Consider the following 226,584-nt stretch of genomic DNA (forward strand, 5'->3'; position numbering starts at 1 on the left):
CCGCAGCAAGGTGGTCTTACCCGAGCCGAGGAAACCGGTGACGATGGTGACGGGGAGTTTGGCCAGTGTTTTCATCGGATGCCCTTTGGCAAGGTGGCGGGCAAACGGGACGACAACCGCTGGCACAGACGCGCGCGGAAGATTTCGCCACCGGATCACCCCGCCCGGTTGTAGTGAGAATCTGTTGTCGAGGCAGGTCTCCTGGCTGACGGCGGGCCGGTCCACGCTTCATACAAAGCCTGGACCGACAATTTGCTGCGCCTTCCCGTGCGCCCGTTGAAAAAGGGCATGCACAGTGGCCTTGCAGAAACAGCACCGTTCACAGTTGCGGGGGCAGCCGCGGCTTGGACCGCGTTCCCTTCTTAGCTTCGGCGTACGCCAAAGAACCTCGAAGGCGCAAGGCTACGCAGGGTGCGCGGGCGGGTCAATGTCCCTGAGGCAAACTCCGGGGCCGGTGCCTCATCGTCGGCACCGGCACGGCCGATCTAGCGGGCCGCCACGCGCCAGAGCCGGGCAATGTCCCGCGCGCGCTCGGCCAACAGGCGTGGCGCATCGGTGCAGGCCTCTTGAAGTGTCATCGGCCCGTTCGCCAGGGCAAAGGCGGCATCGATGCCATGCTCATACAGCGCCTGGTAACCCTCCCCCAGCGTGCCGGCAATGACCACTACCGGTACACCTTGGTGTCGGGCAATGCGGGCCACGCCAAAAGGCGTCTTGCCGCGCAGGGTCTGCGCATCGAAACGGCCTTCGCCGGTGATGACCAGATCGGCCCCGTTGATCGCCTCGGCCAGGCCGGTCAATTGCGCAACGACTTCCACGCCGGTGCGAAACCGGGCCTGGAGAAAGGCCTTGGCCGCGAATCCCAGGCCTCCGGCGGCGCCACTGCCCGGTTCATCGCGCACGTCCCGGTGCAACGCCTGGGCGCAGTGCTCGGCGAAATGCCCCAGCGCGCGATCCAGTTGCTGCACCTGCTCGGCAGAAGCGCCCTTCTGCGGGCCGAACACCGCTGAAGCGCCATGGGGCCCGCACAAGGGGTTATCGACGTCGGCAGCGATTTCGAAACGCACCCCGGCCAGGCGCGGGTCCAACTCGCTCAGGTCAATGCGCGCCAGTTTGCCCAGGGCCAGGCCGCCGGGCGGCAGCGATTGGCCCTTTGCGTCCAGCAGCGCCACGCCCAGAGCCTGCAGCGCCCCGGCACCGCCGTCGTTGGTGGCACTGCCGCCGATCGCCAGGATCACGCGCTGGGCACCCTCATCGAGGGCGGCGCGAATCAGTTCGCCGGTGCCGAAGGTGCTGCTGGAGCACGCGTCGCGCTGTCCCGGAGGCACCAGTTGCAGGCCGCTGGCCTCAGCCATCTCGATGATCGCGGTGCCGCTGTCGGGCAGCCAGCCCCAGCGGGCCTCGACAGCGGCGCCCAAGGGCCCGCGAACCAGGGCGCGACGCCATTGGCCGTTGCACGCCGCCAGCACCGACTCCACCGTCCCTTCCCCGCCGTCGGCCATCGGGCATTTGATCAACTGCGCATCCGGCCAGACCTCGGCCAACCCCTGGGCAATCGCGTCCGCCACGCCCTGGGCGCTGAGACTGTCCTTGAACGAGTCGGGGGCGATGATTATTTTCATTTTTGTTCTCCGGTTCCGATGCACAGCATGCTGCCAGCTGACCGCAGCCCTGACGCCGGTCCGCCGCACAAAACTCCTTGGGCATTATTGGTCAATTTCACAAAAATGGCGGTTCGGCATTGCTGGCCTCTTCGCGAGCAGGCTCGCTCCCACAACGGATCCGTGCTGAAAACAAAAATCGCGAGCGCAGCAGATCCAATGTGGGAGCGAGCTTGCTCGCGATAGCGGTGTGTCAGCTTGCAGTTTTTTGAAGCGGATGCCGTCATCGCGAGCAAGCTCGCTCCCACAGGTCATGAGGGGAGGTTTTGATCGTGCGGCAACAGTTGCACCCCCAGGTACAACGCCAGCATCCCATCCAGCCGCAGCGGGTCCACGCCGCTGAGCTCGGCGATGCGTTCCATGCGATAGCGCAGGCTGTTGCGGTGGATGCCCAGGGCGTCGGCGCAGGCCTGGCTCTGGCCGTCGTATTCGCACCAGCTGCGCAGGGTTGCCAGGAGTTGTCCGTTGTTGTCCTTGGCGATCACCTTGCGCAGCGGTGTCAGCAACTCGTTCAGCGCATCGTCGCTGCGATGGCGCCAGAGCAGCACCGGCAGGCGATAACGATTGAGGATCAACAGGCGTGACTGCGGTAGGACATCACGGCCGTAGGCAAGTAGGTCCGCCACACGCCGGTAGCAACGGCGCAGGCCGGTCAGACCCTCGGCCTGACCGCCCACCGCCACCCTGAGGATGTTCCAGCCCAGCCCGTCGAGCTTGCCGAGCAAGCGCTCGTTCTCCACCGAAGCCGTGACCGGCCGGCACCAGAGCAAAGAAGATTTGGATGAGGTCAGGCACCAGCTGTCCGGGTAGCGCGACATCAGCCACGCACTCAGCGCCTCGACCGTTTGCCCGGGCCCATGCTCCTGGCCCAATTCAAACAGGTACGGCACCCGCGACAGCTGCGGCTTGAGGCCCATCTGCAGGGCTTCGTCGAGCAACCGTGGCGAATCCCCGGCATCACCCAGCAGCAGCGCCAGTAAATCATCGCAACGCTGGCGCCGCCATTGCTGCTCGGCCTGCTGGTTGCGCTGGGCGAGCAGCATTTCGGCGGTCATGCGCACCAGCTCGGCGTAGGTGCGCAAGTGCGCGGGTTCGCCGGTGATGCCAAGCACGCCGATCAGCCGCTGGTCGAGCATCAACGGCAGGTTGATTCCTGGCTGCACGCCCTTGAGGTGCACGGCGGTGTGCTCGTCGATTTCCACCACCCGCCCATTCGCCAGGACCAACTGCGCACCCTCGTGACGGGTATTGATGCGCTCACGCTCGCCGCTGGCGAGGATCAGGCCCTGGTTGTCCATGACGTTGACGTTATAGGGCAGAATCGCCATCGCCCGGTCGACGATGTCCTGGGCCAGGTCGTGATCGAGTTCGAACATGGGCGACTCCTTGTGGGCAGGGTTCTTGTTACTGGGCGTAATGCTTCAGCGCGATTGGTCAGCCGCACAGGGTCCGCGCCCAAACCCTGTGCCCCGGCACAAAGACACGGGCCCTCAGGCTGGCCGAGACTCAAGGGGCGGTCAACGTTACCCCTTGGCACGCCAAAATCATAATAAAGAGAGACCCGCCATGTCCCAGAGCGCAGCAGCCCTCCTGGCTACCCCCGACGAAAAAAATACCGTCTACAAGCGCATCACCCTGCGCTTGATCCCCTTCATCTTCATCTGCTACCTGTTCAACTACCTGGACCGGGTCAACGTTGGCTTCGCCAAGTTGCAGATGCTCGATGCGCTGAAATTCAGCGAAACCGTGTACGGCCTTGGTGCCGGGATCTTCTTCATCGGCTACGTGCTGTGTGGCGTGCCGAGTAACCTGGCACTGACAAAATTCGGCCCGCGGCGCTGGATCGCGCTGATGATGATCACCTGGGGCACGCTGTCGACCTGCCTGCTGTTCGTCACCACCCCGACCGGGTTCTATACCTTGCGGCTGTTCACCGGTGCAGCCGAGGCCGGGTTCTTCCCTGGCGTGGTGCTGTACCTCTCGCAGTGGTTCCCGACGTTCCGTCGCGGCCGGATCATGGCGCTGTTCATGTCGGCCATCCCGGTGTCCGGCCTGCTCGGCAGCCCGTTTTCCGGCTGGATCCTCAACCATTTCGCCGCCGGCCAGGGTGGCCTGGCGGGCTGGCAGTGGATGTTCCTGCTGCAAGGCGTGCCGACGGTGATCCTCGGGGCTCTGGCGTTCTTCCTGCTCAGCGACACCTTCGCCAATGCCAAATGGCTGACCGACCATGAGCGCGCCGTGCTCACCGCCGACCATGCCGAAGACCTGGCCAACAAGCCGAAGACCACCACCGATTCCCTGGCAGCCGTATTCAAGAACCCGGCGATCTGGGCCTTCGGTCTGGTGTACTTCTGCATCCAGAGCGGCGTGTACGCGATCAACTTCTGGCTGCCGTCAATCATCAAGAACCTGGGTTTCAGCGATAACCTGGTGATCGGCTGGCTGAGTGCGATCCCCTATCTGCTGGCGGCGGTGTTCATGCTGCTGGTGGGCCGCTCGGCGGACCTGCACAAGGAGCGCCGCTGGCATCTGGTCGTGCCGATGCTGATGGGTGCGGTCGGGCTGCTGATCGCCGTCAATTTCGCCACTACGCCGGCCATCGCCATCCTCGGCCTGACCATCGCCACCATGGGCGCCCTCACCGGCCTGCCGATGTTCTGGCCGGTGCCCACCGCCCTGCTCAGCGCGGGAGCGGCGGCCGGCGGCCTGGCGTTGATCAATTCCATGGGCCAGATGGCCGGCTTCCTCAGTCCGTACCTGGTGGGCTGGGTCAAGGACGCCACCGGCTCGACCGATGCGGCGCTCTATGTGCTGGCGGCAGTGATTGTCTGCGGCAGCCTGCTGGCGTTGCGCATGACGCGCACCCTGCGGGGCTGATACCCCTCTGGCCCCTTGTGGGAGCGAGCTTGCTCGCGATAGCGAAGTGTCAGGCAACATTTTTGTCGATTGATACGCCGCCATCGCGAGCAAGCTCGCTCCCACAGTTGATTTGTGCCGTTTGGATAAAACGGTTGGATCCACACGGCGGTTCTGGTATTTGATGGGACCTTTCCCATCGATAAAAGGATCTTGTCCATGAGCTACCGCACGCTGGGCCATTCGGGGTTGCAAGTCTCGACGCTGACCCTGGGCACGATGATGTTCGGTGAACAGACCAGCACCGAGGATTCGCTGCGGATCATCGACAAGGCCTGGAACCAGGGCATCAATTTCATCGACACGGCCGATGTCTACACCAACGGCCGTTCCGAAGAAATCGTCGGCGAGGCGATTGCCAGCCGGCGCCACGAGTGGGTGCTCGCCACCAAGGTCGGCTTCGGCCCGCCGGACGGTGTGCCCAACCGCAGCGGCTTGAGCCGCAAGCATATCTTCAACGGCATCGAGGCCAGCCTGACGCGCCTGGGCACCGATTACCTGGACATCTACTACCTGCACCGCGAAGACCACAACACGCCATTGCAGGTCACGGTGTCGGCCATCGGCGACTTGATTCGCCAGGGCAAGATCCGCTACTGGGGCCTGTCGAATTACCGCGCCTGGCGCATCGCCGAAGTGATCCGCATCGCCGACAGCCTGGGCGTCGATCGGCCGGTGATCAGCCAGCCGCTGTACAACATCGTCAACCGCCAGGCGGAAACCGAACAGATCACCGCCGCGCAGAACTACGGCCTCGGCGTGGTGCCCTACAGCCCCCTCGCCCGAGGTGTGCTCAGCGGCAAGTACGCACCCGATGTGGCACCGGATGCCAACAGCCGCGCCGGACGCCAGGACAAGCGCATCCTGGAAACCGAATGGCGGGTCGAATCCTTGCGCATTGCCCAGCAGATCCAGCAATACACCCGGGATCGCGGCGTCGGCATTGTCGAGTTCGCCATTGCCTGGGTGTTGAACAACCGTGCCGTCACGTCGGCGATCGTCGGACCGCGCACCGAAGAACAATGGGACGCGTACACCAGGGCGCAAGCGGTGCGGATCACCGCGGATGACGAAGCGTTCATCGATTCGCTGGTGACACCGGGGCATGCTTCGACGCCGGGCTTCAACGACATCAGTCATTTCGTGCCGGGCCGCGTGCCGCATACGTCGTAATATTCAACGCATGACCCCGTGGCGAGGGAGCTTGCTCCCGCTCGGCACGGGTAAACAACTCCGTGCTGCAATTCCAATAACAAGAGGCATCAGTGTCCAAAGGCATCGCTCTATCGGTATCGGCCTCCGCCCTGTTCGCGGTCATGTACTACTACACCTCGCTGCTCGCACCGCTGACCGGCCTGGAGATTTTTGGCTGGCGCATGCTGCTGACGATGCCTTGCATGACGGCGTTCATGCTGATTGCACGGGAGTGGAAGCTCGTCGCCGATCTCGTCGAGCGGCTGGTCGCCACACCGCTTCTGCTGCTCGGGGCGATGGCATCTTCGGCGTTGATGGGCGCGCAGTTGTGGCTGTTCATGTGGGCGCCGCTCAACGGCTACAGCCTGGACGTGTCGCTGGGTTATTTTCTGCTGCCGCTGTCGATGGTCCTGACCGGGCGCATCGTCTATGGCGAGCGACTCTCGCGCTTTCAGAAAGCCGCCGTGTTGCTCGCTACGCTCGGCGTGTTCAACGAGCTATGGCAAGTCGGTGGTCTGTCCTGGGCGACCCTGTTGGTCGTGCTGGGCTATCCGCTGTATTTCATCCTGCGCAAACGCATCCGGACCGACAACCTGGGCGGTCTCTGGCTGGACATGGCCCTGATGCTGCCGTTGGCCCTCTGGTTCGTGCAGAGCGGCGCGCAAGGCTTTGGTGTCTTCAACCAGTACCCGTGGCTGTCGCTGCTCATTCCGGTACTTGGCGTCATCAGCGCCTCGGCGTTGGTGGCGTACATCGTTGCCAGCCGCTTGCTGCCGCTCGGCCTGTTCGGGCTGTTGAGTTATGTCGAGCCGGTGCTGCTGCTGGGCGTGGCGCTGCTGCTGGGGGAAAGCATCGAGGCTGAGGAATGGCTCACCTATATCCCCATCTGGCTGGCGGTGGCCGTGCTGGTGCTGGAAGGCTTCAGGCACCTGGTGCGGCAGCGGCGCCGGGCTTAAGGTTACCCCCGCCCCTGTGGGAGCGAGCCTGCTCGCGAAGGCTTAGGTGACTGACACAGCGCTTTCGCGAGCAGGCTCGCTCCCACAGGGGTCTTGCATCGACAACAAAAAGCCCGCCCGGCATCACTGCCGGGCGGGCTTTTTTACCTGTCGGGTTTACTCGGTAGTGAGTACACCACGCCGCACCTGGTCACGCTCGATCGATTCGAACAGTGCCTTGAAGTTGCCCTCGCCGAAGCCATCGTCGCCCTTGCGCTGGATGAACTCGAAGAACACCGGCCCCATCAGGGTTTCCGAGAAGATCTGCAGCAACAGGCGCTTGTCGCCCTGCTCCGAGGCCCCGTCCAGCAGGATGCCCCGCGATTGCAGCTCCGCCACCGGTTCGCCATGGTTCGGCAGGCGGCCTTCGAGCATTTCATAGTAGGTGTCCGGCGGCGCGGTCATGAAGCGCATGCCGATCTTCTTGAGCGAGTCCCAGGTCTTGATCAAGTCGTCGGTCAGGAAGGCCACGTGCTGGATGCCTTCGCCATTGAACTGCATCAGGAACTCTTCGATCTGCCCGGCGCCCTTGGATGACTCTTCGTTCAGCGGGATGCGGATCATGCCGTCCGGGGCCGTCATGGCCTTGGAAGTCAGGCCGGTGTATTCGCCCTTGATGTCGAAGTAACGAATCTCGCGGAAATTGAACAGCTTCTCGTAGAAGTTGGCCCAGTAGGCCATGCGCCCGCGATAAACGTTGTGGGTCAGGTGGTCGATGATCTTCAGACCGGCGCCCACCGGATTGCGATCGACACCCTCGAGGAAGACGAAGTCGATGTCGTAGATCGAGCTGCCTTCGCCAAAACGGTCGATCAGGTACAGCGGCGCGCCGCCAATGCCTTTGATCGCCGGGAGGTTCAGTTCCATCGGGCCGGTTTCGATGTGGATCGGCTGGGCACCGAGTTCCAGGGCCTGCTTGTAGGCTTTTTGCGAATCCTTGACGCGAAAGGCCATGCCGCATACCGACGGGCCGTGCTCGGCCGCGAAGTAGGACGCCACGCTGTGCGGTTCGTTGTTGAGGATCAGGTTGATCGCGCCCTGGCGGTACAGGTGCACGTCTTTGGAACGGTGGGTGGCCACCTTGGTGAAGCCCATGATCTCGAAGATCGGCTCCAGGGTATTCGGGGTCGGGGATGCGAATTCAATGAATTCGAAGCCCATCAGGCCCATCGGGTTTTCGTATAGATCTGCCATGTCGGCGCCTCATCAAACTTATCAATTAACAAAAGAACGTTAGTTGCCAGTGATGCTGAGGACGCGGGGCGGCGCGCAGGAAATGCCGCGGACACTGCGGGCGAGGAAGTCGCCATAGATCAGTTGAAACCCAAGTATCTTCATTGTCGACCCAAGGCTATTGCGGGCGAGGCTTCTGCTGCCAGAAGACCTTATTCTTATATGCGTAACCCGATTCTACACAGCGTAACCGGATTTGTCCGCCTCAGGTATCAAATCGTCTTTTTTGCCGAGCGTGCAAGCGGTTTGTTGCACAGGAATATCCCCGCCAGGATCAACCCGCCGCCTACGCACATAAATAAAGTGAGCCGTTCGTCGAGCAGCATCGCGCCCAGCAGTACCGCCGTCAGCGGGTTGAGCGCAATGAAGACGCCGGAACGCGTCGCACCGATCCGGCGGATGCCCTGATACCAGGCGATATAGGCCAGGGCCGAACCCAGCACGCCGAGGTACAGCAGGCTCAACCATTGCCTGAGGTCCAGCCCACGCAATGCCCCGAAGCGGATCTCACCGCCGGCTGCGCACGCCAGCCACAACATCAGCGTGCCCAGCAGGATCGACCAGGTCACGGTCTGCAAAGGACCCATGCTCTCATTCAGGTCTTTGGAAAACAGCGAATAGATGCCCCACCCCAGCACACAGCCGAAAATCAGCAGATCCCCGCGCCAAGCGTGTTCCGTCGCCTGCAACAGCGACGGTTCGCGGCTGATGATGACCAGCCCCGCCCCACCGATGCACAGCACGATACCGGCGACTTTAAAGCGGCCCAACCGTTCCTTGAACAAGCACCAGGAGGCCAAGCCGATCACTGCCGGGTTCAACGCGACGATCAACGAGGCGCGCGACGCGTTGATGTATTGCAAACCATGGAAGAAACACAGGTTGTAGAAAAAGATCCCGAAGAACCCCAGCGCGGCCAGTTGCAGGCCCTGCTTCAAGCTGGGCCTGGCCAGGGGGATACCGGCGACGCCGAGAAACAGCAACAGCGCGATGCTCGCCAGGAGAAAACGCAAGCTGGCGGCGAACATCGGCGTCAGCGCATCGGCAACGATCCTGCCGGCAACAAAGGTGCCGCCCCAGATCATCGTGACCATCGCAAGCTTGAGGTAGACCGGCAGGTCCGAGGGTGTCGAGGCAGTTTGTTCCAAGGCTTTCATGGTCCACCACATAGGCGATTGATCAATGTCCCGCGTGTCGCTGGGATAGCGTATTGTTCTGCTCATGGAACATCATCGTAAAATGAGCGTTTACTCATGACTCTCACCCAACTCGAAATCTTTTCGCTGGTCGCCGAGCTGCAAGGTTTCACCGCGGCCGCGACACGCCTGGGCATCGGCCAGTCAGCGGTGTCCCACGCGATAAAATCCCTGGAACAGGAGTTGGGCGTCGAACTGTTCAGGCGTCATCAATCCCTCGTCGAGCTCAGCGACATCGGCCAGCAATTGTTGCTGCGCGCCCGGGCCATGCTCGGCCTGGCCAATACCCTGCGACAGGAGGCCGCGGATGCCCGCGGCATGCGCCGTGGGACCCTGCGCATCGGCTCGTTCGGGCCGACGTCGTCGATGAAACTGCTGCCCGCCATCCTGCAGCGCTACCGCACCCTGCATCCGGGAATCGAAGTGCACATCGATGAAGGGCCGGACCGGCAAGTGCTGCAATGGCTGGATGAACGACGGATCGACGTCGGTTTCGTGGTCCTGCCCGAGGAACGCTTCGATACGTTCGCCTTGATGGAAGACCAGATGGTCGCCCTGCTGCCCACCGATCATCCCCTCGCCGAGCGCGCCTGCGTGGAGCTCAAGGCGCTGTGCAACGACCCCTTCATACTCACCGAGGCCGGCTCCTCGGAAGTGGTCGGGCGGCTGTTCAGCGCCGCCCGACTCACGCCGAATATCCGCTATCGCTGTTCGCAACTGCTCAGCACGCTGGATGTGGTCAGCCGGGGTGAAGCCGTGACCGTGGTTTCCGAGGGTTCGCTGCCGGCCGTGGAAAATCCCGGGTTTGTCGTACGTCCCTTGTCGCCGCGCGTTCCGCGCCAGATCGGCCTCGCGGTGCTGGACAGCCGCCAGGCCTCGCCCGCGACGCTGGCATTTATCGAAGTCGCCCGGCAACCATAAGCCACCTGGAGGCCGGCGGGCGCGCAACCGCCTGGCCGTCTATCATCGACGCAGTTTCCCGCCCAGGCTCAACAAGGTCGTACCGATGCCATTGTCCGCCACACAGATACGCAAGCGGTCCCGTCGCAACCTGATCACCCTGCTCTGCGGGGTGCTGCCGGTGCTCTCGGGAGTGGGCATTCTCCATATCCAGGCCGAACGGACATTGCAACAGCAGGCCCGCCAGACCGCGGGAGAGCTGGTCCGGCAAGTCGAGCTGATGCTCGACAATACCGCGCTGGCGGCGCGCGCACTGCTGCCCCTGGCCGGTCAACCTTGCGAAGCGGTAAAACTGGCCCTGCGTGACCAGGTGACCCGCCGGCCCTTCGTCCGTTCGACCAACCTGATATGGGACGACACGCTGTACTGCAGCTCGCTGTTCGGCGAATTCGAGGAGCCGGTCAACCCGCACAATTACCACCAGGGCTCTCTCTGGCTGATGGACGGCAACCCGGTCACGCCCGACACGGCATTGCTGATCTACCGGCTCAACGAGGGCCGGCAAGGGGCACTGGCGACCCTGGACGGTTACCACCTGGCCAATGTCCTGCGCCTGATTGGCGGCGAGACGCGTTTGTTGCTGCAAGTAGGACCGAGCTGGCTGGCGGCGGACGGCAAGGTCCGGCAAACCCCGCCGCCTGCCCAGAAGGTAGCTCGCAACGAGTTGGCCTCGTCACGCTACGCCTTCAGCGTCGAAGCCGGCTTCGATGAAGGGGAAACCTGGCGCTACATGGCTCGGGAATATCCACCGCTGTTCAGCCTGCTGATTGTCTTCGGCGCCATCGCGGCGCTGCTCGCCCATTGGACACAGAAACGCGCCTCCTCCCCCAGCCATGAACTGCTGCGCGCCCTCGAGGCCGGGGAGTTTGTGCCGTATCTGCAACCGGTGGTGCGCGGCGATGACAAGCGTTGGGCCGGGGTTGAGGTGCTGATGCGCTGGAACCACCCCAAGGAAGGCCTGGTGCGTCCGGACCTGTTTATCCCGCTCGCCGAACACAGCGGGCTGATCGTGCCGATGACCCAGGCACTGATGCAGCAGACCAGGCAATTGCTGGCGCCGCTCGCGCCCCTGCTGGAGGCGCCGTTCCATGTCGGTATCAACATCACCGCCCGCCACTGCAAGGACCTGGCGCTGCTGGAGGATTGCCGCGAGTTCCTGGCCGCGTTCCCACCGGGCGTCGTCACGCTGGTGCTGGAACTGACCGAGCGCGAGCTGATCGAACCGAGCCCGGTGACCCACCAATTGTTCGAGTTGCTGCACGATCTGGGCGTCAAGATCGCCATCGACGATTTCGGCACCGGCCACTCCAGCCTGGGGTACTTGCAGCAGTTCAACGTCGACTTTCTGAAAATCGATCAAAGCTTTGTCGCGATGATCGGCGCCGATGCGCTGTCACGCCATATCCTGGACAGCATCATCGAGTTGTCGGGAAAACTGCAGTTGGAGATCGTCGCAGAGGGCGTCGAAACCGTTGAGCAAAGCGATTACCTGACGGCTCACAACGTCAACTTTCTACAAGGCTATCTGTTTGGCCGGCCTATTAGTGGCCAAGAGTTCAGTGCTGCGCTGATCGCCGCTAAAAGCCCGCCCACGACACCGTTCGATTGACCGATACACACCAAGCGCGTTGGAACAATTGTTCCTGTTACATAACGAAAAAGTTACGATTTACACTTTCTGAATTAACTACTACAATTTTTTTGCCTGTGCCAGAGAGCAGGAAGTCATTATCATCGAGTCGCTACAAAGCGCTTGGCTTAATGCTTTGTTGGCGGTTTGTATCAGCCAGACATTTTGATTGGAGTAACGATATTGTCCAGACTCGCTGAATTCCGTGCAGCCGAAAGGGCCCTTCAGGAGCAGCTCAAACAGCTGGAATCTCTGAAGAATGACGCCGGGCTGAAAAAAGAGATCGAATTTGAAGAAAAGCTCCTGGGGCTGATGAAAACCTACGGCAAGAGCTTGCGCGACATCGTCGCCATTCTTGATCCGAAGCCGTCCAAGGCCGGCCCGCAGGCGGTCAAGCCAACCAAGACCCGCCGCGCCCGCGTGGTCAAGGTGTACCAGAACCCGCACTCCGGCGAGCTGATCGAAACCAAGGGCGGCAACCACCGCGGCCTGAAAGCGTGGAAGGAACAATACGGGGCTCAAACCGTTGATTCCTGGTTGCGCGGTTGACCATCGGCATTATCGAGAAGCCCTGACTGGTTCAGGGCTTTTTTGTGCCGGACAACTTCAGTATCAAGCCTTGAGTATTAGACGCATTAGAATTTCAGGCTATTTCTTACAGACTGAACTTCCTCCTGGCTTTCAACAAATACCTGGGCCTGGCCGGCGTAGGACAGCACATACGCCCTGCCCTCTTTTAGCGCAGCAACAAGTGTTTGAGACAACACGTGTCTGCCGTTCTGCGTGATCGTGCAAGTGGTTTCCAGCGCTGCAGTCCCGCCCAACAGGGAAGAATGAATCTTATTGCAGACGCTTTGATAACCGCCCTGGAAAAAATCCTTCTGAACGGATTTTCGCATCTCCAGCAACACACCTTGCAAGTTGACCTGATGATCGGGTTCGACCGGCGTGGTTGTCAGTTCCATCACCATCACCGCATTACCCGCGGAATCGTTCTTGGTCGCGCGTTCACGACTGATCGACTGCGCACTCGCCGGTGTGGACGCTGGCGCGGGGAGCGACTCGACTACCCAGCCCGATGGCCACGCAACCTGCGGTTCGAGCGCAAGGGCACCGCTACTCGCAATGCCGGCTGACAAGAGAATGAACAGCGTAAGACAAGGTCGAATCATTGCGTTGCACTCAAGGACGAATCGTAAAGTCTGAAGCCCGCCGCAGCACCAGGCAATAGCCACACGCGGTTTGGCGATGGCGCGCGCCTTGCGTATCATGGACGCACCTGCAAGGAAGCCATCTGACGCAAGCCCAGGAACCGTCGCAGCCCGGTTGCGACGCCGTTTGCCCCACTTATTTTCCGGAGGGCCCATGAGCCTGCACGAACTCGACACTTTCCCAGGCGTTACTGCCCAGCCCGACGCCGCCACGGCCAGATTCGTCTTCAACCACACCATGCTGCGGGTCAAGGACATCACCAAGTCCCTCGACTTCTACACCCGTGTACTGGGTTTCTCGCTGGTGGAAAAACGCGATTTTCCCGAAGCCGAATTCAGCCTTTACTTCCTCGCACTGGTCGACAAGAGCCAGATCCCGGCAGACGCCGCGGCGCGTACCGAGTGGATGAAGTCGATCCCCGGCATCCTCGAACTGACGCATAACCATGGCACCGAAAACGATCCGGCGTTTGCCTACCACAACGGCAACAGCGACCCGCGCGGTTTCGGCCACATCTGCATCTCGGTGCCGGACGTCGTTGCCGCCTGCGAGCGCTTCGAAGCGCTGGGCTGCGACTTCCAGAAGCGCCTGAGCGATGGCCGCATGAAGAGCCTGGCGTTCATCAAGGACCCGGATGGCTACTGGGTCGAGATCATTCAGCCTGCGCCGCTGTAGACCTCACGGCCTTCCCCTTATGGTGGAGCCCTTGTGGGAGCGAGGCTGCTCGCGATGACTGCGGCACATTAAACATCGATGTGGGCTGGACCATCGTTTTCGCGAGCAGGCTCGCTCCCACAGGGTTATGCGTAATGCAAAAAAAACCCCATGAGCCGTGGCCCATGGGGTTTTGTTTTTCCAGCGGCTGGCGTCAGGCCGGGGCGGAGGTACGGATCAGGTGATCGAAGGCGCTCAACGAAGCCTTGGCACCCTCGCCCACGGCGATCACGATCTGCTTGTACGGCACGGTGGTCACGTCACCGGCGGCGAACACACCCGGAATCGAGGTTTCACCGCGCGCATCGACGATGATCTCGCCACGCGGCGACAGTTCGACGGTGCCCTTGAGCCAATCGGTGTTTGGCAACAGGCCGATCTGCACGAAGATGCCTTCCAGCGTCACGTCGCGTACTTCACCGCTTGGACGGTCCTTGTAGCGCAAACCGTTGACCTTCTGGCCGTCGCCCGTCACTTCGGTGGTCTGGGCGTTGGTGATCACCGTCACGTTCGGCAGACTGTGCAGTTTGCGCTGCAACACCGCGTCGGCACGCAATTGCACGTCGAACTCCAGCAAGGTGACATGAGCCACGATACCCGCGAGGTCGATAGCCGCTTCGACGCCGGAGTTGCCGCCGCCGATCACCGCTACGCGCTTGCCTTTGAACAGCGGACCGTCACAGTGCGGGCAGTACGCCACGCCCTTGTTGCGGTATTGCTGCTCGCCCGGCACGTTCATTTCACGCCAGCGGGCACCGGTCGCCAGGATCACGGTCCTGGCCTTGAGGCTCGCACCGCTGGCGAACTTGATCTCATGCAGCCCGCCGTCTTTGCCAGCGACCAAAGCGTCGGCACGTTGCAGGTTCATGATGTCGACGTCGTACTGTTTGACGTGCTCTTCCAGGGCGACGGCCAGTTTCGGGCCTTCGGTTTCCTGGACCGAGATGAAGTTCTCGATCGCCATGGTGTCGAGCACCTGGCCGCCGAAACGCTCGGCCGCGACACCGGTGCGGATGCCTTTACGGGCGGCGTAGATCGCTGCCGAAGCACCGGCCGGGCCACCGCCGACCACCAGTACATCAAAAGCATCCTTGGCGCTGATCTTCTCGGCCTGACGCTCGATGCCGCTGGTGTCGATCTTGGCGAGGATTTCTTCCAGGCCCATGCGGCCCTGGCCGAAGTTGACGCCGTTCAGGTAGATGCTCGGCACCGCCATGATCTGGCGTTCGTCGACTTCGGCCTGGAACAGCGCGCCGTCGATGGCGACGTGACGGATGTTCGGGTTCAGCACCGCCATCAGGTTCAACGCCTGGACCACGTCCGGGCAGTTCTGGCATGACAGCGAGAAATACGTCTCGAAGTTGAACTCGCCCTTGAGCGAGCGGATCTGTTCGATCACTTCGACACTGGCCTTCGAAGGGTGGCCGCCGACTTGCAGCAGGGCCAGCACCAGCGAAGTGAATTCGTGCCCCATGGGAATGCCGGCGAAGCGCAGGCTGATCTCGGCTCCCGGGCGATTCAACGAGAACGATGGCTTGCGCGCATCAGTACCGTTGTCGAGCAAGGTAATCTGGTTGGAAAGACTGGCAACGTCTTTGAGTAATGCAAGCATTTCCTGGGATTTCGCACCGTCGTCGAGGGATGCAACGATCTCGATCGGCTGGGTGACCCGTTCCAGGTATGACTTCAACTGAGCTTTAAGATTGGCGTCCAACATACGGGCGATTTCCATGTTTGAATTTCAGAAAAAACAACGCCCGAGCGAATCTCGCCCGGGCGTTTTTTGGGGCGAAGCGGCTTACTTGGCTAAGAGCGAATCGCCCTCGGATAACGCACTGGTTTAGATCTTGCCGACCAGGTCCAGGGACGGAGCCAGAGTGGCCTCGCCTTCTTTCCACTTGGCTGGGCAGACTTCGCCTGGGTGGGCAGCAACGTACTGAGCAGCCTTGATCTTGCGCAGCAGCTCGGAAGCGTCACGGCCTACGCCGCCGTCGTTGATTTCAACGATCTTGATCTGGCCTTCAGGGTTGATCACGAAAGTACCGCGATCCGCCAGACCGGCTTCTTCGATCAGCACGTCGAAGTTGCGGGAGATGGCCAGGGTCGGGTCGCCGATCATGGTGTACTGGATCTTGCCGATGGCTGGCGAGGTGTTGTGCCAGGCAGCGTGGGCGAAGTGAGTGTCGGTCGACACGCTGTAGATCTCGACGCCCAGCTTCTGGAACTCGGCGTAGTTGTCGGCCAGGTCTTCCAGTTCGGTTGGGCAAACGAAGGTGAAGTCAGCCGGGTAGAAGAACACGACAGACCACTTGCCTTTCAGGTCGGCGTCCGAGACTTCGACGAATGCGCCGTTTTTGAAAGCGGTAGCTTTGAACGGTTTAACTTGGCTGTTGATGATAGGCATCGTTGACTCTCCGTCAGGGGTTGAGAAGTTGATGAAGTGAATCTTAGCCACTCATGCCGCCGCTGGCTCATTGGCAAAGCTCATGCGAATGATTGGTTTTGGCTATCAGGAATCTATATAGATAGAAGAAATCTGTGGACCTGCCACAGGCGACCCTTTGTTGATCGTGGCAGTTGCCAAACAGTTCACAAGGCTGGACCGATGGATCACAGCCTTGGTTCGCAGGCGCCAATCAGGCGGTTGGCGTGCGCATGGTGACGAATTCTTCGGCGGCGGTTGGGTGCACGCCAATGGTCTCGTCGAAGTCGCGCTTGGTGGCCCCGGCCTTGAGGGCGATCGCCAGGCCCTGGACAATTTCCCCGGCGTCCGGCCCGACCATGTGGCAACCCAGCACCTTGTCGGAGCTGGCGTCGACCACCAGCTTCATCAGCGTGCGCTCCTGGCACTCGGTGAGAGTCAGCTTCATCGGCCGGAAACGGCTTTCGAAAATCTGCACCTCATGGCCCTCCTCCCGGGCCTGCTCTTCAGTCAGGCCAACGGTGCCGATGTTTGGCAGGCTGAACACGGCTGTGGGAATCATCCGGTAATCCACCAGACGGTATTGCTCGGGCTTGAACAGGCGCCGCGCCACTGCCATGCCTTCGGCCAGTGCGACGGGGGTCAACTGCACGCGACCGATCACGTCGCCAATCGCCAGGATCGACGGCTCGGCGGTCTCGTACTTTTCGTTGACCTGCACAAAACCCTTGTCGTCCAGCGTGACGCCGGTGTTCTCCAGGCCGAGGTTGTCCAGCATCGGGCGGCGGCCAGTGGCGTAGAACACGCAATCGGTGACCAGCGTGCGACCGTCCTTGAGCGTCACCTTCAGGCTGCCGTCGGCTTCCTTGTCGATGCGCTGGATGTCGGCCTTGAATTGCAGGTCGAGGCCACGGCGTTGCAGCTCTTCGGCCAGGTGTTTGCGCACCGCGCCGTCGAAGCCGCGCAGGAACAGGTCGCCGCGATACAGCAAGGAAGTCTGCGCGCCCATGCCATGGAAAATCCCGGCGAACTCCACTGCGATATAGCCACCACCAACCACCAGCATGCGCTTGGGCAGCGATTTGAGAAAAAACGCCTCGTTGGAACTGATGGCGTGCTCGCGCCCCGGAATGTCCGGGATCACCGGCCAGCCGCCCGTGGCGATCATGATGTGCTGTGCGGTGTGGCGCTGGCCGTTGATTTCCACTTCGTGAGGGCCGGTAATCTTCGCGTGACCTTCATGCAGAGTGACACCGCTGTTGACCAGCAGGTTGCGATAGATGCCGTTGAGGCGATTGATCTCGCGATCCTTGTTGGCGATCAGCGTGGCCCAGTCGAAACTCGCCTCGCCCGCTGTCCAGCCATAGGCCGACGCTTGCTCGAAGTCCTCGGCGTAATGCGCGCCGTAGACCAGCAGTTTTTTCGGCACGCAGCCGACGTTCACGCAGGTGCCGCCCAGGTAGCGGCTTTCCGCCACGGCCACCTTGGCTCCAAAACCGGCGGCAAACCGTGCGGCTCGAACACCGCCGGAACCGGCGCCAATCACATACAGGTCAAAATCGTAGGCCATCATTCATCTCCTTCGGCAGGCCGTCAGCATACCTGCTGTTCCTGCATGGAGCAGCCCGATCGGGCAGCGATGGAAATGATTATGGGGGCGCAAGCGCAAAAGCCAACCGGTGGCAGCGTGATTAGCCAAGACTGGCTCATCCTTGTGGCGAGGGGATTTATCCCCGCTGGGCTGCGCAGCGGCCCTGAAATTTGAGTCCATTATGTATCAGACTGATCGCATTCGGACCTTTGGGGCCGCTGCGCAGCCCGACGGGGATAAATCCCCTCGCCACAGGTTTCTTTCTATGTGGTACAGAAAATCCAGGCAAAAAAACGCCCCGAACCAGTCGGGGCGTTTTTTCAAGGCACGGTGCAGGCTATCAGTAAGCCTTGCCGGTCTTGTAGAAGTTCTCGAAGCAGAAGTTGGTCGCGTCGATGTAACCTTCGGCGCCACCGCAGTCGAAACGCTTGCCCTTGAACTTGTAGGCCATCACGCAGCCGTTCTGGGCTTGTTTCATCAGCGCGTCGGTGATCTGGATTTCGCCGCCCTTGCCTGGCTCGGTCTGTTCGATCAGGTCGAAGATGTCCGGAGTCAGGATGTAGCGGCCGATGATCGCCAGGTTCGACGGTGCGTCTTCAGGCTTTGGCTTCTCGACCATGCTGTGAACCCGGTAGATGTCTTCGCGGATCATCTCGCCGGCGATCACACCGTACTTGTTGGTTTCCTGAGGATCCACTTCCTGGATCGCCACGATGGAGCAGCGGAACTGCTTGTACAGCTTGACCATCTGGGTCAGTACGCCGTCGCCTTCGAGGTTGACGCACAAGTCATCCGCCAGCACCACGGCGAACGGTTCGTCACCGATCAGCGGGCGACCGGTCAGGATCGCGTGGCCCAGGCCTTTCATTTCGGTCTGGCGGGTATAGGAGAACGAGCACTCGTCCAGCAGCTTGCGGATGCCGACCAGGTATTTTTCCTTGTCGGTGCCCTTGATCTGGTTTTCCAGCTCGTAGCTGATGTCGAAATGGTCTTCCAGGGCGCGCTTGCCACGGCCGGTGACGATGGAAATTTCCGTCAGGCCTGCGTCAAGGGCTTCTTCGACACCGTACTGGATCAGTGGCTTGTTCACCACCGGCAGCATTTCTTTGGGCATGGCTTTAGTCGCTGGCAGGAAGCGAGTACCGTAACCGGCTGCTGGGAACAAGCATTTCTTGATCATATAAGTCCTTGAAAAGGCGGTATGTACGAGTTTCGGCGCAGTCTAATCAGGCCGCAGGCACCTTACAATGCCCACGCTGGCCAACCGATGCCATCATAGAGAAATAAACCGGCGGATAGTTCAATCGCCTTTCGCTTCGATGGTTCCAGCGGTCTCACTGTACGCCCATGGGCGCTGTTTGCGAGCTTTTGACGTATCATGGCCGCCTTGATCACGCCAACGAGGCAATTAGATGTCGGCAACTCCAAACGCAAACGGTTACTCGGTCAGCCAGGACAAGGACGGCCAGTGGTGGATTACCAATTACCACGGTGAACAGGTCGCCGGCCCCTTGCCCAGCAAGGCCATGGCGCTGGAAGTCGCTGCGGTATTCCAGGATGAACGCTCTGCCCCGGCGCCCCGGGAGCGCGAAAAGGCTCCGGCACGCAATACTCGCCGCAAGAAATAGTCGGGCCATCCCATCATTGCCTTGATGGGAACTGTGGTTTAGCTGTACCGGAATGGCCATTCGCTATAATCTCGCGCCATTCCTCCCCCCTCTCGATGACGATCCCATGAAAACACTTCTGGCGCTGTTTACAGTCCTGGCCCTGGCGGGCTGTGCCTCGGCGGAAAAAACCTACCTGGCCAACGGTGAACAAGGCCTGGCCATCGACTGCTCGGGCGAAGCCAATTCCTGGGCGACCTGCTACGAAAAAGCCGATGCGTCCTGCGCCGGCACGGGTTATCGCATCGTCGGCACCGACGGCACACCACAAGCCAAGGAAAGCGAAAAGACCCTGGGGGTCGACGTGGGCAACTTCAGCAGCCGCAGTGTCGTCGTGGTGTGCAAATAAAAGTGGGCAAATAAAAGTGGGCAAATAAACTAGATGTGAATCTCGGCGAACTTGATCCCCAGGCCCCGCAAGGTCTCGATCAGGTCGTCGAGCCGGGAGAAGGATTCAACTTCGTCCTGGTCGTCCACCAGAAAAAAACTGCGCCCGGCGCTTTTCTTGAAGAACACGATCCACTCGCCCGGGCTCCCAGGGTTCTGGATCACATGGGTGGCGCAGATCAGGCCTTCTGCATGGCGCTCGCGCACCTGTTCGCGTTTCATTGACCGGGGCTCCATAAATGACAATGCCGCCAACGGCGACCGTGGCGGCATTCTTGTATCGAGGGTGGCAGTTTAACCGATGCCTGGCGATCCGTCAGGCCGAGACCACGCTCAACCGGAAATGCAGGCGTTGGCCGCGTCCTGTACATCCCCTGGGCGCACGGGCACGTTGGACATGCTTTCATGCAGCTTGATGCTGCTGCCGCTGGAGCGCTCGTCGATGTCGAACACCGCCGCCGGCAGCGCCGACAGCTTGCCGGGAACGATCACCCGAACACCGTTTTTATGCGGCTCCATTTGCAGCGGGCCACGGCTCTCGAGCAGCTTGTCGGCAACACACCGGGCGTATTCATGGGGCTTCTTTCCGGAGATGACGCTCATGGTGGGCGGTGTCTGGTTGATGTCCGATACCGACGCACATCCACTCAGGGCCAAGGCCCATACCCACACGCTGCGCTTCATACGATTCCTCCGATAAAGACCCTCCGACAGCATAAACACTGCTTTTCTCCCCTGCGCTGCGCTTTTTTACCCAGTGGCCGGTAATAAATCAGCCCAGCCTGGGACAGGGGTCGGATATTAACCCGTGGTGCTGATAAACTGCGCGCCATTATTTGCTTCATCTTCTGTCCTGACCCGGCAAGAAATGCCCTTCTGGAGGCACCCTTGAAATTCATCCACCAGCGTGAGCACCTCAACGAGGACGATATCGTCGTCATCGAATGCTCCCAAATGTGCAACATCCGTTTGATGAACGACGCCAATTTCCGCAGCTTCAAGAACGGTGGCCGGCACACGTACCATGGCGGCGCGTTCGACACGTTCCCGGCCAGGATCACCGCACCGAGCACAGGCTTCTGGAACATCACCATCGACACCGTCAACCGTCGCGCCATCAGCGTTACCCGCAAGCCGACCCTGACCCACAAGATCAAGATCATCCGGCGCTCCAGCTCGAAACTGAGCTGAGCAGCGTCCCAGACGAAGACAGGAATAACCGTGGCCCAGACGACCAAATACGTCATCAAGTACAAGCTCAACGGCGAACGCCGCTTCGAGTTCGCGCAGTTGCAAAATGGCACCGAGGAAGAAGCCCTGGCAGAGCTGAAGAAGCTGCATGGCGAGAGCGATGATGTGATCAGCGACCTCAAGGTCAGCAAGGCCCTCTGAACGGCGGTACAAAATGCCTTTCGTGGCGAGGGAGCTTGCTCCCGCTCGGCTGCGCAGCAGTCGTAAAACGCATTGACGCGGTACATCATAATGGCTTCATCTGCCTGATTGGGGCGGCTGCGCCACCCAGCGGGAGCAAGCTCCCTCGCCACAGAAAGCTGATCACACCGCAAGAATCGGGGTGCGGGCGACGCAGTAGTGCTCAGACTGGGCAGTCCTCCCATTCAGGATTGCAATCATGCCCTCTGAGTCCTCCCTGCCCCGCCCCATCGCCGACCTCGACTGGCCCGCCCTGGAACAAGACCTCGACCAGGACGGCTGCGCGATCATTCGCAAGCTGCTGCCGGCAGCGCTGTGCCTGCAGCTGCGAGGCTTGTACAGCGACCCGGGGCTGTTTCGTTCCCGCGTGGTGATGGCCCGTCATGGATTCGGACGGGGCGAGTACCAGTACTTTGCTTATCCGCTGCCCAAGGTTGTCCAGCAACTACGTCAATCGCTGTATCCGCGGCTGGTGCCGCTGGCCAACCGCTGGAACGATTGCATGGGCCTGCCAGTGCGCTATCCCGAGCAGCACGCCGATTTCATCCGGCGCTGCCACGACGCCGGCCAACAACGCCCTACGCCGCTGCTGCTGCAATATGGCCCGCAGGACTACAATTGCCTGCATCAGGACCTGTACGGCGAGCACGTATTCCCGTTGCAGGTGGCGATCCTGCTGGCGGAACCGGGCGAGGACTTTGCCGGCGGCGAATTTGTCCTCACCGAACAGCGCCCGCGCATGCAGTCACGACCACAAGTCATCGATCTGAAACAGGGCGACGCCGTGGTGTTCGCCGTACACCAGCGACCCGTCAACGGCGTTCGCGGTTATTATCGAGTGAACCTGCGCCATGGCGTCAGCCGCTTGCACAGCGGCCGCCGGCATACACTTGGGATCATTTTTCATGATGCGCAATGACCACACGCCCATCACCCTGGATCTGTTCGCCGACCAACCGCCCACCACGCCCGGCGAGGTCGAACAGATCGGCCAGCAATCCTTCGTATTACGCGGGTTTGCCCTGCCCTGGCTCGACCGCGTGCTGCCGGCGCTGGAAAGCGTCTTGCAGGCGGCGCCATTCCGGCAGATGGTCACGCCCGGCGGCTTTACCATGTCGGTGGCCTTGACCAGTTGCGGCGCGCTCGGCTGGACCACCGACCGCAGCGGCTATCGCTACACGGCCCACGATCCGCAGACCGGCCAGCCCTGGCCCGACATGCCACAGCTGTTTCGCGACCTGGCCCATAACGCCGCCCGGCAAGCGGGGTTCGAACATTTCGAGCCCGATGCCTGCCTGATCAACCGCTACGTGCCCGGCGCCCGAATGTCGCTGCACCAGGACAAGAACGAACGCTCCCTGACGGCCCCCGTCGTCTCGCTCTCCCTGGGCCTGCCGGCGATGTTCCAGTTCGGCGGGTTCGAGCGCAGCGACAAAAGCCAGCGCATTGCGCTGTTCCACGGCGACATCGTGGTCTGGGGCGGTGTGGATCGCTTGCGTTACCACGGCGTGCTGCCACTCAAGCCGGGAGAGCATCCGACGCTGGGTGCCCAGCGGATCAATCTGACGTTCCGCATGGCCGGATAACAGCGCAGAATTCAACCGCAAGACCCGGAGTGTCGCCACCTGGATGGCTCGCTACTGTAGGCAAAACGGGCCAATGGAATAACGACCATGAACAGCACTTCAAACACTCTCGCCTCTGAACAGGATCCCCGCTGGGCCGCCGTGCTTGCCCGGGACCCGCGTGCCGACGGGCAATTTGTCTATGGCGTGAAAACCACCGGTATCTACTGCCACCCCAGCAGCCTGTCGCGCTTGCCCAACCCGCGTAACGTCGAATTCTTCGACACGCCGGAACAGGCCCAGGCGGCCGGCTATCGCCCCAGCAAACGCCTGGCCAGGGACCAGACCCAGATCGCCGCGCAACAGGCCGCCCGGGTCGCGGCCGCCTGCCGGCAGATCGAGGCCGCCGAGGAACTGCCAGGCCTGAATGAACTGGCGCTGAGCGCGGGTTTGAGCCCTTTTCATTTCCATCGCGTTTTCAAGTCTGTCACCGGCCTGACGCCCAGGGCCTACGCCGCCGCCCACCGCTCGCGCAAAGTGCGCGAACGCCTGGCCGAAGCCGGGACGGTAACCGAGGCGCTGTATGACGCCGGTTTCAATTCCAACAGCCGCTTCTATGAAGCCGCCGACAAAGTCCTCGGCATGAAACCGGCCGACTACCGCGCCGCCGGGCAGAACACCGACATTCGCTTCGCCGTCGGCCAGTGCTCCCTGGGGGCGATCCTGGTGGCGCAAAGCGACCGTGGCGTGTGCGCGATTCTGCTGGGGGATGATCCGGACGCACTGGTGCGCGACCTGCAGGACAAATTCCGGCGCGCCAACCTCATCGGCGCCGACCGGGAATTCGAGCAGTTGATTGCCCAGGTCGTGGGGTTCATCGAAGCGCCGGCCCTGGGCCTCGACCTGCCGCTGGACCTGCGCGGCACGGCCTTTCAGGAACGGGTCTGGCAGGCCCTGCGGGAGATTCCGCCGGGCAGCACCGCCAGCTACGCCGAGATCGCCCAGCGCATCGGCCTGCCCAAAGCCGTTCGCGCCGTGGCCCAGGCCTGCGGTGCCAACAGCCTCGCCGTGGCGATCCCCTGCCACCGGGTGGTGCGCAGCGACGGCAACCTCTCGGGCTATCGCTGGGGCGTCGAGCGCAAGCGTCAGCTGCTGGCGCTGGAACGTTCGTCGGCAGACTGAACGCCGATATAGATCGCCACCGAGTCGGGCGCGTTGTAGACCTCGAAATCGGTGGTGAACCGGCGCACGGTTCGCGGGTTATCGGCGAAGTACGCCCAGATCAGGCCCCTGGCCTGGATCACGCAATCGGGCATCGGCCCCTTGGCCGAAAACACCAGGTAATCCCCGCCCTCGACGTCCACGGCGGGGTAACCTGCGCTCGTGGCATCGACCTGCACACCGGCCGTCACGTTGAAGTAGCCGGTGGCATCGGACTCGTAATCGGAATACACCCCATAGACGAACGACTCGGACTGCCGGGCCGGAACGTTTTCGAACAGCCCTTCGGTGAAGAACTGCTGCCACATCGGGCCGATCTTTGCCGTGTCGCCTCGCTGCTCGTCGGCATTGCGGGTGCGCACCTGCAAACCGGCGACGGTGAAGGGTTCGACGATCTTGAGTTTCACGTCCATGGATCGAGCTCCTTGATGGGGTAAGCCCGCATGGTACCCATCCCGTCGCTCGGATCAAACCCGGGCATCGATTGAAAAACTCGACTGGCCCTGGCCGGGCGACACCTGCTAAAAACACGCTTTCCTTCTGCCGTCGGAGACACCCGAACATGAGTCAGTGGCCAGACACCCGCATTCTCGACCTGCTCGGCATCGAGCTGCCCATCATCCAGGGGCCTCTGGCCGGCGTAACCGGTCCGGCCATGGTAGTCGCCACCTGCAATGCCGGCGGGCTGGGCTCGATGCCGGCGGCGATGCTCGACGTGGAGCAACTGCGCCAGGCGCTGACGACCATCAGCGAACAGACCGACAAACCGTTCAACGTGAATTTTTTCTCGCACCAGCCACCGGCGTTCGATGAACAACGGGCCGAGGCCTGGAAACAGCGGCTCAAGCCTTATTACGAAGAACTGGGCGCCGACTTCGAAGCGCCGACGCCGGTGTCCAATCGCACCCCGTTCGATGATGCGGCCTGCCGCGTGCTCGAGGAACTGCGGCCCAAGGTGGTCAGCTTCCACTTCGGCCTGCCGGAAAAAACCTTGCTGGATCGGGTCAAGGCCACCGGCGCGAAGATCCTCTCCTCGGCCACCACCGTCGAAGAAGCCATCTGGCTCGAACAGCACGGCTGCGACGCGATCATCGCCATGGGCTATGAGGCCGGCGGTCATCGCGGGATGTTCCTGAGCGAGGACCTCAACACCCAGGTGGGTCTGTTCGCCCTGCTGCCGCAAGTGGTGGATGCGGTGAAGGTGCCGGTGATCGCCACCGGCGGGATCGGCGACGCGCGCGGGATTGTCGCGGCGTTTGCCCTGGGCGCGTCGGCGGTGCAGTTGGGCAGCGCTTATCTGTTCACGCCGGAAGCCAAGGTCACACCTTCCCACCACCGGGCGCTGCGCACGGCCAGGGAAAGCCAGACCGCCGTCACCAACCTGTTCACCGGCCGCCCGGCCCGGGGCATCGTCAACCGGGTGATGCGCGAGGTCGGCCCGATGAGCCCGCTCGCGCCGGCTTTCCCCCTGGCGGGCGGCGCCTTGATGCCGCTGCGGGCGAAAGACGAAGCAGATTTCGCCAACCTCTGGGCCGGCCAGGCGTTTCCCCTGGGGCGTGAGCTGCCGAGCGGCGAACTGACCCGGCGCTTGGCCGAAGAAGCGCTGGCGCGGTTCAAGGGCTGACTTCGTCGACTGAGCGTCTGCGGCGCTTTCAAGGACGCTATCGCGAGCAAGCTCGCTCCCACAGGGGATGTGGGTTGAATAACGATCTTGCGACGCCTTGAAAACCTGTGGGAGCGAGCTTGCTCGCGATGAGGCCAGTCGTATCACCGCCAAACCCGACAAAATACCGCGTTCCGTTTCCCAAGCATTCGCTATATATTCTGCTATATAGCGAACCCATCCCCACGGAACCCTGCCCATGCGCTCGAACCCTTTCGCCCGGCTGCTGCTGGCTACCTGCTTTTGTGTCAGTGCCGCTCAAGCCGACGAGGTGCAGGTAGCCGTCGCTGCCAACTTCACTGCGCCGATACAGGCCATCGCCGCCGATTTCGAAAAAGACACCGGCCACAAGCTGATAGCCGCCTATGGCGCGACCGGGCAGTTTTATACGCAGATCCAGAATGGTGCGCCCTTCGAAGTCTTCCTCGCCGCCGACGACACCACCCCGGCCAGGCTCGAAAGCGAAGGCGCTACCGTCAAGGGCTCGCGCTTCACCTACGCCATCGGCACGTTGGCGCTGTGGTCGGCCAAGGACAACTACGTCGACAACCAGGGCCAGGTCCTGCGCGACAATGCATTCACGCACCTGTCCATCGCCAACCCCAAAACCGCGCCGTATGGCCTGGCCGCGACCCAAGTCCTGGAAAAACTCGGGCTGTCCGCGCCGGTGAAGAACAAGCTCGTCGAAGGCCAGAACATCACCCAGGCCTATCAGTTCGTTTCCACCGGCAACGCCGAACTGGGCTTCGTCGCCCTGTCCCAGGTGTACAAGGACGGCAAGCTGGCAAGCGGTTCGGCATGGATCGTCCCGGCCGAGCTGCATGCTCCGATCAAACAGGACGCGGTGATTCTCGCTAAAGGCCGGGACAACCCTGCCGCCCTGGCCTTGATGGAATACCTCAAGGGCCCGCAAGCCGCCGCCATCATCCAGTCCTTCGGTTATCAACGCTGATGCCGCTGACCGGCGCCGATTACGCGGCCATCTGGTTGACGCTGAAACTGGCGTCGCTGACCACGGTGATCCTGCTGCTCATCGGCACGCCCATCGCCCTGTGGCTGTCGCGCACCCGATCCTGGCTGCGCGGGCCGGTGGGCGCGGTGGTGGCCCTGCCGCTGGTGTTGCCGCCCACCGTGATCGGCTTTTATCTGTTGCTGGCGCTGGGTCCGAACGGCTGGATCGGCCAGTTCACCCAGGCTCTCGGCCTGGGCACCCTCACCTTCAGCTTTACCGGGTTGGTGATCGGCTCGGTGATCTATTCCATGCCGTTTGTTGTCCAGCCCTTGCAGAACGCGTTTTCCGCCATCGGCAATCGTCCACTGGAAGTCGCCGCCACGCTGCGAGCGGGTCCATGGGATACTTTTTTCCACGTTATCCTGCCCTTGGCCCGACCCGGTTTCATCACCGCGGCGATTCTCGGTTTCGCCCACACGGTCGGTGAATTCGGCGTGGTGCTGATGATCGGCGGCAACATCCCGGAAAAGACCCGGGTGGTGTCGGTGCAGATCTACGACCATGTCGAAGCCCTCGAATATGCCCAGGCCCATTGGCTGGCGGCGGCGATGCTGGGGTTTTCCTTCCTGGTGCTGCTGGCGCTGTACTCCAGCCGCCGCACCCGTGCCGGCTGGAGCTGAGCGATGATCCAGGCAAGATTTCAACTCGACCACGGCGACTTTTTCCTCGACCTGGACGTGCAATTGCCTGGCCGTGGGGTGACGGCGCTGTACGGCGAATCCGGCTCTGGCAAGACCACTTGCCTGCGCTGCATCGCCGGCCTGGAGCGACCCTCCCAGGGCTTCATCGAGGTCAATGGCGAAGTCTGGCAAGACAGTGAGCGCGGCGTATTCGTACCACCTCATCAGCGCGCGCTGGGCTATGTTTTCCAGGAGGCGAGCCTGTTTGACCACCTGTCGGTGCGCGACAATCTGGCGTTCGGCCTCAAGCGCGTAGCACCGGCGCAACGGCGCGTGGACATGAACCACGCGACGGAACTGCTCGGCATCGGTCACCTCCTCGACAGGCAACCCCATAACCTCTCCGGCGGCGAACGCCAGCGCGTCGGCATTGCCCGCGCCTTGCTGACCAGCCCGCGACTGCTGCTGATGGACGAGCCACTGGCGGCCCTCGATACGCGGCGCAAAAACGAAATCCTGCCTTACCTGCAACGACTCCACGATGAACTGGACATCCCGGTGCTGTACGTCAGCCATTCCCAGGACGAAGTCGCGCGCCTGGCTGATCACATCGTGCTGCTCGATGCCGGGCGCGCCCTGGCCAGCGGGCCGATCGCCGAAACCCTGGCGCGGCTCGACCTGCCACTGGCCCAGGGCGATGACGCGGGCGTGGTGATCCAGGGCAACGTCAGCGCCCATGACCCGCAATACCAGCTACTTACCCTGACGTTGCCCGACAGCCAGCTCCAGGTGCGTGTCGCCCATCAGCCGATGGCTGTCGGCCGGCCGTTGCGCTTCAAGGTACAGGCGCGGGATGTCAGCCTGAGCCTGGCGAACGATGCACAGACCAGCATTCTCAATCGCCTGCCGGTGACGGTCGTCAGCGAACTGGCGGGCGACAACGCGGCTCATGTACTGATCCGGCTGGAGGCCGCTGGCACGCCGTTGCTGGCGCGGATTACCCGGTATTCCCGGGATCAGTTGAAGCTGCATCCGGGGCAGATGTTGTGGGCGCAGATCAAGGCGGTGGCGGTGTTGGCGTAGCACTATCAACACAACCCCTGTGGGAGCGAGCCTGCTCGCGATGGGGCCGGTACATCCAACATTCCCGTGTCAGACAAACCGCTATCGCGAGCAAGCTCGCTCCCACAGGGGACTGGACTGTTGCCGACATAAGAAACTCGGCACGACCGCAACGGGCGGCGGTCAATGAATTCACAGGCCATTCGAATTCATCGCCAAGGATCAAACATGCCCGACACCCTGCCGCCCGATGCACTCCCGGCTGATCTGCATTACGTCGACGACACCGCCCCGGGCATCACCCGCCGGAAGCTGCGGGGCAAGTTCTGCTACTTCCACCCGTCGGGCCAGCGCATTACCGACCCCGCCGAAATCCAGCGGATCAACGCCCTGGCCGTTCCGCCGGCCTACACCGATGTGTGGATCTGCACCGACCCGCGCGGCCACCTCCAGGCCACCGGACGCGACGCCCGAGGACGCAAGCAGTACCGCTACCATTCGCGCTGGCGCGAAGTGCGCGATGCAGACAAGTACTCACGCATGCTCGAATTCGGCCGCACCCTGCCGCGACTGCGCAAACGCCTCGAGGAAATCCTAGCCACGCCCGGTTTCAGCCGCGATAAAGTCCTGGCAACGGTCATCACTTTGCTCGACGTCACGCTGATCCGCGTCGGCAATAGCCAATACGCCCGGGACAACCGTTCCTACGGCCTGACCACGCTGCGCAACAAGCATGTCGCGGTCAACGGCAGCGCCATCGCTTTCCAGTTCCGTGGCAAGAGCGGCGTTGAACACCAGATCACCGTGAAGGACCGACGCCTGGCACGGATCATCAAGCGCTGCCAGGAAATTCCCGGGCAGAACCTGTTCCAGTACCTGGACGAACACGGCGAGCGCCACGCCGTCACGTCTTCGGACATCAACGCCTACCTCAAGACACTCACCGGCGCCGATTTCACGGCCAAGGACTACCGCACCTGGGCAGGCAGCGCGGCGGCGCTGGACGGACTGCGCACATTGCAGTGGGAAACCGAGACCGAAGCCAAGCGACACGTTGCCGAAATGGTCAGGCAGGTTGCCCGGCAGTTGGGCAATACGCCCGCCGTCTGTCGCAAATGCTACATCCACCCCGCCGTGCTGGAAGGCTTCATGGGCGGCATCCTGAGCGAACTGCCCAAGCCTCGCGTACGCAAAGGACTCAGTGCGCAAGAAGCCGCGCTGACGATGTTCCTGCAGCGCATGGCCCAAGCCGTCGAAGCCTGCTAAGCGAAGCGGCCGCTGATTGCCGGACCTGAACAAGCGCATGACGGAAGTGGAACATCCGACAGCCGGCGGACTCCCAACTGTACAGAGCCGCTGATCCGCAGACTCGTCAACGCGTGAAGTCGAGAGGAGTTTCAGATGTCCGAACACATCGTCCATTTCCATTGCCAGATCGACCAGGGAACCACCGAGCGCTTCCGGGACAATTGCCTGGAAGCCATTGAAAAAGGCGCCGACTCGCTGATGCTCAACCTCTCTACTGTCGGCGGCAGCACCAATTTCGGTTTCACCCTCTATACCTTTATCAAATCCCTTCCGGTGCCCGTGCGCGCGGTGAATGCCGGCAACATCGAGTCGATGGGCATCGTCATGTACCTGGCCGCCAGCGACCGCACCACCACCCCACATTCACGCTTCCTGATACACCCGATGAATTGGTATTTCGGCCAGAAATCGGTGGATCACTCGCGCTTGCGTGAATACCTCTCGAGCCTGGACAACGACGTGGCGCGGTACGTGGAAATCTACGTCAAGGAAACCGCCGGCGCCGCCACGCAACTGGATATCTTCAAATGCCTGTGCGCCGAGGAGCGAGTGATACCGGCGGAAAATTCGTTGGCTTTCGGCATTGCACACCGGGTGGAACAAGTGGTGTTTGCGCCCGAGGCGAAACATTGGAAAGTCAGCGGCGGCGAGGACTGAATCACACCTTCGATGATGAATAAATACAATTTGCCGCCGCTTGCCTTATTGATTAAATCGATGCTGTACAAGTTCAAGCGAGACGGCTGTATAAGTTACCCAGGCGTTAATTCTTTAGTTGATACCGTTCGTCGCCAGCGAAACGTTTTTTTTAAACTTCCATCCGCAGATTTCTTTCACAGTACTGCGAGGCACGTTTTACTCGCTTAACCAAAATGAGGATTCTCGAAATGGCTAATAGCGGAAACAAAAACCCAGGTAACTTCGCAAACGACCGAGAGAAAGCATCCGAAGCCGGCAAGAAAGGCGGACATGCTTCCGGCGGAAACTTTGCCAACGACCGGGAAAAAGCCTCTGAAGCCGGTAAGAAAGGTGGCGAACGCAGCCATGGCGGCGGCAGAAAATCGTAACCCGGAAAAACCGTTGGGGCGTAGCATTGCTGCGCCCTGGCGCTTAAACCTGTCGAGGTCATGCATGAGCCAGGACCGATTCATTGTCAGTTTCATTGCCGACGGCCAGCCCGATAACCGGGTGCTGGCGGCTGACACCGAGACCCTGAGCACCGAAGAAGCCGAGGCACTCTTGAGAGTGACCTTCACCGAATTGAAAAGCGTCAGGATCAGTGACGTCCAAGTTCAGAAAAGAACCAAGCCAAACGAAACGGAACATGATGTTCCGGGGCACTTCAAACAGCCTTGACTGCTAGATATAGCCCCCCTCTCAAAGCTTCAGGCAAACTCGATCCCCTGCTTAATTATTAAACACAGCACCTTGTGGCGAGGGGATTTATCCCCGCTGGGCTGCGCAGCAGCCCTCATATCCCCTCATAGTTACTCATCGGAGTAATAGCCTGGGGACCTCTTCGCGGTCCAACGGGGATAAATCCCCTCACCACAAAAAAGCATATTCGGCAAATTCGCGTTTAATGAGCATGCCCCGTCGGGTCCTTAATCTGCCACACCTGCCCCTTCTGCCAGGCATCCGCACCGGGATCGATTGTCGGCGCTTCGATTGCCGCGCGGGCGCGTTTTTTCTCTTCGCTGGAGATGCCCATCCGGCTGTCGCGCTCACGCACCAACTGCGGGTCGATCTGGCCGTCGGCGGTAAAGCCCATCATCAGTTGCGGAACACCGTAAGGCAGCGCGTTGCCCTGTTCGGTGTGCCAGGTGTGCCAGGTCTTGCCGTAGGTGCTGACAAGGTTTTTCATCAAACGGGTTTCCGCCACCTCGGGAATCCCTGGCGCGATCAGTTGCCCGGACTTCACCTCATGCACATGGCTGTGCCACAACTGTTTTTCGCTGGCCGGCAAGCCCTCGAACAAGCGCTTGCTGATGATGTACTCCACGCCCATGAGCTTGGCGTTCGCGGTGTTGGCATCGAAGATGGCGCACTGGAACACTTCTTCGTTCAGTGCCGTGCAGTAGTGATGCGCTTCCATTTGCCCGGACATCCGCCCGTTGTAGAAATGGAAGCCATCCAGGTAGGTGTCCAGCGCTTGCAACGGGGGTTTGTTCTGCATGAGCCCCGCCCCGGCTTCCAGCGTCGCGGTGGTCGGGCTCTTCGCGGCTCCTGGCGCGTCCACCGGTGAATGGCTGTTACCGCCCGCGCAGCCTGCCAACCCCACCGTTGCCACGCAAAGCATGGCCCAGGTTCCATGAGTGATTTTTCCAGGCATCTCGACTCTCCCTTTCATGACTGTTCATGAGAAAGGCGCCCGATCGCCAGGGTTTGATTTTTCACCTGAGCAACCGACGAGCGGCCGCTAATCGCGGGCCTTATAGGCCTGTTTCACGGTATCGATCCAGGCCGGGTCAAGGCGCGACTGCTCGGGGTCCAGACCGCGCGCCTGCATGTTCTGCAGATGTTCATCGGCCTCGCGATTCAACGAGGCCTGGTCGCTGGAGTTGGCATCCAGCAGGTGCATCTGGGCCAGGCCCAAGTGATAGAAGCGCAGCAGCTTCATCGCCGCCGGATCCTGGGCCTGCACCCCAGCCTTCACCTGGTGCATCACGTTGGTAACGCTCATCAGGCTGCGCTTGAGCTGCCAGCCGTACACCGCCGCGGCCATCCACGGCTGTTGCCAGAAATACCCGCGTATGAGCGCGGCCATCAGCAGCACGGCGGCGAAAACCCCGCCCACGTTGAAGCGAAAATTGTCGCCCCCGGGTGTGCCGAACAGCATCACCGCCAGGCTCGATAGCAGCATCGCCAAGGCCAGGAATACCAAGGCGAGGATGAGCGTGCTGCGGCGGGTCTGCTGCCGGTAGGTCACGGCGTCCCACGGTTTGATCTCGAACATCGCGTCGCATTTTCCTTGTGTGGCGTGAAAAGACTCGCGCATTATCGCCTCCCCGGTCGATTTGGCTATGCTGGGGCTCATTTGTGTTGCACCGACCCGAAGGACCCGGATCAAAGTCCATGGCGATACCGCAAGGATCGTGCGATCTTCCTGCGTGGACGTTTTTTCAAAGATGCCGCCGTCGTGCGCGCGGCATCGTTTTCAAGGAAAGCTGAATGACTCAAAGACATGTAATCAACGCCTCGGTAAGCCCCAAGGGCAGCCTGGAGACCTTGTCCCAGCGCGAAGTCCAGCAACTGAGCGAAGCCGGTTCCGGCAGCATCTACGATCTTTTCCGCCAGTGCGCCCTGGCTATCCTCAACACCGGCGCCCATGTCGACAATGCCAAGACCATCCTCGAAGCCTACAAGGATTTCGAGATCCGCATTCACCAGCAGGACCGGGGCGTGCGCCTGGAGCTGCTGAACGCGCCGGCCGATGCGTTCGTCGACGGCGAGATGATCGCCAGCACCCGGGAAATGCTCTTCAGCGCCCTGCGCGACATCGTCTACACCGAGAACGAACTGGACAGCCAGCGCATCGACCTGAGCTCATCCCAGGGCATCAGTGACTACGTTTTCCACCTGCTGCGCAACGCCCGCACCCTGCGCCCCGGCGTGGAACCGAAAATCGTCGTGTGCTGGGGCGGTCATTCGATCAACACCGAAGAATACAAATACACCAAGAAAGTCGGCCATGAACTCGGCCTGCGCAGCCTGGACATCTGCACCGGCTGCGGCCCCGGCGTGATGAAAGGCCCGATGAAAGGCGCGACCATTGCCCACGCCAAGCAGCGTATCCATGGCGGGCGTTACCTGGGCCTGACGGAGCCGGGCATCATCGCCGCCGAGGCGCCGAACCCGATCGTCAACGAGCTGGTAATCCTGCCGGACATCGAGAAGCGCCTGGAAGCCTTCGTGCGCGTCGGCCACGGCATCATCATCTTCCCGGGCGGCGCCGGTACGGCGGAAGAGTTCCTCTACCTGCTGGGGATCCTCATGCACCCGGCCAACCAGGACCTGCCCTTCCCGGTCGTGCTCACCGGACCGAAAAGCGCCGCGCCGTACCTGGACCAGTTGCACGCGTTTGTCGGCGCGACCCTGGGCGAAGCCGCGCAGAAGCACTACCAGATCATCATCGACGATCCGGCTGAAGTGGCGCGGCAGATGACCCAAGGCCTGAAAGAAGTGAAGCAGTTCCGCCGCGAGCGCAACGACGCGTTCCACTTCAACTGGCTGCTGAAGATCGACGAAGGTTTCCAGCGCCCGTTCGACCCGACCCACGCCAACATGGCCAGCCTCGGCCTGAGCCGCGACCTGCCGCCCCACGAACTGGCCGCCAACCTGCGCCGGGCGTTCTCCGGAATCGTCGCCGGTAACGTCAAGGACAAGGGCATCCGCCTGATCGAGGAACACGGCCCGTACGAGATCCACGGCGACTCCGCCATCATGGAACCGCTTGATCGCCTGCTGCAGGCCTTCGTCGCCCAGCACCGGATGAAACTGCCGGGCGGCGCGGCGTATGTGCCGTGCTATCGCGTGGTGACCTGACCTGATCGAATCACCGCAGATCCAATGTGGGAGCGAGCTTGCTCGCGATGGCGGTGGTCCATCCAGCATCAGTGCTGGTTGAACGAACGCTATCGTCGGATCGCCGCCCGGAGCAAGCTCGCTCCCACAGGAGTTTAGCGGTGGTTTGGAAGGTGCATTAATCCGCCCTCCACCGTGGCGCTCAGCCCACGGTAATCCTCAATCTGCGAGTGCAACGTCACCACCGGATGCGTGTGCGTGGCCGTCACCACCACCACGTCCGCGCCCGCCGCCTCGCCGGCCTTGATACCGGCTTCGGCATCCTCGAACACCAGGCATTCCTGCGGTTTCACTTGCAAGCGCTGCGCCGCGAGTAGATAGCAATCGGGGTTTGGCTTGCCGGCGTTCACGTCTTCGGCAGTCACCATCACCGCCGGACGCACAATCCCGGCTGCTTCCATGCGGCGCAAAGCCAAGGCCATGGGCGCCGAGGTGACGATTGCCCATTGCGTCGGCGGCAGGCTTTTGAGAAACGCCAGCGCACCGGGCACCTCGACCACGCCCTCCACGTCCTCGATTTCTTCGACGGTGAGCTGCGCGGCCTCGGCCTGGGCATCCACGCCCGGCAGGTTCTGGCGGGCGACGGTGTCGACAGCGCGCACGCCATGGATGGTCGGCAGGAATGTCGCCACGTCCAGGCCATGACGCATGGCCCAGCGCGTCCAGATCCGCTCGGTGGCGGCGACAGAATTGAGCAGCGTGCCGTCCATGTCGAAGAGGAAGGCGCGGTAGGCGATGGGGGTGGGGAGACTGACAGGCATCGGATCCTCAATGATGAAGGGTGGATGACGGCCACTGTAACATCGTCGTGCCCCGAACCTGTGGGAGCGAGCTTGCTCGCGATGGCGGTGGATCAGCCTGCATCGATGCTGAATGTGCCGACGCTATCGCGAGCAAGCTCGCTCCCACAGGGGCTAAGTGGCGGGCGATTACACCAACCGCTCGATCCGCTGATGCTGCCAGACCCGTTTGTAGTACACCGCCTGCAAAATCAGCATGCTCAGGTAAGCCACCGGAAACGCCATCCACACCCCTTGCAGGCCGAAGTGCGCGTCCAGCAGGTAGGCCGCCGGCACTTGCACGCCGATGATGCAGAAGATCGAGATCGCCACCGGCACCAGCACCGTGCCGCTGGCGCGCATGATGCCGCCGATGATGGCCTGGAAGCCGAACACCAGCAGGCTCCAGAGCATGATGTGCAACAGGTGCTCGGCCTGGACCCGCGCCGCCGGGTCGGTGATGAACAGCCCCAGCAGCCAGTGGGACAACAGATACCCCAGCAGCACCAGGCCACCGGTCAGCCAGACGTTGATCAACAGCCCCGTGCGCAGGATCGGCCCGAGGCGTTCCAGGTGTCCGGCGCCAATGGCCTGGGCGCCGAGGATCGAGGCGGTAATGGCGATCGACAGCGCCGGAAACTGCACGTAATTGACGATCTGCGTCACCGCGCCGTAGGCGGCCGTGGCCTGGGAGCCGTGGTGATTGACCAACGCCAGGACGACCAGCTCCGACAACGAAATCACCACCATCTGCAACCCTGTCGGCAAGCCGATGCGCAGCACCTTGGCGAGAATATCCCGGTCCAGGCGCATCGCGGCGAACAGCGCGCGGTCCGGCGCCAAGGCATGCGCCCGCCGGTTGAGGCGCCACGCCAGCATGGCCATGGCCGATGCGGTGCCCACCAATCCCGCCCACGCCGCGCTCTGGATACCCATCTGTGGCAATCCCAGCCAGCCACGGATCAGCACCGGCGTCAGCAGCATCCCGACGCTGGTGGATACCAGCAACGCCAGCAGCGGCGAGACGGTATCACTCACACCGCGCAGCAGCTGGGTGAAGAGCACGAACACCAGTAGCATCGGCAGGATCCACATCATCACCCGCGCGTAAGAAATGGCATCTTCGAGCACATCGTCGGGCGTGCCGAGCCCTTGCAGGGCCTCGCGAGCAAAGACGCTGCCCAACACCGCGGCCACCAACCCGATGATCGCCCCCAACAGCAACGTCGAGCCGGCGATCGCCTTCACCGTTCCGGTCTCGCCGGCGCCATAGGCCTGCCCGATCAAGACGCCCGCCCCCGCGCCCAGACCAATCACCAGGGCGATGAAGAAAAACACGATGGGAAACATCCCCGACACCGCCGCCAAAGCCTGGGTACCGAGCATCTGGCCGATGTAGATGCTGTTGAGCGTACCGGACATCGACTGGAGGAAATTGGACAGGACCATGGGGGCCAGGAACAGCAGGTAGGTTTTCCAGAGCGGCTGGGCAGGCATGGGGGCTCGATGGCAGGTTCGAAATCAATGCCGGGTAATTTAGCTCAATCCTTCCATTGTGTTTCAGCGAATCAACTGGCGGTCACTATTGTGGCGAGGGGATTTATCCCCGCTGGGCTGCAAAGCAGCCCCAAGATTTCAAGGGCGTGCGGGTCGGTTAGGTCCAGGCGGCCCATTTTTTTGGCCGCTTCGCGCCCCAGCGGGGATAAATCCCCTCGCCACGTTTGTACGGCTCCAGATCGTCAGGCCTCCTCGACAATTCACCGAATTCGTCTATTCTTAGATAGCAATGTGCCATTATTTTTATCGAAACCGGACGACTGGTCCTCAAGACCGCGTCGGCTTTGCAGATAACCAGTCATTAGCAAATATCCTGTCAGCAACACTGTTCAAGGACCGAACCATGACGTCGTATTCCCACGACCACTCCCCCGCCAAAACCCAACCACGCATTCTCTGGCACGCCTTGATCGTGGCCATCGCCGCAAGCGTTGGCGTGCTGGCACTTAACGGTGCGAGCACACAGAGCATCGGTTTGAGCATCGTGCTGGTGGTTCTTGGCGTGGCCGTCGGCATCTGGGGCGCGCGTTCACAACGTCTTCAACTCGACGAGGCGACGGCCGCGGCCATCACCCGCCACGAGTTGCAAGCCGCCGGTCATGTTTCCCATAAAGCCAGCGCGCAGCTCAACGAAGTGATCCTCGGCGCGATGCCGATCTGGGCCAAGCAAGTCGAAAGCTCACGCCAGCAGACTGAAACCGCAATCGTCTCGCTGACCAGCCGCTTCACCGGTATCTCTTCGCGCCTCGAAGAGACCGTGCAAGCCTCGCAACAGGCCGCCGGCGAGTTGGCCGGCAGCGGCGGTGGCGGTGCCGTCCAGGTACTGGCGCAGAGCGAAGGCGAACTGGTCAAGGTCATCGACTCGCTGAAAACCACCCAGGCCAGCCGTGATGAAACCCTGACCCAAGTCCGCAACCTGACCGCCTACACCGGCGAACTGCGGACCATGGCCGCCGATGTCGCGGCGATTGCCGCCCAGACCAACCTGCTGGCCCTGAACGCCGCCATCGAGGCCGCCCGGGCGGGCGAAGCCGGGCGCGGTTTTGCGGTGGTGGCCGATGCGGTGCGCGCACTGTCGAGCAAATCCAGCGAGACCGGCCAACAGATGTCGGCCAAGGTCGACGTCATCAATACCGCCATCACCCAACTGGTCCAGGCCGCCTCCAGCGGCGCCGACCAGGACAGCCAGTCCGTGGCCGTGTCCGAAGGCAGCATTCAGCGCGTGCTGGAACGCTTCAAAAGCGTCACCGAGCGTCTCGCCGATTCGGCCGACATGCTGCAACGGGAAAGCTTCGGCATTCGCGACGAGCTCACCGAAGTGCTGGTCAATCTCCAATTCCAGGATCGGGTCAGCCAGATCCTCAGCCACGTGCGCGACAACATGGAGGACCTGCATGTGCACATACAGCAGGCCAACCAGTCGCCCGATCAGGCTATCTCCATCGACGCCCGCCAATGGCTGGCGCGCATGGAAACCACCTACGCCACCGACGAGCAACGCCGCAATCATCATGGCGACTCGGCCGCGCAAAAGACTTCACAGGAAATAACCTTCTTTTAGGAGAGCCGTTCATGGCTAAAAGTGTATTGGTTGTCGACGACTCCGCGAGCGTTCGGCAGGTAGTCGGCATCGCGTTGAAAAGTGCCGGCTACGACGTGATCGAAGCCAGCGATGGCAAGGACGCACTGGGCAAGCTCACCGGGCAGAAAGTGCACCTGATCATCAGCGACGTGAACATGCCGAACATGGACGGCATCACCTTCGTCAAGGAGGTCAAGAAGCTCGCCAGCTACAAGTTCACGCCGATCATCATGCTCACCACCGAATCCCAGGAATCGAAGAAGCAGGAAGGCCAGGCCGCAGGCGCCAAGGCCTGGGTGGTCAAGCCGTTCCAACCGGCGCAGATGCTGGCGGCGGTATCCAAGCTGATTCTTCCTTGATGGCCGGAGGCTTCGATGCCGCTGCTGTACGAAACAGAAGATGACACCGCGCAGGTGCAGATCGACGGCGAGCTGACGATCTACACCGCCGCCGACCTGGCCGCACAATTGCTGCCACGGCTGGGGGCCACGCCGAACATGGCACTGGACCTGTCGCAGATCACCGAGATGGACGGCGCCGGCCTGCAACTGCTGCTGATGATTCAGCGCGAGGCACCCAAGGCCGGGACCCAACTGACGGTGACCGGCCAGAGCAAAGCCGTTACGGAGACACTCGCCCTGTGCAACCTCGTTGCCTAGAGGCCCCGCGACACGTCGGACACGACAAAGGATATGAGCGTGAGCATCAATCTCGATCAGGCACAACAAACGTTTATCGTCGAGGCACGAGAGCAGTTGCAGGCGATGGAAGAATCGCTGCTGCAACTGGAAAACGACCCCGCCGACGATGACGCCATCGGCGCAATTTTCCGCGCGGCCCACACCATCAAGGGTTCGGCCGGGCTGTTCGGCCTGGAGCCGATCGTCAGCTTCACCCACATCGTCGAAGACGTGCTCGACCGCTTGCGTGAAGGCAGCGTCGCGGTGGACCCGGGCCTGATCGCGGTGCTGCTCAAGTCCGGCGATCACATGCTGGAACTGATCGACGTGGTCGCCAACCAGGGCTCGACGTTGCAGCCCCCTGCCCTGGCTCGGGAAATGGAATTGTGCCAGATCCTCCAGGAATACCAGGCGCCCCCGACCGCGCCCGAAACCACTACTGCAGAGGCAACCGAAACGAGCGAGTCAACCGACGCGCGCCTCTGGCACATCACCCTGCGCTTTGGCCAGGAAGTGTTCCGCAATGGCATGGACCCGCTGTCGTTCCTGCGCTATCTGCAGACCCTCGGTGAGATCGTCGAGATCACCACGCTGACTGAGGCGATGCCGGCTATCGAAGCCTGGGATGCCGAATCCTGCTACTTGGGTTTTGATATCGGGTTTCGCTCCTCAGCCGGTCATGCCGCGATCAACGAAGTCTTCGATTTTGTTCGCGAAGATTGCGTCATCGACATCGTTGCCGTGCCAGAGGCGGAGGCAGAGCCCCAGGCGAGCACCGATTTGGTCACCACCGCCCAGACAGCCAGCGAAGAAAGCACCGCCATGGTCACCACCGGCGAGCTGCTGCCAGACCAGCGCAAGACCCCGCGCATGCCGGCCCAGGTCGCGCCCGACAAACAGGCCGTGACCAGCGACGGCAAGAGCAGGGACGGCACGTACGTCCGGGTCAATGCCGACAAACTCGACGAGCTGATCAACCTGGTCGGCGAACTGGTGATCGCCAGTGCCGGCGCCAGCCTGCTGGCCCGCACGTGCCAGAACGACCCGTTGCAGGAGGCCACCTCATCGGTGTCCGGGCTGGTGGAAGAGATTCTCGACGGCGCCCTGCGCCTGCGGATGATCCCGATCGGCGAAACCTTCAACCGTTTTCGCCGGGTGGTGCGCGACGTCAGCCAGGAACTGGGCAAGGACATCGACCTGATCATCAGCGGCGCGGAAACCGAGCTGGACAAGACCGTCGTGGAAAAGATCGGCGACCCGCTCATGCACCTGCTGCGCAACGCCATGGACCACGGCATCGAAACCGCCGAGGCGCGGATGGCCGCCGGCAAACCGGCCAAGGGTCACCTGCACCTCAACGCCTACCACGACTCGGGCAGCATCGTGCTGGAAATCGCCGATGACGGCGCTGGCCTGAACCGCGACCGCATCCTGGAAAAAGCCCACGAGCGCGGCCTGATCGCCGCCGGCGCGAACCTGAGCGACCAGGAAATCTACAACCTGATCTTCGAACCCGGCTTCTCCACCGCCCAGGCCGTCACCAACCTGTCCGGGCGCGGTGTGGGCATGGACGTGGTCAAGCGCAACATCACCCTGCTGCGCGGCACCGTCGACCTCGACAGCCAACCGGGCAAGGGCACCGTGGTGCGCATCCGCCTGCCGCTGACGCTGGCGATCATCAATGGCTTCCTCGTCGGCATCGGCCAGTCCACCTATGTGATTCCGCTGGACATGGTCCAGGAATGCATCGAACTGAGCGAAGACGATGGCGTCGCCAGTCGCGAACAAGGCTACCTCGACCTGCGCGGCGAAGTGCTGCCGCTGGTGTACCTGCGCGATCATTTCCATCACGAAGGCCCGGCCTCGCGCCGGCAGAACGTGGTGGTGGTGCGCTACGCCGAACTCAAGGCCGGGCTGGTGGTGGATGACCTGCTGGGTGAATTCCAGACCGTGATCAAACCCTTGGGCAAGCTGTTCGGCGCACTGCGCGGCATCAGCGGCTCGACCATTCTGGGCAGCGGTGCGGTGGCGTTGATTCTCGACGTACCTGCCCTGCTCACCCAGATCGCACAAACAGAAAACCGCTACAACCCGACCCCATTACAACAAGCCAACGCTCGCTGACGCTTCAACACTCCATGGAGAGGTATTCCCCAATGAAATGGTTCTACGACCTTAGAATCGCCACCAAACTGATCACCTCGTTCCTCGTGGTGTTGGCGCTGACCGCCGTCATGGGCGTGTTTTCGATCCACCAGCTGGGCCAGGTGAACGGCACCACCACCGAGATCCGCGAGAACTGGATGCCGTCCATGCGCGCCGCCTCGGGCATGCGCTTCTACGCAGCGAGCTTTCGCCTCAAGGAAAACCGTCATATTTCCGCCGACTCCGAGCAAGAACGCGTAACGCTGGAGCAGGAAGCCGACGAAGCGAAAAAGGCCTTCGAAACCCGTCTCGGCACCTATGAAAAACTGCTCTCCACCGCCGAAGACCGTCAACTGTTCGAAACCACCCGCAACGACTGGGCCGCTTACCTGGTGGTCAGCAAGGATCTGTTCGCGCTGTCCCGGCAGAACCAGACCGAGCAAGCCATGGCGCTGCTCAAGAGCGAGTCCAAACGCCAGTTCGACCTGGTGACAAGCGACCTGCAAAAACTCGTGGAACTGAACGACGTCGGTGCCGGCGCCGCCAGCGAACACGGCACCCAGCTGTATGAGAATGCACGCCTGTCGATCATCGCCGTGCTGGCTGCCGCCCTGCTGGTGGGCCTGGGTCTGGCGCTGTTCATTTCGCGAATTATTTCCCGTCCGCTGAAGCAGGCCGCCGCCGTCGCCGAACAACTGGCCGAAGGTAACCTGAACGCGAAAATCGAAGCCGGCTCCAAGGACGAAACCGGCATGGTGCTCAATGCCATGCAGAATATGGTTGGCAAGCTCTCGCACATCATCGGTGAAGTGCGCAACGCGGCGGACAATCTCGCCAGCGCTTCCGAAGAAGTCAGCGCCACCGCGCAATCGATGAGCCAGGCCACCAGCGAACAGGCGGCCAGCGTCGAGGAAACCAGCGCCTCCATCGAGCAGATGAGCGCCAGCATCAACCAGAACACCGAGAACGCCAAGGTTACCGACGGCATGGCCAGCAAGGCCGCCAAGGAAGCCACCGACGGCGGCGAGTCGGTGCAGCAGACCGTGGTGGCGATGAAAAAAATCGCCCAGCGCATCAGCATCATCGACGACATCGCCTACCAGACCAACCTGCTGGCGCTCAACGCCGCCATCGAAGCGGCCCGCGCCGGCGAACACGGCAAAGGCTTCGCGGTGGTCGCCGCCGAAGTGCGCAAGCTGGCTGAGCGCAGCCAGGTTGCTGCCCAGGAAATCGGCGAGCTGTCGTCCAGCAGCGTCGACATGGCGGAGAAGGCCGGGAACCTGCTCAACGAAATGGTCCCGTCCATCAACAAGACTTCGGACCTGGTGCAGGAAATCAGCGCCGCGTCCGAAGAACAGGCCGCCGGCGTGGCGCAGATCAACACCGCCATGACCCAGCTCAACCAGGTGACCCAGCAGAACGCCTCCAGCAGCGAAGAACTGGCCGCCACCGCTGAAGAGATGAGCAGCCAGGCAGAACAGCTGCAACAGGCCATGAGCTTCTTCACCCTGGACACGCCCGCCAAGTCCGCCATGCAGAGCGCCAGGGTCGATTACACCCCAGGTCCGTCCAGCCGCAAACCGGCACGGACACCGGCACCGGTGATGCCCAAGGCGTTTGCCTACAACATGGCCAGCGCGCCGGACGAATCGGAATTCACCCGGTTCTGATGGCCCGGTCCCACAGGCTTGCTTAAAGGAGAAAAGGCAATGGGCGCCATCGCGACCACACGTCAAACCGCCAGCGCGGTCGAGGAAGAAGCGCAGTACCTGACGTTCATGCTCGGCACGGAGATGTTCGCCATCGGCATCCTGTGCATCAAGGAAATCATCGAGTACGGCAACCTCACCGTCGTGCCAATGATGCCGGCCTTCGTGCGCGGGGTGATCAACCTGCGCGGCGCGGTCGTGCCGGTGGTGGACCTGTCGGCTCGTTTCGGCCGACCGAATTCCGCCATCAGCCGGCGCAGCTGCGTGGTCATCATCGAGGCCGCCAGCGCCGACGGGCAGGCCCAGGATATTGGCCTGCTGGTGGACACGGTGTCGGCGGTGCTGGAGATCCCGGCCTCGCAGATCGAGCCGCCGCCGAGTTTCGGCGCGAAGATCCGCGCCGACTTCATCAGCGGCATGGCCAAGGTCGATGGCAAGTTTGTCATCGTGCTGGAGGTCGACCGGGTGCTGTCCATCGACGAGATGTCCGAACTCGCCCAGGCCAGCCCCGCCGCGTTGGAAGCGCCAGTCTCATGAGCACAGACACTTGCAAGGAACGCACAGTGAATTCAATGGCCCTCAGCGACCGGGAGTTCAGCCAGTTCCAAAACTGGCTGTACCAGGCCGCCGGCATCAACCTGTCGCCAGCCAAGAAAGCCCTGGTGGCCGGGCGGCTGTTCAAACGCCTCAAGCACTATGAGCTGGACAGTTATGGCGAATATTTCAAGCTGATCATGAGCGGCCAGCGCAGCGACGAATTGCAGGTGGCGCTGGACCTGCTCACGACCAACGAAACCTATTTTTTTCGCGAGCCCAAGCACTTCGACTTTCTTCGCGACCATGTGCTGCCCCACGCGACGCCGGGCAAGACCTTCCGCCTGTGGAGCGCGGCCAGTTCCTCCGGCGAGGAGCCCTATAGCCTCGCCATGACCCTGGCCGAAAGCCTGGGCACCACGCCATGGGAAGTCATCGGTTCGGACATCAGCACCCAGGTGCTGGCCAAGGCCCGTTCCGGGCATTACCCGATGGAGCGCGCGCGCAACCTGCCCCATCCGTTGCTGGTGAAATATTGCCTCAAGGGCACCGGCAGCCAGCAAGGCACTATGCTCATCGATCGGGCACTGCGCAACCGCGTCAACTTCATCCAGGTCAACCTCAACGACACCCTGCCGGAGCTGGGGGAGTTCGATGTGATTTTCCTGCGCAACGTGATGATCTATTTCGACCAACCCACCAAAAGCAAAGTGGTCGCCCGGCTGATCCCCCGGCTCAAATCCGGCGGTTATTTCATCGTCAGCCATTCGGAGAGCCTCAATGGTGTGTCCGATGCGCTGAAGTTGGTCGCCCCTTCGATTTATCGCAAGCCATGAGCGCCGCGATGAAGCAGGTAGCGGAGGTCTACCTCGGGCCGGGAGAGTTTCGCTTTGCGACCTGCCCGACCCGGCTGCGGACGATCCTCGGCTCGTGCGTGGCGATCACGCTCTGGCATCCGCAGCGCAAGATCGGCGGCATGTGCCATTTCATGTTGCCCAGCCGGGTGCGGTGCTCCACCGCGTTGAACGGGATGTACGCCGATGAAGCCATCGAGCTGTTCGTCCGTCAGGCCCGGGCCCATCACACCGAGCCCGAGGAATACCAGCTCAAGCTGTTCGGCGGCGGCGAGATGTTCCCCGAATTGCAACGCCATGTGGCATTCGGCGATGTGGCGCGGTCGAACGTCAACGCGGCGCTGGAGATGGCCGCGCTCTATCGCCTGGACCTGATCGCCCAGGACATGGGCAGCACCGGCCACCGCAGCATCATTTTCGACCTTTGCACGGGCGACGTCTGGGTCAGGCACCAACCGATAAGGACCCTGCACTAACCATGTCAGGCAAAAAAATAAACGTATTGCTGGTGGATGATTCCGCCGTGGTCCGCCAGGTATTGCTGGCGATCCTGAGTGACACGCCGGACATCAACGTCATCGGTGCGGCTTCCGACCCGATCTTTGCCATGGACAAACTGGCGAAGGAATGGCCCGACGTGATCGTGATGGACGTGGAAATGCCGCGCATGGACGGCATCACTTTCCTGAAAAAGATCATGAGCGAACGGCCTACCCCGGTGGTGATCTGCTCGTCGCTGACGCCCAAGGGCGCGGAAACCACCTTGCAAGCGATGGCAGCCGGGGCGGTGGAAATCATCACCAAGCCCACCAGCGGCTTGAAGAACTTCCTTTTGGAATCGGCCCCGGAACTGGTGTCCGCCATCCGCGCCGCCGCCCAGGTCAACGTCCGCAACCTGGGCAAGCGCCCGGCTCCGGCGGCGCCGCTGACGCCGGCGACCAAACTCACCGCCGACGCCATGCTGCCCGCCGCCAACGGCCATGCCATGGCCCAGACCACCGAACGCATCGTGGCCATGGGCACCTCCACCGGCGGCACGCAGGCGCTGGAATCGGTGCTCACCGCCCTGCCGCGGGTATGTCCGGGCATCGTCATCGTCCAGCACATGCCGGAAAAATTCACCGCATCCTTCGCCGCGCGGCTCAACAGCCTCTGCCAGATCGAAGTGCGCGAAGCGAAAAACAACGACCGCATCCACCCGGGCCTGGCCCTCATCGCCCCCGGCGGCAAACACATGATGGTGACCCGCAGCGGCGCGTTCTATCACGTGCAGGTAGTGGACGGCCCGCTGGTCAATCGCCACCGCCCGTCGGTGGATGTGCTGTTCCGCTCGGTGGCGAAGTTCGCCGGCCGCAATGCCACGGGCATCATCATGACCGGCATGGGCGACGACGGCGCCCGCGGCCTCAAGGAAATGCTCGACGCCGGCAGCGCCACCGTGGCCCAGGACGAGGCCAGCTGCGTGGTGTTCGGCATGCCCAAGGAAGCCATCAAACTCAACGCCGCGCAGCGGGTGATGCCGTTGCAGGAGATTGCGCAGGTGATATTGCATCGCTGAACAAAGCACCTGTTGTTGAGTGAGAGCTGTTGTGGCGAGGGAGCTTGCTCCCGCTGGGCTGCGCAGCGGCCCCAAATACTCGGAGGCGCCGTTGCAGATCGAGTTGCCAGGGTTCAGGGCCGCTGCGCGCCCCAGCGGGAGCAAGCTCCCTCGCCACAAGAAAAGCTGTTTAAACAGGCGAGATCGTCGCCAGCGCACCAATCAGCAACGTCAACGCCAGAAAGCCACCCAGAAAAATCGCCATCTTCGCCATGAGCATTCTCCCAATAGAGTCATTGCGGCACGACCGAATTGTGGAGCGGTAACTGATACCGTTACAGACGCACCTGCAACCAAAAAATGCGGATCAGCGCATAAAGCCAGAAACCCGCCAAGCCAGAACTGCAGAAGTACGCCATGATCCCGGCTATCATCCGCACGCCCATTCAACGGGCGTGCTGCAAGCCACCCTAAAGGATTCAGGTATGCCCCTTCTGCCGTCACGTGCCACCCTCCTCGTCTCAGGTCTTCTGATCAGCTCTCTGTGCCTGGCCGAGGGCGAGCCGGCGGAAAGCGTCATCAAGGACTCGACCAAATCCGCGGTCTCGTCGTTCATCACCGCAGGCAAGAACCTGTTGGGCGGTGTGAGCGAAGGCGTGCTCGACGGGCGCGAGTCGGTCCAGGGCACCGATGGCGCCGCGATCATCTCCTCCGGCGAGCAAATGAAAGACCGCATCACCATCGAAGTGCTGAAGCTTGAGCCCAGCGAAGAAAACGTCACCATCACCCTCGGCTTCAAGAACAGCACCGACACCCAACTGCGCCTGATCAACCTCGGACAAACCGGCACCCTGCTGGCCATCGACCAGGCCGGCTACGCCAACCGCCTCACCGGTCTGGACAACCCCGACGAAGTCACCGTCCCACCGAAGATCGCCGTACGACAGAAATTCGTTTTCGAAGGCATGAACGAGGCGGTCAGCGCCGTGCGGGTCTGGGGGGCGGATTATTCGGTCAAGAAGTAATCACGAAACCGTGGCGAGGGAGCTTGCTCCCGCTGGGCTGCGCAGCGGCCCCACCCCACCAGCGGCTCGGTAAGAGCTTCAACCGATCGTGGAGAAACCGTTCATGCGGTCGTTCAAGAAGTCGCCGTTATCAGACCTCGCTCAAGCGCTGCAGCGATGATGTCGGTTGCAGGTACGTTGACCCAAGTAAAAATGTCTACCTCCTGCCTGGACGCAAGCCAACACCCCACCATCTCGTAGCCCAGCGAGTACCCCAGCCATTTGGGCTTGTCCCCACTACCAAAAAACCATTCGCTGTGATCGTAATAACTCGATTCAAGTGCTTGCAGCCCAACCGGCGAATTCAACAGCTCAGTTGAGCCAACTTCCCGCTCCCAACTCTCTGGATCGGTGTTGAGCAGATATCGGACGAACTGTCCGGCAAGTCCTTCGCTCACCAAAGCCTCGCCCAACGTCCAGCCATAGCCCGGCCCTGCCATGCGCAGACAATGATGGACCTCATGGATAATCTGACGATGTAGCGCGCCAGCGCGCAGGCTGGGAATGAAGTTGGGATTATCTGGATCAAGCGTCATGCTGAACATCGAGCTTCGATACGCTCGCCCTACCAGGCCCAATTCCGGAATGGTTTCGCCCGGCAACCGCTGGACCAGGACATCAAGTCGGGGCGGGACCATCCGAAAAGCCAAGGCCTCATAAGCGGTTTCGAACTCACCAACCAGCTCCTTGCGAAACTCAGCCAGACTCCCCGAGGCTTCTAGCCAGTGCAACGTCCATGCGTCCATCAACTCTCCTTTTTCATTGGGTTTGTGCTTTCTTTTCGTCCGATCAGTCATATCGTTGATTATCCTGAGGATCAATAGGTCCCCGGGGTCCCCCAGCTTTCTACAGCGAAGCTTACAGAAGGATTCGTAATGACCACGCCTGATCAAAACATCAAGAACGATACACACCCCCTCAGCCTGCTAAACGGCTCATGGCTGAACGAACCGAAAATCCACTCCGCGCCCACAACAGACTCCCTGCACCTGGAAACCGACAACGCTACCGACTTCTGGCGAGAAACCCACTACGGCTTCACCCACGACAGCGGCCATTTCCTCGGCGTCGAAGCCCCACCCAGCTTCACCTGCCAACTACGCATCCAAGGCACCTTCGAAGCCCTGTACGACCAGGCCGGCCTGATGGTCCGCATCAACGAACGCCAATGGGTCAAGGCCGGGATCGAACTGAGCGACGGCCAGGCCATGCTCGGCAGCGTACTCACCGACGGACAATCCGACTGGGCGACCAGCCCGTACACCGCCGATCCCAACGACTTCTGGATGCGCGCCACGGTCGCCAACGGCGTACTGCGCTTGCAGGTTTCCGCCGATGGACTTCGTTGGCCGCTGGTGCGCTTATGCCCGTTTCCCATCGCACCGACCTACCGCGTCGGCCCGATGGCGTGCAGCCCCAAGCGCGGCGGCTTGAAAGTCGCTTTTTCCGACTGGACGCTCGGGCCTGCGCTGGGCAAGGACTTGCATGATCTGACCTGAGCGCGGCCCCCTGCAGCGCTCTGTATCCGCGACACACAGCAATACAAACACACCGCCGCACGACACATCCCAGATACACGACAAGCGCCAAATGGCCCCGTCCGAACAGGCCAGTCGCGCCTTGCTTCGACCCGACGTGCCCAGCACCGGGCAAGCAACGTGACGCCGCCACGGCACACGCCCCGCGCAACGTTGCCAGGGGCCACACAGCTCTTATCTGGAGAAATCTCATGACCCGTACAAAAAACTCGAACACTGCTCGCCTCGCCCTTGCCGCACTTGCCCTGTCCGGCGGCTTGAGCCTCGCCCAGTCGGCTTTCGCGGTCGACGCCCTGCCCCAGGGTTATCAACTGGCCTCGGCGGAAAAAACCTCCGAAGGCAAGTGCGGCGAAGGCAAATGCGGCGCCGCCGAATCGGGCAAAAAAGTCACCCAGGCCGAAGGCAAATGCGGTGAAGGCAAATGTGGCGACGCGTCCTTCGCCCGCACTGATACCGACAAAGATGATCGCGTGTCGCTGAAGGAATTCCTCAGCGTGGCGCCGACCGAACAAGCCGAGTTCGAAAAGATGGACAGCAACCACGACGGCTACCTGTCCGAAGCGGAAACCTACAAATATCGCACCGGCCAATACACCGCCAATGGCAAGAAAGTGCCCACCGAGCTGTTCACCCGCATGAGCCAAGCCAAGGAATAAAGCCCTTTGCCCGCGCCCTCCCGGCGGTTCACACCGGGAGGGTCTGGCCATCCCTGGAGAATTGCGATGAGCACCTTCACTTCACCCAACGGCGCCGGGCTCGGCCTGCGTCGCGCCATGCTTGGCGACTTGCTGAAAATGGCCCCGAACGCGGTGGATTTCCTCGAATGCGCGCCGGACAACTGGATCGGCGTCGGCGGTGTCTACGCCGAACAACTCGATCAACTGGCCGCAAGACACCCCATCACCTGCCACGGCTTGTCCCTGTCCCTCGGCGGCCCACAACCTCTCGACCTCGACCTGCTGCGGGGCACACGCCGCTTTCTCGATCGCTACGGCGTGGCGATCTACAGCGAGCACCTGAGCTACTGCTCCGCCAGCGGCCACCTCTACGACCTCTTGCCGATCCCCTTCACCGAAGAAGCCGTGCACCACGTTGCCGCGCGCATACGCCAGACCCAGGACCTACTGGGCCAGCGCATCGCCGTGGAAAACATCTCCTACTACGCCGCGCCCTTCCAGGCCATGAGCGAAATCGACTTCATCACCGCAGTCCTCGAAGAAGCCGACTGCGACCTGCTGCTGGACGTCAACAACCTCTACGTCAACGCCATCAACCACCGCTACGACGCTCAGAAATTTCTCGCCGCCCTGCCCGCGCAACGCGTCAGCTACCTGCACGTGGCCGGCCATTACGACGAAGCCGACGACCTGAAAATCGACACCCACGGCGCGCCCGTCAAGCAAGACGTCTGGACGCTTCTGTACCAGACCTACCAACGATTCGGACCGGTGCCGACATTGCTGGAACGCGACTTCAACTTCCCGCCGTTGACAGAACTGCTCGCCGAGGTAGGGCAGATCAAACAGCTGCAACAACTCGCCTGCCCAGCAACCCCGGAGGCCCGCCATGCCTGAACAACTGCTCGACCAACTCAACTGCATGGCCAACTACGTCCGCCACCCCCACCACCCGCCCCCACCCGGGCTGGAAGCACGACGCCTGGCCATCTACCGCCAACTGTTCATCGGCAACATCGAATCACTGCTCGCCGCCAGCTTCCCAGTCATCCACCAAACCCTGCCGCGCGCCGACTGGCAACGACTGGCCCACGACTTCTACGCCAACTACCGCTGCCAGACGCCACTGTTCACACAGCTGGCCGGCGAATTTGTCGCCTACCTGGAGCAACACGAGGATCTGCACGACCTCCCGCCATGGCTGCCCGAACTCGCCCAGCACGAATGGAGCGAAAGCGCCCTGCTGCTGAGCGATGCGGTGGAGCCGTCACACAATCCCCACGGCGATCTGATGGAAGGCACGCCCGTGGTTTCCGGACTCGCGCAGGCACATGCCTATGAATGGCCGGTGTGCGACATCGGGCCGGATCATCAACCCACCGAAAAGCCTGCGACCCCAACGTTGGTATTGTTGCAGCGGCGCGAAGGGCAAGTGACGTTTTCGCGGCTGGCGCCGATGGCTTACGCATTGTTGGCGTCGCTGATGGAACATCGGCGCAGTGGGCGGGAGCATCTGGTTGCGTTGGCTGAGATGGCAGGAGTGTCGGTGCGGGAGTTGATGCCCATGGGGGTGGCGGCGCTTGAAGGGTTCAAGGCGCGGGGGATTGTGTTGGGGACGCGTTGGGGGTGAGTTGTGATAATTCCTACGCGACTCTCGGAAATGGTCACCTGTTCCTGACGGGTACTTGAACTTATAGTCGGTTGCGTCGCCTTGAAGAGCGATCAGGTATGGCGACCTGCGATCGGATCAGCCCATTAATCTGATCGGAGCAATCCCATGGAAAGATACGTCCCCATCACCGGCATCGACTGCACCCCGGCTTCGCTGCTGATTGATAGCCAGGCACCGCTTGATGTTCTGCATGCTACGGCTGATTACCGTATTCGGGTCGTGACACAGGTTTTGGAAAATATTGCGTTTCGTGCCGAGATTGGTAGCGATACGGTAGTGCTTTCGGATTTCGCGCAGTTGCTGGCGATTCCGCTTAGGGATGGGTGTGATTTGTTGGAGGTGATCGGGCGGCGGCTTCAGGAGGGGGTTGAGGGGTGAAAGAGAACGGGCGCTGGAAGCGCCCGTTTTTCTGCCTCAGATGAACGAATGGGGTACTAGAAAGTTTTGCGTTTGGCGCCGCGGCGCATTTTGGAGAGTACTGAACGGCAGCAATCGGCCAGAAGCAGCCACTCGCAACGGGCAGTTTGCGTAGTGAAGCAGTCATCCATCGATCAATCCCGCCAAGCCTGGGCAGTCGAGTTTCCAATGCTCGCGAGAAAAAACCCGGTATCCCGATTAGACCGCAGATAAACCACGCGGAGTCGGGCGACAACTCACCTATCAGTGGGTGGTATTTCTTTCAGGTCAGTACAGCGTCGCACGAGGTCGGTGGCCTTTCACTACACCTTTTCGCCCGTTTGCGCCCATGGAGCACTGCGCAGGTGATCGGCCAGGTAGTCAATGAGTGCTTGCACGCGAACTGGGCGGCTGCGCCCCGGAGGGGTGACGATGTGCAGCGCGATCGGCTCTACTTGCCAGTCTTCCATCACCGTTTCCAACAGCCCCGATTCCAGATCCTTCCAGGCCAGAAACTCCGGCTGCAGCGCAATGCCCAGTCCCGCCCGCAAGGCTGGTTCGAGTGCCTCGGCATTGTTGGCCTGTAAAGGGGCGGGCATTGCCTGGGTAAATTCTCCATGCCGTTTGTGCCTGAAGCGCCAGCCAGTGCCGCCGAGCGAATTGCTGTATTGCAACGCACGGTGCTTGATCAGATCCCGCGGATGGTCGGGACGTCCATGGCGTTCAAAGTAGGCAGGAGTGCCGACCAATAGGATGCGCACGGTGCACAGGCGCCGAGCCAGCAAACTGGAGTCGCTCAGGGTCGAGATCCGCAGGGCCAGGTCGAACCCTTGAGCGACCAGATCAATTATTTCGTCATTGAAGCTGATATCCAGCACCACATCGGGATGTTGTGCCATGAAGTCTGGCAACAATGGCGCCAGGCGTGAGACGCCAAACGACATCGGGGCACTCAAGCGGATCACGCCGCGCAGGCTAGTGGACTGCTCTATGACCTCAGCCTCGACGGCTTCACCCTCGGCCAGAATGCGCGACGCGCGTTCCAGCGCAGCGTTCCCGCTCTCGGTCAACGACATCTGCCGTGACGTGCGATGGAACAGCATGGTCTTCATGCGGGCTTCCAGGCGCGTAACGGCCTTGGAGACGGTCGCCTGCGACAGGCCGAGATCGGCCGCCGCACGGGCGAAGGAGCCTGCTTCCGCCACTTTGGCGAATATAGCCCAGGCTTCGAGATCCGGCATTTTCTTCATGGCATTCCTGGTAATAGTCCGATCACATTGATCCCATACGAGGCACCATCATGGGCATGAAACGGGCCATCATAGAACAGTGAAACCGGAAAGGATGACTTTCCATTCATTGCATTCTCCCCTCGCTCCAAGCTGGCTATAGTCATTCCAGGACATCCCACCCGACCTGGAGAGAGCAGGATGATCGAACGCCGTTCCTTCGACAGCCTCGGTGGTGCTCACCACGGTTGGCTTGATGCCAGGCATCACTTTTCTTTCGCCGAATACCATGACCCAACGCGGTTTAATTGGGGCGCTTTACGGGTCTTGAACGACGACACGATCGCCCCGAACTCAGGCTTCCCGGCGCACCTGCATTCGGACATGGAGATCGTCACCTACGTCCGCGAGGGCGCCATCACCCATCAGGACAACCTTGGCAACAAGGGTCGCACCGTGGCGGGCGACGTGCAGGTGATGAGCGCAGGCAGCGGTATTCGCCACTCCGAATACAATCTGGAGGCGGGTATCACCAAAATCTTTCAGATATGGATCACCCCTGACACGAAAGGCGATCCACCCTCCTGGGGCTCCAAGCCGTTCCCGAAAGGCGACCGTTCCGGCCAGTTCGTAGCATTGGCGAGCGGCGCCGAAGGCGATGAAGATGCGCTGCCCATCCGTACGAACGCGCGGGTGCTGGGGGCAACGCTGAAAACCGGCGAAACGATCGAATACCACTTCGCCGACGACAAACATTTTGGCTACCTGGTCGCAGCCACGGGCAGCGTCAAAGTCAACAACCTTGTGCTCGAGGCGCGCGATGGCGCCGCCATCCACGATGAGCAGCGCATACGCATTACCGCCCGCGAGGATGCCGAAATACTGCTGGTAGACGCCGCCAGCTGAATCAAAGGTCTCAATAATCAGGTGGACTTTGCGGCGTCCCCTGCATCCAGCCGGGACCGGCGACGCTTTGGCTCACCGGGACGGGCCGAGTGCTGCTCAGGCAGCCGCGCACACCGCCGCTTTCGAACCCATAGTTAATCGTTAAAGGAGCCCCACCGTGTCCAACACGTTGCTAGAAGTACTGACCCCACAAAACAGCCAACTCATCTTCATCGACCAGCAGCCGCAGATGGCTTTCGGCGTGCAGTCGATCGACCGGCAAGTGCTGAAAAACAATGTCGTGGGGCTGGCCAGGGCCGCCAAGGCGTTCGGTATCCCTACGACCATCACCACCGTGGAAACCGACGGATTCTCGGGCAATACCTACCCTGAGCTACTGGCGGTGTACCCTGAGAACGACATCCTCGAGCGCACCTCCATGAACTCCTGGGACGATCAGAACGTTCGCGACGCCTTGGCGAAGTCCGCCGCTGCCGGTCGCAAAAAGATCGTCGTTGCTGGCCTGTGGACCGAAGTCTGCAACACCACCTTCGCGCTGTCCTGCTTGCGCGACACTGACTATGAAATCTACATGGTGGCCGATGCCTCGGGTGGCACTTCGGTTGAAGCGCATAAATACGCCATGGATCGCATGGTTCAGGCCGGTGTGGTGCCGGTGACCTGGCAGCAAGTGCTGCTCGAATGGCAGCGGGATTGGGCACGCAAAGAGACTTATGAAGAAGTGATGGCGATCGTAAGGGATCACTCCGGCGCCTACGGCATGGGAGTGGACTATGCCTACACCATGGTGCACAAGGCTCCGGAACGGGTGAAGCACGGCGAGCGTATCGGCCCCAACCCAGCCGAGTAAGCCTGCGGTGACAGGAGCTATCGCGCATGCGCGATAGCTCCTGTCACGGCCGTTAGTGACCAAGAGAGGTTGAGCATGAAAATGTATGCATTGTCCCTGGCCGCTGGCCTGCTTGTGGGTGTGGTCTACAGTCTTCTGAGCGTGCGCTCGCCTGCGCCGCCGCTGGTGGCCCTGATAGGGCTGATGGGAATCCTGGTCGGCGAGCAAATCATCCCGATCGGCAAGCACTTGTGGTGTGGCACGACATTGAGCGCTGCCTGCGACAAGACAAGCGCCGTCAGCCATGTACTCGGTCAACTGCCTGGTCGACACACCAAGCAACAGACTGAGGAATCAAAGCCGACCTGAGCGACCTGCTCCGACGCTTGCGCACTCGCTGAAGGCCTTTGGCCAGGCGTTGCAACTATAAGGACAGCGACCTATGACATCCCGCCGAAAATTTCTGGGGGCCGCCTCAACGCTTGCGCTGGGTGGCGTACTAGGGCCCAGCGCCTTCTCCGACATGCCAAGAGCAGGAGAGTCCAACGTGACCCATTCCATTCCCGATACCATTTTCCGTAATGGTGAGATCACCACACTCAATCGCGCCAACCCGGTCGCGAGCGCCGTCGCCATCAAAGACGGCAAGTTCCTCGCCGTCGGCTCTGACCAGGAAATCATGCTGCTGGCGGGCCCGGCTACCAAGGTTGTCGACCTCAAGCGCCGTAGCGTGCTGCCTGGCCTGGTTGATAACCACACCCACGTGATCCGCGGCGGCCTCAATTACAATCTGGAGTTACGCTGGGACGGTGTGCGTTCTTTAGCCGACGCCATGGAAATGCTCAAGCGTCAGGTGGCAATCACGCCAGCACCGCAATGGGTTCGCGTGATCGGCGGCTTCACCGAACACCAGTTCATCGAGAAGCGCCTGCCGACCATCGAGCAGATCAATGCGATTGCGCCCGACACGCCGGTGTTCCTGCTGCACCTGTACGACCGGGCCTTGCTCAATGGTGCGGCCTTGCGTGCGGCCGGCTATACCCGGGATACGCCCGAGCCACCGGGTGGAGAAATCACCCGGGATGGCAACGGCAACCCCACCGGGCTGCTACTGGCCAAGCCCAACGCGATGATTCTTTACGCGACGTTGGCCAAGGGCCCCAAGTTGCCCTTCGACTATCAGGTCAACTCCACCCGCCACTTCATGCGCGAGCTCAACCGCCTCGGTGTGACCGGCGTGATCGACGCGGGCGGCGGTTTCCAGAACTATCCCGACGACTATGCCGTGGTGCAGAAGCTGGATGATGACGGCCAGATGACGGTCAGGCTGGCTTACAACCTGTTTACGCAGAAACCTAAGGAGGAAAAAGACGACTTCCTCAAGTGGACCTCCAGCGTCAAGTACAAACAGGGCAACGACTACTTCCGCCATAACGGTGCCGGTGAGATGTTGGTATTCTCGGCAGCGGACTTCGAAGACTTCCGCCAGCCTCGTCCGGACATGCCGCCGGAAATGGAAGGCGAACTTGAAGAGGTGGTGCGTATCCTGGCGCAGAACCGATGGCCGTGGCGGTTGCACGCCACCTACGATGAAACCATCACCCGTGCGCTGGACGTCTTCGAGAAGGTCAATCAGGACATACCACTGGCCGGGATCAACTGGTTCTTCGATCACGCCGAAACCATCTCGGATAAATCGATCGACCGTATAGCAGCGCTCGGGGGCGGCATTGCCGTGCAGCACCGCATGGCTTATCAGGGTGAATACTTTGTCGAGCGCTACGGCGCCCGCGCCGCTGAGGCCACGCCGCCGGTGAAGCGAATTCTCGAAAAAGGCGTGAAAGTGTCAGCGGGCACTGACGCTACTCGCGTCGCCTCCTACAACCCCTGGGTCTCACTGTCGTGGATGGTCACCGGCAGGACCGTCGGCGGCCTGAACCTCTATCCACAACGTAATCTGCTTGATCGCGAAACCGCGTTGCGGATGTGGACCGAGAATGTCGCCTGGTTCTCCAACGAGGAAGGCAAACGTGGACGCATTCAGGCTGGCCAGTTCGCTGACCTGATAGTGCCGAGCAAAGACTACTTTTCGGTCCCCGAAGACGAGATTTCATTTCTGACCTCCGATCTGACCGTGGTGGGTGGGCGCGTTGTCTATAGTGCCGGCCAGTTCACTGCGCTGGACGACAACCTGCTGCCGCCCGCGATGCCGGACTGGTCGCCGACCCGCACGTTCAAGGGTTATGGCGCCTGGGGAGAACCGGAAGGCGCCGGCAGGAACTCGCTGGCGCCGTTGCGCGCTCAAGCCGCTGCATCGTGCGGCTGCGCAAGCTCCTGCGGTGTGCATGGTCATGACCATGCCGGTGCGTGGGGTTCCAATGCACCGGTGTCGGATCCGAGGAGTTTTTTTGGCGCTTTAGGCTGCTCCTGCTGGGCCGTATAGAGGAGAACGAAAGGCAATACGCTTTCGGTACGCCGCCAGTCTGAATGGCATGTACGTCAATTCCCCTGGACTGAGACGTTGAATAAATTATCTGAAATGCATGCTTTCGTGGCGGTGGTGGACACAGGCAGTATTTCAGAGGCTGCTCGCCGTTTGGGCACCGCCAAGTCCATGATTTCCAAGCGCATTCAACAGCTCGAAAAACGCCTGGGGAGCATTCTTCTGGAGCGTGGCCGGCAGACTCGCCTGACTGAGTCAGGCGAGGTTTTTTACCGTCATTGCACGGGAATTCTGGCTGACATTGAAACTGCCGAAAACGCGGTGCTGACGTCTCAGTCGATTGTCCGTGGAAGTCTGCGTATTGCAGCTCCGATGGCTTTCGGCAGGCGATATCTGACGCCGATTTTGGCAGCTTTTGCCAGGCAATATCCTGAGTTGTATCTGGATATCGAGTTCGACGACCGCCGCGTCAACTTGCATGAAGAGGGTTTTGATGCGGCGGTTCGTATCGGCGAATTACCAGACTCTTCGCTGATGGCCAAAATAATTACACCCAACCGCCATATCATCTGTGCGAGCCCTGATTATTTGAATGCTCATGGGACGCCACAAATACCGCAAGACCTGGCTCAGCATTTCGCCGTGCTTTACGTCAATCGCGAACCACATGGTATGTGGACGCTACCGGTAAACGGCACATTAGAGTCGTTTCGTGTGCGCTGCCGAATGCGCACCAACTGTGGCGATCAACTGATGGAGGCGGCGAAGACGGGGCTCGGGCTTGCCATATTGCCCACTTTCCTGGCCGCTCAAGCCATTGTGGACGGTGAATTGATCGAAGTGCTGGCGCCTTATGCGCCACGTGGAGGCAATATTTCTGTTGTCTATCGTCAATCGCATAAAACATTGGCCAAGCTTCTCGCGCTGAGTAGCTTCCTTAGCGAACGGATCGGTAACCCGCCAATTTGGGACCGGCTGCTGGCATCCAGTTCGCAACCACAGTAGTAAGCCGTTCGAGAAAAACGAAACCTGGAATCAACTTTTCGAGGCTTATGGTGGGGAACTACCCGACTTATCCTGACTCCAGCCAAGCGTGCTACAGGCGTCTGGCAGGAAAGAAAGCGCCCCGTGAAAAATAATCAGAAACTGAGAAAACTCATGATCACTCCTAAAATCAAATCGCTCGCTGCAGCAATCACGCTCGCCACGTGCATCTTAACTGTCTCGCCAGTGTCGGCACAGTCGACTAGCGAAGCGCAGTCAGCTGCATCACTCTCGGTTGTCATGGAATTCCTGGCCAATACTTCGCCCGATAAAGTCGAAGCCGCTGCGCACAGGTTGGCGGCTCCAGACGCCACCTATGTTTCTCTAAACTTCGATAACCCGGAACTCAAAAAAATCATGCCTTGGACCGGCACAAACAAAGGCCCGAAAGCCTTCAGTTCGTTATTCATGCAGGTCTCGGATTACTGGAAGATCGAAGACTTCACCATCACTACCAAAATCGCCTCCGGCGAAGATGTTGCGATTTTCGGTAAGTTCACCTATCGCTCCGTGGCGGTCGACAAGGTGTTTACATCACCGTTTTCCGTTCACGCCAAGGTTCGTGACGGAAAGATGACTTATTTCCAGTTCATGGAAGATACCTACGCGTCCGCCAGTTCGTTCCGCCAGTCCGGTTCGTGGACCGTGAAGACATCAGCGCATGCAGCCCCCGTTACGGTCGGGACCAATTAACGACCTCTATCGCAAGGACGGAAGTCTTGCCGGCAGGACCGGGAGGCCGTTTGGGTTAGGCCTTGTCGACAATCCCCACCAGAAAAAGGTAGGGCCTGCTGCGGGCTGTCTAGCAAGATGGGCCCGATGATCGACCACAAGAACGTCGGACGCGTCGATAAAGTGGTCGAGCGCGCCATTGCAGAAGGCGCCGAGGTAGTCGTGCGAGGTGGTCCGGTTACGAAGGCCCGTTGTCGGAAGGCGCGTTCTTTCGCCCCGTGATTCTGGAAGTGAGCGATCCCACGCTCCCAGCTGTTCAGGAAGAGACATTCGGGCCGGTGAATGCCTGGGAATGGCCATTTTATTCAACCTCAATTATTTAGACGGCACATCGCGACCGAAGACGGCGTGCAGTTGTATTGCAAGAATTCGGGGCCGAAGCATGGCAAGTCGATACATTCAGCCAAGCGCGAGGGGATACTCCTGGTTGGAGCTGATGTCGAACTGAGTATACAAACAGAGAAATTTTCGCCTGGGTCCATACCGAGGTCGTTCGATCGGTCGAGCTTCGTGGAGAACTTGATCGAATGTCAGCTTCTGGCCGAAGGCGGTCGCTTGTGAAAGGCAGCTAATGGCCGATAACAGCCAGTCACGCTGGCCCTTTGTTGTTGACGGAGATGAGCATTGACGTAGAATCGCCGCCCAAAAAAAGCATGCACAGCAAGAGGTCGCTTCGATGCAACGGGTGATGATTGTTGGTCAACCTGGATCTGGGAAAAGCACTTTGGCGCGTAACCTGGGCCAACGCACGGGCTTACCGGTCGTTCATATCGACACTATTCACTGGCAGCCAGGGTGGGTCGAACGAAGCTGGGACGAGAAGACGCATCTCTGTCGCGAGGTCGAGTCCCTTGATCGCTGGATTTTCGAAGGTGGCCATTCAGCCACGTGGAACCATCGGATGGCTCGCGCTGATCTTTTGATATGGATCGATCGATCTGCGACGCTCCGATTTTGGCGTGTACTCCTCAGAACGCTGCTCCACCGAGGTCAGCGCCGGCCGGACTTGCCGGACAACTGCCCCGAATTGCTGGCGAATCTGCCAGAGTTTTTTAAGTTCATGTGGCAGACGAGAAAATCAGCCCGGGCGAAGATGAACCAACTCGTGGCGACTGCCCCCCCAACTTGCCGCGTGGTCTGTCTGCGGTCTAACCGGGATACAAGAATTTTTCTGGCGAGCGTTGGAAATTCGACTGGCCAGGCTCTGCGGGATTGATCGAAGATTGACTCCTTCAGCGCGAGGGCTTCCGGTATTGAGCGGCGCCTTCCCAATTCCCTCAAATCTTCCGCCCCACCCCAAGACAAAACATCTTCCGATAATCAGAAGGCGACGTCCCCAGATGCGCGCCAAAATGCTGCCTCAACGACAGCGACGTCCCAAACCCCACCTCCCCCGCGATGCACTCAATAGGCAACTCAGTCGTTTCCAGCAACGCCTGCGCCCTAGCCACTCGTTCAGCGGTCAACCATTTCGATACAGTCGTGCCGGTGGCTTCCTTGAATCGACGGGTAAAAGTCCGCCTGCTCATCTTCGCCATGTCTGCCAGAACGTCGAGGGACAGGTCGCCCGACAGGTTCATTCGGGCCCACGTCAGGACGTCGGACAGGTGGGTCTCGCCAGATAAATGCGGCACCGGGCGTTCAACATACTGCGCTTGGCCTCCTGGCCTGTGGGGTGGCGTCACGAGCATTTTCGCGGTGCGATTCGCCACGTCTGCGCCGAGCCGCTCGCGTACCAGGTGCAGGCAGCAATCGATGGCCGCGACCGTTCCGGCGGACGTCACGATGTTATCGGCGCTGACGTAGAGCACTTCGGGCTTGAATCGAACCTTGGGGAAACGTTGCGCAAACTGCTCACGGACGGCCCAGTGGGTGGTTGCTTCCTTTCCATCGAGCAGCCCGGCATCGCCGAGGACGAACGCTCCCAAACACAAGCCCACGATGAGCTTGCCTTGCGTATTGGCGAGCTCCAGCGCTTCTATGAGTTGGGGCGATGCAACAAGGGATTGATCGCCCCAAGCGGGGATGATGATGACGTCGCAGGTTCCCATCAGCTCCAGGCCGAGGCTTACCGACAGGCCAATGTCCTGGTCGGTGCTGATCACTCCGGGCACTTCTGCGCAGTAATTGATTTCATACCGAGGCCCATCGGGCGCGGGTTGCGCGGTTCCCAATACCATTCCCGGAACGGAAAGATGGAAAAGGCTGACGCCTTCAAAAGCTAGAACAGCAACGCGTATGGGGAGCATAAGGAAGCCTCGATTCGCCCTCTGGTCCCAAGCCGAACCACCTCGAGCGGTTGGCCCGATTATAGCGAAATATGTCATTCGGGCCACTGTTGGCTCGCGAGACATTCAGCAAGAATGGATTCCTCGATGTAAACAACAGGATCAATTCTTATGAAACTCAGAACTTTACCGCTTGCCGTCAGCATGGCTTGTGCCGTAGCCGCTGCCCCCGCGTTCGCCAGTTCGAATGCTCCCAAGGCACCTGACGGCTCTCACAAACTGGATCTGCAGCAGGTTCGTAACGCGACGGTGAAAATCACCTACGGTGGCACCACTTTCCTGATTGATCCGATGCTGGCAAAAAAAGGCGCTTATCCGGGTTTTGAAAACACCTATCGAAGCAACCTGCGCAACCCCTTGGTTGATCTGACGGAATCACCGGAGAAAGTTATCGCCGGAGTCGACGCCGTCATCGTCACCCATACGCACCTGGATCACTGGGACGATGCCGCGCAGAAAGCGCTGCCTAAAGACATTCCGTTGTTCGCCCAACATGAAGAAGATGCACAGCTGATTCGTTCCCAGGGTTTCAAGAACGTACGCGTGCTGACGGATGAAGCCGAATTCGGCGGCGTGAAGATCACCAAGACCGGCGGCCAGCATGGCACTGACGAAATGTATGCCGTGCCAGCGCTCGCAAAACCGCTAGGCGAAGCCATGGGCGTGGTTTTCCAATCGCCGGGCTATAAGACGCTCTACCTTGCAGGTGACACGATCTGGCGTAGCGAGGTCGACCAGGCCATCAACCAGTACCGCCCGGAAGTTATCGTGCTCAACGCCGGGAAGGCAAAAATGGCGGGATTCGACGGCTCGATCATCATGGGTGAGGAAGATGTGCTTCGCGCCTCAAAAGCCGCGAAAAACGCACAGATTGTCGCGGTGCACATGGACGCGATCAACCATATGTCCCTGACCCGTGAAGAACTGCGCGCTTACGTCAAGAAGCAAGGGATTGAGGGGCGTGTGGACATTCCGGAAGATGGGGCTTCGCTGGAGTTCTAAATGTGGAAGGGGACAGGTTTTATTCAGCGAATAAATCTGTCCCTTTATCCTCAATGCCATTAACACTCAAACCCGCACCGAAAACCGCTCCGCCGCCCGCCTCTCGAACATCGCCTGTTCCGTCTCCCGCGTCGCCCGCTCGCCCTTGTACGCCAACTGATTGAAAAACAACCCGTCGGAATATTCCTGTATGGACACCGACCCACGGTCTTTCAGCAACGGGGCCAGATCGATTGTTTTGGCGAAGTTTTCCTTGGTCAGGCTGTAGAGGCCCAGGTAGCTGCCGGACCAAGGCGAGTCGGCGTCGACCAGGTCGATGGAGGCGTCGCGAACTGCGATGGCGGCGGCTTTCAGGTCCTTGGAGTCGTTGAGCAGATTGGTTAGCCGTTGGATATCGGAACTGCTGAGCTTGCCGGCGGAGTTGAGCACCTTCAGGCTGCCGTCGGCTTCTACAGTGAAGCCGTATTTCTTCCCGGCCAAGTCCGGGTGGGTCGTCGAGAGCGTGGATTGGAAATCCTCGAACGACGACTTCAGCGTACTGGTCGCCCCTTTGAGGATCTCTACGTATCGAGGAAAGTCCGGTGATTGCGAACGCCCGATCCAGGTCTCGATCGCCACAGGCATCGGCATTGTTGCCTGGGCTTCTTCGCTGGGATGGAAGATGGCCGCTGGGCTGGCGTTTGCCAGGAGTTCTTTCGCAGCGTCTGTCGGCGCCTTGGTCACGAGCGCCTGTTCGGAGCGCGTGAGGTTGGTATTGGCCGGCGGGATGTAAGCGGAACTGACGGTGAGTACCATTTTTCATCGGTCCATGATCGGCGGGTTCGTTCAGGTTATCGGCGGTGCTGGATCCAACTTTAGAAGATCGCTCCATGTCGCCAGCTTCGTAGCTTCTGGAGGGGGTGCGTTCCGCAGCCTGGGCTGATGATTGAATCCGTGGAAAGAATCACCACAGTTGATTGTTACCAGAGTATTTCATCGGCATTTCATCAACTTTTCTGAACGGCAGTCGATGGACTTGCAGATCCCAGGGAGCAGTTCAGAAATGAGAAACAATCAACCGGTCACGCAACGTGAGATTTCACTCGCACCTCAGCAGAAGCTGATTTCCACCACGGATACGCGAGGCGTCATCACGTATTGCAATGACGCCTTCGTCGAGATCAGCGGATTCGACAAGGTGGACCTGATCGGCGCACCACAGAATATCGTTCGTCATCCGGATGTGCCGCCCGCCGTGTTTGCGCATATGTGGGCAGCGCTCAAGCAAGGCAAGCCGTGGATGGGGATCGTCAAGAACCGCTCGAAAAACGGCGACCATTATTGGGTCAATGCCTACGTCACGCCTGTTTACGAAGGGAGCCAGGTCGTCGGTTACGAATCGGTACGAGTCAAGCCGACGGCCAGCCAGATCCGCCGCGCCGAAGCGCTCTACAAACGCATCAGGCTCGGCAAGGCAGCTGTCCCGGGTGTTGATCGGTGGTACCCCTTCCTGCTCAGTTGGGTACCGGTTCTGTTGATGGGTTTATTGGGCACAGTAGGCGGCGCCTTCCTCAATACCGCCATGGCGATGCTGCTTGCTGTCGGAATATCGATTCCGGTCGGGTTGATCATCTCGCGCCAGCAGAACAAAGGCGCGCTGCGTCTGTTGGAAATGGCCGAGGCATCAACCTCGGATGCGTTGCTGGCGAAAATGTACAGCGACGAGCGCGGCCTGCAGGCTCGCCTTGAAACAGCTTTCGAGAGCCAGGCATCCCGGCTCAAGACGTGCCTCACTCGCCTTCAGGACACCGCCGAGCAACTGACCGGTTTGGCCGGCAGGTCCGATGGCCTGGCCGCCGACAGTTCACGCGGGCTTGAACGCCAACGCGTCGAGACTGAGCAAGTGTCGGCCGCGGTGAATCAGATGTCGGCGACCACCCAAGAGGTCGCCAGTCATGTCCAGCGCACGGCTGACGCTACCCAGGAAGCCAACGTGCTGACCGGGCGCGGACGCGACGTGGCCCGTGACACCCGCCAGGCGATTCAGCGTCTCTCCGAGGTCGTGGGCGAAACAGGGCTGACGGTCGCGCAGCTGGCCAAGGACAGCAACGAAATCGGGACGGTGGTCGATGTCATCAAAGGCATTGCCGACCAGACCAACCTGCTGGCGTTGAACGCCGCCATCGAAGCCGCGCGCGCCGGAGACATGGGCAGAGGGTTCGCGGTGGTTGCCGATGAAGTGCGCCAACTGGCACAGCGCACGACTGAGTCCACCACGCAGATTCATAGCCTGATTTCCAAGCTGCAGGTCTCCTCCAACAACGCCGTGAAAACCATGGAAAGCGGCCATCGACAAGCTGAGGAAGGCGTCGCCTGGGTGCTTGAGGCAGACAAAGCACTGATCGGTATCAGCGAAGCCGTGGCACACATCACCGACATGACCACCCAGATTGCCGCGGCGACAGAAGAGCAAACCGCGGTGGCCGACGAAATCAGCCGCAATATCACCACTATCGCGAACCTGGCAGACCAGACCTCCGAACAGGCCAGGCACTCCGCGGAACTGAGCAAGGAATTGACGCAAACAGCCATGACCCAGTACTCGTTGGTAGAGCGATTTAACCGCTAGGTCATCAACCGAATTGAATTCGCTTTGCCAAAGCTGATGTTGCGCCATTACGGATTTGATGGCCGGGTACCGGGGCAACCAGACCTGGGTCTGCAGGTGAATGCCAACAATTTTGGCAGCCGTTATTATTCGACTACTGCCAATTCGGCGAGTTTGGAGGGGATGGATATGGTAATTCGAGAAATATGATGTTGAGTGCCAAGTACAGTTTCTAAGAACCTCTGTCTAGCCCTGGAACAGATGTGCATGTTTCAGGACTAGATACAGCGCTCTAATTTCTCAGGAAATTATCTACGGACTATTCTCCAGTGGTGGTTAGATAAAGCAACAAGCCTCGCGGCAGCGCTATCGAGCAAAACTCTTCCAACGCCCTAGCTTGAGACTCAGTCAACTCATAATCGTAAAAATAATTTTCCTTTCTTACCCAGCCCATGATTTCTGCCAGATCTGGGCTACCAATGCAGAGAGTTATCTCCCAACAAGCAAAATCGTTCCCTTCAACTACTCCCATGATTCTGTGCTTCAAAGGACCGGCCCAAGTAATTGTTATGTTACCAAGCGGCTCGGTAACGAAATGAGATCTGGTAATCAAACTGTTCGGGAACGAGCAGGTGGCTGAAGAAGGGTTGAAGAATCGGAATCCATTCTTCCAGCACATCAAAGCCACCGTCATAGATGTTTGGCTCGCTCTCTAGACCCAGTGCGGCGATAGCTGACTTATCTTCCCGTAAATCTTCCGAATATTCCTTACCTTCACCCCACTCCGTTTTCGGGTCATACCAGTCCATCCTTAACTTTAAGCCCATTGAACCGTCGCCATATCTGTACGCCTTCTTCTAGCGCAAGAGCTAATAAGCGCCGTAAAACTCTCGCTAGTCGGCTGTCGCCCCAATAAAATATTCCAGTCCCACGGGGAGCTTCCTGCCCAGGATCGCTTCAACTCTCTTGAGCTGCTCTTCCGTAATTTCCTGCTCCCCTGGACCAATTTTGCTGAATGGTTTTGCTTCGGCCATCTGAGCCAAGGCTTCTTTTTGTTCGATGTCTTTTATATCAATCTCAAATTGTAGTGAGTCGTCATTTTTTTCATCCGGGTAAAAACCAGTTATCGAGTAATAAGGCACCATTCTCTCCCGCTACTACGTTTTTGGACCAGCTCGGCAAGCATAGTCTTGCTAAGCACCCATCCAGCACAGACCCCATATAAAAAAATCCCAAGATGGAAATCCAAGTATTACCAGCTGTCTCGATAATCGAAGGCTACTTGATAGTCATAACGATCCCAATCAATAAGATGTTGAAAATAGGGCCGAAGAATTTCTATCCATTCCAAGGGAACATTAAATCCACCGTTATTTATATTATTCTCGAAAGGAATGCCCAAAGCGTCGATGACAGCACCGTCATCACCGAAGTCGTCCGAGTACTCCTCCCCCTCGAAAGATTCGGTTTGTTTGCTATACCACTCGAGCCTCAGTTTGAGTCCCATTTGAACCTCAAAAATTATTTCCATGCAGTCCTTTCCTTAGGACATTCAACAAACCAAACTAAAACACCTTCAACTCCTCCCCTCCTCCTGCTTTACTCAAGGCAGACAATTTGGATAATGACGTTATCCCCATTTAATGCGGTACTGGTCCACCTCTCTAATACCTCTACCTGTTCCGACGAGAGGTCATAGCCATCGTACGGGTCTTCAGGTTGCGTCCAGCCCATTAGTTCGCTCAATTGAGTCGAGTACGACTTTGGAATCTCCACGCTCTGCAGCAATTCCTCAGTTCCCGCGTCGAAAACCTCAATGACGTGCCTCATTTTTCAACCCTCCTAGATGGATCAGCAGGTTTTGTTTGCTCCCCCGTTACGAAATCGAACTCGCCGAGGTGCTTACCTTGCTTTGTATATACTTCTAGCGCGCCATGTTGAGAGTCCCATTCATAGATTTTTCCCGCGCGATCCTTCCATCGTCGACGTTTTTTACCTCCGCCACGTACAGACGTTTTCAAGGGGGCGGACTTCGCGTCTGCAAAGGCGGGAAGCGACAGTGGAGATGGGTAATACTTATGATCCCCCGGAACACTCAAAACCACATAAACCGGCCGAACCCCCGAGTCCACCGGAAACACCAGAATGAAATCTTTGTACTCCGGCGGATAGATCGGGTTGACGATGATGCTGTCCGCCACGGGCGTCGGCGGATAAATCCAGATGTGTGGCGTCTGAGGCGCGGCTTCCAAGGCCGGGATGCCGAGGGTGTCGGAGGGGTCGATGGCTGGGGTCCAGATCAGTTCGATGCCGTCGCCAAGGTCGGCGACGTATTGGTCGGCACGCGGCGTCAGCTGGATGACGTCGACCATTTCCCAGTCGCGGTTCTGGCCGGTGTAGAAGCCATAGCCCTTGAGGCTGCCATCGGCCTGCTGCTCGATGCTCAGGCGCATGCGGCTGCGGGCCTGTTTGAGATTGCGCAACTGGTCTTCGCTGTAGAGTGCGCTGTCGCCGAGGCTGGAGGGCCAGAGCAAGGCGACGATGCCGGTCAACAGTGCGGCGCCGACCGTGCCGCCGATGGCTCCGGCGGTTGACACTGCGGAACCGCCCAGTGCGAGCCTACCCATTGCGGCGGGTATCGCGCTTGAGCCAATCTGCTTCAGGGGAAGGGTTCCCGACGCGTCGGGGCTCCTGGCGCCAAGCCACATCAGATCGCCGTACTGCTTGATCAGGTCCGGCGGAACAAAGCCGTTGGGGTTGCTGTAGTCAATGATTCCGTTGGGCAGCGCGCAGCTTTTGGCGAACACCGACCCGGTGATGACGAGAGGCGTTCTTTCAACCTTGGCCCAACGTTGTTTTTCGTAAGCAGCCTGTCGGGCAAGCATGGCTTTGTGGCTACGCTGGAGTGCTTCGTACTCCGCCACCTCGCTGGAGGTCATGTCTCGATAGGAAACGCGGTGCCCTTCTCCAGAAGGTGGATTGCGAATTTTGGGCAGGTCTTTGGGGCGTGTGGTCACGAGTCGCGAATCTCATCCTGAAAATCCAGGACGGACGCTAACGCAAGGGGTAAGCGCGGCGATGTAGGACGCGTCTTGAATTGGCTACTCCGTTTTCCTCAAACGCCAGAGGGCCGGGGTCGAAATTTTTAGCGGAACCGCACAAAGCTGCTTATGAGTCTTTCCCAACAGTTTGCGAGTTCACTATCCTACGCATCCAACCCAAACGGACTTTGCCTAGATGCATCTGCGTTCAAGCTTGTTGTGCCTGTGCCTTTACAGCAGCCTTGGCCAGGCCGCTGTCGACTGTTCTGCCCTGACGGAAAAGCTCTCGGGAACGGTCCCTGAATTTCATCCGTCAGTGCAAGGCAAGGTCATTGGCACCGGGCGCCTGCATTTCCACGAAGCGCCGGATGGGGCTTGCGCCAACAAGAAGATTTTCGTGATACCCGGCGACTCCCTCACCGTTTACGCCAGTCTTGAAGACGAGTCCTGGCTGGAAGTGAATTACATCGCCAAGGATGGCGAGGACTACACCGGTTGGGTGAAGGCAGACCGGGTACAGATTGGCGAACCTTACGGAGCTCAACCGGACACCGATGACGCGCCAGAGGCTGATGCCCAATAATCGGTCAGGTTGTTGTCGACCAATCATTCAGCCGACTCGGCGGTTGTTCCACCTCGTTCAAATCCACCGCTGCTTTTGGGCTGGCGGCTTTCAGGAGATCTGCATTTGATTGGATATCGGTTCGAGCGCACCGCGCGGGGTGACTTGCACATCCACTCGCTCAACCGGGTGCAGAGCGTATTCGTGTTGTTTACCAGTGCGCTGGCCTTGATCTTTCCCGTGGGAGCCGTGCTGGCGATTGCCACTGCAGACTCGTCGCTAGCGGGCATGGACCCACTGACCTTGCTGCTGATGGTGCTCGGGCTGCTGCTGATTCCTGCCCTGGGCCTGGCGCTACTGGTCTACACCGGTATCCGCGAGACCCTGCTGCTGTCGCGCGTCGACGGTGAAGGCAAGCGTCGCACCCGAAACTTTTTTGGACGCCGTGAGCGGGTGCGATCGGTGTTCAGGATCGACGCCGTCAAATACCTCGAACTTCGCCGTCACCCGGAGGCCGAGCCAGCCCGCACCCAGCTATGGCTGGTGCTGCGCGATGGCACCGAGCACCGCCTGACGAGCGACAATGTTCCGGTAGTGCCGGGAAGCAAACGCACTGACCTGTGGCTGCGTGAACTGGCCGACTACCTGCAAGTGCCAGTGCCCAGCGAGGTCATGATCGGTTCGACGGCCGTTGCGAAGGCAGCCTATCGGCCTGCTCCAACCCCGGCGAAGATCGCCAGGCAGCGCAAAGCAAAGGCGCCGACGCCTGCGGCTGAGACAACTGAGCAACTGGGCACTCCCGTCCGCGCCCTGCTCGCCCTGCTTGGCGCCTTCCTGGCTGTGTATGAGTTGACCCGCATCATCACCTGGGTGCCTTCGCTGTTTACCGGACGGCTGCGCATTGGCATCAGTCGCCCAACGACCTTCTACTGGGCCGAGGAGCCGATGACCTTTTCCTTTCACATGCTTATCGGCGTCGCCGAGCTGCTGGTCATCGGGGTCATCGCCTGGGGTTGTTTGCGCGTGGCGATCGAGGGGCGGATGAAGTCCAATCCTTGAGGACGGTTGCTCCCGCTCGGTTGCACAGCGGCGCAAAATTCTTGGGGCCGCTACGCGACCCAGCGGGAGCAAGCTCCCTCGCCATGGGGGCTGAGGTGGATTAATTATTTCTGAGCGCCAGAAAAACCTGTGGGAGCGAGCCTGCTCGCGAAAGCGGTCCTACACTGCTGACCACCGCCATCGCGAGCAGGGCTAACGGTCCGCGCTATTCATCAACAAGCCGAAAACCGAATTCCCGCCGTAACACCGCCACGACCTGCTCAACAGATGGCCCCTGTATCGGCGGAGGATCAGGACGCTCGCAAAATTCCCGCCAGACAAAGAGCGTCAATTCCGCACCATCGGTCTGAGGCAAACTGCTGTCGATCGAGCCGAAAGTCTGCAGCAGCCGGTACCTGTCGTCGTCCCAGAACAGCGCTTCGACCCAGTGATAAACCGGAATGAAATGGAAGTGGATGGAGTAACCAGCGTCATGACCAAAACGGCCGATGTACAGTCGTCTTGGTTGCAGGCAGGTTTCGATGGCGTGCTGGATTCGCGCTTGCAATACACCCAACTCCGCCAGCGCTTCAGCCGACAGCGATGCCAAGGCATTCGTCATCTGTTTTGCGCTGAGCATCAGGTAGCCGGGCAGTGCACTGTCCACGCGGTGATTGATGAGCCAATGCTCTGATTCATGAACGACAAAGCGAGGCGATATTTCCATCGGATGACCTTGATGAAGTTGGGGACGGCAAATCAAGGCAACTTACAACCCGCCTCCACTGGACGCAGGCGTTCCCGCCAGGAAATCCGCTATCAACGATACGACCTCCTGTTGAATCACCCCACGATCACGCCCGTTTTCACCGTCCCGGCAAATGATGCCATCGCCTGGCACTTCTTCTTCGAGCATTGCCTGCGCGTCAGGTTTGCAAATCGACATGAAACTGAAATGGCTGGCGTCGCTGATTTCCACATAACGGCTGTATGCCGGCGGCAGGCGCCTGGCGAGGTCGGCGGACTCCAGCTCGGCGGGAAGTTCGCGCGAGGGCACGCCGGCAGCAATCACCAGGGCGGGCACCGGCAGCGCGGAGAGGCTTTCATCGGTCAGGCCTCGCGACAGGCCCAGATCGAGAGTGATCACGGCCGTGACGCGTTTGTCGCGCCAGTCGGCGGCCAGCGCGGCTTTCGAGTCCGGACTACTCGCCGGATTCATCTGCCCGTAGACGGTGCAGCTGGCTAGCTGCGGATGGGTTTTGCAATCGTCGGCGAAGCGGTCCGGATCAAAACGGGCACCGGCCATTTCCAGGGCGGTCCAGCCACCGAGTGAATGGCCCACGACTGCGACGCGATTATTGGCAACCTGGCCGAATTTTTTCGGTTGAGTCGTGACCTCATCGATGGCTCGGCGCAGATCAACGGACCGCTGCCATAACTGCGCCGCTGCTTGCGGACTGCGGTCATGGGTGGTGGTGCCAGGATGATTGACGGCCGCGACGATGTAGCCCTTACGGGCCAAGGCACTGGCAAGCCAGACCTGATTGCTCCAGTTGCCCCTGTATCCATGAGAAAGCACCACCAGGGGATGCTCACCGGCAGACGGCGGCGCGTCACGAACGGCAGATGCACCGACAAATACCGCGTTATCGGCGATCAGTTGCGGGGTTGCGGCAGTTGCCCCGGGATACCAGACGACCATTTCCAACGGCCGGTCATCCTGCGGATTCGACACTGTTGAAGAGCGAAATCCAACAGGGTTTTCGTCAGCGAATACGGAGGTGGCCAGGCAAGCCAGAAACAGAGCCGCAAAAGCATTGTTCAATGTCGTCTTCCTTGATCGGACAAACAGTTGAGTTGCGCGGGGCATTAAAGCCTAATTCCGTACCGCCGTGCCTGACTTTCACTTTCAAACAAACTCAGCCCACCACTCAGCCTCTCCACGGCGCAATAACGCCCTCGACCAAGGCAAAAGCCCGGCTCACGAAACCATTGAAGCGCGCCGCATCACGTCGTATTCCGGCCTGTTGCCCGCCAATCAGGCACAGATGGGCCATCTGCCCGATGACCTCCGCCTGACCGGGCGCCGGGGCCAAACGTCGGCACGCCTGTATCGCAAAGGCCAATCGTCTTGCGTCGACACGCTGCTGGAACTCGGCAACCAACGGATCATGCAGCGACCAGGCACGGATGGACACTTCCCGCCCAGGTTGTTTCTGCGCGGCGATATCCAGGTAGCGCTGCAACGTCTCTCGCGCGCTCCGACCCTGGCCCGCATAAGCAAGCATGCGCCCCGTGTAGTCCTCTTCCCAGGCAGCCAGCAAAGCGCGGACAAAGTCTTCGCGATTGCGAAAATGGTGATAGAACGAGCCACGGGTCACATTCAATCGACGCGCTAGGCTTTCGGCCGAGACGCCTGCCTGGCCTGCCTGGTCGAGGGCCTCGAAGCCTGCCGCGATCCAACGGTGACGAGTCAGTTTTTCCATGGTTACTTCGCTCCCTCTCAATGCACCGTACAGACTGTGTAGGGTGCCAAACCGATTGATACGCTGCGAACACCTGCGTAGAAGGCCGTTGCGTTTTGCACGCCAGCATTTTCATGGAGTTCGCCTTGAAGCAAATCGCCCTGATCGCTTTCGACCAGTTCACCGACATCGACCTGTTCCTGATGTGGGACATCTTAGGCCGCAATACGCAAGACTGGCACGTAAGAATTCTGGCCTCCAGCCCTGTCGTGACATCGGCGCACGGCTTGGCGGTTTCGGTGCACGGCCCGCTGTGCGAGGCCAATGGCGCGGACGCGGTGTTGTTCGTCAGTGGCAAACAAGGCATACCTGCCGCGCTTGCAGCTGCGGACTTCCTACCGTCGTTTGAACTCGATGCCCGACGCCAGCGAATCGGCTCGATCTGCGCCGGGGCCTTTATTCTCCAGCGGCTTGGGCTGCTGCCCGACGGCCGGGCAACCACCCACCCGGAGGCTCGCTCAGGCCTGCTGGCCCTGGGAATCGAGCCCGTGGATCAGCCGCTGGTCTGCCACGGGAATGTCGCCACGGCAGGCGGATGCCTTGCCGCGCTTTACCTGGTGGGATGGCTGGTTGAATCCTGGTTCGATGTCGAGAAGCGCCGCGCAACCCTGCTCCCCGTCCTGCCGGCCGGGCAGCAAGCGCTCTACGATATCCTGATCGGGCTCAGCATCCGACAAGGTCAGATCCAGAGAATTGGGTCCAGGCCAGGCGCTTGAACAGCAATCTCAACCGGCCTTGTTCCACTCACCCACCATCGCCTCATAAACCTCCTGGCAAGCGAACTCCGCAGAAACCTGCGCGTCGGCAAACACCTGTTCGCCAGTCGTGGTCAGACAGGCGTAGCCCACGCGCGCATCTCGCGGATCGCTTTGTCGGGAAACCAAGCCTATTTTTTCAAGCGACAGCAGGGACTTGGTCACCGCCGACGCAGTCAGGCCCATGCAATCGGCCAGGTCAGCGCGTCGAAGCCGGGAGTTGTGGGCATGCTTGAGGTGGTAAAGAATCATGAAGTCGCTGAAGCTCAGGCCATGCACGGCGGAAAGCTTGGCATCGACCCGCCGCGCGGCTGAGGTGTAGGCGCGTGACAAGCGGATACAGCGATCAAGCATCGATCCGTTCGCGGTCGGTTCAGTAGGTGAATTTACAGACATTGCAAAACGCTCCAGCGCTAAGGGGAAAGACATCGGATCGACCCGGCTTCCAGTTACCGGGTGAACGTTGATTTGCCTGCACCCAGAGGGCCGAACGGCAACCCGTACCAATTCAGGGCAGCCTACCTTCCAGATACTTGACCACTACAGCATTTAGAAACCAGATCCAAGCGTCAAGCGTCTTTTTCCGCCCGCTCCCGACATGCGTCCCCGAACGCCCGGAAAATCGTCCGATAATCCGCGTTATCCATAACCTCCCACTCCGGATGCCATTGCACCCCCAATGCAAACGCCCGGCTGCCCTCCACCGAAAGGCCCTCCACCAACCCATCCTCGGCCACGGCCTCGACGCGCAAGCCCTGCCCCACCCGCGCGACGCCCTGGCCGTGGACTGAGTTAACCTCGATCACGTCCTTGAGGCCCAGCCGCGCCAACACGCCACCGGGCCGCACCGTCAAGGCGTGGTTGCGGGCGTACTGTTCCTGGACCGGTTCATTGCTCGGCGGTTCATGCTCGGCGCCTGGGCCATCGAGTTGTTGATGGAGCGAGCCGCCAAAGGCGACGTTCATTTCCTGGAAGCCGCGGCAGATGCCGAGCACCGGCATGCCGGCTTCGACGGCGGCGCGCCAGAGCGGCAGCGCGAGGTTGTCACGGGCCGGGTCGTGCTCGGTGCCCGGCGGGCTCGGCGGGCCGTCGTAGTGGTGGGGTTCGATATTGGACGGCGATCCGGTGAAGAGCAGGCCGTCCAGGCCGGCGATGATGCGGGCCGGATCGAGCAGCGCCGGAAACACCGGCAGGATGACCGGCAACGCGTCGGCGGCGGTGGCCACGGCCTGGGCATATTTGTCGTTGCTGAGCTGGACGGTGTGTGGGCCGATTTTGCCTGAGCAGGCGATGATTCCGATCATGGGTGGACGAGACATGGGATCCCTCTTTCTTCGAGTCTCAGACGTTTAAGAATCCGATTGCCGCGCGGGTCCGGTTGTTCCATTTCGATGACCACCGCCACGGATCGAACCCCAGGGCTGAACGAAGCTCGCGACACAACGGTCGGAACAGCAATCCCCGACCAAGAAAACTCACCCCATGCCCATACGATCCGCCGCCCTCGTAACGCTGTTCGCCCTGTCTGCCAGCACCCTTGCAGTGGCGCAGGAACCGCTACGCCTGGAAGGCCTGAAACGCTGCGGCGACTTGCTGGAAAACCAGCGCCAGGAATGGTGCCTGACCGCGCGGGGGCTGGGTGACGCAACACCGCAACTGAAACTGGGCGAGAAACTGATTCCGGCCGGCAGCGTTCAGCGTGACGGGAACAACCTCCGCCTGCGCCTGGACCGCGCCGACTACCAGAGCGGCCCGCTCTGGCTGGAGGACGGCCCGCGGGCCAGCAACGCCGCCTGGCTGACGTTACGCACCAGCCACGTGGTGGCCGCCGGGCCGAACGAAGTGGCGAAGAACATGGACGGCCTGACCACGTATGTGGACCTGGTGAGCGTGCTCATCGAGGAAAGTCACGACGGTCGCCAGGAGGCCGAACGTCTCGCCGCCAAATACGGCGCGAAGGTGGTCGGCAGCATCGCCCCGCTGAACGTTTATCAGCTGCGCCTGCCGGCCAAGGACCTGGTCGAGCGCGATGCGCTGGTGCTGCGTCTGGGCGGCGAGACCAGTGTCGATGCGGTGGTGATAGAGGAGTCCGCCGCCGAAGAGACCGAGCAGGCGCCCGCCCAGCCAGAAGAGCCGAAGAAGCCGGCCAAGGACTCGGATGAATGGGCGGCGAATCGCTTCCTCGATGCGGTGCACTATTACCAGCGGCGCATCCCCGGGCAGCAGGCGCCGATCCGACCGCAGCCGGTGCGCATCGGCCTGATCGAGCGCGACGTGGATTTCGACACGGCGGATTTCGCCGATTACCTCGGCGCCTGCTCAATGCCGCGAACCTGCGTCTATGCCCGCGATGCGGACAAGCCGGACAACCACGGCACGACGGTCGCCGGCATCCTCGCCGCGCGCTGGAACGATGGCGGCAACAGCGGCTTCTTGCGGGGCCTGGACAAGGCCAGCGGCGGCTTCGAGGTGATTGTCGAGCGCAATTCCGACGCCGGGATCACCGCCAACATCGCCGCCTCGGTGAACCTCGTCGAGGACGGCGTGCGGGTGCTCAACTGGAGCTGGGGCATTCATCGAGTTGGCGCGAAAAACGTCAAGGGTGACGAGGTCGATTCGTTGCTGCGCTCGGGCATTGCCATGAGCGGCTACGAGGAGTTGCTGGAGGAGTTTTTCCTGTGGCTGCGCAAGGAACATCCCGACGTGGTGGTGGTGAATTCCGCCGGCAACGGCTCGTCATACTCGGGCACCGATGAATACCGCCTGCCCTCCTCGTTCATCACCGAACAATTACTGGTGGTCGGCGGGCATCAGCGCAGCGAACGCGCCGGGGTTGCGGTCGATGATCCGGCCTACGCAGTCAAGCGCGATTCCTCGAACGTCGACATGCGCGTCGACATCACCGCCGCCGCGTGCACCCACGCCTCGACGGTCAAGGCCGGCGAAGACGGCGCGGTGCATTGCGGCACGTCCTACGCCACGCCAATGGTTACCGGCCTGCTGGCGGCGATGCTGTCGATCAATCCGCAGCTTCATCCCGAGCAACTGCGCATGCTTCTGCGCCGCAGCGCCATGACCATCGGCGATAATCACGACTTCGAACAAATGGACGGCGAAGACCTCACCGCGCCCATCCTGCCGTCAGAGCGCAACTACCAGCTCAACGACAAGGATGTCGGTCGCTCGGCGCGGCTGGACATGCAAAAGGCCCTGGATCTGTCGGTACAGAGTCGCGATCGGGTGCGTTGATTCGTAGGGTCACAGGCCCCAAGGCGGCGCCGGGCTGAACCTCGCCTCGATCCACTGCTTGAAAGCGACCACCACGGCACTGGGGAACTTGGCCGACGGCCTGACCAGATAAACCCCGCCAGCGGCGTCCAGGTCCCAATCGGGGAGTACATGCAAGAGCCTGCCGGCGGCGATCTCACGACTCATCAACCAGTCGCCGGCGCCGAGTATCCCGGCGTCGGCGCAGGCCGCCGCCAGCAATGATTCACTGTCGTTGGCGGTGAGGTTGCCTTTCGGCGTGACTGTCTGCAGTTCGTTGCCACGATGGAGCCGCCATTGAGGAAAAGACGCCAGGCCGCTGAAGCGCAGGCAGTTATGGCTGGCCAGGTCCTGCGGCGTCCGGGGCATGCCATGCTTTTCGAGATAGGCCGGTGAGGCGCAGAGAATGCGCCGGTGATCGCTCAGTTTCTTGGCGATCAATCGGTTGTCATCCAGTTCGCCAATCCGGATCGCCGCGTCAAAACCTTCATCGATGATGTCGACCAGGCGCTCGCTGTAATCCGCGATGATCGAAACCTGCGGATATGCCTCAAGAAACCCCGGCAATATCGGGCCGAGCCAACGCCTGCCCATGGCCGCGGGCAATGCCAGTCGCAACGTGCCGCGAACCTCGCTGGCGCCCTCGGCCGCTTGCGCCTGAGCTTCATTCATCAACTCGATGGCCGAGCGCAGGCGCTGCTCCAGTTTGGCCCCGACGTCGGTAATCCGCACCTGTCGGGTGGAACGCTCCACCAGCCGCACGCCCAGGCGCTTTTCCATCGCCGCGAGCCGTTTCGAGATGATGGTCGGGTGCCGTTGCAAAAGCCGGCCGGCCGCCACGAATGAGCCCTGCGCGGCCACGGCCAGGAACGCAGCGATTTCATCGCTGTGCTGGTTATTCAAGACATCAAGATTCATGGTTTCAGGATGATCGCCCCCGATGAACGCCCCGACTCCAGATCGGCATGGGCCGATGCTGCGTCAGCCAGCGCATAGCTTGCCCAGATTCGCGGCTGGATGACAGCCGAATCGATCGCGGCCAGGACATCCTGGGCCCGCGCCTGGTATTCATCGACAGTCGCGGTATGCGCGGCCAGCGAGGGACGGGTCAGGAACAGCGAACCCTTGGCATTGAGTGTCGCCAGCTCGACGGCCGCCGGCGCCCCCGATGAAGCGCCGAACGACACCAGCAGGCCTCGGGGTCGCAGGCTGTCCAGGGAGGCTTGGAAAGAGACCCGCCCGATCGGGTCGTAGACGACATCGACTTTCTGCCCACCGGTAATACGCGCGACATCCGAAGCCTGGCTGTCGGCGTCGAACACCAGGACCTCGTCGCAGCCCAATGCCTTGGCTTTTTCGACGCTGGCTTGCCTGGAGACCACGCCGATCACAAACGCGCCCAAGTGCTTGGCCCACGGCACCATGATCGCCCCCAGCCCGCCTGCCACTCCGTAAAGCAGAAGGGTGCTGCCCGGCCCGACGGGATAGGTGCTTTTCAGCAGGTACTGCGCCGTGATGCCCTTGAACATCAGCGCCGCCGCGTCTTCGAACGACAGCGCATCGGGAATCCTGACCAGCCGCTGCGCCGGATAAAGCCGGGCCGACGCATACGCGCCTATCGGGCCCGTGGCGTAGGCGACGCGATCACCAACTTTTACGTTGCTGACATCGGCACCCACGGCCGCCACACGCCCAGCACCTTCAAGCCCAAGGCCGGAAGGCAAGGGAATCGGCACCGCGCCCTTACGCTGGGTAACGTCGAGAAAATTCACCCCGATCGCTTCTTGCTCGAGCCAGACCTCGCCCGGCCCTGGCGACTGATCGGGCACTGCTTGCAGCGTCAATACATCGGGGCTGCCGAATTGGTTGAACCGGATCGCAGTTGCCATGTTCATTTCTCCCTCGGTTGGAAATCGGCTTCACCAGACGGAGTCAGTGTGAGAAGCGATCCCGAAATGAACAAGACAGGCGGATTGCAGATCATTGCTGCACAACATGCAGCAATGGCTGCTTTGCTCCGGCTGCCTACTCTCCTGCAACCGCCTCGCGAACAAATGCCTCATAGCTGCGCAGCGGACGGTCGAGGATGGCCTGCAACCGGTCGACGGCGCCTTCGCTGGTCATGCCGAACTGCTGGATGCCGGCCATCATCAGGCGCATGTCATAAGCCAACCAGGCGGGACCGAACGAAGCCATCTGCGCTTCGAAGGCCGCCACATCGTCACCGCCGTAGGCAATCTCGCGCCCCAGCGCGGCGCTCCAGATCTTCGCGACCGACGCCCCGGTCAGCGCTTGCGGGCCGACCAGGTCCAGCGTGATCCGCTCCAGCGGTGCAGAAGCCCTGTCACGGCGCAGCAACTCGGCCACGGCGACATCGGCGATATCGCGCGCATCGACCATCGAGACGCCCGCCGAGCCGATCGGCATCGGGTACACCGAGTAGTCCTGGATCGTTTGCTGGACCATGTGTTCGTTTTGCATGAAGTAGGCCGGGCGCAGGATCGTCGCGGCGATGCCGTGGCTTTCGATCATGCGTTCAACCGTGTGCTTGCCGGTGAAATGCGGGACGTTGGTGAACCGATCGGCGTGGATCACCGAGAGGTAGACGACGCGCTCGATGCCTGCCTCTTGGGCGAGGTTCAGGGTGATCAGGGCTTGGGTGACCTCATCGGGCGTCACGGTGTTGAGCAGGAACAGCGTACGTACCGACGACAGCGCAGCGCGCAGCGACGGGACATCGGTGAGGTCCGCGACAACTTCCGTGACACCGGCCGCAAAGGCGCGTTTACCCGTTTGGCGCACCAGGGCTTTCACCTCGGCGCCCGCGTCGGCGAGGCCTTGTGTGACGAGTGAACCGATGGTGCCAGTGGCGCCGATGACGAGAATGCTCATGTGAATCTCCAGAAGTGGATGCAAGTGGATGTATCGAACTGCGTTGGAAAAAAGATAAGCCGTTGCATCCGCAAAACGAAGACCACAATATGTAGACGCCATGTCTCAAATCTGGAACAGCGATGAACCTGAATGCACTGATCGATTTCACGCTCGTCGCCAGCAGCGAGGGATTGGGTAAGGCAAGCAGAGCAAGCGGTCGGTCCAAGGCGACCTTGTCGCGGCGCATCTCCGAGCTCGAAGAGCAATTGGGTGTGAGGCTGATCGAGCGCAGCGCGCGAGGCCTGAAGCTGACTGAAGCCGGCGAAACACTGCTGGCCCGGGCCGAGGGGCCGCTGGCCGAGGTGGCGGAGGCGTTGACGGCCGCGCGTGACGGAGGGTCGACGCCACGAGGACGCCTGCGTGTCGCCTCCCCGGTGCTGTTCTCGCAGTTGGCGATGGGTCGGATCGGTGCCGAGTTTTGTGCGGCCTACCCGCAAGTCACCCTCGAAGTGGTGGCGGAAGATCGGCTGGTGGACCTCGTCGAGGACCAATTCGACGTCGCCATCCGGATCAATCCGAGCCCGGACAGCAGCCTGGTCGGGCGCTGCTTCGCCAAGGACCGGCTGGTGGTCGTGGCCGCCCCAGGCATACCCAGGCCAGAACCCGGCGCGATCCGCCCGGTTCCCGCCATCGTGATGCCGAGCTTCCAGCCCACCCACTGGACGCTCGATGGAGGGGAACTGGTGCTGGAGCCCATCCCCAATCTGCAGTTTTCCTCATTCCTGATGATCCGCGACGCCGCGATCGCCGGCGGTGGTGCTGCGCTCATTCCCCAATCGATCGCGTGGGACCAGCTGGCCCGCGGTGAGTTGGTCCAGTGGGGCACCGTGACCGGCGTCGAACCGCAACTCTGGGTCCTGCACACATCCAGGCGCCTGGCGGCGCCGAAGGTCCGCGCCTTCGTCGATTTCCTGTGCGCCAGATACCCGGACATGTCGTTGGTGCTCAAGGGATAGGCGCAGCCGTTCACAAAAGACGACGCGGGAACCCGAACCCTAGCCACCGCCCCCTTTCGCACTTACGATACGTCACCGCAGCCGCTTCCCAATCGGACAAGCCGAGTAGAAAACATGAATCGCCGTAAAAAGATCAACCAGCTACTCAAGGCCAATGCAAAAAAGGCCAGTGCAAAGCTGGCGCCGAAGAGCAAGGACCGATACATCAGCAAAGCCGACCGACTGAAGCTGGCGGCTGAGGCCGATCCAGAGACGACCGTTTCCGCTGAAAGCTGATGATGACCAAGAACCCCATCGATCCACTGGCGCTTCAGCGCATCACCGCCGCCCACGGCACCCTTGAGGGTGCGTCGTACTTCGACGCGGAAGAAAGCCTCGTCCATGACGTGTTTCCTGATCGCATCGTTTTCCAGACCAACTACCTGGACCACAGCAGTTATGCAGTGGATGTCGTCGAAGGCGCGGTTCGGGTGCGCAAGACGCGGCTGGACAATTACCACCGGGGCCACAAGGCCCAAGTGATCGATGACGACATGGACGATGACGACTGGGCCGAACTTGGCAGTCTCTGGCAGCGTTTGAGCCTCGACCTCGACACCCAAGGCAACGGGCCGCCCGTGGATCTGGCCGATACGCTGGCCGACCTGTTCGATGGACTTTTCGACGAGGCGCAGGCGCAAGCGCTGATCGACAACATGCCGGCCCCTACCGGCGAGTGGGATTGGGCCTGGACGCAAGTGCAATCGGCGCTTTCCGAGGCCGGGCAGCTGGCTGAATTCGAATGGAAGGAGTGGTCGTCCTCAGGCGTCTACGCCATCAATGCCCTCGCCCCGCTAAAGCAACTGAGCATCGAAATCCCTGCTCCGGGCAGCAAGACCGTTGACGCCGTGAACCGCGCCGATGATTGGGAGCGCGCACTGCTGCAGTACTTCAACGCGCAGCTGGAACCCCACGATTTGAAACTGCTGGCCATCGGCACGCATTTCGATGAATACCAGGCATTTGCCTGCCTGCCCATGAACGGTCTGGGCCTGGTCAATGCGTTGGAAATCCTCGGCAGGCTGGGCATCGTCTATAAATACTAAGTCTCTGGTGCGGCGATATTTCGTCGTCGCACAAACGTCCTCGAGCCTCGGATATACCATGAAAAATTGTGTTTACTGCGGAGCCCTTATTCTCGCTGATAACGGTGAGTGCAAACGCTGCTCCGAGGCGATGAGGCAGACAGCCGCCGAAATGCTCCCGCCGAGTTCCGGGACGCCGAGGTGGGTGAAAGTCGTCAAGTGGCTGTTTATCGGGTTGCTGGCAGCGGTGCTGATTGCCGCAGCGGTGATCGCCTGGGTGATCAAATCGTTGGGGCCGATGCCTTCGTTTGGGTGATCACACCTGCAATTTTTACTGCTTCTGTGGCGAGGGAGCTTGCTCCCGCTCGGCGGCGCAGCCGTCGTAATACCGAACACGCGGTATACCTGCAAAACCGCATCCAGCCCATTGGGACTGCTACGCAGTCCAGCGGGAGCAAGCTCCCTCGCCACGGTGATATGCAGGTATCTGAATTCCCCATAGTTGCTATCAACGCCAGCGCCGTTCTCGTTGCGCTGCGCTCTCTCTAATCTGCCCACCAACGCGATCGATGACGATCCCGGCAGATCAAAACACCCCTTATGGAGAGAGAAACGATGAACACCTTCAACCGCACCCTGGCTGTCGCAACCCTGGCCCTGGCCACCCTCGGCGCCGAGGCGGCGACGCCTGTGCAGGCCGGTGCCAGTGCTTCCGCAATCGGCAGCGTGATGCAGTCCGCCAGCTACATCACCACCAAGGATGGCGTCCAGCTCTATTACAAGGATTGGGGCCCGCGTAACGGCCAGGTCGTCACCTTCAGCCACGGCTGGCCGCTGGACTCCGACAGCTGGGAAGGCCAGATGATGTTCCTCGCCTCCAAGGGCTACCGCGTGATTGCCCACGACCGTCGCGGTCATGGTCGCTCCAGCCAGCCGTGGGAAGGCAACGACATGGACCATTACGCCGACGACCTGGCGGCGGTCATCGAAGCGCTGGACCTGAAGGACGTGACCTTGGTCGGCTTCTCGACGGGCGGCGGCGAAGTGGCGCGTTACATCGGTCGCCACGGCACCGGTCGAGTCAAGAAAGCCGTGCTGGTGTCCTCGGTGCCGCCGCTGATGCTCAAGACCGACACCAACCCCGGCGGCTTGCCAATCGAAGTCTTCGACGGCCTGCGCAAAGCGTCCCTGGAGAACCGTTCGCAGCTGTACCTGGACATCGCTTCCGGCCCGTTCTATGGCTACAACCGCAAGGGTGCCAAGCCATCCCAGGGCCTGATCCAGTCGTTCTGGGCGCAGGGCATGCAAGGCGGCAGCAAGAACACCTATGACTCGATCGCGGCGTTCTCGGCGACCGACTTTCGCGGCGACTTGAAAAAATTCGACGTGCCGACGCTGGTGATCCACGGTGACGACGACCAGATCGTGCCCATCGATGCCTCAGGCCGGGCTTCGGCGGCGCTGATCAAGGGCGCTCGGCTGATCGTCTACCCAGGCGCGCCGCACGGCTTGACCGAGACGCACAAGGATCGCCTGAACCAGGACCTGCTGACTTTCCTCAAGGAGTAACCCCCCGGATAACGATCGCGAATAACTGGGTGGGAGATAACCTGTGGGAGCGAGCCTGCTCGCGAAGGCAGCAGCAGATTCAACACCTCTGCAAGCTGTGCCACCGCTTTCGCGAGCAGGCTCGCTCCCACATTCATTCACTCAATCATTCATTTGTGCTCAAAGCCCTTCTCCGGAAGGGCTTTCGCGTTGGAGCGCCGCTTCCACCGCCGCCTTGTCGATGACCGACCACACGCGAACGATTTTGCCGCCATCGAAGGTGTAGAACACATTCTCGGAAAAGCGAATCCGCCGGCCATCGGTCTCAAGCCCGAGAAACCGGCCGCGCGGCGAGCAATCGAACAGCAGCCGGGCTGCCACGTTCGGCGGTTCGACCACCAGCAGGTCGATAATAAAACGCAAGTCCGCAATGGTCCTCACGTCGTTTTCCAGCATCGCCCGATAGCCCGCCAAACCCACCGGTTCGCCGTTGTATTGCACGCTATCGTCGACAAAATCGCCCAGTTCCTGCCAGCGACGGGCATTAAGGCAGTCGATGTAATTGCGGTATTGCTCGGCCAGGTCCATGTCCATGTCCATGTCCTCGATTCCCAGAGCGTATCTGGAGGACCGCACCGGGAGACCAAGGTTCTGGTTCGCACCCTACCCCTCAAGCCGCCCCGTGCCCTCGCGATCATGTTCATAGCGCCGTGAGAGTGGAAACGCCGGCAACCAGGATTCGCGGCGCACGGTCCAGCTTTCGTAGGTGGGCATCAGTTGGTCGGGCGCATCCAGCGTGCCCAGGTTGACTTCGACCTCGTCGCCGCTGCGGGCGAAGACGGACGAGCCACAGTGTGGGCAGAAAAAACGTCCGGCGTAATCCCGGGTTTCACCGCTGACAGTCACCGCGTCCCGGGGGAACACGGCGGCGGCGAAAAACAGTGCGCCATGGTGTTTGCGGCAATCCAGGCAGTGGCACAGGCCAACCCGGTATGGGCGCCCTGAAGCTTCAATGCGCACGTTGCCGCACAGGCAACCGCCAGTGAATCGGTCCATCGTCGATCTCCTCTGCATTCGAGAAAATTTTCATGACACAGGCCGATCAATAATAGGCGCATGTTGCGCCATCAGCTCCACCACCCAGTCGATGAATACCCGCAGCTTGGCGCTGATGTGCCGGTTCGGCGGGTAAGCCACGTAAAGCGGCATCGACTCCAGGCGCCAGCCTTCGAACAGCGGCACCAGTGCGCCTTGCGCTTCGTGTGGGCGGGACATGTACTGGGGCAGCCATAACACGCCCAGCCCCGCCAGGCCGGCTGCGAGGTAAGCGTTGCCATCGTCGACGGCGAGCGCATGGCGGCCCTTGATATGAAGGTATTCGTCATCCTTGTGCATGGCATAAGGCAAGGCCTTGCCGGTGCGCGCCCAGAGGAAACCGACGATGCGGTGCGCGGAATCTTCCAGCTCCCGGGGATGCAGGGGGATGCCCTCGCGCGCCAGGTAACTCGGCGCCGCAAACACGCCCAGGGCCAGGTCGCCGACGCGCCGGGCGATCAGCGACTGGTCTTTCAGTTCACCGCCGCGCACCACGCAATCGACATTTTCGTCGAGCATGTCGACGATGCGATCGCTGACGCCCAAGTCGATCTGGATGTCCGGATAGCGCTGATAGAAACCCGGCAATGCCGGCACCAGGATCATCGCGGCCAGCGGACTCGGCACGTCCACCCGCAGCCGTCCACGGGGCAGCGACTGGGCAGTGGACAAGCTGGTTTCGGCGTCGTCCAGGTCGGCCAGCAGGCGAATCGCCCGCTCGTAGAAAACTGCGCCGTCCGCGGTGACATTGACCTTGCGGGTGGTGCGGTTGAGCAGCCTGACGCGCAGCCGCGCCTCCAGCTGCTGCACCAGTTGGGTCACGGTGGTCTTGCTCATGTGCAGGGTCTCGGCGGCCTTGGTGAAACTGCCCGCCTCCACGACACGTACGAACGCCTGCATCGCATCGAAACGATCCATGGGTGCCTCGGATTGTTTGGGTTCTACAAACAGTGATCGCCAAGGTTGCTCGTTTATCGCCCGGACACAAGCCCCTAGAGTGACTTCATCGTTGATTTCCCGCCGCTTGCGGCTCATTTGATGGAGACACCCATGACACAGCGCGACGTTGTTTTCCCACCCGGCCGCCAGGCGCTCTACGAGCGCAACCGTTACTCGCCGGCGATTCGTTCCAATGGTTTCCTGTTCGTCTCCGGGCAGGTCGGCAGTACCGAGGACGGTTCACCGGAGCCGCTCCTGGAGGATCAGGTCCGGCGTGCGTTCAACAATCTGAAGGCGATCCTGGCGGCTGCCGATTGCAGCTTTGACGATGTGGTTGACGTGACGGTCTTCATGGTCGATCCGCAGTCGATATTCGAGCGAGTCTGGAGCGTCGTGCCGGAATTCTGGGGCAACGCGCCGCACCCGACGCTGACGGCGGTGGGCGTGACGTGGTTGTATGGTTTCCAGTTCGAGATCAAGGTGATTGCCCGGTTGCCGGAAACCGCTGGGAGCTGACTTTGGTGTTACCTCTGCTGCCGCTTTCGCGAGCAGGCTCGCTCCCACAAGGAATGGGGCTGTCGGAAAATCGAAGTCACACCCAAACCCAATGTGGGAGCGAGCCTGCTCGCGAAGGCGGCGACACATTCAACACCTCTGCAAGCCGTGCCGCCGATCAGCCCCTCACCGCCGCCTCAATCGCTGCAATATCGATCCTGGTCATGCTCATCATGGCTTCGAAGGCGCGCCTGGCGGCGGCTTTGTCGGCGCTGGTGATGGCTTCGATCAGCACCCGCGGGCTGATCTGCCACGACACGCCCCACTTGTCCTTGCACCATCCACAGGCGCTCGCCTGGCCGCCGTTGTCGATGATTGCGTTCCACAAGCGGTCGGTTTCGGCCTGGTCATCGGTGGCCACCTGGAAAGAAAACGCTTCGTTGTGCTTGAACATCGCCCCGCCATTCAGGCCGATACAGGGGATGCCGATCACGGTGAAATCCACGGTGAGCACGTCACCTTGCTGGCCCGCCGGGTAGTCGCCGGGCGCGTGGTGGATGGCGTTCACCGCACTGTCGGGAAAGGTAGCCGCATAGAACTGCGCAGCTTCCTGAGCGGTGCCGTCATACCAGAGACAGATCCTGTTCTTGTTGTTCATCCGGATTCTCCGCAAGGGGCTGGACCGTGAAGTCTAGCAGCCCCTCCAGAGATGAATGAGCAGACCTCAGGTAAACAGATCGACGCCCAGCTGGAACGCGACCCACAACGCCAGGCCAGTGGCGAATACCAGCGCAATATTCTCGAACAGGTTGTTGCGGTATTCCTTGCTCAGCAGCGACTTCTGGTTGGACATGATCAACAGGCCCAGGGAGATCACCGGCAGGCCGATGATGTTCAGCGCGTTGACACCAATGGTCAGGGTCACGAAGTCCGGCATGCCGGGCAAGGACCAGATCAGCGGCGTCACCAGAATGAACAGCATGAACCACTTGTGCATCGGGTCACGGTGGAACTCTTTGCCGTAGCGCTCGCGACGCTCGGGCCGCACGTGCTGGAAGGCGTCGGTGATGAGCATCGGGAACGCCGTGGTCTTGCCGGAAATACTGGCGAACAGCGTGGCAAAGACACCGATGAAGAACACATACCAGCCAATCGGGCCGAAGAAGATTTCCAGGGCCTTGCCCAGGTCGCCCAGGGTTTTGACTTCGATGCCGTTGGGCCGCAGGATTTCCGCGCCGACGATCCAGATCGCCAGGTTGATGATGATCCCGACGAACACCGCAAACAGCAGGTCGTTGCGCTGGATGCGCTTGTGCTCAGGACCCACCCAGCCTTTCTGGCGCATGACGTAGGGGTGAACGAAGTTAGCGATGGAACCGGCCACCGCTCCGATCACCGAGACCGCCACCAGCAGCGCACCGTGTACGCCTTCATCCGGCGGAATGCTGAAGCCGATGGTGCCTTTGACGATACCGGCGACATCCGGGCCGGACATCACCGCCAGAGCCAGGAACGCCAGCGTCATGATCGCCAGCAGCGCCTTCATCACGCCTTCGATCATCGAATAGATATTGCGCCCGACGAGCATCCACACCGCCAGCACCACCGCCAACGAACAGAGCAGCGGATAATCGGTCTTGAGCAGCATCGCCAAGGCCTCACCGGCACCCTTGATCATGTAGGCATTCATCAGGTGCCCCATGAGCAGCGCATACACCAGCATGAACCAGGCAAAAAACGGATTGAGTTGCGCGTAGCCCTGCAGGATGGTCATGCCCTGGTTATTGCAAAGCTGGAAGCGCGCGATGATGTTGACGATCAGGTAGCGCAGCAGCAGAGACACCGCCAGCACCCACATCATGGCGTAGCCGTAGTTGGCCCCGGCCACGGAAGAAGTGATGAGGTCGCCTGCGCCCAGCCAGGAAAGTACCGCGATGATGCCCGGGCCTAGAAGCTTCAACAGGCGTACGAAGCGGCTTTGCGCGGGGGCTGCAGCCTGCCCTTCGACGGAAGGTATGCTCGACATGGATGGAGTCTCCGTTGTTTTTTTTGTGAGAAACGGACACAGTCGACCATATTTCGTACGACATCGTACAACTCTAATTTATCGAGAGTATGTAAAAATGTTTCATCACTGTTCGGGCGGCAAACAGCCATTATTGAACCCGCTGTCAGTGGCCCTCCCCTCGTTCGCCGTTATTGATCATCCACCGAATCATGCTCGCCAGCGGCACGCGATAATGCTGGGTGGCGCACAAGCCGGCTTGCTCGGGGTCGTACCATTCGACGTAGCGGCTGAGCAGCACATGCCGGCCATCCTCGGCGAGCCGCAACTCGACTTCGCGGCAATGCAACGCACCCTGGTGGAGTGTCTTCACTCGACGATGCAGGACCAGCGCCTGGCTATTCATCCCCGGCACCCTGTTCCTGGCATTGCGGGTTGTCCTGGACGGCTCCCAGTTTCCCGTCGGCGACAAAATCGGCGCGCCGCTGGGCGACCGCGTCTCGCAGCGCCACGTAGTAATCGGCCTGGGTCTGCAATTTGTCGGTGAGCGGCAGCGCCTCGGCGCGGCCATCGACGACACCGCCCACGGTCTTGATCGTGCCCAGGGTTTCGACGGTATCGCTGTTGCTGCCGAACGGGTCCACCGCGAAGCTCACCACCTTGCCGGTCGCGTCCCTCAGGTTGCCAGTGCCGAACAGTGGCAGCTCGACGATCGGCCCCGGAGCGATATTCCAGACGCCGAAGGTCTGGCCGAAATCGGATTCGTGACGGGCGATGCCCATCTTGCCCGACACATCGATCAGCCCGACGATGCCCACCGTGGTGTTGATGACGAAACGGCCCAGGGTGGTGACCGAACGCTCGCCGTTGCCTTGCAGCAAATCGTTGATGAAGACCTTGGGCTCGCCGAAGTTGGCGACGAAGTTGTGCACGCCGCTCTGGAACATCTCTGGCAGTTTGCGATAACCACGCGCGATGGGGGCCAAGGCATAGTCGTCCACGGTACGGTTGAAGGCGAAGATGCCGCGGTTCACCGGTTCCGCCGGATCATGCACGGCATAGGGCATATTCTCGCAGCTGCCCGGTGTCGCGGGCGGCGTGCTGCTGCAACCGCTGGCAAACGCCGCCAGCGCAACGACGACGGTGGATCGAACAAGCAGCGCGGGTCTGGCGATCGGCATACAGAATTATCTCGGCGAGGAATAAGGGCTGCCTGCCAGTTGAAAGCCGAACACCAAACCCGTGGCGAGGGAGCTTGCTCCCGCTGGGTCGCGAAGCGGCCCTAAAAATCCATGAGCGCTTCGCACTCAAGCGGGAGCAAGCTCCCTCGCCACAGGGTTCAGTGCACAGCTTCACTGGCTGACATCGAGGCAATCCTGCCGCGGTTTTCTTGCCCGAAGATTTCCGCAATGTTGCGTGCCGGTCGCTTTGTTTCCGGATTGAAATATATGACGCAAGCGGCGGATTGACCCTAGTATCGCCTCCTGTATCCATTGCCCGACGTGACCCCTGTGAGCCACCTACTCCTGGTGGACGACGACCTCGAAGTCCTCGCCCTCCTGCGCAAATTCCTTGAACAACATGGCTACAGCGTCGAAGTGGCCGCCGACGGCGCAGCCCTGTGGCAGGCGGTCGAGCGGCGGATGCCCGACCTGATCATCCTCGACGTCATGCTGCCGGGCGACAACGGCCTGGTGCTCTGCCAGCGACTGCGGGCCGAACACCGGGTCGGGATCATCATGCTCACCGCCATGGGCGAACTGAGCGACCGCGTCGTCGGCCTGGAAATGGGCGCCGACGATTACCTGACCAAACCCTTCGACGCCCGCGAGCTGCTGGCCCGGGTCCGCGCCGTCCTGCGGCGTACCGGCGAAGCCAGGGGCAGCCTGGGCGATATCTCCCGACCCGTGCTGGAATTCGAGGGCTGGCAGCTGGACGTCACCCGTCGCGAGTTGCGCTCCCCCGACAAGGTCATGATTCCGCTGTCCACCGGCGAGTTCGAACTGCTGCTGGTCTTCGCCGAACATCCGCGCCGCGTCCTCACCCGCCAGCAACTGCTGGACCTGGCCCGGGGCGAAACCTTCGACGCGTTCGACCGCAGCATCGACGTGCAGGTCAGCCGTCTGCGGCGCAAATTGGAGACCGACATCACGGGCCCGTCGATGATCCGTACCATCCGCAACAGCGGCTACCTGTTCAGCCCTCACGTGGTGAAGCGATGACCGCCAACCCCTCGAAGATGCCCCGCCCCAGGGACACCGTGGCGCGCTGGATCGCCCTGACCACCATGGTCTCGATGCTGACGCTGCTGGCCCTCAACGAACTCTTCAGCCTGGTGGCCGGTGCGTGGGCGCGCCCTCCCCTGATGGAAACCGGCCTGATGGACAAGGCTGCGGCGATCACGCGCATCATCGACGCGGCCGATCCCGGCCAACGGCACGCCATTGCCCGTATCGCCAGTGATCCCGGGATCAATGTGCAGTGGCTGCAGCGCTACGAGGAGGCGCATCTGCCGGTGATCGGGGATCCGGAGTTCAGCGAAGGCTCGGCGTTCCTGCACCAGCAATTGAACAGGCCCGACGCCCGGATCGAGGCCTACGAGCCCAACGACTGGCCGGCCGCTGATGACCCGAACAGACGCTACGCGGTGATCATCGAGCTGTCTGACCACACCTGGGTCATCTTCTCCGTGGGCTCGCGCAGCTGGGGGCTGGGGGAATGGCAGCGCAACCTGATCATCATCGCGTTGATCCTGCTGTCGACCTTCATCGTCGCCCTGATTGCCACGCGGCACCTGGCAACCCCGCTGGAGCGTTTCGCCGAGGGTGCCCGGCGCTTCGGCGTGGACTTCCGGGCGCCGCCGATCCCGGTCGTCGGCCCCTTCGAGATCCGCCAGGCGATCCTGGCGTTCAATGCCATGCAGGCCCAGCTCAAGCATTTCGTCCAGGACCGCACGCAAATGCTCGCGGCCATCTCTCATGACCTGCGGGCGCCGTTGACCCGCATGCGCCTGCGCGGCGAATTCATCGAGGATGCCGAACAGCAATCGCGGTTGTTCCGGGACGTCGACGAGATGCAGGCGATGGTCAACGCCGCGCTGGAATTCTTCCGCGACGAAGCACGCCTCGAACACGCCACCGCGTTCGACCTGGCGGAGCTGCTGCACACCATCGTCGATGATTTCAGGGACGGCGGCATCGAAGTGTCTTTCGAGGGCGCCCAGCGGCTGGTCTACGTGGGCCGCCCCATCGGGATCAAGCGCGCGCTGACCAACCTGATCGACAACGCGGTCAAGTACGCCAGCGAACCGGGTGTTCAACTCAAGACCTTCATCGATCGCATCGAAATCCGCATCCAGGATCGCGGCCCGGGCATTGCGCCCGAATACCATGAGCAGGTCTTCGCACCGTTCTTTCGCATCGAGGGTTCACGCAACAAAAATACCGGCGGCGTCGGCCTGGGCCTGTCGGCCGCTCGGGCGACGGTTCTGGAGCACGGCGGCACACTGACGCTGAGGAACCGCCGGGGCGGCGGCCTGGAGGTCAGGGTCTCGCTCCCGCTCAATTGACCCTGGCAAGGCTCGCCCGGGAACAATCTCCTAAACATCACGCGCCTTCCCCGGTAGGATGTCCGGCCTTTCGACCCGGACCCAGCCGCCTGGAACTGCCCCGATGATCCTGATCGTTTATGCCCATCCCTACCCCGACCAGTCGCGGGTCAACCAGCAGATGCTCAAGCGCGCCGGCGCCAATCCGGACGTGGTCATACGCTCGCTCTACGATCTCTACCCGGATTTCGACATCGACGTCGAGGCGGAACAGCGCGCCGTCGAACAGGCACAGCTGGTCGTCCTGCAGCACCCCATGTACTGGTACAGCATGCCGCCCCTGCTCAAATTGTGGATCGACAAAGTCTTCACCCATGGCTGGGCGTACGGCAAAGGCGCCACGGCCCTGAACGACAAAAGCCTGCTGTGGGCCGTCACCACGGGTGGCGAACACGATCATTTCCAGATGGGCGCCTACCCCGGCTTTGCCGTGCTGGCGCAGCCGCTCCAGGCCACGGCGCTCTACTGTCATATGCGCTGGCTGGAACCGCTGGTCGTGCATGGTGCGTTTGCCGGCGACGCCGAGGCCCAACGCGAGCAAATCGAACACTATGGCGAACGCCTGGCCGCCTGGAAGGAAGATTGATATGGAAACTCACAGCCTGATCGAAATGCTCATCTACCTGGCCTCGGCGACACTGATCGTACCGATTGCCGTCCGGTTGGGCCTGGGCCCGGTGCTCGGTTATCTGCTGGCCGGGTGCGTGATCGGCCCGTGGGGGCTGAAGCTTATAACCGACGTCAAGGCCATCCTGGAATTCGCCGAAATCGGCGTCGTGCTGATGCTGTTCATCATCGGCCTTGAGCTCGACCCCAAGCGCCTCTGGGCGCTGCGCCGGATGGTATTCGGTGGCGGCGCGCTGCAGATGCTCGCTTGCGGCGCCGCCATCGCAGCGTTTTGCGCGGCGCTCGGCCTGGGCTGGACGGCGGCGTTGTTGGTGGGCCTGACCCTGAGCCTTTCGTCCACGGCCATCGCCATGCAGGCCATGAGCGAACGCAACCTGAACGCTACCGCAGTGGGCCGCAGCAGTTTTGCCGTCCTGCTGTTCCAGGACATCGCGGCCATTCCTCTGGTGGCCATGATCCCGTTGCTCTCGGCCCATGGCGACACGCCGTCGGGCATGGCCCTGGCGTTATCGATCGTCAAGATCGTCGCCGCCATCAGCGTCGTCGTGCTGCTCGGGCGCTACGTGACACGGCCGCTGTTGCGCTTCGCCGCGCGCTCGGGCCTGCGTGAGATCTTCAGTGCCGTGGCGCTGTTCCTGGTATTCGGCTTCGGCTTTCTGCTGGAAGAAGCCGGCCTGTCGATGGCCATGGGCGCATTCCTCGCCGGCGTGTTGCTGGCGAGTTCCGAATACCGCCACGCCCTGGAAAGCGACATCGAACCGTTCAAGGGCTTGCTGCTGGGGCTGTTTTTCATCGGCGTCGGCATGTCGATCGACTTCGGCACGCTGATCGACGCACCGCTGAAAGTCATCACCCTGACCGTCGGGTTCATCCTGATCAAACTGCTGGTGATCAAGACCGTCAGCCGCTTCCTGAATGTCCCCGCCGGCCAGCGTTCCTGGCAGGCGGTATTGCTCGGCCAGGGCAGCGAGTTCGCCTTCGTGGTGTTCGGCGCCGCGACGTTGGCGGGCATCCTGACCGACCAATGGGGCAAGAGCCTGACCCTGGCGGTGGCCCTGTCGATGTGCGTGACGCCGCTGCTCATTCTGCTGCTGGAGCGAATCGAGTCGGCCAGCAAGAAAGACCGCCAGGAATCCGACCTCGTCGACCAGCAGAACCCGCGGGTGATCATTGCCGGCTTCGGCCGTTTCGGACAGATCGCCGGACGTTTGCTGATGTCCTGCGGCGTCGAGGTCGTGGTTCTGGACCACGACCCCGACAACATCGAGACGCTGCGCAAATTCGGCGTGAAAGTGTTCTACGGTGACGCCACGCGCCTCGACCTGTTGCACGCTGCCGGCGCGGCACAGGCGGCGGTGCTGATCAACGCGATCGACGATCAGCAAGACAACCTGACGCTGACCCGGTTGGCCCAGGAGCACTTCCCCACGTTGAAACTGGTCGTCCGCGCGCGGGACATGGGCCACCTGATCAACCTGCGGCAGATGGGCGTCGAGGTTGCCGAGCGGGAAACCTTCGAAAGCGCACTGGCGTTGGGTCGCCGGGCACTGGTGCAGATGGGTGTCGGCGCTTACGAGGCGCGCGAACGCGCCGATCAGTTCCGCCGCTTGAATCTGCAGATGCTCGAGGAAATCGTCGCCCAACCGGAAGATGACCTCACGTTCCGGCACGACGCCTACCGACGCGCCAACGCGTTGCTCACCGAGATGTTCAACGAAGACCGCGCGCGCCCCGTCGACAGCTGGCCGGAACACCATCGAGACGAGACGGATGAGGCGCGTGGCTAGCCGGTCACCACTGACATCAGCACCGGCTCCCTGGGCAACATGGGCAGGCGTTGAAAATCGACTTCTTTCACCACCAGCCGCCATTGCACGTGGCGGCACAGATGTTCGAAGGTTTTCTGCATCAGGGCCAGCGTCAGCGGCTCGCCCGGGCAGCGGTGATAGGTGTAATCCCCGCCGCCCTGGCTGATGACAGAGGTTCTCATGGGGCACTGGCCGAAACGTTCGGGCGCAAAGCTTTCCGGGGTTTTCCAGTGCGCCGGATCACGGTTGGAGCCAAACAGATCGAGCAGCACCCGAGTGCCTTTTTCGAAGCGGTAGCCTCGCCACTCGAAACTCTCGCGCACAAACGCCGCCACCATTGGAAAGAACGCGTAAAAGCGCCGCGTTTCCTCGGCAAAAGCCCAAGCCGCAGCGTCATCGCGAGCAATGCTGGCGCGCCATTGCGGCCGGCGTTCCAACTCGATCAGCCCGAACAACAGAAAGCGCCCCACCGCCACCACTGGACGCAAGATATTCAGCAGCTCCACTGCCGCTATCCGCGGTGGGAGCAACTGGCCCTGCTCATCGCGATGCCATGCGAGTTGTTGCAGCGGGGTCTGCAGCGATGCTGGCGCCGGGTCTTGCCGACAGTTTTTTATCCAGCGTGCCGCCTGGGCCTCGCAAGCCTTGCGCCGCATCCAGGCGGCCGGCATCCGCCAGTCGACGCGGCCGTTGCCATCGATCAGCGAGGCGAGCCGACGGGTCAACCGCCGCATTTGCCGATCACTCATCATTGGCACGCCGGCCCACTCGCAGACCGATCGACACAGCAGCGCCTCGATCCACGGCAGGAATTCGATCGGCTGGTTCGCCGCAAGCTTCGCCGCCGCTTCGCTCAAGTGAGCCTCGTAGCGGCCGACCAGGCGGTTTACGCTTTCCTTGTCCAGCACGTCGAGAAACAGCTGCTTGCGTCGCGCATGAGGTGCGCCATCGAGACCCTGGACGCCGCCCGCGCCCAACAGGATGTTGCGCAGCGGCGCCGGTGTCGACGTGGGGGTCCGGACGAAGCGCCGCGCATCGTAGAACAGCTCCGCCGCTTCCAGCCCGCTGAGGCACAGCGTGCGCCGTCCCAGCAGTCGGGCCTGGAAAACCGGACTGCCATAGGCGACGCAACGCTTGCGTATGAACGGGTAGCCCTCGCGCAAGAAAGCCAAGGTCGAATCAGCCCAGCGGTGGCCGGGAATAGAAGGGTCTGCCATGACGAAATCCTTGCCTGACAACGATATGTCTGGGACATCGCCCGGCTGGACCCTGTTCGATTTTTCAGGCGAATGGAGACTGCCCAGAGGGGCTGCGGCTAAACCATGGCGTCAAGCTCAGCCAACATAGGCGCCGGAATCTGCAGCTCACTGGCCGAGATATTTTCCCGCAGGTGCGCCACCGACGAGGTGCCGGGTATCAGCAGGACGTTGGGCGCACGTTGCAGCAGCCACGCCAACGCGACACACAGCGGCGATGCCTCCAGGCGCGCGGCAACGTTCGACAACGTTTCCGATTGCAGCGGCGTAAACCCACCCAGCGGGAAAAACGGCACGTAGGCGATACCTTGGCGGCCCAGGTCAGCGATGAGTTGTTCGTCGTCGCGGTGGGTCAGGTTGTAGTGATTCTGCACGCAGACCACCTTGGCGATGCCTTGGGCTTCCTTGACCTGCGCCGCCGTGACGTTGCTCAGGCCCAGATGGCGGATCAGGCCCTGGCGCTGCAGCTCGGCCAATGCTGTGAAGGACTCTTCAATCGATCCTTCAGCGGGCGCATGCACATCGCCCATGACCCGCAGATTGACCACGTCCAGCACCTCGACGTCGAGGTTGCGCAGGTTATCGTGCACCGCACGGGTCAGCTCGGCGGGGCTCTGGGCTGCGTTCCATGACGCATCGGCGCCACGAACCGCGCCGACCTTGGTCACGATGACCAGGTCGTCGGCGTAAGGGTGCAACGCCTCGCGGATCAGCTGGTTGGTGACATGAGGCCCGTAAAAATCGGCGGTATCGATGTGATTGACTCCGGCCGCCAAGGCTTCGCGCAGCACGGCGATGGCCGCCGCCGGATCCTTGGGCGGCCCGAAGACCTGCGGCCCCGCCAGTTGCATCGCGCCGTAGCCCATGCGGTTGACCGTACGATCACCCAGTAAAAAAGTCCCTGCCTTGTCTGCCCTGCTCATCGCGTACCCCTTGATTTAGTCTGTGTGAGCCGACTATAGGCGTTGACCACTCCACTGATAATCAGGTGCAATCCGAACGGGTTGTACGACGGAGAGAACAATGGCGACGGACATTCAAGACTTGCTGGCCTTTGTGGCGGTGGTCAATGCGCGGGGATTTCGAGAAGGCGCCCGGCTCAGCGGCAAATCCGCCTCCAGCCTCAGTGACGCGGTACGCCGGATCGAAAGCCGACTCGGCGTGCGCCTGCTCAACCGCACCACCCGCAGCGTGGTGCCGACCGAGGCCGGCGCACGGTTGATGGAACGCATCGTGCCGGCCCTGGGCGAAGTCGAATCCGCGCTGGACGTGGTCAACGATTTTCGCGACCGCCCTTCCGGTACCCTCAGGTTGAACGTGCCGGTCAGCGCCGCCCGGCTGGTGCTACCGTCGATCATCGCGCCGTTCCTGAAAAGCTACCCCGACATCCGCCTCGAAGTGGTTACCGAAGAAAGCTTTGTCGACATGCTGGCGGCCGGGTGTGATGCGGGTATTCGCTACGACGAACGCCTCGAACAGGACATGATCGCGATCCCCATCGGCCCGCGCTTTCAACGCTTCGCGACCGCCGCCGCACCGGCGTACCTCGACGCCCGGGGCCGCCCCGAGCACCCACGGGACCTGCTGCAACACGCTTGCCTGGCCGGCAAGTTCCCCAGCGGCGCCTTGCCGCTGTGGGAGTATGAGCGTGACGGCGAAACCATCAGCGTCGAGCCGAACGGCCCGCTGCTGGTGCGCATTGGCGGCGCCATGGACCTGGCCGTCCAGGCCGCGGTGGATGGACTGGGGATCGTCCACCTGTTCGAGGACTGGCTGCGCCCCTACCTGGACAGCGGTGTCCTCGAACCGGTACTCGAACCCTGGTGGCAGCGCTTTACCGGACCATTCCTCTACTACCCCGGCCGCCGCTACCTGCCCTCGCCGTTACGGGCGTTTGTGGACTTCATCAATCAGAACCGCAGCAACCAAGACGCCTGATCCCGGCGGCAGATCCAGCATCTCCATAAACTGAACCACCGCTTTCGCGAGCAGGCTCGCTCCCACAGGGGTCCTGCGGCGCATGCACATCCAGCGCCCAATCTCATTTCCACTGTGGGAGCGAGCCTGCTCGCGATGGCGGCGGCACGTCCAATATCGGCAGCTAACGCTTGCCCAATTCCAACCCCTGCGCCTGCCACAGGGTCTGGAACGGCCCTTCATGCTGGCGCAGTTCATCGGGTGAGCCGTCTTCGATGATTCTTCCGCCCTGCAAGACCAAGATCCGGTCGAACCGCGCGACCGTCGACAGCCGGTGCGCCACTGCCAGCACGGTGCGACCGCGCATCAGGTCGTCCAGGGCCATTTGCACCTTGGCTTCGGATTCCGAATCCAGTGCCGAGGTGGCTTCGTCGAGGATCAGGATCGGTGCGTTCTTGAGGAACGCCCGCGCCAGCCCGAGGCGCTGGCGTTGGCCGCCCGAGAGCATCACGCCGCGCTCGCCCACCAAGGTGTTGAAGCCTTCCGGCAGGTCGCGGATAAATTCTTCGCAATAGGCATGGCGGGCCGCGTCGATGACTTGTGCCTCGGTGGCATCGGGCTGGCCATAGGCGATGTTTTCGTAGATGGTCCGATTGAACAGCGCCGGCTCCTGAGGCACCACGGCGATCTGGCTGCGCAGGCTGTCCTGACTGACCGAGCGCACGTCGCGGCCATCGATCAGGATCACCCCGCTGCGCACATCGTCCAGGCGCTGGACCAGACTGACCAATGTCGATTTGCCCGCGCCCGACGGCCCGACGATGCCGACTTTCTGGCCGGCCGGAATGTCCAGGGACAGATGCCTGATCGCACCGCGCCCGTCGGCATAGCTGTAGCTGACGTCGAGGAAACGGATATTGCCGCGCCCAGGCTCCAGTTCCGCCGGGGTGTCGCTGAGTGCGTGTGGCTGGACGATGATGCGCAACGTCTCGGCAATCACACCCATCTGCTGCGAGGTATCCACCAAAGCCAGCGCCAGGTCGCGCGAGCCGTGCAGGATGCGAAACGACAACGCGCTGACCATCACCACATCGCCCGGGGTGATCTGTCCGTTCTGCCACAACAGGATCGACCAGCCGAGCATGCCGCCAGCCATGATCGACAGACAGATGTCGTGCAAGACCCGGGCTTTTTCCAGGTAGATCCAGCTGCGGCGCTGGGCCTTGGCCTCGACGCCGATCGCCTGCTCGAGCCGGCGCCGCTCGCGGTGTCGGGCGGAGAATGCCTTGATCGTCCAGACGTTGGAGACCTGGTCCACCAACTCGCCACCGACGCGTGCGGCCTGGGAAGCGAAATCGATATGCCGACTGCGGCCGCGCAGCCCCATCATGGTGATCAGCGAAGCCACCACAATCACCGCGCCGATCAAGGCTAACCCCATGGAAAGCCGCACGGTAAACAGCACCACCACCGCACCGATGAAATCCACGCAAGGGGGAATAATCTTCCAGGCCAGGCCACCATAGATGGAACCCGCTGCCGCGCCCGCCGAGGAGATCCGGTTGGCCAGGGCTCCGGCGAAATGCTCGGAGAAATAGCGCATCGGGTGTCCGGTCAGGTGATTGAACAGGTCAATCCGCAAGTCCGCGCAACTGGCGACCACCGTCCGGCAGCCCAGGTAGCCGCCCGAACGCCAGAACAGGTTTTCCACCACAATCAGCGCGATGAATACGGTGAACGGCAGCCACACATGCCCGGCCGCCTCCCTGCCCTGGGCCATCGCGTCGACCAGCAGCTTCATGCCGAACTGCACCGCCACGGCGCAACTGGCGGCACCGACAATCAGCACAAACAACGTCGCGAAATGCCACGGCCTGAGGGTGACGTATCGCCACAAAAACGCGATGGCGGTATTCGGCAACGGCGCGCCATGGGACTGATGGCTGTTCACGGCATCTGCACCGTGGCCACGGACGAGGCAAACCGCGCCTGCAGGGCCTTCATTGCCAGCGTCAGTGGATGGAAAGACGCGCGGCTGCCTTCGCTGTCGGCATAGCCAAACACGCCAGTGGGACAATAGCGATCATCGTCCCAACCCGGGTAGTCAAGAAACGGGTACCAGCACATGCCTGCTATCGGAATGCCGCGCTCCATCGCCAGTGCCAACTGCTCGCCGATGTAGTGCAGCCAGGGCACCCGAGCGGTGTCTTCGGCGCCCGTTTCAGAGAGCAGAAGCGGCCTTCGATAACGCTGGTGGACTTCGCTGAGCATGCCCACCAACGGGCGATAATCCGCGCTGCCCGGCTCGATCCGATTGCCGTGCAGGAACCACTGGTTATGCGGATAGAAATTGACGCCGACAATATCCAGGTACTCCTCGCGCCCGCCCAACCCCGGCCAGCTTCTGCCGGTGAGCAGGTCCCACGCCTCGAACTGGGATAACCGATACGCCTCGGCGGCCTCGATATCTTCGGCCCGCCGCGATAAGGACCGCACGTTGATCAGCGGGTCGCACTGGACGAATCGCGCGGCGGGAGTCACCTCGCGAATCGCCTCGATCGCCGCGATACTCGCGCGCACCAACTGGTGCTTGAGCTCCATGCCCCGTTGTCGGGCGGTGGGGTTGAAGTAGCCGACGTCGCCGCCGGCCCAGCTCCAGAAAGATATCTCGTTGATCGGCGAGTAGAACGCCGTCTCGATCCCCTCCTCGCGCATCAACCGCGCGACGGCGCCGGCGAAGCGAGCAAACCGTTCGACGAAGGCCGGCCGCCAGATGTCCAGATCGTCGGGGTAGCCGTAATGGCACAGGTCCCACACCACTTGCACATCGCCGCGCTGGGCGGCGCGCAGCATCGGCAGGAAACTGCTCCAGTCATAACGACCCGGCTGCTGTTCGATCAGATGCCAACGCAAGCCATCCCTGGCGCAGCGAATGCCCAGCTCGGCGAGCCGGCTGTAATCCTGCTCGGCCCAGCGGTCATGGCGAGTCGCGGCGAGCATATCCAGCCGACGTCCATCGGCACGGCGATGGGTGGAACACTCGTAGCCGGCCATCACGAAACTGTTGAAGATCCTCTCCTGCACGCTGCTGTCTCCCAGTGTCTGGATGAAGCCGGGATCAACCCGGCTCGACCTCGTGAGCCCTCGTCACGACCCCTTCGCCCTCGGCGATGCGCTGATACAGCGCCAGCGCCTGACCGACCACCTGATCCATGTTGTAGTACTTGTAGGTGCCGAGCCGACCGAGAAAAGTCACCCCGGGTGTTTCGTCGGCCAGGGCCTTGTAGCGTTTGTACAGCTCGGCGTTTTCCGGGCGCGGAACCGGGTAGTAAGGGTCGCCATCGGCGCAGGGAAACTCGTAGCTGATGCTGGTGCGCGGATGCTCCTGCCCGGTGAGGTGCTTGTACTCGGTGATTCGTGTATAGGGCACGCGCTCGTCCGGATAGTTGACCACTGCCACCGGCTGGAACTGCGGCGCATCCAGCGTTTCATGCTGAAAGCGCAACGAGCGATACGGCAGATGGCCGAAGCAGTAATCGAAGTACTCATCGATCGGCCCGCAATAGACCAGTTCCCGATAGGGGATGCGCTGGCGAACCTCTTTGAAATCGGTCGCCAGCAAGATATCGATGTTCGGATGGGCGAGCATGCGCTCGAACATCCGTGTGTAGCCGTGCAGCGGCATCATCTGGAACTGGTCAGTGAAATACCGATCATCGGTGTTGGTCCGTGTCGGCACCCGCGAGGTCACCGACTTGTCCAGCTGGGAAGGGTCCAGCCCCCACTGCTTGCGGGTGTAGCCACGAAAGAATTTCTCATACAGCTCGCGGCCGATCTGGTTGATGACCACGTCCTCCGAAGTCCGGATCGACTCGACCGGCTCCGCCCGCTGCGCCAGGAAGGCCTCGGCCTGCGCTTCATCCATGGACAAGCCGAACAGCGTATTGAGCGTCGTCAGGTTGATGGGAATCGGCACCCGGTGCTCATCGACCTGGGCCAGCACTCGATGCTCGTACGGGCGCCATTCGGTGAACCGCGACAGGTAATCGACAATGCGCTGGGCATTGGTGTGGAAGATGTGCGGCCCGTAGCGATGGACCAGCACGCCCGCCTCGTCCAAGTGGTCGTATGCATTGCCGCCGATGTGATCGCGACGATCGACCAGCAGCACGCGCTTGCCCAACCCTTCGGCCAGCCGCTCGGCCAGCACGCTGCCGGCGAAACCGGCGCCGACGATCAGGTAGTCGTACGGCGCGCCGCCCTGGGAGTTATCAAGGGAATCGAGGGTTATCGTTGGCATTCGATCTGCTCCTTCATCTGCGCGCAGGTCTTGTCCCAGGACATGCCGTCCAGCGCTTTGTCGGCGTACTGCGCAACCACTCCTGGCTGGGTCCGCAGGTCGAGCGCGGCCTGGATCGCGTCGATGAATCCCTGGGGCGAATCGGCAATCGCGACCACACCACTCTCACCGTAGCCATTGACCACATCGCGGATCGGCGTGGACACCACCGGGCATCCGCCCGCCAGGTATTCGGGCGTTTTGGTGGGGCTGATGAAGCGAGTGGATTCGTTCAACGCGAATGGCATCAACGCCACGTCCCAACCCGCCAGGTACGCCGGCAGCTCTTCATATTGCTTGGCGCCCAGGTAGTGAATATTCGCCAGGCGCGGCAACGTCTGCGGATCGATCTTCACCACCGGCCCGATCAACACGATGTGCCAGTCCGGCCGCTGCGTCGCCAATTCACGTACCAGCTCAATATCAAAACGCTCATCGATGACGCCAAAGAAACCCAGGCGCGGATGACCGATATCGGCCTGGTCCGCCGGGTCGGGAATCGGCTGCCTGGCCGCGGCAAAGTGCGTGATATCAACGCTGCTGGGCATGGCGTGGACGTTGTCGTGATGCTCGCGCTTGGCCTCCCAGAGGCTGTATCCGCCGGTGAACACCACATCGGCCTTGGCCATCAGCCGCCGCTCCATCTCCACCAACGCGGGCGGCGCAAACTTGAAGGCCGAGAGCTCGTCCATGCAATCGAAAATCACCACATTGGCGTCCAGGTGATCGGTGAAGGCCTGGCTCATGGGCGTGAGGTACCAGAGCATCAACTCACTCGGCCAGTGCTCTGCCAGCCAGGCATCGAGCAATTCACGCTGGGTGGCGATCACCTGGGCTTCATCCAGCCCCTCGGGGAGCCTGGGCACCAGCACCGTCACCCCCTCCGCCACTGCATAGCTTTCCAGGTGCGCGGACTGCCGGCCTTCGAATATCGGTTCTTCGAAAAACAGTACGTCGTAGTCCCTGGCCAATCGCGACATCACGTGTTGCGGCCGCTGATAGACAAAGCCCCAGCGCAGGTGCGACAGGCACAACAGCGTAGGTCGCAAGCTCGCGGCGGGCGCGGCGCTGTGATCGGGATGAAGATGTTCTTGTTGATTCATGTGACGTTCCTTTTCTCAAGATCGATGTCTGAAGATCGATGTTTGTAGATCGATGCTGGGCCTACCGCGATCCGGCGCTGCCGCGCCTGGCAAACAAGACCTGGTAACTCCTCTCACGCCTGGCCTTGTGGACGTTTGAGAAAGCCGGTTCCGATGCCGTTCCAAATCTTCTTCCAGCCAGCCGACCAAGTGCACACACCGGTCAGTCAACTGCTCTGAACTCCTGGAGCCCGCCACCACACTCAACAGAACAGGCTGATGTCTCCAACGCGCACCACTGCCGAAAGAGACCGCCGGACAACGCCGAGTGTCTCGTCCAAGAGACACCAGGACAGGGATAATCGAGGGGGACTGAATGATGATTCTGGTGACAGGTGGTGCGGGTTATATCGGCGCCCATGTGGCGGTCGAGTTGATGAACCAGGGCGACGAGGTGGTGATCCTCGACAACCTGTGCAACAGCTCCCGGGCAACCGTGCAGCGCATATCGGACGTGACGGGTCGGGAGCCGGTTTTTGTCCATGCCGACGTGAGAAGCCGTCGCGCACTGGACAAGGTCTTCAGGGAGTACCCCATTGAGGCCGTCGTTCATTGCGCCGGGCTCAAGGCTGTGGGTGAAAGCGTGCGTGAACCGCTGAGGTATTTCGACACGAACGTCAGCGGCAGCGTGACGCTGTGCCAGGCGATGGCGCAAGCCGGCGTGTTCAACCTGGTGTTCAGCTCATCGGCGACGGTCTACGGCGATTGCGCCCAGATGCCCATCGCCGAAACCTGCCCGACCGGGCAGCCGACCAACCCGTACGGCCAGTCGAAACTGATGGCCGAACACGTCATGCGCAGCACCGCCGCCTCCGACGCCCGCTGGTCGATCGGCTTGCTGCGCTACTTCAATCCGATCGGCGCGCATTGTTCAGGGCTGCTGGGAGAGACGCCGACGCAGACCCCCAATAACCTTTTGCCATACCTGTTGCAGGTGGCCAACGGCGAGCGCGAGGTGCTGCGGATTTTCGGCTGCGACTACCCGACGCCGGATGGCACCGGGATCAGGGATTATGTGCATGTGGTGGATCTGGCCGAGGGGCACTTGCAGGCTCTGGCGTTCTTGCGCGAACAGACGGGTGTGCATGTCTGGAACCTGGGCACCGGGCGTGGTTATTCGGTGCTGGAGGTGGTCAGTGCTTTCGAGCGGGCGACCGGGGCGAAGGTGCCGCTGGCTTTTGAAGCGCGTCGTCCGGGGGACATTGCACGGTGCTGGGCGGATCCGGGCAAGGCAGCCGAGCAGTTGGGCTGGACTGCACATCATGGGCTTGAGCGCATGTTGGAGGATGCCTGGCGCTGGCAGCGCCTGAATTTTCCTCGGGTCGAGCCGCGGGAGGTGGTGTTGCGGAGTATTGAGCAAGGGTGAGTTGATTTGGTTTAGGACGCACGGGTGGGTTTGGATTGGGGGCATATCCGTTTTTTTGGTGATGGCTGCTTATGGTTTCGCCCTTACGGCGAGTCACTTTCAAAAAGCGTGAAAGTGACTCGCCGTAAGGGCGAAACCATAAGCAGCAGCTACAAATAAATGGATATACCCACCAAACCTCGGCGCAACGAAAATCAAGCTCGAGGCAAGCGCATCCCCTGCACACTCAGACAATCGCGCTGATTACGCGCCAGCATTTCAACCGTCAGTTGGTAAGCCTGGTCCGCCGCGTCCTTGAGCAATTGCCAATCCTCCAGACTGATCAATTCATGCAACACCAATTCATCCGCGCGCCGGATCAACGTGTCGTAATAATCTTCGGGAAAGTCCAGGCGATATGCATCGTCTTCCAGCAACAGCCGCCAGGCTTTCAATTCCATCTCAAGGTCGGTTTCACTCACGGGCGGGTGTCCTTCAAAAGTTCGAGCCAAGGGCTCCACCCCGGAAAAAACAGGGTGGAGCCCGCAGTGAAACAAGCCTCAACTCACTTGCGCGAGCAGGTCTTGCCTGATGAAGTCGCGCACCGTGGCCAGGTGCGTTTCCTCCTGCTCCAGGGCATGGCCGAAGCGCTTGGCGATCAGCGGGTGACCGCCCTTCTTCGCCAGCTCGATCAGCAACTCCCAGGCAGCGTTGTCTTCCAGCTCGATGGTCAGGATCGCGCTCATCGACTGGGAAACGGTGGTGCGTGGGTCCGTCAGTACCTGCAGCACGCCCATCGCCTTGACTCCCGCCACGTCCGCGCATGGCGTCATCGCGGTTGGGTCGCCGCCAAGGGTTTCGATGGCTTCGCGCACGATGTTCATGTGTTCGAGCTCCTCGGCCTGGATCTGCCGCAAGGTCTCTACCAACGCCGGATCAGCCCCGGGCGCGGCTGTGGCCTTGGCGACCATCGCCTCATACAGGCGCACGCCGGTGCGCTCGAAGGCCAGGCGTTCGCCGAGCTTGTCCAGCAGCACTTCGGGCGCCTTGCCGATGGTTTTGTCCAGTGCGGTCTTGACCACGCCTTTGACCGAACCCGGTGCCGGTACCGAGCCGATCAGGTCGGCCTCGCGAATGGCGCGCTCGCGTTCTGCCGTGTAGGCGCTCACGTCGCCCGGCACATCCGCCGGAAACAGGCGGGTGGCTTCCAGTTGGCGAGCGGTGTCTTCGGGAGACATCTGGACGCCGGTACGATTCATGCCGATGGTGACTTGGCGTTCGCTCATTGCTGTTCTCCCACTGGGTTGAGTTCGGTGCCGGGCTTGAAGGTGTAGCCGGCGGAGACGATGTTGGCAGGCACGCCTTCGCTGTTGAGCTGGGCGCGGTAGTCGAGGGAAGCGTGGCCTTCGCGTTCCTTGGGCACGTAGTCAATGCCGTGGGCTCGCAAATCCACTTCTCGGGACAGCGTCTCACGGACAAAATCGCGCTGGCTCTTGAACTCGATCATGCGCGGCAACTGGCCGCTGAGCACCTCGGCGGGATCGCGTCGCTCGTACTTCTTGAACAATTCGCAAGCCAGGTTCAAGTGCCCCAGCTCGTAGTCGACGAAGCGTTCCCACATCGCCTTGATCCGTGGGTTTTCTTCCTGCTCGGCGCAACTGGCGTAGGTGTAGACCTCCATCGCTTCATGCACCAGCCACTTCTCCATGAAGGTTTCGCTGGGGTCCTGCAACGAGCCATATTGGGTGACATGCTGCTCTTCCACCGAGGCGATTTCGGCATACAACGCGCGCGCCACCGGGTCGGCAAACAGCGGGCCGATGTTCATGTAGTAATCGTGGGTCTGGTATTCCGCACCGGTGATCAGCGCCGCATGGATCTTGGTGATCAGCGCGGCGTTCTCCTTCTTGTAGTTGTCGCGCAGGTCATCGCCGGGGGCACGGTGGTGCTCGCTAGTGGGCCGGCCGGGCACGATGTCCGTGTAGCCTTGCAAGATGTTGTTGGCGTCTTTGCCTTCCAATCGATCAAGCATGGCCGAGTAACGATAGAGGTGGTCGAAATCTTCCAGCAGGCCGAAACGATAGGTCTGCGCCTGATAAGGGTCGGGCTCGTTCTGGGCGACGGCGGCAGTCACTTCGATGGCGACCTGTTCGTAGGCCACGGTGGTTTCAAGCGGCGAATGATCAGCCGACAGCAGCCAGTTTATCGCGGTCATCTGATGCTGCTCGGCGCGCCTTACCTGGGCCAGGGGCAGTTGCAATTCCTTGTGGAAACGCGCGCCGAAATGCTTGAGGCGCAGCGCGTCGGATTCGACGCCGTTCATCAGGATCACCCGCACTCGCGTGAACGCATCGTCATCCAGTTTGCTGATGGGTTTGCCGGCCAGGTCACGCCAGGTAAACGTCTGCTTGTCCAGCGGCGTCCCTTTGTTATCCAGCAGGTTGTCGATTTTGGTCATGGGTCATTTCTCCTTCATCAGAGGCCTCGCGATACGCCGTCGATACAACAGCAGCGGGGACAAAACGAACGACCTTGGGAAATTGCGCGGCTCTCCGTGCAGACGATGAGCGGTCGTATAAGTGGATGAAATGCCGCTTGATTTTCCGCTCATCCGGTGACGATAAGGATTTTCGAACCAAGCTTTGGCGCGTCGGCTCGGAGCTACATAACACCGCCGCAACCGACTGAAGACGACTCGTTTTTTGCGGCTTCAACGGCGGGTTGTAGTCAATATCTGCCTGGAGTTTTCGCGATGTGTGAATGTTTCGTTCAGCCCGTTTCTTCCAAGGATTCCCTTGCGTTTTTTGCCCAGCGCGACCCCTTCGGTGCCAACCCATCAAGCTTGTCCGCCGACAGCCTTCACGCTGCGGCGGAGCCCGCGCTGCATGAGCGACAAAGCGTGATCAAGCCGAACATGCAGGTCAGCGCCATACGCAACCGTGGCGGGCGCCTGGAGTGCATCAAGGTGCGCTGGGGTTGGTCGCCCGTGTGGTCGATGGGCACGATGCCGCCGCTGACCCACCTGCCCTTGCACCTGGTGATGCGCTCCAAGGTGTTCGACCGGATCAAGCGCGACGGTCGCGTCCTGGTGGCGGTGGATGGCTGGTACGAAGCCGCCGCGGAGACTGGCGCGCACGCCCAGTCCAAGCGCCTGAGCTATACGACGTCGCGGCAATCCTCACCGATCTTCCTCGCCGCCCTGGCCCAGGCCAGTGAAACGCCCAACGGCTGTGACGGGCTGGCCCTGGTGACCTACGGCGACATGGTCAATCAACAGCAGCGACTGCTGGCCTTCACCGGCGAGAACGCCCTCGAATGGTTGCGCCCGGAGCTGGATTGGGAACAGGCCCGCGACATGGCCGCCCACGTAGCGGTCGCCGAACCGCAACTGGAGCACGTGCTGACCGCCAAGCGAATGGTCCAGGGCCGACGGTGACGGCGGCTCGAACCGGAGGAAGTGGCTGACAGCCCGAAGATCGGCGTTAAACTGGCAGGCCAGTCGTTTTGACGCGACTGGCCTCCTTTCTTTTCGAGCACGAGACTTCCATGGCGAACCAAGACATCACGTTCACCCCCGACCCGGACGCAGACTCCATCTCCTCCGACGTCGCCGGTTTCGGCGGCTTGCTGGTTTCCACCCAGATCCCGACCCGCGCCGACGGCAGCCTGGAGCTGGGCGACATCACGGCGCAGAGCGAATGCACGTTGCAGGCGCTCAAGAGCGCCCTCGAACGCGCCGGCAGCTCCATGGACCGCGTGTTGCACTTGACCATCTACCTGACCGACATAGCCGATCGCGCGGCTTTTAATGAAGTCTACAAACGCTTCTTCGCCAAGCCCTGGCCGGTGCGCGCCGCGGTGGGCGTGGCGGCGCTGGCGGTGGAAGGCATGAAAGTGGAAGTGACGGCGATGGCGGCGAAGGGCTGAGCGCACGGTCTTACGAATCAGTCTCGTGGCGAGGGAGCTTGCTCCCGCTGGCCTGCGCAGCAGGCCCAAGCTTTTTTGCCAAGGCAGAAATTTTTGGGGCGGCTTCGCCACCCAGCGGGAGCAAGCTCCCTCGCCACGGGGGTTTTGTTAAGGCTGGCTCCCAGCTTCAACATCGGTGTTTTGTTAAGGCTGGCTCCCAGCTTCAACATCGGTGTTTTGTTAAGGCTGGCTCCTAGTCCAACAGGGGCTGTGTTTATTCAGTTGTAGGATCCTTCGGGTTTGGGCTACATCGTCTTGCTCCATTGCCTACGACTACGCCAGAATCCACCGGCTTGTGCGTCTTGAGGGCGGGCTTTACTGTTTCACGGTCGCTGAAAAATCAGCGATCGGGTTTGGTAGCCCGGTTTTCCATGTGACGCACAGCTTCACTTTCTGCGAATGCCCTTCAGCATTTGCATAAATGGTGGCCATGCGTAGGGCGTCTTCGGGCGCGCCGGTGTTCATGTGGACCGGTCTACCAACCTTCGTATGGCCGCCACCCTTCGTTTGGTAGCGAGGGGTCATGGCTTCTCTAAATTCCACATGAGACTCCATCTATGTTCAAAGCAACCCCAAACCCGCCAAACACCGAACCCGCCCAACTCTTCACCGTCATCAACGGCATCGACACCGAAGCCCTGCTCGCCAACCTCAGCGAAACCCTCGCCTCGGCCAATGCCATGGTCACCGACCTGGCCTTCGACCTGGACGGCTCGCGACGCCACATTGCCCTGGGCATCCAGCAACTGATCGAGCTGAGCGGGCTGCTGGCGAACCGCGCGCTGGATAACGTCGAAGCCCGCTAGCCGTCATCACCCGAAACCCTGTGGGAGCGAGCTTGCTCGCGATAGCGGTGGCACAGTCAGCTTCACGTCCAACTGACCCACCGCCATCGCGAGCAAGCTCGCTCCCACATTGGGTAAGCAGGACCAGAAGGTTCCAATCCCATCCTCTGATCCCCGCCTATACTTCTCTGCCAATCCCCCCCGGGGCCTGCACTTCCAACAATAAAAAGCAGAGGTGGAACATGGTCTGGCAACAAGTCTACGATCCCTTCGGTAATGCGGTGCTGTCGACGCTGTTGGCGGCGGTTCCGGTGGTGGTGATGCTGGCGGCCCTGGCGTTCTTTCATGTCAAGGCGCACCTGGCGGCGTTGTACGCCCTGGCCTCGGCGCTGCTCATCGCGATTTTCGCCTTCGGCATGCCCGCCGACATGGCCGGTTCGGCGGCCCTTTATGGTGCGGCCAACGGCCTGCTGCCGATCGGCTGGATCGTGCTCAACATCATCTTCCTGCACCGGCTGACCACCGAGAACGGTTCGTTCAAGGTCCTGCAGGATTCCCTGGCGCGCATCACCGACGATCGGCGTCTGCAATTGCTGCTGATTGCCTTCTGTTTCGGTGCCTTCTTCGAGGGCGCGGCGGGCTTCGGCACGCCAGTGGCGGTGACCGGGGCGATCCTGATCGGGCTGGGCTTTTCGCCGCTCGCCGCCTCGGGCCTGGCGCTGATCGCCAACACTGCGCCAGTGGCGTTCGGCGCGCTGGGTACGCCGATCATCACGCTCGCCAAGGTCACCGGGCTGGATGAAATGGAGCTGTCGATGATGGTCGGCCGACAGTTGCCGTTTTTCTCGGTGATCGTGCCGTTCTGGCTGATCTGGGCGTTCGCCGGTTGGCGCAAGATGCTCGAAGTCTGGCCGGCGATCCTGGTGGCCGGCGTCAGCTTCGCCATCCCGCAGTTCCTGGTCTCGAACTACCACGGCCCGATGCTGGTGGACGTGATAGCCGCGCTGATTTCCATGGCCTGCCTGACCGGTTTCCTCAAGGTCTGGAAACCGGCCACGGTGCATACCTCGGCGGCGTTGTCAGGCCGGCACGATGATTCGAAGATCGACCCCAGCGAGCAACAGACGCCGGTGGCCAGCGGCGCCTTCGCCAGCGATAACCGCCCCGCCGTGCTGCGGGCGTGGATGCCGTGGATCATCCTCACGGTCTTCGTGTTTGCCTGGGGCACCCAGGGCTTCAAGAATCTGTTCGACACCCGCCCGGCCCTCGACCCGCAGACCCAATCGGCCAGGCTCGATCCCCAGGGCAAGCCAATGCGCGAGGCGAATCCGATCTTCTCGCCGCTGCTGACCTTCGGCACCATCCACCAGCAAATCGAAAAGGTCCCGCCGGTGGTGCCCCAGCCGAAAACCGAGGAAGCGGTCTACAAGTTCAACTGGTTTACCGCCACCGGCAGCGGCATCTTCCTGGCGGCCATTCTCGGCGGCTTGCTGATGGGCTATTCGATCCCGCAACTGGCGCGCCAATACCTGCGAACGCTGTGGGTGGTGCGCTATTCGCTGATCACCATTGTCGCCATGTTGGCGTTGGGCTTTCTTACGCGCTATTCGGGCCTGGACGCGACCATGGGCCTGGCGTTTGCCGCGACGGGCATCTTCTACCCGATGTTCGGCACGCTGCTGGGCTGGCTCGGCGTGGCGCTGACCGGTTCGGACACGGCGTCAAACGTGCTGTTCGGCGGTTTGCAACGGGTCACGGCAGAGCAGTTGGGAATCAGCCCGGTGTTGATGGCCGCCGCCAATAGTTCCGGCGGGGTGATGGGCAAGATGGTCGACGCCCAGTCGATCGTGGTCGCCTCCACCGCGACCCGCTGGTACGGCCACGAAGGGGAAATCCTGCGCTACGTGTTTTTCCACTCGGTGGTGCTGGCGATTCTGGTGGGCGGGCTGGTGACGTTGCAGGCGTATGTCGAGCCGTTCAGTCACATGGTGGTGGGAGGAAAGTAACCTGGAAATGAACCAGCTTTTGTGGCGAGGGAGCTTGCTCCCTCGCCACGGGCGGACTTACCTGGTCGGGCTTACTGAACGTTCTTCAGCTTGACCACATCACCGGACACCGAAGTGGTGTAGCCGGTCAGGACCCAGGCCCAGAACCAGTTTTCCTGGACTTGAGTGTTGATCATGGCGTCGCCGCCCTTTGCCTTGATCGCGGCGGTCTGGGCGCGCACGAAACGGTTGTTCTGGCGGATCGGGATCACGCCGAACAGCAACAGGCCGGTGGCCTTGGCTTCACTGTGGCCAACCACGGTGTATTGGCTGCTGTCGTATTGCTGGGTTTTCATCGGGGTGCCGGTGCAACCCGCCAGGACCAGGCCGAACAGTGCGCAGGCGACAACTTTGCTGAATTGTTTCATTTGATGCTCCATGGGAAAACGCCCGGGATCCGTCTCTCGGGCGGCGCGTACTCTAACCGATCAGCAACAAAAAGACACAACGTCACTCCCCCCAATTACGGGCCTGAGAGGCTCATCGCAGAGCCATCCGTCAGTTGGGCCTCCAGCGAAGCAGACTCCCGTCGATAGCATGAAAACTACGCCACGGAAGGCAATTCATTGTCTTGACGACCGCCAGATACGGCCGGTCCCGTTGGAGGATTTCATCATGATTGACGTGACTGTCTGGAGCGTTACCCTGCCGGTGCAAACGCCCGCGCAGGTCGTGGCGACCAAAGCCATGCCGAGTCTGAACAACAAGTATTTCGACAATAACGGCCAGAGGATCATCTTCTGGGCGCCTGTCACCGGCTCCCATACCGGTAACAGCGATTACCCGCGTTCCGAATTGCGGGAAACCAGCAAAGACGGGAAACATCGCAACTGGCGCTACAACAGCGGCACCAACACTCTCAAGGGTGAATTGTCGGTGAACCAGGTGCCTTCGGAAGGCCGTGTGGTAGTGGCGCAGATTCACGCCAAGGAGGCGCCGACGCCGTTGTTGAAACTGGTTTACCGCTACGAAAAAGGCGTCGGCAATATCGACGTGGAATACCGCTTCAAGCCCAAGGACAAAAAAAGCCCGGTGATCATGACCGTGCCCAAGGTGCCGTTGAACAAATCGTTCTCGTACACGCTGCAAATGGACAAGCAAGGCCAACTGTCGGTGCTGATCGGCAGCAGTGGCAAACAGGTGAAACTGGACAAGTCCTGGCAAGGCTACGATTTCTACTTCAAGGCCGGCGTCTACACCTTGGATAACAAGGGCAGCACCAGTGAAGGCGGAAAAGTGACCTACACCAAACTGAGCGCCAGCCACAAGTGACTGGCGTTCTTTCCCCACTCAAGCCTTGGACGGCGCCACGACCGCTTGCCGGCCGCTGAAGGTCAGCAGGAAGCAGACGAATACCACCAGGGCAAAACCGGCCGGGAACAGCCAGATGCTTTTCCAGTCGTGGCCGCCTTCCACCACAAAGTGATCGGTCACCTGCCCCGCCACCCAGAACCCGATCAACATGCCCACTCCGTACGTCGCCAGGGTGATCAGCCCCTGGGCCGAGCTGCGCAGGTGCGCGGGCGCCTTGGCGTCCGTGTAGATCTGCCCCGAGACAAAAAAGAAGTCGTAGCAGATGCCGTGCAGCGCAATGCCGGTGAACAGCATGAACGCCAGCCCGCCGTTGTCGCCGTAGGCGAACAGCACGTAGCGCAACGCCCACGCCAGCATGCCCACCAACAGCGCCAGCTTGATACCGAAGCGCTGGATGAACAGCGGCAACAGCAGCATGAACAGCACTTCGGACACCTGCCCGATGGCCATTTTCGCCGTCGGGTTGGTCATGCCGGTTTCCGCCAGGAACGGGTTGGCGTTCTGGTAGTAGAACGCCAACGGGATGCAGATCAGGATCGAGGCGATGAAGAACACCAGGTAGCTGCGGTCCTTTAACAGGCCTAACGCGTCGAGCCCCAGCGACTGCTTGACGGCGCCAGCGCTCGCCTGCGCCTTGAGCGGCGCGGTGCCTGGCAGCGTGAAGCTGTAGAGCCCAAGGAGCAGCGAGGCAATGGCCGCCATGAGGAACGTATTGCGCAGGCCGCCGGCCGAGATCGCCTCGCGTGAGTCCCAGGCGAAGACAAAACTGATCACCACGCCGGCGACGATCCAGCCGACCGTGCCCCAGACGCGGATACGCGAGAACTCCAGCGCCGGATCACGCATCTGCCGGAATGCCACGGAATTGACCAGGGCCAGGGTCGGCATGTAGATCACCATGTAGGCCAGCACGTACGGATAGAACGCGTTGAAATCCGCCGCCGAGTACAGCTGATACAACAACACCGCGCCCACCAGGTGCAGCACCGCCAGGATGCGCTCGGCGTTGAAGTAGCGGTCGGCAATCAGGCCGATGACGAACGGCGCGATGATCGCGCCCCAGGATTGGGTGGCGAAGGCCATGCCGATCTGCCCGCCGCTGGCACTCAGCGTAGTGGACAGGAACGTGCCAAGGGTGACGAACCAGCCGCCCCAGATAAAGAACTGCAGGAACATCATCACGCTCAGGCGTGCATTCATCGTGGTCATGGTAGTCACCGTTTTATTGTTGTTCTTATGAAAAATTGAAGCCTTGCATGCCCTCTGTGGCGAGGGGATTTATCCCCGCTCGGTTGCGCAGCGACCGCAAAATCTTATGACCGCTTCGCAGCCCAGCGGGGCGGCGGGACGTTTCGCTAAATCCCCTCGCCACAGGGGTTATGTCATTGGCACCGGGGGCAACCCCAGCAACCGCCGATTGGACGCTTCGTCCGCCGTGACACCGGCGAAATCATCGAACGCCTTGGCGGTCTTGCTGATCATGTGCCGCTGGATGAACGCCGCGCCTTCGGCCGCGCCCTGCTGCGAATCTTTCAGGCAGCATTCCCATTCCAGCACCGCCCAGCCGTCGAAGCCGTACTGGGTCAGCTTGCTGAAGATCGCCTTGAAATCGATCTGCCCATCGCCCAGGGAACGGAACCGGCCGGGGCGATCAACCCAAACCTGGTAGCCGCCGTAGACACCGGAACGGGCATCGGGGCGGAATTCGGCGTCCTTGACGTGGAACATGCGGATGCGGTCGTGGTAGCGATCGATGAAGCCCAGGTAGTCCATCTGTTGCAGCAACAGGTGGCTGGGGTCGTAGAGGATCGCCGCCCGTGGATGGTGATCGACGGCTTCGAGGAAACGCTCGAACGAGGCGCCGTCGTGCAGGTCTTCGCCGGGGTGGATCTCGTAGCACAGGTCGACGCCGGCCGCGTCGAAACAGTCGAGGATCGGCAACCAGCGCCGGGCCAGTTCGGCGAACCCTTGCTCGACCAGGCCGGACGGACGTTGCGGCCACGGGTACATATAAGGCCACAGCAACGCACCGGAAAACGTCGCGTGGGCCTTGAGGCCCAGGCGTTGGCTGGCACGGGCGGCGAGTTTCAGTTGCTCGATGGCCCACTCGGTGCGCGCCTCGGGCTGGCCGCGCAGGTGGGCCGGGGCGAAGTCGTCGAACAGCGCGTCGAATGCCGGGTGCACCGCCACCAACTGCCCTTGCAGGTGCGTCGACAACTCGCTGATCTCGACGCCGGCCGATGCGCAGACGGCCTTGAGCTCATCGCAATAATCCTGGCTCTCGGCGGCCCGGGCCAGGTCGATGTAGCGCGTGCCGAGGGTCGGCAGTTGAATCGCCTTGTAGCCCTGCGACGCGGCCCATCGAGCAATGTCGGCCAGGGTGTCGAACGGCGATTCATCGGACATGAACTGCGCCAGGAAAATCGCTGGCCCGCGCAGGCCGCTCGGTGTTTCGTCGGGGGTGCTCACAACTGCGATTCTCCGGTTTTCAGCGTGGTCCATTTCGCCTCGCCACGGTGATTGAGGATGGCGGCCTCAATGAACGCCATACCGCGCAAGCCGATTTCGATGCCGGGTACGCCAGGCACATCGGGGCCTTCGACGCGTTCGCGAATGGCCCGGGCGAAATCGCCGTAGAGGTTGGCCATCGCTTCCAGATAACCCTCGGGATGCCCGGCGGGCAGACGCATGCGGCGCGTTGCGGCCTCGCACAACCACGGCTGGCCAACCCCGCTACGCAGGATGCTCAGGGGTTGATCGAGGGCGCGATGGATCAGGCTCGACGGCTGTTCCTGGCGCCACTCCAGGGCGCCTTTGTCGCCGTAGACGCGGATCTTCAGCGGGTTCTCTTCGCCGGTGCAGACCTGGCTGGCCAGCAACACGCCGCTGGCGCCGCGTTGCATCTGGAATAACATCGCCACGTCGTCGTCCAGTTGCCGACCGGCGACATGCGTGCCCAGCGTGGCGCAAAGCTGTTGGATCGGTTGGTCGGCGACGAACTCCGCCAAGGAAAAAGCATGGGTGCCAATGTCACCAATGCAGCCGCCCAGCCCGGACTGTGCCGGATCGTCGCGCCATTCGGCCTGTTTGTTGCCTTGCGCGGCGACGTCCTGGCTGAGCCAGCCCTGAGGGTATTCGACGAACACTTTGCGCACCTGGCCGATCACGCCCGAGCGCACCATCTCCCGGGCCTGCCAGACCATCGGGTAGCCCAGGTAGGTGTGAGCCAGGCCGTAGAGACAACGGCTGCCCTGCAGCACGTCCCTGAGCGCGAGCAACTCCTTGAGGTTCAGTGCCGCGGGCTTTTCGCTGAACACATGGAAACCCGCCTCCAGTGCCTGGCGGGCAATGGGCGCGTGGAGATGGTTGGGGGTGACGATCACCAGCAGTTCCATGCGCTGGTCCAGAGGCAGCAGCGCCTCGGCGTCGAGCATCTGCTGCCAGTCGTGATAACAGCGGGACGCGGCCAGCCCCAGGGCTTCTCCGGTCTGCCGGTTATTCTGCGGGTCACGGCTGAACGCGCCGCACACCAGCTCGAAACCACCGTCCAGGCCCGCGGCCTGACGATGGGCCTGGCCGATGAACGCGCCCTCCCCACCGCCGACGAAGCCCATTCTTATTTTTGGTGCTACAGGTTTCATCGCGATTCTCTTTTGTCCGGACTGATGATGTAACCGGTTACATCATGAGCGGAAATCTAGGCCTGGTTTAGCTTCATGTCAAACCCTGGAAGATGCCGATGAGCATTTGTCAGGCTTCGAACCTGCGGTAAGCTCGCGGCCATGCCTGCGTCTCCAGGCGCCGAATCGAGGTGATCTTGTCGAATATCCGTGAAGTGGCCCGGCTGGCCGGTGTTTCCGTGGCCACGGTGTCGAGGACGTTGAAATCACCCGAACGCGTGCTGCCGGAAACCCGCGACAAGGTCAACGCCGCGGTGGCACAGGCCGGTTATCGACCGAACCTGATGGCGGTGCAGTTCCGTTCCCGCCGTACCGGCAACCTGGTGATCCTGGTGCCGGCGATCGCCAATACCTTTTTCGCCCGGGTCATCAGCGGTGCCCAACAGGCGGCGCAAGCGGCCGGCTATCGACTGCTGCTGTGCGATACCCAGGGCCGCGAAGCCATCGAGCAGGAATTCGCCGCGCTGGTCTACGCCCACCAGGCCGACGGGGTGATTCAATTGCGCGCCAGCGACCCCTTTGTCGCACTGCCGCCCGGCGCCGACGCGTTGCCGCTGGTCAATGCCTGCGAAGTGGTCAAGGACGCGCCCTACCCGACCATCAGCCTGGACAACCGCAGCGCCGCCCGCGCCATGACCGAGCACCTTATCGGCCTCGGCCACCGACGCATCGGCATCATCAAGGGCCCTCGCAGCAGCCCGTTGACCCTCGATCGCGTCGCCGGCTACCAGGACGCCTTGCAAGACGCCGGCATCGCCATCGTCCCCGAGCTGATCTGCCACGGCGACTTCACCCTCAAGGCCGGCTTCGACGGCGCCAGCGCCATGCTCGCCCTGGCCGAGCGTCCCAGCGCGCTGTTCTGCGAGAACGATGAGATGGCCATCGGCGCGCTCAAGCGCATCAAGCAGACGGGCCTGCGGGTGCCCGAGGACATCTCCCTGGTGGGTTTTGACGACATCCCGTTCGCCGCCTATTGCGATCCGCCGCTGACCACCATTTCCCAGCCAGCTGAAACCTTTGGTCACAAAGCCGTAGAAATGCTCATCGCCCTGATCGAGAAAAGATCCATCGCCCAGCGGCACGTGCTCCTGCCGTTCGAGCTGACCGTACGCGGCAGCAGCGCAGCGCCAGGCTCCAGCATGGCCTGATCAGGCCCATCGGAGTTGTCGACTCGCCATCAGGCCCGTTTCGACTACAGTGGAAAGACTCTGCAAAAGCCATAACAAGACGGAGAGTCGCCATGCCAATCAGCAAACGCTTCATTTCCCTGGCCGCCACCGCAGCCGTGATGGTCACGACCACGGCCTATGCTGCGCCAGCGTACATCAACATTCTGACCGGAGGCACCAGCGGGGTGTATTACCCGATTGGCGTCGGGCTCTCGCAGATCTACAGCAGTGGCATCAAGGATTCCAAGACGTCGGTCCAGGCCACCAAGGCTTCGGTGGAAAACCTGAACCTGCTGCAAGCCGGACGCGGGGAGTTGGCGTTCGCCTTGGGCGACTCGGTGGCGGACGCCAAGAATGGGGTGGAAGACGCCGGCTTCAAGGCGCCCTTGACCAAGCTGCGGGCCATCGCTGGCGCCTACCCCAACTACATACAAATCGTCGCCAGCCAGGAATCAGGCATCAAGACCCTGGCCGATCTCAAGGGCAAGACCGTTTCGGTCGGCGCAGCGAAATCCGGCACCGAGCTCAACGCCCGGGCAATCTTCAAGGCCGCGGGCCTGACCTACAGCGATATGAAGGTGCAATACCTGCCATTCGCCGAGTCGGTGGATCTGATCAAGAACCGCCAGTTGGATGCCACGCTGCAATCTTCCGGCCTGGGCATGGCAGCGATTCGTGACCTGGCGTCGACCATGCCATTGAACTACGTATCGATTCCCACCGATGTCGTGGCAAAAATCGGTAACCCGGCCTATTTGAGCGCACAAATCCCGCCCAACACGTACGACGGACAAACTGACGCCGTGCCCACCGTCGCCATCACCAATATCCTGGTGACCCGCGAGGATGTGCCGGACGAAGTGGCCTATCAGATGACCAAGCTGCTCTTCGACAACCTCAATCGCCTGGGCACGTCCCATTCGGCGGCGAAAGACATTTCCCTGAAAAACGCCGCGAAGAACCTGCCGATAGCCCTGCACCCTGGCGCCGAACGCTACTACAAGGAAGTGGGCGCGCTGTAGACCCCTGGGGCGGCAACGGCGTAAACCGCCGTTGCCGTGTCGTGTTTCGCACCGGCTACAGACAACAGGCAGGCACCTTATGAGTGAAGACCAGCACGGCATCGCCACGGACCCACGGGACTGGCCGAAGACGCTGTTCTATGTAGCGTTGCTGTTTTCCATATTCCAGATCGTCACCGCAGCCTTCTCCCCGGTATCGAGCATCGTGCTGCGGGCGGTGCATGTGGGCTTTTTGCTGTGGGTGGTGTTCTTGAGCTACCCGGCCCATGGCAAGCAACGGCCCTGGCAACCCCTGGCCTGGGCGTTGGGGCTGGCGGGGATGGCGACCGCGCTCTATCAGTGGGTGTTCGAGGCCGACCTGATCCAGCGCTCCGGCGACCTGACGAGCGCCGACATGGTCATCGGCATCGTCCTGATCGTGCTGGTATTCGAGGCGGCGCGGCGGGTGATGGGCATCGCCTTGCCGATCATCTGCGGCCTGTTCCTAGCCTATGGCCTGTTCGGCGAACACCTGCCGGGCGACCTGGCGCATCGCGGCTACGGCGTGGACCAGATCATCAACCAATTGGCGTTTGGCACCGAAGGGTTGTACGGCACGCCGACCTACGTATCGGCCACTTATATCTTCCTCTTCATCCTGTTCGGCGCTTTCCTGGAAAAGGCCGGCATGATCAAGCTGTTCACCGATTTTTCCATGGGCCTGTTCGGCCACAAACTCGGCGGCCCGGCGAAGGTGTCGGTGGTGTCATCGGCGCTGATGGGCACCATCACCGGCTCGGGCATCGCCAATGTGGTGACGACCGGCCAGTTCACTATTCCGCTGATGAAACGCTTTGGCTACAAGGCCGCGTTCGCCGGCGGCGTGGAAGCGACATCGAGCATGGGCAGCCAGATCATGCCGCCGGTCATGGGTGCGGTGGCGTTCATCATGGCCGAGACCATCAACGTGCCGTTCGTGGAAATCGCCAAGGCGGCCTTGATACCCGCCTGCCTGTATTTCGGCTCGGTGTTCTGGATGGTGCACCTGGAGGCCAAGCGTTCGAACCTCAGAGGTCTACCCAAGGATCAGTGCCCGAGTGCCTGGGGCGCGGTCAAGGAAAACTGGTATCTGCTGATTCCACTGGCAGTGCTGGTCTATCTGTTGTTTTCCGGGCGCACTCCGCTGTTCTCCGGCATGGTCGGGCTGGCATTGACGGCTATTGTGATTCTCGGCTCGGCGATCATCCTCAAAGTATCGAACTACGCCTTGCGCTGCGCGTTCTGGGTCGCACTGGGGATTCTCTGCGTCGGCTTCTTCCGGTTGGGTATCGGAATCGTGTTCGCGGTGATCGGCGTGCTGGTGGTGGCTTGCTGGTTCATGCAAGGCACGCGGGAAACCCTGGTCATCTGCCTGCATGCATTGGTGGATGGTGCCCGGCACGCCGTTCCGGTGGGGATCGCCTGCGCCTTGGTTGGCACCATCATCGCCGTGGTTTCGCTGACGGGCGTGGCGTCCACTTTCGCCGGTTACATCCTGGCCATCGGCAAGGACAACCTGCTGCTGTCGCTGATCCTTACCATGCTTACCTGCCTGGTATTGGGCATGGGCATCCCGACCATCCCCAACTACATCATCACCAGCTCGATCGCCGCGCCAGCCCTGTTGGAACTGGGCGTGCCGCTGATCGTATCGCACATGTTCGTGTTCTATTTCGGCATCCTCGCCGACCTGACCCCTCCGGTGGCCCTGGCCTGTTTCGCCGCCGCGCCCATCGCCAGGGAGAGTGGCCTGAAGATCAGCTTCTGGGCCGTGCGCATCGCCCTCGCCGGCTTCGTCATTCCGTTCATGACGGTCTACAACCCGGCGCTGATGCTCCAGGGCGACAATCTCTGGATGACGGCGTACATGCTGATCAAGACCTTGCTCGCGGTCGGCCTGTGGGGCATGGCGTCTACCGGTTTCCTGCAACAGAAGATGCCGGTCTGGGAACGGCTGATGTGTTTTGCCGCCGGGGCATTGTTGGTGGTGGCGCTGCCGTTGACCGATGAAATCGGCTTTGTCCTGGGGGCGCTGTTGATCGGGCAGCATCTGTGGCGCGCACGTCGCGGCGGACAGGCCTTGGCGTGATCGGCTTGTGCCTGGGCCTGTCCGGAGTGATCTGGGCGCAGCTTGAACTCAGCGAGTTCACCTTGGCGTGGGATCACACCATCGAGAAGATCCGTTGGGAGGAAGACTACCGTGTCACCGAAACGGGCCTGGTCCTGGGCGAAGCCAGGATCAAGGGCAACGGTGCCGGCATGGAGATTCCGGAAAATGCCCGGCTGGAAAACGGCAGTTGGCACTACTATCGACAACTGCCGCCGCTGCAACCCTTGAAGCTGGGCCGCACGCCCCAGGCCGGCGATTACCAACTGTGTCATGCCGGCCATTGCCAGCCCATGGCGCATTGGCTCGGCCCGCCCACCGTGGAACACCCCTCGGTAGAACTGTGGAGCTGCGAACGGCGCTCGATCATTCAGCGCTGATCGACCGCCACGCCGCCTGCGCCAGTAACTCCCGATGGGCCTTGGGGCTGGTCGGCACTCGCCCCGCCAGCCAGGCACGGCAATAACTTTCCGACGCGCCGATGATCAGCGAAAACATCAGCTCGGCCGGATAACGCTTGAGCGCCTGGCCCTGCTCCGCCGCGCTCAGCCACTGCCAGAGCTGGCCGTTGCGCGTGCTGTTGCGGCTGGCGAGTTCGTCCTTGAACGGTCCCTTGGTCACGGCAAAACGCGCGTGATACTGGAAACGCGCCCATTCCGGCTGGCTGTCGACCCAATCGACATAGCTGAAGATCAACGCTTGCACGCCCTGTTCGGCCGTCGTCGCCTCGGCCAGGTATTGCTCGCGCAAGTGCGCCTGGTCGTCCAGCGCGGTGAAGAACAGCGCCGCCACCAGGCCTTCCTTGTTGCCGAAGTGGTGGTAGATCGCGCCGACACTGGTCTGGCATTCGGTGCGGATCATTTCAATGGTGGTCGCCTCGATGCCCTGTTCGTTGAACAGCGCCAGGGCCTTGCTGAAGATATCGCGCTTGAGCTCGGCCCTTCTGCCGGGGAAGGCACGTTCGAGTAATTCCGTTGTTTGCATGCTGGGCTTAAACCGGTTCGTTGAAGGATCAGGCAGACGACTGCCCATGACGAAGTGAGCGCAGCTTGACAGATTCGCCAACAACAGAATACCGTTCCGTCACAGAATAATATTCTGTAACGGAAGATTGTTCCGCAAATCCCTTGTCAGTGAGGCTTCACATGAATCAGGTTCTCGGTATGTTCAACAGCGCAGGTCCCGATGCGTTCAGCAAAATGGCCTGTCAGATGGCACCTTACTTCTCCACTATCAATCCGCTGGTCACGGAGCTGCGCCAGGGCGCGGCGACTGTGCAGGTACCGTTTCGCAAGGAAATCACCAATCACCTGGGCACCGTGCATGCCATTGCCATGTGCAACGCCGCCGAGCTGGCCGCCGGGATGATGACCAACGTCTCGATTCCCGACGGCGCCCGGTGGATCCCCAAAGGCATGACCGTGGAATACCTGGCCAAGGCCAAGAGCGACGTGACGGCGGTGGCGAACGGCGATGAGGTGGACTGGCAGACCGAGGGCGACAAGATCGTGCCGGTGGATATTCATGACGTGGATGGCAAGAAGGTGTTCACGGCGCGGATCACCATGAATGTGAAGTTGGCTTGAAAAATCGGGGGCGTCTGGAAAGCCCTCTATCCAATAATTGGAAAATCGTGGCGAGGGGATTTATCCCCGCGCCACAAAGAGAGGTGCTCGGCTAACTGAGAGACGTTGCTGGGCTATTTTAATGGTCAGGCAAACGTCGCCCCGCGGGTGTTCACGAACAATGAGTACAACGAGTGGCTGCCGGCCATGAACAACCGGTTGCCCTCCCTGCCGCCGAAACAGATGTTGGGGCAGCGTTCCGGCAGGGAGATGTGCCCGATGGCCTTGCCCTCGGGGTTGAACACCCGCACACCGTCGAGTTTTTCCAGGTCGGCCTTGGGGTCGCCGTTTCCGCCCCAGCCGCACCAGAGGTTGCCGCTCTCATCGCACTTGATGCCGTCGATGGCGGCGTAATCCAGGCCTTCGATATGCTTGCGGCGCTCGCCCAAGGTGCCGTCATCCTTGACCGTGATTGCCCAGACCAGGCGGTTGGGCTTGGCCCGGCCTTCGACCACATAGAGAGTTTTTTCATCCGGGGAAAAGCACAGGCCGTTCGGCCCCGCCAGGTCGTCGATGACCCGGCTGAGCTTGCCGGTTTCACCGTCGATGCGGTACACCGCGTGCGGCTGCTCGGGGGTGACTTTGTGCCCCTCGTAGTTGTTGCCGGTCTGGAACGGCGGGTCGGTGAACCAGATCGAGCCATCCCGTTTGCAGACGATGTCGTTGGGCGAGTTCAACGGTTTGCCGTCGAAACGATCGGCCAGCACGGTGATCGTGCCGTTGTGTTCGGTGCGGGTGATACGCCGCCCTTCGGTCGACGTGGTCGAGCCTTCACAGACCAGCAACCGTCCCTGGCGATCACGGCACATGCCGTTGGAGAAGTTCGAATTCTCCCGATACACCGACAGCCCACCGGTGACTTCGTCCCAGCGCACGATGCGGTTGTTGGGGATGTCACTGACCAGCAGATACCGACCGTCGCCGATCCACACCGGCCCTTCGGCCCAGCGCAGGCCGCTGGCGAGTTTTTCCACGCTCGCGTTGAAGATGCGCAGGTCCATGAAGCTGGGGTCGAGGATATTGACCAGAGGGTCCGGATAACGCTGGCTCAGCGGTTCGGCCTGGGTCAGGCCGGGCAGGTTGCCAAGGGTCGCGGCCGCGGCCGAAACCACCAGGGATTTCTTGAGGAAGGTCCGGCGCGCCTGATCGGCGGTTGCAGGTTGCGAAGCATCCATAGTACGTCTCCGTTAATTATTATTGGACGGGGACGTTTGTTTTACCCTCTGATAGGACATCGTACAAGTTATTATCCTCGCCCGGCCCTGTCACTCGGGATGGAGTGGGATCCGAACGGTGAACGTGGTGCCTCCGCGCGCCTTCGAGTGGACTTCGATGGTCCCCTGGTGAGCCGCGACGATTGCCGAGGCAATGTAGAGGCCCAGTCCCAGGCCGGCCGTGGGGCCGTATTGCAAGTCGCCGCTGCGCAGCTGCCGGATCAAGGGATTGAAGATGCTGGCGATGGCGTCCTTCGCGATAGGCTTGCCCTGGTTGTTGATCGCGATGACGGCTTCATCCCCTTCGCGGCTCAACGATACCGTGATCGGCGCGCCCTCCGCGCCATGTTGCACGGCATTGCCGATCAGGTTGGAAAACACCTGTTCCATCCGCGCCGGATCGAACAGTCCTTCAAGCGGACCGTGCGGCTCGAAGAGGATGCTGCTTTCCGGATGATAGGCCCGTGCCTCTTCCACCATGCCTTCGCACGCTGCCACCAGGTCGCCGTTGAAGCGCTGTACCGGTATGCCTGCGCCCAGCTGGGTACGGGTGAAGTCCAGCAGGTCGCCAACAATCTTGTTCGCCCGTTTGACGCTGGTATAGATGCGCGAGGAAATCTTGGTGGCCTTGGCAGGCAGATCGCCGGCGCGCAGGAGCACTTCGGAACTCAGCAGGATTGCCCCCAGCGGGCTGCGCAGATCGTGTCCCAGGATCCCGAGGAAGATATTGCGCGCCGCATCGACCGCGCCGGAATAACTGACCACCGATTCCGCCAGGGCCTGGTCGACGGCTTCATTGAAGCGGATCACATCCGACATCGCCTGCGCCTGGTCCAGCTGGGCATGGGGCATCCACAACACCAGCACGCTGGTGCGCAACGCACGGTATTCCGAGACCATCTGTTCCACGGTAAAACCGGAAGACTGGCGAATGACAGCGTGGGTTTCCGCCGCGGTCTCGGCCTCCGCCGCCGGGGCTTCGCCCTGGGATTTGGCGATCTGCTCCTCCGGGGTCTGAGAGGTGCGCAGATCAATGGCGATGGTGCGCAGCATCTGCTCGGCATGGTCGCGCAGCGCTACCGCATCCATGCCGATGGAGGCCGGGGTGATGGTCCTGGCGAAGTCTTCCCACGCCTGGAGGATCGGTTCGATGTTGTCGACAATGAAATCAGCCAGGCGCATGGGTTGCTCCGCGGGAAACTCAGGGGGATCGGTGCCGGAAACAACACAGCGGTCAGCTGTTGTACAGCAAATCGCTGGGGGATGTACGCCGGTCTCTGGATTGGTTGAGCTGGTGGAGCTGGCGGCTGCTTTGCAGCCGAGCGGGAGCAGGCTCCCTGACCACGGGTGAGCTGCCAACATCTAGGGAGAGCGGGTTACGGGCGGGAGCCGGCGCTTGTCTCTCTCTGCTGGATCCGGTACAAATCTTCCGTTGTTGTACGACAACCTATAACTAAAAATAAACCACCGAAGCCTCGCTGCTGCGGTGGTACACCTTTGAGATTGCTGCCATGACCCGCCCCACCGTTGCCGCCGATGTTCCTATTCCTTTTTCCCGCCCTGTCGCTGTGCTCATCCTGCTCTGCATGGGCTGCGCTTTTGCCGGTAACCACGTCGCCGCGCGGGCGGCGTTCGATGACGGTGCCGGCGTGCTGCTGGCGATCCTGCTGCGCTCGGGCGGGACGTTGCTGGTGCTGGCGGCGATGGTCTTGTGGCAACGCCAGAGCCTGCGCCTGCCCGCCGGGGCCTGGCGCTGGCAGTTGGTGTTGGGCCTGTTGATCGGCGCCCAGAGCCTGTGCCTGTATTCGGCCGTGGCGCGGGTGCCGGTGGCGCTGGCGCTGTTGGTGGGTAACGTGTTCCCGATCCTGTTGGCGCTGCTGACCTGGGCGCTCGGCGGGCCGCGCCCCACTGCGCGTACGGCGATGTTGATGGGGATGATCCTGGTCGGCCTGGTGTTCGTGCTTGAAGTGCCGGCGCGGTTATCATCGCAGGCGGATGTCGGCCCGCAATGGCTATTGGGGGTTGGCCTGGCATTCTGCGCCGCGTGCGTGTTCGCTTGCGCGTTGTGGATCACCGATCACAAGCTGTCCCAGGTACGCGGCTCGGTGCGCAGCCTGCTGACGATTTTCATTGTGTTCAGCAGCGTCAACCTCGCAGGCCTGACCGGTGCCCTGCCCGGCGGCCTCGACCTGCCTGCCAGCAACACCGGCTGGCTCGCGCTCGCCACCCTGGTGGTGCTTTACGGCACCGGGTTCATCGTGTTGTTCATGTGCGTGCCACGCCTGGACATGCCACGCAATGCCCCGGTGATGAACATCGAACCGCTGGCGACCCTGCTGATTGGCTGGCTGGTGCTGGACCAGATGCTCAACCCGGGCCAGGTGCTCGGCGGCGCGATCGTGGTGACGGGCATTGTGTTGCTGACCTGGCGCAAGGCTGAGCGGGTCAAGGCGCCGGTGGCTGCACGCAATTGAACTGACTGAACGCTCTTTTGTGGCGAGGGAGCTTGCTCCCGCTCGGCTGCGACGCAGTCGCGAATTTCTTGGGCCTGCTTCGCAGGCCAGCGGGAGCAAGCTCCCTCGCCACAAAAGCATTGTGCGGTCAGGCGTTTATGTCTGGGTGCGCCGGAAACTAGTTTCAAAAGCCACAGTCCTACCCCAGCCCTGAACGAAGCGTTTCGGGCTGATTGGCGCCGTCTCCCGGCGCTCAGGCAATTCCCTTCCAGAGCTGTCCATCCATGCGCCACCTCGTTCGCTCTCGCCGTTTCGCTGCGCTGTGCCTCACGATCCTGTTTCCGTTGTTCCCCAGCCCGGCTCACGCCCGAGGCGAAGGACAACTGGTGAGTGCCATCAACGACTACCGCAGCCAGCCCCACCGCTGTGAATGGCAAACAGTGCGTGCTGCCCAACCCTTGGTGTTGCGCTCCAGCCTGGCCTTGCCCATCGGCTTCAGCGGTGGCTTGCGCGAAACCCTGAGCAGATCCGGCTATCAGGCCCGGTCAGTGCGCAGCATTCGCCTGACCGATGCGCGGGACGCCGAAGAAGCGTTCGAGAGACTGGCGGACGAGCATTGCGCAGCGCTGCTGGACGGCCAGTACGCCGACATTGGCGTCAATCGGGTCGGGGATGAATGGCGCGTTGTGCTCGCACAACCCATGGGCGGAACGCGGATCAGCGACACGCGCGACATCGGCGCGCCGGACAAAACGCTGCTGGCCCAGGTCAATGCCGCCAGGGCCAAGCCCCGCATGTGCGGGCGCCAGCGCTTTGCGGCGGCTCGGCCGCTGAGCTGGAACGCCGCGCTGGGAAGCGCTGCCCAGGGCCACAGTCGGTCGATGGCCCGCGGCAACTATTTTGCCCATCGCGACCCGGACGGTCGCTCCACATCCGAGCGGGCCAGGAGCGCCGGTTTTCGCGGACGCAAACTCGGCGAGAACATTGCCGCCGGACAACGTTCGCCAAGCCAGGCCATGCACGACTGGCTCGCCAGCCCCGGGCATTGCGCCAACCTGATGAACCCGATGTTCACCCAGGTCGGTGCGGCGTCGGCCAGTGACTCGAGCAGCGATGCCGGAGTGTATTGGACAATGGTGCTTGGCGCCCCGTGATGTAACGGACGGGTATCCCGTGGCGAGGGGGCTTGCTCCCTCGCCACGGAGGTTTATGCGAGCCTGGCATCCTCACACCGGCCGACGCACCGCCCTCACCTTCCCGCTGCCACCGCCGCCACAGAAAAACCGTTCGCCCCCGTCGGATTCCAGCCCCGACACACCGGTCCCGGGCGGCATCGTCACGCTTTCCAGCACTTGTGCCGTCTGCGGATCAATACGCCGCAGGTCACTCTCATCGTTTTCCCACGTCCCGTGCCAAAGCTCTCCGTCGACCCAGGTCACGCCCGTGACGAAGCGATTGGATTTAATGGTGCGCAGGACTTTTCCGTCGGCCGGGTCGATCTGGAGGATATTGCGCGCCTTGTACTGGCCGACCCAGAGCGATCCTTCGGCCCACGCCAACCCTGAATCATCACCGCTGTTGGGCGCCGGAATTGTCGCCAGTACCTCGCCGGTGCGTGGATCGATCTTGCGGATGCTGTCGCCAGCAATCTGGAACAGGTGCTCACCGTCGAACGCCGTGCCAGCGTTCGCCGGCACGTCGAGCGAATGCACGGTCTGGCCACTGGCGGGATCAAGTGCGTGGAGCTTTTCGCCTGAGGCGAACCAGACGCGCTCGCCGTCATGGCTTACGCCGTGGACACACTCGACGCCGGGAAAAGGGCCGTACTCACGCAGGATCTGTGCTTCTGAACGTTTCATTTCACTCGCCTCATCAGTGGGGTGTGATTGCATCCTAACCAGCCACTGGCAACGCAGTGAGTAACAATGCCGTCGCGAATCCAGGCATCGTTGGCGCCATCCAGCGCCGGGCCCTGGCACGACCGAACGCTTGCGCCTTGCCGCAGGCGGCGAGGGTTTCCAAGGCCCGCTGCACGCTGCGCTGGCTGTTGCCCAAGGCAAGCGCCAGGGCCGAACTGGACCAGGTTTCGCCATCGGCAAGCAGCGCCAGCACCGCGCCGTGAGGTTCTTCGACGACGCGCGCCAGCACCACGACCTCGTCGGCCTGGTTGGGAATCAGGATAAAACCGCGCCGGGTTGCCTTCACCTCGGCCAATGACCGCAGCGCCACCCGCAACCGCCCCATCTCGACCCGCAGCCGGGCGCGGTGGGACTCATCCGTCAGTTTCAAGCCGAAGGCCTCGGCCATGAGCGCTTCCCTCGATGCATCGCCTGGCCAGGCTTGGGCCAGCCCGCGGGCCAGGGCGAACAACACCGGGCGCCGGGCGAGGGAAACCTGGCTGCCAGCACTACTGACGCCGTACCGACATGCATCTACTACCAGCGCCGCACCGGCCAGCAGCACCTGTACCTCTTCAAGAATCAGCAAGTGCTCTTCGTTCCGGCTGATCAGACGCGCCGCCGGTGAGCTCAGCATGCGCCAGGCGCTTTCGATTTCGGCGTTCAGCGCGCTGATGCCCGTTTGCCGTGCGGCCTGCCCGGCCCTTTCCAGAGCGGCGTGGGCGGTTTGCGCTTGCAGGCGCCGCATGGCGATCCCCGCCGCCACCAGTTCACAAGCGGCTCGAGACGCCACAGGCAAGCTGCAAAGATTCAGATCAGCAAGCTTGCCCTCGGCCTCGCCAAGGCGACCGAGCAACAGCAGGCGGCGGATTTCAATCGCATGAGCATGCCCGACGTTCGCCCGGTCGCCGCAGGCTTCGAGCACCGTCCGCGCGGCGTCGAGGCGCTTCATGGGCCACGCCAGGTCACGGGAAGCCAAGGCGATTTCGCCCTCCGCCACGATACACCGTGCCCGCGCCACGGCCGCCTTGGGCCCGAACGCCGTACTTGCCCGGCGCATCAGGCTCCTGGCTTTGTCCAGGTCCCCCAGCTGCGCCATGGCGATGCCGCGCAGCGCGAGGGCCGGGGCATCGGTGCGCAAGGCGATGCGATTGAGCGCCGCCACTGGATCGCCCGCCGCCAATGCTCGCGCTGCTATGCTGATCGCGTAATCCATAAAACGACGGCCTTTGTGGCGAGGGAGCTTGCTCCCGCTGGCCTGCGAAGCGGGCCTGAAAATCTTGCAGTCGCTGCGCACTGGAGCGCCAGCCGGCCTGCTCCTCAGGCCAGGCAGTGAGTATCGCTACAGGCGAATCTCGGCGGCCCGTACTACATCGATGCGCGACACCGCGCTGCTCAGCCGCCCCAGTCGCTGGTTGTGATCGGCAATGATCTGCTCGGCCGACAGGCTGCCATTGTCCACCGTCGAATGCGCATCGGCGGCCAACACCACTTCGTACCCCAGGGCATGGGCCTGGCGCACGGTGGCATTGATGCAGTGATCGGTCTGCAGCCCGCAGATCACCACGCGATCAATGCTTCTGGCCTGCAACAGCGCCAGCAGGTCGGTCTGGTAGAACGCGTCCGCCGTGGTCTTGCGCACGCGCAAGTCATCCGCGGCGGTGAGCAGGCCGTCGGCCAATTGCCAGGCGGCACTGCCATAAGCCAACGAGCCCTCAAGTTCTTCGTGCTGGACCAGGATCACCGGCAAGCCGACAGCCCGAGCCCTGGCACTGAGGTCGTTGATGGTGCCGAGCAGGCGTGGGCTGTCGAAGCATTCCTCTTCGCCCGTGCACAGCCCGGCCTGGACGTCGATAATCAGCAATGCGCTGCTCATGCTTGCCTCTCCGAGCGCTCAGTAGCCCAACGATAACCCGGTGTTGCGACGCGGATCGTTGGCACCGTAGAAACGATTCTTGCCCACGGGCTTGCCACCCAGTGACGGCGCGCCCACCAGGATCGCGGCGATGTGGTTGGGGTCCTGCGGGCCGGCGAACTTGTGACCCCAGCTTTCCAGCAGCTTGAGCGTATCGGGGCTGGCGGCGAAGGTTTCCAGGTTGGTCTCCTCCGGCATCCACTGCTGGTGGAAGCGCGGTGCGTCCACCGCTTCCTGAAGGTTCATGCCGTAGTCGATCACATTGAGGATGGTCAGCAGGGTCGCGGTAATGATGCGGCTGCCGCCCGGCGTGCCGACGACCATCACGGTCTTGCCGTCCTTGGTGACAATGGTCGGGCTCATGGACGACAGCGGCGCCTTGCCCGGTGCGATGGCGTTGGCCTCGCCCTGTACCAGGCCGTACATGTTGGGCACGCCGACCTTGGCGGTGAAATCGTCCATTTCATCGTTGAGGATCACCCCGGTCTTGCTCGCCATCACGCCGGCGCCGAACCAGTCGTTGAGGGTGTAGGTGACGGAAACGGCGTTGCCCCATTGGTCGATGATCGAATAGTGGGTGGTGTTGCTGCCCTCGTGAGGCGCCACGCCGGGTTTGATCTTGTGCGAGTCGCCGGCCTTTTGCGGCTCGATCGCGGCGCGCAGTTTTGCCGCATAGTTCTTGTCCAGCAGATGGTCGATGGGGTTCTGCACAAAATCCGGGTCGCCCAGGTAGCTGTTGCGATCGACATAGGCGTGACGCATGGCTTCGATCTGGTAGTGCATGCCCTGGGCCGAATGGAAGCCCAGGTCTTTCATCGGATACCCGTCGAGGATATTCATGATCTGGCACAGCACCACACCACCGGAACTGGGCGGTGGTGCGGAAATGATGTGATAACCGCGGTAGTCGCATTCCACCGGGCCCAGCTCGCGGGTCTTGTATTTGTCCAGGTCGGCCTGGGTGATGATGCCCTTGTTGGCCTGGCTGGAAGTCACCAGGGCGTCGGCCACCCAGCCTTTGTAGAAGCCGTCGGCGCCTTTGGCGGAAATTTCCCGCAGGGTCCTGGCGAGGTCTTTCTGCACCAGTTTCTGGCCGGCCTGCATCGGCTCGCCGTTGTGCAGGAAGATCGCGCCGGAATCGCGCATGTCCTTTTTGAACACGTCCGTGGCGGTCTCCAGCAGGTCGACATCACCTTGTTCGAGGACAAAACCCTCCTCGGCGAACCTGATCGCCGGGGCGATCAATTCCTCCCGGGGCTTGCTGCCGTATTTCTTCAGCGCCAGCTCCATGCCGGACACCGTGCCGGGCACGCCTACCGCCAGGTGGCCGCGGGTGCTGAGCTCGGGAATGACGTTGCCGTCCTTGTCCAGGTACATGTCGGCGGTGGCGGCCGATGGCGCTTTTTCGCGGAAATCCAGGAATGTCTTGCGGCCATCCGCCATCTGCAGCGTCATGAAGCCGCCACCGCCAAGGTTGCCCGCCGCCGGGTAGACCACCGCCAGGGCGTAGCCCACCGCGACTGCCGCATCCACCGCGTTGCCACCGTTCTTGAGCACATCGACGCCGACGTGGGTCGCCAGGTGCTGGGCGGTGACGACCATGCCGTTCTCGGCGGCAACCGGGGCCTGGGACGCAGCATGGGCAGTCAGGCAGTAAAGGGAGAGCGAAGTGGCGATGAGGGTCCGGGCCAGGGATTCGAACTTCATGAGTCGGTCTCTTCTTGTTTTAGGGTCGGGATCGCTTCAAAAGCACACACGAGTATGGCTCGGTTTAAACAATATGCCTGTTTACTGTAGGCTCGTGTGCTTGATCATCCTCGCACAAGGACATCGCCGATGACGCTGCGAATCGAACGCACGGACGCTCCCACCGATGAACAACGCCAGGCTATCCTCGCGCCGCTACGCGCCTATAACACGGCTCAGACCGGTGGAAGCGCGCCGGAACTGGTCGCCTGGCTGGTGCGCGACGAGCACGGCGAAATCGTCGGCGGACTCTACGGCCGAATATTTTTTCGTTGGCTCTATATCGAACTGCTGGTAGTGCCTGAACAGGCCCGGGGCCAAGGCACGGGTTCGCAGCTGATGCAGATGGCCGAACAGCTGGCCAGGGAGAAAGACTGCGTAGGTATCTGGCTCGACACCTTCGACTTCCAGGCGCCGGACTTCTATCGTCGGCATGGTTTCACCGAGTGCGGGCAGATCGACGACTACCCGCCGGGGCATCAGCGTTTCTTTTTCCAGAAACGCCTGCCGAACGCTGACTGACCACCCATCCGCTGTGGGACATCCCCTGTGGGAGCGAGCCTGCTCGCGAAAGCGGTGGGTCAGTCAAATGCTATGCAAGAAGATAAACGGCTTTCGCGAGCAGGCTCGCTCCCACACCAGGATCAGGTGTTCAAAGGCAAGTCGCCAACGCCGCCAACCGGCGCTTGGCGACAAAATCATCCTGTTTGGCGTAGTACTTCAACGCCGTGCCGGTGGCACTGGCTTGTATATCGACAAACGATTCGGCCGAGCGGGTGTACACCGTCGAGCCACCCTGCTTGCCGGGTTGCAGGTAGGCACCGGCATCGACGCCGAACACCGCTTCGTCTTCCCAGGCGAACTTCACGCATTGGGCGACATTCTGCTCCGGCTTGTCCGAGGCCAGGGTCTTGTAGGGGGCTTGGGTCCGGGCCTGTTCCATCGCCGAACCCGCGCAGCCGGCCAGCAGGGTTGCGGCCACGGCCACCATCAGCATTCGCATCGCGTTCACTCATCGAGAAAAAAACCGACTTTAGCACTGCGATCCGCGCCTACGTGCGGCTTTACTGAAATTTGCCCGCGACAACGGCTATCGATTCACGCAACCTGTCGGGACATTGACTCAAGGAGCAACCATGGCGGCAACCGGACAGCAGCACGAACGAGCCCTGGAGATCTTTCTCGACGAACGCCCGCAGTTGCGTGTCGAGCTGGACAACCTCAACCCCCTGCTGGCCCAGGCCAAGGGCGAAACCGCTGCGCAGTATCGCGCCGAGCGCTTGCATGAAGCGTTCGAAGCCGAGGCCGAGCGCCTGGGTCTGTTTGCCTGGGAGCTGACGCTGTCGCTGACAGCGGCCTCCGCCGAGGACTACCAGGCCCAGCGCATGGAAGTGCACAGGGAAGTCGCGGAGATGGCGGGAATGGAATGGGCTGAGTACTGCCAGTTACATGGTCTCATGGACTGAAGTGAACCCCGTGGCGAGGGAGCTTGCTCCCGCTGGCCTGCGCAGCAGGCCCAAAAAGGCGACTCAACTCACCTGACACACCGAGTTGCACGATCCTGGGGCCGCTTCGCAGCCCAGCGGGAGCAAGCTCCCTCGCCACGAAAGCTCCAGCCGTTCCGAGAATCGCCCCGACGCCCATAAAGCTTTATCATGGCCGCAGTTTTACGGATCGGGTCTGTCATGAAGTTCGCCATCGCGCTGTTTTCCGCCGCCCATGCGCCCTCCTCGCGCCGCGCCTTGCTGTTTGCGCAAGCCGCGCTGGCCGGTGGGCATGAGATCGTGCGGCTGTTTTTCTACCAGGACGGCGTCTACAACGCCGATAACAGCATCGTCACGCCTCAGGATGAGCAGGATCTGCCCCGGCAATGGCGAACCTTCGTCAGCGACCATCAGCTCGACGGCGTCGTCTGCATCGCGGCGGCGTTGCGCCGTGGTGTGCTCAACGCTGAAGAGGCCCAGCGCTATCAGCGTTCGGCAATCAGCGTCGAAGCGCCTTGGGCCCTTTCCGGACTGGGTCAGCTGCACGATGCGATCCAGGACGCCGACCGCTTGATCTGTTTTGGAGGCGCATGATGGCCAAATCGTTATTGCTCATCAGCCGTCAGTCTCCGTGGTCTGGCCCCGGAGCCCGGGAAGCGTTGGACATCGTGCTGGCCGGCGGTGCGTTCGACCTGCCCCTTGGCCTGCTGTTTCTCGATGACGGCGTGTTCCAGCTCAGCGCCGGGCAAAACGCCAAGGCCCTCCAGCAAAAAGACCTGAGCGCCAATTTGCAGGCATTGCCGATGTTCGGCGTCGAAGACCTGTTTGTCTGCGCCGACAGCGCCGCCGAGCGTGGCATCGCCACCGATACCCTGGCACTGGACGCTTTGAAAGTGCTGGGCGCAGCGGACATCGCCGCGCTCATTGACCGTTACGACCAGGTGATCACCCTCTGATGTCGACTCTGCATGTGTTGTCCCATTCGCCGTTCGGTGATAACCGCCTCGCCAGTTGCCTGCGGATACTGGGGAGCCAGGATGCGCTGCTGCTGTGCGGCGACGCGACTTACGCGCTGCAACCTGGCACCGAACCGTTCGCTGCACTCCAGGCCTTCGGGCGCAAGGTGTTCGTCCTTGCCGAAGACGCCCAGGGCCGTGCCCTGCACATTCCCGACTGGGCCGAAGCCATCGATTATCCGGCCTTCGTCGAGCTCTCAATCGAGCATGACAAGGTCAACTCCTGGCTATGAACGTGCTGACCGTGGGCGCGCGCAGCATCGCGCTGGACAAGGACGGCTACCTGGCCGATCTCAATGACTGGTCAACGGAAGTGGCCACAGCCCTGGCCGCCGCCGAAGACATCGAGCTGAGCCCCGAGCATTGGGAAATCCTCGAACTGCTCCGGGCCTTCCACGATGAATTCCAGCTGTCCCCCGCCACTCGGCCGCTGATCAAGTACACCGCGCTGAAACTCGGCGCGGACAAGGGCAACAGCCTGCACCTGAACCGATTGTTCAAAGGCACTCCCGCCAAACTCGCCGCCAAGCTGGCGGGCCTGCCCAAACCGACGAATTGCTTATGACCGACTTTCCTTCGCTGACCCTCGAGACCCCGGCCGAACATCCGTTCGCCCAATTCGTGCGCATCCTTGGCAAAGGCAAGCGTGGCGCCCGCAACCTCACCCGTGACGAAGCCCGCGAGGCCATGGGCATGGTGCTTTATGAGCAGGTCGAAGAGACCCAGCTCGGCGCCTTCCTGATGCTGTTGCGGCACAAGGAAGAAAGCGCCGAGGAAATGGCCGGCTTCACCGACGCCCTGCGTCAACGCCTGGTGGTTCCACAACTGGCGGTAGACCTCGACTGGCCGACCTACGCCGGGAAGAAGCGCCACCTGCCGTGGTATCTGCTGGCGGCCAAATGCCTGGGACAGAACGGCGTGCGGATCTTCATGCACGGCGGCGGCGCCCACACGGCGGGTCGGCTCTACACCGAACAGTTGCTGGGTTTGCTGGATATTCCCTTGTGCCGCGACTGGCAACAGGTCGGCACCGCGCTGGACACCGGCGGCCTGGCCTTCATGCCGCTGGTGGACTGGGCACCGCAGATGCAACGGATGATCGACCTGCGCAACACTCTCGGCCTGCGCTCGCCGATCCATTCCCTGGCGCGGATCCTCAACCCACTGGGCGCGCGTTGCGGTCTGCAAAGCATCTTCCATCCTGGCTACCAGGCCGTGCATCGCGAGGCCAGCGGGTTGCTGGGCGACACCGCCATCGTGATCAAGGGCGACGGCGGCGAGATCGAAATCAATCCGGACGCCGACAGCCATCTGTACGGCACCACCGGTGGCGCCAGTTGGGACGAAGAATGGCCACGCCTGTCGGAGCAGCGCCACGTCAAGCCGGAGCGCCTCGACCCTGAGCATTTGAAAGCCGTCTGGCGCGGCGACGTCGAGGACAGCTACCCGCAACTGGCGTTGATCGCCACGATGGCTTTGGCCTTGCGCGGCCTGGGTTTGTCTCGCGAAGAAGCGTTCGACAAAGCCCGGCAGTATTGGGACGCGCGGAACAGATCGATTTAGTCGATCATCAGCGCCCAACCTTTGCGCTTTTTGTTCGAACCTATCGGCATAGACTCTTTTCCAACGTTTACCAGGCTGAGGAGATCGAGATGGGTTTGTTGGTCGAGGGCCGCTGGCAGGACCAGTGGTATGAAAGCAAGGACGGCAGTTTCCAGCGTGAACAGGCGCAACGCCGCCACTGGATAACCGCCGACGGCAGCGCCGGCCCTTCCGGCGAGAGCGGTTTCGCCGCCGAAGCCGGTCGTTATCATCTTTATGTGTCCCTGGCCTGCCCCTGGGCCCACCGCACGCTGATCTTGCGCAAGCTCAAGGGCCTGGAAGACCTGATCGATGTTTCAGTGGTCAGCTACCTGATGCTGGAAAACGGCTGGACCTTCGATCAGGCTCACGGCTCGACGGGCGACAAGCTCGACCACTTCGACTTTCTGCACCAGCGCTACACCGCCGATACACCGAACTACACTGGCCGTGTCACTGTGCCCGCGCTGTGGGATAAACAGCAGCAGCGCATCGTCAACAACGAGTCAGCGGAAATCATCCGCATGTTCAACAGCGCCTTCGATGGTCTGACCGGCAACGACCTGGATCTCTATCCAGAGCACCTGCGCGGCGAAATCGATGGGTTGAACGAGCGCATCTATCCGGCGGTGAACAACGGCGTCTACCGCGCCGGCTTCGCCACCACCCAGGCGGCTTACGAAGAAGCCTTTGATCAGCTGTTTGCCGAGCTGGACCATCTGGAAGCCCTGCTGGACACCCGCCGCTACCTGGCTGGCGAGTACCTGACCGAGGCCGACATCCGCTTGTTCACGACGATGATCCGTTTCGACGCGGTGTACTTCGGCCACTTCAAATGCAACCTGCGGCGCATCGCCGATTATCCGAACCTGTCGAACTGGCTGCGGGAGATGTATCAGTGGCCAGGCATTGCCGAGACAGTGGATTTCACGCATATCCAGGGGCATTACTACGGCAGCCACAAGACCATCAACCCCAATGGGATCGTGCCCAAGGGGCCGAAGCAGGACTTCATGGTGGCGCATGATCGAGGGAGGTTGGGTGGGAAAGGGATCTGGCGCGGGGCCCGGGATTGATCCTGGATTTTCGCTGTGATTGAGGGCCTCATCGCGAGCAAGCTCGCTCCCACAGTTGATTGGTGTTGGCCACAATCCGTGGTTACACACAGTCCCCTGTGGGAGCGAGCTTGCTCGCGATTGGCAGCGGCGCGGTCTTCAGACCTGCCCCTGAGCCCCTTCAAACCAAGCCAGCTTCTCGCGCAACTGCACCACTTCCCCGACGATCACCAGTGTCGGCGCATGCACCTCGTGCTCGGCCACCAGCCGCGGCAGGTCCGCCAAGGTACCGGTAAACACCCGCTGGTTTGAAGTCGTGCCTTGCTGGATGAGCGCCGCCGGCGTGTCCGCCGCGCGTCCGTGCTTGATCAATTCGTTGCAAATCACCGGCAACCCCACCAGGCCCATGTAGAACACCAGGGTCTGCGCTGGCGATACCAGGTCCGCCCAGGGCAGATCGCTGCTGCCGTCCTTGAGATGGCCGGTGATGAAACGCACCGACTGGGCGTAGTCGCGATGGGTCAGCGGGATCCCGGCGTAAGCCGCGCAACCACTGGCCGCCGTAATGCCCGGGACCACCTGGAACGGGATGCCATGGGCCGCCAGTTCTTCGATTTCTTCGCCGCCACGACCGAAGATGAACGGATCGCCGCCCTTCAACCGCACCACACGCTTGCCCTGCCGGGCCAGGTCGACCAATTGCTGGTTGATCTGGTCCTGGGGTACCGCATGCTCGGACCGGCGCTTGCCGACGTAAACCCGCTCGGCGTCGCGCCGGCACAGCTCGATAATCGCCGGGGCCACCAGACGGTCGTAAAGCACCACGTCCGCCTGCTGCATCAGGCGCAGCGCGCGGAAGGTCAGCAGGTCCGGGTCACCCGGCCCGGCGCCTACCAGATAGACTTCCCCCGGCGCGTTCGGCGCCTGGCCGTCGATCTTCTCGCGCAGCAACCGCTCGGCCTCGGCGCCCTGCCCGGCCAGTTGGCGATCGGCGATCGGGCCCTGGAAAACCTCTTCCCAGAATGCCCGCCGTTGCTGCACATCGGGAAACAGTTGCTTGACCTGATTGCGAAAGCGCGCCGCCAGGCCGGCCAGTTGCCCGTAGGTCGATGGAATCCAGGTTTCCAGCTTGGCGCGGATCAGCCGTGCCAGCACCGGCGCGTCGCCGCCGCTGGACACCGCAATAACCAGCGGCGAGCGGTCGACGATCGCCGGGAAGATCACGCTGCACAGCGCAGGCGCGTCCACCACGTTGACCGGCACGCAGCGCTTGTGGGCGTCGGCCGAAACCTGGGCATTGAGCGGCTCGTCGTCGGTGGCGGCGATGACCAGGCCGCAGCCGTCCATATCCGCTTCAACGTAGCCACGCAGCACGCATTCGCCGTCGCTGCCACTGACCAGTTCCCGCAACTGCGGTTCGATGTCGGGTGCGACCACCCGCAGCAGGGCACCGGCATCCGCCAGCAGGCGAGACTTGCGCAAGGCAATCTCGCCGCCGCCGACCACCAGCACGCGGCTGCCGCGCAGGTTGTGGAACAGTGGCAGATAGTCCATTTAGCCGATGACCTCGATGCCGCCCATGTACGGCTTCAGCACTTCAGGCACCCGGATCGAACCGTCGGCCTGCTGATAGTTTTCCAACACGGCGACCAGCGTACGACCCACCGCCAGGCCGGAGCCATTGAGGGTATGGACCAGTTCCGGCTTGCCGGTTTCCAGGTTGCGGAAACGCGCCTGCATGCGGCGGGCCTGGAAATCACCGCAGTTGGAGCACGACGAAATCTCGCGGTACTTGTCCTGGCTCGGGATCCAGACTTCCAGATCGTAAGTCTTGACCGCGCTGAAGCCCATGTCGCCGGTGCACAGCGCCAGGGTGCGATACGGCAGCTCGAGCAGTTGCAGGACCTTCTCGGCGTTGGCGGTCAGGCTTTCCAGGGCTTCCATGGATTTCGACGGCTCGACGATCTGCACCATCTCGACCTTGTCGAACTGGTGCTGGCGGATCATGCCGCGAGTGTCACGACCCGACGCGCCGGCTTCACTGCGAAAGCACGGGGTGTGGGCGACAAACTTGATCGGCAGTTGCTTGGCGTCGACGATTTCGCCGGCAACGATGTTGGTCAGCGAGACTTCGGCGGTCGGGATCAGGTACAGGTCGGCTTCGCCGTCGCGAGCGATCTTGAACAGGTCTTCCTCGAACTTCGGCAACTGACCGGTGCCTTGCAGCGCCGGCGCCTGGACCAGGTAAGGCGTGTAGGCCTCTTCGTAGCCGTGCTCGGTGACGTGCAGGTTGATCATGAACTGCGCCAGTGCGCGATGCAGACGGGCGATCGGCCCGCGCAGCAGGGCGAAACGCGCGCCCGACAGCTTGGCGGCGGTTTCGAAGTCCAGCCAACCGAATTTCTCGCCCAGGGCGACGTGGTCCTGTACCGGGAAATCGAAGACTTTCGGCGTGCCCCAGCGACGTACTTCGACGTTGCCGTCTTCGTCTTCACCCACCGGCACCGATTCGTGAGGCAGGTTCGGGATGCCCAGCAGGATCGAATCAAGCTCGCTCTGGATCGCGTCCAGTTCGGTCTTGCCGGCACTCAACTCGCCCGCCATGCGCTCGACATCGGCCATCAGCGGCGCGATGTCTTCGCCGCGCTGCTTGGCCTGACCGATGGACTTGGAGCGCGCGTTACGTTCAGCCTGCAGGGCTTCGGTGCGGGTCTGGACGGTCTTGCGCTGTTCTTCCAGCGCTTCGATGCGCGCGACATCCAGGGCAAAGCCACGGGATGCCAGGCGGTCCGCTACGTCCTGAAGGTTGCTACGTAACAGTTTGGAATCGAGCATGTCGGTCTCTCGTTATCAAAGTTTGGTCAGGGACAGGCCGGCCCAGGTGGCGAGCAGCCCGCCGAACACGCTGATGGCCGCATAGCCCAGGGCCAGCGGCACCTGCCCGCTTTCCAGCAGGCGCACCGTATCCAGTGAAAAGGATGAAAAAGTCGTCAGGCCGCCAAGAAAACCGACCATCAACCCCGCGCGCACCTCGATGGGCACTTCGGGGCGAATCAGAAACAGGCCGTATAGGACGCCGATCAGCAGACAGCCCACGATATTAACGGCCAGCGTCGCGGTATAGAAGTGCCGCGGCCAATTTGCGCTGATCCAGTTGCCCGTGGCGAAACGCAACAATGTACCGGCAACGCCGCCGGCGGAGACTGCGAGAATCAAGGGGATCACGGTTTTCTCCGCTGCCGTGGACTCAATCGGTCCAATTGCGCCAAGTGGTTGAGCTTCTCGCCGATCTTCAGCTCCAGGCCACGGGGCACCGGCTGATAGAACCGCTGGGGTTCGAGTTCCTCGGGAAAATAGTCTTCGCCAGCGGCGTAAGCGTCAGGCTCGTCATGGGCGTAACGGTATTCCTCGCCGTAGCCCAACTGTTTCATGAGCTTGGTCGGCGCGTTGCGCAGGTGCAACGGCACTTCCAGAGAGCCGTGCTCGGCGGCGCTGCGCATCGCCGCCTTGAAGCCCATGTAGACGGCGTTGCTTTTCGGCGCGCAGGCCAGGTAGGTAATGGCCTGGGCCACGGCGAGCTCGCCTTCCGGGCTGCCGAGGCGTTCCTGCACGTCCCAGGCCGTCAGGCACAGGCTCAGCGCGCGCGGATCGGCGTTGCCGATGTCTTCGCTGGCCATGCGCACCACGCGGCGCGCGAGGTACAGCGGATCACAACCGCCATCGATCATCCGCGCAAACCAGTACAACGCGCCGTCCGGGTTGGAGCCGCGCACCGACTTGTGCAGCGCCGAAATCTGGTCGTAGAACGCCTCGCCGCCCTTGTCGAAGCGGCGCCGGGTATCGCCCAGCAGGCTTTGCAGCAGTTCGACACCGATCTCGCTGTCGTCTTCGGCCAGGTCCGAGGCGTTTTCCAGCAGGTTGAGCAGGCGTCGGCCATCGCCGTCGGCAGCGCTGAACAATATCTGGAAACCTTCGTCGCTGAGGCTCAGGTGGCGCTTGCCCAGGCCGCGCTCTTCGGTGAGCGCGCGGTGCACCAGCTTGCGCATCGCCGCCTCGTCGAGGCTCTTGAGCACGTAGACCCGCGCGCGGGACAGCAAGGCGTTGTTGAGTTCGAACGAAGGGTTCTCGGTGGTGGCACCGATGAAAATCAGCGTGCCGTCTTCGACATAGGGCAAGAAGGCGTCCTGCTGCGACTTGTTGAAGCGATGCACTTCATCGACGAACAGGATGGTGCGCTTGCCGTACTGGCCGGCCTGCTGCTTGGCGATTTCCACCGCCTGGCGAATCTCCTTGACCCCGGCCAGCACGGCCGACACCGTTTCGAAATGCGCGTCCGAGACTTCCGCCAGCAACCGCGCCAGGGTGGTCTTGCCGACCCCCGGCGGGCCCCAGAAGATCATCGAATGCAGGGCGCCCTGCTCCAGGGCTTCGCGCAGGGGCTTGCCCCGGGCGAGCACATGTTCCTGGCCGACGTACTCATCCAGGTTGGTGGCCCGCAGGCGGGCGGCCAATGGCTGGGCAATCGGGGCGCTTCGAAACAGGTCCATCACTGCTTATGCAACCTCCACTGGGTCCTGTTGAACACCGCCCCCTGTGGGAGCGAGCTTGCTCGCGATAGCGGCATTACATTCAATATCAATGTTGACTGATATGACGCCATCGCGAGCAAGCTCGCTCCCACAGGGGGGCTTGCCTTTATTTATTCCTGGATCACATCCGCACCCTTGGGGATGTCGAACTTGAACTTGGACGCGGCGATCGGCTCGTTGGCCTTGACCCCGGTGAACAGGATGTTGGTGCGCTGGCCGACACTGTCGATCAGTTGCATGTCGTTGACCAGGCCGTTGCGGAACGACAGGCGCAGGCTGTCGAACAGGCTGTCCTTGGTCTTCGGCTTGAGAGTGAAGTCAATCACGCCACCGGCCTCCTTGGAGGTGATGTCGAAGCTCTGGCTGATCTCCGAGATATCGCCGGAAAGCAACAGCGCCGGCGTCTGGGTCAGGCGCTGGTCGAGGGTCTTGATGGTCACCTGTTCGAGGTCCGGGTCCCACAGGGAGACTTTCTTGCCATCGGACACCATCAGCTGTTCGGCGGGTGCATCGGTGTGCCAGTAGAACAGGCCAGGGCGCTGCAGGGCCATGTCGCCAGCGGTTTCCTGCAACTGGGTGCCGCTGCCGTCGAGGGTCAGCTGGGAGAAACGCGCAGTCAGGGTCTGGGAGCCGCCCAGCAACTGGGTCAGGCGGGCCACATCTTTCTCGCCGGCATGGACCGACAAGGTAGACAAAGCCAATACGGGCAACAACAGCATGCGAATCAGGCGCATGGGAGTCCTCATGAATTCGTGGGGGGTCGAGCGACGCGTCATCACGCCGTCCGGGTTGTCAGTCGCGCATCGGGCCCGGCGCCAGCACTTCGCGCGAGCCGTTGGTGTTCATGGCCGTCACGACCCCGGCCATTTCCATGGCCTCGATCATGCGTGCGGCGCGGTTGTAGCCGATCTTCAGCTTGCGCTGTACGGCGGAAATCGAGGCACGGCGACTCTCCAGGACGAACTGCACTGCTTCGTCATAGAGCGCATCGGTCTCGGCATCGTCGTCACCGCCGCCACTGCTGCCCTCGAAACCGCTGCCGGCCTCTTCGACACCGTTGAGGATGTCGTCGTTGTATTCAGGCGCGCCACGCAACTTCCAGGCTTCGACCACGCGGTGCACTTCGTCATCGGAGACGAACGCACCGTGGACACGGATCGGCAGGCTGGTGCCGGGCGGCATGTAGAGCATGTCACCGTGGCCGAGCAATTGCTCGGCGCCGCCCTGGTCGATGATGGTCCGCGAGTCGATCTTGCTCGACACCTGGAACGCCATGCGGGTCGGGATGTTGGCCTTGATCAGACCGGTGATCACGTCCACCGACGGCCGTTGGGTGGCGAGGATCAGGTGAATACCGGCCGCACGGGCTTTCTGGGCGATACGGGCGATCAGTTCTTCGACCTTCTTGCCGACGATCATCATCATGTCGGCGAATTCGTCCACCACCACCACGATGGTCGGCAGCTTGTGCAACAGCGGCGCTTCGTCGTGGATGCTTTCGCGGTGGTACAGCGGGTCGCTCAACGGCGTGCCGGCTTCCTCGGCCTCCTTGACCTTGGCGTTGAAGCCCGACAGGTTGCGCACGCCCATCTTCGCCATCAGCTTGTAGCGGCGCTCCATCTCGGCAACGCTCCAGCGCAGGGCGTTGGCCGCGTCCTTCATGTCGGTGACCACCGGGCACAGCAGGTGCGGGATGCCTTCGTAGATCGACAATTCGAGCATCTTCGGGTCGATCATGATCAGCTTGGCGTCTTCCGGGCCAGACTTGAACAGGATCGACAGGATCATCGCGTTCACCCCCACCGACTTACCCGAACCGGTGGTACCGGCCACCAGCAGGTGAGGCATCTTCGCCAGGTCGGTGATGACCGGCTTGCCGCCGATGTCGTGGCCCAGGGCCAGGGTGACCGGTGACTTGTGATTGTCGTACTCGGGGGTCGAGAGCACCTCGGAGAAGCGCACGATCTGGCGATCCTCGTTGGGGATCTCGATGCCCACGGTGGTCTTGCCCGGGATCACTTCCACCACCCGCACGCTGGTGACCGCCAGGGAGCGCGCCAGGTCCTTCGCGAGGTTGGCGATACGGCTGACCTTGACGCCGGCGGCCGGCTGGATTTCGTAACGGGTGATGACCGGACCCGGATGGATCGAATCCACCGACACCTCGACACCGAACTCCTTGAGCTTGATCTCCAGCAGATGACCGACGGCCGCCAGGGATTCGGGGGAATAATTGAGTTGTTTCTTTTCGGCAGGATCGAGGATCGAGATCGGCGGCAAGGTCCCTTCCACCGCGCTGTCGACGAACAGCGGCGCCTGTTTTTCCTTCTGCACGCGCTTGCTCTGCTCCGGCGGCTTGGCCGGGGCCATGGTGATGACCGGCGGCACCTGCTTTTCGCGCTCGGACATGTGCTTGCTCAGGGCCTGCTCGCGCTCGATCAGGCGTTCCTTGACCTTGGCCTGCTCGCGTTTGTCCGGAACGGTGGGCGCCACGACGTCATGGACCCGATCGTCCACTTCACGCAGTTGCGCCACCAGTTGCTTGCGTTCGTTGCGCGCCGCCCACCAGCGGTTCAGCGCACCCTGGATCAATTCGATGAGGTCGAGCGTGATCTTGCCGGTGACGTCCATGACCTTGAACCAGGACAGGTCGGTGAACACCGTCAGGCCGAAGAGGAACAGTGCGATGAACAGCAGCGTGCTGCCCTGGATATTCAGGGCATTGCGCGCCAGATCACCAAGGCTCTCGCCCAGCGCACCACCCGCCCCGGCCGGCAGGCCGGTGGGTGCGTGGAAATGGATATGTGCCAGCGCGGCGCCTGACAACACCAGGAACACCAGGCCAATCAGGCGCCAGGAGAACAGCCAGCCGCTCCACTGCCAGGGCTCATGGCGCTGGCGGAAAATCTGATAGGTCTTGATCGCCAGCAGCAGCGGGAAAATATAGGCGAAATAGCCCAGCACCATGAACAGGATGTCAGCGCTGTAGGAACCGGCCGGCCCGCCGAAATTCTGCACGTCTTCGATCTTGCTGTTGTGGCTCCAGCCCGGATCGTCCTTGCCGTAGGTCAGCAAGGCCATCATCAGGAACAGGCACAAGGCCCCAATGGCGATCAACGCACCTTCCTTGAGCCGGTAGTGCAATTGTTGGCGCCAGAGCGGAACGACTGTCTTGGGTGCTGCGGTGGATTTCTTCAAAACGCTTCTTTTCCTGCGCCAATGGCGCGTCCATCTGTTGAATGACTATAAAAACTGCCCACGGGGAGCAGGTAAAAAAAGTGAATGTGCTCAACCGGTACTACTTTTACCACTGAGGCATGTTTTACCACTGTGGCATGCGTCCGGAAAACCGCAGGTGTTGCCGAAGATTTGACCTTTTGCCCGTCCTGCGTTCAAAACTCAAGCATTGTACGGGTTTGTCTTGCCAGAGGCATTGCCCGCTCGCCCGGCGACAACCTGGCCAGAAATGGGTCATCGGGCGCCAATTTGAGCATGCATTCTCTTTTGTGACAAAGGCTTATGAGGTGTTTTTTATGAGCGAAGCGAAGCATTCACGCCTGATCATTCTCGGTTCCGGCCCTGCAGGGTACAGCGCGGCTGTCTATGCAGCCCGCGCCAACCTCAAACCCGTTGTCATTACCGGCATACAGGCCGGTGGCCAGCTCACCACCACGGTCGAAGTCGATAACTGGCCCGGCGATGTCGAAGGCCTGACCGGTCCCGTACTCATGGAACGCATGCAGCGGCACGCCGAGCGCTTCGACACGCAGATCGTCTACGACCATATCCATACCGCCAAGTTGCAACAGCGACCGTTCGAACTGGTCGGCGACAGCGGCACCTATACCTGCGATGCATTGATCATCGCCACTGGCGCCTCGGCTCAATACCTGGGCCTGCCTTCAGAGGAAACCTTCGCCGGCAAAGGCGTGTCCGCCTGCGCGACCTGTGATGGCTTCTTTTATCGAAACCAGGTGGTGGCCGTTATCGGTGGCGGTAACACGGCGGTTGAAGAAGCCTTGTACCTGTCGAACATCGCCAGGGAAGTTCACCTGATTCACCGCCGCGACAAGCTGCGCGCGGAAAAGATATTGCAGGACAAGCTCTTCGAAAAGGCAGCCAACGGCAATATCCGCCTGCACTGGAACCAGAACCTGGATGAAGTGCTGGGTGACGCCAGCGGCGTGACCGGCGCGCGCCTGCGGCACAGCGAGACGGGCGATACCAGCACGTTATCCCTGGCCGGGGTGTTCATCGCCATCGGGCATAAACCCAACACCGATCTGTTCCAGGGCCAGTTGCAGATGCGCGATGGCTACCTGATTGTGCGTGGCGGCAGCGAAGGCAATGCCACCGCCACTGACATCGAAGGTGTTTTTGCCGCCGGCGACGTGGCTGACCACGTCTATCGCCAGGCCATTACGTCCGCCGGCGCCGGTTGCATGGCCGCGCTGGATGCAGAAAAGTATCTCGATGACATCCCGGCCGTTTGACGGTTAACCTCTAGGGCGGGCCTATGACAGGGCCCGCTCCCCTCCCCTTCTGCAAGTCCGGATAACGATGCTGACCTGGTTACAACGCAACACGTTCGATTTCCCACCGCTGGAAAAAGCCATGCGCGACCCCAATGGCTTGCTGGCCGCCGGCGGGGATCTTTGCGCCGATCGGTTGATCCAGGCCTATCGCCACGGCTGCTTTCCATGGTTCTCGGAGGGACAGCCGATTCTGTGGTGGTCACCGGACCCGCGCACCGTGCTGTTTCCCGACGAACTGCATGTTTCCCGCAGCCTGAACAAGCTGTTGCGCAAGCAGCGCTATCAAGTGACGTTCGACCGGGACTTCGCGGCGGTCATCAAGGCCTGCGCCGCACCCCGCGATTATGCCGACGGCACCTGGATCACCGACGCCATGCAGACCGCTTATCTGGAACTGCACCGGCGTGGCTTCGCCCATTCGGTGGAGGTCTGGGACCAGGACCAACTGGTGGGCGGCTTGTATGGCCTGGCGATGGGGCAGCTGTTTTTCGGCGAGTCGATGTTCAGCCGGGCCGACAATGCGTCGAAATTCGGCTTCGCAACCCTGGTCCAACATCTCAAGGAAGCGGGTTTCGTGCTCATTGACTGCCAGATGCCCACCGAGCACCTGCACAGCCTGGGCGCCCGGTCGATTCCCCGCGCAGCGTTTGCCGATTACCTGAAGGCGCACCTGGACCAGCCCAACCAGGCCACCTGGCTTTGCTGAGCGATATTCGCTCGACTGGCTTACACTTGAATTGAAGTTTTATCCCGAGGGTTGATCATGACCGAGTTGGCGCGCTTGAAGTTCTATGCCACTCAACCTCACTCTTGCAGTTATCTGCCGGAGGAGCAGGCCACGACCCTGTTCCTCGACCCGAGCCAGCCCATGGATGTGCATGTCTACGCAGACCTGTCGGAAATGGGCTTTCGGCGCAGTGGCGATCATCTTTACCGGCCCCATTGCCAACACTGCAATGCGTGCGTTCCGGCGCGCATTCCCGTGGCGCGATTCACACCCAATCGCCAGCAAAAGCGTATTTTCAAGCGCAACGCCGACTTGCAGGTGCGCCCGGCCAAGCCGCAATTTACCGAAGAATATTTTGACCTGTACCAGCGCTATATCGAGCAACGCCACGCCGATGGTGACATGTACCCGCCTAGCCGGGATCAATTCTCGACGTTCCTGGTGCGCGACCTGCCGTTCTCGCGCTTCTACGAGTTCCGCCTCGATGACCGACTGGTCGCCATCGCCGTCACCGACCTGCTGCCCAATGGGCTTTCGGCGGTGTACACCTTCTATGAGCCCGACGAAGAAAAACGCAGCCTGGGGCGTTTTGCGATTCTCTGGCAGATCAACGAGTGCCGGCGCCTGGGCCTGGATGCGGTGTACTTGGGCTATTGGATCAAGAACTGCAAAAAAATGAACTACAAGACCCAATATCGGCCCATTGAATTGCTGATCAATCAGCGGTGGGTTGTCCTGAACTAAGGGCTCGCTCGCAATGAGTGCCCCGATGCAAGTACCCGACTCGTCGAGTATCCCAAGAACCCCTTGGCTTGCCCCCCCTTTTTCGGGCACAATGCACGCCGCTTTTGCCTGGCGCAGTTGCACCGGGCCATTCACTGGATACCGAGGGCTTTACTGCATGTCGAAAGAAGACAGCTTCGAAATGGAAGGCACTGTCGTCGACACCCTGCCCAACACCATGTTTCGTGTGGAGTTGGAAAATGGGCACGTCGTAACCGCGCATATCTCCGGCAAGATGCGCAAGAACTACATTCGTATTCTTACCGGTGACAAAGTGCGCGTCGAGCTGACGCCCTATGACTTGAGCAAAGGGCGCATCACTTACCGCGCTCGCTAACAAGTCAATACAAAACGCCCGGCTCATGTCGGGCGTTTTTGTTTGCCCGCGATTTGATGGCTGCCCCGAAACACTGTGGGAGCGAGCTTGCTCGCGATAGCGGTGGGTCAGTTTGCATCAGTGCCGAATGTGCCGCAGCCATCGCGAGCAAGCTCGCTCCCACATGGGATTGCGGTGTCGCATATAGCAAAAAGGCGCCTTTCGGCGCCTTTTGCTTATCCCAGATTTACGATCAGGCCATTTCTGCCGTGGTTTCGAAGTCGAACGTAAGCTCGCCATCCTTGATGTCGATGTGGACCACACCGCCATGCTCGGCCAGTTCGCCAAAGAGGATTTCCTCCGCCAGTGGACGCTTGATCTTGTCCTGGATCAGGCGAGCCATCGGCCGTGCCCCCATCGTCACATCGTAGCCACCTTCGGCGAGCCAGCTGCGTGCCGCATCGGTAACCTCCAGCAACACCCGCTTGTCTTCGAGCTGCGCCTGAAGTTCGGTAAGGAACTTGTCCACCACGCTCTTGATGACTTCATGGCTGAGGCGACCAAACTGGATGATAGTGTCCAGGCGGTTACGGAACTCAGGCGTGAAGCTCTTCTTGATCACTTCCATCGCATCGGACGAGTGATCCTGATGGGTGAAACCGATCGAAGCGCGCGCAGCGGTTTCAGCGCCGGCGTTGGTGGTCATGATGATGATCACGTTGCGGAAATCCGCCTTGCGTCCGTTGTTGTCGGTCAGCGTACCGTGGTCCATGACCTGCAGCAGCAGGTTGAAGACTTCCGGATGCGCCTTCTCGATCTCATCGAGCAACAGCACGCAGTGCGGCTGCTTGGTGATCGCCTCGGTCAACAGGCCGCCCTGGTCGAAGCCGACATAACCTGGAGGCGCACCGATCAGCCGCGATACGGTGTGACGCTCCATGTACTCGGACATGTCGAAGCGCACCAGCTCGATCCCCAGCGCCTTGGCCAACTGCCGTGCCGCCTCGGTCTTGCCGACACCGGTAGGCCCGGCGAACAGGAACGAACCGACCGGTTTGTCCGGCGACTTGAGACCGGCGCGCGACAGCTTGATAGCGGTCGACAGCGAGTCGATGGCCGCATCCTGGCCGAACACCGTGAGCTTCAGGTCGCGCTCCAGGTTACGCAGCAGCTCCTTGTCGGAACTGGTGACGTGTTTTGGCGGAATCCGCGCGATCTTCGCGACGATGTCCTCGACCTGCGGCACGTCGATGCGCTTGACGCGATTCTCCACCGGTTGCAGGCGCTGATAGGCACCCGCCTCGTCGATGACATCGATGGCTTTGTCCGGCATGTGCCGATCATTAATGTAGCGCGAGGCCAGCTCGGCGGCGGCGCGCAACGCCTCATCGCTGTATTCGATGCTGTGGTGCAGCTCGAAACGCCCTTTCAGGCCGCGCAGGATGCCGATGGTGTCTTCCACCGACGGCTCCGAGACGTCGACTTTCTGGAAACGCCGGGCCAAAGCACGGTCTTTCTCGAAAATGCCACGGAATTCCTGGAACGTGGTCGAGCCGATGCAACGGATATCACCCGAGGAAAGCAACGGCTTGAGCAGGTTCGAGGCATCCATGACGCCACCCGACGCAGCACCGGCACCGATGATGGTGTGGATCTCGTCGATGAACAGGATCGCCTGCGGACGTTTCTTCAGCTCGCCGAGCAGCGCCTTGAAGCGTTTCTCGAAGTCGCCGCGGTATTTGGTACCGGCCAGCAAGGCACCCAGGTCGAGGGAATAGACGACACTGTTGGCCAGCAGGTCCGGCACCTGGTTATCGACGATGCGCTTGGCCAGGCCTTCGGCGATCGCGGTCTTGCCCACGCCCGCCTCGCCTACCAGCAGCGGATTGTTCTTGCGACGCCGGGCCAGGATCTGCGCCACGCGCTCGACTTCCGCCTCGCGCCCGACCAGCGGGTCGATACGGCCCTGGCGCGCCAGTTCGTTCAGGTTGCTGGCATAGGCATCCAGGGGATTGCCTGAAGAAGAAGACTCACCGCCCTCGTCGTCCTGCATGTCCTGCTCACCCTCGGAATGATCGCCATGCCCGGGCACCTTGGAGATGCCATGGGCGATGTAGTTGACGACATCGATACGCGCCACGCTCTGCTGCTTGAGCAGGAAGACCGCCTGGCTTTCCTGCTCGCTGAAGATCGCGACCAGGACATTGGCGCCGGTGACTTCGCGCTTGCCCGAGCTCTGTACGTGAAAGACAGCACGCTGCAATACACGCTGGAAGCCCAGGGTTGGCTGGGTTTCGCGATCCTCGTCATGAACGGGGATCAATGGCGTGGTGGAGTCGATGAACTCCTGCAGATCATGCTTGAGTTTATCGAGGTTTGCGCCGCAGGCACGCAAAACGGTGGCGGCAGCCTCATTATCCAATAGGGCCAGCAGCAGGTGTTCGACGGTCATGAATTCATGACGCTTCGAACGAGCCTCCTTGAAGGCAAGATTGAGGGTGACTTCGAGCTCGCGGTTTAACATAGCTTCACCTCATACCCAAGTGGTCGGCGTTAACCGTCCTTCTCGATTTCACAGAGTAGCGGATGCTGGCTTTCCCGGGCGTACTGGTTGACCTGCATGGCCTTTGTCTCGGCGATGTCGCGGGTAAACACTCCACATACTGCCCGTCCCTCTGTATGGACGGCCAGCATGACCTTGGTCGCCAGCTCGCGATTCAGGTTAAAAAACACCTCGAGCACTTCGACGACGAAATCCATCGGTGTGTAGTCATCGTTGAACAAAACCACCTTGTACATCGGTGGAGCCTGTAAAGCGGGCTTTGATTCCTGAACAGCAATACCCGCTGAATCGTCGTCATGTAGATCCGGGCGATCCTGATTGAATGTTAGTCGAATCTGGCTGATTGCATGCATGGAAAGAAAGGTTCGTTTAGTTGGCGAATACAGTGATGGGGCCGCTTGCAGGCGATTTCAACCGCTACTGCCCGATCACCTTGACTATCGGCAAATCGGTGTTACAACCAATAGAGCCCACCGTGGGTTAAAAAGGTCCGTGAAGTCAATCCGATTTCAATGATCGACGGCGGATAGTCAGGATGATACTCCCATGGCGGGGTGTGTTGCAGAGGGATATTGGTATGCCGGGTACCGGGATGACATTCAAGGGCAAGGTCAAATGGTTCAACAACTCCAAGGGCTTCGGGTTTATCAATCGCGATGGCGATCCGAATAAGGAAGACCTGTTCGCTCACTACTCGGCGATCCTGATGGACGGCTACAAGACCTTGAAGGCCGGGCAAACCGTGTCGTTCAGCATGATCCAGGGTCCCAAGGGCGTACACGCAGTCGCCATCACGCCCGTCGCGCAGGACAACGCCGACGCCACGCCCGAATCCGTCAACGCCCTGGAGCACGTCAGCGCCTCCGAAAAAGGCTGACACACCCGCCCCTCCTCAGGCAAAACGCCCGGATCGATCACTCGAGCCGGGCGTTTTCAGTTGCGTAACGATCCGCCTACATGTGCGAGATCAGTGCATCACCAAAGCCGGAAGACGATACCAGCTTGGCTCCGTCCATCAGGCGTTCGAAGTCATAGGTCACGGTTTTGGCCGAGATCGCGCCGTTGGTGCCCTTGATGATCAGGTCGGCCGCTTCGGTCCAACCCATGTGACGCAGCATCATTTCCGCCGACAGGATCAGCGAACCCGGGTTGACCTGGTCCTTGCCGGCATATTTGGGCGCGGTGCCATGGGTGGCCTCGAACATCGCCACGGTGTCCGACAGGTTGGCGCCCGGCGCGATACCGATACCGCCCACTTCGGCCGCCAGGGCGTCGGAGAGATAGTCGCCGTTGAGGTTCAGGGTTGCGATCACGTCGTACTCGGCCGGGCGCAGCAGGATCTGCTGGAGCATGGCGTCGGCGATGGCATCCTTGACCACGACATTCTTGCCGGTCCGCGGATTCTTGAACTGCATCCAGGGCCCGCCGTCGAGCAGGGTCGCGCCGAACTCTTCGGCCGCCACTTCGTAGGCCCATTCCTTGAAGGCACCTTCGGTGAACTTCATGATGTTGCCTTTGTGCACGATGGTCAGCGAATCGCGGTCATTGTCGACAACATATTGCAAGGCTTTGCGCGCCAGACGTTTGGTGCCCTGCTTGGAAACCGGCTTGACGCCGATACCGCAATCTTCGTCGAAGCGGATCTTGGTAACACCCATTTCCTCCTTGAGGAACTTGATGACCTTGGTGGCCTCGGCCGAACCGGCCTTCCACTCGATGCCTGCATAGATGTCTTCGGAGTTCTCGCGGAAGATTGTCATGTCGACATCGCCAGGCTTCTTCACCGGGCTTGGCACACCCTCGAACCAGCGCACCGGGCGCAGGCAGACATACAGGTCCAGCTGCTGGCGCAGCGCGACGTTCAACGAACGGATACCGCCACCGACCGGCGTGGTCAGCGGGCCCTTGATGGAAACCACGTAGTCCTTGACCGCGTCCAGGGTTTCCTGGGGAAGCCAGGTGTCCTGGTCGTAGACCTGGGTGGCTTTTTCACCGGCATAGACTTCCATCCAGGAAATCTTGCGCTTGCCGCCATAAGCCTTCTCGACCGCGGCGTCGACGACCTTGATCATGACCGGACTGATATCAACGCCAATGCCGTCACCTTCAATGAAAGGAATGATCGGATTGTCGGGAACATTAAGAGAATGGTCTGCATTGACGGTGATTTTGTCACCGACGGCTGGAACCTGAATCTTTTGATACCCCATGCTGAACTCCATTGCTTGGATTGAACATCTGGCTGCGTTCGAGCGTACCCCAGTTGTATCGGCACGCAAACCCTACGTTCGGCCCGTCCTCGGCAAATAAACCGAGTTCGCCGCGTACAAGCCTGAAAACCAAGGGAAAAGCGCCAAACTTGAGCATAGTCCAGCCCCGCGGCCTGCGACGTTTAGACCAATGGACGTGTACGGAAGTCTATGAACCGTCGGCAGATCGCCAGCTACCTATGTATAATGCCGCCGCTGACCACAGGGTCACGACGGCTGACGGCTCTATCACGAGACTTTCCGCCAATTTGAAAGCCGGACCGTACCGCGGCCCGACCGCTTGACGCTCGACTGATGCACCCAACATCACCGCGAAGAAACCTCGACATTCGGCTCACGGATGACTTTGAACGAACGCGCTTACCCGGCGCCCCTCGAGTTTCTGCGCATGCTTTAGCAAAGAAGAGAGTTAATCCGAATATGCCCACCCGCTCGAAGATCATCTATACCTTCACCGACGAAGCGCCTGCCCTCGCCACCTATTCGCTGCTGCCGATCGTCGAAGCCTTCACCGCTTCGGCCGATATCGCCGTGGAGACCCGCGATATCTCCCTCGCAGGGCGCATCCTGGCCAGCTTCCCCGAGCAACTGGGTGACAAAGCCGTAGCCGACCACCTCGCCGAACTGGGCGACCTGGCCGTCACGCCTGAAGCCAACATCATCAAGCTGCCGAACATCAGCGCCTCGGTGCCGCAACTGCAGGCCGCGATCAAGGAATTGCAGGCCCAGGGCTACGCACTGCCGGACTACCCGGAAACCGTGACCACCGACGCCGAGAAAGAAGTCCGCGCCCGTTACGACAAGGTCAAGGGCAGCGCCGTGAACCCGGTCCTGCGCGAAGGCAACTCCGACCGCCGCGCGCCGCTGTCGGTGAAGAACTACGCTCGCAAGCACCCGCACAAGATGGGCGCCTGGGCTGCCGATTCCAAATCCCACGTGGCCCACATGAGTACCGGCGATTTCTACGGCAGCGAAAAAGCCGCCCTGATCGACGCCGCGGGCAGCGTGAAGATCGAGCTGATCGCCAAGGACGGTACTGCCACTGTCCTGAAGGAAAAAACCACCGTCCAAGCCGGTGAGATCCTCGATTGCGCGGTCATGAGCAAAAATGCCCTGCGCAATTTCATCGCCGCCGAAATCGAAGACGCCAAGCAGAAAGGCGTGCTGCTGTCGGTTCACCTCAAAGCGACCATGATGAAGGTCTCCGACCCGATCATGTTCGGCCAGATCGTGGCTGAGTACTATAAGGACGCGCTGGCCAAGCACGCCCAGGTACTGGAGCAGATCGGCTTCAACCTGAACAACGGCATCGGCGACCTGTACGCCCGCATCAAGGCCCTGCCGGCCGAGCAGCAGGCGCAGATCGAAGCCGACATCCAGGCGGTCTATGCCGTTCGTCCGGCACTGGCGATGGTCAACTCCGACAAAGGCATCACCAACCTGCACGTGCCGAGCGACGTCATCGTCGACGCCTCGATGCCAGCCATGATCCGTGACTCCGGCAAGATGTGGGGCACCGACGGCCAGCTGCACGACACCAAGGCCGTGATCCCGGATCGCTGCTACGCGACCATCTACCAGGCCGTGATCGAAGACTGCAAGCAACACGGCGCCTTCGACCCGACCACCATGGGCAGCGTGCCGAACGTCGGCCTGATGGCCAAGAAAGCCGAAGAGTACGGCTCCCACGACAAGACCTTCCAGATCAAGACTGACGGTGTGGTCCGCGTCTCGGACAGCAACGGTCGCACCCTGCTGGAGCAGAACGTCGAGGCTGGCGATATCTTCCGCATGTGCCAGACCAAGGACGCGCCGATCCAGGACTGGGTCAAGCTCGCCGTCAACCGCGCCCGCGCCAGCAGCACCCCGGCAATCTTCTGGCTCGACCCGATGCGCGCCCACGATGGCGTGATGATCGAGAAGGTCCAGGCTTACCTGAAGGATCACGACACCAGCGGCCTGGAGATCCGCATCATGTCGCCTGTCGACGCGATGAAGTTCACCCTGGCGCGTACCCGCGAAGGCAAGGACACCATCTCGGTGACCGGCAACGTACTGCGTGACTACCTGACCGACCTGTTCCCGATCATGGAACTGGGCACCAGCGCCAAGATGCTCTCGATCGTGCCACTGATGAACGGTGGCGGCCTGTTCGAAACCGGCGCCGGCGGCTCGGCACCCAAGCACGTGCAGCAATTGCTGGAAGAGAACTTCCTGCGTTGGGATTCCCTGGGCGAGTTCCTGGCCCTGGCCGCATCCCTGGAACACCTGGGCGTGACCTACAACAACCCGAAAGCACTAGTGCTGGCCAAGACTCTCGACCAGGCGACTGGCGAATTCCTGGACCGCAACAAGTCGCCTTCGCGCAAGGTCGGCGGCATCGACAACCGCGGCAGCCACTTCTACCTGACCCTGTTCTGGGCCCAGGCACTGGCCGCCCAGGATGACGACGCAGCCCTGAAGGCGCAGTTCACCACCCTGGCCAAGACCCTGACCGACAACGAAGAAAAAATCGTTGCCGAGCTCAACGCCATCCAAGGCAAGCCAGTGGACATCGGCGGCTACTACTTCGCCAACCCCGAGCTGACCAGCAAGGCCATGCGCCCGAGCAACACCTTCAACGCGGCGATTGCTGCGCTGGTATAAGGTCACAAGGAAACACCACAAACCCCGGCCTGGTGCCGGGGTTTGTGTTTCTGGCATTTACACTATCCGTCAGACAGCACCCGACCCTGTGGGAGCGAGCTTGCTCGCGATTGCAATTCATCATTCAATTCAAATATTGACTGACCTACCGCTATCGCGAGCAAGCTCGCTCCCACAGTTGGATTGGAGTACAGCCGGCAAAGACAGGTCGGCTGTCAGGCCGCCTTCGCGAGCAGGCTCGCTCCCACAATTAGACCGGGGTATAGCCAAAGAGACAGGCCGGCTATCAGGCCGCCTCGATCTTGATCTTGATCTTGATCCTGATCCTGATCCTGATTTGGGGCGCCCCGTTAACCACGATGGCCGAACGCAGGCATTGCGCAGTGGGCAACCCGGCATGGACGCCGGGTTAGCCGCGCTGGGCCATGGATGGCCCTTCGCGGCGGCCCACGGAGCAATGCCGGAGTGAGGGCATGCCGAGCCTAGGCGAGGCACCGAGTGGTGGGGCTAAGCCTTTTTGGTTACTTTTTTGGCGTCTGAAAAAAGTGACCCGCCGTAAGGGCGGAACCCTAAGCAGCCGTGACCGCAGCAATGGATATGTACTCAGCCTACAAAATCCGAGAAATAGAGGAGTCTCATGAACTGGCAACCCCACATCACCGTCGCCACCATCGTCGAAGACCACGGCCGCTTCCTGATGGTCGAAGAATCCAAGGGCGGACGAGCAGTGCTCAACCAGCCCGCCGGCCACCTGGACCCGAACGAAACACTGATCCAAGCCGCCATACGTGAAACCCTCGAAGAAACCGGCTGGGACGTCGAACCCACCAGCGTCACCGGCCTCTACCTCTACACCGCCCCGAGCAACGGTGTGACCTACCAACGGGTCTGCTTCGCCGCCAAAGCCCTGAAACACCACCCGGATTATCAACTGGACGACGGCATCCTCGGCGCCAAGTGGCTGACCCGCGACGAATTGCTGACACAGCGCGACCGCTGGCGCAGCGAGCTGGTCATCCGCTGCATCGACGATTACCTGGCCGGCCATCGCCACAGCCTGGAGCTTATCCGCCCTTCTCTTTAGCCTTGCACGCCCGGGCCTGATAGAATCGCGTCCTTTTTCAAGACACTCATTGAATTCCTATGCGTGATCCAGCCTCTTCGAGCACCCCCAAGCAACGCGTCATAGTCGGCATGTCCGGCGGCGTGGACTCTTCCGTTTCCGCCCTTCTGCTGATCGAGCAGGGTTATGAGGTGGAAGGCCTGTTCATGAAGAACTGGGAAGAAGACGACGGAACCGAATACTGCACCGCCATGGACGACCTGGCGGACGCCCAGGCCGTCTGCGACCGGATCGGCATCAAGCTGCACACCGCCAACTTCGCCGCGGAATACTGGGACAACGTGTTCGAGCACTTCCTCGCCGAATACAAGGCCGGTCGCACGCCGAACCCGGACATCCTCTGCAACCGCGAAATCAAGTTCAAGGCGTTCCTCGACTACGCCATGATGCTCGGCGCCGACCTGATCGCCACCGGTCACTACGTGCGCCGCCGCGACATCGACGGTCGTACCGAGCTGCTCAAGGGCCTGGACCCGAACAAGGACCAGAGTTATTTCCTGCACGCCGTCGGCGGTGAACAGATCGCCAAGACCCTGTTCCCGGTGGGCGAGCTGGAAAAACCCGAAGTGCGCGCGATTGCCGAGAAACATGACCTGGCCACCGCCAAGAAGAAGGATTCCACCGGGATCTGCTTCATCGGCGAACGGCGCTTCAGCGATTTCCTCAAGCAATACCTGCCGGCCCAGCCGGGCGAGATCAAGACCACCGAAGGCGAAGTCATCGGCCGCCACCATGGTCTGATGTACCACACCATCGGCCAGCGCCAGGGCCTGGGCATCGGCGGCTTGAAAGACGCCGGTGAAGAGCCGTGGTACGTGCTGGTCAAGGACCTGGAGCACAACGAGCTGATCGTTGGCCAGGGCAATGACCATCCATGGCTGTTTTCCCGTGCCCTGCTCGCCTCCGACATCTATTGGGTCAACCCGATCGACCTCAGCGAACCGCGCCGCCTGACGGCCAAGGTTCGCTACCGCCAGAGCGACCAGACCTGCACCCTGGAAAAAACCGCCAGCGGCTATCGCGCCACGTTCGATGATCCGCAGCGCGCGGTCACGCCCGGCCAGTCCGTGGTGTTCTACGACGGTGAAGTCTGCCTCGGCGGCGGCGTGATAGAAGTCGCCGAGCCATGGAGCAGCCAGGCATGACGCCGATCCAGGAGCAACTGACGGCACTCGGCGGGGTGTTTCTCGCCGCGGTGCTGGTGGACCGGATCGCCAAGACCGGCCAGGCCACCGAAGCCGGCCTGGGCTGCATGCTCGGCAGCCTGCTGGTGCGCGACCCCAAGGACACCCTGGAAGTCTATGGTGGCGATGACCTGAACCTGCGCGAAGGCTACCGTGCGCTGATCGGCGCCCTGGAGCGCGACCCCAGCGCCCTGCAACGCGAGCCGCTGCGCTACGCCCTGTCGATGCTGGGCCTGGAGCGCCAGCTGGCCAAGCGCGACGACCTGCTGGAGACCATCGGCAAACGCTTGCCACAGATCCAGTCCCAGGTCGAACACTTCGGCCCGTCCCACGAGAACGTGATCGCCGCTTGCGGCGCGCTGTACCAGGACACCTTGAGTACCCTGCGCCAGCGTATCCAGGTGCATGGCGACATGCGTAACCTGCAGCAGCCTAGTAACGCTTCAAAGATCCGCGCCCTGTTGCTGGCCGGGATTCGCTCGGCGCGGCTGTGGCGACAACTGGGTGGGCATCGCTGGCAGCTGGTGATCAGCCGGCGCAAATTGCTGAAAGAGCTTTACCCGTTGATGCGCAGCGAATAAGTCGCCTCGACTTGCTTGTGGACATTGACGGGCTGCTTTGCAGCCCAGCGGGAGCAAGCGCCCGCGCCACAGGTAATGAACAGTTTTATCTCGATACGCGTAACACGCCGGTCAGTTGGCAACGGACCGGCGCTGGATTTCATGTATGATACGCGCCCCATTTCGTTGCCCGACTGTCCGAGAACACCCCATGCAGCTCTCTTCGCTCACTGCGGTTTCCCCTGTAGACGGCCGCTACGCCGGCAAAACCCAGGCCCTGCGCCCTATTTTCAGCGAGTACGGCCTGATCCGTGCCCGCGTTCTGGTTGAAGTGCGCTGGCTCCAGCGCCTGGCCGCTCACCCTGGCATTGGCGAAGTACCGGCCTTTTCCGCCGAAGCCAACGCGGTACTGAACGCCCTGGCCGACGATTTCGCGCTGGAGCACGCCGAGCGCGTCAAAGAGATCGAGCGCACCACCAACCACGACGTCAAGGCCATCGAATACCTGCTCAAGGAGCAGGCGGCCAAGCTGCCGGAACTGGCCAACGTCAGCGAGTTCATTCACTTTGCCTGCACCAGCGAGGACATCAACAACCTGTCCCACGCCCTGATGCTGCGCGAAGGCCGTGACGAGGTGATGCTGCCCCTGATGCGCCAGACCGCTCAGGCCATCCGCGAACTGGCGATCCGCTTCGCCGACGTGCCGATGCTGTCGCGCACCCACGGTCAACCGGCTTCGCCGACCACCCTGGGCAAGGAACTGGCGAACGTGGTGTATCGCCTGGAGCGCCAGATCGCCCAGGTAGCCGCCGTGCCACTGCTGGGCAAGATCAACGGCGCCGTGGGCAACTACAACGCCCACCTGTCGGCCTACCCGGACATCGACTGGGAAGCCAACGCCCGCGCCTTCATCGAAGACGAGCTGGGCCTGAGCTTCAACCCGTACACCACCCAGATCGAGCCGCATGACTACATCGCCGAGCTGTTCGACGCGATCGCGCGCTTCAACACCATCCTGATCGACTTCGACCGTGACATTTGGGGCTACATCTCCCTGGGTTACTTCAAGCAGCGCACCATCGCCGGCGAAATCGGTTCCTCGACCATGCCGCACAAGGTCAATCCGATCGACTTCGAAAACTCCGAAGGCAACCTGGGCATCGCCAACGCGCTGTTCCAGCACCTGGCGAGCAAACTGCCGATTTCCCGCTGGCAGCGCGACCTGACCGACTCCACCGTGCTGCGCAACCTGGGCGTAGGTTTTGCCCACAGCGTCATCGCCTACGAGGCCAGCCTCAAGGGCATCAGCAAGCTGGAACTGAACGAGCAGAAAATCGCCGCCGACCTGGATGCCTGCTGGGAAGTCCTGGCCGAGCCGATCCAGACCGTGATGCGTCGCTACAACATCGAAAACCCCTATGAAAAGCTGAAAGAACTGACCCGTGGCAAGGGCATCAGCCCGGACGCGTTGCAGACTTTCATCGAGGGCCTGGACATGCCTGCCGAGGCCAAGGCAGAGCTGAAGAAACTGACCCCGGCCAGCTACATCGGCAACGCGGCGGCACAAGCCAAGCGCATCTGACACATCGCTTCACCTTTGAGACGCCCGGCCGCGCCGGGCGTTTTTATTCGCGTCTGAAAAGTATATTTTTTCAATAGGTTACACATGAATTCTGACATTCCACTGCAACTCCTGGGCGGTATCACGGCACGGGAGTTCCTGCGCGACTACTGGCAGAAGAAACCCCTGCTGATCCGCCAGGCCATTCCTGACTTCGAAAGCCCGATCGACGCCGACGAACTGGCCGGCCTTGCGCTTGAGGAAGAGATCGAGTCACGCCTGGTGATCGAACACGGCGAGCGCCCCTGGGAATTGCGTCGCGGCCCGTTCGCCGAAGACGAATTCAGCAAACTGCCGGAGCGCGAGTGGACCCTGCTGGTGCAGGCGGTCGACCAGTTCGTACCGGAAGTCAGCGAGCTGCTGGAGCATTTCCGCTTTTTGCCGAGCTGGCGCATCGACGATGTGATGATCAGCTTCGCTGCCCCAGGTGGCGGCGTCGGCCCGCATTTCGACAACTACGATGTGTTCCTGCTGCAGGGCCACGGCAAGCGCAACTGGAAAATCGGCCAGATGTGCAACTCCGAAAGCCCGCTGCTGCCCCATGCGGACCTGCGCATCCTCGCCGATTTCGAGGCGACCGAGGAATGGGTCCTTGAACCTGGCGACATGCTCTACCTGCCACCGCGCCTGGCCCACTGCGGCGTCGCCGTGGATGACTGCATGACCTATTCGGTGGGTTTCCGCGCGCCGAGCGCCGCCGAGGTGCTGACCCATTTCACCGACTTCCTCAGCCAGTTCCTGCCGGACGAAGAGCGCTACACCGACGCCGATGCGCGGCCTGTCGCCGACCCGCATCAGATCCAGCATGACGCCCTGGACCGACTCAAGGGCCTGCTGGCCGAGCACATGAGCGACGAGCGCCTGCTGCTGACCTGGTTCGGCCAGTTCATGACCGAGCCGCGCTATCCGGAACTGGTCGTCGGCCCGGAGCTGGAAGAAGACGATTTGCTGGCCAGCCTGGAACAGGGCGCGGTGATCATTCGCAACCCGAGCGCTCGCCTGGCCTGGTCGGAAGTCGATGACGACCTGCTGCTGTTCGCCAGCGGCCAGAGCCGTTATTTGCCGGGCAAATTGCGCGACCTGTTGAAGATGATCTGTGCCGCCGACGCGCTGCACATCGAGAACCTCGGCCCATGGCTGGCCGACGAGGACGGTCGCGGCCTCATTCATGAATTGGTCAAGCAAGGTAGCCTGGGGTTCGCCGATGAATAAAATTCACGTTCGTGTCGCAGACTGGCAAAAGGATAACGCCGAGATCCGGCGCATTCGTGAAGCGGTATTCATTGCCGAGCAATCCGTGCCGCCGGAGTTGGAGTGGGATTCGGATGACCAGGACGCCGTGCATTTTCTGGCCTTCGAAGGCGACTTCCCCATCGGCACCGCGCGCCTGCTGACCGATGGCCATATCGGCCGCGTCTCGGTCCTGAAGGATTGGCGCGGCCTGAAAGTCGGCGATGCGCTGATGCACGCAGCAATCGCCGAAGCCGAGAAGCGCGGGCTCAAGCAGCAGATGCTCAGCGCCCAGGTGCACGCCACGCCGTTTTACGAGCGACTGGGGTTTGCGGTGGTCAGCGAGGAGTTCCTCGAAGCCGGGATTCCTCACGTGGACATGGTGCGTCATTCGACCTAATACCCCTGTGGCGAGGGAGCTTGCTCCCGCTGGGCTGCGCAGCGGCCCCCGCTTTTTGGGGTCGCTTCGCGACCCAGCGGGAGCAAGCTCCCTCGCCACAAAGGCAGCCTGCAACAACATCCTGCAACGCCCAAAACGCCCCGCCATCTACCGATGCCGGGGCGTTTTGCCGTCTACCATTCAACTTGCCCCACCCGGGGCCGACAAACTGGCAATATCCAGCTTTTGTCTCGCGGAGAAATGGACATGTCCCTACGTACCCTGCTGACCACCCTGCTGCTCGGTTGCAGCCTGTCAGTCATGGCGGCTACCGAAATCGTGCCGCTGAACTACCGCACCAGCGCGGACTTGCTGCCGGTGGCGCAGAACTTCATCGGCAAGGATGGCCAGGTCAGCGCTTACGGCAACCAACTGATCGTCAACGCCGAACCTGGCAAGATCGAAGAACTTCGACAATTCCTGGCGCAGCTCGACGTGGCTCCCAAGCGCTTGCTGATCACGGTCGACACCAATGAAAACAACCTGCAAGGCGATCAGGGTTACTCGATCAACGGAGCCGCCCCCAGCCAGACCCGCATCATCAACCGCAGCACCGCCAGCCGTGACGGCGGCGTGCAGCAGATCCAGGCCAGCGAGGGCCAGCCGGCGCTGATCCAGGTGGGCCAGAGCGTGCCCTTCACCAGCAACCAGACCGATGGCTATGGGCGCATGCAAAGCCAGACCGAATACCGCAACGTCACCCAAGGTTTTTACGTAACGGCCAGCGTCACGGGCGAGACCGTTCATCTGAGCATCAGCACCAACCGTGACCGCATGAGCCAGGAACGTCCCGATGTAGTGAACGTGCAAAGCACCGACACAACCGTCAGCGGGCGCCTGGGCGAGTGGATCACCCTGGCCGGGGTGAATCGGCAGAATCAGGCCGATAAACAAGGCCTGACCCGCAGCTACTCGACCCAAGGCAGGGATGACATGATTTTGCGGGTCAAGGTCGATACGCTGAACTGAAGCACCAGAAACTGACTGATAAGTCGTATTAGACCAAAGATGTAGTGCCTGAAAAAAAGCACTACAAAACGTTTGACGAGCCAAAAAACCGAAGGCATGATGGCCTCGCTCCCGCTAATCAGGGGCCCTGGCAAGGGCCTTCGGGTCGAAGCTTGCAACTACCCTGCGAGCCGATTCGTGTCTGTACCGCCCACAAGGTGTGTTTGACGAGGTTGCGACTGGAACGAAGTTGTCCCGAGGGACGGAAGCGTAACTAGGTAACCCGGCATCACTCTGAGTTCGTATGAAGGCCCACGACGCCCGAATGCGCCCGCAGCTCGCCCCTACCTGCTCACTTTCCCCTCGAGCCCATCGTTCATCCCGTCGCCTCCCCGCCTCAACCGACTTGTACGCCAGCCTCCTGGTCAGCGAGCAGCCCTTCACACCAATGACTGGTGCGATTGACGAGCTGGAACCTTCCAGCCCGGAACGACCATCCATACAAGACGCGACGAGGTTTATTTCCATGGCACTGACACGCGAACAGCAAATTGCAGCCCTTGAAAAAGACTGGGCTGAAAACCCGCGCTGGAAAGGCGTGAAGCGCAATTATTCGGCTGCTGACGTCGTCCGTCTGCGTGGCTCGGTGCAACCTGAGCACACCTTCGCGAAAATGGGCGCCGAGAAGCTGTGGAACCTGGTCACCCAGGGCGCCAAGCCAGCCTTCCGTCCCGAGAAAGACTTCGTCAACTGCATGGGCGCCCTGACTGGCGGCCAGGCTGTGCAGCAGGTCAAGGCCGGTATCCAGGCCATCTACCTGTCGGGCTGGCAAGTGGCCGCGGACAACAACTCCGCCGAGTCCATGTACCCCGACCAGTCGCTGTACCCGGTGGACTCGGTTCCAACCGTGGTCAAGCGCATCAACAACTCGTTCCGTCGTGCCGACCAGATCCAGTGGAAAGCCGGCAAGAACCCGGGCGACGAAGGCTACATCGACTACTTCGCGCCAATCGTGGCTGACGCCGAAGCCGGTTTCGGCGGCGTACTGAACGCCTACGAACTGATGAAGAGCATGATCGAGGCAGGCGCCGCCGGCGTGCACTTCGAAGATCAGCTGGCCTCGGTTAAAAAATGCGGCCACATGGGCGGCAAGGTACTGGTTCCCACCCAGGAAGCCGTACAGAAGCTGACCGCCGCGCGCCTGGCCGCCGACGTTGCCGGCGTACCGACCATCCTTCTGGCCCGTACCGACGCCAACGCCGCTGACCTGCTGACTTCCGACTGCGATCCGTACGACCAGCCGTTCGTCACCGGCACCCGTACCCAGGAAGGCTTCTACAAGGTGCGCGCCGGTCTCGACCAGGCCATCGCCCGTGGCCTGGCCTACGCCCCGTACGCCGACCTGATCTGGTGCGAAACCGCCAAGCCGGACCTGGACGAAGCTCGTCGCTTCGCCGAAGCGATCAAGAAGGAATACCCGGACCAACTGCTGTCGTACAACTGCTCGCCTTCCTTCAACTGGAAGAAGAACCTGGACGACGCGACCATCGCCAAGTTCCAGCGCGAGCTGTCCGCCATGGGCTACAAGCACCAGTTCATCACCCTGGCCGGCATCCACAACATGTGGCACAGCATGTTCAACCTGGCGCACGACTACGCTCGCAACGACATGACCGCCTACGTGAAGCTGCAAGAGCAGGAGTTCGCTGACGCCGCCAAAGGCTACACCTTCGTGGCCCACCAGCAGGAAGTCGGCACCGGCTACTTCGACGACATGACCACGGTGATCCAGGGCGGTACCTCGTCGGTGACCGCACTGACCGGCTCGACCGAAGAAGAACAGTTCCACTGATTGCACGCGTAAACGGCCCTTGCGGACCGAATAAAAGCTAACCGCAAAGCCGACGATTTGAAGCCCCGACTGGTTCGGGGCTTTTTTTTGCCTATGCTTTAGCAGCAACGTCGTCACATGAAAGGATTTTGTGGCGAGGGAGCTTGCTCCCGCTGGCTGCGCAGCAGCCTTTTTGTGAGCGCTTCGCACTCAAGCGGGAGCAAGCTCCCTCGCCACAAGGATCCAGACAGCCCTCAAGGAAGCACTACCGCAGAAAAAACAAAAAGATTGATCGAACGCAGTAACGGGCAGTCTGAAAAAGAGTAAAACGGCCGGCGCTGACAACTGCGATCACCGCTATATAAGACATGTTCTCAGTTGTTGCATCGAGCCCATACGGCGATCGCAGGCCAAACAATAATAATTATCATTTGAAGGGCGTTTTCATTGTTACATCCAAAACGAAATTCCATTGTGGATTCGACAGCCAATCCCCACGGGGCCGGGCTCGCGAGGTCGTGGAGGCGCGCTATGTCCTTATTCCAATAAATAATTTCGCTATAGGAATTTTACTTGCCCGGTGTTTAGCCATAAAATCACCGCGATTGATTGCTGCGACATATCGTCACTGCGTTATTTCTTTTCAAGCTCAGAGACCTTTGCTCTCTGTTAAGGATTTCCAGCATGCCCGAAGCGACAGGACTCATGGCCCACAACTGGGGCTTTGCCATTTTCCTTCTGGGTGTTGTCGGCCTGTGTGCCTTCATGCTCGGCGTGTCGAGCCTGCTCGGGTCAAAAGCCTGGGGCCGCAGCAAGAATGAACCGTTCGAATCCGGCATGCTGCCTACCGGTGGCGCCCGCTTGCGGCTCTCAGCCAAATTCTATCTGGTCGCGATGCTCTTCGTGATCTTCGATATCGAAGCCCTTTTTCTCTTTGCATGGTCTGTGTCCGTCCGCGAAAGCGGCTGGACCGGATTCGTCGAAGCTCTCGTTTTCATAGCAATTCTGTTGGCAGGTCTTGTCTACCTTTACCGGGTGGGGGCTCTTGATTGGGCTCCGGAAGCTCGGCGCAAGCGGCAGGCGAAGCTGAAACAATGAGGCTTTGGCAATGCAATACAATCTCACCAGGATCGACCCCGATGCTCCTAACGAGCAGTATCCGATCGGCAAGCGGGAAACCGTTTCCGATCCGTTAGAGGATCAAGTTCACAAGAACATCTTCATGGGCAAGCTCGAAGACGTGCTGAACAGCACGGTCAACTGGGGTCGCAAGAACTCCCTGTGGCCGTACAACTTCGGCCTTTCGTGCTGCTACGTGGAAATGACCACCGCCTTCACGGCGCCCCACGACATCGCGCGCTTTGGCGCCGAGGTGATCCGGGCATCGCCGCGCCAGGCGGATTTCATGGTTATCGCCGGTACGCCGTTCCTGAAAATGGCTCCCATCATCCAGCGCCTGTACGAACAGATGCTGGAACCCAAGTGGGTCATTTCCATGGGCGCGTGTGCCAACTCCGGCGGCATGTACGACATTTATTCCGTGGTCCAGGGAGTCGACAAGTTCCTGCCGGTGGATGTCTACGTGCCCGGCTGCCCGCCCCGCCCCGAAGCGTTCCTGCAAGGCCTGATGCTGCTGCAGGAATCCATCGGCCAGGAGCGTCGCCCACTGTCCTGGGTCGTCGGTGATCAAGGCGTCTATCGCGCCGACATGCCGTCGCAAAAGGAACAGCGCCGCGAACAGCGAATCGCAGTCACCAACCTGCGCAGCCCCGACGAAGTCTGATCCAGCTCTGTTCTGTAGAAGAAACGAGAACCTGGCTTCATTCTTTACGTTGACCGAAAGCGATAAATAACCATGACTACAGGCAGTGCTCTGTACATCCCGCCTTACAAGGCAGACGACCAGGATGTGGTCGTCGAACTGAACAACCGCTTTGGCGCCGAGGCGTTCACCGCCCAGGCCACCCGCACCGGCATGCCGGTGCTTTGGGTTGCCCGCGCCAGGCTCATCGAAGTCCTGACTTTCCTGCGCAACCTGCCCAAGCCGTACGTCATGCTCTATGACCTGCACGGCGTGGACGAGCGCCTGCGCACCAAGCGCCAGGGTCTGCCGGGCGCCGACTTCACCGTGTTCTACCACCTGCTGTCGATCGAGCGTAATAGTGACGTAATGATCAAGGTCGCCTTGTCCGAGAGCGACCTCAGCGTGCCGACCGTGACCGGCATCTGGCCGAACGCCAACTGGTACGAGCGTGAAGTCTGGGACATGTTCGGCATCGACTTCCCCGGCCACCCGCACCTGACCCGCATCATGATGCCGCCGACCTGGGAAGGTCACCCGTTGCGCAAGGACTTCCCGGCCCGCGCCACCGAGTTCGACCCGTACAGCCTGACCCTGGCCAAGCAGCAGCTCGAGGAAGAATCCGCGCGTTTCAAGCCGGAAGACTGGGGCATGAAGCGTTCCGGCGCCAACGAGGACTACATGTTCCTCAACCTGGGCCCGAACCACCCTTCGGCCCACGGTGCGTTCCGTATCATCCTGCAACTGGACGGTGAAGAGATCGTCGATTGCGTCCCGGACATCGGCTACCACCACCGTGGCGCCGAGAAGATGGGTGAGCGTCAGTCCTGGCACAGCTATATTCCATACACCGACCGCATCGATTACCTCGGCGGCGTGATGAACAACCTGCCGTACGTCCTGTCGGTGGAAAAACTGGCGGGCATCACGGTGCCGGACCGGGTCAACGTGATCCGCATCATGATGGCCGAGTTCTTCCGGATCACCAGCCACCTGTTGTTCCTGGGTACCTATATCCAGGACGTGGGCGCCATGACGCCGGTGTTCTTCACTTTCACCGACCGCCAGAAAGCCTACACCGTGATCGAAGCCATCACCGGTTTCCGCCTGCACCCGGCCTGGTACCGCATCGGTGGCGTTGCCCACGACCTGCCGCGCGGCTGGGAAAAGCTGGTCAAGGATTTCGTCGAGTGGATGCCCAAGCGCCTGGACGAATACACCAAGGCAGCGTTGCAGAACAGCATCCTCAAGGGTCGTACCGTCGGCGTCGCCGCGTACAACACCAAGGAAGCGCTGGAATGGGGCGTCACCGGCCCGAACCTGCGCGCCACCGGCCTCGATTTCGACCTGCGCAAGGCGCGCCCGTACTCCGGCTACGAGAACTTCGAGTTCGAAGTCCCGCTGGCGTCCAGCGGCGATGCCTATGACCGCTGCCTGGTTCGCGTCGAGGAAATGCGCCAGAGCGTCAAGATCATCGAGCAATGCATGCGCAACATGCCGGAAGGCCCGTACAAGGCGGACCACCCGCTGACCACGCCGCCGCCAAAAGAGCGCACGCTGCAACACATCGAGACCCTGATCACGCACTTCCTGCAGGTTTCGTGGGGCCCGGTCATGCCGGCCAACGAATCCTTCCAGATGATCGAAGCGACCAAGGGCATCAACAGTTATTACCTGACGAGCGATGGCGGCACCATGAGCTACCGCACCCGGATTCGCACCCCAAGCTACCCGCACCTGCAGCAGATCCCTTCGGTGATCAAAGGCAGCATGGTCGCGGACTTGATCGCGTACCTGGGTAGTATCGATTTCGTTATGGCCGACGTGGACCGCTAAGCATGAACAGCACGCTTATCCAGACAGACCGTTTCGCCCTGAGCGAAACCGAGCGCTCGGCCATCGAGCACGAGCTGCATCACTACGAAGACCCGCGCGCGGCGTCGATCGAAGCCCTGAAGATTGTCCAGAAGGAACGTGGCTGGGTGCCCGATGGCGCGCTCTACGCCATCGGCGAAATCCTCGGCATTCCGGCCAGCGACGTCGAAGGTGTCGCCACGTTTTACAGCCAGATTTTCCGTCAGCCGGTCGGCCGCCACATCATTCGCGTCTGCGACAGCATGGTCTGCTACATCGGCGGCCACGAGTCGGTGGTCAGCGAAATCCAGGGCAAGCTGGGCATTGGCCTGGGCCAGACCACCGCCGACGGCCGCTTCACGCTGCTGCCGGTGTGCTGCCTGGGCAACTGCGACAAGGCACCGGCGCTGATGATCGACGACGACACCTTCGGTGACGTCAAGCCGGATGGCGTCGCCAAACTGCTGGAGGGCTACGTATGACCCTGACTTCCTTCGGGCCCGCCAACCGCATCCAGCGTTCGGCCGAAACCCATCCCCTGACCTGGCGCCTGCGTGACGATGGCGAGGCGGTGTGGCTGGACGAATACCAGGCGAAGAACGGCTATGCCGCCGCGCGCAAGGCGTTCGCCGACATGGCCGCCGACGACATCGTCCAGACCGTGAAAGACGCCGGCCTCAAGGGCCGTGGCGGCGCGGGCTTCCCCACGGGCGTGAAGTGGGGCCTGATGCCCAAGGACGAGTCCATCAACATCCGCTACCTGCTGTGCAACGCGGACGAGATGGAGCCCAACACCTGGAAAGACCGCATGCTGATGGAGCAACTGCCCCATCTGCTGATCGAAGGCATGCTGATCAGTGCCCGCGCGCTGAAAACCTACCGTGGCTACATCTTCCTGCGCGGCGAATACACCACCGCCGCCAGGCACCTGAACCGTGCCGTCGAAGAAGCCAAGGCCGCAGGCCTGCTGGGCAAGAACATCCTGGGCTCGGGTTTTGATTTCGAGCTGTTCGTCCACACCGGCGCCGGGCGCTACATCTGCGGTGAAGAAACCGCCCTGATCAACTCCCTCGAAGGCCGCCGCGCCAACCCGCGCTCCAAGCCGCCCTTCCCCGCCGCTGTTGGCGTGTGGGGCAAGCCGACCTGCGTGAACAACGTCGAGACCTTGTGCAACGTGCCGGCGATCATCGCCGACGGCGTGGACTGGTACAAATCCCTGGCCCGTGACGGCAGCGAAGACATGGGCACCAAGCTCATGGGCTTCTCCGGCAAGGTCAAGAACCCTGGCCTGTGGGAACTGCCGTTCGGCGTCACCGCGCGCGAGCTGTTCGAGGACTACGCCGGCGGCATGCGCGACGGCTACAAGCTCAAGTGCTGGCAGCCCGGCGGCGCCGGTACCGGTTTCCTGTTGCCGGAACACCTTGACGCACAAATGTACGCCGGCGGCATCGCCAAGGTCGGCACCCGGATGGGTACCGGCCTGGCGATGGCGGTGGACGACAGCGTCAACATGGTCTCCCTGCTGCGCAACATGGAGCAGTTTTTCGCCCGCGAGTCCTGCGGTTTCTGCACCCCTTGCCGCGACGGCCTGCCATGGAGCGTCAAGCTGCTGATGGCCCTCGAGAACGGCCAGGGCCAGGCCGGCGACATCGAGACCCTGCTGGGGCTGGTCGGTTTCCTCGGCCCAGGCAAGACCTTCTGTGCTCACGCACCGGGTGCCGTGGAGCCGTTGGGCAGCGCAATCAAATACTTCCGCCCTGAGTTCGAGGCCGGCATCGCGCCAACCCGCGCGGGCGATCTCAATCAGGTGGTCACGCCGACCATGGTCGGCGCGTAACGACGCTTAACAAGGCGAAGGGTCCGTGCCCTTCGCCTTTCGTTCGATGACGCCTTTTCACCGAGGCTGTTTGGATTCGGACGAACAACAAGATTCCATTAGCCACGCCCGCTGACACCGGGCCAACGAAGAACTTTGAACCATGGCCACTATCCACGTAGACGGCAAAGAGCTCGAAGTCGATGGCGCAGACAACCTGTTACAGGCATGTCTGTCGCTGGGCCTCGACATTCCTTATTTCTGCTGGCACCCCGCCCTTGGCAGCGTTGGCGCCTGTCGCCAGTGCGCGGTCAAGCAGTACACCGACGAAAACGACAAGCGTGGTCGGATCGTCATGTCCTGCATGACCCCCGCCACCGACGGCAGCTGGATCTCCATCGACGACGAAGAAGCGAAAGTGTTTCGCGCCAGCGTCGTCGAATGGCTGATGACCAACCACCCTCACGACTGCCCGGTCTGTGAGGAAGGCGGCCATTGCCACCTGCAAGACATGACCGTGATGACCGGCCACAACGAGCGCCGTTATCGCTTCACCAAGCGCACCCACCAGAACCAGGACCTCGGCCCGTTCATTTCCCACGAGATGAACCGCTGCATCGCCTGCTACCGTTGCGTGCGTTTCTACAAGGACTACGCCGGCGGCACCGACCTCGGTGTGTTCGGCGCCCACGACAACGTGTACTTCGGTCGCGTTGAAGACGGCACCCTGGAAAGCGAGTTCTCCGGCAACCTCACCGAGGTCTGCCCGACCGGTGTGTTCACCGACAAGACTCACTCCGAGCGCTACAACCGCAAGTGGGACATGCAGTTCTCGCCAAGCATCTGCCACGGCTGCTCCAGCGGCTGCAACATCAGCCCGGGCGAACGCTACGGCGAACTACGTCGCATCGAGAACCGCTACAACGGTTCGGTGAACCAGTATTTCCTCTGCGACCGTGGCCGTTTCGGCTATGGCTACGTCAATCGCAAGGACCGCCCGCGCCAGCCGCTGCTCGCCAATGGCGCCAAGCTGAGCCTGGACGAAGCCCTGGACAAGGCCGCCGAACTGCTGCGCGGTCGCAACATTGTCGGCATCGGTTCGCCACGGGCCAGCCTGGAAAGCAACTACGCCCTGCGTGAGCTGGTCGGTGCCGAGCACTTCTACAGCGGCATCGAAGCCGGCGAGCTGGAACGTATTCGCCTGGTGCTGCAGGTGCTCAAGGACAGCCCGCTGCCCGTGCCGACGATGCGCGACATCGAAGATCACGATGCGGTGTTCGTCCTCGGCGAAGACCTGACCCAGACCGCCGCCCGCATGGCCCTGGCCCTGCGCCAGTCGGTAAAAGGCAAGGCCGAAGACATGGCCGACGCCATGCGCGTCCAGCCATGGCTCGACGCTGCGGTGAAGAACATCGGCCAGGACGCGCTGAACCCGCTGTTCATCGCCAGCCTCGCTGAAACCAAGCTCGACGACGTCGCCGAAGAATGCGTCCACGCCGCTCCGGACGACCTCGCGCGCATCGGTTTTGCCGTCGCCCACGCCCTGGACGCCAGCGCCCCGGCCGTCGACGGCCTGGACAGCGAAGCCGCCGGCCTGGCCCAGCGCATCGCCGACGCCCTGCTGGCGGCCAAGCGTCCATTGATCATCGCCGGCACCTCGCTGGGTTCCAAGGCGCTGATCGAAGCCGCCGCCAACATCGCCAAGGCCCTGAAGCTGCGCGAGAAGAACGGTTCCATCAGCCTGGTCGTGCCGGAAGCCAACAGCCTCGGCCTGGCCATGCTCGGTGGCGAATCGGTCGATGCCGCCCTGCAAGCAGTGATCGACGGCAGCGCCGATGCCATCGTGGTGCTGGAGAACGACCTGTTCACCCGCACCGACAATGCCAAGGTCGATGCTGCGCTGAACGCTGCCAAGGTAGTGATCGTCGCCGACCATCAGAAAACCGCCACCACCGACCGCGCCGACCTGGTGCTGCCGGCGGCGAGCTTCGCCGAAGGCGACGGTACGCTGGTCAGCCAGGAAGGTCGCGCCCAGCGCTTCTTCCAGGTCTTCGACCCGCAATACCTGGACGCCAGCATCCTGGTCCACGAAGGCTGGCGCTGGCTGCATGCCTTGCGCGCGACCCTGCTGAACCAGCCGATCGACTGGACCCAGCTGGACCACGTCACCGCGGCCGTCGCTTCGAGCAGCCCGCAGTTGAACCGCATCGTCGACGCCGCGCCGTCCGCCGCGTTCCGCATCAAGGGCCTGAAGCTGGCGCGCGAACCGCTGCGCTATTCCGGTCGCACCGCGATGCGCGCCAACATCAGCGTGCACGAACCGCGTATGCCGCAGGATCAGGACACCGCGTTCGCCTTCTCCATGGAAGGTTACTCGGGCTCCGCCGAACCGCGCTCCCAGGTGCCGTTCGCCTGGTCGCCGGGCTGGAACTCGCCGCAAGCCTGGAACAAGTTCCAGGACGAAGTCGGCGGTCACCTGCGCGCCGGTGATCCGGGCACCCGCCTGATCGAAAGCCAGGGCGATGGCCTCGGCTGGTTCGCCAGCGTGCCACGCGCCTTCAATCCGGCACCGGGCACCTGGCAGGTCGTGCCGTTCCATCACCTGTTCGGCAGTGAAGAGAACTCTTCCAAGGCCGAGCCGGTGCAGGAGCGCATCCCGGCGGCCTACGTGTCGCTGGCCAAGTCCGAAGCCGATCGCCTGGGCGTCAACGATGGCGCCTTGCTGAGCCTGAACGTTGCGGGCCGGACCTTGCGTCTGCCACTGCGCATCAATGAAGAACTGGGCGCCGGCCTGGTGGCCCTGCCGGCTGGCCTGGCGGGCATTCCACCGGCGATTTTCGGCAAGACTGTCGACGGTCTGCAGGAGGCGGCGCAATGAGCTGGTTCACCCCTGAAGTGATCGCGGTGATCCTGACGGTCCTCAAGGCCATCGTGATCCTGCTGGCCGTGGTGGTCTGCGGCGCGTTGCTGAGCTTCGTCGAACGTCGCCTGCTCGGCTGGTGGCAGGACCGCTACGGTCCAAACCGCGTCGGCCCGTTCGGCATGTTCCAGATCGCCGCCGACATGATCAAGATGTTCTTCAAGGAAGACTGGACGCCACCGTTTGCCGACAAGGTGATTTTCACCCTGGCACCGGTCGTGGCCATGAGCGCCTTGCTGATCGCCTTCGCGGTCATCCCGATCACCCCGACCTGGGGCGTGGCGGACCTGAACATCGGCCTGCTGTTCTTCTTCGCCATGGCCGGTCTTTCGGTGTACGCGGTGCTGTTCGCCGGTTGGTCGAGCAACAACAAGTTCGCCCTGCTCGGCAGCCTGCGGGCCTCGGCCCAGACCGTGTCCTATGAAGTGTTCATGGGCCTGTCGCTGATGGGCATCGTGATCCAGGCCGGCTCGTTCAACATGCGCGACATCGTCGAGTACCAGGCCCAGAACCTGTGGTTCATCATTCCGCAGTTCTTCGGTTTCTGTACGTTCTTCATCGCCGGCGTCGCCGTGACTCACCGTCACCCGTTCGACCAGCCGGAAGCGGAACAGGAACTGGCCGACGGTTACCACATTGAATATGCCGGCATGAAATGGGGCATGTTCTTCGTTGGCGAGTACATCGGCATCATCCTGATCTCGGCGCTGCTGGTAACGCTGTTCTTCGGTGGCTGGCACGGTCCGTTCGGCATCCTGCCGCAACTGTCCTTCGTCTGGTTCGCCCTGAAGACCGCGTTCTTCATCATGCTGTTCGTTCTGCTGCGCGCCTCGATCCCGCGCCCACGCTACGACCAGGTGATGGACTTCAGCTGGAAATTCTGCCTGCCGCTGACCCTGATCAACATGCTGGTGACCGCTGCGATCGTTTTGATGAACGCGCCTGCGGCCGCGGTTCAGTGAGGATTTGACCCATGTTCAAATATATTGGCGACATCGTTAAGGGTACCGGTACCCAACTGCGAAGCCTGGTCATGATCTTCGGCCATGGCTTTCGCAAGCGCGACACCCTGCAATACCCGGAAGAAGCGGTCTACCTGGCGCCGCGTTATCGCGGCCGTATCGTCCTGACCCGCGACCCCGACGGTGAGGAACGCTGCGTGGCCTGCAACCTGTGCGCCGTGGCGTGCCCGGTAGGTTGCATCTCGCTGCAGAAAGCCGAGACCGAAGACGGTCGCTGGTACCCGGACTTCTTCCGTATCAACTTCTCGCGCTGCATTTTCTGCGGGTTGTGCGAGGAAGCGTGCCCGACCACCGCGATCCAGCTCACGCCGGATTTCGAAATGGCCGACTTCAAGCGTCAGGACCTGGTGTACGAGAAAGAAGACTTGCTGATTTCCGGTCCCGGTAAAAACCCTGATTACAACTTCTATCGTGTTGCAGGTATGGCCATTGCCGGTAAGCCGAAAGGCGCCGCGCAGAACGAAGCCGAACCGATCAACGTGAAGAGCTTGCTGCCTTAAGGAAGAAAGATGGAATTCGCTTTCTATTTCGCATCGGGTATCGCGGTGGTGTCCACGCTTCGTGTGGTCACCAACACCAACCCTGTGCACGCCCTGCTCTACCTGATCATTTCGCTGATCGCCGTGGCCATGACCTTCTTCGCTCTCGGAGCACCGTTCGCCGGTGCCCTGGAAGTGATCGCCTACGCCGGCGCCATCATGGTGCTGTTCGTATTCGTGGTGATGATGCTCAACCTGGGTCCGGCGGCCGTCCAGCAGGAACGCTCCTGGCTCAAGCCGGGCATCTGGGCCGGGCCGGTGATTCTCTCCGCGCTGCTGCTGGGTGAACTGCTGTATGTGCTGTTCGCCCACCAGAGCGGCCAGGCCATCGGCCACACCACCGTAGGCGCCAAGGCCGTGGGCATCAGCCTGTTCGGTCCGTACCTGCTGGTGGTCGAACTCGCCTCGATGCTGCTGCTTGCCGCAGTCGTCACGGCGTTCCATTTGGGCCGTAACGAGGCGAAGGAGTAATCACATGCCTGCTATCCCTCTCGAGCATGGTCTGGCGGTTGCCGGCATCCTGTTCTGTCTCGGTCTGGTCGGCCTGATGGTCCGCCGCAACATTCTGTTCGTGCTGATGAGCCTGGAGGTCATGATGAATGCCTCCGCCCTGGCCTTCATCGTCGCGGGCGCGCGCTGGGCGCAACCGGATGGACAGATCATGTTCATCCTGGTGATCAGCCTGGCAGCCGCCGAGGCCAGTATCGGCCTGGCGATCCTGTTGCAGCTGTACCGCCGCTTCCACACTCTCGATATTGACGCTGCCAGCGAGATGCGCGGATGAACCTTCTCTTCCTGACTTTCGTATTTCCCCTCATCGGTTTCCTGCTGCTGTCGTTCTCCCGTGGACGCTGGTCGGAAAACCTTTCGGCGCTGGTCGGCGTGGGCTCGATCGGCCTGTCCGCCCTCATCACCGCCTACGTGATCTGGCAATTCAACGTCGCCCCACCGGAAGGTGGCCGGTACGTGCAGGTGCTGTGGCAGTGGATGGCGGTGGAAGGCTTCACGCCGAACTTCGCCCTCTACCTGGACGGCCTGTCGGTGACCATGCTCGGCGTGGTGGTCGGCGTGGGTTTCCTGATCCACCTGTTCGCCTCCTGGTACATGCGCGGTGAAGCCGGTTACTCGCGCTTCTTCGCCTACACCAACCTGTTCATCGCCAGCATGCTGTTCCTGGTACTCGGCGATAACCTGTTGTTCCTGTACTTCGGCTGGGAAGGCGTGGGCCTGTGCTCGTACCTGTTGATCGGTTTCTACTACAGCAACCGCAACAACGGTAACGCCGCGCTCAAGGCATTCATCGTGACCCGCATCGGCGACGTGTTCATGGCCATCGGCCTGTTCATCCTGTTCCAGCAACTGGGCACGCTGAACATCCAGGAGCTGCTGGTTCGTGCTCCGGAGCACTTCAAGGCCGGTGATTTCTGGATCGTCCTCGCGACCCTGATGCTGCTGGGCGGTGCTGTCGGTAAATCCGCGCAACTGCCGCTGCAGACCTGGCTGGCGGACGCGATGGCCGGCCCGACCCCGGTTTCGGCACTGATCCACGCAGCGACCATGGTCACCGCCGGTGTCTACCTGATCGCCCGTACCCACGGCTTGTTCGCCCTGGCGCCGGACATCCTGCACCTGGTCGGCCTCGTTGGCGGCGTGACCCTGGTGCTGGCCGGTTTTGCCGCGCTGGTGCAGACCGACATCAAGCGTATCCTCGCCTACTCGACCATGAGCCAGATCGGCTACATGTTCCTGGCCCTGGGTGTCGGCGCCTGGGAAGGCGCGATCTTCCACCTGATGACCCACGCGTTCTTCAAGGCCCTGCTGTTCCTTGCCTCCGGTGCGGTGATCGTTGCCTGCCACCACGAGCAGAACATCTTCAAGATGGGCGGCCTGTGGAAAAAACTGCCGTTGGCCTACGCCAGCTTCATCGTCGGCGGCGCGGCCCTGGCGGCCCTGCCACTGGTCACCGCCGGCTTCTACTCCAAGGACGAAATCCTCTGGGAAGCGTTCGCCAGCGGTAACCAGGGTCTGCTCTATGCCGGCCTGGTGGGTGCGTTCATGACTTCGCTGTACACCTTCCGCCTGATCTTCATCGCGTTCCACGGTGAAGCCAAGACCGAAGCCCACGCCGGCCACGGCGTCGCCCATTGGCTGCCGCTGTCGGTGCTGATCGTGCTGTCGACCTTCGTCGGCGCAATGATCACCCCACCGCTGGCCGATGTGCTGCCGCAAAGCGTCGGCCATGCCGGCGGCGAAGCCAAGCACAGCCTGGAAATCGCCTCGGGTGCCATCGCCCTGGCGGGGATCCTGCTGGCCGCCCTGCTGTTCCTTGGCAAGCGCCGCTTCGTCACGGCCATCGCCAACAGCGGCATCGGGCGTTTCCTCTCGGCCTGGTGGTTCGCCGCCTGGGGCTTCGACTGGATCTACGACAAACTGTTCGTCAAGCCATACCTTGCGATCAGCCACATTCTGCGCAAAGACCCGCTCGACCAGACCATTGGCCTGATCCCGCGCATGGCCAAGGGCGGCCACACCGCCCTGAGCCGTACCGAGACCGGTCAACTGCGTTGGTATGCGGCTTCCATGGCGGCTGGCGCCGTGCTGGTTATCGGCGCCATCGTGCTGGTAGCGGTCTGATATGAACCTTGCGAACTTGCGAAAGGAAACGAGCCCGTCATGATTCTGCCCTGGCTAATCCTGATCCCCTTCATCGGCGGCCTGCTGTGCTGGATGGCGGAGCGTTCCAGCTCTACCCTCCCGCGCTGGATTGCGCTGCTGACCATGTCCCTGGAACTCGCGCTCGGCCTCTGGCTGTGGGCGACCGGCGACTATTCATTTGCACCGGCCCCTGGCGCCGATCCGACCTGGGCGCTTGAGTTCAAGCACACCTGGATCGAGCGCTTCGGCATCAGCGTGCACCTGGCCCTCGACGGCCTGTCGCTGCTGATGATCCTGCTGACCGGCCTGCTGGGTATTCTCTCGGTACTCTGCTCCTGGAAAGAGATCCAGCGTCACGTCGGTTTCTTCCACCTGAACCTGATGTGGATCCTGGGCGGTGTCGTCGGCGTGTTCCTGGCGCTGGACCTGTTCATGTTCTTCTTCTTCTGGGAAATGATGCTGGTGCCGATGTACTTCCTCATCGCGCTCTGGGGTCACAGTTCTTCGGACGGCAAGAAAACCCGGATCTACGCGGCGACCAAGTTCTTCATCTTCACCCAGGCTTCCGGCCTGATCATGCTGGTGGCGATCCTTGGCCTGGTGCTGGTGAACTTCAACAATACTGGCGTGATTACCTTCAATTACGCCGACCTGTTGAAAGTGCAGATGTCGCGCACCACCGAATACGTGCTGATGCTGGGCTTCTTCATCGCCTTCGCGGTGAAGCTGCCGGTGGTGCCGTTCCACTCCTGGCTGCCGGACGCCCACGCCCAGGCACCGACCGCCGGTTCCGTGGACCTGGCCGGTATCCTGTTGAAAACGGCGGCCTACGGCCTGTTGCGTTTCGCCCTGCCGCTGTTCCCGAATGCCTCGGCGGAGTTCGCGCCGATTGCCATGACCCTGGGCCTGATCGGGATTTTCTACGGTGCGTTCCTGGCGTTTGCCCAGACCGACATCAAGCGCCTGATCGCCTTCTCCAGCGTCTCGCACATGGGCTTCGTGCTGATCGGGATCTACTCCGGCAGCCAGCTGGCCCTGCAAGGCGCGGTGATCCAGATGCTCGCCCACGGCCTGTCGGCCGCGGCGCTGTTTATCCTCAGCGGTCAGTTGTACGAGCGCCTGCACACCCGGGACATGCGTGAAATGGGCGGCATCTGGTCGCGCATCGCCTACCTGCCGGCCATCAGCCTGTTCTTCGCAGCCGCGTCCCTGGGCCTGCCAGGCACCGGCAACTTCGTCGGCGAGTTCCTGATCCTGATCGGCTCGTTCGTCAGCGCACCGTGGATCACCGCGATCGCGACGTCCGGCCTGGTGTTCGGTTCGGTCTACTCGCTGATCATGATCCACCGCGCCTACTTCGGTCCGGCCAAGTCGGACGAAGTGTTGCGGGGCATGGACGGTCGCGAACTGATCATGGTGCTCGGCCTTGCGGTGCTGCTGGTTTACCTCGGCGTCTACCCGCAACCGTTCCTCGACACCTCTGCCGCCACGATGCATGGCGTGCAGCAGTGGCTCGGCACCGCCTTCTCTCAACTCGCTTCGGCCCGGTAAGAGCGCTATGGAATTCACGATTCAACACTTTATCGCGCTTGCGCCGCTGTTGATCACCAGCGCCACGATCATCGTGGTGATGCTGGCGATCGCCTGGCGGCGCAATCACTCGCAGACCTTCCTGCTGTCGGTGGCGGGGCTGAACCTGGCCTTGCTGTCGATCCTGCCGGCCCTGAAAGTCGCGCCACTGGCGGTCACGCCACTGATCCAGATCGACAGCTTCGCCTGCCTGTACATGGCGCTGATCCTGGTCGCCACCCTCGCCTGCGTCACCCTCGCCCACGCCTACCTGGGTGACGGCGGTTCGGGTTACCCGGGCAACCGCGAAGAACTGTACCTGCTGATCCTGATGGCCGCCGCCGGTGGCCTGGTCCTGGTCAGCGCGCAGCACCTGGCCAGCCTGTTCATTGGCCTGGAGCTGCTGTCGGTACCGGTCTACGGCCTGGTGGCCTATGCCTTCTTCAACAAGCGCTCCCTGGAAGCCGGCATCAAGTACATGGTGTTGTCGGCGGCCGGTTCCGCGTTCCTGTTGTTCGGCATGGCCCTGCTCTACGCCGAAGCCGGTACCCTGAGCTTCGTCGGCATCGGCCAGGCCCTGGCGGCCACCGGCCTGCCTAGCCCGATCGCGCAACTGGGCCTGGGCATGATGCTGATCGGCCTGGCGTTCAAGTTGTCGCTGGTGCCCTTCCACCTCTGGACCCCGGACGTCTACGAAGGCGCCCCGGCGCCGGTGGCGGCGTTCCTGGCTACCGCTTCGAAAGTGGCGGTGTTCGCGGTGATGGTGCGGCTGTTCCAGATCTCGCCAGTGGCCAGCAGCGGTGTCCTGAGCAACGTGCTGACGATCATCGCCATCGCGTCGATCCTGTTTGGCAACCTGCTGGCGCTGACCCAGAGCAACCTCAAGCGTCTGCTCGGTTACTCGTCCATCGCCCACTTCGGCTACCTGCTGATCGCCCTGATCGCCAGCAAAGGCCTGGCCGTGGAAGCCATCGGCGTGTATCTGGTGACCTACGTCATCACCAGCCTCGGCGCCTTCGGCGTGATCACCCTGATGTCCTCGCCGTACAACGGCCGCGACGCCGACGCCCTGTACGAGTACCGCGGCCTGTTCTGGCGCCGTCCGTACCTGACCGCCGTGCTGACCGTGATGATGCTGTCCCTGGCCGGCATCCCGCTGACCGCCGGCTTCATCGGCAAGTTCTACATCATCGCCACCGGCGTCGAGGCCCACCAATGGTGGCTGGTCGGCTCCCTGGTGCTGGGCAGTGCCATCGGCGTGTTCTACTACCTGCGCGTGATGGTCACCCTGTACCTGATGGAACCCAACCTGCGTCGTCACGATGCCGAGCTGCACTGGGAACAGAAGGCAGGCGGCGTGATGCTGCTGGCCATCGCCGTCCTGGCGTTCTTCCTCGGTGTGTACCCGCAGCCGTTGCTGACGCTGGTCCAGCAGGCGGGCCTGACCGGCTGATTGCCTGAGCGTCATCGCTGACAAAAATGCCCGTATCGTGAGATGCGGGCATTTTTTTTGCGCTGGATTTGAAACCGTGGCGAGGGAGTTTGCTCCCTCGCCACGGTTTGGTGGTTTTCCGAAATTGTTATTAGGTTTGATTAATTTTTTGGCAGATTAAATCGCAACCACTCATCTATAATCATCGCCCTAGAAGACTGGCTTGCACAGCCAACCGCCAAGGAGAATTCCGTCATGACAACCACCACGAAAACCCGGTCGGTCACCGCTCATGTCCCGGTGGACCTGGCCGAAAAAATCGATCTGATGGCCGAGCGCCTTGAGCGCTCCAGGAACTGGATCGTCAAACAAGCGCTATCTGCCTGGATCGAACAGGAGGAGGAACGCAGCCGCCTGACTCATGAGGCGTTGGCCGATGTTGACGCTGGCCGTGTGGTTGACCACCAGGCCGTCCAGGCTTGGGCCGATAGCCTCAGCACTGACGCCCCGTTACCGGTACCGCATTGATGGAGTTGAAGTGGACCAGCAAGGCGCTTTCCGACATCGCCCGACTTTATGAATTTCTGGCGCTGGTGAATCAACCCGCCGCCGCGCGAACAGTCCAACACCTCACGGCGGCGCCTACCGCTCTGCTGACCAACCCGCGCATGGGTGAGCGCCTGGAAGAGTTCGACCCTCGGAACGTGCGCAGAATCCAGGTCGGCCCCTACGAAATGCGCTATGAAATAATCGGCTCCACCCTTTACCTGCTACGCCTGTGGCACACACGCGAAGATCGGTGACCCTGGGCTCGATCAGCCACCAGCGCCTGCGGCAGCGCAAAGTGCAACGCGGTTTCAGCGTGCCTCATGCAGCCTGCACGATGGCGAAAATTCTCGACAATTTAAATCGTTGATTTAAAAGGGTTTTATCAAGCGGCTCGGCTGGCACGGTGGATGCACCTGTCCTTGTTACGTGGCGTCGGCGCTCGAAGCCGGCCCGCATCCGTGAATGACCGAGGAGCAACACATGAACGCCATCGACCTGTTGAAAGCCGACCATGAACGCGTGAAGGGCATCCTGTCCCAGTTGAGCGAATCAACCGACCGCGCCATCAAGAAACGCACCGAACTGTTGGCCAAGCTGGAAATGGAAGTGTCCATCCATACCCGCCTGGAAGAAGAAATCCTTTATCCGGCCTTCAAGCAGGAAGGTGGCAAGGATGAAGCCGAGATGTACTACGAAGCCAAGGAAGAGCACCGTACCGTCGATTCCCTGGTGCTGCCCGACCTGAAAAACACCGACCCTTCCCAACCTGAGTTCGCCGGTCGCGTGAAAGTGGTCAAGGAGCTGCTCGAGCATCACATCGAAGAAGAAGAGGAAGAAATGTTCCCTAAAGCCGAAGAAATCCTCGGCAAGGCCAAGCTCGAAGAACTGGGCAACCAGATGGAAGCCGTTAAAGCCCAGTACAAGAAAGAGTTCACCGCCAACCTGGCTGCCTGATCTAGGCGTCTCGAAATTCAGCCGTCCCAGGGACGGCTGAATGCGTTTTGCGCCACCTACCGCATGTGTTCACGCAAGAATTCCACCAACGCCTGCACCGGTCGCGAGCTTTGTCGGTGTTGCGGATAGACCGCCGACAGCGTCAACGGCTCGGTCTCGAATCCCTCCAACACCTGGATCAGCCGCCCATCCCTCAACGCCTCACCGAGGATGAAGGTCGGCAGATAAGTAATCCCCATGCCGGCAATCGCCGCATCCCTGAGCAAGTCGCCGTTATTGGCACGCATGCGTCCCACCACTTCCAGCGCCAACGGCTTGCCCTTTCCGGCGAATCGCCACTGCACCTGACGGCTGTGCCCGTACGGCAAACAGTCGTGGCTGCGCAGGTCTTCCGGTCGCGTCGGCGTGCCTCGCTGCGCCAGGTAGGCGGCGCTCGCGCAATACACTCGCTCGATACTCGCAATGCGCCGGGCGATCAGGGTCGAATCTTCCAGCACGCCGATCCTCAGTGCGAGGTCGTACCCCTCCCCCAGCAGGTCCACCGAACGATCACTCAGGTCGACCTCCACGGTGACATCCGGGTAGCGCTGCAAGAACAGCGGCAGCAGGCTGCCCAGGTGCGCCACGGCGAAGGACAACGGAGCGCTGAGGCGGATGGTTCCGCGCGGCTCGCTGGTCTGGCCACTGATGCCCTGCTCCACCTGCTCGACTTCGCTGAGCAGGCGCAACGCCGCCTCGTGATAACGCTGGCCCAGCGGAGTGACGTCCAGGCGGCGCGTCGAGCGATTGAGCAACCGAACCCCCAGCCGCTGCTCCAGCTCCATCAACTTGCGACTGACGAACTGCTTGGACAGCCCGAGCTTGTCCGCCGCGGCGGTGAAACTGCCCGACTCCATGACCTGGGCAAAGATGCGCATTTCTTCGAAGGGGTTCATTGTCATTCCGTGGGTGGACAGTCATCGGGTTCCAGCGGGCATTGTGGTCCTGGCAGGTCAGATTGACCAGCTGTTGAATGTGCCGGCCTCATCGCGAGCAAGCTCGCTCCCACAGGGATTCGAGGCGTTCACAAATCACCTGTGGGAGCGAGCTTGCTCGCGATGAGGCCAGTACAGCTGCCCACCATCAAAGGCCCGACACAAAAACGCCCGCACAAGGCGGGCGTCGTCCAGCAAGGCGCGCTTATTTGGCCGTCAGCGCCGAGTAGCTGTTCATCAGGTTGCGGTAGTTGGGGATGCGCTGGGACAGCAGGTTACCCAGGCCTTCGATGTCGTTGCGCCAGTCGCGGTGCAGCTCACAGGCCACCGAGAACCAGTTCATCATCTGCGCGCCGGCGGCGGTCATGCGCACCCAGGCGGCTTGTTGCACGGTTTCGTTGAACGTACCCGAGGCGTCGGTCACGACAAACACGTCGAAACCTTCAGCCAGGGCCGACAGGGTCGGGAACGCCACGCAGACATCGGTCACTACGCCGGCGATGATCAATTGCTTGCGGCCGGTGGCCTTGATCGCCTTGACGAAGTCTTCGTTGTCCCAGGCATTGATCTGGCCAGGGCGCGGAATATACGGCGCGTCCGGGAACATTTCCTTGAGCTCCGGCACGATCGGGCCATTGGGGCCCTGTTCGAAACTGGTGGTCAGGATGGTCGGCAGGCCAAAGAACTTGGCCAGGTCAGCCAGGGCCAGCACGTTGTTCTTGAACTCGTTGGGCGAGAAATCCTGGACCAGGGAAATCAGGCCAGTCTGGTGATCGACCAGCAGGACCACCGCGTCGTCTTTGTTCAGGCGGTTGTAGGCGGGAACGTTGCTCATGGGATGACTCCTTTGGGATGGATATATTGAAACCAATGTGGGAGCGAGCTTGCTCGCGATAGCGGAGTGTCAGGCGGCGGCACGTTGAGTGTTCCGCCGCCATCGTCGGATCGCCGCCCGGAGCAAGCTCGCTCCCACAGGGGAATTCCGCGTCTCAGTTAAAAGGCAAAACACGAACAGCCAAACGCGCCCCAGAACCCCTGGAAGTCGCTGACCGGCACGTTCGACAGACGCGCCCGTTCATGGCTGTGGGAATGCACCTTGCACGGCCCGCTGCACTGGTGGACTTGCGCCTGCAATGGCGAAGCCGGACGCCAGTGGCCGGGAACCTTGACCACCGGCGACCAGTCCGGCAGTACCGGGACGCTGGCCGGGCCGAGTTTTTCGAAGTCGCCGGCGGCATAGACGACCTTGCCGTCCACCACGGTCAGCACCGATTCGATCCACTTGATGGCTTCTTCCTCGACGCTGAAGAAGTCCGCGCTCAGGGCTGCCAGGTCCGCCAGTTGACCAACCTTGATCTGGCCCTTCTTGCCCTGCTCCGAGGAGAACCAGGCGCTGCCATGGGTGAACAGCTCCAACGCGGTCAGCCGCGGCAGGCCTTCTTCGTGCAGCGAGAGGCCGCCGACGGTGCGGCCGCTGACCATCCAGTACAGCGATGTCCACGGGTTGTAGCTGGAGACCCGGGTGGCGTCGGTGCCGGCGCCCACCGGTACGCCTTCGGCCAGCATGCGCTTGATCGGCGGCGTGGCTTCGGCGGCCTTGGCGCCGTAGCGGTCGACGAAATATTCACCCTGGAAGGCCATGCGGTCCTGGATCGCGATGCCACCGCCCAGCGCCCGGACCCGCTCGATGTTTTTCGGCGTGATGGTCTCGGCGTGGTCGAAGAACCACGGCAGGCCGTTGAACGGAATGTCGCGGTTGACCTTCTCGAACACGTCGAGCATGCGGCTGATGGATTCGTCATAGGTGGCGTGCAGGCGGAACGGCCAGCGCTGCTCGACCAGATGACGCACCACCGGCTCCAGGTCCTGCTCCATGCCCGGCGGCAGGTCCGGACGCGGTTCGAGGAAGTCTTCGAAGTCCGCCGCCGAGAACACCAGCATTTCCCCGGCACCGTTGTGCCGCAGGAAATCGTCGCCCTGGTGCAGCTTGACGCTGCCGGTCCAGTTCTTGAAGTCGGTGAGTTCTTCCTTGGGCTTCTGGGTGAACAGGTTGTAGGCGATGCGCACCGTCAACTGCTGCTCGCGAGCCAACTGCTCGATGACTTCGTAGTCGTCCGGGTAGTTCTGATAGCCGCCGCCGGCGTCGATCGCGCTGGTCAGGCCCAGGCGATTGAGCTCGCGCATGAACTGGCGGGTGGAGTTGACCTGGTATTCCAGCGGCAGCTTCGGCCCTTTCGCCAGCGTCGAGTAAAGGATCATCGCGTTGGGCCGCGCCACCAGCATGCCGGTCGGATTCCCGTTGGCATCGCGAACGATCTCGCCGCCCGGCGGGTTCGGCGTGTCGCGGGTGTAGCCGGCCACCCGCAGCGCGGCGCGGTTGAGCAAGGCGCGGTCGTACAGGTGCAGCACGAACACCGGCGTGTCGGGCGCGGCCTGGTTCAGTTCTTCCAGGGTCGGCAGGCGTTTTTCGGCGAACTGGAATTCGTTCCAGCCCCCCACCACCCGTACCCATTGCGGGGTCGGGGTGCGATCGGCCTGGTCCTTGAGCATGCGCAAGGCGTCGGCCAGGGACGGCACACCTTCCCAACGCAGCTCCAGATTGTAGTTCAGGCCACCGCGGATCAGGTGCAGGTGCGAGTCGTTGAGGCCGGGAATGACGGTGCGGCCCTTGAGGTCGATGACCTGGGTGCCGCTGCCACGCAAGGCCATGGCCTCGGCATCGGTGCCCACGGCGACGAAACGGCCCTGGCTGATGGCAACCGCGCTGGCGCGAGGTTTTTCACGGTCGACGGTATGGAACTGGCCATTGAACAGAATCAGATCGGCGTTCATTGGATGTCCTTCTGGATGGGAAGATGAAAGAGCCAGGCGTGGCCAGAAAGCCGCCGCCGCGCTGAGCAGGGATCCGGCGGCCAGCAACTGGCGGCGCAGCGGATCGGTCGGGTCGTCTTTATTGGCCATCGCCGGGCTCCAGGTGTTGGTGGGCCTTGGACGCTTCCAGCCACGGCGCGAACAGACGCGTCGCCAGCGGCATGCACACGTACACCACCGAGAGCACGATGGTCACGGTGATCAGGAACGTGGCGACCACGTAGTTCGACAGAAACGCGTTGAGTTGCAGCAGCGGGCCCCAGAGCAACGGCACCAGCAAGGTGTGCGGCAGGATGACCAGCAAGGTCACCACCGATTGCTTCCAGCGCGGTGGCGGCGTGGCGGCATCGGCCAGCGGGGCGAACCAGAATTCCTTGTGCGGGGCGACTTCTGTCTGGTCGCCGTCCGCCAGCAGCGGCGCGGCCTCTTCCACCAGTTCGCGGCGCTCGGGCGAGTCCAGCCAGCGCTGCATGGCCTCGGTGGAGCAGAACCGCAGCACGCAGGTGAACAGCGACAACCCGCCCTGCTTGCCCCGGACTACGTCCACGCCCAGATGCCCCGGCCATTGGCCGGCCACGCTGACGATGCGCCGCAACCAGGCTTCATAGGCGCCGTCCTGCCCGGCCTTGACCCGGTGTTTGACTACCAGGGTGACGATTTCATCGAAGCCGGGGATCGCCGGGATCGCGGTTGATTCAAGGGTTTGGGATTCAGGCATGACGCAGCACTCCAGCAAAACGCGCGTTGATCGCCAGGCCTCCCGGGCCGGCAATGAACACGCTGGTAAATATGATCAGCAGCAACCAGCCGAACTGGCCTTCTTCCAGGCTCCATTGCGGGTGCACCACGAGCAGCGCAACGGCCAGCAGGACGAGGATGGGCAAGCACGCCAGGCGCACCAGCACGCCGGCCATGATCAGCAGCGGGCAAAGCACCTCGGCGAAAATCGCCAGGATCAGCGTGGGCGCCGCGCCGAGGTGGAACGGGTCTTCGATGCGGGTCAGCTCGGCGCTGTAGTTCAGCAGCTTCGGCAAGCCATGGACCCACAGCAGAAACAGCGCGCCGCTCAGGCGCAGGAACAGCAGGCCGAGGTCCTGCATGCGGCGTTCGTCAGTGGTGTTCATCGGTGAGCTCCGGCCGGGTCCGTCGAGGCGGCTGCCGGCAACGGTTGGGACATGTGGGTGGCGATGCGCGAGCGCAGCCAGCGCTCGGCGGGGTCGTTGTCGTGGACGCCGCTCCAGACCATCGACAACTCGGCGGCATTGATCTCGAACGGCGGGTCTTCGGCGCGCAAGGCGCAGCCCTCCACCAGCGCGCAGGCGGCGTAGTCCGGTACCGTGGCGATCAGCTCGGTGCCCGCCAGCAAGGCGCGCAGGCCGCTGAATTGCGGCACCGCCAAGACCACTTTGCGGGCCCGGCCGATGCGCGCCAGGTCCAGGTCGATGTTGCCGCTCAGGTCGCCCGAGAACGACACCATGGCGTGGGGTCGCGAGCAGTAGTCGTCCAGGGTCAGCGGCCCCGGGCGCTTGTCGCCACGCAGGACCTTGCAGGGAATGTCCCGCAATTTCTTGCGCTTGGCATTGGCCGGCAGGTCGGTGGTGTAGCTGACGCCGACGCTGATTTCGCCGCTGGCGAGCAACGACGACATCAAAAGGAAATTGGCCCGGCGCACCACCACGATGATGCCCGGCGCTTCTTCGCGCAATTGACTGAGCAGCGGTGGAAACAGGCCGAATTCGGCATCATCGGACAGACCGATGCGGAACACGTCGCAACTGGTGGACGGGTCGAACGCCTTGGCCCGGCTGACCGCGCCGGAAATGGTGTCCATGGCCGGCTGCAATTCTTGCAGGATCGCCAGGGCCCGAGGCGTCGGTTCCATGCCCCTCCCGTGACGGATCAGCAGCGGATCATCGAACAGATCCCGCAGCCGCCCGAGCGCCGCGCTCACCGCCGGCTGGCCCATGAAGAGCTTTTCGGCGACACGGGTCAGGTTCTTCTCGAACATCAGCGCCTCGAAGATCACCAGCAGGTTCATGTCGAGGCGGCGTAGATCGTTGCGGTTCATCGGTGTGAGGTCCTGTTTAAACTGTGGGAGCTGGCTTGCTCCCACAGGTTCATGGCTTGATCAACCCTGGATGAACGCCAGCAGGTCGGCGTTCAGCCGGTCCTTGTGGGTGTCGGTCAGACCATGGGGCGCGCCCGGATAGACCAGCAGCTGCGAGTTCTTGAGCAGCTTGGCGGCCGCGATGCCGGCGGTTTCGATCGGCACTACCTGGTCGTCATCGCCATGCACCACCAGGGTCGGCACATCGATGTTGCGCAGGTCTTCGGAAAGATCGGTCTCCGAGAAGGCCTTGATGCAGTCATAGGCGTTCTTGTGGCCGGAGAGCATGCCCTGCATCCAGAACCAGTCGATCATGCCCTGGGACACCTTGGCACCCGGACGGTTGGCGCCGAAAAACGCGCTGGCCACATCCTTGTATAGCTGAGAACGGTCGGCCAGGGAGGCCTGGCGGAAGCCGTCGAACACCTCGATGGGCAGGCCGCCGGGGTTGGCCGCGGTCCTGAGCATCAGCGGCGTGACCGCCGAGATCAGGCCGAGCTTGGCGACGCGGGCGGCGCCGTGCCGACCGATGTAGCGCGCCACTTCGCCACCGCCGGTGGAGAAACCGAGCAACACCGCGTCCTTGAGGTCCAGGCGCTCGATCAGCTCGGCCAGGTCATCGGCGTAGGTGTCCATGTCATTGCCGTCCCAGGGCTGGCTGGAACGCCCGTGACCACGACGGTCGTGGGCAATCACCCGATAGCCGTTGGACGCCAGGAACATCATCTGCGCCTCCCAACTGTCCGAATTCAACGGCCAGCCGTGGCTGAAGACCACCGGTTGGCCACTGCCCCAATCCTTGTAGTAGATCTCGGTGCCGTCGCGGGTGATGAAAGTGCTCATGACGTGATTCCTTGAGGTCGGTGGATCATTCAATGGTCCGGCCAGGAGAGGCATGTGCGTGAGTTAAACGTTGTTAATTTTTTCGCGACGGCGGTGTTAAAACCTCAGGGGGGAACTGCTTTTGTGGCGAGGGGATTTATCCCCGCTGGGCCGCGAAGCGGCCCCCCAAAGCGCAATCCCCAAATATGTCTGGCACCCCGAGATAACAGTCTTGGGACTGCTTCGCAGTCCAGCGGGGATAAATCCCCTCACCACACATAAATCCCCTCACCACAGGGGTTTGTGTCTGTCGATCGCTCTGCGCAGCGCCTCCCACCGTTGCGCTTGACGCAAAACCTGAGGAATATGCTCGGGTACAGCGGGAACAGAACCTTGAGCAGACCATGAGCCAATACCTCAGCCTGCCCGTCGAACAGACGGTGCATTTCGGCCCCTACCGGGTCCATCCGCGCCAGCGCCTGGTGCTGGAGGGCGGGCAACCGTTGCGCCTGGGGCGGCGAGCGGTGGAGATCCTGCTGGTGCTGCTCGAACACGCCGGCCAAGTGGTGAGCAAGCAGCAACTGATCGCCCGGGTCTGGCCGAAAAGCGTGGTGGAGGACACCAACCTGCGGGTTCACGTGGCGGCGTTGCGCAAGGCCCTGGGCGACGGCCAGGCCGGTCAGCGTTATATCGTCACGGTGGCGCAGCGCGGCTACAGTTTTGTCGCACCGGTGACATTCGAAGCGCCCGAGGAACTGGCGCGCATCCCCCACCCCTCCCTGGCGCGCAACCTGCCGCCGCGCCGTACCCGCATGATCGGCCGCCAGGGCCTGGTGGAGAGCCTGGTGGCGCAACTTCCGCGCAAACGCTTCATCAGCCTGGTCGGCAGCGGCGGCATCGGCAAGACCACCGTCGCCTTGCGGGTTGCCGAACGGCTGCTTGGCCAGTACCGCGACGGCACCTGCCTGCTGGACCTGGCCTCGCTCAACGACGCGACCATGATCGCCCCCAACCTCTGCGCGTTGCTGGAGCTGACGCTGCATGACGGCGAACCGCTCGACGCGATCGTCCGGCAACTCAAGGACCGCCATCTGCTGCTGGTCATCGACACCTGTGAACACCTGATCGATGCCGTCGCGCTGCTCTGCGAAACCCTGCTGCGCGGCGCGCCTCACCTGCACATCCTGGCCACCAGCCGCGAAGGCCTGCGCGCCGAAGGCGAACACGTGCAGCGCCTCGATTCGCTGGCGTTTCCGCCAAGGGGCATGGTCATCGAAGGTTATCCGGCCCTGGAATTCCCGGCGCTGCAACTGTTCGCCGAACGGGCGATAGCCAGCCAGGACGACTTTGAGCTGACGGACCACGAGGTTCCGCTGATCGTCGATATCTGCCAGCGGCTCGACGGAATCCCCCTGGCGATCGAACTGGCCGCCGCCCAGGTCGGGCGCTTTGGGCTGGAGGCGCTATGCCGGCAACTGCAGGACAGCGTCGCCCTGCTCGACCATGACAGGCACGCCAGCGCACCGCGCCAGCAAACCCTGCGCGCCACGGTGGACTGGAGTTTCGCGCTGCTCACGCCGTGCGAACAGACCTGCCTGCGGCGCCTGGCGGTGTTCATGGGCAGTTTCAACCTGGCGTCGGCCGCGGCAGTCATCGTCGGCCAGCATGTCGCGCCGGAACAGGTGCTGGTCTCGATCAGCCAGTTGGTGGCGAAATCGTTGCTCAATGTCGAGATCGGCGACGATGAGGTCCGTTATCGGTTGCTGGACACCACGCGCAGCTACGCCCTGGAAAAACTGCTGGATGCCGGGGAACTGGCCGCCACCCGGGAGCGCCACGCCGAGCGCTGCCTGACGCTCATGGAACAGGCTGAAAAGGATTGGGAAAACACTTCTACGCGCGTGTGGATCGCACGCTACGCGGCCTATCGGGACGACATCCGCGCGGCGCTCGACCGCGGGCTGGGCCCGCAGGGTTCGCACGCCGTGGCGATCCGCCTGGCCGCGCGCACCCTGCCGCTCTGGCAAGAGCTGTCGCTGCTCAAGGAGCACGGGCTGTATGTCAGCAAGGCGCGGGCGCTGCTACAGGCCAGCCCCTCGCCGTGCCAGAGATTGACCCTCGCCCTGGAACTGGCCCACGGCAGTTTCAACTACCACACCGAGGGCGGTACGCCGGCCACTGTCGAGGCCTTCGTCACGGCCCGCCACCTGGCCCGGCAGTGCCAGGACCGGGCGGGAGAATTGCGCGCATTGTCGGGCCTCATGACGGTCAATCTCAGCGCCGGCCGCTATCAGCAGGCGCTGGAGCAAAGCCTGGATTTCGATCGCCTGGGCCTGCCGGGCGACCCGGTCCTGTCCTTGAGTACCCAGCGCCTGCGAGTGCTGGCGCTGCATTTCACCGGCGACCAGGACGGCGCGCGACGTGACGCCGAGCAGGTCATCCAGCGCCTGGCCCAGAATGGTCACCTGAGCCGCTTCAGCCACGGTTTCGGCGTGCAATACGAGCAGAGCGTGGCCGCGCTGACGATCCTGTCGCGCATCCTCTGGCTGCAAGGGTTCGCCGAAAAAGCCCGGCGCACGGCCAACCTCGCGCTACAGATTGCCCTGCAAATCAACCACGGCCTTTCGATCTGCTACACCCTGGCGATCGCCGGTTGCGTGATCGCCCATTACACCGGCGATCAGCCGACCGCCCGGGAACGGCTGGACATGTTGAAGCAGCAGGCCAAACGCCATTCGGTCATGCTCTTCCATGATTGGGCTGGCCATTACGAGCGCGCCTTCGACGGCGCCAGTCCGCAGTCGCACTGGAGCGCTTGCGGCCTGATCCAGGATACCGTCGTCACTCTGCGCGGCGATGCCGTCAGCCCGCAGCAGATCGAGCGCGCCCATAGCGGCGCGGCAGGCTGGTGCTCGGCGGAAATCCTGCGCATCGCTGCCGAAGCGTTGCTGGCCGAGGGAAAAGCGGGCGCAGAAAGCCGTGCCGAAGAGTACTTACACGCCGCGCTGACGGTAGCCCGGAGCCAAGGCGCGCTGGCCTGGCAATTACGCAGTGCCATGTCGCTGGCCCGGCTGTGGCAACGGCGCGGCCAGGATGCGGCGGCGCAGGATGTGCTCGCTTCGGTCTATCGGCGCTTCAGCGAAGGGTTCGACACACCCGACCTAAAGGAAGCCGGCGCGCTGCTCCAGACGCTGACTCGCCAGCTCGGGTCTTGAACGCCGCGCCAGCCAAGCCTCCTGCAACACGTAGCGCCGATGGAGCGACTGCCACTGGCCTGCGCGACGCAACTTTTCCAAGGCATAGGCACGCGTGGTATTGAGCAGGTGGTAGCGATTGCCTTCGGCACCTTGTTCGACCATCACCAGCGACTGCTTGACCAGCCGTGACAGCAGCCAGGGCAATCGCCCCACCCCGACGTCAGTGCAACTGACCACAGCCAGCGCAGCCTTCAACGTGAACGGTTCCTCGAACACCGCCAGCCGCTGGAACACCGTTCGTTCGTCGCTGCCCAAGCGCTCGAAACTCCAATCCAGCGCCGCGTCAAGGCTGCGGTGGCGCGCCACGGCTGTACGGCGGCCGTGGCTCAACAGTGACAGACCGTAGTCCAACTGTTCCAGGACCCCCGCCACGCCCAGCACATCAACCTGGGCCGCCGCCAGTTCCAGCGCCAACGGCAACCCGTCCAGGCGCTGGCAGATCTGTGCGAGAGGCGCGAGGTCGCGTTCACCCGGCTTGAAGCCCTGCTGTCGGGCACCGACCCGATCAACCAGCAAGCGCACTGCCGGACTCGCCAATATCAAGTGGCCGGGCTCGCTGGCCGTCGCCACGGCCAGACCGGCCAATTGCACGACATGTTCATCTGCAAGCTCCAAGGCTTCGCGACTGCTCAACAACAGCGATACGCCAGGGGCCGCTGAGCGCAGCGTCAAGGCCAGCTCCCGGCAGGCATCGAGCAGGTGTTCGGCGCCATCGAGCACCAGCAACATCCGGCACGATTGCAGGCACTGTCCCAGCGAGCCGCCCGTCAGGCCAAGGGTTTGCATGATCCGCGGGCAGACCTCGGCCGGGTCGCTGATCGCCGCCAGGTCAATAAACCAGGCGCCGTCGGCAAAATGCTCGAGCAACAGTTCCGCCGCCCGCGACACCACCGTGGTCTTGCCGATACCGCCCGGGCCGACGACGGTGGTCAGGGGCTGGCGCGGAACCTCGACCAACAGCCGTCCCAGCAGCTTGTCGCGACCGATCACCGGGCTCAGGCGCGCGGGCAGATTGTGCCGCTCGGAGCGCCTGGCGCCGGATGATTCAGCACTCGGCTGCGGGGTCAGGGGCACGGCGAAGCAGTAGCCCTGGCGCGGATGATTGAGGATGTAGCGATTGCCATCCTGTCCAGCACCGAACGCCCGCCGTAAGGCGGCGATGTGCACCCGCAGGTTGATGTCTTCCACCACGCTGTCGGGCCAGACCTGGGCGATCAGGGTTTGCTTGCTGACGAAGGCGCCCGCATGGGCAACCAACAAGTGCAGGATGTCCAGGGCGCGACCGCCCAAGGCCAGGGGCTCGCCATCGCAGGTAACCAGCCGCTGCTGGCGGTGAAAGACAAACGGACCGAAGCGCACCGTGGTTTCGGGGCTCGCCGCTGTTGCGGCGCAAGGTTTGGTGAAGCTGTTCATGAGCGATCCAGCGACAGAAAACCGGTCCGGGCGTGGCGCTGCGGATCGCCGCACACACCTGCCCTGGCTCCTGCGCATCCTTTGCAGAGGGTTCGCCGTTATCTTGGCAGCCACAAGGCAGAGAACAATGCTGGCACAGGGCGCATCACGGACATCACGGTGCCCTGGACGGACACCGAAGGCTCAACTGAACTGCTGCCGGTACTGGACCGGTGTCAGGCCGAGTTTTTCGCTGAACAACTGGCGCATGTGCCGGACGCTGCCAAAGCCACTGCGAAAGGCCACGGTCTTGAGGGGCAAGTCGGTGGACTCCAGCAACTGCCGCGCCCGATCGATGCGCGCACCTTGCAGGAACTCCATCGGTGTCATCTTGACTTCGCGCAGGAAAACCCGGGCGAAATGCCTTGAGCTCATGGCGGCCAGATCAGCCATGCGCTCGATGGAAAACGGCTCCTCCAGATGTTCCATCACGTAATGCTGCACCCGGGTAACCGCCGATTCCTGTGCCGCCACCGTCGCTACCAGCGGGCTGAACTGCGCTTGCCCACCCTGGCGCTGCATGACCACCAGCAAGACCTTGGCCACATCCAGCGCGACTTTGCGGCCATGGTCCTGGGCGACGATGGACAGGGCCATGTCGATACCGGCCGTGACACCGCCGGAGGTGATCAACCGTCGGTCATGCAAGATGATCTTGTCGGTCTCGACCAAAGCCTTGGGGAACCGCTGGATCAGGCGTTCGGTGTAATGCCAATGGGTGGTGACCCGATAGCCGTCGAGCAAGCCCGCCTCCCCCAGGATGAAGGCCCCCGTGCAGATCGACCCGTAGCGCGTGGCCCGCTGCGCCGACGCCCGCAACCAGGTGTGCAAGCCCGGATGCCGATCGTTATAGGCACCAGGCCCGCCCGGTACCAGCAGTACGTCGTAGGCCGCCCAAGCCTGGTCGATATGGATGTCGGCCTGGACAGTCACCCCGTTGGAGGCTCGCAACGCCCCGCGCTCGGTGCCCAGGGTCAGCAATTGATAGTGCTGGTCCGGCGCGAGAAAACGATTGGCGATGGAAAACACTTCGAGCGGCCCGGCCATGTCGAGCAGCAGGAAATCGGGGAACAGCACCATTGCAACGGTTTTCATGGGGAGGACGCCAAGACAAGGGGAACATGCTACCGGTTGGCGACCGACGACCCTGTGGGAGCGAGCTTGCTCGCGATAGCGTCCGTCCAGCCGGCATTTATGTAACTGAGGCACCGCTATCGCGAGCAAGCTCGCTCCCACAGGGACCAGCGGTCACCGGCTGGCATTATGACGAAGCGCAGCGCTCCCGGCGAGATTGTCCACTCAGAACGGACAGTATTTCCACATTCAGCCGCTTATTGAATGTGCCGATAACCATTAACCTTCTTCTGTACCCGGCGAACGGCCAAGGCCACCGCCTACTGAACCAGGAGAATCATCATGCTGACCCTTCGCAAAGCTTCTGATCGCGGCATCGCCCGTCACGGCTGGCTGACGTCGTTCCATACCTTTTCCTTCGCCAACTACCGCGACCTCAACCAACAGGGTTTTTCCGACCTGCTGGTGATCAACGACGATCGGGTTGCCGCCGCCAAAGGTTTCGGCCAGCACCCACACCGGGACATGGAAATTTTCTCCTACGTGCTCGAAGGCGCGCTGGAGCACAAGGACACCCTGGGCACGGGCTCGGTGATTCGTCCGGGTGATGTGCAGTTGATGAGCGCCGGCAGCGGCGTGGCCCACAGCGAGTTCAATCACAGCGCGGACGAGCCGGTGCACTTCCTGCAGATCTGGATCGTGCCCAATGTCGTGGGCGCTACGCCGCGCTACCAGCAGGAGCACTTCAGCACCGGACAGAAACGCGGTCGCCTGCAACTGATCATCTCCCCGGACGGCGCCGAGGGGTCGTTGCACGTACGCCAGGACGCACGGGTGTATGCCGGGCTGTTCGATGGTCAGGAAAGCGCCACGCTGACCTTGGCCGCTGATCGTTATGCCTATGTGCATGTGGCCCGGGGCAGCGTCGAGCTCAACGGCGTGGCGTTGCAGGAAGGCGACGGTGTGCGGGTACGCAACGAACAGGCACTGACGCTGGGCAACGGCCAGGATGCCGAGGTGCTGGTGTTTGACCTGCGGCCGCAGGAACTGCCGCAAATGCCATAACATCGGCAGCTGTGAGATTAATTTGTGGGAGCGAGCTTGCTCGCGATCGCGGTGGGTCGAGCAACATTAATGTTGGATTGACCACCGCCATCGCGAGCAAGCTCGCTCCCACAGTTGTTTTATGTCGTACTCAGATGTGGGGCCGCTGAAGATCTACTCGTTCTCCTTGGAAAACGCCGCGACAATCTCATCGATTACCGCCCGCACCCGCGCCGTGTGGCGCAGATCCGCGTGAGTCACCAGCCACACCTCATACGGCAGCGGCCGCGTGCGCTGCGGCCAGAGCCGCACCAGCCCGTCGCGCTCGCCCATGTACACCGGGATTTCTCCCACCCCGATCCCCGCCCCGATCGACCTGCGCACCAGCAGGCTTGAGCTCAGGCTGGCGACAATCCGTCCTCGGCTGACCGGTTCGGCCACCAGGGTGAAATCCTTTTGGCTCTGCCAGTACGGTTGATAGACCACCAGGTCATGCCCTTCGAAAGCACTGCCCGGCGCAGGCTCCCCATGAGCGTCGACGTAATCCTGGGAGGCAAACAGCCCCACCGGCCAGCGCGCAATCCGCCGGGCGATGAGATCAGGATTGTCGGGCCGGGTATTGCGCACGGCAATGTCCGCTTCACGCTTGACCAGGCTGATGATCTGCGTGGAGGCATCAAGTTGCACGCGGACGTCGGGATGCCGCGCATGCAGGCGAGCGATGGCCGGGATGAGGAAATCGATCGCCAACGAATCGGTGGTGGCGACGCGTACGTTGCCGATCAACCGATCGTCCAGGCCCTGGATGCGACGCTCAAGCTCCAGGGCCGACTGCTCCATTTTCTCCACGGCCTTGAGCGCCGCTTCGCCCACCGCCGTCAGCGCATAACCGTCGGAGGTGCGCAGGAACAACGCGGCGCTCAAGGATTTTTCCAACGCGACGATCCGTCGCCCCACGGTCGCCTGATCCACGCCCAGTATCCGGGCCGCTCCACGCAGTGTCGACTCCCGACATACCGCGAGAAACACCCGCGCGTCATCCCAATTCATTCGCCCTCTCTCGCTGCAAAACTGCATCACCGTGTCGCGAAATCGCTGCATAAACGCTCCAACGATAGCCGATATGCTGGACGCCATAAACCTTTCCAGAGGATCGTTCCCATGCACACCCAATCCACGGCGCTGGACTCATCCCCGACGGGCATCTGGTTGCCGATATTCGCCGGCCTCTGCGCCAGCCTCGTCAGCATCGGCCTCGCACGCTTCGCCTACACGCCGTTGATTCCTTCGCTGATCGAGGCGCATTGGTTCAGCGCCAACGACGTGGTCTACCTGGGAGCGGCGAACCTGGTGGGCTACCTGATCGGCGCCCTGCTCGGCCGGCCCATGGCTCGGCGCCTCGGCAACAAGCAGGCGCTGCGCCTGATGATGCTGGCCGTGACGGCGGCATTTTTTGCCTGCGCCTTCCCGGTGTCGGTGATCTGGTATTTCGCTTGGCGGCTGCTGTCGGGCATCGCTGGCGGCGCGATCATGGTGCTGGTGGCGGCGACCGTACTGCCGCATGTGCCCGCCGCGCGCAGAGGCTTGGCCAGTGGTGCGATTTTCCTTGGCATCGGGCTGGGTATCGCCGGCTCCGGAACGATTGTGCCGCCGCTGTTGAGCCACGGTCTGCAGGCGACCTGGCTGGGGCTCGGCGTGTTGTCATTGGTGCTGACCGGGCTGAGCTGGTTCGGTTGGCCGGAAGATTCTGCCCAGGCGACAAGCGTCGCGAAACACGCTACACCAGCCGAACCCACGCCCCGCGCCGTGTATCAGCTGTTTGCCCAATACGCCTTCATGGCGGCAGGGTTGGTCCCGGCAATGGTGTTCCTGGTGGACTACGTAGCGCGGGGCCTCAAGGCCGGCGCCCATGTCGGTGCGCTGGTCTGGGTGATGTACGGCCTCGGCGCGATTATCGGCCCGGTGACCTACGGCCTTCTCGCCGACCATCTGGGCGCGCGCAAAAGCATACGACTGGTGCTGGCCGTCCAGGCCGTTGCCCTTGGCCTGCTGGCGATTACCCAGAGCTTCCTGGCGCTGGCGGTACTGGCCGTGCTGATCGGCTCGTTCCCGCCGGGCATCGTGCCGTTGGCCCTGGCCCGGGTGCACGAACTGGTGCCGGACCATCATCGCCAGCAAGTCGCCTGGAGCCGCGCCACCGTTTCATTCGCAACCTTTCAGGCGCTCGCCGGGTTCGGCTATTCGGCGCTGTTCAATGCCAGTGGCGGACAGCATGCGGTGCTGTTCCTGGTTTCTGCGGGGGCGATCGTGGTGGCGCTGCTGCTCGATTTCACCCCCAAGCTGTTCGCAAGGCCCGCAAACGCGGGCGACTAAACCTTACTTGCGCCCAAACGTCGAACGATAGCTACCCGGCGGCACACCAAAAAAATCGCGGAAACGTCGCTGGAAATGCGGGGAGCTGACGAAGCCGGTGGCCACGGCGATTTCGGTCACCGAGCGGTTGGTCTGCTGGATGAGCTGGCGTGCGCGTGTCAGGCGCAGTTCCAGGTAATAACGCGTCGGGGTCGCACCGAGGAACCGGCAGAACCGCCGTTCCAGCTGGCGCTTGGAGACCTTGACGCAGGCCGCCAGCTCATCGATCGTCAACGGCTCCTCGACGTTCTGCCACATCAGTTCCAGCGCCAGCTTGAGGCTTTCCGGCAGCGTCGGATCGGTCTCGACGAAGATCGGCGGCAGGTCCGTGGCGTCATCCCCTGATTCATCGCAGCGAAGGATCTCTTCGATTGCCCCCACCAGCGCCTCGCCGCCGGTGCGGCGGATCAGCTGGAGCATCATGCGCAGCGAGCTGTTGGCGCCCGCGCAGCTGACTCGCTCGCGGTCCACGACATAGGCGCGGCTGGTGACTTTCACATGGGGGAACATTTCGGCCATCGTCGCCCGGCTTTCCGGATGGACCGCGCATTCGAAACCATCGAGCAGGTTCGCCTCTGCCACAAAAAAAACGCCGTTCCACAACCCCCCCACTATCGCCCCGGACGTCGCATGGGCGCGCAGCTTGCGCCGCAATAACGGCGTGCCTTGCAACTTCACACGAAAGCCTCCGGCGACAATCAGCACGTCGAGGTTATCGGGCAATTGCGCCAGCTCGATATCGGTGGAAATGACGATGCCCAGGTCACTCGTCACCTGCCCGCCCGAAGCGCCCACCGTCAGCACTTCATAAAGCGGCATGTCGCTCATCAGGTTGGCGGTGACCAACGCGTCCACCGCGCCGGTAAAGGACATCATGGAAAAGTTGTCCATCAGCACAAACGCGACGCGCACCGGCGCTTGTCCTTCAGGCGCAGCCCCTTGGGGGCGATAGGCCATGTTCTTGTTCTTGAGTACGCTTTCGAATGCGCTGGGCATGGGGCCTCGTGAGACAGGAAGGCGATCTGGACCGGACCCGGGCGGATTGCCCGAGCCAAGCCATCTTCCCGATTAACCGCAAAGGCAACCATCGCCTGCGCGACATCACTGTCAGCGTTAGCGACCTCCGACCAGTGGCGACCTCAAGGGAATACGACATTGGTCGATAGCCTCAGAGTAGGCATGGGCGCTTTTCCCTCCAAAGCTCGCAACGCGCACCGCTACTGTTTCCGCCGTTTCCAACACCGATAAATACCTGCGGGAGAAGTCATGAATATCAAACAGAAGCTGACATGGGCGTTCGCGACCATTGCCTGCCTCCCGGTTATCCTGGTGGCGGTGCTCGTTGTATTGAACCTGCGCGATGCGGCACAAGCCAACTTCCTGGACAGCAGCGGCCGCGAGATCCGCCAGATCGACAACGGCATGAAGCAGTTCTTCGACGGCATCATGCAGAACGTCGAGTTCTTCGCCAAGGACCCGCGGATCGTCGCGGCCAAGGACCTGAAGAACTACTCGGGTGCTGACGCCGCGCAGATCCCGCTGACCGAGAACAACAAACAGCTGCTGGCGATTTTCGACCAGTTCGCCAAGAGCCATCCAACCACCGCCTACCTGTCCCTAGGCCTGGCGGACGGTGGCTATGCCAGCTGGCCGGATGATCCGAAGATTTCCAACTACGACCCGCGCGTACGCCCCTGGTACAAGGCGGCTATTGCAGCGCCTGGCACCACCGTGAAAACCGATGCCTATTACTGGGCACCGGACGACGTGTCGTTGATCGGCATCGTGCATACGGTCGCCGATGCCAGCGGCAAGCTGGTCGGCGTGGTCGGCCTCGATGTGTCGCTCAAACAGCTGACCGAACTGGTCAAGAACATCAAGCTGGGCGACAGCGGCTACCTGATGCTGGTGGAGGCCAGCGGCAACGTTTTGGTCGACCCCGCCGAGGCCAAGCACAACTTCAAGCCGCTGGCCGACCTCGGCCCCAATTACGCCGCGCTGGCCAAGAGCAGCGATGGCGCCACCCAGATCGAGATCGATGGCGTGCCCTACATGGCCAACATCGTCACCTCCAAAAGCCTGGGCTGGCGCTTCATCGGCCTGATCAAGCGCGACGAAGTGATGGCCGAGGCTTCGAGCCTGACCTGGTTGATCGCCGCCATCGCCGCCGCGCTGGCCGTGGTCTTCGCCATTGTCGGCGCCAGCTTCGCCAGCGTGATCGTGCGGCCGATTCGTGGCGTTGCCAATGGCCTGCAGGAAATCGCCGAAGGTGAAGGCGACCTCACCCGCAAACTGTCGGTGCAGGGCAAGGACGAAACGGCCACCCTGGCGGGTTGGTTCAACCAGTTCCTGGCCATGATCGCGCAACTGATGCAGCGCATCGGCAGCGCTTCTTCCGACCTGCAAACTGCCGCGGCCGATACCAGCAACGTGGCCCAGAACATGAACGATGCCGCCGGGCGCCAGCGCCAGGCCGTGGAGCTGGTGAGCACCGCGTTCAACGAAATGGTCGCCACCGCGAACGAGGTGGCCCGCTCCTGCAGCCAGGCCGCCGTCAGCGCGGACACCGGCTATCGCGATGTACACGACGGCCAACATCATATCGGCGAAGCCACCGGCAGTGTGCTGAAGCTGAGTGAGGAATTGCAGCAGTCGACCCAGACCATGCAGGCGCTGGAGCAGGACAGCAAGAACATCAACACCATCCTCGACACCATCCGTTCGATCGCTGAACAGACCAACCTGCTGGCGCTCAATGCGGCCATCGAAGCGGCGCGCGCGGGCGATCAGGGCCGCGGCTTTGCCGTGGTGGCCGACGAGGTGCGCGCCCTGGCGCGGCGTACCGCCGATTCCACCGGCGAGATCGACAGTCTGCTCGGCAACCTCGCGCGGCGCACCCAGGAAGTGACGCAACAGATGCAGAACAGCCTGCAGGTGTCGCACACCAGCGTCGAACGCATCCAGCAGGCTCGCGACAGCTTCGACAAGATCCGCACCTCGGTGGACTCGATCCGCGACCAGAACACCCAGATCGCCACCGCCGCGGAGCAACAGCACCAAGTGGCGGAAGACATCAACCGGCACATCGCGCAGATCCATTCCGATGCGCAACTGGTCGAGGAATTCGCCCATACGGCGCAGACCGGTTCGGGGCGGCTGACCGATATTTCCGGCCAGCTCAAGGGGCTGGTGGGACGCTTCAGGTTCTAAATCGGCTTTATGTCCCGCCGGAGATCCAATGTGGGAGCGAGCCTGCTCGCGAAGGCGGTCTGACAGTTGATAGATGTTTTGACTGTGCTGGCCTCTTCGCGAGCAAGCTCGCTCCCACAAGGGGTTCTGCGGTTACCTTAGTTTTGTGTCTGCTGAAGTTCTGCGGTTACTTGAGTTTTGTGTCCGCTGAAGACCAAAAATGTGGGAGCGAGCTTGCTCGCGAAGGCGGTATCACAGCCAATGAAGATGTTGACTGTGCCGGCCTCTTCGCGAGCAAGCTCGCTCCCACAGGGGTTCTGCGGTTACCTGGGTTTTGTGTCTGCTGAAGTTCTGCGGTTACTTGGGCTTTGTGTCCACTGAAGACCAAAATGTGGGAGCGAGCCTGCTCGCGAAGGCGGTCTGACAGTCGATAGATGTGCTGACTGTGCCGGCCTCTTCGCGAGCAGGCTCGCTCCCACAGGGGTTCTGCGGTTACCTTAGTTTTGTGTCTGCTGAAGTTCTGCGGTTACTTGAGTTTTGTGTCCGCTGAAGACCAAAAATGTGGGAGCGAGCTTGCTCGCGAAGGCGGTATCACAGCCAATGAAGATGTTGACTGTGCCGGCCTCTTCGCGAGCAAGCTCGCTCCCACAAGGGGTTCTGCGGTTACCTTAGTTTTGTGTCTGCTGAAGTTCTGCGGTTACCTGGGTTTTGTGTTCGCTGAAGACCAAATGTGGGAGCGGGCTTGCTCGCGAAGGCGGTGTCACAGCCGCTGGGTATCTGCCCGGTCGCTACCCTTTCGCCTTGATCGCATACATCCCACCCGCAATCACCAGACATGCTCCCACCACGGTCCAGGTGTCGGGCAGCTCACCGAATACCAGCAGGCCAATCAGCGTGGCGAACACCAGCAAGGTGTAGTTGAACGGTTGGAGCGTGGCTGCCGTTGCGTACTTCAGCGCCTGGAGCAACAACAGCTGGGCCACAACCCCGGTAGTGGAAAGCACCGCGATCAGGGCCCATTGCATCGGGCTTGGCGAAACCCAACCTGGAAGCCCCCACAAGGTGATGGCTATCGCGCCGAAAAACCCCATGTAAAGCAGGTTCGTAGCGAACGAATCATGCTGGCTGATGCGCCGGGTCAACACGCTGAAAATCGCAAAACCCAGGGCAGACAACAACGGGACCAGCGCCGCCAGCTCGAAGACACCGGTGCCGGGGCGAAGGATAACCAGTGTCCCCGTAAAACCGATGGCGGCGGCTATCCATCGACGAACCCCGATGAACTCGCCCAGGAACGCTCCAGCCAAGGCCAGCGTCATCAGCGGGAAGACTGCATACAGCGCGTGCATTTCCGCCAGCCCAAGGTAGCGCAGCCCCAGTCCGAACAAGGCGATTTCACCCACGCCGATCAAGGCGCGAATGATCTGCAGGCAGGGGTGGCGGCTTCGACAGGCGGTGCGCAGGCTTCCCTGGAAGACGCCATAGCCGACAGCGAAAACCAGGAAGGCCCAGTAGCGCACCATCACCAGCTGCGCAATCGGGAGATCCTTGACCAGGACCTTGGTAATCCCGTCCTGGCTGGCGAACACCAGCATCGAGAGAAGGCACAGGATGATACCGAGCTGAGGCCTGGGCACATCGTAAGCAGGTGCCGCGCTGTCCGACTGGTTGCTCATGGATCATTCCATTTCGAGGGAGACGACATCATTCGCCCGGCATGCTCGTAAGCCCGCGCCCCATCCTCAGGCGAGGTCAGATTCAAGCGCGATCAACGGTTCAAGGGCAACCTTGAGCGCGTCGAGTTCACCAGCAGCCAAACGCGCCAACGGCCGACGCGGGTTTCCCGCTCCGTAGCCGGTGATCTCGGCAGCGGCGTAGACCGACTGCACATAGTCACCCTGCCAGATCAACGACATCACCGGCTCTATCGACCGCCAGATCTCCCGGGCACTGATCCAGTCGTGCCTCATGGCGGCCTCTACCACGGCAACGCAAGCGCGCGGGGCCATGTTCGCGCCGCCCCAGATCAGGCCTGCGGCCCCGGCGAAGAGCGCGTAGGGCACCAGTGCATCGGCGCCATTCATCGTCGGCAGGCCCGTGCGGATCAGCGCGGCTTGGGCGGCAAGGTCACCACTGCTGTCCTTGACCGACACGAAGTTCGGAATCTCACTCAACTGGCGAAACAGCGACGGAGTGACTTCCACACCCACCGCCTGAGGCACGTTGTAGCCAATGATCGGCAACCCGGCTTCGGACACTGTGGAGTAGAAGTCAACGATGCACTGGTCGTCGGTTGGGCCTTCGAAAAACGGCGGCAGCACCATGACGCCATCGGCGCCACACCCGGCGGCGTGGCGGGTGCGCTGCACTACTTCGTCCACCAGCAAGGCAGAGGTTTGCACAATGACGCGAGCACGACCCTTGATGACGCTGGTGCCGAAGGCAACCAATTGCCTGGACTCTTCCTGGCTAAGGTAGACATGCATGCCGGTCCCCGAACTCAGGACAAAGCCCTCCACGCCGGCCACGAGATAGTGCTCAAGCAACGTTTCGAAGCGCGGATAGTCGATCTTGCCTTGGGCATCGAAAGGCGTGGTCACGGCCAGGTTGAGGCCGGAAAAAGCGAATGCGGACATTAACTCGAGCCTCTTCTTGTTCTTCTCTGATCGAACGCACTCATGACGGGGGATCAGCCCACCGACTTGAGCGGAATATGGGCCTGGAGCCGCTTAAGCATGATTTCGCAGTACCAATCGTCAAACTGGCATACACCGTTTTCCGCGATGTCCGAAAAGGGTCCCGGCTCGTAACTCGGTGAGGTAATACCGGCCTGCGTACCTTCCACCAAACGACGGTCCTGATCGTTGGTGGCAAGCCAGACCTTGGTCAACCGATCAATCTCGTAGTCAACACCTTCAACGGCGGTATTGGGCACCAGCCATTTGGTCGTGACAAGCGTTTCGTCCGGTCCGATCGGGAGGACGCGGAAGCTCAACGCATGATCACCAAGGAAGTGGTTCCAGGTAGATGGGTAGTTGAAATACAGCAAGGCGCCAATATCCGGCTCGCCGCTTTTATCCAGGCGTCCCGCCACAGCAGGTTTACCGTCCATTGTGTAACTCACGGCGCCTGCCGAAAGTGGGATGCGTGTCATACGAAACCGGCCATTGGGATCCATGACCAGCTTGCTCGGCATACCCGCGGTCTCGCAGCGATTCCAGTGTGCGCTCAGTTCGGGATCATCTTCGCCGCCCACCCCGGCCACCGAAAGGTTCTCGACAAAGGAGTTCATCAATTCCGGATGGGTACCGTCGCAGTGGAAGCACTCGCGATTATTTTCAAAGACAAGTTTCCAGTTACCCTTTTCAATGAGGTTGGACTCGAAAGCGATCTTGCAGTTATCCAGGAAATGCGGGGCTATAAACGGACTTACAGCATTTCTGAAACTGTCGAATTCCGGCGCCTTGTCAGCGACACAGACATAAATGTAGGTGTGAACAACTTCACAATGGACAGGCTTCAAATTGTACTGCGACCTGTCGAAGTCGGCGCCCATGTTACCGGCAAACAAAAGACTGCCGTCCAGTTCGAAAGTCCACTTATGATAAGGACAGACCAGTTTTGCGACTTTGCCCTGGGCGTGCTCGCAAACTTTGGAGCCACGGTGACGACAGGCGTTGTGAAAAGCCCGGACCTGACCACTTTTATCCCTGACGACCAGGACGGGATAGTCGCCGATCTGCAATGTCAGGTATTGCCCGGGTTTTTCAAGCTCAAAGGTATGCCCGGCAAAGATCCAGTCCTTGTGCCAGATCTGCTCAAGATCCTGCCGAAAAACCTCAGGTTCAATGTACAGCTCGCGAGGAAGCGCGTGGCGCGCCTTGCGCTTTTGAATCAGGTCGATCACGGATGTTCTGATATTCATTATTATCCTCTACACATCAACCTGACGGTTAATGGCAAGTACGCCCAGAAAGCAGTGTCATGGCCATCGGATCCTGCGCCAACGATTGTTCAGCGCAGCCGCTGGATACGCATGTATCAGCCATATTTAGCCCGAAGGGTACGATAGCCAATCCGGTCGGCAAAACTACATTTTCGTTGTTCAACTGATAACTTGGCGTTATGACCGGGCGAATCCAGACACTACCTTGTTTGGATTTCGCTAACGGCGAGAGGAACCTACGTCGGGAGAAACTTATACAGCCAATCTGGAAAACTTCGAGAGGATCCAGTCTCGCACTCTCCGACAGGCATCTTCATATTCAGTCCTTTCATTACAGGCAACATAATGAAGACTGTTTCGAAGCGTCACCTGCTGCTCGACGGGACGAACAAGCTGCCCCCTCTCGACCATGGCCCCGACCAGCTGGTTCCAGCCCAGTGCTACGCCCTGATGGGTCAAGACCATATTCATGATCAGGTTGTAGTCATTGGCATGAAAAATAGGCGGGCAGTCACCAGGACGCTCATCAATATCAACGTTCAGAAACGCCAGCCATACCCCCCAGTCAACATGCTCAGCCACCCCCGACCGGCCATAGGGACTCAGATTGAGTAGCGAAGAATCGCGCACGCCTTCAAGCGAAGTCAGTTCGGGGTGCGCCTCCAGGAACACGGGAGAGCAAACAGGATAAATAATGTCGTGGCACAACTGATAACTCTTGTACCCGTCCCCGACCTTGCGGATCTTCGAGATGATGATGTCCGGCTCTACGCCAGGCTCCATATTCACAAAGTTCTGGGTAGTGATCAGATTGAACTCGATATCCGGGTTCGTTGCACGAAACTCTGGAAGATGTTCCGACAGCCATAATGCGGAGAATGCGGGTGAGCAACAAACAGTCAGAATGTGCTTCTGCGTCGGCGTGGTACGAATCCTTTCAGCCGCCTGTGCGATATTAACGAAGGACAGTTGCGCCGCCTCAAAAAAAATCTTCCCCTCGGCGGTCAGCTCTACCGTCCGCCCGGCACGCATGAACAATTGAGCGCCCAAGGAGTCCTCAAGCTCCCGGATCTGCCGACTGATCGCCGCTTGCGATACACAAAGTGCCTCTGCCGCCCGAGTGAAGCTTTCATATTTGGCGGCGGCGACAAACGCTCTGACAGCCCTGAGGGAAGGCATTCTAAGCAGTAATGTATCGGGGTCAACGTGTCTGCTGAGCATGGCAGGCCCTCGCACTCCTAGCATCCGCGAAAGCGGCGGAGCGTAACTCAATAGCCTGGCCCGGGCCATACAAAGCGTCGTGATTACGCCAAGGCGGTCGTTTCGACAGGCCTCGATAACGTTAGGTTATCCATAAAGCCCGGTAAATGTTGTTGGATTTAACACAAGGATACCCATAGATTGAAAAAAAGCCCGAGCCCAAGGGCAAACAATAAAAACAAGGTCAATGTCATGCGCCATTCAATCATTTATTCCTGCCCGCCTAAATTACCAACGCTCGAACTCAATTCGATTTCGTGCGCTTGTAGCGTTACACGCAAAGGAGGGACGCGATGACTAGTTCAGACGAAATCATTTCTGTTAAGAACGTTTTCAAGATATTCGGCGCACAACCCGACGCGGCGATGAAGATGCTTGCCGCTGGCGCCTGCAAAAAAGATGTGTTTGAGAAAACAGGTCAGGTTATTGGTGTTTTCGACGCCAGCTTCGCCGTCAAGCGTGGCGAAATCTTTGTGATCATGGGGCTCTCGGGTTCTGGCAAGTCGACGATGGTGCGTTTGTTCAACCGGCTTATCGAGCCCACCTCCGGCAGCATTTATCTGAACGGTCGGGAAATTACCGGGCTGGCTGATAAAGCCCTGCTTGATGTTCGCCGTAAAGAGATGGGCATGGTGTTCCAATCCTTCGCCCTGATGCCTCACATGAGTGTCCTGGAGAACACCGCCTTCGGCCTGGAAATTTCCGGCATCGCCGAAAAGGAACGGCATAGCCGCGCCAGGGAAGCCCTCAGCCAGGTCGGTCTTGCTGGCCAGGAGCACAGTTATCCGCATCAACTTTCCGGCGGCATGCAGCAACGCGTAGGCCTGGCCCGTGCGCTGGCCAACGACCCGACCATCCTGCTGATGGACGAAGCCTTTTCCGCGCTGGACCCGCTTATCCGCAGCGAGATGCAGGGGGAGCTCATTCGCCTGCAAGCCGAACAGAAGCGGACCATCATTTTCATCTCCCACGACATTGAGGAAGCCGTTCGCATCGGCCACCGCATCGCGATCATGGAGGGCGGCCAGGTGGTGCAGATCGGCACGCCTCAAGAGCTGATCAGCCAACCCGCCAATGACTATGTGCGCACCTTTTTCAAAGGGTTCGACAGTTCACGGATTCTCAAGGCGGGCGACGTGGCCAGGCTTGATCCGGAATGGGTTCGTAAAGCGAATGGCCAGGCGCCCCACTTCAAGGCCGGCCTTCCGTTCGGTTACCTGGTCGATGAACGAGGGCAACTGCTCGGGGTCGTCGACATCGATACCAGTGGCGCGGGTGGCGGCACCCATCACACCCAGCACCAACACCAGCCGGTATTTACCGATACGCCCCTGCACGAAGTATTGGAAATTGCGGCCAACCTGCCGTATCCGGTCCCTGTACTGGACCGCTCGGGCGCGCTCACCGGGACCCTGTCAAAGAGCGAGTTGCTGCAAACGCTGAGCCGCCATTGATACAACCGTGAAGAGGTAAGCCCTGATGTCCGAGTTCAGTTTTCTCGACCCGTTCCAAGTCGCCACCATTCCACTCGGCGATTGGGTGGAAAGCACCCTGAATTTTCTGGTGCACAACTTTCGCGATGTATTTCGCGCCATCCGCTGGCCGATTGACCAGGTACTTAACGGCGTTGAGTTCATTCTGCAGAGCATTCCGCCGAGCATCGGCATCCTCCTGTCTTCATTGCTCGGATGGCAACTCGCTGGTAAACGCATGGCGTTGCTGTGCTTTGTGACGCTCACACTGCTGGGTTTGATCGGTGTCTGGTCCGAGTCGATGACGACCCTGGCGCTGGTACTGACCTCGGTGTTCTTTTGCGCGCTGCTGGGTATTCCACTGGGTATCCTCTGCGCCCGCAGCGACAACCTGGAAAAGGTCCTGCGGCCCATCCTCGACGCCATGCAGACACTGCCGGCGTTCGTTTACCTGGTGCCGGTCGTCATGCTGTTCGGCATCGGCAACGTGCCGGGCATCCTTGTGACGATTGTCTTCGCCCTCCCCCCTCTGGTGCGCCTGACGAACCTGGGCATCCGCCAGGTACCGGAGGACAAGATTGAAGCGGCCCGCGCGTTTGGTTGCACACCGCGGCAGATGCTCACCCGTGTCCAGCTGCCACTGGCGACGCCAACCATCATGGCGGGACTCAATCAGACCCTGATGCTCTCGCTGTCGATGGTGGTCATCGCCTCGATGATCTCGGTGGGCGGCCTGGGACAGATGGTCCTGCGCGGCATCGGTCGCCTGGACATGGGCCTGGCCACGGTCGGCGGGACGGGCCTGGTACTGCTCGCCATCTTCCTTGACCGCCTGACCCAAGCCATGGGCGCGCGCACCGGCGCCGACCCGAGCCTGCGCTGGTATCACACCGGTCCCGTCGGTCTGCTGCTACGCCTGTTCGGCGCAAGACAGCCTGCGGGGCGGAGCAAGACCGCCTGAGTCCCACTTTCGATCTGCCGCACTTGAAGAAAAAACCCCAAAAAAGGTACGCGACAATGTCTGAATTCAAGCTCTCCCGCAGCATTCTCAATTGCGCTACAGCCCTCGCCATTGCGGCCATGTCCCTGTGCGCAAACGCCTCGGCGAACCAACCGGGCGACGGTGTGAAGGTCACCCCCATCTTCCCGTCCATCGCTGAAGAGCGTTTCCGTGGCGAAGTGGCCATGGAAGGGCTGCGAGAGCTGGGTTACAAGGTGCAGGAGCCCAAGGAGACCGAATACGGCGTCATGATGATGGCCTTGGGTAGCGGTGATGCGGACTTTACCGTGCATTTGTGGGACAAGTTGCACGATAAATTCTTCCAGCAGGCCGGGGGTGATAAAGCCATGGTCAAGGCGGGCGACATCATGCCCGGTGTACTTCAAGGTTATCTGATCGACAAAAAGACCGCTGAAGCGCACAACATCAAGTACATCACCGACTTGAAGAAACCGGAAATCGCCAAGCTGTTCGACACCAACGGCGACGGCAAGGCAGACATGACGGGCTGTAATCCTGGCTGGGGCTGCGAGCTGATCATTGCCCATCACATGAAGGCCTATGACCTGGAAAAAACGGTCACGGTCAACCAGGGTTCCTATTTCGCACTGATGGCTGACACCATTACTCGTTACAAGGAAGGGCAGCCGATTCTCTACTTCACCTGGGTTCCACAGTGGATCGCCACCGTTCTGGTCGAAGACAGGGATGTGGTCTGGCTGGAAGTACCGAAAACCGACCTGCCTGACGGCAACAATAACGTTGACACGATGTACAAGGGCAAGAATCTCGGCTTTGCAGTGGATAAGGTCGAGGCCGTGTTGAATAAAGAGTTCGCCGACAAAAATCCGGCAGCCTTGAAGTTCCTTTCGGTGATGCAGATTACTACGGCCGACGAAAGTGCCCAGAACTTGAAGATGCAACAGGGCGAGAAAAAGCCTGCGGATATTCGCCGCCACGCCAAGGAGTGGGTAGCCGCCCATCGGCAGCAGTTTGATGCCTGGTTACAAACTGCTCGCGCGGCAGCGACACAAGCCAGCAATTGATACGAACAAGAGGCGGGGCGAGTCGATGACTGCCCCCGCCTTTTAATGGCGCTCGGTTCTACGCAACATTTAGTTTGTGAAATCCAATTGAAAGCTCCCGCTTCGATTACCGATAACGGGGGGTTATCTTTTCTCTTGATTTAATGTTGCTGGATATCAAGCAATCATCAGAATAAATTTAATGCCTTACCCTATCGTTAATTGAAACTGCAAAGTCTTGACCGTTACGCCCGTTAAATACTCAGTCGCCGTGAAATTGCCAAGTAACCTTTTGCAAGACAGGCGTCGGATTGGTTGAATGAACAGGATCTTGAAATGTTGAAAGTCTCTTCGTTACCTGCCGATGATCAATCTTGCGGGTGGTATCACTTGAGCAGGGGGCGCCAGGTCAAGCCCGCCCATCAAGGTCACGACAGCGCACGTTGGGTGATTGTCGGTGCCGGTTTTACCGGGCTCGCCGCCGCCCGTCAGCTCGCGACTCATTTCCCCGACGACCACATTGTGTTGATCGACGCTCAGGAAATCGGCTTTGGCACTTCCGGTCGCAATGCCGGATTCGCTATCGACTTGCCGCATGACATCGCCGCAGAAGATTACATCGGTGATATCGCCACTGCCAAAACAACCTTGAAACTTAATTTGAGCGGCCTGAGCTATCTAAAAGAATTGGTTGAACGCCACAACATCAATTGCCAGATGAAGCATTGCGGCAAATATCAGGCGGCCGTTGAACCACGGGGCATCGCTGTCCTGGAAGCCTACCGTCGCGGACTCGATAAGCTCGATCAACCCTACCAGATGATCGAGGCTGGCGAACTACCCGAACATATCGGCACGCATTTCTACCGCAAGGCCTTATTTACGCCAGGGACTTCCTTGCTTCAGCCGTCGGCGCTGGTCAAAGGTCTGGCCGACAGCCTTCCCGGCAACGTGACACTCTACGAAAACACCGCGATCACGCATGTCGAGTACGGCACCAGGACGGTGCTCAAGCACGCCGGGGGCTCAATCACCGCCGACAAACTGATCCTGACCAATAACGCCTTTGGCATGAGTTTCGGCTTCCTGAAAGGGCGAATGCTACCGGTGTTCACCTATGCCAGCCTGACCCGTCCCATGACCGAGCAAGAGCAAGCTCGCCTGGGCGGCCGGCCTTATTGGGGGGTGATTCCCGCGGACCCATTCGGCACCACGGTACGTCGCACTCCGGACAACCGCCTGTTGATCCGTAACAGTTTCAGCTTCAACCCCGACGGCCGCAGCGATACAAAATATCTGAAACGCTTTGTCGCCAGGCATCAAGCCTCTTTCGAGCAACGCTTTCCCATGTTGCCCGCGATGAACTTCGAATATACCTGGGGCGGTGCACTGGCTCTTTCGCGTAACCATATGGGTTATTTCGGCGAACTTTCACCCCATGTCTATGGGGCTCTTTGCTGCAATGGCCTGGGGGTTACCCGCGGGACGGCGACCGGAAAACTCCTGGCGGATTGGCTGGCCGGCGAACACTCCGAACTTATTGATTTTGTCTTGAAATCACCCGGCCCCTGCCCTAATCCACCCGGCCCGCTGGTTTCAGCGGGCGTCAATATAAGTTTGCGCTGGGGGCAATACCGCGCTGGTAAAGAAAGTTGACCCGCCCCGACACACTTGAAGAAGTTCAGGTCCGTTCGCTCGATTCTCGGCAAGCGGCCTCCCTTGGTTGAACAGTGACATTAACTGGAGCGATATCAATGAAGTTTGAAGGCATTTACACACCGGCCGTTACGCCCCTGACCTCAGACGGCAGTATCGATAAGACAGCCTTCGCCGAAGTCCTGGAGTATCTGGTCGACGCCAAGGTACACGGCATCATTATCGGCGGCTCGACCGGCGAATATTATGCCCACACCGCCCAGGAGCGTTTCGACCTGGCTGCCCAGGCCAAGGACGTGCTGCGCGGTCGCCTGCCGCTGATCGTGGGGACCGGCGCCATCCGCACCGAAGACTCGGTCGCCTACGCCGAAGCGGCGAAGGCGATCAAGGCCGATGCGCTGCTGGTGGGTTCACCGCCCTATGCACTGCCAACGCAAAAGGAAATCGCGCTGCACGTCAAGGCAGTGGACCGCGCCGCCAATCTCCCCATCATGCTTTACAACTATCCAGGCCGCATGAGCGTGAGCATGGGCACGGAGTTCTTTGATGAGGTCCGTGACGTGAAGAACATCGTCGCCATCAAGGAAAGCTCCGGCGACATGGCGCAGATGCACCGCCTGGCCTGCAAGTATCCGCACATCGCTCTGTCTTGCGGCTGGGACGACCAGGCCCTGGAGTTTTTCGCCTGGGGCGCCCGCAGTTGGGTGTGTGCCGGTTCCAACTTCATTCCCCGTGAACACGTCGCGCTGTACGAGGCCTGCGTGGTCGAGAAGAACTTCGACAAAGGTCGCCGAATCATGGCGGCGATGATGCCGCTGATGGATTTCCTGGAAGGTGGAAAATTTGTCCAGTCCATCAAGTACGGCTGTGAACTGAACGGCTTGAGCACCGGTGGCCTGCGTGCCCCCCTGCACGGCCTGGACCTTGATGAGAAACAGGCGCTGCAAAGTGTCGTCACCGAGCTCAAGCGCAACATCGCGCAAATCACTGGAGGTGCATGAGATGGCTGATTTACTGACCAAGGAACAGTACGCGGCCATCGCCGCCAAGTTGCAGTTTCCTACCCAGGCCTTCATCAACGGCGAGTTCCGCGATGCGCTCTGTGGAAAGACCTTCATCACGACGAACCCTGCCACGGGTGAACAGCTTGCAGAGGTAGCGGCTTGCGATACCCGTGACGTCGACGTTGCCGTGGCTGCCGCCAAGCAGGCGTTCGAGGATGGCCGCTGGCACAAACTGTCGCCCGGCGCACGCAAGCAGGTGCTCCTGCGTTTCGCCCAGTTGCTGGAAGACAATGCCCATGAGCTCGCGGTGCTGGAAAGCCTGGACAGTGGCAAGCCGGTCAGCGAATGCCAGAACGTCGATGTGCCCGACACCATCCATACCTTGCGCTGGCATGCCGAGTTGATCGACAAGGTGTACGACAGTACCGCGCCGACCGGCCACGGTGCCGTAACCATGGTGGTGCGCGAAGCAATCGGCGTGGTCGGCCTGGTCCTGCCTTGGAACTTCCCGCTGTTGATGCTGGCCTGGAAGATTGGGCCGTCCCTGGCCGCCGGCTGTTCCATCGTGGTCAAGCCCGCCAAGGAAACCACCCTGACCGCGCTGCGTGTCGCCGAGCTGGCCCATGAGGCTGGTATTCCGGCCGGCGTATTCAACATTACCCCTGGCGGTGGTCGCGAGGCTGGCGAGGCAATCGGCCGACACATGGATGTGGCGATGGTCAGCTTCACCGGTTCTACCGACACAGGCCGGTTGTTCCTCAAGTACGCGTCCGAGTCGAACCTCAAGCGCGTGGTGCTGGAACTGGGGGGCAAGAACCCCGCCGTGGTGATGAATGACTGCGAAGACCTCGATCAGGTTGCCCAGTATGTGACCGCCGGCGCTTTCTGGAACATGGGCGAGAACTGCTCGGCGTCGTCGCGGCTGATCGTCCATGAAGAGGTCAAGGAAGAGTTGCTGCAACTGATCGGCAAGCACCTGCGCGATTGGAAAATGGGCGACCCGCTGGATCCGCAAAATCGCCTCGGGGCCATGATCAGCAAAACCCATTTCGAGAAGGTGCGTTCGTATCTGGAGTATGCGGCCGAGCAGAAACTCGATGTGCTGCAAGGTGGCGAGACCGAGTCCGGTGTGTACGTGCAGCCGACGATCATCGACGGTGTTGAACGGGAAAGTCGCCTGTTCATCGAGGAGATCTTCGGCCCGGTCCTGAGCGTCACCCGCTTCAGCACGATCGACGAAGCCATTGCGCTGGCCAACGACACGGTCTACGGCCTGGCGGCATCTGCCTATACCGGTACCCTGCGAAACGCCTTGCGGCTGTCGCGGGAAATTCGGGCGGGCGTGGTCACGGTCAACTGTTTCGGTGAAGGCGACGCCTCCACGCCGTTCGGCGGCTACAAGGAGTCCGGTTTTGGGGGGCGTGACAAATCCGTCTGGGCACACGATCAGTACACCGAGCTGAAAACCATCTGGATCGATGCTTCGTAATCTGGATGCTTTTAATAAGGGTCGCGATTTGTGGCAGCTGTACTGGCCTCATCGCGAGCAAGCTCGCTCCCACAGGGTCATGTGTACGGCCGAGGAATGTGGGAGCGAGCTTGCTCGCGAAGAGGCCGGTCCAGCTGAATACCTCTAGCAGAACGAACACTGGACGCCATCATGCCCCCTTCACCTTTTTCGATTCCAGCCAATGCCCGGCGCATCGACCCGGCGAGGCAGCGTGCAGTTGCACTGAAAAAAGACGGCTCCGTCGATGACAACAACCGCGTCGAGATAGGCCCTACGCCGCTGGCGTTTGCGGAGTGGGAGCGGCTGGGCCTGGAGCCGCCCCATTTACCCACCCTGCGCAAGTACCGATTGCAACGGATTGTCGATCAGATGGTCGCCCGTGACCTGGGTGGCATCCTGTTATTCGATCCGCTGAATATCCGCTACGCGACCGACACCACCAACATGCAACTGTGGACGACTCATAACCCCGCACGGGCATGCTTCGTCGCCGCCAGTGGGCATGTGGTTTTGTGGGACTTTCATGGCTGTGATCACTTGTCCGCGCACTTGCCGCTGGTGACGGAGCTACGCAGCGGGGCATCTTTTTTCTTTTTCGAGACCGGTGAACACACTGATCGACACGCCAGGCATTTCGCCGCGCAAATCGACGATTTGCTGCGCCAACACGCCGGAGTCAACCGACGGCTTGCGGTCGATCGAATAGAAGTCGCCGGCGTACGTGCCCTGGATGCCCTGGCAATCGAGATTTACAGCGGCCAGGAAGTGACCGAATTCGCGCGCATGATCAAGGGCCCGGATGAAATCAAGGCGATGCGCTGTGCGGTGGCTTCATGCGAAGCGTCAGTGGCCGAAATGCACCAGGCAATGCGCGCCGGCGTGACCGAAAACGATGTCTGGGCCGCGCTGCATTCCAGCAATATCCGCCGCGGTGGCGAATGGATCGAGACGCGCATCCTCAGTTCCGGTCCTCGCACCAACCCCTGGTTCCAGGAGTCCGGCCCACGCGTGTTGAGCGACGGCGATCTGCTGTCATTCGACACGGACCTGATCGGCACCTACGGCATGTGCGTGGACATGTCCCGCAGCTGGATCTGCGGGGGTCTGGAGCCCACGTCCGAACAAAAGCGCCTGTACCGGATCGCCCATGACCATATCGTCCATAACACCGATTTGATCAAGCCAGGCGTACGCTTCACCGAGCTGACCGCCAAGGCGCACCGGTTGCCCGAACCGTGCCGGGCTCAACGGTATGGTGTGCTTTATCACGGCGTCGGGCTGTGTGACGAGTACCCGAGCATTCGTTATCCGGAGGACCTGGAGTCCTACGGATACGAGGGCGAACTGCAGCCGGGCATGGCCCTGTGCGTCGAGGCGTATGTCGGTGAGGTGGGCGGACAGGATGGCATCAAGCTGGAGAACCAATTGCTGGTGACCGAGACCGGTTATGAGTTACTCACCCACTACCCTTTCGATGACAGTTTCCTGCGGGATACGAAGCGCAACTCATGAACGCGATGATCGAGTCCCAGAAAACATCGAGCGTGGGCTTCCTGTTGCTCGATAACTTCTCCCTGACCTGTTTCACCCAATGCCTGGACGTGCTCGTCACCGCCAATCTGATTCAGCCAGGGTCGATAAGAATCCATACTTTCAGTCGCAACGACTCCGAAGTGATCAGCGACCTGGCAATCCCCATCAGGCCAGACACACCGTTGACCGATATCAGGATCGTGGCGCTGGACTTGATGATTGTCTGCGGCGGCCTGCGCACGCCGAGGGTACTCCCCCACGGGTTGGTAACGCTGCTGACCAAACTGGCGAACCTGCCCATTGCGCTCGGCGGCTTATGGAACGGCGCCTGGTACCTGGGCAAGGCTGGACTGCTGGATGGTTACCGATGCGCTATTCATGCCGAACAACGAATGGCCTTGTCGGAGTGTTCACCGAAAACCACGGTGACGCTGGATACAGTGGTGTTCGACAGGGACCGATTCACCGCGTCAAACCCTGCCGGCGCGTTTCAGATCATGATGAAATGGCTGTACGCGGCCCTCGACCCGAAAGTTGCGGACGCGGTGTTTGACCTGTTGGATCATGAGTCTCGGTTTCGTACCTCGGCCAAGGTCCTGGACCGCAAGGTCAGTGCGTGCCTGCGGGAAGTCATTGCATTGATGGAATGCAACCTTGAAGAACCTTTGAGCCTGGACTTGCTCGCTCAATGCGTTCAGCTGTCCAAGCGCCAGATCCAGCGCCTGTTTCGCAGGCAGATCAATATGTCTCCGCAACGCTACTATCTGGAACTACGGCTGACTGAGGCGCGGCGCCTGCTACAGAACTCCAGGCTGAGCGTCACGGATGTCGCCATTGCCTGCGGGTTTGTCTCTACCCCTCACTTCAGCAAGTGCTATAGCACGCTCTTTGGCTGTCCTCCTTCGAAGGAAAGTCGCTACGAGATATAGCGCCTGCTGACGAGGAGGCAGGTCTCCCGATGCTAGGCCTCGATAGGCTGCTCATTAGAATCCTAAGATCGCAACAACGAAAACGGAGTGGCTTTAAAGTTTTCAGGCAGTAGCAGCGCTTACAGACTATTTATCCTTGAAAACAATAAATCCGGTGCCCTGACGAAGGGCACCGGACGGCAACAAAACCATCATGGAACAGCGGTGATTACGGGGCTGGCGTAGCGGAAGCAGTCTGGCTGCCGAACATCGCTTCGAAGCGCGGTTTGTTCGCCGCGTAGTACTCGGCAACCACCTTGTCCGCAGTGCTTTCGCGGGCATCCGCCATCAACTTCTCAAGGTCCGCTTTCGGGATCTTGAAGTTGGCGAAGAAGCGCGCCACGTCCGGATGTTCGGCGCTGAAACCTTTGCGGGCAATCGCGTGGATCTGCTCGGCGCCACCGAATATCTGCTTTGGATCATCCAGGTAACGCAGCGGCCATTTGGCGAACATCCAGTGGGGGCTCCAGGCGTTGACCAACGACCACTTGTCCCGTTTGATGTTGCGATCCAGTTCACTCAGCATGCCGGACTCTGAAGACGCAACCATCTTGTAGCCGTCGAGCTTGTATTCCTTGATGGCTTTTTCCGTCAGCTTGTACTGACCATTGCCCACTTCCGAGGTGAGAATCTTGCCGCCGAGCTTCTCCCGCACTTCGGGTTTGTTGAGGTCTTCGACACTGGCAATCTCACTGGTAGGAATCGAGGTGGGCACCGCCATGCCGATCCGGCCTTCATACAGTACGCCGAGGTCTTCGAGCTTGTCCTTGTACTTGTCATAGAAGGACTTGTGGGTGCTCGGCAGCCAGACCATCGGAATCAGATCGATATTGCCGTTGGCCAGTGCCTGGAACTGGATGCCGATATCGGCCAGTACCAGCTTGACCGGTTGCTTGAGATGATCCTGCAACGCGGTATTCGCCAGCTTCACGGCGATTTCCGTATCCGACCAGTTCACCCAGCCGATACGAATGGGCGCGGGTTCCTCGGCTTGAGCGATCAGGCTGCCGCAGGCCAATGCAAGGCCGGCAAACCAGCCGATAAAAGTTTTACGGGGTAAGGTCATCATGTGCATCTCCGCAGACTGTATTAATAGTTATTGGCAGGGCAGCAGAAGCATTCATTTCCCATCGCGACCGCGCACGGCCATGGGCAAGTTCTAATTATGAAATCACGGCTATTGAGTGTGGCTTACCCTCCTCCGCCCGTTGGCGGGCTGATTCTTTCAAGGTTGTCGATAAACCCGTGGCGAGGGAGCTTGCTCCCTCGCCACGGGTTCGTCGTTTTACGTCTTGAATTCACAATGCCCTTTCGAGTGCCGGCAACGCCTCGAACAAATCCGCCACCAACAGATAATCCGCCACCTGGGCAATCGGTGCCTCGGCGTCCTGGTTGATCGCGACGATGACCTTTGAACCGCTCATGCCCGCCAGATGTTGAATGGCGCCACTGATGCCTGCGGCAATATAAAGCTCCGGCGCGACGATCTTGCCCGTCTGCCCGACCTGCAAATCGTTGGGCGCGAATCCCGAATCAACAGCAGCGCGGGAGGCCCCCACGGCACCGCCGAGCTTGTCGGCCACTCGCTCGATCAGGGCGAAGTTCTCTTTGCTCTGCATCCCGCGGCCACCGGAAACGACGACGCGGGCGCTCGACAGATCGGGCCGTTCGCTGGCCGTCAGTTGTTCGCTCACCAAACGCACGTTGCTGGCGCTTTGTCCGCCGTCCACTGCAACCACTTCGCAGGGTTTGTCATGGGATAACGCTGGGGCGAATGCCGAAGCGCGCACCGTGAGCAACTTGATCGGATCCAGTGACTGCAGCGTGGCGATGGCATTGCCGGCATAAACAGGCCGCTGGAAAGTGTCCGCCGAGACGATGTGGGTAACGTCCGAAAGCATGCCCACATCCAGGCTCGCCGCGACCCGTGGCAGCAGATTGCGGCCCATGCTGCTGGCATCGGCAACGACGTGTGTATACCCCTCGGCCACCAGCGACGTGATCAGCGGCTGGACGTTTTCAGCCAGGGCATTTTCGAATACCTCCGCCTGTGCGAGCAGCACCCGGTCCAGGCCTTGGGCCAGCGCTGCCTGTTGCGCCACGGCCGAGGCGTCCGTCCCGCCCATCACCAGCAAATCCGTTTCAGCACCCAACGCCACGGCAGCGCCCACGGCGCTCCAGGTGCCTGCCGTCAGTTGACCGACACTGTGCTCGGCGATCACCAATGTGCGCATCAAATCACCCCCGCAACGGTTTTCAGTTTATCCACCAACTCGGTCACCGAAGCGACCGTGATGCCTGCTTTGCGTACCGGTGGAGGGACAACACCGAGCAATCGAGCGTGTTGCTTCACGCTCGCGCCCAAGCTGTCGGCGGCGATGGTTTCCAAGGGCTTTTTCTTGGCTTTCATGATGTTCGGCAACGAGGCGTAGCGCGGTTGATTCAGGCGCAGATCGCAAGTCACCACGGCCGGCGTCGACAGCGCGACCACCTGGCTGCCCCCATCGACCTCACGCTCGACGAGCCATTGCCCGTCGACATGATTGACTGCCGAGGCGTAAGTGGCCTGACCGCTGCCGATCAATTGCGCGACCATTTGCCCGACCTGATTGTTTTCCTGGTCGATCGCCTGCTTGCCGAACAGGATCAGTTGCGGTTGTTCCTGATCAATCACTTTGCTCAGGTACTTGGCGACGTTGAGCGGCTCGAGAATCGCGCTGGTCTCGACCAGAAGTGCGCGGTCCGCACCGAGTGCCAACGCCGTGCGCAGTTGTTCCTGGGCGGCCGATGTGCCCACCGAGACCACCACCACTTCGGTTGCCAGCCCTTTTTCCTTGAGGCGAATCGCCTCTTCAACCGCGATCTCGCAGAACGGATTCAAGGCCATTTTCACGCCGTTGAGCTCAACGTCTGAACCGTCAGCCTTCACCCGGACTTTCACATTCGGGTCGATGGCGCGCTTTATCGCAACGAGCACTTTCATGGTCTTTGCACAGCCCCCTTGCACTTGGATCGATGCGCGATGACCGGCGCGCATACGCCGGATCACCCCTGTTTCGACTGGATGGTAATCCTGGTTATTACCCCGCGCAAGAAAAATGTACACCTGTGTCTCAATCGTTGACACACATGAACATTGCACATACCGTTATGTCAAAACCAAGCCTGATGTTCTGTTCCCGGAGCAACACCATGTCCAGCGATCCTCTGCTGCAGCCCTACAAGATCAAGCATCTGACCCTCAAGAATCGGATCATGACCACCTCCCACGAACCCGCGTATCCCGTGGATGGCATGCCGAAGGATTTGTACCGCGCCTATCACGTCGAACGGGCGAAGGCCGGCGTTGCGTTGACCATGACCGCAGGCTCCGCTGCGGTTTCACGGGACAGCCCGCCGGTGTTCAACAACGTGCTGGCGTACAAGGACGAGGTGGTCAAATGGATGAAGGACCTGACCGACGAATGCCACGAACACGGCGCCGCGGTGATGATTCAACTGACCCACCTGGGGCGGCGCACGCGCTGGGACAAGGCTGACTGGCTACCGGTCGTCTCGCCGTCCCATCGCCGCGAAGCGTCCCACCGGGCGTTCCCGAAAAAGATGGAAGACTGGGACATCGACCGGATCGTCAAGGACTACGTGGACGCCGCCGAACGCATGAAGGCCGCCGGTCTCGACGGTTTGGAACTGCAGGCCTACGGGCACCTCATGGATCAATTCTGGTCGCCACTGACCAACGATCTCGACGGCCCCTACGGTGGTTCGCTGGAAAACCGCATGCGCTTCACCTTCGATGTGTTGCGCGGCATCCGCCAGCGCTGCGGTGAGGACTTCCTGCTGGGGGTGCGCTACACCGGCGACGAAGACCTGCCCGGCGGCTTCGGTGCCAGCGATGGCCTGCAGATTTCCCACATGCTCAAGGACAGCGGGCTGGTAGATTTCCTCAACGTCGTGCGCGGGCACATCGATACCGATGCCGGCCTCACCGACGTGATCCCGATCCAAGGCATGCGCAACTCGCCGCACCTGGATTTTGCTGGCGAGATCCGCTCCGCCACCGGTTTCCCGACCTTTCATGCAGCGAAGATCCCGGATGTCGCCACGGCGCGACACGCCATCGCCTCGGGCAAAGTGGACATGATCGGCATGACACGCGCGCACATGACCGACCCGCATATCGTGCGCAAGATCATCGAAAAACGTGAAGAAGAGATCCGCCCCTGCGTTGGCGCCAACTACTGCCTGGACCGCATCTATCAGGGCGGCGCCGCGTATTGCATCCACAACGCCGCCACCGGGCGCGAAACCACCATGCCCCACGAAATCCCCAAGGCGCCGTTCAAGCGCAAGGTGGTGGTAATCGGCACCGGCCCGGCGGGCCTGGAGGCGGCACGGGTGGCCGGCGAGCGCGGCCATGCAGTCACCGTGTTCGAAGTGGCCGACCAGCCAGGCGGGCAGATCCGCTTGACCGCGCAGAGCGAGCGCCGCCGCGAGATGATCAGCATCATCGACTGGCGCATGGCGCAATGTGAACGCCTTGGCGTGAAGTTCCAGTTCAACACCTGGGCCGAAGCCGAGACGGTGATGGCCGAAGAACCGGACGTGGTGATTGTCGCCACGGGCGGTCTGCCCCACACCGAGGTGCTCAAGCAAGGTAATGAGCTGGTGGTGTCGACCTGGGACATCATTTCCGGCGATATCAAGCCCGGCCAGAACGTGCTGATCTTCGACGACGCCGGCGACCACGCGGCGCTACAGGCGGCCGAGATCATCGCCAGCAGCGGCGCGAAACTGGAAATCGTCACGCCCGACCGGTCGTTCGCACCGGAAGTGATGGCAATGAACCTGGTGCCTTACATGCGCAGCCTGCAAGACCTGAACGTCACCTTCACCGTCACCTATCGGGTCGACTCCGTGGAAAAACGCGACGGTCAACTGATTGCGCACTTCGGCAGCGACTACGGCCAGGTGCACAAGCAGCGGGTGGTCGACCAGGTGGTGGTCAACCACGGCACCCTGCCCCTGGACGATTTGTACTTTGAGTTGCGGCCGCATTCGAGCAACAACGGCGCGGTCGAGCAGCACAACCTGATCGCCGGGAAAACCCAGAATATCGTGACCAACCCCGGAGGCCGCTTCCAGCTGTTCCGGATCGGCGACGCGGTGTCGGCGCGCAATACCCATGCGGCCATCTACGATGCGCTGCGGTTGGTCAAGGACATCTGAAGCGCGACCGGAGAAGGACACAGCAATTGTGTCGATAAATGAAGATCCAAATGTGGGAGCGAGCCTGCTCGCGAAGGCGGTGGTTCAGTGAAAGGGATGCTGGACTGGCCGACGCCATCGCGAGCAAGCTCGCTCCCACAGGGTTCTGTGTTGCACGGCAATCTTGTGATTAATAAAGATCCAAATGTGGGAGCGAGCTTGCTCGCGATAGCGGTGGTTCAGTGACAAGGATGCTGGATGGCGGACGCTTTCGCGAGCAGGCTCGCTCCCACAGGGTTCTGTGTTGCACAGTAATCTTGTGATTGATAAAGATCCAAATGTGGGAGCGAGCCTGCTCGCGAAGGCGGTGGTTCAGTGAAAGGGATGCTGGACTGGCGGACGCCATCGCGAGCAAGCTCGCTCCCACAGGGTTCTGTGTTGCACGGCAATCTTGTGATTGATAAAGATCCAAATGTGGGAGCGAGCCTGCTCGCGAAGGCGGTGGTTCAGTGACAGGGATGCTGGACTGGCGGACGCCATCGCGAGCAAGCTCGCTCCCACTGGGTTCTGTGTTGCACGGCAATCTTGTGATTGATAAAGATCCAAATGTGGGAGCGAGCTTGCTCGCGATAGCGGTGGTTCAGTGACAAGGATGCTGGATGGCGGACGCTTTCGCGAGCAGGCTCGCTCCCACAGGGTTCTGTGTTGCACGGCAATCTTGTGATTGATAAAGACCCAAATGTGGGAGCGAGCTTGCTCGCGATAGCGGTGGTTCAGTGACAAGGATGCTGGATGGCGGACGCTTTCGCGAGCAGGCTCGCTCCCACAGGGTTCTGTGTTGCACAGTAATCTTGTGATTGATAAAGATCCAAATGTGGGAGCGAGCCTGCTCGCGAAGGCGGTGGTTCAGTGAAAGGGATGCTGGACTGGCGGACGCCATCGCGAGCAAGCTCGCTCCCACAGGTCTCCCACAGGTCTGATCAGTGAATCAGGCTTGCAGGCCCTGGCGGGCGACCGTGGCGCCGGCTTGCAATGCCTTCCCCACCTGCTCCTCGAAATGTCCCTCGGTCATCGCCTGGAGGGCGGCGGCGGTCACGCCGCGGTAGGCGACCAGGGCGTCGATCATCTGCCCGGCGTCATGGCTGGCCAGTAACTGGCTGCTGTGGACCACGACATTCTTCGCCGCAAGCTGCGCAATCTCGGCGGGGATGCCGGCCTCCATCGCCTGATTGGCCAGGGCTGTCATGAGCAAGGCGGGAAAGGCCGGGCCGGTGCCGGAAAGCGCGGAAAGGTAATCAATGAAGTCTTCCTGCTCAACCTCGGCGGCAGTACCGACGCATCCGAACAAGCGCTGGACGAAGCTCTTCGTCGCCGCATCCACCACGCCGAAGCAATACCAAGGTGTAAACGACTGCCCGATCTCCACCGCCGCATTGGGCATCGCCCGCAGCACTCTCGAAGCCGAGGTCCGGGCGGCAATGGCCTGCGCGGTGATCCCGGCCATCAATGAAATGACTGTCTTGCCAGAAGCGTTGAGGCTCAGGCCGGCGAACTGCTCAGGGCGCACCGCGATGATGATCACGTCGCTGCGGTCCACCAGCGCCTGGTTGTCCGTGACCAGACAAACGCCTTGTTGCGCCAAAGGATGGACACCCGAGCGATTGGAAATAACCAGGTTACCCGCCGGCAACAGCGCCTGCGCCAACACAGCCTTGGCAATCGCCCCGCCCAGCCAGCCCGTTCCGCCAATGATGCCCAGCGTCGGCGCGTTCATTTCCCGGCCGTCTCTTCAAAGGTTTCCGTCAACGGCACAAAGATCCCTGGCTCTTTTTCGGCATAACCGAATTTACCGTAGAAACGATCCAGCTCGCGCTGCTTGGGTACTTTGCCGGTGAAAATGCTCACATAATGCGGGATGCGCTGGAAACGCACGGTGATCAGCTCGCTGGTGTTCATGGTGATGTAGCCAATCTGGGTCAGGTAAATCGTCCGGGCCCGTGCGTCGGCACCCTGGCTGTCATAACCAAAGCGCTTGAACATGCTCGCCAGGGCGCCCATTCGCTGCTCGTCGACGATGGCGACTTCCTGCGCCACTTCAGCGGACTGGAGCGCCCAGCTGCGCACGGCGAATTCGAATTGCGAATCGAACAATTGAGGATTGAGCCAGCATTCGAAGACATTCAGGATCGCCTCGGAAATGCTCTCGGCGTAGCTCTCGCTTTGCCGGATCAAGCCACCGGTGTTGGTCTCGCGCCAGCGCGACAGCAAGGCGGCGAGCAACTGCTCACGATCCTCGAAGAACCAATAGAAGCTGGTGCGTGACAATCCCAAACGCTTGGCCAGCGGCATGACCCTGACCGCATCGATGCCGGACTCTTTCAAGGCCTCGTAGGCCGCTTCCAGCCAGCCTTCGGGCGACCCTCGCCAGCCGGCGTCCTGGGCCTTGCCGCGCGCCTTCCCTACCTGGGGCATCTTGCATCCACCTTGTTGAACATACGTAACGCGAATGTACTCGGATGCCCGCCGAATGTACACCTGAGTACAGTTGCTCAACGCGACGCGACTTGTGCTTCCGAATCCCAGCAGGATTGATGACAAAAACTCATGAGCCGCTGACTTTAAATGGTTTGTCAGCACCGCACGCCCGGATGAGTATCTGCTCCAGGCAAACCAGAACAAAAACGAGCCGCCTTATGTGGACTGCACAAGAAAAACTCCCACTGGGTGAGTACATCGCCCGATACGTCGAATGGCTGACCCAAAATGGCGCCGATGTCTTCGACGCCATTTCGCTGTCGCTCTCCGAGGTCATTTCGGTCTTTACCAGCGCCCTCCTCTGGTTCAACCCGCTGGCCTTGATCGGGCTGCTGGCCCTCTTCGCTTATTACATTCAACGCAAGGTGAGCCTGACGCTCTTCGTCGGCCTGTCGTTCCTGTTGATCTTCAACCTGGGCTACTGGCAGGAAACCATGGAAACCCTGGCCCAGGTGACATTCGCCACGCTGGTGTGCGTCATCATCGGCGTGCCGCTGGGCATCGTCGCGGCGCATCGTCCCTGGTTCTACGCAACCCTGCGACCGGTGCTCGACCTGATGCAGACCGTCCCCACTTTCGTCTACCTGATCCCGACCTTGACGCTGTTCGGCCTCGGCGTGGTTCCGGGATTGATTTCCACGGTGGTCTTCGCCATTGCCGCGCCAATCCGCCTGACCTACCTGGGCGTGCGCGATGTGCCTCAAGAACTGATGGACGCCGGCAAAGCCTTCGGCTGCTCACGTCGCCAGCTGCTGGCACGCATCGAGCTGCCCCATGCCATGCCGAGCATCGCCGCCGGGATTACCCAATGCATCATGTTGTCGCTGTCGATGGTGGTCATCGCGGCGCTGGTCGGTGCGGATGGCCTGGGCAAACCCGTGGTCAACGCGCTGAATACCGCCGATATCGCCATGGGTTTCGAAGCAGGCCTGGCGATCGTGTTGTTGGCGATCATCCTCGACCGCATCTGCAAGCAGCGCGAAACCGTGAAAAGAGGTGACGCATGAGCACCATTCGTTTTGAAGACGTCGACGTCATCTTCGCCAGCCGCCCGAAGCCGGCGCTGGAGCTGCTCGACCAGGGTTTTTCGCGCCCGGAGATTCTGCAGCAAACCGGCCTGATCGTCGGCGTGGAGAAGGCCAATCTCGACATCAACAAAGGTGAAATCTGCGTGCTGATGGGCCTGTCCGGCTCCGGCAAATCGAGCCTGTTGCGCTGCATCAATGGCTTGAACACGGTGAGTCGCGGCAAGTTGTTCGTCGAGCACGAGGGCCGACAGATCGACATCGCCGCCTGCACCCCGGCCGAGCTGAAAATGATGCGCACCCGACGCATCGCCATGGTCTTCCAGAAATTCGCCCTGATGCCCTGGCTGACCGTGCGCGAGAACATCGGTTTCGGCCTCGAAATGCAAGGCCGCCCCGAGAAGGAGCGGCGCAAGCTGGTCGACGAAAAGCTTGAACTGGTGGGCTTGACCCAATGGCGCAACAAGAAGCCCGACGAGTTGTCCGGCGGCATGCAGCAGCGCGTTGGCCTGGCCCGCGCCCTGGCGATGGACGCCGATATCCTGCTGATGGACGAACCCTTCTCGGCCCTCGATCCGCTGATTCGCCAAGGCCTGCAGGACGAACTGCTCGACCTGCAGCGCAAGTTGCACAAGACCATCGTCTTCGTCAGCCATGACCTGGACGAAGCCCTCAAGCTGGGAACACGGATCGCCATCATGAAAGACGGCAAGATCATCCAGTACAGCAAACCCGAGGAGATCGTGCTGAAGCCGGCCGACGACTACGTGCGCAATTTCGTCGCCCACACCAACCCACTGAATGTGTTCTGTGCGGGAAGCCTGATGACCCCATTGGACCAGTGCATATCCGCACAGGGCGAATATTGCCTGGATACGGTGCAGAACCTCTGGGTTGCGCTGAACGCATCGAGAGGATTGGCCAGCGTGCGCCGCGGCGCTGCGGCCCAACCGCCGCAACACTGGAACCGCAACGAGGCCAGCGCGCCCTTGCGCTGCCTGGTCACCTCGGTGCCGGCGGATACCGGCATGCGCGAGGCGCTGCGTATCCGCTACGAAACAGGACACCCATTGATCGTGCTCGATAAAGACCAGACCGTCGTCGGTGTACTGGGCGATACGGAACTGTACCGCGCGCTGCTCGGGCATGACCTGTCGCGCCCGGTTTTATCCGAGCCATTGTCAGAGCCTGCGGTGGCCTGAACAGACGAAACCCGTTTTTCCTGCAGCACTGCTTGTCCGCCAACCACCGATCATTTGCCTTGAGTGAGATCGACGATGAACCCAACCCTGAAAACCCATCGTGAACTGCTGGCCGACCGCACCCCGGGCCATGGCATGCCCGGCGGTCTGTTCGGCCGCGAGGATATTTTTGCAACCGACGTCGATGTGTTTTTTACCAAACACTGGATTCTGGTGGGGGTCACCAGCGACGTTGCCGAACCCGGCGATGTTTCGACGATCGATATCGGCAAATCCTCGATCATCCTGGTCCGCGATGATGACGAGCATGTGCAGGCGTTCCGCAATGTCTGCCGGCACCGTGGGGCGCGCTTGAAACAGGCCGGCAAATCGACGGTGGGCATGCTGGTCTGCCCCTATCACCAATGGACGTACGACCTGGATGGCAGCCTGAAACATGCCGCGCACATGGGCAAGGATTTCGACCCAGGGTGCAAGAGCCTGATCCCGGTCCACACCCGCGTGGTGGGTGCCCATGTATTCGTCTGCCTGAGTGACGAGCCGCCGGAAGACATCCTGTACCTCGACCAGGTCATGACCCCGCGTTTCGCTCAGTACGATCTCAGCCATTCGAAGATCGCCTACGAGTCGGAAATCATCGAAAACGGCAATTGGAAACTGGTGATCGAGAACAATCGCGAGTGTTATCACTGCGCCGCCACTCACCCCGAATTGACCGCGTCGTTCCTGCCGGAAGACTTCGGCTTCTGCACCGATGGCCTGGGCGAGGACTCGCTCCTGGCACTCAAGGAATACCACCAGCGCAACGCCGATACCAGGCAAGACTGGGAAAACCAAGGCTACCTCTGCGAGGCCGTCGAGCACCTGGGCGAGGACGCGGTGACTCAGTTCCGCACCCAGCGCCTGGCCATCGCCGGCAACGGCGAATCCCAGACCCTCGATACCCGCGTCGCCTGCACGCGCTTGTTTGGCGACCTCACCCGGCGCGATCTGGGCGACATGCACCTGTGGACCCACAACTCATGGACCCACATCATGAGCGACCATGCGGTGGTCTCCTACATCATCCCGCTGGCGCCCGACAAAACCCTGGTGCGGACCAAATGGCTGGTGCACGCCGATGCCATCGAGGGCGTGGACTACCAGGTGGATAAACTGATCGAGGTCTGGGCGGCGACCAATCTTCAAGACGCCAACCTGGTCGGCATCACCCACAGCGGCACCCAGGACCCGGCCTATTCACCCGGACCGTTCTCGGCGTTTACCGAAACCTATGTCGACCAGTTTTCTCGCTGGTACGCGGCGCGTCTGGCCGCCCATGGCGTGTGAGGGATGGACATGACGACCTACGAAAAGCTGACGCGGCCCCAACGTTTTACCGACCCGACGACCTGGACCGCTTATGGCTCGCAATGGCACAGCGGCGAGCAGAAAACCTTGTCATGTTGCGCCGTGCACCAGGAAACCCATGACGTAAAGACGTTCGTGTTCCAATGCGCGGACTTCAGTGCCTTGAGCTTCGAACCGGGGCAATTCATCACGCTGTCGCCGGTCATCGGGGGGCAAACCATCGCGCGCTGCTACACGCTGTCGTCCTCCCCCACACGCCCATTCACCTTTTCGATTACGGTCAAGCGCGTGCCGGGTGGCGTGGTCTCGAACTGGCTGCATGACCATCTCGAACCGGGAGACAACCTCAGGGCATCCGGCCCGGCGGGCAGTTTCACACCGGTGGGTCATCCGGCGACAAAACTGCTGTACCTGTCGGCCGGTTCCGGCGTGACGCCCTTGATGTCGATGACCCGCGCCGCCTGTGACATGGCGGCCAATCTCGACATCGTATTCCTGCACAGCGCCCGCACGCCGGCGGATATCATCTTCCATGACGAACTGACGCGAATGCAGGCCGATATGCCCGGCCTGCGGGTCATCGGTATTTGCGAAGGGCTTGGCGCTGCCAGCCAGTGGCAGCAGCCGATCGGTCGGCTCGATCTGCCTCTGTTGAGCCAGCAAGTGCCGGACTACCACGAGCGGGAAATTTTCACCTGTGGGCCCCAGGGCTACATGGAAGCGGTCAAGGCGCTGCTCAGGGAAGCGGCGTTCGATTTTCGCCACTATCATCAGGAAAGCTTCGATATCGCGGTGCTGAATGAGGAACCGCTGATCGAGCAGGCCCCTTCACTCGACCAGCAACAGATGTTCATCGTCACCCTGTCGCGCTCTGGCAAGACCTTCAGCATGCCCGGCAACCAGACCGTGCTGAGCGCGGCAAAAAAAGCCGGGGCGATCGTGCCCTCCTCGTGCAGCCAGGGCATCTGTGGCACCTGCAAGACCGCCCTGCTGGAAGGCACGGTGGACATGAACCACAACGGCGGCATCCGGCAACGGGAGATCGACAAAGGCCTGCGCTTGCTCTGCTGCAGCAAGCCGACCTCCAATCTGATCATCGATCTCTAGCCGTCACGCCTGATCCGCTAGGCACTGCGCGCAGGCTTCTGCACAATCACCCTGCGCCTGACCCCAAACAAGACAGTGACCCAGCCCGATGAAACTGCAACCGTTGCCGCCGCTCAACAGCCTGGTGGCGTTCGAGGCCGCTGCTCGCCACCTGAGTTTCACCGTGGCGGCTCGTGAACTGAACGTCACCCAGGGCGCCATCAGCCGCCAGATACGCCTGCTTGAAGATTATCTGGGCACGGCACTGTTCATCCGCACGACCCGTGAAATCAACCTCACTTCTACAGGCAGCCAGTACCACGAAAGCATTCGCGATACGTTGCAGCAGATCGCCCGCGCCACGGCTGGCGTTCGGCATTGGCAAGGCGCCCAGCAAGTCACCGTGGTCACCAGTACGGCGATGGCATCCCTGTGGCTGCTCCCGCTTGTGTCGGAGTTTCAGCGCCAGCACGAAGAAATCGACCTGCGCATCATCGCCACCGACCAGGTCGAGGACTTTTCCCGACTCGATTGCGATCTGGCGCTGTATTACTGCAGCAAGCCGCCCAACAACATGAAAGTCACCGCGCTGTTCAGCGAAGAGATTTTCCCGGTATGCAGCCCCACGTACCTGGCGCAGCACCCCGAGGCCGGCAGGCTCGACCAGCTCGGCGCCTGCACCTGGTTATGGCTGGAGGATCAGCATCGGGACTGGATCGGCTGGAAGGAATGGTTCCGAC

At 61.4% G+C, this 226,584-nt stretch carries 222 protein-coding genes, 3 pseudogenes and 1 riboswitch (2 of these 226 cut by a window edge); of the genes and pseudogenes, 133 read left to right on the forward strand and 92 right to left on the reverse strand.

Features of this window, described 5'->3' with window-relative positions; translation table 11 throughout:
• The 3 genes from cobW to J3P84_RS16445 all read right to left on the reverse strand — a co-directional run.
• Positions 1-75, reverse strand: partial view of a cobalamin biosynthesis protein CobW gene (gene cobW / locus J3P84_RS16435; RefSeq protein WP_305495327.1) — the start only. The gene continues 990 nt to the left of window position 1, outside the view; only the first 75 of its 1,065 coding nucleotides appear in the window; its start codon is at positions 73-75; its stop codon lies beyond the left edge, outside the window.
• Between the two features lie 99 nt (positions 76-174).
• A riboswitch (cobalamin riboswitch) is annotated at positions 175-406 on the reverse strand.
• A 79-nt stretch (positions 407-485) separates the two neighbouring features.
• Positions 486-1,622: a glycerate kinase gene (locus tag J3P84_RS16440; protein ID WP_434624452.1), complete on the reverse strand. Its 1,137-nt coding sequence runs from the start codon at positions 1,620-1,622 to the stop codon at positions 486-488.
• Between the two features lie 290 nt (positions 1,623-1,912).
• Entirely contained in the window at positions 1,913-3,037 is a 1,125-nt protein-coding gene (locus tag J3P84_RS16445) for a sugar diacid recognition domain-containing protein (RefSeq protein WP_434624454.1), read from the reverse strand.
• A 190-nt stretch (positions 3,038-3,227) separates the two neighbouring features.
• Here J3P84_RS16445 and J3P84_RS16450 point away from each other — a divergent pair, with 190 nt between their 5' ends.
• The 3 genes from J3P84_RS16450 to rarD all read left to right on the forward strand — a co-directional run bounded on the left by J3P84_RS16450 (position 3,228) and on the right by rarD (position 6,727).
• Positions 3,228-4,538, forward strand: a complete 1,311-nt coding sequence (locus J3P84_RS16450) for an MFS transporter (RefSeq protein WP_434624456.1) — start codon at positions 3,228-3,230, stop codon at positions 4,536-4,538.
• 198 nt (positions 4,539-4,736) lie between these two features.
• Positions 4,737-5,750, forward strand: coding sequence for an aldo/keto reductase (locus J3P84_RS16455; RefSeq protein ID WP_434624458.1), 1,014 nt, complete (start codon positions 4,737-4,739; stop codon positions 5,748-5,750).
• Positions 5,751-5,842: 92 nt separating this feature from the next.
• A complete protein-coding gene (gene rarD, locus J3P84_RS16460; RefSeq protein WP_434624460.1) occupies positions 5,843-6,727 on the forward strand; it encodes an EamA family transporter RarD in 885 nt (294 codons plus the stop codon).
• Between the two features lie 156 nt (positions 6,728-6,883).
• Here the strand turns inward: rarD and hppD are convergent, their stop codons facing one another.
• Together hppD and J3P84_RS16470 are read right to left on the reverse strand one after the other, a co-directional pair.
• The gene (gene hppD / locus J3P84_RS16465) at positions 6,884-7,960 is read right to left on the reverse strand and encodes a 4-hydroxyphenylpyruvate dioxygenase (RefSeq protein ID WP_434624462.1); all 1,077 of its coding nucleotides are present in this window, start codon (positions 7,958-7,960) and stop codon (positions 6,884-6,886) included.
• A 251-nt stretch (positions 7,961-8,211) separates the two neighbouring features.
• On the reverse strand, positions 8,212-9,156 hold the full coding sequence (locus J3P84_RS16470; RefSeq protein ID WP_434631376.1) for a DMT family transporter: 945 nt from the start codon (positions 9,154-9,156) through the stop codon (positions 8,212-8,214).
• Positions 9,157-9,252: 96 nt separating this feature from the next.
• Between J3P84_RS16470 and J3P84_RS16475 the strand changes: the two genes are divergently transcribed.
• From J3P84_RS16475 to J3P84_RS16485, 3 genes are all read left to right on the forward strand, one after another.
• Positions 9,253-10,116, forward strand: coding sequence for a LysR family transcriptional regulator (locus tag J3P84_RS16475; RefSeq protein ID WP_434624464.1), 864 nt, complete (start codon positions 9,253-9,255; stop codon positions 10,114-10,116).
• Positions 10,117-10,201: 85 nt separating this feature from the next.
• Entirely contained in the window at positions 10,202-11,764 is a 1,563-nt protein-coding gene (locus J3P84_RS16480; RefSeq protein ID WP_434624466.1) for an EAL domain-containing protein, read from the forward strand.
• A gap of 204 nt (positions 11,765-11,968) precedes the next feature.
• Positions 11,969-12,334, forward strand: coding sequence for a histone-like nucleoid-structuring protein, MvaT/MvaU family (locus J3P84_RS16485; RefSeq protein ID WP_434631379.1), 366 nt, complete (start codon positions 11,969-11,971; stop codon positions 12,332-12,334).
• A gap of 86 nt (positions 12,335-12,420) precedes the next feature.
• Here the strand turns inward: J3P84_RS16485 and J3P84_RS16490 are convergent, their stop codons facing one another.
• Positions 12,421-12,957, reverse strand: coding sequence for a DUF4946 domain-containing protein (locus tag J3P84_RS16490; protein ID WP_434631382.1), 537 nt, complete (start codon positions 12,955-12,957; stop codon positions 12,421-12,423).
• A 193-nt stretch (positions 12,958-13,150) separates the two neighbouring features.
• Between J3P84_RS16490 and gloA the strand changes: the two genes are divergently transcribed.
• Positions 13,151-13,672: a lactoylglutathione lyase gene (gene gloA / locus J3P84_RS16495; protein ID WP_434603941.1), complete on the forward strand. Its 522-nt coding sequence runs from the start codon at positions 13,151-13,153 to the stop codon at positions 13,670-13,672.
• 193 nt (positions 13,673-13,865) lie between these two features.
• Here gloA and ahpF read toward each other — a convergent pair whose 3' ends face one another.
• The 4 genes from ahpF to galU all read right to left on the reverse strand — a co-directional run bounded on the left by ahpF (position 13,866) and on the right by galU (position 18,904).
• Positions 13,866-15,428 (reverse strand): alkyl hydroperoxide reductase subunit F, encoded by a 1,563-nt coding sequence (ahpF, locus tag J3P84_RS16500; protein ID WP_434624468.1) that lies wholly within the window; start codon positions 15,426-15,428, stop codon positions 13,866-13,868.
• 123 nt (positions 15,429-15,551) lie between these two features.
• Positions 15,552-16,115 (reverse strand): alkyl hydroperoxide reductase subunit C, encoded by a 564-nt coding sequence (gene ahpC / locus J3P84_RS16505; protein ID WP_011061677.1) that lies wholly within the window; start codon positions 16,113-16,115, stop codon positions 15,552-15,554.
• 232 nt (positions 16,116-16,347) lie between these two features.
• Positions 16,348-17,703 (reverse strand): glutathione-disulfide reductase, encoded by a 1,356-nt coding sequence (gene gorA, locus J3P84_RS16510; RefSeq protein ID WP_434624470.1) that lies wholly within the window; start codon positions 17,701-17,703, stop codon positions 16,348-16,350.
• A gap of 361 nt (positions 17,704-18,064) precedes the next feature.
• A complete protein-coding gene (gene galU, locus J3P84_RS16515; protein ID WP_039592970.1) occupies positions 18,065-18,904 on the reverse strand; it encodes a UTP--glucose-1-phosphate uridylyltransferase GalU in 840 nt (279 codons plus the stop codon).
• Between the two features lie 232 nt (positions 18,905-19,136).
• Here galU and J3P84_RS16520 point away from each other — a divergent pair, with 232 nt between their 5' ends.
• Both J3P84_RS16520 and J3P84_RS16525 read left to right on the forward strand, forming a co-directional pair.
• The gene (locus J3P84_RS16520; protein WP_434624472.1) at positions 19,137-19,352 is read left to right on the forward strand and encodes a hypothetical protein; all 216 of its coding nucleotides are present in this window, start codon (positions 19,137-19,139) and stop codon (positions 19,350-19,352) included.
• Positions 19,353-19,458: 106 nt separating this feature from the next.
• Positions 19,459-19,740 (forward strand): hypothetical protein, encoded by a 282-nt coding sequence (locus J3P84_RS16525; RefSeq protein ID WP_305495358.1) that lies wholly within the window; start codon positions 19,459-19,461, stop codon positions 19,738-19,740.
• A 29-nt stretch (positions 19,741-19,769) separates the two neighbouring features.
• Here J3P84_RS16525 and J3P84_RS16530 read toward each other — a convergent pair whose 3' ends face one another.
• Entirely contained in the window at positions 19,770-20,000 is a 231-nt protein-coding gene (locus J3P84_RS16530; RefSeq protein WP_305495360.1) for a hypothetical protein, read from the reverse strand.
• Positions 20,001-20,111: 111 nt separating this feature from the next.
• Positions 20,112-20,462 carry a hypothetical protein gene (locus tag J3P84_RS16535; RefSeq protein ID WP_434624475.1) on the reverse strand — a complete coding sequence of 117 codons (351 nt, stop codon included), beginning with the start codon at positions 20,460-20,462 and terminating at the stop codon, positions 20,112-20,114.
• A gap of 204 nt (positions 20,463-20,666) precedes the next feature.
• Between J3P84_RS16535 and J3P84_RS16540 the strand changes: the two genes are divergently transcribed.
• From J3P84_RS16540 to ada, 5 genes are all read left to right on the forward strand, one after another.
• Complete coding sequence (locus J3P84_RS16540; RefSeq protein ID WP_003182962.1) at positions 20,667-20,969, forward strand: DUF1883 domain-containing protein; 303 nt, start codon at positions 20,667-20,669, stop codon at positions 20,967-20,969.
• Positions 20,970-20,999: 30 nt separating this feature from the next.
• Positions 21,000-21,170, forward strand: coding sequence for a hypothetical protein (locus J3P84_RS16545; RefSeq protein WP_305495364.1), 171 nt, complete (start codon positions 21,000-21,002; stop codon positions 21,168-21,170).
• Between the two features lie 238 nt (positions 21,171-21,408).
• Positions 21,409-22,128: a 2OG-Fe(II) oxygenase gene (locus J3P84_RS16550; protein ID WP_434624477.1), complete on the forward strand. Its 720-nt coding sequence runs from the start codon at positions 21,409-21,411 to the stop codon at positions 22,126-22,128.
• Positions 22,118-22,795 carry a DNA oxidative demethylase AlkB gene (alkB, locus tag J3P84_RS16555; protein ID WP_434631385.1) on the forward strand — a complete coding sequence of 226 codons (678 nt, stop codon included), beginning with the start codon at positions 22,118-22,120 and terminating at the stop codon, positions 22,793-22,795. The genes J3P84_RS16550 and alkB overlap by 11 nt, the downstream gene beginning before the upstream one ends.
• Before the next feature lie 87 nt (positions 22,796-22,882).
• The gene (ada, locus tag J3P84_RS16560) at positions 22,883-23,956 is read left to right on the forward strand and encodes a bifunctional DNA-binding transcriptional regulator/O6-methylguanine-DNA methyltransferase Ada (protein ID WP_434624479.1); all 1,074 of its coding nucleotides are present in this window, start codon (positions 22,883-22,885) and stop codon (positions 23,954-23,956) included.
• On the opposite strand, the gene J3P84_RS16565 is transcribed toward ada, so the two are convergent.
• On the reverse strand, positions 23,920-24,408 hold the full coding sequence (locus J3P84_RS16565; RefSeq protein ID WP_434624481.1) for a GyrI-like domain-containing protein: 489 nt from the start codon (positions 24,406-24,408) through the stop codon (positions 23,920-23,922). The two genes, ada and J3P84_RS16565, sit on opposite strands and share 37 nt — an antisense overlap.
• A 149-nt stretch (positions 24,409-24,557) precedes the next feature.
• Here J3P84_RS16565 and J3P84_RS16570 point away from each other — a divergent pair, with 149 nt between their 5' ends.
• The 8 genes from J3P84_RS16570 (at position 24,558) to J3P84_RS16605 (ending at position 31,016) form a co-directional block, all read left to right on the forward strand.
• Positions 24,558-25,619 carry an NAD(P)H-dependent flavin oxidoreductase gene (locus J3P84_RS16570; protein WP_434624483.1) on the forward strand — a complete coding sequence of 354 codons (1,062 nt, stop codon included), beginning with the start codon at positions 24,558-24,560 and terminating at the stop codon, positions 25,617-25,619.
• Positions 25,620-25,857: 238 nt separating this feature from the next.
• Positions 25,858-26,610 carry a molybdate ABC transporter substrate-binding protein gene (gene modA / locus J3P84_RS16575; RefSeq protein ID WP_434624485.1) on the forward strand — a complete coding sequence of 251 codons (753 nt, stop codon included), beginning with the start codon at positions 25,858-25,860 and terminating at the stop codon, positions 26,608-26,610.
• Positions 26,610-27,290: a molybdate ABC transporter permease subunit gene (gene modB / locus J3P84_RS16580; RefSeq protein WP_434624487.1), complete on the forward strand. Its 681-nt coding sequence runs from the start codon at positions 26,610-26,612 to the stop codon at positions 27,288-27,290. Before modA ends, modB begins: the two co-directional genes overlap by 1 nt.
• Positions 27,291-27,293: 3 nt before the next feature.
• Positions 27,294-28,373, forward strand: coding sequence for a molybdenum ABC transporter ATP-binding protein (gene modC / locus J3P84_RS16585; protein ID WP_434624489.1), 1,080 nt, complete (start codon positions 27,294-27,296; stop codon positions 28,371-28,373).
• A gap of 207 nt (positions 28,374-28,580) precedes the next feature.
• Positions 28,581-29,618, forward strand: a complete 1,038-nt coding sequence (locus tag J3P84_RS16590) for a DNA topoisomerase IB (RefSeq protein ID WP_434624491.1) — start codon at positions 28,581-28,583, stop codon at positions 29,616-29,618.
• A 135-nt stretch (positions 29,619-29,753) separates the two neighbouring features.
• The gene (locus J3P84_RS16595; RefSeq protein ID WP_039592957.1) at positions 29,754-30,317 is read left to right on the forward strand and encodes an ATP-dependent Clp protease proteolytic subunit; all 564 of its coding nucleotides are present in this window, start codon (positions 29,754-29,756) and stop codon (positions 30,315-30,317) included.
• A 230-nt stretch (positions 30,318-30,547) separates the two neighbouring features.
• Entirely contained in the window at positions 30,548-30,727 is a 180-nt protein-coding gene (locus J3P84_RS16600) for a general stress protein (RefSeq protein ID WP_186614672.1), read from the forward strand.
• Positions 30,705-31,016 carry a hypothetical protein gene (locus J3P84_RS16605; protein WP_434624494.1) on the forward strand — a complete coding sequence of 104 codons (312 nt, stop codon included), beginning with the start codon at positions 30,705-30,707 and terminating at the stop codon, positions 31,014-31,016. The genes J3P84_RS16600 and J3P84_RS16605 overlap by 23 nt, the downstream gene beginning before the upstream one ends.
• 223 nt (positions 31,017-31,239) lie before the next feature.
• Here the strand turns inward: J3P84_RS16605 and J3P84_RS16610 are convergent, their stop codons facing one another.
• A complete protein-coding gene (locus J3P84_RS16610) occupies positions 31,240-31,992 on the reverse strand; it encodes an OBAP family protein (protein ID WP_434624496.1) in 753 nt (250 codons plus the stop codon).
• 87 nt (positions 31,993-32,079) lie between these two features.
• Positions 32,080-32,616 carry a DUF3087 family protein gene (locus tag J3P84_RS16615; RefSeq protein WP_434624498.1) on the reverse strand — a complete coding sequence of 179 codons (537 nt, stop codon included), beginning with the start codon at positions 32,614-32,616 and terminating at the stop codon, positions 32,080-32,082.
• A 215-nt stretch (positions 32,617-32,831) separates the two neighbouring features.
• Between J3P84_RS16615 and ppnN the strand changes: the two genes are divergently transcribed.
• Positions 32,832-34,205, forward strand: a complete 1,374-nt coding sequence (gene ppnN / locus J3P84_RS16620; RefSeq protein WP_305495382.1) for a nucleotide 5'-monophosphate nucleosidase PpnN — start codon at positions 32,832-32,834, stop codon at positions 34,203-34,205.
• Between the two features lie 134 nt (positions 34,206-34,339).
• Here ppnN and J3P84_RS16625 read toward each other — a convergent pair whose 3' ends face one another.
• On the reverse strand, positions 34,340-35,005 hold the full coding sequence (locus J3P84_RS16625; protein ID WP_434624500.1) for an HAD family hydrolase: 666 nt from the start codon (positions 35,003-35,005) through the stop codon (positions 34,340-34,342).
• 168 nt (positions 35,006-35,173) lie between these two features.
• Positions 35,174-36,520 (reverse strand): MATE family efflux transporter, encoded by a 1,347-nt coding sequence (locus J3P84_RS16630; RefSeq protein ID WP_434568917.1) that lies wholly within the window; start codon positions 36,518-36,520, stop codon positions 35,174-35,176.
• A gap of 709 nt (positions 36,521-37,229) precedes the next feature.
• Between J3P84_RS16630 and J3P84_RS16635 the strand changes: the two genes are divergently transcribed.
• The 10 genes from J3P84_RS16635 (at position 37,230) to J3P84_RS16680 (ending at position 46,646) form a co-directional block, all read left to right on the forward strand.
• Positions 37,230-38,141, forward strand: a complete 912-nt coding sequence (locus tag J3P84_RS16635) for a methyl-accepting chemotaxis protein (protein WP_434631387.1) — start codon at positions 37,230-37,232, stop codon at positions 38,139-38,141.
• A gap of 11 nt (positions 38,142-38,152) precedes the next feature.
• A complete protein-coding gene (locus J3P84_RS16640; RefSeq protein WP_042730627.1) occupies positions 38,153-38,521 on the forward strand; it encodes a response regulator in 369 nt (122 codons plus the stop codon).
• Between the two features lie 15 nt (positions 38,522-38,536).
• The gene (locus J3P84_RS16645; RefSeq protein ID WP_305495393.1) at positions 38,537-38,821 is read left to right on the forward strand and encodes an STAS domain-containing protein; all 285 of its coding nucleotides are present in this window, start codon (positions 38,537-38,539) and stop codon (positions 38,819-38,821) included.
• Between the two features lie 39 nt (positions 38,822-38,860).
• Positions 38,861-40,966, forward strand: coding sequence for a chemotaxis protein CheA (locus J3P84_RS16650; protein WP_434624503.1), 2,106 nt, complete (start codon positions 38,861-38,863; stop codon positions 40,964-40,966).
• A gap of 32 nt (positions 40,967-40,998) precedes the next feature.
• Complete coding sequence (locus J3P84_RS16655) at positions 40,999-42,657, forward strand: methyl-accepting chemotaxis protein (RefSeq protein WP_434624505.1); 1,659 nt, start codon at positions 40,999-41,001, stop codon at positions 42,655-42,657.
• Between the two features lie 39 nt (positions 42,658-42,696).
• Complete coding sequence (locus J3P84_RS16660; RefSeq protein ID WP_434624507.1) at positions 42,697-43,233, forward strand: chemotaxis protein CheW; 537 nt, start codon at positions 42,697-42,699, stop codon at positions 43,231-43,233.
• On the forward strand, positions 43,230-44,066 hold the full coding sequence (locus J3P84_RS16665; RefSeq protein WP_434624509.1) for a CheR family methyltransferase: 837 nt from the start codon (positions 43,230-43,232) through the stop codon (positions 44,064-44,066). Before J3P84_RS16660 ends, J3P84_RS16665 begins: the two co-directional genes overlap by 4 nt.
• A complete protein-coding gene (gene cheD, locus J3P84_RS16670; protein ID WP_434624511.1) occupies positions 44,063-44,560 on the forward strand; it encodes a chemoreceptor glutamine deamidase CheD in 498 nt (165 codons plus the stop codon). Before J3P84_RS16665 ends, cheD begins: the two co-directional genes overlap by 4 nt.
• A gap of 2 nt (positions 44,561-44,562) precedes the next feature.
• Positions 44,563-45,642 carry a protein-glutamate methylesterase/protein-glutamine glutaminase gene (locus tag J3P84_RS16675; protein ID WP_434624513.1) on the forward strand — a complete coding sequence of 360 codons (1,080 nt, stop codon included), beginning with the start codon at positions 44,563-44,565 and terminating at the stop codon, positions 45,640-45,642.
• A gap of 464 nt (positions 45,643-46,106) precedes the next feature.
• Positions 46,107-46,646 (forward strand): hypothetical protein, encoded by a 540-nt coding sequence (locus J3P84_RS16680; RefSeq protein WP_434624515.1) that lies wholly within the window; start codon positions 46,107-46,109, stop codon positions 46,644-46,646.
• Between the two features lie 113 nt (positions 46,647-46,759).
• Here the strand turns inward: J3P84_RS16680 and J3P84_RS16685 are convergent, their stop codons facing one another.
• The gene (locus tag J3P84_RS16685; protein ID WP_434624517.1) at positions 46,760-47,482 is read right to left on the reverse strand and encodes a DUF2268 domain-containing putative Zn-dependent protease; all 723 of its coding nucleotides are present in this window, start codon (positions 47,480-47,482) and stop codon (positions 46,760-46,762) included.
• 78 nt (positions 47,483-47,560) lie between these two features.
• Here J3P84_RS16685 and J3P84_RS16690 point away from each other — a divergent pair, with 78 nt between their 5' ends.
• The 5 genes from J3P84_RS16690 (at position 47,561) to J3P84_RS16710 (ending at position 50,950) form a co-directional block, all read left to right on the forward strand.
• Positions 47,561-48,184 carry a DUF1349 domain-containing protein gene (locus tag J3P84_RS16690; protein WP_434624519.1) on the forward strand — a complete coding sequence of 208 codons (624 nt, stop codon included), beginning with the start codon at positions 47,561-47,563 and terminating at the stop codon, positions 48,182-48,184.
• 230 nt (positions 48,185-48,414) lie between these two features.
• A complete protein-coding gene (locus J3P84_RS16695; protein WP_434624521.1) occupies positions 48,415-48,879 on the forward strand; it encodes an HvfA family oxazolone/thioamide-modified RiPP metallophore in 465 nt (154 codons plus the stop codon).
• Between the two features lie 66 nt (positions 48,880-48,945).
• A complete protein-coding gene (locus tag J3P84_RS16700; protein ID WP_434624523.1) occupies positions 48,946-49,797 on the forward strand; it encodes an HvfB family MNIO-type RiPP peptide maturase in 852 nt (283 codons plus the stop codon).
• Positions 49,790-50,530, forward strand: a complete 741-nt coding sequence (locus tag J3P84_RS16705; RefSeq protein WP_434624525.1) for an HvfC family RiPP maturation protein — start codon at positions 49,790-49,792, stop codon at positions 50,528-50,530. Before J3P84_RS16700 ends, J3P84_RS16705 begins: the two co-directional genes overlap by 8 nt.
• A 147-nt stretch (positions 50,531-50,677) precedes the next feature.
• Positions 50,678-50,950 carry a hypothetical protein gene (locus tag J3P84_RS16710; protein WP_434624528.1) on the forward strand — a complete coding sequence of 91 codons (273 nt, stop codon included), beginning with the start codon at positions 50,678-50,680 and terminating at the stop codon, positions 50,948-50,950.
• 341 nt (positions 50,951-51,291) lie between these two features.
• Here J3P84_RS16710 and J3P84_RS16715 read toward each other — a convergent pair whose 3' ends face one another.
• The gene (locus tag J3P84_RS16715) at positions 51,292-52,218 is read right to left on the reverse strand and encodes a LysR family transcriptional regulator (protein WP_434624530.1); all 927 of its coding nucleotides are present in this window, start codon (positions 52,216-52,218) and stop codon (positions 51,292-51,294) included.
• A gap of 180 nt (positions 52,219-52,398) precedes the next feature.
• On the opposite strand from J3P84_RS16715, the gene J3P84_RS16720 reads away from it, so the two are divergent.
• The 8 genes and pseudogenes from J3P84_RS16720 (at position 52,399) to J3P84_RS16755 (ending at position 59,367) form a co-directional block, all read left to right on the forward strand.
• Positions 52,399-53,103, forward strand: coding sequence for a pirin family protein (locus J3P84_RS16720; protein WP_434624532.1), 705 nt, complete (start codon positions 52,399-52,401; stop codon positions 53,101-53,103).
• Between the two features lie 157 nt (positions 53,104-53,260).
• Positions 53,261-53,953, forward strand: a complete 693-nt coding sequence (locus J3P84_RS16725; RefSeq protein ID WP_434624534.1) for a hydrolase — start codon at positions 53,261-53,263, stop codon at positions 53,951-53,953.
• A gap of 81 nt (positions 53,954-54,034) precedes the next feature.
• Entirely contained in the window at positions 54,035-54,301 is a 267-nt protein-coding gene (locus J3P84_RS16730) for a XapX domain-containing protein (protein ID WP_434631390.1), read from the forward strand.
• A gap of 73 nt (positions 54,302-54,374) precedes the next feature.
• A complete protein-coding gene (locus J3P84_RS16735; protein ID WP_434624536.1) occupies positions 54,375-56,375 on the forward strand; it encodes an amidohydrolase in 2,001 nt (666 codons plus the stop codon).
• 78 nt (positions 56,376-56,453) lie between these two features.
• Complete coding sequence (locus J3P84_RS16740; protein ID WP_434624538.1) at positions 56,454-57,380, forward strand: LysR substrate-binding domain-containing protein; 927 nt, start codon at positions 56,454-56,456, stop codon at positions 57,378-57,380.
• Positions 57,381-57,503: 123 nt separating this feature from the next.
• Positions 57,504-58,112 carry a nuclear transport factor 2 family protein gene (locus J3P84_RS16745; RefSeq protein ID WP_434624540.1) on the forward strand — a complete coding sequence of 203 codons (609 nt, stop codon included), beginning with the start codon at positions 57,504-57,506 and terminating at the stop codon, positions 58,110-58,112.
• Between the two features lie 85 nt (positions 58,113-58,197).
• A pseudogene (locus J3P84_RS16750) lies at positions 58,198-58,432 on the forward strand (aldehyde dehydrogenase family protein); the annotation flags it as partial.
• A 395-nt stretch (positions 58,433-58,827) separates the two neighbouring features.
• Positions 58,828-59,367, forward strand: coding sequence for an AAA family ATPase (locus J3P84_RS16755; RefSeq protein ID WP_434624542.1), 540 nt, complete (start codon positions 58,828-58,830; stop codon positions 59,365-59,367).
• Between the two features lie 61 nt (positions 59,368-59,428).
• On the opposite strand, the gene J3P84_RS16760 is transcribed toward J3P84_RS16755, so the two are convergent.
• Positions 59,429-60,400 (reverse strand): GlxA family transcriptional regulator, encoded by a 972-nt coding sequence (locus J3P84_RS16760; RefSeq protein WP_434624544.1) that lies wholly within the window; start codon positions 60,398-60,400, stop codon positions 59,429-59,431.
• 150 nt (positions 60,401-60,550) lie between these two features.
• Between J3P84_RS16760 and J3P84_RS16765 the strand changes: the two genes are divergently transcribed.
• A complete protein-coding gene (locus J3P84_RS16765) occupies positions 60,551-61,441 on the forward strand; it encodes an MBL fold metallo-hydrolase (RefSeq protein ID WP_434624546.1) in 891 nt (296 codons plus the stop codon).
• Positions 61,442-61,507: 66 nt separating this feature from the next.
• On the opposite strand, the gene J3P84_RS16770 is transcribed toward J3P84_RS16765, so the two are convergent.
• A complete protein-coding gene (locus tag J3P84_RS16770) occupies positions 61,508-62,236 on the reverse strand; it encodes a hypothetical protein (RefSeq protein ID WP_434624548.1) in 729 nt (242 codons plus the stop codon).
• 247 nt (positions 62,237-62,483) lie between these two features.
• On the opposite strand from J3P84_RS16770, the pseudogene J3P84_RS16775 reads away from it, so the two are divergent.
• Positions 62,484-62,762: pseudogene (locus tag J3P84_RS16775) on the forward strand (PAS domain-containing protein); the annotation flags it as partial.
• A 195-nt stretch (positions 62,763-62,957) separates the two neighbouring features.
• Positions 62,958-64,049, forward strand: a complete 1,092-nt coding sequence (locus tag J3P84_RS16780; RefSeq protein ID WP_434631393.1) for a methyl-accepting chemotaxis protein — start codon at positions 62,958-62,960, stop codon at positions 64,047-64,049.
• 551 nt (positions 64,050-64,600) lie between these two features.
• Here J3P84_RS16780 and J3P84_RS16785 read toward each other — a convergent pair.
• The 5 genes from J3P84_RS16785 to J3P84_RS16805 form a co-directional block, all read right to left on the reverse strand.
• The gene (locus tag J3P84_RS16785) at positions 64,601-64,855 is read right to left on the reverse strand and encodes a colicin E3-like toxin immunity protein (RefSeq protein ID WP_434624550.1); all 255 of its coding nucleotides are present in this window, start codon (positions 64,853-64,855) and stop codon (positions 64,601-64,603) included.
• Positions 64,856-64,921: 66 nt separating this feature from the next.
• Entirely contained in the window at positions 64,922-65,173 is a 252-nt protein-coding gene (locus J3P84_RS16790; RefSeq protein ID WP_434624552.1) for a pyocin S6 family toxin immunity protein, read from the reverse strand.
• A 107-nt stretch (positions 65,174-65,280) separates the two neighbouring features.
• Positions 65,281-65,559 carry a colicin E3-like toxin immunity protein gene (locus J3P84_RS16795; RefSeq protein ID WP_434624554.1) on the reverse strand — a complete coding sequence of 93 codons (279 nt, stop codon included), beginning with the start codon at positions 65,557-65,559 and terminating at the stop codon, positions 65,281-65,283.
• Between the two features lie 68 nt (positions 65,560-65,627).
• The gene (locus tag J3P84_RS16800) at positions 65,628-65,858 is read right to left on the reverse strand and encodes a DUF7683 domain-containing protein (protein WP_434624556.1); all 231 of its coding nucleotides are present in this window, start codon (positions 65,856-65,858) and stop codon (positions 65,628-65,630) included.
• Positions 65,855-67,045 carry a colicin E3/pyocin S6 family cytotoxin gene (locus tag J3P84_RS16805; protein WP_434624558.1) on the reverse strand — a complete coding sequence of 397 codons (1,191 nt, stop codon included), beginning with the start codon at positions 67,043-67,045 and terminating at the stop codon, positions 65,855-65,857. The genes J3P84_RS16800 and J3P84_RS16805 overlap by 4 nt, the downstream gene beginning before the upstream one ends.
• A 220-nt stretch (positions 67,046-67,265) precedes the next feature.
• Between J3P84_RS16805 and J3P84_RS16810 the strand changes: the two genes are divergently transcribed.
• Together J3P84_RS16810 and J3P84_RS16815 are read left to right on the forward strand one after the other, a co-directional pair.
• On the forward strand, positions 67,266-67,652 hold the full coding sequence (locus J3P84_RS16810) for a hypothetical protein (protein WP_434624560.1): 387 nt from the start codon (positions 67,266-67,268) through the stop codon (positions 67,650-67,652).
• Between the two features lie 105 nt (positions 67,653-67,757).
• A complete protein-coding gene (locus tag J3P84_RS16815) occupies positions 67,758-68,690 on the forward strand; it encodes a hypothetical protein (RefSeq protein WP_434624562.1) in 933 nt (310 codons plus the stop codon).
• A 205-nt stretch (positions 68,691-68,895) separates the two neighbouring features.
• Here J3P84_RS16815 and J3P84_RS16820 read toward each other — a convergent pair whose 3' ends face one another.
• From J3P84_RS16820 to J3P84_RS16830, 3 genes are all read right to left on the reverse strand, one after another.
• Positions 68,896-69,396: an HIT family protein gene (locus J3P84_RS16820; RefSeq protein ID WP_434568942.1), complete on the reverse strand. Its 501-nt coding sequence runs from the start codon at positions 69,394-69,396 to the stop codon at positions 68,896-68,898.
• A gap of 42 nt (positions 69,397-69,438) precedes the next feature.
• Positions 69,439-70,494 carry an alpha/beta hydrolase family protein gene (locus tag J3P84_RS16825; RefSeq protein ID WP_434624565.1) on the reverse strand — a complete coding sequence of 352 codons (1,056 nt, stop codon included), beginning with the start codon at positions 70,492-70,494 and terminating at the stop codon, positions 69,439-69,441.
• A 106-nt stretch (positions 70,495-70,600) separates the two neighbouring features.
• A complete protein-coding gene (locus tag J3P84_RS16830; RefSeq protein ID WP_434624567.1) occupies positions 70,601-71,155 on the reverse strand; it encodes a TetR/AcrR family transcriptional regulator in 555 nt (184 codons plus the stop codon).
• Positions 71,156-71,280: 125 nt separating this feature from the next.
• Between J3P84_RS16830 and J3P84_RS16835 the strand changes: the two genes are divergently transcribed.
• The gene (locus tag J3P84_RS16835) at positions 71,281-71,910 is read left to right on the forward strand and encodes a DJ-1/PfpI family protein (protein WP_434624569.1); all 630 of its coding nucleotides are present in this window, start codon (positions 71,281-71,283) and stop codon (positions 71,908-71,910) included.
• A 9-nt stretch (positions 71,911-71,919) separates the two neighbouring features.
• Here J3P84_RS16835 and J3P84_RS16840 read toward each other — a convergent pair whose 3' ends face one another.
• A complete protein-coding gene (locus J3P84_RS16840; RefSeq protein WP_434624571.1) occupies positions 71,920-72,303 on the reverse strand; it encodes a MarR family winged helix-turn-helix transcriptional regulator in 384 nt (127 codons plus the stop codon).
• 215 nt (positions 72,304-72,518) lie between these two features.
• On the reverse strand, positions 72,519-73,268 hold the full coding sequence (locus J3P84_RS16845; protein WP_434624573.1) for a gamma-glutamyl-gamma-aminobutyrate hydrolase family protein: 750 nt from the start codon (positions 73,266-73,268) through the stop codon (positions 72,519-72,521).
• Between the two features lie 163 nt (positions 73,269-73,431).
• On the opposite strand from J3P84_RS16845, the gene J3P84_RS16850 reads away from it, so the two are divergent.
• The gene (locus tag J3P84_RS16850; protein WP_434624575.1) at positions 73,432-75,198 is read left to right on the forward strand and encodes a S8/S53 family peptidase; all 1,767 of its coding nucleotides are present in this window, start codon (positions 73,432-73,434) and stop codon (positions 75,196-75,198) included.
• Between the two features lie 9 nt (positions 75,199-75,207).
• Here J3P84_RS16850 and J3P84_RS16855 read toward each other — a convergent pair whose 3' ends face one another.
• The 3 genes from J3P84_RS16855 to J3P84_RS16865 form a co-directional block, all read right to left on the reverse strand.
• Positions 75,208-76,134, reverse strand: a complete 927-nt coding sequence (locus J3P84_RS16855; protein ID WP_434624577.1) for a LysR family transcriptional regulator — start codon at positions 76,132-76,134, stop codon at positions 75,208-75,210.
• Positions 76,131-77,105: a quinone oxidoreductase family protein gene (locus J3P84_RS16860; RefSeq protein WP_434624579.1), complete on the reverse strand. Its 975-nt coding sequence runs from the start codon at positions 77,103-77,105 to the stop codon at positions 76,131-76,133. Before J3P84_RS16860 ends, J3P84_RS16855 begins: the two co-directional genes overlap by 4 nt.
• 136 nt (positions 77,106-77,241) lie before the next feature.
• The gene (locus J3P84_RS16865; RefSeq protein ID WP_434624581.1) at positions 77,242-78,108 is read right to left on the reverse strand and encodes an SDR family oxidoreductase; all 867 of its coding nucleotides are present in this window, start codon (positions 78,106-78,108) and stop codon (positions 77,242-77,244) included.
• 122 nt (positions 78,109-78,230) lie between these two features.
• Here J3P84_RS16865 and J3P84_RS16870 point away from each other — a divergent pair, with 122 nt between their 5' ends.
• From J3P84_RS16870 to J3P84_RS16885, 4 genes are all read left to right on the forward strand, one after another.
• Positions 78,231-79,106 (forward strand): LysR family transcriptional regulator, encoded by an 876-nt coding sequence (locus J3P84_RS16870; RefSeq protein WP_434624583.1) that lies wholly within the window; start codon positions 78,231-78,233, stop codon positions 79,104-79,106.
• Positions 79,107-79,220: 114 nt separating this feature from the next.
• Positions 79,221-79,382, forward strand: coding sequence for a DUF2986 domain-containing protein (locus J3P84_RS16875; protein ID WP_434624585.1), 162 nt, complete (start codon positions 79,221-79,223; stop codon positions 79,380-79,382).
• Positions 79,382-80,191 carry a DUF6630 family protein gene (locus J3P84_RS16880; RefSeq protein ID WP_434624587.1) on the forward strand — a complete coding sequence of 270 codons (810 nt, stop codon included), beginning with the start codon at positions 79,382-79,384 and terminating at the stop codon, positions 80,189-80,191. The genes J3P84_RS16875 and J3P84_RS16880 overlap by 1 nt, the downstream gene beginning before the upstream one ends.
• A gap of 594 nt (positions 80,192-80,785) precedes the next feature.
• A complete protein-coding gene (locus J3P84_RS16885) occupies positions 80,786-81,739 on the forward strand; it encodes an alpha/beta fold hydrolase (RefSeq protein ID WP_434624589.1) in 954 nt (317 codons plus the stop codon).
• Positions 81,740-81,898: 159 nt separating this feature from the next.
• Here J3P84_RS16885 and J3P84_RS16890 read toward each other — a convergent pair whose 3' ends face one another.
• The 3 genes from J3P84_RS16890 to J3P84_RS16900 all read right to left on the reverse strand — a co-directional run bounded on the left by J3P84_RS16890 (position 81,899) and on the right by J3P84_RS16900 (position 83,731).
• Positions 81,899-82,306: an ester cyclase gene (locus J3P84_RS16890; protein WP_434631396.1), complete on the reverse strand. Its 408-nt coding sequence runs from the start codon at positions 82,304-82,306 to the stop codon at positions 81,899-81,901.
• Between the two features lie 75 nt (positions 82,307-82,381).
• Positions 82,382-82,774 (reverse strand): GFA family protein, encoded by a 393-nt coding sequence (locus tag J3P84_RS16895; RefSeq protein WP_434624591.1) that lies wholly within the window; start codon positions 82,772-82,774, stop codon positions 82,382-82,384.
• Between the two features lie 30 nt (positions 82,775-82,804).
• Positions 82,805-83,731 (reverse strand): LysR substrate-binding domain-containing protein, encoded by a 927-nt coding sequence (locus J3P84_RS16900; protein ID WP_434624593.1) that lies wholly within the window; start codon positions 83,729-83,731, stop codon positions 82,805-82,807.
• A gap of 132 nt (positions 83,732-83,863) precedes the next feature.
• On the opposite strand from J3P84_RS16900, the gene J3P84_RS16905 reads away from it, so the two are divergent.
• Positions 83,864-84,268: a RidA family protein gene (locus J3P84_RS16905; RefSeq protein WP_434624595.1), complete on the forward strand. Its 405-nt coding sequence runs from the start codon at positions 83,864-83,866 to the stop codon at positions 84,266-84,268.
• Positions 84,269-84,425: 157 nt separating this feature from the next.
• Here the strand turns inward: J3P84_RS16905 and J3P84_RS16910 are convergent, their stop codons facing one another.
• The 4 genes from J3P84_RS16910 to J3P84_RS16925 all read right to left on the reverse strand — a co-directional run bounded on the left by J3P84_RS16910 (position 84,426) and on the right by J3P84_RS16925 (position 87,433).
• Complete coding sequence (locus tag J3P84_RS16910; RefSeq protein WP_434624597.1) at positions 84,426-84,905, reverse strand: VOC family protein; 480 nt, start codon at positions 84,903-84,905, stop codon at positions 84,426-84,428.
• A gap of 66 nt (positions 84,906-84,971) precedes the next feature.
• Positions 84,972-86,273: an Nramp family divalent metal transporter gene (locus tag J3P84_RS16915; protein ID WP_434624599.1), complete on the reverse strand. Its 1,302-nt coding sequence runs from the start codon at positions 86,271-86,273 to the stop codon at positions 84,972-84,974.
• A gap of 145 nt (positions 86,274-86,418) precedes the next feature.
• Positions 86,419-86,658 carry a hypothetical protein gene (locus J3P84_RS16920; RefSeq protein WP_434624601.1) on the reverse strand — a complete coding sequence of 80 codons (240 nt, stop codon included), beginning with the start codon at positions 86,656-86,658 and terminating at the stop codon, positions 86,419-86,421.
• Complete coding sequence (locus tag J3P84_RS16925) at positions 86,651-87,433, reverse strand: MlaA family lipoprotein (protein ID WP_434603830.1); 783 nt, start codon at positions 87,431-87,433, stop codon at positions 86,651-86,653. The genes J3P84_RS16920 and J3P84_RS16925 overlap by 8 nt, the downstream gene beginning before the upstream one ends.
• Positions 87,434-87,763: 330 nt before the next feature.
• Between J3P84_RS16925 and J3P84_RS16930 the strand changes: the two genes are divergently transcribed.
• The 4 genes from J3P84_RS16930 to kefC all read left to right on the forward strand — a co-directional run bounded on the left by J3P84_RS16930 (position 87,764) and on the right by kefC (position 92,273).
• Positions 87,764-88,474 carry a response regulator gene (locus J3P84_RS16930; protein ID WP_434624604.1) on the forward strand — a complete coding sequence of 237 codons (711 nt, stop codon included), beginning with the start codon at positions 87,764-87,766 and terminating at the stop codon, positions 88,472-88,474.
• On the forward strand, positions 88,471-89,820 hold the full coding sequence (locus J3P84_RS16935) for a sensor histidine kinase (RefSeq protein ID WP_434624606.1): 1,350 nt from the start codon (positions 88,471-88,473) through the stop codon (positions 89,818-89,820). Before J3P84_RS16930 ends, J3P84_RS16935 begins: the two co-directional genes overlap by 4 nt.
• A gap of 103 nt (positions 89,821-89,923) precedes the next feature.
• The gene (gene kefF / locus J3P84_RS16940; protein ID WP_434624607.1) at positions 89,924-90,445 is read left to right on the forward strand and encodes a glutathione-regulated potassium-efflux system oxidoreductase KefF; all 522 of its coding nucleotides are present in this window, start codon (positions 89,924-89,926) and stop codon (positions 90,443-90,445) included.
• A gap of 1 nt (position 90,446) precedes the next feature.
• Positions 90,447-92,273, forward strand: a complete 1,827-nt coding sequence (kefC, locus tag J3P84_RS16945; protein WP_434624609.1) for a glutathione-regulated potassium-efflux system protein KefC — start codon at positions 90,447-90,449, stop codon at positions 92,271-92,273.
• On the opposite strand, the gene J3P84_RS16950 is transcribed toward kefC, so the two are convergent.
• Both J3P84_RS16950 and J3P84_RS16955 read right to left on the reverse strand, forming a co-directional pair.
• Positions 92,270-93,511: a cytochrome P450 gene (locus J3P84_RS16950; protein WP_434624611.1), complete on the reverse strand. Its 1,242-nt coding sequence runs from the start codon at positions 93,509-93,511 to the stop codon at positions 92,270-92,272. The genes kefC and J3P84_RS16950 overlap by 4 nt on opposite strands.
• 98 nt (positions 93,512-93,609) lie before the next feature.
• Entirely contained in the window at positions 93,610-94,473 is an 864-nt protein-coding gene (locus J3P84_RS16955; RefSeq protein WP_434624613.1) for an aldo/keto reductase family oxidoreductase, read from the reverse strand.
• A gap of 100 nt (positions 94,474-94,573) precedes the next feature.
• Between J3P84_RS16955 and J3P84_RS16960 the strand changes: the two genes are divergently transcribed.
• Entirely contained in the window at positions 94,574-95,488 is a 915-nt protein-coding gene (locus tag J3P84_RS16960) for a LysR family transcriptional regulator (RefSeq protein WP_434624615.1), read from the forward strand.
• Positions 95,489-95,651: 163 nt separating this feature from the next.
• Here J3P84_RS16960 and J3P84_RS16965 read toward each other — a convergent pair whose 3' ends face one another.
• From J3P84_RS16965 to J3P84_RS16980, 4 genes are all read right to left on the reverse strand, one after another.
• Positions 95,652-97,418: an ABC transporter ATP-binding protein gene (locus J3P84_RS16965; protein WP_434624617.1), complete on the reverse strand. Its 1,767-nt coding sequence runs from the start codon at positions 97,416-97,418 to the stop codon at positions 95,652-95,654.
• Positions 97,415-98,521, reverse strand: coding sequence for a beta-glucosidase (locus J3P84_RS16970; protein WP_434631399.1), 1,107 nt, complete (start codon positions 98,519-98,521; stop codon positions 97,415-97,417). The genes J3P84_RS16965 and J3P84_RS16970 overlap by 4 nt, the downstream gene beginning before the upstream one ends.
• A 64-nt stretch (positions 98,522-98,585) precedes the next feature.
• Positions 98,586-99,767: a UDP-galactopyranose mutase gene (gene glf / locus J3P84_RS16975; RefSeq protein WP_434624619.1), complete on the reverse strand. Its 1,182-nt coding sequence runs from the start codon at positions 99,765-99,767 to the stop codon at positions 98,586-98,588.
• The gene (locus J3P84_RS16980; RefSeq protein WP_434624623.1) at positions 99,755-100,909 is read right to left on the reverse strand and encodes a glycosyltransferase family 1 protein; all 1,155 of its coding nucleotides are present in this window, start codon (positions 100,907-100,909) and stop codon (positions 99,755-99,757) included. The genes glf and J3P84_RS16980 overlap by 13 nt, the downstream gene beginning before the upstream one ends.
• Positions 100,910-101,267: 358 nt before the next feature.
• On the opposite strand from J3P84_RS16980, the gene galE reads away from it, so the two are divergent.
• Positions 101,268-102,314, forward strand: a complete 1,047-nt coding sequence (galE, locus tag J3P84_RS16985; RefSeq protein WP_434631402.1) for a UDP-glucose 4-epimerase GalE — start codon at positions 101,268-101,270, stop codon at positions 102,312-102,314.
• A gap of 194 nt (positions 102,315-102,508) precedes the next feature.
• Here the strand turns inward: galE and J3P84_RS16990 are convergent, their stop codons facing one another.
• The 3 genes from J3P84_RS16990 to J3P84_RS17000 all read right to left on the reverse strand — a co-directional run bounded on the left by J3P84_RS16990 (position 102,509) and on the right by J3P84_RS17000 (position 104,751).
• Positions 102,509-102,775, reverse strand: a complete 267-nt coding sequence (locus J3P84_RS16990) for a hypothetical protein (RefSeq protein WP_434624625.1) — start codon at positions 102,773-102,775, stop codon at positions 102,509-102,511.
• Positions 102,776-102,853: 78 nt separating this feature from the next.
• Positions 102,854-103,579 (reverse strand): ferritin-like domain-containing protein, encoded by a 726-nt coding sequence (locus J3P84_RS16995; RefSeq protein WP_434624627.1) that lies wholly within the window; start codon positions 103,577-103,579, stop codon positions 102,854-102,856.
• Complete coding sequence (locus J3P84_RS17000; protein WP_434603800.1) at positions 103,576-104,751, reverse strand: hypothetical protein; 1,176 nt, start codon at positions 104,749-104,751, stop codon at positions 103,576-103,578. Before J3P84_RS17000 ends, J3P84_RS16995 begins: the two co-directional genes overlap by 4 nt.
• Before the next feature lie 294 nt (positions 104,752-105,045).
• Here J3P84_RS17000 and J3P84_RS17005 point away from each other — a divergent pair, with 294 nt between their 5' ends.
• The gene (locus J3P84_RS17005) at positions 105,046-105,729 is read left to right on the forward strand and encodes an SOS response-associated peptidase family protein (RefSeq protein ID WP_434624630.1); all 684 of its coding nucleotides are present in this window, start codon (positions 105,046-105,048) and stop codon (positions 105,727-105,729) included.
• 110 nt (positions 105,730-105,839) lie between these two features.
• Positions 105,840-106,220, forward strand: coding sequence for a RidA family protein (locus J3P84_RS17010; protein WP_434568979.1), 381 nt, complete (start codon positions 105,840-105,842; stop codon positions 106,218-106,220).
• Positions 106,221-106,574: 354 nt separating this feature from the next.
• On the opposite strand, the gene J3P84_RS17015 is transcribed toward J3P84_RS17010, so the two are convergent.
• Positions 106,575-106,802, reverse strand: a complete 228-nt coding sequence (locus J3P84_RS17015) for a hypothetical protein (protein ID WP_434624632.1) — start codon at positions 106,800-106,802, stop codon at positions 106,575-106,577.
• A 14-nt stretch (positions 106,803-106,816) separates the two neighbouring features.
• Here J3P84_RS17015 and J3P84_RS17020 point away from each other — a divergent pair, with 14 nt between their 5' ends.
• Both J3P84_RS17020 and J3P84_RS17025 read left to right on the forward strand, forming a co-directional pair.
• Positions 106,817-107,065 carry a DUF6124 family protein gene (locus J3P84_RS17020; RefSeq protein WP_434624634.1) on the forward strand — a complete coding sequence of 83 codons (249 nt, stop codon included), beginning with the start codon at positions 106,817-106,819 and terminating at the stop codon, positions 107,063-107,065.
• Positions 107,066-107,286: 221 nt separating this feature from the next.
• Positions 107,287-109,050 carry an L-lactate permease gene (locus tag J3P84_RS17025; protein WP_434624635.1) on the forward strand — a complete coding sequence of 588 codons (1,764 nt, stop codon included), beginning with the start codon at positions 107,287-107,289 and terminating at the stop codon, positions 109,048-109,050.
• A gap of 71 nt (positions 109,051-109,121) precedes the next feature.
• Here the strand turns inward: J3P84_RS17025 and J3P84_RS17030 are convergent, their stop codons facing one another.
• A complete protein-coding gene (locus J3P84_RS17030) occupies positions 109,122-109,457 on the reverse strand; it encodes a hypothetical protein (RefSeq protein ID WP_434568981.1) in 336 nt (111 codons plus the stop codon).
• A gap of 247 nt (positions 109,458-109,704) precedes the next feature.
• Between J3P84_RS17030 and J3P84_RS17035 the strand changes: the two genes are divergently transcribed.
• Positions 109,705-110,361 carry a polysaccharide lyase family 7 protein gene (locus J3P84_RS17035; protein ID WP_434624637.1) on the forward strand — a complete coding sequence of 219 codons (657 nt, stop codon included), beginning with the start codon at positions 109,705-109,707 and terminating at the stop codon, positions 110,359-110,361.
• 18 nt (positions 110,362-110,379) lie between these two features.
• On the opposite strand, the gene J3P84_RS17040 is transcribed toward J3P84_RS17035, so the two are convergent.
• From J3P84_RS17040 to J3P84_RS17050, 3 genes are all read right to left on the reverse strand, one after another.
• On the reverse strand, positions 110,380-111,612 hold the full coding sequence (locus tag J3P84_RS17040; RefSeq protein WP_434624639.1) for a nucleoside permease: 1,233 nt from the start codon (positions 111,610-111,612) through the stop codon (positions 110,380-110,382).
• A gap of 168 nt (positions 111,613-111,780) precedes the next feature.
• Positions 111,781-112,809, reverse strand: coding sequence for a sugar phosphate isomerase/epimerase family protein (locus tag J3P84_RS17045; protein ID WP_434631405.1), 1,029 nt, complete (start codon positions 112,807-112,809; stop codon positions 111,781-111,783).
• A gap of 59 nt (positions 112,810-112,868) precedes the next feature.
• Positions 112,869-114,044, reverse strand: coding sequence for a Gfo/Idh/MocA family protein (locus tag J3P84_RS17050; protein ID WP_434624641.1), 1,176 nt, complete (start codon positions 114,042-114,044; stop codon positions 112,869-112,871).
• A gap of 176 nt (positions 114,045-114,220) precedes the next feature.
• Between J3P84_RS17050 and J3P84_RS17055 the strand changes: the two genes are divergently transcribed.
• The 4 genes from J3P84_RS17055 (at position 114,221) to J3P84_RS17070 (ending at position 118,779) form a co-directional block, all read left to right on the forward strand.
• Entirely contained in the window at positions 114,221-115,231 is a 1,011-nt protein-coding gene (locus tag J3P84_RS17055; RefSeq protein WP_434624643.1) for a LacI family DNA-binding transcriptional regulator, read from the forward strand.
• Between the two features lie 92 nt (positions 115,232-115,323).
• A complete protein-coding gene (locus J3P84_RS17060; protein ID WP_434624645.1) occupies positions 115,324-116,274 on the forward strand; it encodes a TAXI family TRAP transporter solute-binding subunit in 951 nt (316 codons plus the stop codon).
• A 79-nt stretch (positions 116,275-116,353) separates the two neighbouring features.
• Positions 116,354-118,381, forward strand: coding sequence for a TRAP transporter permease (locus J3P84_RS17065; protein ID WP_434624647.1), 2,028 nt, complete (start codon positions 116,354-116,356; stop codon positions 118,379-118,381).
• Entirely contained in the window at positions 118,378-118,779 is a 402-nt protein-coding gene (locus J3P84_RS17070; protein ID WP_434624649.1) for a DUF1850 domain-containing protein, read from the forward strand. The genes J3P84_RS17065 and J3P84_RS17070 overlap by 4 nt, the downstream gene beginning before the upstream one ends.
• On the opposite strand, the gene J3P84_RS17075 is transcribed toward J3P84_RS17070, so the two are convergent.
• A complete protein-coding gene (locus J3P84_RS17075) occupies positions 118,766-119,383 on the reverse strand; it encodes a TetR/AcrR family transcriptional regulator (protein WP_434624651.1) in 618 nt (205 codons plus the stop codon). The genes J3P84_RS17070 and J3P84_RS17075 overlap by 14 nt on opposite strands.
• Before the next feature lie 161 nt (positions 119,384-119,544).
• On the opposite strand from J3P84_RS17075, the gene J3P84_RS17080 reads away from it, so the two are divergent.
• Entirely contained in the window at positions 119,545-119,985 is a 441-nt protein-coding gene (locus J3P84_RS17080; protein ID WP_434568990.1) for a hotdog fold domain-containing protein, read from the forward strand.
• A 125-nt stretch (positions 119,986-120,110) separates the two neighbouring features.
• On the opposite strand, the gene J3P84_RS17085 is transcribed toward J3P84_RS17080, so the two are convergent.
• Positions 120,111-121,199, reverse strand: a complete 1,089-nt coding sequence (locus J3P84_RS17085; RefSeq protein ID WP_434568991.1) for an SMP-30/gluconolactonase/LRE family protein — start codon at positions 121,197-121,199, stop codon at positions 120,111-120,113.
• Between the two features lie 90 nt (positions 121,200-121,289).
• On the reverse strand, positions 121,290-122,420 hold the full coding sequence (locus J3P84_RS17090; RefSeq protein ID WP_434624654.1) for a sensor histidine kinase: 1,131 nt from the start codon (positions 122,418-122,420) through the stop codon (positions 121,290-121,292).
• Between the two features lie 329 nt (positions 122,421-122,749).
• Here J3P84_RS17090 and J3P84_RS17095 point away from each other — a divergent pair, with 329 nt between their 5' ends.
• On the forward strand, positions 122,750-123,712 hold the full coding sequence (locus tag J3P84_RS17095) for an EamA family transporter (RefSeq protein ID WP_434568993.1): 963 nt from the start codon (positions 122,750-122,752) through the stop codon (positions 123,710-123,712).
• Positions 123,713-123,975: 263 nt separating this feature from the next.
• On the forward strand, positions 123,976-124,845 hold the full coding sequence (locus J3P84_RS17100; RefSeq protein WP_434624656.1) for a CAP domain-containing protein: 870 nt from the start codon (positions 123,976-123,978) through the stop codon (positions 124,843-124,845).
• Between the two features lie 72 nt (positions 124,846-124,917).
• On the opposite strand, the gene J3P84_RS17105 is transcribed toward J3P84_RS17100, so the two are convergent.
• The 4 genes from J3P84_RS17105 to ggt form a co-directional block, all read right to left on the reverse strand.
• On the reverse strand, positions 124,918-125,550 hold the full coding sequence (locus J3P84_RS17105; RefSeq protein ID WP_434624658.1) for a Vgb family protein: 633 nt from the start codon (positions 125,548-125,550) through the stop codon (positions 124,918-124,920).
• Positions 125,551-125,584: 34 nt separating this feature from the next.
• Positions 125,585-126,805 (reverse strand): helix-turn-helix domain-containing protein, encoded by a 1,221-nt coding sequence (locus J3P84_RS17110; protein WP_434624660.1) that lies wholly within the window; start codon positions 126,803-126,805, stop codon positions 125,585-125,587.
• Positions 126,806-126,931: 126 nt separating this feature from the next.
• On the reverse strand, positions 126,932-127,465 hold the full coding sequence (locus J3P84_RS17115) for a cysteine hydrolase family protein (protein ID WP_434624662.1): 534 nt from the start codon (positions 127,463-127,465) through the stop codon (positions 126,932-126,934).
• Between the two features lie 18 nt (positions 127,466-127,483).
• Positions 127,484-129,211, reverse strand: coding sequence for a gamma-glutamyltransferase (ggt, locus tag J3P84_RS17120; RefSeq protein WP_434624664.1), 1,728 nt, complete (start codon positions 129,209-129,211; stop codon positions 127,484-127,486).
• Positions 129,212-129,340: 129 nt separating this feature from the next.
• Between ggt and J3P84_RS17125 the strand changes: the two genes are divergently transcribed.
• Positions 129,341-129,772, forward strand: coding sequence for a GNAT family N-acetyltransferase (locus J3P84_RS17125; protein ID WP_434624666.1), 432 nt, complete (start codon positions 129,341-129,343; stop codon positions 129,770-129,772).
• Between the two features lie 130 nt (positions 129,773-129,902).
• On the opposite strand, the gene J3P84_RS17130 is transcribed toward J3P84_RS17125, so the two are convergent.
• Positions 129,903-130,253 carry a hypothetical protein gene (locus J3P84_RS17130; protein WP_434624668.1) on the reverse strand — a complete coding sequence of 117 codons (351 nt, stop codon included), beginning with the start codon at positions 130,251-130,253 and terminating at the stop codon, positions 129,903-129,905.
• A 133-nt stretch (positions 130,254-130,386) separates the two neighbouring features.
• On the opposite strand from J3P84_RS17130, the gene J3P84_RS17135 reads away from it, so the two are divergent.
• The 7 genes from J3P84_RS17135 to J3P84_RS17165 all read left to right on the forward strand — a co-directional run bounded on the left by J3P84_RS17135 (position 130,387) and on the right by J3P84_RS17165 (position 134,407).
• On the forward strand, positions 130,387-130,716 hold the full coding sequence (locus J3P84_RS17135) for a DUF6388 family protein (RefSeq protein WP_434569001.1): 330 nt from the start codon (positions 130,387-130,389) through the stop codon (positions 130,714-130,716).
• 219 nt (positions 130,717-130,935) lie between these two features.
• Positions 130,936-131,328, forward strand: coding sequence for a sulfurtransferase complex subunit TusD (tusD, locus tag J3P84_RS17140; protein WP_434603751.1), 393 nt, complete (start codon positions 130,936-130,938; stop codon positions 131,326-131,328).
• Positions 131,328-131,690, forward strand: coding sequence for a sulfurtransferase complex subunit TusC (gene tusC / locus J3P84_RS17145; protein ID WP_434624671.1), 363 nt, complete (start codon positions 131,328-131,330; stop codon positions 131,688-131,690). The genes tusD and tusC overlap by 1 nt, the downstream gene beginning before the upstream one ends.
• The gene (gene tusB, locus J3P84_RS17150; RefSeq protein WP_434624673.1) at positions 131,690-131,983 is read left to right on the forward strand and encodes a sulfurtransferase complex subunit TusB; all 294 of its coding nucleotides are present in this window, start codon (positions 131,690-131,692) and stop codon (positions 131,981-131,983) included. The genes tusC and tusB overlap by 1 nt, the downstream gene beginning before the upstream one ends.
• The gene (locus J3P84_RS17155; RefSeq protein ID WP_305495521.1) at positions 131,980-132,315 is read left to right on the forward strand and encodes a TusE/DsrC/DsvC family sulfur relay protein; all 336 of its coding nucleotides are present in this window, start codon (positions 131,980-131,982) and stop codon (positions 132,313-132,315) included. The genes tusB and J3P84_RS17155 overlap by 4 nt, the downstream gene beginning before the upstream one ends.
• On the forward strand, positions 132,312-133,313 hold the full coding sequence (locus J3P84_RS17160) for a glycosyl transferase family protein (protein WP_434624675.1): 1,002 nt from the start codon (positions 132,312-132,314) through the stop codon (positions 133,311-133,313). Before J3P84_RS17155 ends, J3P84_RS17160 begins: the two co-directional genes overlap by 4 nt.
• Positions 133,314-133,402: 89 nt before the next feature.
• A complete protein-coding gene (locus tag J3P84_RS17165; RefSeq protein ID WP_434624677.1) occupies positions 133,403-134,407 on the forward strand; it encodes a glutathione S-transferase family protein in 1,005 nt (334 codons plus the stop codon).
• A 138-nt stretch (positions 134,408-134,545) separates the two neighbouring features.
• On the opposite strand, the gene cysG is transcribed toward J3P84_RS17165, so the two are convergent.
• The 6 genes from cysG to J3P84_RS17195 form a co-directional block, all read right to left on the reverse strand.
• Positions 134,546-135,940, reverse strand: a complete 1,395-nt coding sequence (gene cysG / locus J3P84_RS17170) for a siroheme synthase CysG (protein ID WP_434624679.1) — start codon at positions 135,938-135,940, stop codon at positions 134,546-134,548.
• Complete coding sequence (serS, locus tag J3P84_RS17175) at positions 135,941-137,221, reverse strand: serine--tRNA ligase (RefSeq protein ID WP_434624681.1); 1,281 nt, start codon at positions 137,219-137,221, stop codon at positions 135,941-135,943. It lies immediately after the preceding gene.
• 15 nt (positions 137,222-137,236) lie between these two features.
• Positions 137,237-137,611, reverse strand: coding sequence for a fluoride efflux transporter CrcB (gene crcB / locus J3P84_RS17180; RefSeq protein ID WP_207961507.1), 375 nt, complete (start codon positions 137,609-137,611; stop codon positions 137,237-137,239).
• Positions 137,608-138,933: a replication-associated recombination protein A gene (locus J3P84_RS17185; RefSeq protein WP_434624683.1), complete on the reverse strand. Its 1,326-nt coding sequence runs from the start codon at positions 138,931-138,933 to the stop codon at positions 137,608-137,610. Before J3P84_RS17185 ends, crcB begins: the two co-directional genes overlap by 4 nt.
• A gap of 152 nt (positions 138,934-139,085) precedes the next feature.
• The gene (lolA, locus tag J3P84_RS17190; RefSeq protein ID WP_434624685.1) at positions 139,086-139,709 is read right to left on the reverse strand and encodes an outer membrane lipoprotein chaperone LolA; all 624 of its coding nucleotides are present in this window, start codon (positions 139,707-139,709) and stop codon (positions 139,086-139,088) included.
• A gap of 58 nt (positions 139,710-139,767) precedes the next feature.
• On the reverse strand, positions 139,768-142,173 hold the full coding sequence (locus tag J3P84_RS17195; RefSeq protein ID WP_434569010.1) for a DNA translocase FtsK: 2,406 nt from the start codon (positions 142,171-142,173) through the stop codon (positions 139,768-139,770).
• 335 nt (positions 142,174-142,508) lie between these two features.
• Here J3P84_RS17195 and trxB point away from each other — a divergent pair, with 335 nt between their 5' ends.
• From trxB to infA, 4 genes are all read left to right on the forward strand, one after another.
• Positions 142,509-143,468, forward strand: a complete 960-nt coding sequence (gene trxB / locus J3P84_RS17200; RefSeq protein ID WP_434603730.1) for a thioredoxin-disulfide reductase — start codon at positions 142,509-142,511, stop codon at positions 143,466-143,468.
• 67 nt (positions 143,469-143,535) lie between these two features.
• Positions 143,536-144,216, forward strand: a complete 681-nt coding sequence (gene aat, locus J3P84_RS17205; protein ID WP_434569012.1) for a leucyl/phenylalanyl-tRNA--protein transferase — start codon at positions 143,536-143,538, stop codon at positions 144,214-144,216.
• A gap of 57 nt (positions 144,217-144,273) precedes the next feature.
• Positions 144,274-144,981, forward strand: a complete 708-nt coding sequence (locus tag J3P84_RS17210; protein WP_434569013.1) for an arginyltransferase — start codon at positions 144,274-144,276, stop codon at positions 144,979-144,981.
• Between the two features lie 157 nt (positions 144,982-145,138).
• On the forward strand, positions 145,139-145,357 hold the full coding sequence (infA, locus tag J3P84_RS17215; RefSeq protein WP_002553999.1) for a translation initiation factor IF-1: 219 nt from the start codon (positions 145,139-145,141) through the stop codon (positions 145,355-145,357).
• A gap of 232 nt (positions 145,358-145,589) precedes the next feature.
• Here infA and clpA read toward each other — a convergent pair whose 3' ends face one another.
• Entirely contained in the window at positions 145,590-147,860 is a 2,271-nt protein-coding gene (gene clpA, locus J3P84_RS17220; RefSeq protein ID WP_305495539.1) for an ATP-dependent Clp protease ATP-binding subunit ClpA, read from the reverse strand.
• 29 nt (positions 147,861-147,889) lie between these two features.
• A complete protein-coding gene (gene clpS / locus J3P84_RS17225; RefSeq protein ID WP_305495541.1) occupies positions 147,890-148,252 on the reverse strand; it encodes an ATP-dependent Clp protease adapter ClpS in 363 nt (120 codons plus the stop codon).
• A gap of 224 nt (positions 148,253-148,476) precedes the next feature.
• On the opposite strand from clpS, the gene J3P84_RS17230 reads away from it, so the two are divergent.
• Positions 148,477-148,776, forward strand: coding sequence for a cold shock domain-containing protein (locus J3P84_RS17230; protein ID WP_434624690.1), 300 nt, complete (start codon positions 148,477-148,479; stop codon positions 148,774-148,776).
• Positions 148,777-148,852: 76 nt separating this feature from the next.
• Here the strand turns inward: J3P84_RS17230 and icd are convergent, their stop codons facing one another.
• Positions 148,853-150,109, reverse strand: coding sequence for an NADP-dependent isocitrate dehydrogenase (gene icd, locus J3P84_RS17235; protein ID WP_305495545.1), 1,257 nt, complete (start codon positions 150,107-150,109; stop codon positions 148,853-148,855).
• A gap of 480 nt (positions 150,110-150,589) precedes the next feature.
• On the opposite strand from icd, the gene J3P84_RS17240 reads away from it, so the two are divergent.
• From J3P84_RS17240 to J3P84_RS17360, 25 genes are all read left to right on the forward strand, one after another.
• Positions 150,590-152,815: an NADP-dependent isocitrate dehydrogenase gene (locus J3P84_RS17240; protein ID WP_434624692.1), complete on the forward strand. Its 2,226-nt coding sequence runs from the start codon at positions 150,590-150,592 to the stop codon at positions 152,813-152,815.
• A 637-nt stretch (positions 152,816-153,452) separates the two neighbouring features.
• A complete protein-coding gene (locus J3P84_RS17245) occupies positions 153,453-153,899 on the forward strand; it encodes an NUDIX hydrolase (RefSeq protein ID WP_434624694.1) in 447 nt (148 codons plus the stop codon).
• Between the two features lie 59 nt (positions 153,900-153,958).
• Positions 153,959-155,083: a tRNA 2-thiouridine(34) synthase MnmA gene (gene mnmA / locus J3P84_RS17250; RefSeq protein WP_434624696.1), complete on the forward strand. Its 1,125-nt coding sequence runs from the start codon at positions 153,959-153,961 to the stop codon at positions 155,081-155,083.
• The gene (gene hflD / locus J3P84_RS17255) at positions 155,080-155,703 is read left to right on the forward strand and encodes a high frequency lysogenization protein HflD (protein WP_434624698.1); all 624 of its coding nucleotides are present in this window, start codon (positions 155,080-155,082) and stop codon (positions 155,701-155,703) included. The genes mnmA and hflD overlap by 4 nt, the downstream gene beginning before the upstream one ends.
• A 190-nt stretch (positions 155,704-155,893) precedes the next feature.
• Positions 155,894-157,264 carry an adenylosuccinate lyase gene (purB, locus tag J3P84_RS17260; RefSeq protein WP_434569019.1) on the forward strand — a complete coding sequence of 457 codons (1,371 nt, stop codon included), beginning with the start codon at positions 155,894-155,896 and terminating at the stop codon, positions 157,262-157,264.
• 84 nt (positions 157,265-157,348) lie between these two features.
• The gene (locus J3P84_RS17265; protein ID WP_434624700.1) at positions 157,349-158,515 is read left to right on the forward strand and encodes a JmjC domain-containing protein; all 1,167 of its coding nucleotides are present in this window, start codon (positions 157,349-157,351) and stop codon (positions 158,513-158,515) included.
• A complete protein-coding gene (locus J3P84_RS17270; RefSeq protein ID WP_434603710.1) occupies positions 158,508-158,933 on the forward strand; it encodes a GNAT family N-acetyltransferase in 426 nt (141 codons plus the stop codon). The genes J3P84_RS17265 and J3P84_RS17270 overlap by 8 nt, the downstream gene beginning before the upstream one ends.
• Positions 158,934-159,179: 246 nt before the next feature.
• Positions 159,180-159,941, forward strand: a complete 762-nt coding sequence (locus tag J3P84_RS17275; RefSeq protein WP_434569022.1) for a secretin N-terminal domain-containing protein — start codon at positions 159,180-159,182, stop codon at positions 159,939-159,941.
• Between the two features lie 505 nt (positions 159,942-160,446).
• Complete coding sequence (gene aceA / locus J3P84_RS17280; protein WP_434624703.1) at positions 160,447-161,772, forward strand: isocitrate lyase; 1,326 nt, start codon at positions 160,447-160,449, stop codon at positions 161,770-161,772.
• A gap of 663 nt (positions 161,773-162,435) precedes the next feature.
• Positions 162,436-162,849, forward strand: a complete 414-nt coding sequence (locus tag J3P84_RS17285) for an NADH-quinone oxidoreductase subunit A (protein WP_030141323.1) — start codon at positions 162,436-162,438, stop codon at positions 162,847-162,849.
• A gap of 10 nt (positions 162,850-162,859) precedes the next feature.
• Positions 162,860-163,534 carry a NuoB/complex I 20 kDa subunit family protein gene (locus tag J3P84_RS17290; protein WP_186609323.1) on the forward strand — a complete coding sequence of 225 codons (675 nt, stop codon included), beginning with the start codon at positions 162,860-162,862 and terminating at the stop codon, positions 163,532-163,534.
• 72 nt (positions 163,535-163,606) lie between these two features.
• The gene (gene nuoC, locus J3P84_RS17295) at positions 163,607-165,388 is read left to right on the forward strand and encodes an NADH-quinone oxidoreductase subunit C/D (RefSeq protein WP_434603708.1); all 1,782 of its coding nucleotides are present in this window, start codon (positions 163,607-163,609) and stop codon (positions 165,386-165,388) included.
• 2 nt (positions 165,389-165,390) lie between these two features.
• A complete protein-coding gene (nuoE, locus tag J3P84_RS17300; RefSeq protein WP_003180060.1) occupies positions 165,391-165,888 on the forward strand; it encodes an NADH-quinone oxidoreductase subunit NuoE in 498 nt (165 codons plus the stop codon).
• Positions 165,885-167,243, forward strand: coding sequence for an NADH-quinone oxidoreductase subunit NuoF (gene nuoF / locus J3P84_RS17305; RefSeq protein WP_434624706.1), 1,359 nt, complete (start codon positions 165,885-165,887; stop codon positions 167,241-167,243). The genes nuoE and nuoF overlap by 4 nt, the downstream gene beginning before the upstream one ends.
• Positions 167,244-167,385: 142 nt before the next feature.
• A complete protein-coding gene (nuoG, locus tag J3P84_RS17310) occupies positions 167,386-170,100 on the forward strand; it encodes an NADH-quinone oxidoreductase subunit NuoG (RefSeq protein WP_434624708.1) in 2,715 nt (904 codons plus the stop codon).
• Positions 170,097-171,104, forward strand: a complete 1,008-nt coding sequence (nuoH, locus tag J3P84_RS17315; RefSeq protein WP_186609329.1) for an NADH-quinone oxidoreductase subunit NuoH — start codon at positions 170,097-170,099, stop codon at positions 171,102-171,104. Before nuoG ends, nuoH begins: the two co-directional genes overlap by 4 nt.
• Positions 171,105-171,115: 11 nt before the next feature.
• Positions 171,116-171,664, forward strand: coding sequence for an NADH-quinone oxidoreductase subunit NuoI (nuoI, locus tag J3P84_RS17320; RefSeq protein ID WP_072392816.1), 549 nt, complete (start codon positions 171,116-171,118; stop codon positions 171,662-171,664).
• Between the two features lie 9 nt (positions 171,665-171,673).
• Positions 171,674-172,174 (forward strand): NADH-quinone oxidoreductase subunit J, encoded by a 501-nt coding sequence (gene nuoJ, locus J3P84_RS17325; RefSeq protein WP_030141317.1) that lies wholly within the window; start codon positions 171,674-171,676, stop codon positions 172,172-172,174.
• A gap of 4 nt (positions 172,175-172,178) precedes the next feature.
• A complete protein-coding gene (nuoK, locus tag J3P84_RS17330) occupies positions 172,179-172,487 on the forward strand; it encodes an NADH-quinone oxidoreductase subunit NuoK (RefSeq protein WP_003180046.1) in 309 nt (102 codons plus the stop codon).
• Positions 172,484-174,337 (forward strand): NADH-quinone oxidoreductase subunit L, encoded by a 1,854-nt coding sequence (gene nuoL, locus J3P84_RS17335; protein WP_434624710.1) that lies wholly within the window; start codon positions 172,484-172,486, stop codon positions 174,335-174,337. The genes nuoK and nuoL overlap by 4 nt, the downstream gene beginning before the upstream one ends.
• A gap of 39 nt (positions 174,338-174,376) precedes the next feature.
• Positions 174,377-175,909 carry an NADH-quinone oxidoreductase subunit M gene (gene nuoM / locus J3P84_RS17340; RefSeq protein ID WP_305495566.1) on the forward strand — a complete coding sequence of 511 codons (1,533 nt, stop codon included), beginning with the start codon at positions 174,377-174,379 and terminating at the stop codon, positions 175,907-175,909.
• 7 nt (positions 175,910-175,916) lie between these two features.
• Complete coding sequence (nuoN, locus tag J3P84_RS17345; RefSeq protein ID WP_003203388.1) at positions 175,917-177,380, forward strand: NADH-quinone oxidoreductase subunit NuoN; 1,464 nt, start codon at positions 175,917-175,919, stop codon at positions 177,378-177,380.
• A gap of 234 nt (positions 177,381-177,614) precedes the next feature.
• Positions 177,615-177,887, forward strand: coding sequence for a CopG family ribbon-helix-helix protein (locus J3P84_RS17350; protein ID WP_434624712.1), 273 nt, complete (start codon positions 177,615-177,617; stop codon positions 177,885-177,887).
• On the forward strand, positions 177,887-178,162 hold the full coding sequence (locus J3P84_RS17355; RefSeq protein WP_434624714.1) for a type II toxin-antitoxin system RelE/ParE family toxin: 276 nt from the start codon (positions 177,887-177,889) through the stop codon (positions 178,160-178,162). Before J3P84_RS17350 ends, J3P84_RS17355 begins: the two co-directional genes overlap by 1 nt.
• 226 nt (positions 178,163-178,388) lie before the next feature.
• Positions 178,389-178,862 carry a hemerythrin domain-containing protein gene (locus J3P84_RS17360; protein WP_305495568.1) on the forward strand — a complete coding sequence of 158 codons (474 nt, stop codon included), beginning with the start codon at positions 178,389-178,391 and terminating at the stop codon, positions 178,860-178,862.
• Positions 178,863-178,918: 56 nt separating this feature from the next.
• Here J3P84_RS17360 and J3P84_RS17365 read toward each other — a convergent pair whose 3' ends face one another.
• The 7 genes from J3P84_RS17365 to J3P84_RS17395 all read right to left on the reverse strand — a co-directional run bounded on the left by J3P84_RS17365 (position 178,919) and on the right by J3P84_RS17395 (position 185,657).
• On the reverse strand, positions 178,919-179,797 hold the full coding sequence (locus tag J3P84_RS17365; protein ID WP_434624716.1) for a LysR family transcriptional regulator: 879 nt from the start codon (positions 179,795-179,797) through the stop codon (positions 178,919-178,921).
• Positions 179,798-180,041: 244 nt separating this feature from the next.
• Positions 180,042-180,671, reverse strand: a complete 630-nt coding sequence (gene ycaC / locus J3P84_RS17370; protein ID WP_030141308.1) for an isochorismate family cysteine hydrolase YcaC — start codon at positions 180,669-180,671, stop codon at positions 180,042-180,044.
• Between the two features lie 158 nt (positions 180,672-180,829).
• Positions 180,830-182,668, reverse strand: coding sequence for an amidohydrolase (locus J3P84_RS17375; protein WP_434605052.1), 1,839 nt, complete (start codon positions 182,666-182,668; stop codon positions 180,830-180,832).
• 118 nt (positions 182,669-182,786) lie between these two features.
• Positions 182,787-183,425 (reverse strand): antibiotic biosynthesis monooxygenase, encoded by a 639-nt coding sequence (locus J3P84_RS17380; RefSeq protein ID WP_434603694.1) that lies wholly within the window; start codon positions 183,423-183,425, stop codon positions 182,787-182,789.
• Positions 183,418-183,831 (reverse strand): DoxX family protein, encoded by a 414-nt coding sequence (locus J3P84_RS17385; RefSeq protein ID WP_434624719.1) that lies wholly within the window; start codon positions 183,829-183,831, stop codon positions 183,418-183,420. The genes J3P84_RS17380 and J3P84_RS17385 overlap by 8 nt, the downstream gene beginning before the upstream one ends.
• Positions 183,828-184,775 carry a LysR family transcriptional regulator gene (locus J3P84_RS17390; protein ID WP_305495573.1) on the reverse strand — a complete coding sequence of 316 codons (948 nt, stop codon included), beginning with the start codon at positions 184,773-184,775 and terminating at the stop codon, positions 183,828-183,830. Before J3P84_RS17390 ends, J3P84_RS17385 begins: the two co-directional genes overlap by 4 nt.
• 60 nt (positions 184,776-184,835) lie before the next feature.
• On the reverse strand, positions 184,836-185,657 hold the full coding sequence (locus J3P84_RS17395; protein ID WP_434624721.1) for an alpha/beta fold hydrolase: 822 nt from the start codon (positions 185,655-185,657) through the stop codon (positions 184,836-184,838).
• A 383-nt stretch (positions 185,658-186,040) separates the two neighbouring features.
• Between J3P84_RS17395 and J3P84_RS17400 the strand changes: the two genes are divergently transcribed.
• Complete coding sequence (locus J3P84_RS17400) at positions 186,041-188,851, forward strand: ATP-binding protein (RefSeq protein ID WP_434624723.1); 2,811 nt, start codon at positions 186,041-186,043, stop codon at positions 188,849-188,851.
• Here J3P84_RS17400 and J3P84_RS17405 read toward each other — a convergent pair.
• Positions 188,798-190,306: an ATP-binding protein gene (locus tag J3P84_RS17405; protein ID WP_434624725.1), complete on the reverse strand. Its 1,509-nt coding sequence runs from the start codon at positions 190,304-190,306 to the stop codon at positions 188,798-188,800. The two genes, J3P84_RS17400 and J3P84_RS17405, sit on opposite strands and share 54 nt — an antisense overlap.
• Positions 190,307-190,489: 183 nt before the next feature.
• A complete protein-coding gene (locus tag J3P84_RS17410; RefSeq protein ID WP_434624727.1) occupies positions 190,490-191,440 on the reverse strand; it encodes a GlxA family transcriptional regulator in 951 nt (316 codons plus the stop codon).
• Positions 191,441-191,761: 321 nt separating this feature from the next.
• Between J3P84_RS17410 and J3P84_RS17415 the strand changes: the two genes are divergently transcribed.
• Entirely contained in the window at positions 191,762-192,484 is a 723-nt protein-coding gene (locus J3P84_RS17415; protein WP_434624729.1) for a pirin family protein, read from the forward strand.
• Positions 192,485-192,637: 153 nt separating this feature from the next.
• Here J3P84_RS17415 and J3P84_RS17420 read toward each other — a convergent pair whose 3' ends face one another.
• Positions 192,638-193,513, reverse strand: a complete 876-nt coding sequence (locus J3P84_RS17420; protein WP_434624731.1) for a LysR family transcriptional regulator — start codon at positions 193,511-193,513, stop codon at positions 192,638-192,640.
• Between the two features lie 111 nt (positions 193,514-193,624).
• Here J3P84_RS17420 and J3P84_RS17425 point away from each other — a divergent pair, with 111 nt between their 5' ends.
• On the forward strand, positions 193,625-194,836 hold the full coding sequence (locus tag J3P84_RS17425) for a YbfB/YjiJ family MFS transporter (protein ID WP_434624733.1): 1,212 nt from the start codon (positions 193,625-193,627) through the stop codon (positions 194,834-194,836).
• Positions 194,837-194,839: 3 nt separating this feature from the next.
• On the opposite strand, the gene J3P84_RS17430 is transcribed toward J3P84_RS17425, so the two are convergent.
• A complete protein-coding gene (locus tag J3P84_RS17430; RefSeq protein ID WP_434624735.1) occupies positions 194,840-195,871 on the reverse strand; it encodes a GlxA family transcriptional regulator in 1,032 nt (343 codons plus the stop codon).
• Between the two features lie 450 nt (positions 195,872-196,321).
• Here J3P84_RS17430 and J3P84_RS17435 point away from each other — a divergent pair.
• Positions 196,322-197,176 (forward strand): annotated as a pseudogene (locus tag J3P84_RS17435) (cache domain-containing protein); the annotation flags it as partial.
• A 204-nt stretch (positions 197,177-197,380) separates the two neighbouring features.
• A complete protein-coding gene (locus tag J3P84_RS17440; RefSeq protein ID WP_434574243.1) occupies positions 197,381-198,085 on the forward strand; it encodes a methyl-accepting chemotaxis protein in 705 nt (234 codons plus the stop codon).
• Positions 198,086-198,852: 767 nt separating this feature from the next.
• Here J3P84_RS17440 and J3P84_RS17445 read toward each other — a convergent pair.
• The 4 genes from J3P84_RS17445 to J3P84_RS17460 form a co-directional block, all read right to left on the reverse strand.
• A complete protein-coding gene (locus J3P84_RS17445) occupies positions 198,853-199,740 on the reverse strand; it encodes a DMT family transporter (RefSeq protein WP_434624737.1) in 888 nt (295 codons plus the stop codon).
• Between the two features lie 66 nt (positions 199,741-199,806).
• Positions 199,807-200,700, reverse strand: a complete 894-nt coding sequence (locus J3P84_RS17450) for a dihydrodipicolinate synthase family protein (protein ID WP_434624739.1) — start codon at positions 200,698-200,700, stop codon at positions 199,807-199,809.
• Between the two features lie 53 nt (positions 200,701-200,753).
• A complete protein-coding gene (locus J3P84_RS17455; RefSeq protein WP_434624741.1) occupies positions 200,754-201,989 on the reverse strand; it encodes an aromatic ring-hydroxylating oxygenase subunit alpha in 1,236 nt (411 codons plus the stop codon).
• Positions 201,990-202,262: 273 nt separating this feature from the next.
• Positions 202,263-203,231, reverse strand: coding sequence for a LysR family transcriptional regulator (locus J3P84_RS17460; RefSeq protein ID WP_434605048.1), 969 nt, complete (start codon positions 203,229-203,231; stop codon positions 202,263-202,265).
• Positions 203,232-203,563: 332 nt separating this feature from the next.
• Here J3P84_RS17460 and J3P84_RS17465 point away from each other — a divergent pair, with 332 nt between their 5' ends.
• From J3P84_RS17465 to J3P84_RS17500, 8 genes are all read left to right on the forward strand, one after another.
• On the forward strand, positions 203,564-204,724 hold the full coding sequence (locus tag J3P84_RS17465) for a quaternary amine ABC transporter ATP-binding protein (protein ID WP_434624743.1): 1,161 nt from the start codon (positions 203,564-203,566) through the stop codon (positions 204,722-204,724).
• A gap of 25 nt (positions 204,725-204,749) precedes the next feature.
• On the forward strand, positions 204,750-205,703 hold the full coding sequence (gene proW / locus J3P84_RS17470; RefSeq protein WP_434624745.1) for a glycine betaine/L-proline ABC transporter permease ProW: 954 nt from the start codon (positions 204,750-204,752) through the stop codon (positions 205,701-205,703).
• A gap of 56 nt (positions 205,704-205,759) precedes the next feature.
• Positions 205,760-206,788, forward strand: coding sequence for a glycine betaine/L-proline ABC transporter substrate-binding protein ProX (proX, locus tag J3P84_RS17475; protein WP_434631409.1), 1,029 nt, complete (start codon positions 205,760-205,762; stop codon positions 206,786-206,788).
• Positions 206,789-207,103: 315 nt separating this feature from the next.
• Positions 207,104-208,423: an NAD(P)/FAD-dependent oxidoreductase gene (locus tag J3P84_RS17480; protein ID WP_434631412.1), complete on the forward strand. Its 1,320-nt coding sequence runs from the start codon at positions 207,104-207,106 to the stop codon at positions 208,421-208,423.
• 98 nt (positions 208,424-208,521) lie between these two features.
• Positions 208,522-209,424, forward strand: a complete 903-nt coding sequence (locus J3P84_RS17485) for a dihydrodipicolinate synthase family protein (RefSeq protein WP_413795124.1) — start codon at positions 208,522-208,524, stop codon at positions 209,422-209,424.
• A 1-nt stretch (position 209,425) separates the two neighbouring features.
• Positions 209,426-210,916: an aldehyde dehydrogenase gene (locus J3P84_RS17490; RefSeq protein WP_434624748.1), complete on the forward strand. Its 1,491-nt coding sequence runs from the start codon at positions 209,426-209,428 to the stop codon at positions 210,914-210,916.
• A gap of 171 nt (positions 210,917-211,087) precedes the next feature.
• The gene (dddP, locus tag J3P84_RS17495) at positions 211,088-212,449 is read left to right on the forward strand and encodes a dimethylsulfonioproprionate lyase DddP (protein WP_434624750.1); all 1,362 of its coding nucleotides are present in this window, start codon (positions 211,088-211,090) and stop codon (positions 212,447-212,449) included.
• On the forward strand, positions 212,446-213,399 hold the full coding sequence (locus J3P84_RS17500; RefSeq protein ID WP_434624752.1) for a GlxA family transcriptional regulator: 954 nt from the start codon (positions 212,446-212,448) through the stop codon (positions 213,397-213,399). The genes dddP and J3P84_RS17500 overlap by 4 nt, the downstream gene beginning before the upstream one ends.
• A gap of 208 nt (positions 213,400-213,607) precedes the next feature.
• Here the strand turns inward: J3P84_RS17500 and J3P84_RS17505 are convergent, their stop codons facing one another.
• The 3 genes from J3P84_RS17505 to J3P84_RS17515 all read right to left on the reverse strand — a co-directional run bounded on the left by J3P84_RS17505 (position 213,608) and on the right by J3P84_RS17515 (position 216,421).
• Positions 213,608-214,507 carry a glycine betaine ABC transporter substrate-binding protein gene (locus J3P84_RS17505; RefSeq protein ID WP_434569055.1) on the reverse strand — a complete coding sequence of 300 codons (900 nt, stop codon included), beginning with the start codon at positions 214,505-214,507 and terminating at the stop codon, positions 213,608-213,610.
• Positions 214,508-214,736: 229 nt separating this feature from the next.
• Positions 214,737-215,672: an electron transfer flavoprotein subunit alpha/FixB family protein gene (locus tag J3P84_RS17510; RefSeq protein WP_434624755.1), complete on the reverse strand. Its 936-nt coding sequence runs from the start codon at positions 215,670-215,672 to the stop codon at positions 214,737-214,739.
• Positions 215,672-216,421 carry an electron transfer flavoprotein subunit beta/FixA family protein gene (locus J3P84_RS17515; RefSeq protein ID WP_434624757.1) on the reverse strand — a complete coding sequence of 250 codons (750 nt, stop codon included), beginning with the start codon at positions 216,419-216,421 and terminating at the stop codon, positions 215,672-215,674. Before J3P84_RS17515 ends, J3P84_RS17510 begins: the two co-directional genes overlap by 1 nt.
• A 209-nt stretch (positions 216,422-216,630) precedes the next feature.
• Between J3P84_RS17515 and J3P84_RS17520 the strand changes: the two genes are divergently transcribed.
• Positions 216,631-218,667 (forward strand): FAD-dependent oxidoreductase, encoded by a 2,037-nt coding sequence (locus J3P84_RS17520; RefSeq protein WP_434624759.1) that lies wholly within the window; start codon positions 216,631-216,633, stop codon positions 218,665-218,667.
• A 967-nt stretch (positions 218,668-219,634) separates the two neighbouring features.
• Here J3P84_RS17520 and J3P84_RS17525 read toward each other — a convergent pair.
• Both J3P84_RS17525 and J3P84_RS17530 read right to left on the reverse strand, forming a co-directional pair.
• Positions 219,635-220,420: a pyrroline-5-carboxylate reductase family protein gene (locus J3P84_RS17525; RefSeq protein WP_434624761.1), complete on the reverse strand. Its 786-nt coding sequence runs from the start codon at positions 220,418-220,420 to the stop codon at positions 219,635-219,637.
• The gene (locus J3P84_RS17530; protein ID WP_305495603.1) at positions 220,417-221,118 is read right to left on the reverse strand and encodes a TetR/AcrR family transcriptional regulator; all 702 of its coding nucleotides are present in this window, start codon (positions 221,116-221,118) and stop codon (positions 220,417-220,419) included. Before J3P84_RS17530 ends, J3P84_RS17525 begins: the two co-directional genes overlap by 4 nt.
• Before the next feature lie 221 nt (positions 221,119-221,339).
• Here J3P84_RS17530 and choW point away from each other — a divergent pair, with 221 nt between their 5' ends.
• The 5 genes from choW to J3P84_RS17555 all read left to right on the forward strand — a co-directional run.
• Positions 221,340-222,188 carry a choline ABC transporter permease subunit gene (gene choW / locus J3P84_RS17535; protein ID WP_434624763.1) on the forward strand — a complete coding sequence of 283 codons (849 nt, stop codon included), beginning with the start codon at positions 221,340-221,342 and terminating at the stop codon, positions 222,186-222,188.
• Positions 222,185-223,408: a choline ABC transporter ATP-binding protein gene (gene choV / locus J3P84_RS17540; RefSeq protein ID WP_434624765.1), complete on the forward strand. Its 1,224-nt coding sequence runs from the start codon at positions 222,185-222,187 to the stop codon at positions 223,406-223,408. Before choW ends, choV begins: the two co-directional genes overlap by 4 nt.
• A gap of 75 nt (positions 223,409-223,483) precedes the next feature.
• A complete protein-coding gene (locus tag J3P84_RS17545; RefSeq protein WP_434624767.1) occupies positions 223,484-224,737 on the forward strand; it encodes an aromatic ring-hydroxylating oxygenase subunit alpha in 1,254 nt (417 codons plus the stop codon).
• A gap of 9 nt (positions 224,738-224,746) precedes the next feature.
• Positions 224,747-225,865: an FAD-binding oxidoreductase gene (locus J3P84_RS17550; protein WP_434624769.1), complete on the forward strand. Its 1,119-nt coding sequence runs from the start codon at positions 224,747-224,749 to the stop codon at positions 225,863-225,865.
• Positions 225,866-225,953: 88 nt separating this feature from the next.
• A protein-coding gene (locus tag J3P84_RS17555; RefSeq protein ID WP_434624771.1) for a LysR substrate-binding domain-containing protein crosses the window boundary here: on the forward strand, positions 225,954-226,584 show its 5' portion. It continues 284 nt past the right edge of the window; only the first 631 of its 915 coding nucleotides appear in the window; it begins with the start codon at positions 225,954-225,956; its stop codon lies off the right edge, out of view.

The organism is Pseudomonas sp. Z1-29, assembly GCF_051131995.1.
Taxonomy (GTDB): domain Bacteria; phylum Pseudomonadota; class Gammaproteobacteria; order Pseudomonadales; family Pseudomonadaceae; genus Aquipseudomonas.

Bases quoted from the DNA above. Each gene is read 5' to 3' on its own strand.
- J3P84_RS17500 (WP_434624752.1), top strand. From the start codon at position 212,446: ATGAACGCGATGATCGAGTCCCAGAAAACATCGAGCGTGGGCTTCCTG.
- J3P84_RS16850 (WP_434624575.1), top strand. From the start codon at position 73,432: ATGCCCATACGATCCGCCGCCCTCGTAACGCTGTTCGCCCTGTCTGCC.
- J3P84_RS17030 (WP_434568981.1), bottom strand. From the start codon at position 109,457: ATGAAACAATTCAGCAAAGTTGTCGCCTGCGCACTGTTCGGCCTGGTC.
- J3P84_RS16450 (WP_434624456.1), top strand. From the start codon at position 3,228: ATGTCCCAGAGCGCAGCAGCCCTCCTGGCTACCCCCGACGAAAAAAAT.
- J3P84_RS17350 (WP_434624712.1), top strand. From the start codon at position 177,615: ATGACAACCACCACGAAAACCCGGTCGGTCACCGCTCATGTCCCGGTG.
- ppnN (WP_305495382.1), top strand. From the start codon at position 32,832: ATGACTCAAAGACATGTAATCAACGCCTCGGTAAGCCCCAAGGGCAGC.
- tusC (WP_434624671.1), top strand. From the start codon at position 131,328: ATGGCCAAATCGTTATTGCTCATCAGCCGTCAGTCTCCGTGGTCTGGC.
- nuoJ (WP_030141317.1), top strand. From the start codon at position 171,674: ATGGAATTCGCTTTCTATTTCGCATCGGGTATCGCGGTGGTGTCCACG.
- gloA (WP_434603941.1), top strand. From the start codon at position 13,151: ATGAGCCTGCACGAACTCGACACTTTCCCAGGCGTTACTGCCCAGCCC.
- J3P84_RS16470 (WP_434631376.1), bottom strand. From the start codon at position 9,156: ATGAAAGCCTTGGAACAAACTGCCTCGACACCCTCGGACCTGCCGGTC.
- J3P84_RS16440 (WP_434624452.1), bottom strand. From the start codon at position 1,622: ATGAAAATAATCATCGCCCCCGACTCGTTCAAGGACAGTCTCAGCGCC.
- ahpF (WP_434624468.1), bottom strand. From the start codon at position 15,428: ATGTTGGACGCCAATCTTAAAGCTCAGTTGAAGTCATACCTGGAACGG.
- J3P84_RS16695 (WP_434624521.1), top strand. From the start codon at position 48,415: ATGACCCGTACAAAAAACTCGAACACTGCTCGCCTCGCCCTTGCCGCA.
- J3P84_RS17445 (WP_434624737.1), bottom strand. From the start codon at position 199,740: ATGAGCAACCAGTCGGACAGCGCGGCACCTGCTTACGATGTGCCCAGG.
- J3P84_RS16525 (WP_305495358.1), top strand. From the start codon at position 19,459: ATGAAAACACTTCTGGCGCTGTTTACAGTCCTGGCCCTGGCGGGCTGT.
- clpS (WP_305495541.1), bottom strand. From the start codon at position 148,252: ATGCATGCAATCAGCCAGATTCGACTAACATTCAATCAGGATCGCCCG.
- J3P84_RS17110 (WP_434624660.1), bottom strand. From the start codon at position 126,805: ATGGATTACGCGATCAGCATAGCAGCGCGAGCATTGGCGGCGGGCGAT.
- J3P84_RS17210 (WP_434569013.1), top strand. From the start codon at position 144,274: ATGACCGAGTTGGCGCGCTTGAAGTTCTATGCCACTCAACCTCACTCT.
- J3P84_RS17085 (WP_434568991.1), bottom strand. From the start codon at position 121,199: ATGGATGCTTCGCAACCTGCAACCGCCGATCAGGCGCGCCGGACCTTC.
- J3P84_RS17440 (WP_434574243.1), top strand. From the start codon at position 197,381: ATGGTCGCCACCGCGAACGAGGTGGCCCGCTCCTGCAGCCAGGCCGCC.
- dddP (WP_434624750.1), top strand. From the start codon at position 211,088: ATGCCCCCTTCACCTTTTTCGATTCCAGCCAATGCCCGGCGCATCGAC.
- ggt (WP_434624664.1), bottom strand. From the start codon at position 129,211: ATGAAGTTCGAATCCCTGGCCCGGACCCTCATCGCCACTTCGCTCTCC.
- J3P84_RS16685 (WP_434624517.1), bottom strand. From the start codon at position 47,482: ATGACTGATCGGACGAAAAGAAAGCACAAACCCAATGAAAAAGGAGAG.
- J3P84_RS16530 (WP_305495360.1), bottom strand. From the start codon at position 20,000: ATGAAACGCGAACAGGTGCGCGAGCGCCATGCAGAAGGCCTGATCTGC.
- aceA (WP_434624703.1), top strand. From the start codon at position 160,447: ATGGCACTGACACGCGAACAGCAAATTGCAGCCCTTGAAAAAGACTGG.
- J3P84_RS17185 (WP_434624683.1), bottom strand. From the start codon at position 138,933: ATGGACCTGTTTCGAAGCGCCCCGATTGCCCAGCCATTGGCCGCCCGC.
- J3P84_RS17165 (WP_434624677.1), top strand. From the start codon at position 133,403: ATGGGTTTGTTGGTCGAGGGCCGCTGGCAGGACCAGTGGTATGAAAGC.
- J3P84_RS16690 (WP_434624519.1), top strand. From the start codon at position 47,561: ATGACCACGCCTGATCAAAACATCAAGAACGATACACACCCCCTCAGC.
- J3P84_RS17420 (WP_434624731.1), bottom strand. From the start codon at position 193,513: ATGAATTGGGATGACGCGCGGGTGTTTCTCGCGGTATGTCGGGAGTCG.
- J3P84_RS16640 (WP_042730627.1), top strand. From the start codon at position 38,153: ATGGCTAAAAGTGTATTGGTTGTCGACGACTCCGCGAGCGTTCGGCAG.
- glf (WP_434624619.1), bottom strand. From the start codon at position 99,767: ATGCCAACGATAACCCTCGATTCCCTTGATAACTCCCAGGGCGGCGCG.
- alkB (WP_434631385.1), top strand. From the start codon at position 22,118: ATGCGCAATGACCACACGCCCATCACCCTGGATCTGTTCGCCGACCAA.
- J3P84_RS17160 (WP_434624675.1), top strand. From the start codon at position 132,312: ATGACCGACTTTCCTTCGCTGACCCTCGAGACCCCGGCCGAACATCCG.
- J3P84_RS17130 (WP_434624668.1), bottom strand. From the start codon at position 130,253: ATGCGAATGCTGATGGTGGCCGTGGCCGCAACCCTGCTGGCCGGCTGC.
- J3P84_RS17285 (WP_030141323.1), top strand. From the start codon at position 162,436: ATGCCCGAAGCGACAGGACTCATGGCCCACAACTGGGGCTTTGCCATT.
- J3P84_RS16600 (WP_186614672.1), top strand. From the start codon at position 30,548: ATGGCTAATAGCGGAAACAAAAACCCAGGTAACTTCGCAAACGACCGA.
- J3P84_RS17525 (WP_434624761.1), bottom strand. From the start codon at position 220,420: ATGAACGCGCCGACGCTGGGCATCATTGGCGGAACGGGCTGGCTGGGC.
- J3P84_RS16490 (WP_434631382.1), bottom strand. From the start codon at position 12,957: ATGATTCGACCTTGTCTTACGCTGTTCATTCTCTTGTCAGCCGGCATT.
- J3P84_RS17100 (WP_434624656.1), top strand. From the start codon at position 123,976: ATGCGCCACCTCGTTCGCTCTCGCCGTTTCGCTGCGCTGTGCCTCACG.
- J3P84_RS16885 (WP_434624589.1), top strand. From the start codon at position 80,786: ATGAACACCTTCAACCGCACCCTGGCTGTCGCAACCCTGGCCCTGGCC.
- J3P84_RS16680 (WP_434624515.1), top strand. From the start codon at position 46,107: ATGCCCCTTCTGCCGTCACGTGCCACCCTCCTCGTCTCAGGTCTTCTG.
- J3P84_RS17460 (WP_434605048.1), bottom strand. From the start codon at position 203,231: ATGCTCAGCAGACACGTTGACCCCGATACATTACTGCTTAGAATGCCT.
- J3P84_RS17395 (WP_434624721.1), bottom strand. From the start codon at position 185,657: ATGAGCACTTTCATCACCCGCGACGGCACCGAGATCTACTACAAGGAT.
- J3P84_RS17415 (WP_434624729.1), top strand. From the start codon at position 191,762: ATGCTGACCCTTCGCAAAGCTTCTGATCGCGGCATCGCCCGTCACGGC.
- J3P84_RS16455 (WP_434624458.1), top strand. From the start codon at position 4,737: ATGAGCTACCGCACGCTGGGCCATTCGGGGTTGCAAGTCTCGACGCTG.
- choW (WP_434624763.1), top strand. From the start codon at position 221,340: ATGTGGACTGCACAAGAAAAACTCCCACTGGGTGAGTACATCGCCCGA.
- J3P84_RS17545 (WP_434624767.1), top strand. From the start codon at position 223,484: ATGAACCCAACCCTGAAAACCCATCGTGAACTGCTGGCCGACCGCACC.
- J3P84_RS17245 (WP_434624694.1), top strand. From the start codon at position 153,453: ATGAACTGGCAACCCCACATCACCGTCGCCACCATCGTCGAAGACCAC.
- icd (WP_305495545.1), bottom strand. From the start codon at position 150,109: ATGGGGTATCAAAAGATTCAGGTTCCAGCCGTCGGTGACAAAATCACC.
- galE (WP_434631402.1), top strand. From the start codon at position 101,268: ATGATTCTGGTGACAGGTGGTGCGGGTTATATCGGCGCCCATGTGGCG.
- J3P84_RS16570 (WP_434624483.1), top strand. From the start codon at position 24,558: ATGAGTCAGTGGCCAGACACCCGCATTCTCGACCTGCTCGGCATCGAG.
- J3P84_RS16710 (WP_434624528.1), top strand. From the start codon at position 50,678: ATGGAAAGATACGTCCCCATCACCGGCATCGACTGCACCCCGGCTTCG.
- J3P84_RS17505 (WP_434569055.1), bottom strand. From the start codon at position 214,507: ATGATGACCTTACCCCGTAAAACTTTTATCGGCTGGTTTGCCGGCCTT.
- J3P84_RS16910 (WP_434624597.1), bottom strand. From the start codon at position 84,905: ATGAACAACAAGAACAGGATCTGTCTCTGGTATGACGGCACCGCTCAG.
- J3P84_RS17035 (WP_434624637.1), top strand. From the start codon at position 109,705: ATGATTGACGTGACTGTCTGGAGCGTTACCCTGCCGGTGCAAACGCCC.
- J3P84_RS17485 (WP_413795124.1), top strand. From the start codon at position 208,522: ATGAAGTTTGAAGGCATTTACACACCGGCCGTTACGCCCCTGACCTCA.
- J3P84_RS16820 (WP_434568942.1), bottom strand. From the start codon at position 69,396: ATGGAAATATCGCCTCGCTTTGTCGTTCATGAATCAGAGCATTGGCTC.
- J3P84_RS17020 (WP_434624634.1), top strand. From the start codon at position 106,817: ATGTTCAAAGCAACCCCAAACCCGCCAAACACCGAACCCGCCCAACTC.
- nuoK (WP_003180046.1), top strand. From the start codon at position 172,179: ATGCCTGCTATCCCTCTCGAGCATGGTCTGGCGGTTGCCGGCATCCTG.
- J3P84_RS17230 (WP_434624690.1), top strand. From the start codon at position 148,477: ATGCCGGGTACCGGGATGACATTCAAGGGCAAGGTCAAATGGTTCAAC.
- J3P84_RS17290 (WP_186609323.1), top strand. From the start codon at position 162,860: ATGCAATACAATCTCACCAGGATCGACCCCGATGCTCCTAACGAGCAG.
- J3P84_RS16810 (WP_434624560.1), top strand. From the start codon at position 67,266: ATGCATCTGCGTTCAAGCTTGTTGTGCCTGTGCCTTTACAGCAGCCTT.
- J3P84_RS16830 (WP_434624567.1), bottom strand. From the start codon at position 71,155: ATGGAAAAACTGACTCGTCACCGTTGGATCGCGGCAGGCTTCGAGGCC.
- J3P84_RS17105 (WP_434624658.1), bottom strand. From the start codon at position 125,550: ATGAAACGTTCAGAAGCACAGATCCTGCGTGAGTACGGCCCTTTTCCC.
- hflD (WP_434624698.1), top strand. From the start codon at position 155,080: ATGACGCCGATCCAGGAGCAACTGACGGCACTCGGCGGGGTGTTTCTC.
- J3P84_RS16950 (WP_434624611.1), bottom strand. From the start codon at position 93,511: ATGGCAGACCCTTCTATTCCCGGCCACCGCTGGGCTGATTCGACCTTG.
- J3P84_RS16960 (WP_434624615.1), top strand. From the start codon at position 94,574: ATGGCGACGGACATTCAAGACTTGCTGGCCTTTGTGGCGGTGGTCAAT.
- nuoH (WP_186609329.1), top strand. From the start codon at position 170,097: ATGAGCTGGTTCACCCCTGAAGTGATCGCGGTGATCCTGACGGTCCTC.
- J3P84_RS17375 (WP_434605052.1), bottom strand. From the start codon at position 182,668: ATGAACGCCGATCTGATTCTGTTCAATGGCCAGTTCCATACCGTCGAC.
- J3P84_RS16715 (WP_434624530.1), bottom strand. From the start codon at position 52,218: ATGAAGAAAATGCCGGATCTCGAAGCCTGGGCTATATTCGCCAAAGTG.
- modB (WP_434624487.1), top strand. From the start codon at position 26,610: ATGCCGCTGACCGGCGCCGATTACGCGGCCATCTGGTTGACGCTGAAA.
- J3P84_RS16615 (WP_434624498.1), bottom strand. From the start codon at position 32,616: ATGTTCGAGATCAAACCGTGGGACGCCGTGACCTACCGGCAGCAGACC.
- nuoC (WP_434603708.1), top strand. From the start codon at position 163,607: ATGACTACAGGCAGTGCTCTGTACATCCCGCCTTACAAGGCAGACGAC.
- modA (WP_434624485.1), top strand. From the start codon at position 25,858: ATGCGCTCGAACCCTTTCGCCCGGCTGCTGCTGGCTACCTGCTTTTGT.
- J3P84_RS17045 (WP_434631405.1), bottom strand. From the start codon at position 112,809: ATGTCCGATGAATCGCCGTTCGACACCCTGGCCGACATTGCTCGATGG.
- cysG (WP_434624679.1), bottom strand. From the start codon at position 135,940: ATGGACTATCTGCCACTGTTCCACAACCTGCGCGGCAGCCGCGTGCTG.
- J3P84_RS16700 (WP_434624523.1), top strand. From the start codon at position 48,946: ATGAGCACCTTCACTTCACCCAACGGCGCCGGGCTCGGCCTGCGTCGC.
- J3P84_RS16445 (WP_434624454.1), bottom strand. From the start codon at position 3,037: ATGTTCGAACTCGATCACGACCTGGCCCAGGACATCGTCGACCGGGCG.
- nuoF (WP_434624706.1), top strand. From the start codon at position 165,885: ATGACCCTGACTTCCTTCGGGCCCGCCAACCGCATCCAGCGTTCGGCC.
- mnmA (WP_434624696.1), top strand. From the start codon at position 153,959: ATGCGTGATCCAGCCTCTTCGAGCACCCCCAAGCAACGCGTCATAGTC.
- ada (WP_434624479.1), top strand. From the start codon at position 22,883: ATGAACAGCACTTCAAACACTCTCGCCTCTGAACAGGATCCCCGCTGG.
- choV (WP_434624765.1), top strand. From the start codon at position 222,185: ATGAGCACCATTCGTTTTGAAGACGTCGACGTCATCTTCGCCAGCCGC.
- nuoG (WP_434624708.1), top strand. From the start codon at position 167,386: ATGGCCACTATCCACGTAGACGGCAAAGAGCTCGAAGTCGATGGCGCA.
- galU (WP_039592970.1), bottom strand. From the start codon at position 18,904: ATGATCAAGAAATGCTTGTTCCCAGCAGCCGGTTACGGTACTCGCTTC.
- J3P84_RS16890 (WP_434631396.1), bottom strand. From the start codon at position 82,306: ATGGACCTGGCCGAGCAATACCGCAATTACATCGACTGCCTTAATGCC.
- J3P84_RS16855 (WP_434624577.1), bottom strand. From the start codon at position 76,134: ATGAATCTTGATGTCTTGAATAACCAGCACAGCGATGAAATCGCTGCG.
- J3P84_RS16645 (WP_305495393.1), top strand. From the start codon at position 38,537: ATGCCGCTGCTGTACGAAACAGAAGATGACACCGCGCAGGTGCAGATC.
- J3P84_RS17115 (WP_434624662.1), bottom strand. From the start codon at position 127,465: ATGAGCAGCGCATTGCTGATTATCGACGTCCAGGCCGGGCTGTGCACG.
- J3P84_RS16595 (WP_039592957.1), top strand. From the start codon at position 29,754: ATGTCCGAACACATCGTCCATTTCCATTGCCAGATCGACCAGGGAACC.
- cheD (WP_434624511.1), top strand. From the start codon at position 44,063: ATGAGCGCCGCGATGAAGCAGGTAGCGGAGGTCTACCTCGGGCCGGGA.
- modC (WP_434624489.1), top strand. From the start codon at position 27,294: ATGATCCAGGCAAGATTTCAACTCGACCACGGCGACTTTTTCCTCGAC.
- kefF (WP_434624607.1), top strand. From the start codon at position 89,924: ATGATCCTGATCGTTTATGCCCATCCCTACCCCGACCAGTCGCGGGTC.
- J3P84_RS17025 (WP_434624635.1), top strand. From the start codon at position 107,287: ATGGTCTGGCAACAAGTCTACGATCCCTTCGGTAATGCGGTGCTGTCG.
- J3P84_RS17060 (WP_434624645.1), top strand. From the start codon at position 115,324: ATGCCAATCAGCAAACGCTTCATTTCCCTGGCCGCCACCGCAGCCGTG.
- J3P84_RS17125 (WP_434624666.1), top strand. From the start codon at position 129,341: ATGACGCTGCGAATCGAACGCACGGACGCTCCCACCGATGAACAACGC.
- J3P84_RS17090 (WP_434624654.1), bottom strand. From the start codon at position 122,420: ATGCGCCTGGCTGATTTCATTGTCGACAACATCGAACCGATCCTCCAG.
- J3P84_RS16705 (WP_434624525.1), top strand. From the start codon at position 49,790: ATGCCTGAACAACTGCTCGACCAACTCAACTGCATGGCCAACTACGTC.
- J3P84_RS16875 (WP_434624585.1), top strand. From the start codon at position 79,221: ATGAATCGCCGTAAAAAGATCAACCAGCTACTCAAGGCCAATGCAAAA.
- J3P84_RS16800 (WP_434624556.1), bottom strand. From the start codon at position 65,858: ATGAGGCACGTCATTGAGGTTTTCGACGCGGGAACTGAGGAATTGCTG.
- J3P84_RS17040 (WP_434624639.1), bottom strand. From the start codon at position 111,612: ATGACCACGATGAATGCACGCCTGAGCGTGATGATGTTCCTGCAGTTC.
- J3P84_RS17510 (WP_434624755.1), bottom strand. From the start codon at position 215,672: ATGCGCACATTGGTGATCGCCGAGCACAGTGTCGGTCAACTGACGGCA.
- J3P84_RS17000 (WP_434603800.1), bottom strand. From the start codon at position 104,751: ATGACCAAAATCGACAACCTGCTGGATAACAAAGGGACGCCGCTGGAC.
- kefC (WP_434624609.1), top strand. From the start codon at position 90,447: ATGGAAACTCACAGCCTGATCGAAATGCTCATCTACCTGGCCTCGGCG.
- J3P84_RS16605 (WP_434624494.1), top strand. From the start codon at position 30,705: ATGGCGGCGGCAGAAAATCGTAACCCGGAAAAACCGTTGGGGCGTAGC.
- J3P84_RS16925 (WP_434603830.1), bottom strand. From the start codon at position 87,433: ATGCCGATCGCCAGACCCGCGCTGCTTGTTCGATCCACCGTCGTCGTT.
- nuoL (WP_434624710.1), top strand. From the start codon at position 172,484: ATGAACCTTCTCTTCCTGACTTTCGTATTTCCCCTCATCGGTTTCCTG.
- J3P84_RS16625 (WP_434624500.1), bottom strand. From the start codon at position 35,005: ATGCCTGTCAGTCTCCCCACCCCCATCGCCTACCGCGCCTTCCTCTTC.
- J3P84_RS16770 (WP_434624548.1), bottom strand. From the start codon at position 62,236: ATGGTACTCACCGTCAGTTCCGCTTACATCCCGCCGGCCAATACCAAC.
- J3P84_RS16520 (WP_434624472.1), top strand. From the start codon at position 19,137: ATGTCGGCAACTCCAAACGCAAACGGTTACTCGGTCAGCCAGGACAAG.
- J3P84_RS17270 (WP_434603710.1), top strand. From the start codon at position 158,508: ATGAATAAAATTCACGTTCGTGTCGCAGACTGGCAAAAGGATAACGCC.
- J3P84_RS17530 (WP_305495603.1), bottom strand. From the start codon at position 221,118: ATGCCCCAGGTAGGGAAGGCGCGCGGCAAGGCCCAGGACGCCGGCTGG.
- J3P84_RS17390 (WP_305495573.1), bottom strand. From the start codon at position 184,775: ATGAACCGCAACGATCTACGCCGCCTCGACATGAACCTGCTGGTGATC.
- J3P84_RS16760 (WP_434624544.1), bottom strand. From the start codon at position 60,400: ATGCTCCCCATACGCGTTGCTGTTCTAGCTTTTGAAGGCGTCAGCCTT.
- J3P84_RS16635 (WP_434631387.1), top strand. From the start codon at position 37,230: ATGCCGATCTGGGCCAAGCAAGTCGAAAGCTCACGCCAGCAGACTGAA.
- J3P84_RS16675 (WP_434624513.1), top strand. From the start codon at position 44,563: ATGTCAGGCAAAAAAATAAACGTATTGCTGGTGGATGATTCCGCCGTG.
- J3P84_RS17430 (WP_434624735.1), bottom strand. From the start codon at position 195,871: ATGCCCAGCGCATTCGAAAGCGTACTCAAGAACAAGAACATGGCCTAT.
- J3P84_RS16660 (WP_434624507.1), top strand. From the start codon at position 42,697: ATGGGCGCCATCGCGACCACACGTCAAACCGCCAGCGCGGTCGAGGAA.
- ahpC (WP_011061677.1), bottom strand. From the start codon at position 16,115: ATGCCTATCATCAACAGCCAAGTTAAACCGTTCAAAGCTACCGCTTTC.
- J3P84_RS17465 (WP_434624743.1), top strand. From the start codon at position 203,564: ATGACTAGTTCAGACGAAATCATTTCTGTTAAGAACGTTTTCAAGATA.
- J3P84_RS16970 (WP_434631399.1), bottom strand. From the start codon at position 98,521: ATGGCCGGCTACGAGTGTTCCACCCATCGCCGTGCCGATGGACGTCGG.
- J3P84_RS17410 (WP_434624727.1), bottom strand. From the start codon at position 191,440: ATGAAAACCGTTGCAATGGTGCTGTTCCCCGATTTCCTGCTGCTCGAC.
- J3P84_RS16665 (WP_434624509.1), top strand. From the start codon at position 43,230: ATGAGCACAGACACTTGCAAGGAACGCACAGTGAATTCAATGGCCCTC.
- J3P84_RS17240 (WP_434624692.1), top strand. From the start codon at position 150,590: ATGCCCACCCGCTCGAAGATCATCTATACCTTCACCGACGAAGCGCCT.
- J3P84_RS17080 (WP_434568990.1), top strand. From the start codon at position 119,545: ATGAATCAGGTTCTCGGTATGTTCAACAGCGCAGGTCCCGATGCGTTC.
- J3P84_RS16475 (WP_434624464.1), top strand. From the start codon at position 9,253: ATGACTCTCACCCAACTCGAAATCTTTTCGCTGGTCGCCGAGCTGCAA.
- J3P84_RS16655 (WP_434624505.1), top strand. From the start codon at position 40,999: ATGAAATGGTTCTACGACCTTAGAATCGCCACCAAACTGATCACCTCG.
- J3P84_RS16865 (WP_434624581.1), bottom strand. From the start codon at position 78,108: ATGAGCATTCTCGTCATCGGCGCCACTGGCACCATCGGTTCACTCGTC.
- J3P84_RS16900 (WP_434624593.1), bottom strand. From the start codon at position 83,731: ATGGATCGTTTCGATGCGATGCAGGCGTTCGTACGTGTCGTGGAGGCG.
- gorA (WP_434624470.1), bottom strand. From the start codon at position 17,703: ATGGCCTACGATTTTGACCTGTATGTGATTGGCGCCGGTTCCGGCGGT.
- nuoM (WP_305495566.1), top strand. From the start codon at position 174,377: ATGATTCTGCCCTGGCTAATCCTGATCCCCTTCATCGGCGGCCTGCTG.
- serS (WP_434624681.1), bottom strand. From the start codon at position 137,221: ATGCTCGATTCCAAACTGTTACGTAGCAACCTTCAGGACGTAGCGGAC.
- J3P84_RS16845 (WP_434624573.1), bottom strand. From the start codon at position 73,268: ATGTCTCGTCCACCCATGATCGGAATCATCGCCTGCTCAGGCAAAATC.
- J3P84_RS17515 (WP_434624757.1), bottom strand. From the start codon at position 216,421: ATGAAAGTGCTCGTTGCGATAAAGCGCGCCATCGACCCGAATGTGAAA.
- J3P84_RS16795 (WP_434624554.1), bottom strand. From the start codon at position 65,559: ATGGAAATAATTTTTGAGGTTCAAATGGGACTCAAACTGAGGCTCGAG.
- J3P84_RS17490 (WP_434624748.1), top strand. From the start codon at position 209,426: ATGGCTGATTTACTGACCAAGGAACAGTACGCGGCCATCGCCGCCAAG.
- J3P84_RS17010 (WP_434568979.1), top strand. From the start codon at position 105,840: ATGGCGAACCAAGACATCACGTTCACCCCCGACCCGGACGCAGACTCC.
- J3P84_RS16895 (WP_434624591.1), bottom strand. From the start codon at position 82,774: ATGGACCGATTCACTGGCGGTTGCCTGTGCGGCAACGTGCGCATTGAA.
- J3P84_RS16550 (WP_434624477.1), top strand. From the start codon at position 21,409: ATGCCCTCTGAGTCCTCCCTGCCCCGCCCCATCGCCGACCTCGACTGG.
- J3P84_RS16840 (WP_434624571.1), bottom strand. From the start codon at position 72,303: ATGCTTGATCGCTGTATCCGCTTGTCACGCGCCTACACCTCAGCCGCG.
- J3P84_RS16780 (WP_434631393.1), top strand. From the start codon at position 62,958: ATGGGTTTATTGGGCACAGTAGGCGGCGCCTTCCTCAATACCGCCATG.
- J3P84_RS17385 (WP_434624719.1), bottom strand. From the start codon at position 183,831: ATGAACACCACTGACGAACGCCGCATGCAGGACCTCGGCCTGCTGTTC.
- J3P84_RS17265 (WP_434624700.1), top strand. From the start codon at position 157,349: ATGAATTCTGACATTCCACTGCAACTCCTGGGCGGTATCACGGCACGG.
- J3P84_RS17050 (WP_434624641.1), bottom strand. From the start codon at position 114,044: ATGAAACCTGTAGCACCAAAAATAAGAATGGGCTTCGTCGGCGGTGGG.
- J3P84_RS17275 (WP_434569022.1), top strand. From the start codon at position 159,180: ATGTCCCTACGTACCCTGCTGACCACCCTGCTGCTCGGTTGCAGCCTG.
- proX (WP_434631409.1), top strand. From the start codon at position 205,760: ATGTCTGAATTCAAGCTCTCCCGCAGCATTCTCAATTGCGCTACAGCC.
- J3P84_RS17075 (WP_434624651.1), bottom strand. From the start codon at position 119,383: ATGCAAACAACGGAATTACTCGAACGTGCCTTCCCCGGCAGAAGGGCC.
- J3P84_RS17360 (WP_305495568.1), top strand. From the start codon at position 178,389: ATGAACGCCATCGACCTGTTGAAAGCCGACCATGAACGCGTGAAGGGC.
- J3P84_RS17455 (WP_434624741.1), bottom strand. From the start codon at position 201,989: ATGAATATCAGAACATCCGTGATCGACCTGATTCAAAAGCGCAAGGCG.
- J3P84_RS17095 (WP_434568993.1), top strand. From the start codon at position 122,750: ATGACCCGCCCCACCGTTGCCGCCGATGTTCCTATTCCTTTTTCCCGC.
- aat (WP_434569012.1), top strand. From the start codon at position 143,536: ATGCTGACCTGGTTACAACGCAACACGTTCGATTTCCCACCGCTGGAA.
- J3P84_RS16920 (WP_434624601.1), bottom strand. From the start codon at position 86,658: ATGAATAGCCAGGCGCTGGTCCTGCATCGTCGAGTGAAGACACTCCAC.
- J3P84_RS16765 (WP_434624546.1), top strand. From the start codon at position 60,551: ATGAAACTCAGAACTTTACCGCTTGCCGTCAGCATGGCTTGTGCCGTA.
- J3P84_RS17155 (WP_305495521.1), top strand. From the start codon at position 131,980: ATGAACGTGCTGACCGTGGGCGCGCGCAGCATCGCGCTGGACAAGGAC.
- J3P84_RS17355 (WP_434624714.1), top strand. From the start codon at position 177,887: ATGGAGTTGAAGTGGACCAGCAAGGCGCTTTCCGACATCGCCCGACTT.
- J3P84_RS17520 (WP_434624759.1), top strand. From the start codon at position 216,631: ATGTCCAGCGATCCTCTGCTGCAGCCCTACAAGATCAAGCATCTGACC.
- J3P84_RS16735 (WP_434624536.1), top strand. From the start codon at position 54,375: ATGACATCCCGCCGAAAATTTCTGGGGGCCGCCTCAACGCTTGCGCTG.
- J3P84_RS17005 (WP_434624630.1), top strand. From the start codon at position 105,046: ATGTGTGAATGTTTCGTTCAGCCCGTTTCTTCCAAGGATTCCCTTGCG.
- tusB (WP_434624673.1), top strand. From the start codon at position 131,690: ATGTCGACTCTGCATGTGTTGTCCCATTCGCCGTTCGGTGATAACCGC.
- proW (WP_434624745.1), top strand. From the start codon at position 204,750: ATGTCCGAGTTCAGTTTTCTCGACCCGTTCCAAGTCGCCACCATTCCA.
- J3P84_RS16935 (WP_434624606.1), top strand. From the start codon at position 88,471: ATGACCGCCAACCCCTCGAAGATGCCCCGCCCCAGGGACACCGTGGCG.
- J3P84_RS16535 (WP_434624475.1), bottom strand. From the start codon at position 20,462: ATGAAGCGCAGCGTGTGGGTATGGGCCTTGGCCCTGAGTGGATGTGCG.
- J3P84_RS16590 (WP_434624491.1), top strand. From the start codon at position 28,581: ATGCCCGACACCCTGCCGCCCGATGCACTCCCGGCTGATCTGCATTAC.
- purB (WP_434569019.1), top strand. From the start codon at position 155,894: ATGCAGCTCTCTTCGCTCACTGCGGTTTCCCCTGTAGACGGCCGCTAC.
- J3P84_RS16905 (WP_434624595.1), top strand. From the start codon at position 83,864: ATGACACAGCGCGACGTTGTTTTCCCACCCGGCCGCCAGGCGCTCTAC.
- J3P84_RS16785 (WP_434624550.1), bottom strand. From the start codon at position 64,855: ATGGGCTTAAAGTTAAGGATGGACTGGTATGACCCGAAAACGGAGTGG.
- hppD (WP_434624462.1), bottom strand. From the start codon at position 7,960: ATGGCAGATCTATACGAAAACCCGATGGGCCTGATGGGCTTCGAATTC.
- nuoE (WP_003180060.1), top strand. From the start codon at position 165,391: ATGAACAGCACGCTTATCCAGACAGACCGTTTCGCCCTGAGCGAAACC.
- lolA (WP_434624685.1), bottom strand. From the start codon at position 139,709: ATGCGCCTGATTCGCATGCTGTTGTTGCCCGTATTGGCTTTGTCTACC.
- J3P84_RS16955 (WP_434624613.1), bottom strand. From the start codon at position 94,473: ATGAGCAGGGCAGACAAGGCAGGGACTTTTTTACTGGGTGATCGTACG.
- J3P84_RS16755 (WP_434624542.1), top strand. From the start codon at position 58,828: ATGCAACGGGTGATGATTGTTGGTCAACCTGGATCTGGGAAAAGCACT.
- J3P84_RS17425 (WP_434624733.1), top strand. From the start codon at position 193,625: ATGCACACCCAATCCACGGCGCTGGACTCATCCCCGACGGGCATCTGG.
- nuoI (WP_072392816.1), top strand. From the start codon at position 171,116: ATGTTCAAATATATTGGCGACATCGTTAAGGGTACCGGTACCCAACTG.
- J3P84_RS17365 (WP_434624716.1), bottom strand. From the start codon at position 179,797: ATGAACCCCTTCGAAGAAATGCGCATCTTTGCCCAGGTCATGGAGTCG.
- nuoN (WP_003203388.1), top strand. From the start codon at position 175,917: ATGGAATTCACGATTCAACACTTTATCGCGCTTGCGCCGCTGTTGATC.
- J3P84_RS16610 (WP_434624496.1), bottom strand. From the start codon at position 31,992: ATGCCTGGAAAAATCACTCATGGAACCTGGGCCATGCTTTGCGTGGCA.
- infA (WP_002553999.1), top strand. From the start codon at position 145,139: ATGTCGAAAGAAGACAGCTTCGAAATGGAAGGCACTGTCGTCGACACC.
- tusD (WP_434603751.1), top strand. From the start codon at position 130,936: ATGAAGTTCGCCATCGCGCTGTTTTCCGCCGCCCATGCGCCCTCCTCG.
- J3P84_RS16720 (WP_434624532.1), top strand. From the start codon at position 52,399: ATGATCGAACGCCGTTCCTTCGACAGCCTCGGTGGTGCTCACCACGGT.
- J3P84_RS17380 (WP_434603694.1), bottom strand. From the start codon at position 183,425: ATGCCTGAATCCCAAACCCTTGAATCAACCGCGATCCCGGCGATCCCC.
- J3P84_RS16790 (WP_434624552.1), bottom strand. From the start codon at position 65,173: ATGGTGCCTTATTACTCGATAACTGGTTTTTACCCGGATGAAAAAAAT.
- ycaC (WP_030141308.1), bottom strand. From the start codon at position 180,671: ATGAGCAACGTTCCCGCCTACAACCGCCTGAACAAAGACGACGCGGTG.
- J3P84_RS16880 (WP_434624587.1), top strand. From the start codon at position 79,382: ATGATGACCAAGAACCCCATCGATCCACTGGCGCTTCAGCGCATCACC.
- J3P84_RS17400 (WP_434624723.1), top strand. From the start codon at position 186,041: ATGAGCCAATACCTCAGCCTGCCCGTCGAACAGACGGTGCATTTCGGC.
- J3P84_RS16860 (WP_434624579.1), bottom strand. From the start codon at position 77,105: ATGGCAACTGCGATCCGGTTCAACCAATTCGGCAGCCCCGATGTATTG.
- J3P84_RS16995 (WP_434624627.1), bottom strand. From the start codon at position 103,579: ATGAGCGAACGCCAAGTCACCATCGGCATGAATCGTACCGGCGTCCAG.
- J3P84_RS17065 (WP_434624647.1), top strand. From the start codon at position 116,354: ATGAGTGAAGACCAGCACGGCATCGCCACGGACCCACGGGACTGGCCG.
- clpA (WP_305495539.1), bottom strand. From the start codon at position 147,860: ATGTTAAACCGCGAGCTCGAAGTCACCCTCAATCTTGCCTTCAAGGAG.
- J3P84_RS16915 (WP_434624599.1), bottom strand. From the start codon at position 86,273: ATGTCGAGCATACCTTCCGTCGAAGGGCAGGCTGCAGCCCCCGCGCAA.
- J3P84_RS17550 (WP_434624769.1), top strand. From the start codon at position 224,747: ATGACGACCTACGAAAAGCTGACGCGGCCCCAACGTTTTACCGACCCG.
- J3P84_RS17405 (WP_434624725.1), bottom strand. From the start codon at position 190,306: ATGAACAGCTTCACCAAACCTTGCGCCGCAACAGCGGCGAGCCCCGAA.
- trxB (WP_434603730.1), top strand. From the start codon at position 142,509: ATGAGCGAAGCGAAGCATTCACGCCTGATCATTCTCGGTTCCGGCCCT.
- J3P84_RS16565 (WP_434624481.1), bottom strand. From the start codon at position 24,408: ATGGACGTGAAACTCAAGATCGTCGAACCCTTCACCGTCGCCGGTTTG.
- J3P84_RS16980 (WP_434624623.1), bottom strand. From the start codon at position 100,909: ATGAATCAACAAGAACATCTTCATCCCGATCACAGCGCCGCGCCCGCC.
- J3P84_RS17480 (WP_434631412.1), top strand. From the start codon at position 207,104: ATGTTGAAAGTCTCTTCGTTACCTGCCGATGATCAATCTTGCGGGTGG.
- J3P84_RS17450 (WP_434624739.1), bottom strand. From the start codon at position 200,700: ATGTCCGCATTCGCTTTTTCCGGCCTCAACCTGGCCGTGACCACGCCT.
- J3P84_RS17135 (WP_434569001.1), top strand. From the start codon at position 130,387: ATGGCGGCAACCGGACAGCAGCACGAACGAGCCCTGGAGATCTTTCTC.
- J3P84_RS16480 (WP_434624466.1), top strand. From the start codon at position 10,202: ATGCCATTGTCCGCCACACAGATACGCAAGCGGTCCCGTCGCAACCTG.
- J3P84_RS16630 (WP_434568917.1), bottom strand. From the start codon at position 36,520: ATGCCTGCCCAGCCGCTCTGGAAAACCTACCTGCTGTTCCTGGCCCCC.
- J3P84_RS16730 (WP_434631390.1), top strand. From the start codon at position 54,035: ATGTATGCATTGTCCCTGGCCGCTGGCCTGCTTGTGGGTGTGGTCTAC.
- J3P84_RS16870 (WP_434624583.1), top strand. From the start codon at position 78,231: ATGAACCTGAATGCACTGATCGATTTCACGCTCGTCGCCAGCAGCGAG.